Annotated in this window: 165 protein-coding genes and 4 tRNA genes; 44 read left to right on the forward strand and 125 right to left on the reverse strand. The window is 42.1% G+C overall.

Features of this window, described 5'->3' with window-relative positions; all coding sequences use genetic code 11:
• Positions 1 to 178 precede the first annotated feature (178 nt).
• From ACIFOT_RS08390 to ACIFOT_RS08455, 14 genes are all read right to left on the reverse strand, one after another.
• On the reverse strand, positions 179 to 1,222 hold the full coding sequence (locus ACIFOT_RS08390) for an L-threonylcarbamoyladenylate synthase (protein ID WP_430063868.1): 1,044 nt from the start codon (positions 1,220 to 1,222) through the stop codon (positions 179 to 181).
• Positions 1,223 to 1,406: 184 nt separating this feature from the next.
• Positions 1,407 to 1,853, reverse strand: coding sequence for a GNAT family N-acetyltransferase (locus ACIFOT_RS08395; protein WP_430063869.1), 447 nt, complete (start codon positions 1,851 to 1,853; stop codon positions 1,407 to 1,409).
• Between the two features lie 108 nt (positions 1,854 to 1,961).
• Positions 1,962 to 2,852: a stage II sporulation protein R gene (spoIIR, locus tag ACIFOT_RS08400; RefSeq protein WP_430063870.1), complete on the reverse strand. Its 891-nt coding sequence runs from the start codon at positions 2,850 to 2,852 to the stop codon at positions 1,962 to 1,964.
• 378 nt (positions 2,853 to 3,230) lie between these two features.
• A complete protein-coding gene (gene prmC / locus ACIFOT_RS08405; protein ID WP_430063871.1) occupies positions 3,231 to 4,082 on the reverse strand; it encodes a peptide chain release factor N(5)-glutamine methyltransferase in 852 nt (283 codons plus the stop codon).
• The gene (gene prfA / locus ACIFOT_RS08410; RefSeq protein ID WP_430063872.1) at positions 4,075 to 5,148 is read right to left on the reverse strand and encodes a peptide chain release factor 1; all 1,074 of its coding nucleotides are present in this window, start codon (positions 5,146 to 5,148) and stop codon (positions 4,075 to 4,077) included. The genes prmC and prfA overlap by 8 nt, the downstream gene beginning before the upstream one ends.
• Positions 5,149 to 5,257: 109 nt before the next feature.
• Positions 5,258 to 5,731, reverse strand: a complete 474-nt coding sequence (locus ACIFOT_RS08415) for a hypothetical protein (protein ID WP_430063873.1) — start codon at positions 5,729 to 5,731, stop codon at positions 5,258 to 5,260.
• A 117-nt stretch (positions 5,732 to 5,848) separates the two neighbouring features.
• Positions 5,849 to 6,460, reverse strand: a complete 612-nt coding sequence (locus ACIFOT_RS08420) for a thymidine kinase (RefSeq protein WP_430063874.1) — start codon at positions 6,458 to 6,460, stop codon at positions 5,849 to 5,851.
• 125 nt (positions 6,461 to 6,585) lie between these two features.
• Positions 6,586 to 6,792, reverse strand: coding sequence for a 50S ribosomal protein L31 (gene rpmE, locus ACIFOT_RS08425; RefSeq protein ID WP_430063875.1), 207 nt, complete (start codon positions 6,790 to 6,792; stop codon positions 6,586 to 6,588).
• Between the two features lie 211 nt (positions 6,793 to 7,003).
• A complete protein-coding gene (gene rho, locus ACIFOT_RS08430) occupies positions 7,004 to 8,269 on the reverse strand; it encodes a transcription termination factor Rho (RefSeq protein WP_223594920.1) in 1,266 nt (421 codons plus the stop codon).
• A gap of 364 nt (positions 8,270 to 8,633) precedes the next feature.
• Positions 8,634 to 9,596 (reverse strand): class II fructose-bisphosphatase, encoded by a 963-nt coding sequence (gene glpX / locus ACIFOT_RS08435; protein ID WP_430063876.1) that lies wholly within the window; start codon positions 9,594 to 9,596, stop codon positions 8,634 to 8,636.
• Positions 9,597 to 9,757: 161 nt separating this feature from the next.
• Entirely contained in the window at positions 9,758 to 11,047 is a 1,290-nt protein-coding gene (locus ACIFOT_RS08440) for a UDP-N-acetylglucosamine 1-carboxyvinyltransferase (protein ID WP_430063877.1), read from the reverse strand.
• A gap of 214 nt (positions 11,048 to 11,261) precedes the next feature.
• On the reverse strand, positions 11,262 to 11,912 hold the full coding sequence (fsa, locus tag ACIFOT_RS08445) for a fructose-6-phosphate aldolase (RefSeq protein ID WP_430063878.1): 651 nt from the start codon (positions 11,910 to 11,912) through the stop codon (positions 11,262 to 11,264).
• Between the two features lie 134 nt (positions 11,913 to 12,046).
• Positions 12,047 to 12,904, reverse strand: coding sequence for a class II fructose-bisphosphate aldolase (locus ACIFOT_RS08450; RefSeq protein ID WP_430063879.1), 858 nt, complete (start codon positions 12,902 to 12,904; stop codon positions 12,047 to 12,049).
• A gap of 274 nt (positions 12,905 to 13,178) precedes the next feature.
• On the reverse strand, positions 13,179 to 13,550 hold the full coding sequence (locus ACIFOT_RS08455) for a response regulator (RefSeq protein ID WP_223594925.1): 372 nt from the start codon (positions 13,548 to 13,550) through the stop codon (positions 13,179 to 13,181).
• 179 nt (positions 13,551 to 13,729) lie between these two features.
• Here ACIFOT_RS08455 and ACIFOT_RS08460 point away from each other — a divergent pair, with 179 nt between their 5' ends.
• A complete protein-coding gene (locus ACIFOT_RS08460) occupies positions 13,730 to 14,236 on the forward strand; it encodes a DUF2529 domain-containing protein (protein ID WP_430063880.1) in 507 nt (168 codons plus the stop codon).
• Between the two features lie 204 nt (positions 14,237 to 14,440).
• Here ACIFOT_RS08460 and ACIFOT_RS08465 read toward each other — a convergent pair whose 3' ends face one another.
• From ACIFOT_RS08465 to ACIFOT_RS08515, 11 genes are all read right to left on the reverse strand, one after another.
• Positions 14,441 to 16,036, reverse strand: a complete 1,596-nt coding sequence (locus tag ACIFOT_RS08465) for a CTP synthase (protein WP_430063881.1) — start codon at positions 16,034 to 16,036, stop codon at positions 14,441 to 14,443.
• Between the two features lie 240 nt (positions 16,037 to 16,276).
• Positions 16,277 to 16,852: a DNA-directed RNA polymerase subunit delta gene (rpoE, locus tag ACIFOT_RS08470; protein ID WP_430063882.1), complete on the reverse strand. Its 576-nt coding sequence runs from the start codon at positions 16,850 to 16,852 to the stop codon at positions 16,277 to 16,279.
• Between the two features lie 138 nt (positions 16,853 to 16,990).
• Positions 16,991 to 17,152 carry a hypothetical protein gene (locus ACIFOT_RS08475; RefSeq protein WP_430063883.1) on the reverse strand — a complete coding sequence of 54 codons (162 nt, stop codon included), beginning with the start codon at positions 17,150 to 17,152 and terminating at the stop codon, positions 16,991 to 16,993.
• Positions 17,153 to 17,279: 127 nt separating this feature from the next.
• Entirely contained in the window at positions 17,280 to 20,534 is a 3,255-nt protein-coding gene (gene icmF, locus ACIFOT_RS08480) for a fused isobutyryl-CoA mutase/GTPase IcmF (protein ID WP_430063884.1), read from the reverse strand.
• A gap of 81 nt (positions 20,535 to 20,615) precedes the next feature.
• Positions 20,616 to 21,257 carry a TetR/AcrR family transcriptional regulator gene (locus ACIFOT_RS08485; RefSeq protein ID WP_430063885.1) on the reverse strand — a complete coding sequence of 214 codons (642 nt, stop codon included), beginning with the start codon at positions 21,255 to 21,257 and terminating at the stop codon, positions 20,616 to 20,618.
• Between the two features lie 13 nt (positions 21,258 to 21,270).
• Entirely contained in the window at positions 21,271 to 22,410 is a 1,140-nt protein-coding gene (locus ACIFOT_RS08490; RefSeq protein WP_430063886.1) for an acyl-CoA dehydrogenase, read from the reverse strand.
• A 270-nt stretch (positions 22,411 to 22,680) separates the two neighbouring features.
• Entirely contained in the window at positions 22,681 to 23,811 is a 1,131-nt protein-coding gene (locus ACIFOT_RS08495; protein WP_430064020.1) for an acyl-CoA dehydrogenase, read from the reverse strand.
• Positions 23,812 to 23,955: 144 nt separating this feature from the next.
• Positions 23,956 to 24,807 carry a 3-hydroxybutyryl-CoA dehydrogenase gene (locus tag ACIFOT_RS08500; RefSeq protein WP_430063887.1) on the reverse strand — a complete coding sequence of 284 codons (852 nt, stop codon included), beginning with the start codon at positions 24,805 to 24,807 and terminating at the stop codon, positions 23,956 to 23,958.
• A 202-nt stretch (positions 24,808 to 25,009) separates the two neighbouring features.
• Positions 25,010 to 26,197 carry an acetyl-CoA C-acetyltransferase gene (locus ACIFOT_RS08505; protein ID WP_430063888.1) on the reverse strand — a complete coding sequence of 396 codons (1,188 nt, stop codon included), beginning with the start codon at positions 26,195 to 26,197 and terminating at the stop codon, positions 25,010 to 25,012.
• 187 nt (positions 26,198 to 26,384) lie between these two features.
• Positions 26,385 to 26,573, reverse strand: a complete 189-nt coding sequence (locus ACIFOT_RS08510) for a hypothetical protein (RefSeq protein WP_430063889.1) — start codon at positions 26,571 to 26,573, stop codon at positions 26,385 to 26,387.
• A gap of 11 nt (positions 26,574 to 26,584) precedes the next feature.
• Positions 26,585 to 28,690: a 4Fe-4S dicluster domain-containing protein gene (locus ACIFOT_RS08515; RefSeq protein ID WP_430063890.1), complete on the reverse strand. Its 2,106-nt coding sequence runs from the start codon at positions 28,688 to 28,690 to the stop codon at positions 26,585 to 26,587.
• A 185-nt stretch (positions 28,691 to 28,875) separates the two neighbouring features.
• On the opposite strand from ACIFOT_RS08515, the gene cls reads away from it, so the two are divergent.
• On the forward strand, positions 28,876 to 30,069 hold the full coding sequence (gene cls, locus ACIFOT_RS08520) for a cardiolipin synthase (RefSeq protein ID WP_430063891.1): 1,194 nt from the start codon (positions 28,876 to 28,878) through the stop codon (positions 30,067 to 30,069).
• 19 nt (positions 30,070 to 30,088) lie between these two features.
• Positions 30,089 to 31,045: a UV DNA damage repair endonuclease UvsE gene (gene uvsE / locus ACIFOT_RS08525; RefSeq protein ID WP_430064021.1), complete on the forward strand. Its 957-nt coding sequence runs from the start codon at positions 30,089 to 30,091 to the stop codon at positions 31,043 to 31,045.
• Positions 31,046 to 31,100: 55 nt separating this feature from the next.
• Here the strand turns inward: uvsE and ACIFOT_RS08530 are convergent, their stop codons facing one another.
• The 5 genes from ACIFOT_RS08530 to speE all read right to left on the reverse strand — a co-directional run bounded on the left by ACIFOT_RS08530 (position 31,101) and on the right by speE (position 35,572).
• On the reverse strand, positions 31,101 to 31,280 hold the full coding sequence (locus ACIFOT_RS08530) for an H-type small acid-soluble spore protein (protein ID WP_430063892.1): 180 nt from the start codon (positions 31,278 to 31,280) through the stop codon (positions 31,101 to 31,103).
• 153 nt (positions 31,281 to 31,433) lie between these two features.
• On the reverse strand, positions 31,434 to 33,104 hold the full coding sequence (gene argS, locus ACIFOT_RS08535; RefSeq protein ID WP_430063893.1) for an arginine--tRNA ligase: 1,671 nt from the start codon (positions 33,102 to 33,104) through the stop codon (positions 31,434 to 31,436).
• Entirely contained in the window at positions 33,101 to 33,508 is a 408-nt protein-coding gene (locus tag ACIFOT_RS08540; protein WP_430063894.1) for a DUF1934 domain-containing protein, read from the reverse strand. Before ACIFOT_RS08540 ends, argS begins: the two co-directional genes overlap by 4 nt.
• Positions 33,509 to 33,755: 247 nt before the next feature.
• Positions 33,756 to 34,628, reverse strand: coding sequence for an agmatinase (gene speB, locus ACIFOT_RS08545; RefSeq protein WP_430063895.1), 873 nt, complete (start codon positions 34,626 to 34,628; stop codon positions 33,756 to 33,758).
• Positions 34,629 to 34,744: 116 nt separating this feature from the next.
• Complete coding sequence (speE, locus tag ACIFOT_RS08550) at positions 34,745 to 35,572, reverse strand: spermidine synthase (protein ID WP_430063896.1); 828 nt, start codon at positions 35,570 to 35,572, stop codon at positions 34,745 to 34,747.
• A 201-nt stretch (positions 35,573 to 35,773) separates the two neighbouring features.
• On the opposite strand from speE, the gene ACIFOT_RS08555 reads away from it, so the two are divergent.
• Positions 35,774 to 37,843 carry a transglycosylase domain-containing protein gene (locus ACIFOT_RS08555; protein ID WP_430063897.1) on the forward strand — a complete coding sequence of 690 codons (2,070 nt, stop codon included), beginning with the start codon at positions 35,774 to 35,776 and terminating at the stop codon, positions 37,841 to 37,843.
• A 124-nt stretch (positions 37,844 to 37,967) separates the two neighbouring features.
• On the opposite strand, the gene ACIFOT_RS08560 is transcribed toward ACIFOT_RS08555, so the two are convergent.
• Both ACIFOT_RS08560 and ACIFOT_RS08565 read right to left on the reverse strand, forming a co-directional pair.
• Positions 37,968 to 38,477, reverse strand: a complete 510-nt coding sequence (locus tag ACIFOT_RS08560) for a YwhD family protein (RefSeq protein ID WP_430063898.1) — start codon at positions 38,475 to 38,477, stop codon at positions 37,968 to 37,970.
• A gap of 17 nt (positions 38,478 to 38,494) precedes the next feature.
• Entirely contained in the window at positions 38,495 to 39,154 is a 660-nt protein-coding gene (locus ACIFOT_RS08565; RefSeq protein WP_430063899.1) for a site-2 protease family protein, read from the reverse strand.
• Between the two features lie 159 nt (positions 39,155 to 39,313).
• Here ACIFOT_RS08565 and ACIFOT_RS08570 point away from each other — a divergent pair, with 159 nt between their 5' ends.
• The gene (locus tag ACIFOT_RS08570) at positions 39,314 to 39,499 is read left to right on the forward strand and encodes a 2-hydroxymuconate tautomerase (RefSeq protein WP_430063900.1); all 186 of its coding nucleotides are present in this window, start codon (positions 39,314 to 39,316) and stop codon (positions 39,497 to 39,499) included.
• A gap of 116 nt (positions 39,500 to 39,615) precedes the next feature.
• Here ACIFOT_RS08570 and ACIFOT_RS08575 read toward each other — a convergent pair whose 3' ends face one another.
• From ACIFOT_RS08575 to ACIFOT_RS08585, 3 genes are all read right to left on the reverse strand, one after another.
• Positions 39,616 to 40,119 carry a YwgA family protein gene (locus ACIFOT_RS08575; RefSeq protein WP_430063901.1) on the reverse strand — a complete coding sequence of 168 codons (504 nt, stop codon included), beginning with the start codon at positions 40,117 to 40,119 and terminating at the stop codon, positions 39,616 to 39,618.
• A 48-nt stretch (positions 40,120 to 40,167) separates the two neighbouring features.
• Complete coding sequence (locus tag ACIFOT_RS08580) at positions 40,168 to 41,466, reverse strand: HD domain-containing protein (RefSeq protein ID WP_430063902.1); 1,299 nt, start codon at positions 41,464 to 41,466, stop codon at positions 40,168 to 40,170.
• 128 nt (positions 41,467 to 41,594) lie between these two features.
• Positions 41,595 to 41,816 carry a DUF1450 domain-containing protein gene (locus tag ACIFOT_RS08585; protein WP_289986904.1) on the reverse strand — a complete coding sequence of 74 codons (222 nt, stop codon included), beginning with the start codon at positions 41,814 to 41,816 and terminating at the stop codon, positions 41,595 to 41,597.
• 254 nt (positions 41,817 to 42,070) lie between these two features.
• On the opposite strand from ACIFOT_RS08585, the gene ACIFOT_RS08590 reads away from it, so the two are divergent.
• Entirely contained in the window at positions 42,071 to 42,808 is a 738-nt protein-coding gene (locus ACIFOT_RS08590) for an RsfA family transcriptional regulator (RefSeq protein WP_430063903.1), read from the forward strand.
• A 104-nt stretch (positions 42,809 to 42,912) separates the two neighbouring features.
• Here ACIFOT_RS08590 and ACIFOT_RS08595 read toward each other — a convergent pair whose 3' ends face one another.
• Both ACIFOT_RS08595 and pta read right to left on the reverse strand, forming a co-directional pair.
• Positions 42,913 to 43,743, reverse strand: coding sequence for a lipoate--protein ligase family protein (locus tag ACIFOT_RS08595; protein ID WP_430063904.1), 831 nt, complete (start codon positions 43,741 to 43,743; stop codon positions 42,913 to 42,915).
• A 238-nt stretch (positions 43,744 to 43,981) separates the two neighbouring features.
• A complete protein-coding gene (gene pta / locus ACIFOT_RS08600; RefSeq protein ID WP_430063905.1) occupies positions 43,982 to 44,953 on the reverse strand; it encodes a phosphate acetyltransferase in 972 nt (323 codons plus the stop codon).
• A 234-nt stretch (positions 44,954 to 45,187) separates the two neighbouring features.
• On the opposite strand from pta, the gene hemQ reads away from it, so the two are divergent.
• Both hemQ and gerQ read left to right on the forward strand, forming a co-directional pair.
• Positions 45,188 to 45,931 carry a hydrogen peroxide-dependent heme synthase gene (hemQ, locus tag ACIFOT_RS08605; protein ID WP_430063906.1) on the forward strand — a complete coding sequence of 248 codons (744 nt, stop codon included), beginning with the start codon at positions 45,188 to 45,190 and terminating at the stop codon, positions 45,929 to 45,931.
• 182 nt (positions 45,932 to 46,113) lie between these two features.
• Positions 46,114 to 46,572, forward strand: coding sequence for a spore coat protein GerQ (gerQ, locus tag ACIFOT_RS08610; RefSeq protein ID WP_430063907.1), 459 nt, complete (start codon positions 46,114 to 46,116; stop codon positions 46,570 to 46,572).
• Between the two features lie 43 nt (positions 46,573 to 46,615).
• Here the strand turns inward: gerQ and ACIFOT_RS08615 are convergent, their stop codons facing one another.
• From ACIFOT_RS08615 to mobA, 6 genes are all read right to left on the reverse strand, one after another.
• Positions 46,616 to 46,987 (reverse strand): DUF423 domain-containing protein, encoded by a 372-nt coding sequence (locus tag ACIFOT_RS08615; protein ID WP_430063908.1) that lies wholly within the window; start codon positions 46,985 to 46,987, stop codon positions 46,616 to 46,618.
• A gap of 87 nt (positions 46,988 to 47,074) precedes the next feature.
• Positions 47,075 to 47,371, reverse strand: coding sequence for a YwdI family protein (locus ACIFOT_RS08620; RefSeq protein WP_430063909.1), 297 nt, complete (start codon positions 47,369 to 47,371; stop codon positions 47,075 to 47,077).
• A 162-nt stretch (positions 47,372 to 47,533) separates the two neighbouring features.
• Positions 47,534 to 48,553: a thiazole biosynthesis adenylyltransferase ThiF gene (locus tag ACIFOT_RS08625; protein WP_430063910.1), complete on the reverse strand. Its 1,020-nt coding sequence runs from the start codon at positions 48,551 to 48,553 to the stop codon at positions 47,534 to 47,536.
• A gap of 197 nt (positions 48,554 to 48,750) precedes the next feature.
• Positions 48,751 to 48,984 carry a molybdopterin converting factor subunit 1 gene (gene moaD, locus ACIFOT_RS08630; protein ID WP_430063911.1) on the reverse strand — a complete coding sequence of 78 codons (234 nt, stop codon included), beginning with the start codon at positions 48,982 to 48,984 and terminating at the stop codon, positions 48,751 to 48,753.
• Positions 48,977 to 49,444 carry a molybdenum cofactor biosynthesis protein MoaE gene (locus ACIFOT_RS08635; RefSeq protein ID WP_430063912.1) on the reverse strand — a complete coding sequence of 156 codons (468 nt, stop codon included), beginning with the start codon at positions 49,442 to 49,444 and terminating at the stop codon, positions 48,977 to 48,979. The genes moaD and ACIFOT_RS08635 overlap by 8 nt, the downstream gene beginning before the upstream one ends.
• A 34-nt stretch (positions 49,445 to 49,478) precedes the next feature.
• Positions 49,479 to 50,090 (reverse strand): molybdenum cofactor guanylyltransferase, encoded by a 612-nt coding sequence (mobA, locus tag ACIFOT_RS08640; protein ID WP_430063913.1) that lies wholly within the window; start codon positions 50,088 to 50,090, stop codon positions 49,479 to 49,481.
• A gap of 426 nt (positions 50,091 to 50,516) precedes the next feature.
• Between mobA and pdxK the strand changes: the two genes are divergently transcribed.
• The 3 genes from pdxK (at position 50,517) to bshB2 (ending at position 52,541) form a co-directional block, all read left to right on the forward strand.
• Positions 50,517 to 51,353 (forward strand): pyridoxine/pyridoxal/pyridoxamine kinase, encoded by an 837-nt coding sequence (pdxK, locus tag ACIFOT_RS08645; RefSeq protein ID WP_430063914.1) that lies wholly within the window; start codon positions 50,517 to 50,519, stop codon positions 51,351 to 51,353.
• Positions 51,354 to 51,498: 145 nt separating this feature from the next.
• Complete coding sequence (locus ACIFOT_RS08650) at positions 51,499 to 51,846, forward strand: YojF family protein (RefSeq protein ID WP_430063915.1); 348 nt, start codon at positions 51,499 to 51,501, stop codon at positions 51,844 to 51,846.
• Positions 51,847 to 51,869: 23 nt separating this feature from the next.
• Positions 51,870 to 52,541 carry a bacillithiol biosynthesis deacetylase BshB2 gene (bshB2, locus tag ACIFOT_RS08655; RefSeq protein ID WP_430063916.1) on the forward strand — a complete coding sequence of 224 codons (672 nt, stop codon included), beginning with the start codon at positions 51,870 to 51,872 and terminating at the stop codon, positions 52,539 to 52,541.
• A 186-nt stretch (positions 52,542 to 52,727) separates the two neighbouring features.
• Here the strand turns inward: bshB2 and ACIFOT_RS08660 are convergent, their stop codons facing one another.
• On the reverse strand, positions 52,728 to 54,125 hold the full coding sequence (locus ACIFOT_RS08660; protein ID WP_430063917.1) for an amino acid permease: 1,398 nt from the start codon (positions 54,123 to 54,125) through the stop codon (positions 52,728 to 52,730).
• Positions 54,126 to 54,741: 616 nt separating this feature from the next.
• On the opposite strand from ACIFOT_RS08660, the gene ACIFOT_RS08665 reads away from it, so the two are divergent.
• The 7 genes from ACIFOT_RS08665 (at position 54,742) to ACIFOT_RS08695 (ending at position 61,399) form a co-directional block, all read left to right on the forward strand.
• Positions 54,742 to 55,185 carry a cytochrome C gene (locus tag ACIFOT_RS08665; protein WP_430063918.1) on the forward strand — a complete coding sequence of 148 codons (444 nt, stop codon included), beginning with the start codon at positions 54,742 to 54,744 and terminating at the stop codon, positions 55,183 to 55,185.
• Positions 55,186 to 55,205: 20 nt separating this feature from the next.
• Positions 55,206 to 57,074 carry a Sec-dependent nitrous-oxide reductase gene (gene nosZ, locus ACIFOT_RS08670; RefSeq protein ID WP_430063919.1) on the forward strand — a complete coding sequence of 623 codons (1,869 nt, stop codon included), beginning with the start codon at positions 55,206 to 55,208 and terminating at the stop codon, positions 57,072 to 57,074.
• A gap of 79 nt (positions 57,075 to 57,153) precedes the next feature.
• Positions 57,154 to 57,723, forward strand: a complete 570-nt coding sequence (locus tag ACIFOT_RS08675; RefSeq protein WP_430063920.1) for a hypothetical protein — start codon at positions 57,154 to 57,156, stop codon at positions 57,721 to 57,723.
• Position 57,724: 1 nt separating this feature from the next.
• Positions 57,725 to 59,065 (forward strand): nitrous oxide reductase family maturation protein NosD, encoded by a 1,341-nt coding sequence (gene nosD, locus ACIFOT_RS08680; RefSeq protein ID WP_430063921.1) that lies wholly within the window; start codon positions 57,725 to 57,727, stop codon positions 59,063 to 59,065.
• On the forward strand, positions 59,029 to 59,826 hold the full coding sequence (locus ACIFOT_RS08685; protein ID WP_430063922.1) for an ABC transporter permease: 798 nt from the start codon (positions 59,029 to 59,031) through the stop codon (positions 59,824 to 59,826). Before nosD ends, ACIFOT_RS08685 begins: the two co-directional genes overlap by 37 nt.
• Entirely contained in the window at positions 59,823 to 60,500 is a 678-nt protein-coding gene (locus tag ACIFOT_RS08690) for an ABC transporter ATP-binding protein (RefSeq protein WP_430063923.1), read from the forward strand. Before ACIFOT_RS08685 ends, ACIFOT_RS08690 begins: the two co-directional genes overlap by 4 nt.
• The gene (locus ACIFOT_RS08695; protein ID WP_430063924.1) at positions 60,497 to 61,399 is read left to right on the forward strand and encodes a FixH family protein; all 903 of its coding nucleotides are present in this window, start codon (positions 60,497 to 60,499) and stop codon (positions 61,397 to 61,399) included. The genes ACIFOT_RS08690 and ACIFOT_RS08695 overlap by 4 nt, the downstream gene beginning before the upstream one ends.
• 126 nt (positions 61,400 to 61,525) lie before the next feature.
• On the opposite strand, the gene ACIFOT_RS08700 is transcribed toward ACIFOT_RS08695, so the two are convergent.
• From ACIFOT_RS08700 to ACIFOT_RS08715, 4 genes are all read right to left on the reverse strand, one after another.
• Complete coding sequence (locus ACIFOT_RS08700; RefSeq protein WP_430063925.1) at positions 61,526 to 61,672, reverse strand: hypothetical protein; 147 nt, start codon at positions 61,670 to 61,672, stop codon at positions 61,526 to 61,528.
• A 24-nt stretch (positions 61,673 to 61,696) separates the two neighbouring features.
• Positions 61,697 to 62,767, reverse strand: a complete 1,071-nt coding sequence (locus ACIFOT_RS08705; RefSeq protein WP_430063926.1) for a PQQ-dependent sugar dehydrogenase — start codon at positions 62,765 to 62,767, stop codon at positions 61,697 to 61,699.
• Between the two features lie 24 nt (positions 62,768 to 62,791).
• Positions 62,792 to 63,646: an HAD family hydrolase gene (locus tag ACIFOT_RS08710; RefSeq protein WP_430063927.1), complete on the reverse strand. Its 855-nt coding sequence runs from the start codon at positions 63,644 to 63,646 to the stop codon at positions 62,792 to 62,794.
• 69 nt (positions 63,647 to 63,715) lie between these two features.
• Complete coding sequence (locus ACIFOT_RS08715; RefSeq protein ID WP_430063928.1) at positions 63,716 to 64,378, reverse strand: DNA alkylation repair protein; 663 nt, start codon at positions 64,376 to 64,378, stop codon at positions 63,716 to 63,718.
• 131 nt (positions 64,379 to 64,509) lie between these two features.
• On the opposite strand from ACIFOT_RS08715, the gene ACIFOT_RS08720 reads away from it, so the two are divergent.
• Positions 64,510 to 64,665 carry a hypothetical protein gene (locus ACIFOT_RS08720; protein WP_430063929.1) on the forward strand — a complete coding sequence of 52 codons (156 nt, stop codon included), beginning with the start codon at positions 64,510 to 64,512 and terminating at the stop codon, positions 64,663 to 64,665.
• Positions 64,666 to 64,715: 50 nt separating this feature from the next.
• Here the strand turns inward: ACIFOT_RS08720 and ACIFOT_RS08725 are convergent, their stop codons facing one another.
• From ACIFOT_RS08725 to ACIFOT_RS08795, 15 genes are all read right to left on the reverse strand, one after another.
• A complete protein-coding gene (locus tag ACIFOT_RS08725) occupies positions 64,716 to 65,213 on the reverse strand; it encodes a transporter (RefSeq protein ID WP_430063930.1) in 498 nt (165 codons plus the stop codon).
• Positions 65,214 to 65,284: 71 nt separating this feature from the next.
• Positions 65,285 to 66,388: a PRK06851 family protein gene (locus tag ACIFOT_RS08730; protein WP_430063931.1), complete on the reverse strand. Its 1,104-nt coding sequence runs from the start codon at positions 66,386 to 66,388 to the stop codon at positions 65,285 to 65,287.
• Between the two features lie 89 nt (positions 66,389 to 66,477).
• Positions 66,478 to 66,954, reverse strand: coding sequence for a Cys-tRNA(Pro) deacylase (ybaK, locus tag ACIFOT_RS08735; RefSeq protein ID WP_430063932.1), 477 nt, complete (start codon positions 66,952 to 66,954; stop codon positions 66,478 to 66,480).
• A gap of 88 nt (positions 66,955 to 67,042) precedes the next feature.
• Positions 67,043 to 69,505: a S8 family serine peptidase gene (locus ACIFOT_RS08740; protein ID WP_430063933.1), complete on the reverse strand. Its 2,463-nt coding sequence runs from the start codon at positions 69,503 to 69,505 to the stop codon at positions 67,043 to 67,045.
• A gap of 213 nt (positions 69,506 to 69,718) precedes the next feature.
• Positions 69,719 to 70,369, reverse strand: coding sequence for a response regulator (locus ACIFOT_RS08745; protein WP_430063934.1), 651 nt, complete (start codon positions 70,367 to 70,369; stop codon positions 69,719 to 69,721).
• On the reverse strand, positions 70,344 to 72,209 hold the full coding sequence (locus ACIFOT_RS08750) for a GAF domain-containing sensor histidine kinase (protein ID WP_430063935.1): 1,866 nt from the start codon (positions 72,207 to 72,209) through the stop codon (positions 70,344 to 70,346). The genes ACIFOT_RS08745 and ACIFOT_RS08750 overlap by 26 nt, the downstream gene beginning before the upstream one ends.
• 728 nt (positions 72,210 to 72,937) lie before the next feature.
• Entirely contained in the window at positions 72,938 to 73,645 is a 708-nt protein-coding gene (locus tag ACIFOT_RS08755) for an ABC transporter ATP-binding protein (RefSeq protein ID WP_430063936.1), read from the reverse strand.
• A 1-nt stretch (position 73,646) separates the two neighbouring features.
• Positions 73,647 to 74,426, reverse strand: coding sequence for an ABC transporter ATP-binding protein (locus ACIFOT_RS08760; protein WP_430063937.1), 780 nt, complete (start codon positions 74,424 to 74,426; stop codon positions 73,647 to 73,649).
• Positions 74,401 to 75,375 (reverse strand): branched-chain amino acid ABC transporter permease, encoded by a 975-nt coding sequence (locus ACIFOT_RS08765; RefSeq protein WP_430063938.1) that lies wholly within the window; start codon positions 75,373 to 75,375, stop codon positions 74,401 to 74,403. The genes ACIFOT_RS08760 and ACIFOT_RS08765 overlap by 26 nt, the downstream gene beginning before the upstream one ends.
• A 15-nt stretch (positions 75,376 to 75,390) precedes the next feature.
• Positions 75,391 to 76,269, reverse strand: coding sequence for a branched-chain amino acid ABC transporter permease (locus tag ACIFOT_RS08770; protein WP_430063939.1), 879 nt, complete (start codon positions 76,267 to 76,269; stop codon positions 75,391 to 75,393).
• Between the two features lie 147 nt (positions 76,270 to 76,416).
• Positions 76,417 to 77,592 carry an ABC transporter substrate-binding protein gene (locus ACIFOT_RS08775; RefSeq protein WP_430063940.1) on the reverse strand — a complete coding sequence of 392 codons (1,176 nt, stop codon included), beginning with the start codon at positions 77,590 to 77,592 and terminating at the stop codon, positions 76,417 to 76,419.
• Between the two features lie 318 nt (positions 77,593 to 77,910).
• Positions 77,911 to 79,113: an MFS transporter gene (locus ACIFOT_RS08780; protein WP_430063941.1), complete on the reverse strand. Its 1,203-nt coding sequence runs from the start codon at positions 79,111 to 79,113 to the stop codon at positions 77,911 to 77,913.
• 10 nt (positions 79,114 to 79,123) lie between these two features.
• Complete coding sequence (locus ACIFOT_RS08785) at positions 79,124 to 79,276, reverse strand: hypothetical protein (RefSeq protein ID WP_430063942.1); 153 nt, start codon at positions 79,274 to 79,276, stop codon at positions 79,124 to 79,126.
• Between the two features lie 21 nt (positions 79,277 to 79,297).
• Positions 79,298 to 80,452, reverse strand: a complete 1,155-nt coding sequence (locus ACIFOT_RS08790) for a hypothetical protein (protein ID WP_430063943.1) — start codon at positions 80,450 to 80,452, stop codon at positions 79,298 to 79,300.
• A gap of 136 nt (positions 80,453 to 80,588) precedes the next feature.
• Positions 80,589 to 81,251, reverse strand: coding sequence for a hypothetical protein (locus ACIFOT_RS08795; RefSeq protein WP_430063944.1), 663 nt, complete (start codon positions 81,249 to 81,251; stop codon positions 80,589 to 80,591).
• Between the two features lie 152 nt (positions 81,252 to 81,403).
• On the opposite strand from ACIFOT_RS08795, the gene ACIFOT_RS08800 reads away from it, so the two are divergent.
• The gene (locus ACIFOT_RS08800; protein WP_430063945.1) at positions 81,404 to 83,155 is read left to right on the forward strand and encodes a metallophosphoesterase; all 1,752 of its coding nucleotides are present in this window, start codon (positions 81,404 to 81,406) and stop codon (positions 83,153 to 83,155) included.
• Between the two features lie 40 nt (positions 83,156 to 83,195).
• Here the strand turns inward: ACIFOT_RS08800 and ACIFOT_RS08805 are convergent, their stop codons facing one another.
• The 5 genes from ACIFOT_RS08805 to ACIFOT_RS08825 form a co-directional block, all read right to left on the reverse strand.
• Positions 83,196 to 85,043 (reverse strand): ABC transporter ATP-binding protein, encoded by a 1,848-nt coding sequence (locus ACIFOT_RS08805; RefSeq protein WP_430063946.1) that lies wholly within the window; start codon positions 85,041 to 85,043, stop codon positions 83,196 to 83,198.
• A gap of 1 nt (position 85,044) precedes the next feature.
• A complete protein-coding gene (locus ACIFOT_RS08810) occupies positions 85,045 to 86,772 on the reverse strand; it encodes an ABC transporter ATP-binding protein (RefSeq protein WP_430063947.1) in 1,728 nt (575 codons plus the stop codon).
• Between the two features lie 143 nt (positions 86,773 to 86,915).
• Entirely contained in the window at positions 86,916 to 87,263 is a 348-nt protein-coding gene (locus ACIFOT_RS08815) for an ASCH domain-containing protein (RefSeq protein ID WP_430063948.1), read from the reverse strand.
• Between the two features lie 68 nt (positions 87,264 to 87,331).
• On the reverse strand, positions 87,332 to 89,047 hold the full coding sequence (locus ACIFOT_RS08820; RefSeq protein WP_430063949.1) for a GMC family oxidoreductase: 1,716 nt from the start codon (positions 89,045 to 89,047) through the stop codon (positions 87,332 to 87,334).
• A 23-nt stretch (positions 89,048 to 89,070) separates the two neighbouring features.
• Positions 89,071 to 89,805 (reverse strand): gluconate 2-dehydrogenase subunit 3 family protein, encoded by a 735-nt coding sequence (locus tag ACIFOT_RS08825; protein ID WP_430063950.1) that lies wholly within the window; start codon positions 89,803 to 89,805, stop codon positions 89,071 to 89,073.
• A gap of 147 nt (positions 89,806 to 89,952) precedes the next feature.
• On the opposite strand from ACIFOT_RS08825, the gene ACIFOT_RS08830 reads away from it, so the two are divergent.
• Complete coding sequence (locus ACIFOT_RS08830) at positions 89,953 to 90,651, forward strand: hypothetical protein (RefSeq protein WP_430063951.1); 699 nt, start codon at positions 89,953 to 89,955, stop codon at positions 90,649 to 90,651.
• Between the two features lie 22 nt (positions 90,652 to 90,673).
• Here the strand turns inward: ACIFOT_RS08830 and ACIFOT_RS08835 are convergent, their stop codons facing one another.
• From ACIFOT_RS08835 to ACIFOT_RS08850, 4 genes are read right to left on the reverse strand one after another with little or no spacing between them, the layout of a single operon-like run.
• Complete coding sequence (locus tag ACIFOT_RS08835) at positions 90,674 to 91,471, reverse strand: ABC transporter permease subunit (protein ID WP_430063952.1); 798 nt, start codon at positions 91,469 to 91,471, stop codon at positions 90,674 to 90,676.
• Positions 91,472 to 91,489: 18 nt separating this feature from the next.
• Positions 91,490 to 92,287 carry an ABC transporter permease subunit gene (locus tag ACIFOT_RS08840; protein WP_430063953.1) on the reverse strand — a complete coding sequence of 266 codons (798 nt, stop codon included), beginning with the start codon at positions 92,285 to 92,287 and terminating at the stop codon, positions 91,490 to 91,492.
• Between the two features lie 6 nt (positions 92,288 to 92,293).
• The gene (locus tag ACIFOT_RS08845; RefSeq protein ID WP_335445223.1) at positions 92,294 to 93,178 is read right to left on the reverse strand and encodes an ABC transporter ATP-binding protein; all 885 of its coding nucleotides are present in this window, start codon (positions 93,176 to 93,178) and stop codon (positions 92,294 to 92,296) included.
• A 15-nt stretch (positions 93,179 to 93,193) separates the two neighbouring features.
• A complete protein-coding gene (locus ACIFOT_RS08850) occupies positions 93,194 to 93,817 on the reverse strand; it encodes a TetR/AcrR family transcriptional regulator (RefSeq protein ID WP_430063954.1) in 624 nt (207 codons plus the stop codon).
• 201 nt (positions 93,818 to 94,018) lie between these two features.
• On the opposite strand from ACIFOT_RS08850, the gene ACIFOT_RS08855 reads away from it, so the two are divergent.
• Positions 94,019 to 94,933: a nuclease-related domain-containing protein gene (locus ACIFOT_RS08855; protein ID WP_430063955.1), complete on the forward strand. Its 915-nt coding sequence runs from the start codon at positions 94,019 to 94,021 to the stop codon at positions 94,931 to 94,933.
• Between the two features lie 423 nt (positions 94,934 to 95,356).
• Complete coding sequence (pepT, locus tag ACIFOT_RS08860) at positions 95,357 to 96,589, forward strand: peptidase T (protein WP_430063956.1); 1,233 nt, start codon at positions 95,357 to 95,359, stop codon at positions 96,587 to 96,589.
• A gap of 23 nt (positions 96,590 to 96,612) precedes the next feature.
• On the opposite strand, the gene ACIFOT_RS08865 is transcribed toward pepT, so the two are convergent.
• Entirely contained in the window at positions 96,613 to 97,566 is a 954-nt protein-coding gene (locus ACIFOT_RS08865) for a phosphotransferase (protein ID WP_430063957.1), read from the reverse strand.
• Positions 97,567 to 97,654: 88 nt separating this feature from the next.
• Positions 97,655 to 99,232, reverse strand: a complete 1,578-nt coding sequence (locus ACIFOT_RS08870; protein ID WP_430063958.1) for a glutamate synthase-related protein — start codon at positions 99,230 to 99,232, stop codon at positions 97,655 to 97,657.
• Between the two features lie 144 nt (positions 99,233 to 99,376).
• On the opposite strand from ACIFOT_RS08870, the gene ACIFOT_RS08875 reads away from it, so the two are divergent.
• A complete protein-coding gene (locus ACIFOT_RS08875; protein WP_430063959.1) occupies positions 99,377 to 99,502 on the forward strand; it encodes a DUF4023 domain-containing protein in 126 nt (41 codons plus the stop codon).
• A 40-nt stretch (positions 99,503 to 99,542) separates the two neighbouring features.
• On the opposite strand, the gene ACIFOT_RS08880 is transcribed toward ACIFOT_RS08875, so the two are convergent.
• The 3 genes from ACIFOT_RS08880 to ACIFOT_RS08890 all read right to left on the reverse strand — a co-directional run bounded on the left by ACIFOT_RS08880 (position 99,543) and on the right by ACIFOT_RS08890 (position 105,061).
• Positions 99,543 to 100,145 carry a hypothetical protein gene (locus tag ACIFOT_RS08880; protein WP_430063960.1) on the reverse strand — a complete coding sequence of 201 codons (603 nt, stop codon included), beginning with the start codon at positions 100,143 to 100,145 and terminating at the stop codon, positions 99,543 to 99,545.
• A gap of 13 nt (positions 100,146 to 100,158) precedes the next feature.
• Positions 100,159 to 101,331, reverse strand: a complete 1,173-nt coding sequence (locus tag ACIFOT_RS08885; protein ID WP_430063961.1) for a ParM/StbA family protein — start codon at positions 101,329 to 101,331, stop codon at positions 100,159 to 100,161.
• 1,978 nt (positions 101,332 to 103,309) lie between these two features.
• Complete coding sequence (locus ACIFOT_RS08890; protein WP_430063962.1) at positions 103,310 to 105,061, reverse strand: L,D-transpeptidase family protein; 1,752 nt, start codon at positions 105,059 to 105,061, stop codon at positions 103,310 to 103,312.
• Positions 105,062 to 105,341: 280 nt separating this feature from the next.
• On the opposite strand from ACIFOT_RS08890, the gene ACIFOT_RS08895 reads away from it, so the two are divergent.
• Positions 105,342 to 106,679 carry a hypothetical protein gene (locus ACIFOT_RS08895; protein WP_430063963.1) on the forward strand — a complete coding sequence of 446 codons (1,338 nt, stop codon included), beginning with the start codon at positions 105,342 to 105,344 and terminating at the stop codon, positions 106,677 to 106,679.
• A 44-nt stretch (positions 106,680 to 106,723) separates the two neighbouring features.
• Here the strand turns inward: ACIFOT_RS08895 and ACIFOT_RS08900 are convergent, their stop codons facing one another.
• The 3 genes from ACIFOT_RS08900 to ACIFOT_RS08910 form a co-directional block, all read right to left on the reverse strand.
• Entirely contained in the window at positions 106,724 to 108,355 is a 1,632-nt protein-coding gene (locus ACIFOT_RS08900; protein WP_430063964.1) for an ATP-binding protein, read from the reverse strand.
• Between the two features lie 154 nt (positions 108,356 to 108,509).
• Positions 108,510 to 109,559 carry an LLM class flavin-dependent oxidoreductase gene (locus ACIFOT_RS08905; protein WP_430063965.1) on the reverse strand — a complete coding sequence of 350 codons (1,050 nt, stop codon included), beginning with the start codon at positions 109,557 to 109,559 and terminating at the stop codon, positions 108,510 to 108,512.
• A 129-nt stretch (positions 109,560 to 109,688) separates the two neighbouring features.
• Positions 109,689 to 111,254: an FAD-dependent oxidoreductase gene (locus ACIFOT_RS08910; RefSeq protein WP_430063966.1), complete on the reverse strand. Its 1,566-nt coding sequence runs from the start codon at positions 111,252 to 111,254 to the stop codon at positions 109,689 to 109,691.
• Positions 111,255 to 111,500: 246 nt separating this feature from the next.
• Here ACIFOT_RS08910 and ACIFOT_RS08915 point away from each other — a divergent pair, with 246 nt between their 5' ends.
• A complete protein-coding gene (locus ACIFOT_RS08915) occupies positions 111,501 to 112,460 on the forward strand; it encodes a COX15/CtaA family protein (RefSeq protein ID WP_430063967.1) in 960 nt (319 codons plus the stop codon).
• A 30-nt stretch (positions 112,461 to 112,490) separates the two neighbouring features.
• Here ACIFOT_RS08915 and ACIFOT_RS08920 read toward each other — a convergent pair whose 3' ends face one another.
• A complete protein-coding gene (locus tag ACIFOT_RS08920) occupies positions 112,491 to 113,105 on the reverse strand; it encodes a LysE/ArgO family amino acid transporter (protein WP_430063968.1) in 615 nt (204 codons plus the stop codon).
• A gap of 116 nt (positions 113,106 to 113,221) precedes the next feature.
• Here ACIFOT_RS08920 and ACIFOT_RS08925 point away from each other — a divergent pair, with 116 nt between their 5' ends.
• Entirely contained in the window at positions 113,222 to 114,676 is a 1,455-nt protein-coding gene (locus ACIFOT_RS08925) for a PLP-dependent aminotransferase family protein (RefSeq protein ID WP_430063969.1), read from the forward strand.
• 147 nt (positions 114,677 to 114,823) lie between these two features.
• Positions 114,824 to 115,471 (forward strand): hypothetical protein, encoded by a 648-nt coding sequence (locus ACIFOT_RS08930; protein WP_430063970.1) that lies wholly within the window; start codon positions 114,824 to 114,826, stop codon positions 115,469 to 115,471.
• A 98-nt stretch (positions 115,472 to 115,569) separates the two neighbouring features.
• On the opposite strand, the gene ACIFOT_RS08935 is transcribed toward ACIFOT_RS08930, so the two are convergent.
• Positions 115,570 to 116,370, reverse strand: a complete 801-nt coding sequence (locus ACIFOT_RS08935) for a UTP--glucose-1-phosphate uridylyltransferase (RefSeq protein ID WP_430063971.1) — start codon at positions 116,368 to 116,370, stop codon at positions 115,570 to 115,572.
• 335 nt (positions 116,371 to 116,705) lie between these two features.
• Between ACIFOT_RS08935 and ACIFOT_RS08940 the strand changes: the two genes are divergently transcribed.
• The 4 genes from ACIFOT_RS08940 (at position 116,706) to ACIFOT_RS08955 (ending at position 121,153) form a co-directional block, all read left to right on the forward strand.
• The gene (locus ACIFOT_RS08940; RefSeq protein ID WP_430063972.1) at positions 116,706 to 117,410 is read left to right on the forward strand and encodes a DUF707 domain-containing protein; all 705 of its coding nucleotides are present in this window, start codon (positions 116,706 to 116,708) and stop codon (positions 117,408 to 117,410) included.
• Positions 117,411 to 117,539: 129 nt separating this feature from the next.
• Positions 117,540 to 118,403, forward strand: coding sequence for a glycosyltransferase family 10 domain-containing protein (locus ACIFOT_RS08945; protein ID WP_430063973.1), 864 nt, complete (start codon positions 117,540 to 117,542; stop codon positions 118,401 to 118,403).
• Between the two features lie 181 nt (positions 118,404 to 118,584).
• A complete protein-coding gene (gmd, locus tag ACIFOT_RS08950) occupies positions 118,585 to 119,700 on the forward strand; it encodes a GDP-mannose 4,6-dehydratase (protein WP_430063974.1) in 1,116 nt (371 codons plus the stop codon).
• A 49-nt stretch (positions 119,701 to 119,749) separates the two neighbouring features.
• On the forward strand, positions 119,750 to 121,153 hold the full coding sequence (locus ACIFOT_RS08955) for a sugar phosphate nucleotidyltransferase (RefSeq protein WP_430063975.1): 1,404 nt from the start codon (positions 119,750 to 119,752) through the stop codon (positions 121,151 to 121,153).
• Here ACIFOT_RS08955 and ACIFOT_RS08960 read toward each other — a convergent pair.
• Positions 121,150 to 122,085 carry a GDP-L-fucose synthase family protein gene (locus ACIFOT_RS08960; protein WP_430063976.1) on the reverse strand — a complete coding sequence of 312 codons (936 nt, stop codon included), beginning with the start codon at positions 122,083 to 122,085 and terminating at the stop codon, positions 121,150 to 121,152. The two genes, ACIFOT_RS08955 and ACIFOT_RS08960, sit on opposite strands and share 4 nt — an antisense overlap.
• Before the next feature lie 239 nt (positions 122,086 to 122,324).
• Between ACIFOT_RS08960 and ACIFOT_RS08965 the strand changes: the two genes are divergently transcribed.
• Positions 122,325 to 122,990, forward strand: coding sequence for a galactosyltransferase-related protein (locus ACIFOT_RS08965; protein WP_430063977.1), 666 nt, complete (start codon positions 122,325 to 122,327; stop codon positions 122,988 to 122,990).
• A gap of 276 nt (positions 122,991 to 123,266) precedes the next feature.
• On the opposite strand, the gene rfbC is transcribed toward ACIFOT_RS08965, so the two are convergent.
• The 6 genes from rfbC to ACIFOT_RS08995 form a co-directional block, all read right to left on the reverse strand.
• Positions 123,267 to 123,827: a dTDP-4-dehydrorhamnose 3,5-epimerase gene (gene rfbC, locus ACIFOT_RS08970; protein ID WP_430063978.1), complete on the reverse strand. Its 561-nt coding sequence runs from the start codon at positions 123,825 to 123,827 to the stop codon at positions 123,267 to 123,269.
• 38 nt (positions 123,828 to 123,865) lie between these two features.
• On the reverse strand, positions 123,866 to 124,771 hold the full coding sequence (locus ACIFOT_RS08975; protein ID WP_430063979.1) for an NAD-dependent epimerase/dehydratase family protein: 906 nt from the start codon (positions 124,769 to 124,771) through the stop codon (positions 123,866 to 123,868).
• Between the two features lie 164 nt (positions 124,772 to 124,935).
• The gene (gene rfbG, locus ACIFOT_RS08980) at positions 124,936 to 126,027 is read right to left on the reverse strand and encodes a CDP-glucose 4,6-dehydratase (RefSeq protein ID WP_430063980.1); all 1,092 of its coding nucleotides are present in this window, start codon (positions 126,025 to 126,027) and stop codon (positions 124,936 to 124,938) included.
• Between the two features lie 17 nt (positions 126,028 to 126,044).
• The gene (gene rfbF, locus ACIFOT_RS08985; RefSeq protein WP_430063981.1) at positions 126,045 to 126,821 is read right to left on the reverse strand and encodes a glucose-1-phosphate cytidylyltransferase; all 777 of its coding nucleotides are present in this window, start codon (positions 126,819 to 126,821) and stop codon (positions 126,045 to 126,047) included.
• Between the two features lie 468 nt (positions 126,822 to 127,289).
• Positions 127,290 to 128,093: an ABC transporter permease gene (locus ACIFOT_RS08990; protein WP_430063982.1), complete on the reverse strand. Its 804-nt coding sequence runs from the start codon at positions 128,091 to 128,093 to the stop codon at positions 127,290 to 127,292.
• Positions 128,090 to 129,109: an ATP-binding cassette domain-containing protein gene (locus ACIFOT_RS08995; protein WP_430063983.1), complete on the reverse strand. Its 1,020-nt coding sequence runs from the start codon at positions 129,107 to 129,109 to the stop codon at positions 128,090 to 128,092. The genes ACIFOT_RS08990 and ACIFOT_RS08995 overlap by 4 nt, the downstream gene beginning before the upstream one ends.
• Before the next feature lie 165 nt (positions 129,110 to 129,274).
• Here ACIFOT_RS08995 and ACIFOT_RS09000 point away from each other — a divergent pair, with 165 nt between their 5' ends.
• The 3 genes from ACIFOT_RS09000 to rluF are packed head-to-tail and all read left to right on the forward strand — an operon-like array spanning position 129,275 to position 131,830.
• Complete coding sequence (locus ACIFOT_RS09000; protein WP_430064022.1) at positions 129,275 to 129,952, forward strand: response regulator transcription factor; 678 nt, start codon at positions 129,275 to 129,277, stop codon at positions 129,950 to 129,952.
• Positions 129,952 to 131,013 (forward strand): sensor histidine kinase, encoded by a 1,062-nt coding sequence (locus tag ACIFOT_RS09005; protein ID WP_430063984.1) that lies wholly within the window; start codon positions 129,952 to 129,954, stop codon positions 131,011 to 131,013. The genes ACIFOT_RS09000 and ACIFOT_RS09005 overlap by 1 nt, the downstream gene beginning before the upstream one ends.
• A gap of 40 nt (positions 131,014 to 131,053) precedes the next feature.
• On the forward strand, positions 131,054 to 131,830 hold the full coding sequence (gene rluF, locus ACIFOT_RS09010) for a 23S rRNA pseudouridine(2604) synthase RluF (RefSeq protein ID WP_430063985.1): 777 nt from the start codon (positions 131,054 to 131,056) through the stop codon (positions 131,828 to 131,830).
• A gap of 103 nt (positions 131,831 to 131,933) precedes the next feature.
• On the opposite strand, the gene rlmH is transcribed toward rluF, so the two are convergent.
• The 25 genes from rlmH to ACIFOT_RS09135 all read right to left on the reverse strand — a co-directional run bounded on the left by rlmH (position 131,934) and on the right by ACIFOT_RS09135 (position 155,259).
• Complete coding sequence (gene rlmH / locus ACIFOT_RS09015; RefSeq protein WP_430063986.1) at positions 131,934 to 132,413, reverse strand: 23S rRNA (pseudouridine(1915)-N(3))-methyltransferase RlmH; 480 nt, start codon at positions 132,411 to 132,413, stop codon at positions 131,934 to 131,936.
• Between the two features lie 101 nt (positions 132,414 to 132,514).
• Positions 132,515 to 132,673 (reverse strand): CxxH/CxxC protein, encoded by a 159-nt coding sequence (locus tag ACIFOT_RS09020; protein ID WP_430063987.1) that lies wholly within the window; start codon positions 132,671 to 132,673, stop codon positions 132,515 to 132,517.
• A gap of 123 nt (positions 132,674 to 132,796) precedes the next feature.
• Positions 132,797 to 134,053, reverse strand: a complete 1,257-nt coding sequence (locus ACIFOT_RS09025) for a S1C family serine protease (RefSeq protein WP_430063988.1) — start codon at positions 134,051 to 134,053, stop codon at positions 132,797 to 132,799.
• A 426-nt stretch (positions 134,054 to 134,479) separates the two neighbouring features.
• The gene (locus tag ACIFOT_RS09030; protein WP_430063989.1) at positions 134,480 to 135,274 is read right to left on the reverse strand and encodes an MBL fold metallo-hydrolase; all 795 of its coding nucleotides are present in this window, start codon (positions 135,272 to 135,274) and stop codon (positions 134,480 to 134,482) included.
• A 6-nt stretch (positions 135,275 to 135,280) separates the two neighbouring features.
• Positions 135,281 to 136,078: a two-component system regulatory protein YycI gene (locus ACIFOT_RS09035; RefSeq protein ID WP_430063990.1), complete on the reverse strand. Its 798-nt coding sequence runs from the start codon at positions 136,076 to 136,078 to the stop codon at positions 135,281 to 135,283.
• On the reverse strand, positions 136,065 to 137,387 hold the full coding sequence (locus tag ACIFOT_RS09040; RefSeq protein WP_430063991.1) for a YycH family regulatory protein: 1,323 nt from the start codon (positions 137,385 to 137,387) through the stop codon (positions 136,065 to 136,067). The genes ACIFOT_RS09035 and ACIFOT_RS09040 overlap by 14 nt, the downstream gene beginning before the upstream one ends.
• A complete protein-coding gene (gene walK / locus ACIFOT_RS09045; protein ID WP_430063992.1) occupies positions 137,384 to 139,210 on the reverse strand; it encodes a cell wall metabolism sensor histidine kinase WalK in 1,827 nt (608 codons plus the stop codon). Before walK ends, ACIFOT_RS09040 begins: the two co-directional genes overlap by 4 nt.
• A gap of 7 nt (positions 139,211 to 139,217) precedes the next feature.
• Positions 139,218 to 139,928, reverse strand: a complete 711-nt coding sequence (gene yycF / locus ACIFOT_RS09050; RefSeq protein WP_430063993.1) for a response regulator YycF — start codon at positions 139,926 to 139,928, stop codon at positions 139,218 to 139,220.
• A 190-nt stretch (positions 139,929 to 140,118) separates the two neighbouring features.
• Positions 140,119 to 141,564 (reverse strand): peptidoglycan DD-metalloendopeptidase family protein, encoded by a 1,446-nt coding sequence (locus ACIFOT_RS09055; protein ID WP_430063994.1) that lies wholly within the window; start codon positions 141,562 to 141,564, stop codon positions 140,119 to 140,121.
• Positions 141,565 to 141,962: 398 nt separating this feature from the next.
• Positions 141,963 to 142,035: transfer RNA gene (locus ACIFOT_RS09060), tRNA-Phe, on the reverse strand.
• A gap of 153 nt (positions 142,036 to 142,188) precedes the next feature.
• Positions 142,189 to 142,265, reverse strand: a tRNA-Asp gene (locus ACIFOT_RS09065).
• A gap of 68 nt (positions 142,266 to 142,333) precedes the next feature.
• Positions 142,334 to 142,405: transfer RNA gene (locus ACIFOT_RS09070), tRNA-Glu, on the reverse strand.
• A 38-nt stretch (positions 142,406 to 142,443) separates the two neighbouring features.
• Positions 142,444 to 142,519 (reverse strand) — tRNA-Lys (locus ACIFOT_RS09075).
• 282 nt (positions 142,520 to 142,801) lie between these two features.
• Positions 142,802 to 144,094: an adenylosuccinate synthase gene (locus ACIFOT_RS09080; protein WP_335714373.1), complete on the reverse strand. Its 1,293-nt coding sequence runs from the start codon at positions 144,092 to 144,094 to the stop codon at positions 142,802 to 142,804.
• A gap of 230 nt (positions 144,095 to 144,324) precedes the next feature.
• The gene (gene dnaB / locus ACIFOT_RS09085) at positions 144,325 to 145,683 is read right to left on the reverse strand and encodes a replicative DNA helicase (protein WP_430063995.1); all 1,359 of its coding nucleotides are present in this window, start codon (positions 145,681 to 145,683) and stop codon (positions 144,325 to 144,327) included.
• A 170-nt stretch (positions 145,684 to 145,853) separates the two neighbouring features.
• Positions 145,854 to 146,303 carry a 50S ribosomal protein L9 gene (gene rplI, locus ACIFOT_RS09090; RefSeq protein WP_430063996.1) on the reverse strand — a complete coding sequence of 150 codons (450 nt, stop codon included), beginning with the start codon at positions 146,301 to 146,303 and terminating at the stop codon, positions 145,854 to 145,856.
• On the reverse strand, positions 146,300 to 148,273 hold the full coding sequence (locus tag ACIFOT_RS09095) for a DHH family phosphoesterase (protein WP_430063997.1): 1,974 nt from the start codon (positions 148,271 to 148,273) through the stop codon (positions 146,300 to 146,302). Before ACIFOT_RS09095 ends, rplI begins: the two co-directional genes overlap by 4 nt.
• A gap of 24 nt (positions 148,274 to 148,297) precedes the next feature.
• On the reverse strand, positions 148,298 to 149,230 hold the full coding sequence (locus tag ACIFOT_RS09100; RefSeq protein ID WP_430063998.1) for a YybS family protein: 933 nt from the start codon (positions 149,228 to 149,230) through the stop codon (positions 148,298 to 148,300).
• 115 nt (positions 149,231 to 149,345) lie between these two features.
• Positions 149,346 to 149,585, reverse strand: coding sequence for a 30S ribosomal protein S18 (rpsR, locus tag ACIFOT_RS09105; RefSeq protein ID WP_024030263.1), 240 nt, complete (start codon positions 149,583 to 149,585; stop codon positions 149,346 to 149,348).
• A gap of 51 nt (positions 149,586 to 149,636) precedes the next feature.
• Positions 149,637 to 150,167 carry a single-stranded DNA-binding protein gene (gene ssb, locus ACIFOT_RS09110; RefSeq protein ID WP_430063999.1) on the reverse strand — a complete coding sequence of 177 codons (531 nt, stop codon included), beginning with the start codon at positions 150,165 to 150,167 and terminating at the stop codon, positions 149,637 to 149,639.
• Positions 150,168 to 150,238: 71 nt separating this feature from the next.
• The gene (gene rpsF / locus ACIFOT_RS09115; protein WP_430064000.1) at positions 150,239 to 150,526 is read right to left on the reverse strand and encodes a 30S ribosomal protein S6; all 288 of its coding nucleotides are present in this window, start codon (positions 150,524 to 150,526) and stop codon (positions 150,239 to 150,241) included.
• Positions 150,527 to 150,867: 341 nt separating this feature from the next.
• Positions 150,868 to 151,968 (reverse strand): redox-regulated ATPase YchF, encoded by a 1,101-nt coding sequence (gene ychF, locus ACIFOT_RS09120; RefSeq protein WP_430064001.1) that lies wholly within the window; start codon positions 151,966 to 151,968, stop codon positions 150,868 to 150,870.
• Between the two features lie 127 nt (positions 151,969 to 152,095).
• Positions 152,096 to 154,093, reverse strand: coding sequence for a molybdopterin-dependent oxidoreductase (locus tag ACIFOT_RS09125; RefSeq protein WP_430064002.1), 1,998 nt, complete (start codon positions 154,091 to 154,093; stop codon positions 152,096 to 152,098).
• Between the two features lie 68 nt (positions 154,094 to 154,161).
• Positions 154,162 to 154,359 carry a DUF951 domain-containing protein gene (locus ACIFOT_RS09130; protein WP_223595370.1) on the reverse strand — a complete coding sequence of 66 codons (198 nt, stop codon included), beginning with the start codon at positions 154,357 to 154,359 and terminating at the stop codon, positions 154,162 to 154,164.
• 15 nt (positions 154,360 to 154,374) lie between these two features.
• The gene (locus ACIFOT_RS09135; RefSeq protein WP_430064003.1) at positions 154,375 to 155,259 is read right to left on the reverse strand and encodes a mechanosensitive ion channel family protein; all 885 of its coding nucleotides are present in this window, start codon (positions 155,257 to 155,259) and stop codon (positions 154,375 to 154,377) included.
• Positions 155,260 to 155,537: 278 nt separating this feature from the next.
• Here ACIFOT_RS09135 and yyaC point away from each other — a divergent pair, with 278 nt between their 5' ends.
• Positions 155,538 to 156,152, forward strand: coding sequence for a spore protease YyaC (gene yyaC / locus ACIFOT_RS09140; RefSeq protein ID WP_430064004.1), 615 nt, complete (start codon positions 155,538 to 155,540; stop codon positions 156,150 to 156,152).
• A gap of 34 nt (positions 156,153 to 156,186) precedes the next feature.
• Here the strand turns inward: yyaC and ACIFOT_RS09145 are convergent, their stop codons facing one another.
• The 11 genes from ACIFOT_RS09145 to rpmH form a co-directional block, all read right to left on the reverse strand.
• On the reverse strand, positions 156,187 to 156,903 hold the full coding sequence (locus ACIFOT_RS09145) for a DUF554 domain-containing protein (protein ID WP_430064005.1): 717 nt from the start codon (positions 156,901 to 156,903) through the stop codon (positions 156,187 to 156,189).
• Positions 156,904 to 156,993: 90 nt separating this feature from the next.
• Positions 156,994 to 157,842, reverse strand: a complete 849-nt coding sequence (locus ACIFOT_RS09150; protein ID WP_430064006.1) for a ParB/RepB/Spo0J family partition protein — start codon at positions 157,840 to 157,842, stop codon at positions 156,994 to 156,996.
• Positions 157,835 to 158,596 (reverse strand): ParA family protein, encoded by a 762-nt coding sequence (locus ACIFOT_RS09155; protein ID WP_430064007.1) that lies wholly within the window; start codon positions 158,594 to 158,596, stop codon positions 157,835 to 157,837. Before ACIFOT_RS09155 ends, ACIFOT_RS09150 begins: the two co-directional genes overlap by 8 nt.
• Before the next feature lie 315 nt (positions 158,597 to 158,911).
• Positions 158,912 to 159,793 carry a nucleoid occlusion protein gene (noc, locus tag ACIFOT_RS09160; protein ID WP_430064008.1) on the reverse strand — a complete coding sequence of 294 codons (882 nt, stop codon included), beginning with the start codon at positions 159,791 to 159,793 and terminating at the stop codon, positions 158,912 to 158,914.
• Between the two features lie 101 nt (positions 159,794 to 159,894).
• Complete coding sequence (gene rsmG, locus ACIFOT_RS09165) at positions 159,895 to 160,611, reverse strand: 16S rRNA (guanine(527)-N(7))-methyltransferase RsmG (RefSeq protein ID WP_430064009.1); 717 nt, start codon at positions 160,609 to 160,611, stop codon at positions 159,895 to 159,897.
• A gap of 132 nt (positions 160,612 to 160,743) precedes the next feature.
• A complete protein-coding gene (gene mnmG, locus ACIFOT_RS09170; RefSeq protein WP_430064010.1) occupies positions 160,744 to 162,633 on the reverse strand; it encodes a tRNA uridine-5-carboxymethylaminomethyl(34) synthesis enzyme MnmG in 1,890 nt (629 codons plus the stop codon).
• Positions 162,634 to 162,798: 165 nt separating this feature from the next.
• The gene (gene mnmE, locus ACIFOT_RS09175) at positions 162,799 to 164,184 is read right to left on the reverse strand and encodes a tRNA uridine-5-carboxymethylaminomethyl(34) synthesis GTPase MnmE (protein WP_430064011.1); all 1,386 of its coding nucleotides are present in this window, start codon (positions 164,182 to 164,184) and stop codon (positions 162,799 to 162,801) included.
• Between the two features lie 657 nt (positions 164,185 to 164,841).
• Positions 164,842 to 165,465 carry an RNA-binding cell elongation regulator Jag/EloR gene (jag, locus tag ACIFOT_RS09180; RefSeq protein WP_430064012.1) on the reverse strand — a complete coding sequence of 208 codons (624 nt, stop codon included), beginning with the start codon at positions 165,463 to 165,465 and terminating at the stop codon, positions 164,842 to 164,844.
• Positions 165,462 to 166,235: a YidC family membrane integrase SpoIIIJ gene (gene spoIIIJ, locus ACIFOT_RS09185; RefSeq protein ID WP_430064013.1), complete on the reverse strand. Its 774-nt coding sequence runs from the start codon at positions 166,233 to 166,235 to the stop codon at positions 165,462 to 165,464. Before spoIIIJ ends, jag begins: the two co-directional genes overlap by 4 nt.
• Positions 166,236 to 166,372: 137 nt before the next feature.
• Complete coding sequence (gene rnpA, locus ACIFOT_RS09190; protein WP_430064014.1) at positions 166,373 to 166,720, reverse strand: ribonuclease P protein component; 348 nt, start codon at positions 166,718 to 166,720, stop codon at positions 166,373 to 166,375.
• Between the two features lie 143 nt (positions 166,721 to 166,863).
• Positions 166,864 to 166,998 carry a 50S ribosomal protein L34 gene (gene rpmH / locus ACIFOT_RS09195; RefSeq protein ID WP_223595391.1) on the reverse strand — a complete coding sequence of 45 codons (135 nt, stop codon included), beginning with the start codon at positions 166,996 to 166,998 and terminating at the stop codon, positions 166,864 to 166,866.
• A 692-nt stretch (positions 166,999 to 167,690) separates the two neighbouring features.
• Between rpmH and dnaA the strand changes: the two genes are divergently transcribed.
• The 7 genes from dnaA to gyrA all read left to right on the forward strand — a co-directional run bounded on the left by dnaA (position 167,691) and on the right by gyrA (position 176,743).
• Positions 167,691 to 169,031, forward strand: a complete 1,341-nt coding sequence (gene dnaA / locus ACIFOT_RS09200; RefSeq protein ID WP_430064015.1) for a chromosomal replication initiator protein DnaA — start codon at positions 167,691 to 167,693, stop codon at positions 169,029 to 169,031.
• Positions 169,032 to 169,215: 184 nt separating this feature from the next.
• Entirely contained in the window at positions 169,216 to 170,352 is a 1,137-nt protein-coding gene (dnaN, locus tag ACIFOT_RS09205) for a DNA polymerase III subunit beta (RefSeq protein WP_430064016.1), read from the forward strand.
• 148 nt (positions 170,353 to 170,500) lie between these two features.
• Positions 170,501 to 170,716, forward strand: coding sequence for a S4 domain-containing protein YaaA (gene yaaA, locus ACIFOT_RS09210; protein ID WP_430064017.1), 216 nt, complete (start codon positions 170,501 to 170,503; stop codon positions 170,714 to 170,716).
• A gap of 18 nt (positions 170,717 to 170,734) precedes the next feature.
• A complete protein-coding gene (gene recF / locus ACIFOT_RS09215) occupies positions 170,735 to 171,853 on the forward strand; it encodes a DNA replication/repair protein RecF (RefSeq protein ID WP_430064018.1) in 1,119 nt (372 codons plus the stop codon).
• A gap of 8 nt (positions 171,854 to 171,861) precedes the next feature.
• Positions 171,862 to 172,110 carry an extracellular matrix regulator RemB gene (remB, locus tag ACIFOT_RS09220; RefSeq protein ID WP_223595408.1) on the forward strand — a complete coding sequence of 83 codons (249 nt, stop codon included), beginning with the start codon at positions 171,862 to 171,864 and terminating at the stop codon, positions 172,108 to 172,110.
• A gap of 79 nt (positions 172,111 to 172,189) precedes the next feature.
• Positions 172,190 to 174,112, forward strand: a complete 1,923-nt coding sequence (gene gyrB, locus ACIFOT_RS09225) for a DNA topoisomerase (ATP-hydrolyzing) subunit B (protein WP_430064023.1) — start codon at positions 172,190 to 172,192, stop codon at positions 174,110 to 174,112.
• A gap of 78 nt (positions 174,113 to 174,190) precedes the next feature.
• Complete coding sequence (gene gyrA, locus ACIFOT_RS09230; RefSeq protein WP_430064019.1) at positions 174,191 to 176,743, forward strand: DNA gyrase subunit A; 2,553 nt, start codon at positions 174,191 to 174,193, stop codon at positions 176,741 to 176,743.
• Positions 176,744 to 176,942 lie beyond the last annotated feature (199 nt).

Raw genomic sequence — 176,942 nt, forward strand, 5'->3', positions numbered from 1 at the left:
CGTTACCCAATTCGCTCTTGTCCGAGATTTCGGGCACGTAGACGGATTCTACGTGACCCAATTCGCTCTTGCACTGAGATTTCGGGCACGTATAGCGGCTCCTTTTAAAAAAAGTATTTCGAAAAGCTTGCTTGCATACAAAAAAACACCAAGCCCCGCATTAAGCAGGACTTGGTGGTTACTCGCCAATAATTTTATTCCCGGCAGCTTTCAAAAGGCGGTTCATGATTGCATGACCCACACCTTCATTCGGAAACATCTCACTAAAAATAATATCAACCTTCAATTGATTAAAGCGGCGAAGCGTATCATATAGAGCTGCCGCAACCGTCTCCAGCTCGGCCCGATGCCCGCAGGCAAGCACCACATCCGCTTTAAATTGATCCACGTACTCCTCCGTCGTCAGCACTCCGACTGCAAGCCCTTCCTTCTCCTTTTCATCCACTAAACGCTGTAGAAAATCTCTGGTGCCTGACACCAAATAAAGCGGAGCATTCGGGGCATAATGCTTGTATTTCATTCCCGGCGATTTTGGCTTCGAGGCCTCATCCGTCAAGGCCGGGTCGACCCGAACCTCGCCAATTACAGCCTCAAGCTGCTCCTTGGTCACTCCGCCCGGACGCAAAATAACCGGTACGCCCTCCGTGCAGTCCACCACTGTTGACTCAACGCCAACACCTGTCGTTCCGCCATCAACTACTCCAGCAATCTTTCCATTTAAATCATCAAGCACATGCTCCGCACTCGTCGGACTCGGCTTGCCCGAACTGTTCGCACTCGGCGCCGCAATCGGCAGCCCACATGACCTCAATAGAGCCAACGCCACTGGATGATCCGGCATCCTTACTGCCACGGTCGAAAGTCCGGCTGTTGCTTTTTCCGACAGAACGCCTTCCATCTTATTAAAAATAATCGTCAGCGGCCCCGGCCAAAACGCATCTATTAACACTTCCGCTGTCCGCGGCACCTCACTCACAAATCTACTAAGCTGCTCTTTGTCGGCAATGTGAATAATTAACGGATTATCCCCAGGCCTGCCCTTGGCAGCAAAAATTTTCTCCACCGCCTCGTCACTTTCAGCATTGCCGCCCAGGCCATAAACAGTCTCTGTCGGCAGGCCCACCACTTCATTTTCCCGTAAAAAATTCGCTGCATCCACAATTTGTGGATTACTTTCTAAATTATCCACATTTTTATCCACTATCCAGACCTTTGTGTTCATAGTTATCCACCTTTATCAGAAACGAGTCTTTTATCGAAATTTGACGAAAAACGGCGATTAGACTCATATTTTTCACTTAGTACGTTTGAAAGTATAAAAGAAGGCGGGGATAAATACAAGTTTTATCCACAAATTGTGCATAAGTTTCTGGAAATAGTGGATAACTTTGTGGATATATCCACAGTTATAAAGAAAATTTTAAAAATAACGAGTTATCCACATTCAAAACGTGTCGAATATGTTTTGATCCATAAAACTGCTCCGGCAAATCGCCCCGCCCGATTTTCTGAAAGCCCATTAATTCAAAAAACGGAAGGGCCGTTCCTTTATTTGTTGCCAAAAATAAACTTCGCATTCCTTTTTCTTTCGCTAATTGCACCATTTGATCGAAAAGGACGAAAATTTCCTTTTCAGCTTGTCCAGGCGTAACAACAAGCGAGCGCAGCAGCCCGAAATCCGTGTAAGCCTCCATGCCAAGCGTTCCCCTAAGCGTACCTTCCTCATCTTCTAGCAGCAAAAAGCAGCCAATCGATTCCTCATTCACTCCATCCGTCCCAAGATTGGCCCGCTCCAAAAACTCTCTTAAATTGCCGAGATCCTCTTTACCCGCCTTGCGAATTAATGATTCCATCTCATCCACCTCTTCTTTTTTCATTTCTACTCTATGAATATTAAAAAGATAGATAAAATAGAACCGGCAAATCTATTAAAAAAACCAGCTCCGCTGAAAGGAACTGGTTTAATCAAATAACTTTTCCCACATCTCGACCACGAAAAACTTCACTTTAACCGGCTGTTCGTCCTCTGCAGTATAAACTGGTTTTTTCTCTTGCTTAACCGTTTCTTTTTCCTGTACAGGCTCTTCTACTAAATTTTCTTGTACAGGCTCATCTGCTAAAAGCTGCTCTTGTTTCGCTAACGTATAGTCTTCCACTACAGTTGGCGATTTTTCAACCGTCTCTTTTTTAACTGGTGCTTTCGGCTGCTTCACCACCGCTTTTGTTGATTCTTTCGTCTGCTTTACAACTGATTTTGCCTTAACTTGCGGTTCGGCTTCTACGTTAACCGGCTCTTCCTTGACTGTTTGTGCTTCCACTCGTTCCTTTTCATCAAAGCCTTTGCTTACGGCTATCCCATTTGAAAAATCCAGAAAGCATAACGGCGGGTACAGCACGCACCACCAATTGGCCCCTTCGCCTTTACCCAATGTAATCAAAATCGCTTGGTATTCTCCTGCTGGATATAAAAACTGGCCATAAAGCTTTGTCGGAAACTGAACCTTGCCAAATTCTACTTTCACCGACTGATCGGAATTTTGCTCACGCACCACTTGTTCCGCAATCGCTTGAATCTCCGGCAGCTTCGCATTAATCACCGCTCTTGCTTTTTCCATCGACGTTAAATCCTGCACCCATAAAGTAATCTGGGCATTGACCGCGTCGCGGACCTTCCGCTTAATCGCCTGGTCCTTTTCAAAATCACTATTCGCTAGAATTCGGAGGCGGATCGCTTCCCCTGGAATCACAATTGATTCCTTCTGTGCCGCTTCCGTTTTTGGCATATATAAACTCAACATTGTTCCCAATGATAATACCACTAAGTAAGCCCAAACCACTACTTTGCTTCTCACTCTCAGCACCGTCCCTTCGATATCCTCATTGTGGACAGAAACCAAGAATCTTAAACTAGTAAATTTTAATATTTTTACCCGAACATCTAATATTACACCTCCCTTAACTGCTTTTTTTCCGGGCCGATGGGCTTTATGAACCTCTCTTATCGACCGACGCTCCCTTTTTTCCAAGTCCGCGGGCTTTATGAACCTCTCTTATCTACCGACGCTCCCTTTTTTCCTGGCTCACAGGCTTTATGAATCTCCCTTATCGACCGACACACCCTTTTTTCCAGGCTCACGGGCTTTATGAAACCCTCTTATCTACCGACGCTCCCTTTTTTCCTGGCTCACGGGTTTTATGAAACCCACACCTATAAAAAAAGCCCCGGGAGATCACTTCCCGAAGCCAATTTCCGCAAACACCATCCGGTCCTTGCCGTTTATATCATTCACAATTTCAACCTTAACTTCCTCAAATGCTTTTTGAAAAAGCTCCGCTACCGCTTCGCCCTGACCGGCCCCAATTTCGAAACATACCAGCGCACGCGAAGTTAGCACCTGTGGAAGCTCCACCATAAAGCGGCGGTAAAAATCAAGTCCGTCCTCGCCCGCAAACAAAGCGCGATGCGGTTCATGCTCAGTGACCACTTCAGACATCGTTACGATATCCCCTGTCGGAATATACGGAGGATTCGAAATAACCACATCAAACCCGCCGCCCATAAACGGCTTTAACAAGTCACCCTGGATAAATTCAACGTCGGCATCAAGCCGGCTGGCGTTTTCCCGCGCCACTTTTAAGGATTCCTCTGCAATATCAGAAGCAAAGACCTTTAATGATGGCTGTTCCAGCTTCAGGCTGATGGCAATCGCGCCGCTTCCAGTCCCGATATCCACTACCTTGTTTAGACCCAGCATGTTTATTCTCTTGAGCGTTTCATAAACAAGCTCCTCTGTTTCCGGCCTTGGAATCAGCACCTCTTCATTCACTAGGAATGTCCGCCCGTAAAACTCCTCAGAGCCGATCATATACTGAATCGGCACACCGCGGACATGCTCGTGAACAGCATCCTCGAAACGTGACAACACAGACGGATCTAAATCATCGCGCATATTGGCAAACAGCTGCGACCGCGACATACCGGTAAAATGCCGAAGCAATAGCTCGCCCGCATTCTCGTCCCGATTTGCTTTTTTTAAAAAAGAAGAAGCCCAATTAAGAGCTTCGAAAACTTTTTTACTCATTTGCAGCCTCTTCCAGTCTTTTCGCTTGATCTTCCATAATCAAGGCATCGATGACTTCATCCAGCTTGCCTTCTAATATTTGGTCCAGCTTTTGGATTGTTAAACCAATACGATGATCCGTCACGCGATTCTGCGGGAAGTTGTAAGTACGAATCCGCTCGGAACGGTCGCCGGTACCAACCGCCGATTTACGCACTTGGTCGTATTCCGCCTGTGCTTCTTGCTGGAACTTATCATAGACGCGCGCACGCAATACTTTCATCGCTTTGTCTTTGTTTTTATGCTGTGATTTTTCGTCCTGACATGATACCACGATTCCTGTTGGAATGTGGGTTAAACGAACGGCTGACATCGTTGTATTAACGGACTGTCCGCCGGCACCACTGGAGGCAAACGTATCAAAACGGATATCCTTATCGTGGATTTCGATTTCTACTTCTTCCGCCTCTGGCAAACAAACAACCGTTGCCGTCGAAGTATGAATCCGTCCGCCTGATTCGGTTTCCGGTACACGCTGTACACGGTGGGCGCCATTTTCAAATTTCAATTTGGAGTAAGCGCCGGCACCATTGATCATAAAGCTGATTTCTTTATAGCCGCCAAGGCCTGTCGGATTGGCATCAATCAAATCTGTCTTCCAGCCCTGCGCTTCGGCATAGCGGCTGTACATCCGGTAAAGTGAACCAGCAAACAATGCCGCCTCTTCCCCGCCGGCCGCCCCGCGAATCTCAAAGATAACGTTTTTGTCATCGTTCGGGTCCTTTGGAATCAGAAGAATCTTCATGCGGGCTTCTAATTCTCCAATTTGCGTTTCCAGCTCGTTTACTTCTTCCTTCACCATTTCACGCATCTCGGCATCGAGCTTATCCTCAAGCATTGCCTTGGCGTCAGCCAGCTGTTCGCGAGCCTCTTTATATTGGCGGTACGTTTGCACAGTTTCTTGTATGTCAGATTGTTCTTTTGAATATTCACGTAGTTTTTTTGAATCATTAATGATTTCCGGATCGCTTAAAAGTTCATTTAATCTTTCATAGCGATCTTCAACGGATTGAAGACGATCAAACAAGTTATTCACCTCGAGTTTTAGTCCATAACATTCTAATTATAGTATAGGCATTAACCTCCGTCAAAACCAAATTTTGATATAAAAAAACATGCCCTGGTGACAGAGCATGTTATCTACGGTCTTCCTTTACTCGAACTTCGATATTATAACGCGGCAGGGCCTGTACTAGTTTGCGGTGGAGGCGTGCTTCGGCATCAATTCTTTCCTTGTCGGAGAGCATGCCCTTTTTATAAACAGACACCCACATCCGGTCGCCATTCATCCAAACGGAGTCGATTGCAAACTCGTCTGTTGCCGCAACGACCTTTTTCGCCTTGTCGACATCGCTGCCCTGATTTTCACCGTCATATTCTCCTCGATCTCCCGACCTATTCAGATTAAGGAAGTTAGGATTTTGATCTGCAATATCATTTTCCACAACGTCCCGCTCGACCCCATTATTACGGTTGGACATAAAATTAGGCGTTGAGCGGTCTTTCCGCAAATCATATGCTGTATCTTTTTCGTCAGCTGCGCGATTGCTTTGACAACCAGTTACCATTAACAACATGATAAACGAGAGAAACATCCACTTTTTCCGCATAAAACACCTCCCATTACTATCATGCCCGGCAGCTTGCAGAACTGAACGAGAGAATTCTTTCCAAGCCCACAAAAAAACTGCCCAGGAATCACTTCCTAGACAGTTATGTATTAAACATCAAACTTCCTGCTCAACCGCCCCGCGGTACGATGCTGTTTTTGGCACTTCATGGTGGTGACGGCAACGGGGCTCGTACGCTTCGGACGCGCCAACCATGATGACCGGGTCATGATACGAGGCAGGCCGTCCATCAATCAGACGCTGCGTCCGGCTCGATGGTGAACCGCATACCGTACAAACCGCCTGCAGCTTTGTCACCGTCTCGGCAATCGCCATCAACGCCGGCATCTGTCCAAACGGCTCGCCGCGGAAATCCATATCAAGACCGGCGCACACAACGCGATGACCGCTGTCAGCCAGCTGCTGCACAACCCGCAGGATGCCCTCATCAAAAAACTGCACTTCATCAATTGCGATAATATCCATATCAGCTTCGACATGATGCAGAATCTCAATCGAATGGGAAATTGGCTTCGCATTAAAAGAAGAACCATTATGGGAAACGACAGACTGTTCACTGTAGCGATTATCAATCTTCGGCTTAAAAACAGCTATTTTTTGTTTGGCGAATTGAGCCCGCCTTACACGACGAATCAATTCCTCCGACTTTCCAGAAAACATACTGCCACAGATAACCTCAACCCATCCGCTTTGCTTCATTAAATACATAAACGGCGTCTCCTTCCTCTAAACGAACCATGATACACGATCATATTTATAGTAAAAAAGTCATTAAAGTCAAATAAAAAAACAGGCAAGTAAGTTTTCCCACTCGCCTGTTGTCTTTGCAAAAATTATTGATTCTTAAGGCCGTATTTTTTGTTGAAACGGTCAACACGTCCGCCAGCTTCAGCGAATTTTTGGCGACCAGTATAGAATGGATGACATTCTGAACAAGTTTCAACGCGAATTTCTTTTTTAACAGAACCAGTTTCAAATGTATTACCACATGCACATGTCACCGTTACTGTTTTATAATTTGGATGAATTCCTGCTTTCATTCTTTTCATCTCCTTCCGCCCTGAATCTTTCGAAACAGAGTTATATAAATGCCTGTCTTAAAAACAAGCATCAAATACTTAAAACACACTGCACCCATTATAACAAGGGTAACCTACTTTTGCAAGTTGGGATTTTTTTGAAAAGGACTTCAATATTTTTGAAAAAGGAACTTTGGCCTGTGACTAAACTAGGCCGGCCCCTCTATTCCGTCTAGGAACGACGTGACTTTAGTTCCTCGTTCAGCTGTGCAAAGAACTCTTCGTTTGACTTCGTCTGTCTTAATTTTTTCAAGAAGCGTTCTGCAAAATCCGGAGAATCGGACATCGATTTGCGAATCGCCCATAATTTATCAAGATGATCCTTTGGAATAAGCAATTCTTCCTTACGCGTTCCTGAACGTCGGATATCAAGCGCAGGGAAGACACGGCGCTCAGCAAGACTGCGGTCAAGATGCAGCTCCATATTGCCTGTCCCTTTAAATTCTTCATAAATGACATCATCCATACGTGAACCGGTATCAACAAGTGCCGTAGCAAGAATTGTCAAGCTGCCGCCCTCTTCAATATTACGGGCTGCCCCGAAGAAACGCTTCGGACGGTGGAACGCTGCCGGGTCAATACCACCAGAAAGCGTACGTCCGCTCGGCGGAATAACAAGGTTGTAAGCACGCGCCAGACGCGTAATACTGTCCATCAAAATGACAACATCACGTTTATGCTCGACTAAACGCATCGCACGGTCCAGCACAAGCTCAGCGACTTTAATATGGTTTTCCGGTACTTCATCAAACGTTGAGCTGACAACATCACCCGCAACAGAACGCTCAATATCCGTTACCTCTTCTGGACGCTCGTCGATAAGAAGCACAATCAATTCAACATCTGGATGATTCGTCGTAATGCTATTGGCGATTTCTTTTAACAGCATCGTTTTACCTGCTTTAGGAGGAGCGACAATCAAACCACGCTGCCCAAAACCAACCGGCGCAACCAAATCCATAATTCTGGTTGAAAGATGCTTTGGTGTTGTTTCCAGCTTCATTTGACGATTTGGATATAACGGCGTTAACGCTGGAAAGTAGACGCGTTCTTTTGCGGATTCAGGATCTTCTCCATTAACCGCTTCTACATGCAGTAAACCATAGTAACGTTCATTTTCCTTAGGCGGACGAACTTTACCGGAAACCTTGTCCCCGTTGCGCAGATCGAAACGGCGGATTTGCGAGGCGGAAATATAAATATCCTCAGAGCTTGGCGAATAGTTAATCGGTCGTAAGAAACCAAAGCCTTCTGACTGAATGATTTCCAGGACGCCTTCCATGAAGAAATAACCCTGCTGCTCGGCACGGGATTTTAAAATCGCAAAAATTAATTCTTTTTTTGTTAATTTGCTGTAATAGGTCACTTTATATTCGCGCGCAAGCTCATAAAGCTCCTTCAGCTTCATGTTTTCTAAACTTGAAATTGTTAAGTCCATTTGTACACCACACTTTTAAATTTTCCCTTCGAATCCGCTCTTTCTTTTTGTAAAAGATGGTCAATAGGTAATTAAGAAATTAGAGGAAATGAAATAGAAGTAGAATTGAAATGAATAGATTTGCAGAAAAATATGCAAGATAAAAAACAATATCTATTTTACCCCCTGAGCAAAAAAATAATCAACTAGATTTACTTCGATCTAATGTTGGAAATTTTTTCTGAAAGGAATCCCTCTTGGAGATATTGGAGTTGGGAGACCAGCCGCTGGCTGGTCTCCCCTTTTTCTATTAATGATGTTCAGCTGCAGCGCCTAGGGGATCGGGGTCATAAGCCAATCCGTCAAGGCGCTTCCGCATTTCTAATTATTTAATTACTAAATTCGGTTTTTTATTCAAGCTGTGACGGCCTTCAATGAAGCGGACCGTGCCAGATTTAGCTCGCATGACAATCGAGTGTGTCGAGGCATGTGATCCTTTGAATTGAACGCCGCGCAATAATTCGCCGTCGGTTACACCTGTTGCGGTAAAAATAGCGTCGTCGCCCTTTACGAGATCCTCCATACGGAGAACACGGTTTACATCTAAGCCCATTTTAATGCAGCGCTCAAGCTCGGCATCATTTTGCGGAAGAAGTTTCCCCATGATTTCGCCGCCGAGACATTTCAGCGCTACCGCCGAAATAACTCCCTCTGGTGCACCGCCGGAACCAAATAGAATATCGACACCGGTATCGTCAAAAGCAGTATTGATGGCGCCTGCGACGTCGCCATCGTTAATCAGTTTAATCCGTGCGCCTGCTTCACGAAGCTGAGCGATGATATGCTCATGGCGCGGACGATTCAATACGGTTGCCACGACATCCTGGATATCTTTGTTTTTCGCTTTGGCCACGGCTTTCAGGTTGTCCAAAACAGAAGCATTGATATCTATTAAGCCAACGGCTTCAGGGCCAACGGCGATTTTTTCCATATACATATCTGGAGCATGAAGAAGGTTTCCGTGATCCGCTACCGCTAGAACAGCCAAAGCATTCCAGCCGCCGGACGCTAAAATATTGGTGCCTTCAAGCGGGTCAACGGCGACATCCACGCGCGGTCCATAGCCTGTTCCGAGCTTTTCGCCGATGTAAAGCATTGGTGCTTCATCCATTTCCCCTTCACCAATCACAACGGTACCTTTCATTGGAACGGTGTCGAATACATCGCGCATTGCGGATGTAGCAGCACCGTCGGCTTCATCCTTTTTCCCGCGGCCCATCCAGCGTGCAGAGGCCAGTGCCGCTCCTTCTGTGACGCGGACAAGCTCCATCGTTAAGCTTCTTTCCATGAATTCCATCCCCCGTATTCATTTATATAACTTCGATTACTGTCCAGCTGCAGCGCCTAGGGGATCTTTGGTCTAAGCCACTCCGTCGAGAAGGTTAAAAAGCTGCCTTCACGCCGGCTCGTCCTATGCTTGTCGCCCCTGAGCAAGGCGCTTCCGCTTTTCTAAGTATTTTTTAACTGTTCGACTTCTTCTTTCGTTAAAGCTTCACGCCATACCGTCGCACCGAGGCCATTCAATTTTTCAACAAGATTGCTGTAGCCGCGGTCGATGTGTTCAAGGCCTGTTACTTCGGTAATCCCTTCTGCCATGAGGCCGGCGATAAATAGAGCTGCTCCAGCACGGAGATCACTCGCCTTCACTTTTGCCCCTTGTAGCTGGACAGGCCCATTAATGATCGCCGAACGGCCTTCTACTTTAATATTGGCGTTCATTCTTCTTAGTTCATCGATATGTTTAAAGCGTGCGCCATAAATTGTATCGGTGACGACACTTGAACCGGTTGCCTTTGTCAACAGCGTTGTAAATGGCTGCTGCAGGTCGGTTGGAAAGCCAGGATACACAAGCGTTTTGATATCAACGGCCTTCAATTTCGCAACTCCGCCGTCGACAAACACCTGGTCGTCGCCTGATTCAATATAGACGCCCATTTCGCGCAGCTTGGCAATTAATGATTCTAAGTGCTGCGGGATGACATTGTCGATGAGGACCCCTTCCCCAACGGCAGCTCCTAAAATCATATAGGTACCTGCTTCAATCCGGTCAGGAATAATCGTATGACGGCAGCCGTGCAGCGTCTCCACGCCATCAATCCGGATCACATCCGTTCCTGCCCCTTTAATTTTCGCGCCCATATTCGTTAAAAGTGTAGCGACATCAATAATTTCCGGTTCTTTCGCCGCATTTTCAATGATTGTCCGTCCTTTTGCCCGAACGGCAGCAAGCATAATATTGATGGTCGCACCTACACTGACGACATCGAGATAAATCCGTGCGCCGCGAAGTTCGTCCGCACGCAAATAAATCGCCCCTTGTTCGTTAGTGATTTGCGCGCCAAGTGCTTCGAAGCCTTTAATATGCTGATCAATCGGTCTTGGCCCTAAATGGCAGCCACCTGGTAAACCAATGACGGCTTTTTTAAAGCGGCCGAGCATCGCCCCCATTAAATAATAGGACGCGCGCAGTTTTTTTACTTTTCCGTTTGGCAGCGGCATAGAAATCATCGTCGATGGGTCAACCGTCATTTCATCGTTCGTTATTTCAACCTTGCCGCCGATTTCTTCGAGCAAATCCTTTAAGATTTCCACGTCCGAAATCTCCGGCAGTCCTTCGATTGTCACTGGTGATTCTGCTAAAATGGTAGCGGGAATTAAGGCAACGGCACTATTTTTGGCTCCGCTGATGCGAACCGTTCCCTTCAGCGGATATCCGCCTGCAATTTTAAGTTTTTCCATTTTCGACTCCCTTCTAAGCCATGCCTTATTCCGAATGCGCTTACAGCCGTTTGTAAAAAAACGCCTTGATGATGACGCAAGGCTTTAGGTATATTTTTCCAACATAAAAAGTCAAATTCCGACAGTTTGTCTATCTTATAGTTTACACTAAAATTTTATTTTCATGTATCCATATTAAAAAAATTTGTACGAAAATGGAAAAACTGCAGATTAGTTAAGCGTTGTTGCGGGCATTCCAGTCTTTTAAGAAGCCTTCAATCCCTTTATCTGTTAATGGATGATGGAATAAGCCAATTAGAACTTTGTAAGGAATTGTCGCAATATCTGCGCCTCTTAATGCTGCTTCTGTTACATGGATTGGGTTGCGGATGGAGGCAGCAATGATTTGGGATTCGATGCCATGAACAGCAAAGATTTCGGAAATTTGTGAAATAAGCTCTAAACCATTTTGGCCGATATCATCCAGTCTGCCGAGGAACGGAGAAACATAGGTAGCACCAGCTCTTGCAGCAAGTAATGCTTGGTTTGCATTAAAAATCAATGTAACGTTAGTGGTGATTCCCTTTTTTGAAAAATGATTACATGCTTTTAAACCATCTGGAGTCATTGGAACTTTAATCGTAATATTTGGGGCAATCGCAGCCAGTTCCTCTCCTTCTCTAATCATGCCTTCAGCATCAAGAGCGATAACTTCCGCACTCACTGAACCAGGAACAAGCGCCGCAATTTCTTTAATACGGTCATGGAAAGAAACGCCTTTTTCTCTTGCAACTAGTGATGGATTCGTTGTTACACCTGCTAATAAGCCTAACTCATGTACTTCACGGATTTCCTCTAAATTCGCTGTATCGATAAAAAATCTCATGTCTTTCCCTCCAAATTTCGACTAAATTTTCAATTTACGATGAACACACTGAAACCGCCCTTTAGATAAGAGCGGTTTTCATTTTATCACATTTGAGGCAAACTACAAAAACGGCCAAAGATGGCGTTCTTGTATTACGCTCTGCCTGAAGAACCGAATTCGCGCATTTTGCCAGTAACGGTTTCTTTAATGGCATCGCGAGCTGGGCCTAAGTATTTACGTGGATCATATTCATTTGGTTTTGCAGCTAATACTTCACGAACCACTTTCGCAGATGCGATTTGGTTTTCAGTATTAACATTGATTTTCGCTGTTCCTAAAGAAATTGACTTTTGGATATCAGCTGTTGGGATTCCAGTTCCTCCGTGAAGAACAAGCGGAAGACCAGTAGCTTGACCGATTTCTTCCATTTCCTTGTAACCAAGCTTTGGTTCACCTTTGTATGGACCGTGTACGGAACCTAGTGCTGGTGCAAGGCAGTCGATGCCTGTACGCGTCACTAGCGCTTTACACTCTTCAGGATCTGCATAGATAACGCCGTCAGCAACCACATCGTCCTCTTGGCCGCCAACTGTTCCTAATTCTGCTTCAACGGAAACACCTTTTGAATGAGCGTATTCTACTACTTTTGTAGTCGTAGCGACATTCTCTTCAAATGGGTGGTGGGAAGCATCAATCATAACAGATGTGAAGCCTGCATCAATCGCTTCTTTACATTTTTCAAAGCTTGAACCGTGGTCAAGGTGAATCGCAACCGGAACCGTAACGTTCAAATCTTCTAGTAAGCCCTCTACCATTTTAACAACGGTTTTGAAGCCGGACATATAACGGGCAGCCCCTTCAGACACACCAAGAATAACCGGTGATTTTTCTGCTTCGGCAGCTTGAAGAATCGCTTGGGTAAACTCTAAGTTATTAAGGTTAAATTGCCCAACCGCGTAGCCTTCCGCCTTTGCTTTGTTAAGCATCTCTGTCATGGAAACTAAAGGCATTTCTATTCCTCCTTAAATTGGGTCGATATCTTTTCATATAAATGTTTTCCCTAAATGAATTGAATATGTATTTATCTGAAAAGATAGCAACCGGTCAAAGTTCATATGTATCATATCAGAATAAAAGTAGAAATGCCATTAATCTAACAGTGTTTTTAAAAGTGTCATAATGAAAGCGTAGACATTTCCCTATTTCCACCGTTTGTATGAAAAAAAGGCAATTTCGCTGCCTTTTTGTCTTTTTCAATCTAGTTATTTTTTTAAAAAAATGACTTTAGTTTGCCTTTTGCGGAATGTGCTTTCGTACTGCAGCACGGATATCGTCAATATCAAATGGTTTAGCAAAATGAGTGATGGCACCAAGGTCTTTTGCTTCTTGAATCATATCCAATTCTCCGTAGGCGGTCATAATGATCACTCGGATGTCTGGGTCGATGACTTTCATTCGCTTCAAGATTTCGATTCCGTCCATTCCCGGGATTTTCATATCCAACAGGACTAGATCAGGGTCGTGCTTTGTTACAATATCAAGCGCCTGAACTCCGTTGGCCGCCTGAAATGTTTGATACCCTTCTTTTTGGAACACCTCATTTAGCAAAATGCGAATACCAAATTGATCGTCAACGATTAAAATTTTCTCTTTCATACTTCCACCTCTTCCCGATTTGATAGATTCTCAATTTTTAGTAAATTCCACCTAAACACTCACTTGTTATAGTTCAACATTTTAAGGCAAAATTCCTGCAAAAATTTTGCCTAGAATAATGTTATTTTGTGGAATTTTTAAAAAAAGTCTATAATAGGGGTGCGATAAGGAGGATTATCATGTTAAAAATGTTTACTACTCAATTAACTGGGTTATTTAAGAGACTTGAGGAAAAAGAAGAATTTGCGTTTGAAGATGGCGCCCGCCTGCTCGCACAGGGGCAGTCCATTTTTATTTTTGGCACGAAAGAAATGAAAGCTGTTGAGTTCGAGGCATTAGAGGGTGAGGAGCCGCTTAAGGGGGCAAAAAACTTAACAAGTGTGGAGGAGGTTAGTGATGCCGATCGGGTGCTGATTTTCACGAGGCGGTCCGATGATGAGGCCGCTGTGGGGCTCGCTGGTCAGCTTCAGGAAAAAGGCATCCCTTTTGTTGCGGTATCGACAGTCTTTGATGGGGGCGGTTTGGCTGAATTAGCCGATGTTCATCTTGATTTGCGGCTGACAAAGGGACTTCTTCCGGATGATGTTGGCAATCGGTATGGATATCCTTCGGCGATGGCCGCTTTGTTCGTGTATCATGGCTTAAAATTCACGATTGATGAGATTTTGGCGGAGTATGAGGAGTAAAATCGGCCTTGATTTGGGGCCGTTTTTTTGTTTTGTCTATTTTTGGGGCGGGTTTGTCTATTTTTTTCAGTGGTTTGTCTAATTTCGAGGCAGGTTTGTCTATTTTTTTCGGTGGTTTGTCTTTTTTTCGTAGGGTTTGTCTTTCTAGACATTTTTTCCCAAAAATAAGACCAGCCCCCACTCGGAGAACTGGTCCATAAAATCCTATTTTTGAATTGTTGCTTTAATAAAGTCACGGAACAACGGCTGTGGACGGGTTGGTCTAGAGACGAATTCCGGATGGAACTGGGATGCCACGAACCAAGGATGGTCAGTCAGCTCGATGATTTCCACTAAACGGCCGTCTGGGCTTGTCCCTGAGAATACCAAGCCTGCTGCTTCCATTTCTTGACGATAATGATTGTTGAATTCATAACGGTGGCGGTGGCGCTCATAAACCACTTTTTCATCATAAGCAGCAATCGCCTTCGTACCTTCAACCAAGCGTGCAGGGTAAAGACCCAAGCGCAACGTACCGCCTAAATCCTCCACATCTTTCTGCTCTGGAAGCAGGTCGATGATTGGGTGTGCTGTCTCCGGTACAAACTCCGCAGAATGTGCATCACTAAGCCCAAGCACGTTGCGGGCAAATTCAATCGTCGCCAGCTGCATACCTAAGCAAATGCCCAAGAATGGCTTCTTCTGCTCACGCGCATAGCGAGTCGCTTCGATTTTCCCTTCAATACCTCGGTCACCGAAACCGCCAGGAACAAGGACACCATCGACATCGTCAAGGAGCTCGGCGACATTCTCACGCGTAACCTCTTCAGAGTTAATCCATTTAATTTCAACGTCGGTATCAAAGGCATATCCGGCGTGTTTCATGGCTTCCACTACGGAAATGTAAGCATCCTGAAGCTCAACATATTTTCCGACAAGCCCGATACGTGTTTTGCCTGAAAGATGCAGCACTCGGTCTACTAGTGCTTTCCACTCAGTCATTTCCGCTTCAGGAGTCGCCAATTTCAAGTGATCACAAACAATTTGGTCCATATTTTGCTCTTGAAGAGCCAGTGGAATCGAATAAAGCGTGTCAGCGTCACGGCATTCAATCACCGCTTTTGCATCGATATCACAGAACAAGGCTAGTTTATCCTTCATGTCCTGTGAAACCGGCAGTTCCGTACGAACGACGATAATATTTGGCTGAATCCCAAGGCTGCGAAGCTCTTTGACGCTGTGCTGAGTCGGCTTTGTTTTCATTTCACCGGCCGCCTTGATATACGGAATCAACGTACAGTGGATGTACATTACGTTATCGCTGCCAATATCACTCTTGATTTGGCGAATCGCTTCTAAAAACGGCAGTGATTCAATGTCGCCCACTGTTCCGCCGATTTCCGTTATGACCACATCGGCATTCGTTTCGTTGCCGGCACGGAAGCAGCGCTCCTTGATTTCATTGGTAATATGCGGAATAACCTGTACGGTAGCTCCCAAATACTCACCGCGGCGCTCTTTGCGTAAAACCGTTGAATAGATTTTACCAGTTGTTACGTTAGAATACTTGTTTAAGTTAATGTCGATAAAGCGCTCATAGTGGCCTAAGTCCAAATCGGTTTCGGCACCATCATCGGTTACGAATACTTCACCATGCTGATAAGGGCTCATGGTTCCTGGGTCAACGTTAATGTATGGGTCAAATTTTTGAATCGTTACATTTAACCCCCGATTTTTCAATAAACGCCCTAAGGATGCTGCTGTAATTCCCTTTCCAAGTGATGAAACGACACCACCTGTTACAAAAATATATTTTGTCATTAAATATTCCCCCTCGTATACAGTTTGTACATTATTCGGATTGTTAATGGGAGTTTTGCAAAAAATTTTCAAACGAAAAAACTCCATTCGAACGGAGTTTTTGCAAATAAAAAACGCTCCGCTTACGCATTGGTAAGGGAGCGCATTGTAAGTAAATAATGTATCGTCCTTTTTTAAGGAGCCCAAAAAAGATAATACAAGGGCATGGATAAAAAGTCAAGCCGAATACCCGGGTAAAAATTACAAGTCTTCGTCTTCTTCTTCGTCTAATTCGGCTTCATCATCATCATCGTCATCGAGCTCATCTTCGTCGTCAAGCTCGAATTCTTCGTCGTCTTCAATGACATCATCATCGTCATCTTCAAACTCGTCGTCGACCTCATCAAGTTCATCGAAGGAATCGTCATCATCAAGGAGATCATCTTCGTCGTCAAATTCATCGACGTCATCATAATCTTCATCATCAACTTCATCGAAATCGTCAAGATCCTCTTCATCGACGACTTTCTTCGCCTTTTTCTTCTTCGGCTTCACTGTGTTCACAACTTCTTCTTCGGCTGTATCAACCGGATACCAAACACGAAGTCCCCAGCGGTTTTCACCTAAAGAGAGGAAACGGCCATCTATATTCATGTCAGTATAAAATTGTGCCAGCCGCGTGCGAACTTCTGATTCAGAAAGCTCAGCAGCCTGTGTAATTTCATTAACCAATTCATTGAAGGAGATTGGTTGCTTGCTATTTTTTAAAAATTCGTAAGCCATTTCAATGAGGGATAACTCTTGTAATTCCTCTTTTGAGTATTGTGCTAAACTCAATATTGGCACTTCCTTTCTCTATTTAACACTCTAAAAAGAGTGATAAGGGCATTTCTCCCAGTTTGCATATTCTTCATTATAAACAAATTCTTATCGTTTATGCTAGTTCTAGCTGACCAATCCCTTGATTTTTTCCTGCTAGTTATCCTTTTTGTTGAATTTTTTTAATTCTTTAATCGAAATCACTAGAAAGAAGATCGCTAAGAGCAGGAATGAGACGGCGCCTAACTGACGCTCATACAGATAATATAATGGCCAGGCAAAAATGAGTAAAATAATGATTATCGTACGTAGCTTCATGTTCACACCTGCCAAGATCCTCAAAGTTTGTCCACTAGTTAGATTATATAAGAAAAATCTTTTTTTTAAAACAACGGTGTCAGGCACCATGTGAAATTCTCACATGGTGCCTGACACTCGACATTACTTACATATTTCTTCGATACTGCCCGCCGACTTCGTAAAGGGCGCGGGTAATTTGGCCAAGGCTGGCCACTTTGACGGTTTCCATCAGTTCGGCAAAAATGTTGCCATTATTGACAGCCGCTTCCTTCAGGCGTTTCAGCCCCGCCGCTGCTTCTTCTTTATGTCTTTCCTGGAACGCGCGCAAATTATGAATCTGCAGCTCCTTTTCCTCGGTTGTAGCACGGGCCAATTCCATATTGTTGACGTCTTCCTCGGACGGAGGATTCGGATTCAAATACGTATTGACGCCTATAATTGGCAGTTCACCGGTATGCTTTTTCATTTCATAATACATCGATTCATCTTGAATCTTACCGCGCTGGTACTGGGTCTCCATGGAACCAAGCACACCGCCTCGGTCATTCAAGCGTTCAAATTCTTGTAAAACGGATTCTTCGACAAGTTCCGTGAGCTCTTCCACAATGAACGAGCCCTGAAGCGGATTTTCATTTTTCGTTAAGCCGTGCTCATTTGTAATGATCATTTGAATCGCCATTGCCCGTCTTACTGATTCCTCTGTTGGCGTCGTAATCGCCTCATCATAGGCATTCGTATGAAGTGAATTACAGTTATCGTGCAGCGCCATTAATGCCTGCAGGGTGGTGCGGATATCATTAAAGTCGATCTCCTGAGCATGCAGCGAGCGGCCGGATGTCTGAACATGGTACTTCAACTTTTGGCTCCGTTCGTTTGCACCATATTTATCGCGCATCACCGTTGCCCAAATGCGGCGGGCCACACGGCCGATAACGGTATATTCGGGATCTAAACCGTTGCTGAAAAAGAATGATAAGTTCGGCGCAAAGTCATCAATTTTCATGCCGCGGCTTAGGTAGTACTCGACATAAGTGAAGCCGTTTGACAGCGTGAAGGCCAATTGCGAAATCGGATTCGCACCCGCTTCAGCAATGTGATAGCCGGAAATGGAAACGGAATAGTAGTTGCGCACCTGATGGTCAATGAAATATTGCTGGATATCCCCCATCATTCTTAGGGCAAACTCTGTTGAAAAAATACAGGTGTTCTGGCCTTGGTCTTCTTTTAAAATGTCGGCCTGCACCGTACCGCGGACAGTCCTTAATGTATAGGCGCGAACTTCGGCGAATTCTTCCACCGTCAACACCCGGCCTAACTCCGCTTCTTTCCGCTTCACCTGCTGATCAATGGCTGTATTCATGAACATCGCTAAAATGATCGGTGCCGGTCCATTGATTGTCATCGAAACTGAAGTCGATGGGTGGCAAAGATCAAAGCCGTCATAGAGCTTTTTCATGTCGTCCAACGTACAAACACTGACGCCGCTTTCGCCGACTTTTCCGTAAATATCAGGACGGTAGTCAGGGTCTTCGCCATATAAAGTAACGGAATCAAATGCTGTACTTAAGCGCTTCGCATCGTCGTCCTTCGATAAATAGTGGAAACGGCGGTTCGTTCTTTCCGGTGTGCCTTCTCCGGCAAACTGGCGTTTTGGATCTTCCCCTTCACGCTTGAAAGGGAAAACACCTGCCGTATATGGGAATGAACCCGGTACGTTTTCCTGATAGACCCAGCGGAGAATTTCGCCGTAATCCTTGAATTTTGGCAGTGCTACTTTTGGAATATCGATTCCTGATAAGCTCTTGGTTTTTAAAATTGTAATAATTTCTTTATCGCGGATTCTGGTGACAAATTTATCTCCGGAATACGCTTTTTTGGTATCTTCCCAACTGTCTAAGATTTTCTTCGATTCCGGGGTTAATTTCGCTTCTGTTTCCGCTTTGACGGCTTCGAGTGCCGCAATTACTCCAGGCTCTTGGACTGCTTCAATCGCACCCTCAAGCTGGAATAATTTCCGGGCAATATTGGCCTGCTCTTCGGCCTTCTTATGATAGCCGCGCACTGTTTCCGAGATTTCACGTAAATAGTAGCGGCGGTCCGTTGGAATAATCACGTTTTGCTTTTCCACAACGGCGTTCTTATTAAAAGATGTCACCCAATCGGTGTCCATTTTTTCATTAATTTTTTCAATTAACGCGGCAAACAAAGCGTTTGTGCCATGATCATTGAACTGGCTGGCAATCGTTCCGTACACTGGCATTTCTGAAGGGTCTTTTTCAAACAGCATATGGCTTCGCTGATATTGCTTTTGCACCTGGCGCTTTGCGTCCTCTGAACCCTTGCGCTCGAATTTATTGATGACGATCAGGTCGGCGAAGTCGATCATATCGATTTTTTCAAGCTGGGACGGTGCCCCGAATTCTGAAGTCATTACATAAAGTGATACATCACAGATTTCTGTGATTTCGGCATCGCCCTGTCCAATCCCGCTTGTTTCCACGATGACAAGGTCAAAGCCCGCTGCTTTTGTCACGGCAACAGCATCTTTAATGGCGAGGGACAGCTCGTTTTTCGAATGTCTTGTCGCAAGGCTGCGCATGTATACATTCGGTGAAAAAATCGCATTCATGCGGATACGGTCGCCAAGAAGCGCACCGCCTGTTTTTTGCTTTGTTGGGTCAACTGAAAGGATCGCCACTTTTTTATCAGGCAGCTCGTTGATAAAACGGCGAATCAATTCGTCGGTTAACGAACTTTTTCCAGCACCGCCCGTTCCGGTGATACCAATTACTGGAATCCCCTTCTCAAGTGACTTCACTTGTTCGAGCACTTCTTCGGCCGTAGCCGCCGCCTCGTTCCTTTTATCGACATGAAGCTCTGCCACTGTTATCAGCTTAGCAATAGCGTTAACATCCCCTGAAGGAAGTTTTTCGATTTGCTCGCTGATATCGTCTGTGACCGTTGAAAAATCACAATCCTCAATCATCCGGTCAATCATGCCCTGAAGGCCGAGGGTGCGGCCGTCTTCAGGTGAGAAAATCCAGGCAATTCCGTACTCATGGAGCTCATTTATTTCCCGAGGGATAATTACGCCGCCACCGCCCCCGTATATACGGATGTGCGGTGCGCCTTTTTCTTTTAATAAGTCATACATGTATTTAAAATATTCGACGTGTCCGCCTTGGTAGGATGAAATCGCGATTCCTTGGGCGTCCTCTTGAATCGCGGCGTTCACGACCTCCTCAACTGAGCGGTTATGGCCTAGGTGGATGACCTCGGCCCCGCTTGACTGGAGGATTCGACGCATTATATTGATGGAAGCATCGTGGCCGTCAAAAAGACTGGATGCTGTGACAAAACGGATATGATGCTTCGGCTGGTATTTACTCGTTGTTTTCACGCTTGGGTTCCCCCTTTTTTAAAATTAGCTGTTGATTTTCGCTCCAATCAACAGAGTTTCAAACCTTTACTAGCCTAAAAATCAGCCTTTTTTTTGCGGCTGGAATTTGCGCAATCCAGATAGTAATTGTTCGGTTTGCAGCTCGATATATTCGTCTAATGTAAATAATTTTCGTAATGCCCAGCGGCGGAAGCCCCACATTTGCCCCTGGACAAAAATATTATGGGCAATGATTTTGACCTGCTGTTCGGTTAACTCAAGCTCCCCGTTCTCGATGCAGCGGGAAAGCAAGTTTTCAAACATGGCCACCATGGCTTCTTCTTTTTTCAACACATATGGAAGAGCGTCTTTTGAAAGCGATTTGACTTCCTGGTACATGACGAGCACTTCGGACTGCATTTCATCCATTACATGAAAAAAGTTTGCGATGCCGAGCTTTAAGCTCTCCAATGTCCCTTTTTTCACAGACAAATCCTGCTCGAGGCGCTCGCTGACATGGTCATAGATGCTGTCGCAGACAAGATATAACACATCTTCCTTTGTGCGGATGTATTCATATAGCGTCCCAATGCTGAAGCCGGCCGCTTTGGCAATTTCCCTTGTCGTCGTCCGGTGAAACCCCTTTTGTTTAAAAAGTGCTACGGCCCCTTTGATCATTTGATCGCGCCTCTTTTGAACGAGGCGCTCATCCTTGACCGAGGCCTGAACCTCCCGCTTTTTCATCGCTTTTTCCACCTTATTTAGTGATCATTCTAGAAATAACGAGGCGCTGGATTTCCTGAGTGCCTTCGTAAATTTGCGTGATTTTTGCATCGCGCATGAATCTCTCAACTGGATAATCCTTTGTATAACCGTAGCCGCCAAACACTTGAACGGCTTCTGTTGTTACCTTCATCGCTGTGTCGCCTGCAAGAAGCTTCGACATCGCCGACTCTTTTCCGTATGGAAGTCCGTTTGACTCGAGCCATGCCGCTTGATAGGTTAATAGTCTTGAAGCTTCGATGCCTGTTGCCATGTCAGCAAGCTTGAAGCTGATGCCTTGGTTGGCCGCGATTGGCTTGCCGAACTGGTGGCGTTCTTTGGCATAGTCGACAGCAGCGTCTAGAGCGCCTTGGGCAATTCCCACCGCTTGCGCCGCGATGCCGTTGCGTCCGCCATCAAGCGTCATCATCGCAATTTTGAAGCCTTCGCCCTCTTCGCCAAGACGGTTGGCAACTGGAACACGGCAATCTTCGAAAATAATTTCAGTTGTTGGTGATGAACGAATGCCGAGCTTCTTTTCTTTTTTCCCTACAGAGAAGCCTAGGAAATCTTTTTCAACGATGAACGCAGTGGTGCCTTTTTGTCTGCTGGATGGATCGGTTAAGGCAAATACAACATAGATGTCCGCGATGCCGCCATTTGTAATAAAAATTTTGGAGCCGTTTAGAACGTAATGGTCGCCCTCAAGACGCGCTGTCGTTCTCATGCCGCCCGCATCGGAACCGCTGCCTGGCTCAGTTAAGCCGTATGCGCCGATTTTGCTTCCTTCTGCCATTGGTCGTAGGTAGGTTTGCTTTTGTTCTTCAGAGCCGAATTTGTAAATCGGCCAGCCTGCAAGTGAAGTGTGGGCAGAAAGAGTTACACCTACTGATGCGTCAACGCGGGAAAGCTCTTCTACTGCGATGCAGTATGCTAAGTAGTCGCTGCCGATGCCGCCGTACTCTTCCGGCCACGGAATTCCTGTTAAGCCAAGCTCCGCCATTTTGTCAAAAATTTCACGATCGAAGCGTTCGTCTTCATCACGTTCTGCAGCGGTAGGCGCCACCTCGTTACGCGCAAAATCACGAACCATTTTACGAATCATTTCATGTTCTTCGGATAATTTGAAGTTCATTTAAAGAGTCCTCCTTTAAACTTTCTACGAATTTTAGTGGGTATTCTACAAAACTAAGGTTGAATTCTACTATTTTTGGTGTGTATTCTTTAAAATTCAGGTTGGTTTCTACAATTTTGAGACCACATTCTACAAAATGCTAAATTCCAAGAAACTTACTACCAATTTTTCGGAACTTACGATAGATTTTCAGCTACTTACGGCATATTTTCAGCTGCTTACTACATCTTTTCGAAAGTTATCAACATTCGTTGGATCTTTTTGAAAAACCTACAAATTCTTACTAATCACAATCCGCTGGATCTCACTCGTACCCTCATAAATCTCCGTAATTTTCGCATCGCGGAAATACCGTTCAACCGGGTAATCCTCTGTATATCCATAGCCGCCGAATACTTGGATGGCTTCGGTCGCAACCTCTACCGCCGTCCGCGATGCATAAAGCTTCGCCATCGAAGCTTCCAAACCGCACCTCACACCGCGCGTACGCAAATCAGCTGCACGATAGACTAATAGTTTCGCAGCTTCCACACTAGTTGCCATATCGGCCAGCTTAAAACCAATCCCCTGCTGGGCAGCAATCGGTTTGCCGAACTGCTGGCGGTCCATCGCATAGGCGGTTGCGGCCGACAGTGCGGCCTCAGCGATTCCAAGTGCCTGGGCGGCAATCCCGATGCGGCCGACGTCGAGGTTGGCCATCGCGATTTTAAAGCCGTCGCCTTCCGCACCAAGAATGTTCTCGGCCGGCACCCTCATGTCCTCAAACGTCAGCTGGACCGTTCTTGAGCCATGCAAGCCCATTTTCTTTTCATCCTTGCCGATTACGAGGCCAGGTGTCCCCTTTTCCACAATAAACGCGGAAATACCTTTGCTGCCTAACTCCGGGTTAGTTTTCGCAAACACAATATAGACATCGGCTTCGCCGCCATTTGTGATAAACACCTTCGAGCCGTTGATTACATAATGATCGCCGCTTCGAACCGCACGCGATTTCAAGCTGGCAGCATCCGACCCAGAGCTCGCTTCCGTTAAGCAAAATGCCCCAAGATACTCACCAGATGCCATCTTTGGCAAATATTTTTGCTTCTGTTCCTCGGTTCCGAAGTAAAGAATCGGATTTGTACCGACGGAGGTATGCACGGATAGGATAACGCCGATGGTGGCGCTTACTTTGGATAGCTCATTAATAGCAATGATATAGGAAGTGAAATCCATCTCAGCGCCGCCGTATGTTTCTGGAACAGGAATTCCCATTAGGCCCAGTTCCCCCATTTTGCGAAGAATTTCGCGCGGAAACTCACCCTTTTCCATTTTTTCAATAAATGGAGCAATTTCGTTTTCGGCAAAATCGCGGACCATTTTTCGCATCATTTCTTGTTCTTCTGTGAATGTTAGATTCATGCTGATTTCTCCTTTTGGAGAATCTAAAGTGGCAGTATTCATCATCAAGCATCCCCTTTTTCGAAAAATAGAATGGAACTGGGCTTAAATTATTTTTTAATCTGTTATTCGTTCGTGTTAAAACTGCAGCACGATTCTCCTACTCTATTCGTATGTGTAAAACCCTCGGCCGGTTTTCTTGCCCAGCCAGCCTGCTTTTACATATTTTCGAAGGAGCGGACATGGACGGTATTTGTCGTCACCAAGGCCCTCCTGAAGCGTTTCCATAATGTATAGGCATGTATCTAAGCCGATAAAATCAGCCAAGGTTAGAGGACCCATCGGGTGATTCATGCCGAGTTTCATCACTTCGTCGATAGCTTCTTTTGTAGCAACACCCTCGTACAGGGCATAAATCGCTTCATTGATCATTGGCAAAAGGATACGGTTGGAGATAAATCCTGGGAAATCATTGACTTCAACCGGCACCTTGCCGAGCGTTTTCGTCATATCTTCAATCACTTGGTATACTTCATCTGCTGTCTCTAACCCGCGAATAATTTCAACCAACTTCATCACCGGCACTGGATTCATGAAGTGCATGCCGATGACCTTTTCCGGACGCTTTGTTGCCGCTGCAATTTCCGTAATCGGAAGCGAGGAAGTATTGCTTGCTAAAATCGTATGTGCCGGAGCAATTTCATCTAACTGTGCGAAAATTTTCGTCTTGATATCCATGTTTTCAACAGCTGCTTCAATGACAAGATCCACTTCGGCTGCATCCTGAAGGTCAGTTGAGACTGTGAGTTTAGCCAGCACTTCTTGCTTTTGTTCATCTGTCATTCGCCCTTTGTCCACGTTGCGGGATAGATTTTTGTTGATAATACCTAATCCGCGTTCAACGAATTCAGATTTAAGATCATTTAATACGACATTGTAGCCTGCTTGAGCGCATACTTGAGCGATTCCGGAGCCCATTTGTCCTGCTCCGATTACCATTACTTTAGAAAACTTCATGTTTTCCCCTCCAAATGGGGGGCCGCAGCCCCGTGCTTTTTATTCAAAAATGGTTTTGTCTATTTTTTTCGTTGTTATGTCTATTTTTTCTGGTGCTTTGTCTATTTTTTAATAGGTTTTGTCTATTTTTTTCGGGTGCTTTGTCTATTTATTAAGCCCCATTGTCCATTTAGACAATTTTGGGAAAATTCAACCCGTAAAATTACCTCTTAGGCACCTCAATCATCACCGCATCGCCCTGGCCGCCGCCGGAGCAAATTGCTGCAATCCCGATTCCGCCGCCGCGGCGCTTCAATTCATGCATCAACGTGATATTAATGCGTGCGCCGCTTGCCCCAATCGGATGTCCAAGGGCAACCGCACCGCCGTTAACATTGACCTTTTCTGGATCAAGACCGACAATTTGGCTGCTCGCTAATGCGACCGCCGCAAAAGCTTCATTAATTTCAAATAAGTCGATTTCTTCTAGGCTCCGGCCTGTTTTTCGTAAAATTTCATTGATGACAAGGCCTGGTGTCTGCGGGAAGTCCTTCGCTTCCACGGCAATCGCCGTATGCCCCAAAATGACCGCTTCCGCTGTACGGCCTTCGCGCGCAGCCCGCTCTTCACTCATTAGCACGAGGGCAGCCGCACCGTCATTGACTCCCGGCGCATTTCCCGCTGTAATCGTGCCTGTTGAATTAAACGCTGGAGCAAGCTTAGTTAGCCTTTCAAGCGAAGTATCCTTCCGGGGTGCTTCATCATGCTCAACCACAACCGGTACACCTTTTCGCTGCGGCACTTCCACCTTAACGATTTCTTCAGCAAATTTTCCGCTTTCGATTGCGGCAACTGCCCGCTCATGGCTTCTCAATGCCCACTCATCCTGAGACTGTCGTGAGATCTCCATCTCCGCCGCCGTCGAATTTCCGTATGTGCCCATGTGAACACCAGTAAAACTGCAGCTCAAGCCATCATGAATCATTAAATCATTTACGGCAGCGTCGCCCATGCGCAGTCCCCATCTTGCTTTTGGCAGAATATAAGGCGCATTGCTCATCGATTCCATGCCGCCTGCAATAATGACTTCCTCATCGCCGGCGCGGATGATTTGGTCTGCCAAAGTCACGCTCCGCATTCCAGAAGCGCAAACCTTATTAATCGTTTCTGTTTTCACTTCCCACGGCAATCCGGCATGTCTTGCCGCCTGACGAGAAGGTATTTGCCCCTGCCCTCCTTGTAAAACCGTTCCAAGGATGACTTCCTGAACTTCTTCAGATTTCACATCAGCACGCACTAAAGCTTCTTTTACTGCGATTCCTCCAAGCTCTGAAGCCGTGAAGCTGCTCAAGGATCCTGCGAATTTTCCAAATGGCGTTCTAACTCCGCTTAAAATAACCGTTTTCCCCATTCAAAACACTCTCCCTTTTATGTTTATTAAATACTCCTTCAACAAAGTGACTGAACGCTCGCTCGATGTTAAATTAAAAAATTAACGCATCAATGCGTTGATTAAAAAAAGGAAATGTAAGCGTTTTACTCTATATTCTATTTTACATAAAAAAGAGTAGAAGTTGAAATATTTTTACGCAAAATTCCTAAAATTTTATGAATTCACGAAAATACTCAACCTCTACTATATATTCAATAGCTATGTTGATTTCCGCTCCAGGCACTTCGCGCACCTTAGGGCGGTTCGGGGAGCCTCCTCGGCGCTTAAGCGCCTGTGGGGTCTCCCCTGTCCCGTACTCCTGCAGGAGTCTCGTGCCTTCCGCTCCAATCAACATGTTAAAACTTCTTAAGATGCTTTTAATTCACCACAGACTGCTTTTTCTAAAAGTTCGGCAACATCATAAGTGGACACTTTATCTTCCACTTCCTTCGCTTTCGTTCCGTCAGTAATCATCGTTAAGCAGTATGGACAGCCCGAACTGATAACCGATGGATTGACCGCAAGCGCCTGCTCCGTTCTTGCTACGTTGATACGGTTTCCTGTTTCTTCCTCCATCCACATCAAACCGCCGCCGGCGCCGCAGCACATGCCTTTTTCGCGGTTCCGCTCCATTTCCACCAACTTCACACCTGGAATGGCTTTCAGGATCTCACGCGGGGCGTCGTACACGTCATTGTAACGGCCTAAGTAACAAGAATCATGGAACGTAATAGTTTCGTTAACCGCATTCTTCGGTACGAGACGGCCATCCCTCACAAGCTCAAACAGAACTTCCGTATGGTGATAAACCTCTGCCTCTAATCCAAAGTCAGGGTATTCATTTTTGAAAATATTATAGGCATGCGGGTCAATCGTTACGATCTTCTTAACCTCTGCCTTTTCAAATTCCTCGATATTTTTTGCAGCCATGTCCTGGAATAAGAACTCGTTACCTAAACGGCGCGGTGTATCGCCGGAGTTTTTCTCTTTGTTGCCTAAGATTGCAAACTTCACGCCTGCTTCGTTCAACAGCTTCGCAAATGACAAGGCAATCTTTTGGCTGCGGTTGTCGTAAGAGCCCATTGAACCAACCCAGAAAAGGTATTCGAACTCTTCGCCGGCCTTGTTCATTTCTTTCACGGTTGGAATATGAACATCCTCGCGGACTTCGCGCCAGTTTTCGCGCTCTTTACGGTTTAAGCCCCAAGGGTTGCCCTGGCGTTCGATATTGGTCATCGCACGCTGTGCATCGGCATCCATTTTTCCTTCTGTTAAAACTAAATAACGGCGAAGGTCAATAATTTTATCAACATGCTCGTTCATAACCGGACATTGATCTTCACAGTTTCGGCATGTTGTACAAGCCCAAATTTCTTCTTCGGTAATGACATCGCCAATCAGGCTTGGATTGTAAGCAAGTGTTGCAGCTGACTCTTGTGCACCTTGTCCGCCCGCAGCCAAAGCAATTTGGTTTCCTTTTGTACCGCTAAAAGCAAAGGTTGGCACCCATGGCTGCTTTTGCGTTACTGCGGCGCCGTGGAAGGTTAAATGGTCACGCATTTTCACAATCAAATCCATTGGAGACAGCATTTTGCCTGTGCCGGTAGCCGGACACATGTTGGTACAGCGGCCGCACTCTACGCAGGCATAAAAATCGATCATTTGGTGCTGCGTGAAGTCTTCAATTTTTCCAACCCCGAAGGATTCTTGGGATTCATCTTCAAAATCAACTTTTTTCAGCTTGCCTGGTTTTTCTAAACGGTTAAAATACACGTTCGCCGGTCCTGCGATTAAGTGCGCGTGCTTGGACTGAGGTACGTAGACTAAGAAGGTTAACAAGAACAAAAGATGCGCCCACCAGGCAATGTAGAAGATCACAATGGAGGTGGTTTCACCAATGCCTGAAAAAATAACCGAAATCACCGAAGCGACCGGCTCTGTCCAAGACGTTTCTTCGCCGTGCCAGATGATGCCCATGCCATTTCCGATTAAAACAGAAACCATCAAGCCGCCGATAAATAATAAGACAAGGCCTGATTTAAAATTGCGTTTCAAGCGAACAAGTTTTTCAACATAGCGGCGGTGGAAAGCCCAGATAACTGCTACTAAAATCATTAAAGTGACAATCTCTTGGAAAAATGTAAACCCTGCATATAGTGGACCTAGCGGCAGGTGTGAGCCTGGAGCCAGTCCCTTCCAAATGAAGTCAATCGCACCGAATTGAACGAGAATGAAGCCGTAAAAGAACATGACGTGGATGGCACCACTCTTTTTGTCCTTTAAAAGCTTTTTCTGTCCAAAAACATTGACCCAAATTTTTTGCAGACGCTCTTTGACATTGTTGTCAAACTCGACTTTTTTGCCAAGCTTGATGAATTCAATCCGCGTTTTGACAACGTAAACGAACAGGCTGATCGCGTAAGCGGTTACAACCAAGAATGCAATCAGGTTAAGCCATAAAAAACCATTCACATAAAACGCCCCTTTCGTTGTATGTTTTGTAAGTTGTAGAAAATAAATAATTTTCTGAATCCTATTTAACTCTATTATATTATGAATGAGCATTCAGTCAACCAGTTTTTTGAAAGAATCGTTCGACTTATAGAAATCATGGCCTTCGGAAAAACTAACAAAACGGATTGGAGGAACGATTCCACATGCAATTTGCACTTATTTTGATTGGGCTGATCATTCTTTGGATGGTTTTAGATTTTAAATTAGGCCGACGGAAGCATCTTTCTATATCCCGCAGTACCGAAACGGCCATCCTTCATGGAAATTTTGAGATTTTCACTCACGGCAAGGAACTGTTCCTCGATTATTTCACCGAAATCCGCCAGGCAAAAAAGCATATTCATGTCTTGTTTTATATTGTGAAGGACGATTCGTTTGGCCAGCAATTCTTCTCGCTGTTAAAAGAAAAAGCGAACCAAGGGGTGGAAGTACGGCTGCTCGTTGACCGGCTAGGCAGCTGGAAAATCAAGAAGAAGATCGTAAAGGATTTGCGGGCAGCAGGCATACATTTTGCCTTTAGCAACCGGATTAAGCTTCCCTTTCTGTTTTATTCCTCACAGGTTCGGAATCACCGCAAAATTTCAATTATTGATGGGGAAATTGGTTATCTTGGCGGGTTTAATGTTGGCGAGGAGTATATTGATGGCGATCCCAAGCTGAGTCCATGGCGGGATTATCATTTAAAAATAACCGGTGAGAGCGTCGATTTTTTACAGAGTGAGTTTTTAATGGATTGGAAGGAGTATGCTGGGGAGGATTTGCAGCGCTCAGAGCAGTACTTTCCTGAGCTGCTGAAGGGTGAGGTCCGGCACCAGTTTGTGCCGACGGAAGCAGGTCAGCTGGAGGATTGGTTTATTCGTTTGATTCGTAAGTCCGACAGTTCCATTATTATTGGTACGCCCTATTTTATTCCAAGCCGGAAGGTTTTTGCCGAGCTGCTGGAGGCGGCACGCCGCGGCGTGAGCATTACGGTTGTGGTTCCTTATACTTCTGACCATATCCTTGTTCAGGAAGCTTCGTACCGCTATTTACGCAGGCTTCTTCATAAAGGGGCGGAGGTTTTTCAGTATAAAAATGGTTTTTATCATGCCAAAACGATCGTCATCGATGACAAAATCTGTGACATCGGCACCGCCAACTTCGACCAACGCAGTTTCTTTTTAAACAAAGAAATCAACTGCTATCTATATGATCCCGCCTTTATTGAACGTTTGCGGGCGGTTCTAAAAAAGGACATCGCTGATTCCGAGCCGTTGTCAATAACAGACCTCAATCATGGCTCTTTTTTCAGGAAAGTAAAAGAAAGCATTGCTTGTGCGATTGCTTATTTTTTATAAAAGAATGGAGTTATCGCAAATGAAAATTCGTTTCGGTTATGTGGCTCATGCGATCAGCCTGTGGGATGCCTCCCCTGCCAAGACGCTCACCTTTACAAGGTATCAGCAAATGGGTGTCGAGGAGCGCGAGGAAAAATTATTCGAGGTGACAAAGCAAAACCTAAACCACACCCTCCGGATGCTGTACTACAATATTGCCCATGAGCTGGAGCTGTACCGTTTTTCAAGCTCTATAGTTCCGCTTGCCACCCACCCGGAAATACGCTGGGACTTTATTACGCCGTTCAGAAGCGATTGGCAGGAGATTGGTTCGATTGTCCAGAAGAAGCGGCTCCGGGTCAGCTTTCATCCCAATCAATTTACTCTTTTTACCTCACCGAAAGCGAAGATTACCGAAAATGCTGTCGTAGACATGACGTACCATTATCAAATGTTTGAGGCTATGGGCCTTGAAGACGTCGGTCTGATTAATATCCATATTGGCGGGGCGTATGGGGATAAACAACAGGCACTGGCCCGGTTTCATGAGAATTTAACGACGCTGCCCGCTCCTATTAAACAAGTGATGACGTTAGAAAATGACGATAAAACGTATACGGCTGAGGAGACGCTTTCGGTTTGTGAAAAAGAAAGGATTCCCTTTGTGTTTGATTATCATCACCATATGGCGAATCTATGCGAGGTGCCGCTAGTGGACTTGCTGCCACGGATTTTTCAAACTTGGTCGCACAAACCGATTGTGCCAAAAATTCATATTTCCTTGCCTAAGTCCGAGAAGGAATTCCGCTCCCATGCCGATTTCGTGGACCCTGAGTTTGTGATGCCGTTTTTGAAGATTTTAAAAGAGTTTAATCAGGATGTTGATTTTATGATTGAGGCCAAAGCGAAGGACCAGGCCGCCCTGATGTTGGTGGAGAACTTAAGTAAACTACGGGGGTTTAAGCGTGTTAGCGGCGGGGCGATTGAAGTGAAATAAAGCGGGGCGATTCCTTGCCCACAATAAAAAAGTCTCCGGGTCGCAGCGGAGACTTTTACTCTTCAATCAGATTTAAAACAGGGACTTCTCGTTCATTCTCCGGATCCTGCCGTGAATAGATTCGTGCCATTTTTGTCGTTTCATCCACATGCTGGATGATGACCTGCGTTCCCTCATAGGTCACATTAATCATATCCGCCGAATCAGCAATTTCCTTCGCTCTTCCAACATTCATGCGTTCGGTTCACTCCTCACTTGCTAAAATACTCTATTAATATTTGTTTTTTTAAGGAGGATATTCACTTTTTTGGAAAAATAAAAGGAGTTATCTAATTATCGGTCACCTCAAAAAAAGACACCCTCAATCCAATGAGAGTGCCACCAACAGTTACATTTTTTCCGGCGCTGAAACCCCGATCAATGCCAATGAATTTTTTAACGTAATCTTTACGGCCTTTATAAGCGCGAGGCGTGCCTTACTGCGTTCTGGCTGCTCGAGGTCGAGTACCTTATCAGCATTGTAAAAGCTGTGGAAGGCGGACGCTAATTCAAAAATATAATTCGTGATGCGGTGCGGCACACGCTTTAATGCAGCTTCCCCGACAGCAGCAGGGAACTCGCCCAGCTTTTTCAACAAATCGATTTCCTTTTCAGACCCTACCAATGAAAAATCTGCCTCAGTATCTACCTTAATGCCCTGCTCTTCACCGGCACGCAAAATGCTGCAAATCCTCGCGTGGGCATACTGCGCATAATAAACCGGATTTTCATTCGACTGCGATACCGCCAAATCCAAATCAAAATCAAGATGCGTATCCGAGCTGCGCATCGCAAAGAAGTAACGGGTCGCATCGAGGCCGACCTCATCAACCAAATCACGCATTGTGACGGCTTTTCCTGTCCGTTTGCTCATTTTCATCTTCTCGCCATTTTTATACAAGTGAACGAGCTGAATAATCTCGACCTCTAACGCCTCGCGGTCATACCCGAGCGCCTGAATCGCCGCTTTCATCCGAGGGATATAACCATGGTGGTCCGCACCCCAAATGTTTATCAATTTTTCAAAGCCGCGCTCCATCTTGTCCTTGTGATAGGCAATATCCGGTGTCAAGTACGTATAGGAACCATCCTGCTTGATCAACACGCGGTCCTTATCATCGCCTAAGTCTGTCGAACGGAGCCACGTCGCGCCGTCCTGCTCATAAATATAGCCGCTCGACTTGAGCGCCTCAAGCGCCACGTCAATTTTGCCGTTTTTGTAAAGAGAGGTTTCCGAGTACCACACATCAAAACCAACCCGGAAGTCCTCTAAATCGCGCTTCAATTTCGCCATTTCATACTTCAGGCCATACTCGCGGAAAAACTCAAAACGTTCCTCATCAGAAACGCCAACATATTTGTCTCCAAACTCCTCGGCTAGACGCTTGCCGATGCCGATAATGTCGGCCCCATGATAGCCGTCCTCCGGCATTTCTTTATCCATTCCAAGTGCCTGGAAATAACGCGCCTCTACGGACAATGCCAGATTATTAATCTGGTTGCCGGCATCATTAATATAATATTCACGCGAAACATCATATCCGGCCATGTCCAAAATGTTGCAAAGCGAATCGCCGACCGCCGCACCGCGGGCATGTCCTAAGTGCAGGTCACCAGTCGGATTCGCGGAAACAAACTCGACCTGGATTTTTTGGCGGCCGCCAACCGTCGTTTCGCCGTACTTGTCGCCAGCCTCAAGCACCGTCGGAATCAAGTCCGTTAAATAGGCATTATTCATATAAAAATTAATAAAGCCCGGCCCCGCCAATTCAATTTTTTCAATCGAAGCTTTCGAACGGTCGAAATGCTCAATCAAGCTTTCCGCAATCATCCTTGGCGCTTTTTTCGCCACACGGGCAAGCTGCATCGCCATATTTGTCGAGTAATCCCCGTGCGCTTTCTCCTTCGGTGTCTCTAGAATGACATCGGGAATCTGGTCCTCAGCTGCAAGCCCTGCCTTCAGCACCGCCGCGCGTATCTCTTCCTTAAGTTTACTTTGTACTTGTTCAACTATATTCATTTCCGCTCCTCCTGAAACGTTATTTCTAAATGATATGTACCGGCATGCTCGGCAGCCATCGCAAAATCGTAAAGGATGTCAATCCGCCCCTCGGTGTGCTCAATCCGTTTCGCCAGTGTTAGGGTTTCAAACGTGCCAAACGGCATTTCGTAGCTGCCCCTCAGTGTTCGATTTAATTCAAACGGCAGCCTCATCTTCACCGCACCGCCGCGCAAAATCAGGGCCTCATTGCCAGCCACCTTCACAATCGTCCTTACCCTGCCCTCTTCCTGCACTTCCTCATACTTTAAAAAGGTTGCTTCTCCCTTTTGAAAGTATTGGCCAAAAGTAAGCAGCTCAAAGCTCTCCTGCCCGTCAATCGTCGTTTTTACTTTAATCTTCACGGGAATTTCTGCATTATCCAACCAATTACACTCCCTTTTGTAAAAGGAACTTTGTAAAGCTCTTTTTCTTTATACTAGTCTACATCATTGACCGTACTCTTTTACTGCATACTTTACCTATTATAAACATTGAAACGGTACAAATCAAAAGATGCCCGCCCCAATGGGACAGGCACTACGGAACTACATTAGAATGATTATAGATTGGTGTCAGGCACCACATTAGAATCATTTTAGTTTGGTGTCAGGCACCACATTATAATGATTATTATTTGACCCAGCCAAGAATCATTTCGCGGATTAGTTTGCTCGCGGTGTTAGCGGTTTGTTCGGATGGGTCGTAAATTGGAGCAACCTCTACAAGGTCACCGCCGACAACCTTCACTTCAGAACGAGCAATCTCATGAATGGAGGCAAGCAGTTCTTTTGAAGTGATTCCACCACAATCGACCGTACCTGTTCCAGGCGCATGAGCTGGATCCAAGACATCGATATCAATCGTAACATATACCGGACGACCTGCAAGCTGAGGCAGGATTTCTTTAAGCGGCTCCAGCACTTCAAATTTGGAAATATGCATGCCGTTTTGCTTCGCCCACTCAAACTCTTCCTTCATCCCGGAACGGATTCCGAATGAATAGACATTTTGCGGTCCGATATGTTCCGCAATCTTGCGGATCGGCGTCGAATGTGACAACGGCTCGCCTTCATAGTGCTCACGCAAATCTGTATGCGCATCAAAATGGATAATTGCTAAATCGGGGTATTTCTTATAGACAGCTTTCATAACTGGCCAAGATACTAAATGCTCTCCTCCCATGCCAAGCGGGAACTTGCCCGCAGCCAGAAGCTGGTCCACATATTCTTCAATCATATCAATGCTTCGCTGTGGATTTCCAAACGGAAGTGGAATATCACCGGCATCAAAATATTTTACCTCTTCAAGTTCGCGGTCAAGATAAGCACTGTACTCCTCTAGACCAATCGACACCTCGCGGATACGGGCCGGGCCAAAACGTGACCCCGGACGGTAGCTCACCGTCCAATCCATCGGCATCCCGTACAATACAACCTGGCTCTCCTCATAACTGGGATGACTCTTAATAAACACATTGCCCGAATAAGCCTCATCAAAACGCATCTAAGCATTCCTCACTTTATATATATTTCACATTGAATCCCTCTATGGGACATTTCTCTGGTTTTTTTAACCTGTTTTGTCCCTTAGAACCTAAACAGTCTGGTCCCCCGCCGTTTTTACTTCAACAAATCCCCAACAAACTTAGGCAGCACGAACGCTGCTTTGTGAAGTTCTTTTGTGTAGTATTTCGTTTCGATTTCGTGGAAGCGGTCCTCGCTGACTTCTAATGGATCGTATTTCTTCGAACCAATTGTAAATGCCCATAAACCGCTTGGGTATGTTGGGATATTCGCAACATACAAACGTGTGATTGGGAAGATTTCGCGAACGTCGCGCTGCACGTTGCGGATTAAATCGGCCTTGAACCATGGGTTGTCAGACTGCGCCACGAAAATACCGTCTTCTTTTAATGCCTTAGAAATTCCAGCGTAGAAGCCTTTTGTAAATAGATTTACCGCTGGTCCTACCGGCTCTGTTGAGTCAACCATAATGACATCATACTCATTTTCGCTCTTAGCAATATGCATAAAGCCATCGTCCACACGTACATCTACACGCGGATCCTCTAACATGCCAGCAATTTCCGGAAGAAACTTCTTAGAATACTCAATCACTTTTCCATCAATATCAACAAGCGTCGCTTTCTTCACACTTGGGTGCTTCAATACTTCACGGATAACGCCGCCGTCGCCACCGCCGACAACCAAAACGTTCTCAGGATTGGGATGAGTGAACAATGGAATATGCGCCACCATTTCATGGTAAACAAATTCATCCTTCACAGACGTCATAACCATGTCGTCAAGCAAAAGCATGTTGCCCCATTCTTCTGTTTCAATCATATCTAACTTTTGGAATTCTGTTTGCTCTGTATGTAAGGTTTTATTAACTTTCATGGTGATACCGAAGTTTTCGGTTTGCTTCTCCGTGAACCAAATGGCCATGTTCATCTTCCTTCCATATCATTTTCATACAATTGCCTCTAATTTTTATACTACCCAACCTATTGAAATACAACCAGAAAAAAAAGTCTAGCAATTTTAAAGAAAATATTTCATTTTTCGATGGGAAATGTTTAAAACGACTCTATTTTTTCAATACTATTACTATCTATTTTTTCAAAAAGTGGAAAGGGAGTGAACGAAATGGAAATCATGACTAATCACGGGTTTCGAAAAACAATTAAATATTTGCGTGCTCTTATCTTCATCAGTTTGATCGGCATGATTTGTATGCTCATTCTCTTCCTCGGCATCCTTGGCTATGCCAAAATATTGGGAGCGCCGCCGCTGGCTGTTCCGCAATCAACGTTATTTTTCGCCGAAGATGGCACGTTAATCGGCGAAAGTAACAATGGTCAAAAACGCTACTGGGTTGGCATGAAGGATATTTCACCAGACCTCGTGAATGCGACGGTATCGATTGAGGATAAAAATTTTTACGAGCATCATGGCTTTGATTTTAAACGGATTGCCGGTGCCGTGATTGCCGATGTTCAGGCATTTGCTAAGGTGCAGGGCGCAAGCACCATCACCCAGCAATATGCCCGTAACCTTTTTCTTGAGCACGATAAAACATGGAAGCGGAAAATGCTTGAGGCTTTCTATACGATCCGCCTTGAAATGAATTATTCAAAAAAGGATATTCTCGAAGGCTATTTAAATACGATTTATTATGGCAACGGGGCTTATGGTGTCGAAGCGGCCAGCCAATATTATTTTGGCAAAAAAGCATCCGAATTAACTCTTGCAGAAGCTAGCATGCTCGCTGGAATTCCAAAGGGGCCAGGCTATTACTCACCGCTCGCTTCTATGAAAAATGCGAAGAACCGCCAGGCGATCATCTTGCAAAGCATGGTTAACAACGGATACATTTCGAAAAATAAAGCACATATTGCGGCCCAGCAGCCGCTCGCCTTAGTCGGCGTTCACAAAACACAAAAAGTGAAGGTGGCGCCTTATTTTCAGGATGCTGTTAAAAATGCGTTAAAGAACCAGCTTCATTTAAATGAACGTACGATTGCCCTTGGAGGTTTAAAGGTCTTTACGACACTAAATCTAAAGGATCAAAAAGCGGCCGAAAGCCAGGTTAACAACTATGTGGCCAACACTTCGGAAATTCAGGTCGGCCTTGTGGCGATGGATCCGAAAAACGGATACGTCAAAGCGATGGTCGGCGGCAGGGATTATGAAAAAAGTCCCTTTAATCGCGCCGTTCAAGCGATCAGACAGCCTGGTTCGACGATCAAGCCGCTGCTCTATTACGCCGCCCTTGAAAATGGCTTTACGCCGTCCTCAACGATGAGAAGTGAGTTTACCACTTTCCATTTTGATGACGGGACACCTGATTATACGCCGCATAATTTTAACAACAAGTATGCGGACGGCGAAATCACGCTGGCACAGGCGCTGGCTGTTTCAGATAATATTTTTGCCGTTAAAACACACTTATTTTTAGGAGAAGGTACGTTAATCGAAATGGCCCGAAAATTTGGCCTTTCCACGAAAATGAATCAGGTTCCATCGCTGGCCTTAGGTACTTCTGGTGTACGTGTAATTGAAATGGCCAATGCCTATAGCATGTTTGCAAATGGCGGCAAAAAGGTTCAGCCGATCTTAATTACGAGAGTAGAAGATTATAATGGAAATGTGATTTTTGAAAGAGAAAGTCAGTCCGAAAAAGTACTAGACCCTGCAAAGGCGTTCGTCATGACGCAAATGCTGACAGGCATCTTCGATCCGAAGCTAAACGGCTATGCCAAGGTTACCGGCAGCACTGTTATTAAAGACCTTACTCGGCCATATGCCGGGAAATCAGGTTCCACGGAGACGGACAGCTGGATGATTGGGTATTCGCCGCAGCTTGTCACGGCCGTTTGGGCGGGGTATGATGTCGGTAAGCCGCTCGAGCTTACCGCTGAAAAAACATACGCGAAAAATATATGGGCAAATTTTATGGAGGAAGCCTTATCAGGCAAACCTGTAAAAGCCTTTAAGCCACCGAAGGACGGCGTTATCGGTGTATATGTCGACCCAGAGAATGGCAAGCTGGCAACGGATGATTGCCCTGTCCGCCGCTTCACCTACTTTGTCGAAGGAACAGAGCCGAAGGAATATTGCACCGAGCATTTAAAACATGCCGATGAAAGCCCGGCTGCCAAAAAGAAAACTAAGAAAACACCTTGGTACAAGAAGATTATGCCGTGGGGTAATTAAATTTTACTAGGATAATTAGAAAAGCTCCGGATCGCTCCGGAGCTTTTCTTGTCCTAGTTTTACAGTGCTTACACACTGTTTATAATACTACCTATTTTTTAACAAAACTACAAGTTAAAAATATTTATTCTGCTAATAAACCTTTTTTCAAATCCTCGGATGAATTATTCCAAAATACCTCATTGTGAGCGAGGAGAAAGTCCGCTAATACTTTTTTCGATTTCAGGTCCATATCCTCTACTATGATATGGCGCTTTAAGGACTTATCCATGCGGTTGACATGCTCTGGAAGGGACTTGTAGCCGCGGCGGATTTCTCTGTCCACTGTCATAAAACAGGCGGTCACGCCGGCATAATAAGGCCCTGCTTCACTGCGGTCAATTGTGACCCAGATGAGCCAATATGGCTTACCGTTTGGTACTTCCTCTTTATTCGGCAAAAATTTAATCCCTTTTTCAACAGCACTGCGGGCATGCATGGCACCGACATCGATCTCGGCTTCGCCTGCCTCAACATCAATAATGACCGGTGAAACATTATCAAGGGTTAACGCGCCCTTCCCAAAGCCTTTATGCCCGTCTAAAGGGTCTTTTTTTATAATATTAAAGCCAAGTTTTTTCTTATTCTCTTCCATTGATGCGATTTCCTCCTCTAAAAAAACAATGTATAAAAGAAATGGCTTAATCCCTCTGTTACCCAAGGGATCAGGTTATTCATAATAGGTTGAATCGTATATCGGCCAAGCGGTGTAATCACTAGTATTAAAAAAATCAGTGCGCCGTACTGTTCATATTGTGTCATTTTTGCCCGGACATCATTAGGCGCCAAGTCCTCAATGATTCGGTAGCCGTCAAGCGGCGGGAACGGAAGGAGGTTAAAAACGAACAAGACAATATTCAGGTTGATAAAAATATTGATGAAATTATCAATGACTTCCGATGTCGCGATGCCAAAGCGGCTTAACCCGTAGCCGACGATAAAGCCCATCACGGCCAAAATCAAATTGCTAAGCGGACCGGCAGCTGAGACGAGTATGCTTGCCAGGCGCGGCTTTTTAAAGAAAAAGCGATTCACCGGTACAGGGCGGGCCCAGCCAAAGCCGGCAATAAAAATGAGAAGGGTTCCGATTGGATCCAGATGCTTGAACGGATTCAACGTGAGGCGCCCTTGTTTTTTCGCCGTTTGATCCCCGAATTTATAGGCCACAAATGCATGAGCAAATTCATGGACCGTAAAGGCCACCGCCAGGGTAATCACTACATAGGGAATCAGACTTAGCGGATACCTAAGAAATCCTTCTAATGCTTCCATCCTGCCTCTCCTCCTTTTGATGCCGTTCTCTCTGTCTATTTCCTTTAAGTATACATGAAACCGCTTGGAAAAAGAAAACCAAAAGTGACCGCTGTTATTGCACTTTTTCAATATTTGTGGAACACTACTATAAGTTATGATGAAAAGGAGGTAATATCAATGCCATACGTTACAGTAAAAATGCTCGAAGGACGTACAGAAGACCAAAAGCGTGCGCTTGTCGAAAAGGTAACCGCCGCTGTCAGCGAAACAACCGGCGCACCAAAAGAAAACATCACCATCTTCATCGAAGAAATGAGCAAAAATCACTACGCAACCGGCGGCGTCCGCTTCAACGACAAATAAAAATGTTGGTGTCAACGTTGGTGTCAGGCACCATCCGTAGACATTTGTCCGCTCACAACGGACACTGGTACCCAAAAGAAAACGCTTGGACTTTGAATTGGTCCAAGCGTTTTCTTTTATTGTATTTTCACCTTTAACGCTTCAATATATTGATAAGCGTCATCGATTTCTGCTTCGGTGTAGCGCTGGCTGCTTTTTAAGGTGAACACCTTGTTTGTAACTTCTTCCTTTGGAAGATTATCAAAATATAAAACCGTTGAAACCAGCTCAAGGAATCTAGCATTCTGGTCATTCATATCGATAAGGCACTCCTGCAAAAACGGCATGTCCACGTCATTTAAGCTCAGAAACTCTTTCCCCGCATCGGTCAATGTATAGCGATATTGAAAATAGCCGCCTTTTTTCTCCCGTACTTCATTTAGAAAACCCATATTACAAAGCTCTTCCACACGCGTTGTCAATTCCTCCGAATAGGGCCCATAAAAATGAAACTGGAAGCGCTCCTGAAAAGGGAAATCAACTTTTTTCGCAATATATATCATCTTCTGCAGCTTCTTTCTTCCGACAATTTCACCGGAAACAAGGATCGCCTGCATCAGCTTAGCATGATCTTTTAACAACGTTCGTCAACTCCTACTCCATTTGGGTGTCAGGCACCCAAAACAGTCTTATATTTCTAAAAGGGCACGAATTTGCTTTTTTATATTCACATCACCAGAGTCATCCTTGAGGAAATCGGCCGGGTAATAGAGCTTATGGTCCGTTCTTCTCTTCCCGGAAATCGCATCTACGATTTCAGACTCCCTGGATAGCTCCTTTAACTCCCCATTCGGCATCAGCAAATGAATCGGAAGCCGTTCTTCCTCTTCACCTGGACGATAAAAATCGTAAGGTAAATCCGAAGACGAATCGACAACTAAGTAATACTCAGGGTCAATCCCTGCTTTTTCAAAAAGGCGCGTCAGTTCAGCGAGCTTTTTATATTCCTTCGCAGGGTCAAATTCCGCATACTTGAACAGATTGCGATTGACAAACCGGCGGCAAAGGTCGCTTAATATCGGATCTGCTTCCTCCTGCCAAATTTGAAAATAATATAAAATAACAGATTCATCTAATTTTAAATAGTCTTCTAATGTCACTTGCTCATGAAAGATGGAGGTAAAGTGAATCGGGTCATATTTAAACGTATAGTTTTCCTCAAACAATTGCTTAGCGCGGTGGAGGATTTTCGTTAAAAGTACCTCTGCGCTGCGAGACACTGGATGAAAATAAACCTGCCAATACATCTGATAGCGGCTCATAATATAATCCTCAACAGCGTGCATACCGCTCTTTTTAATGACGACTTGGTCTTCGCGCGGCCTCATCACACGCAAAATCCGCTCCATATCAAATTGGCCATAGCTGACCCCGGTAAAATAAGCATCGCGCTGCAAATAATCCATTCTGTCGGCATCAATCTGGCTCGAAATCAGGCTGACAACCAGCTTTTTATCGGAAGTCTTGGCGATGACTTCGGCTACTTTTTCTGGAAAATCCGGTCCTACCCTAACAAGCACTTTGTTTACTTCGGTATCTCCTAGAATAATCGCGCGGGTAAAATCCTCGTGGTCAAAATCGAACACTTTTTCAAAGGAATGGGAAAACGGACCATGTCCGAGGTCATGAAGAAGGGCAGCACAAAGCGTCAGCAGACGTTCGTCATCGTTCCATTCCGGTCTGCCGGCAAACACATCATCGATGATACGGCGGACAATTTCATAGACACCGAGAGAATGATTGAAACGGCTGTGCTCTGCACCATGAAACGTTAAAAAAGTCGTTCCCAGCTGTTTAATCCGTCGCAGCCGCTGAAACTCCTTTGTTCCAATCAGATCCCAAATCGCCTGGTCCCGGACGTGGACATAGCGGTGGACTGGATCCTTAAATACTTTTTCTTCGGTAAGTTTTTCAGTGGAATATGACATCGATTTCCCCCTTCCTTTTCGAAAAATCACTTTTTTCTATTATATCCCAAAAAACAACAATTTTCCCCAGTATTTTTCGACAGAAACCGAAAAGAAAAATCACCTTTAAGCGCACTGGTCAAAGGTGATTATTTGATCTTTTTATTTACTTTCTCCATTAATTCCTCTTCCGTTAATGCGGCAACCGGGCGGTTATTAACGAAGGCAAAGGTCTTTTTCCGGCCGGGTCCGCAATAGGACTGGCAGCCGATTTTGATTTCGGCATTCGGATCGATGTCTTTCAAACGAGGGATCAATGTCTTTAAATTCACGGCCTGGCAATCGTCGCAAACACGAAATTCATTGGACATTTGGTACAACCCTTTCTCGGTCAATCTGCTTCTATCTATTATTTTATCCATTATAGTCACGTAATTAAACTCCTTAGGTATTTTACATTTTCTTGGCAGGCATTGCAAGGTACAATTCTTTGCAATCAATTAATTAAACTTTTAAAAAAATCTATTATCCTTTTAACCATTTTGGTATAAAGGCTAGAAAACTTGTCCATCCTAAGACTAGAACTTTTTTAAAAATCGAGAAAACTTATAAGGAGTTGAAACATATGAAAGTTCGTCAAGATGCATGGACAGATGAGAATGATTTGCTTTTAGCCGAAACTGTCCTTAGACATGTAAGAGAGGGAAGCACCCAGCTGAATGCTTTTGAAGAGGTAGGCGACAAGCTGAACCGAACTTCAGCAGCCTGCGGCTTCAGATGGAATGCCGTCGTACGCCATACGTATGAAAAAGCCTTGCAATTAGCCAAGAAGCAGCGCAAGCAAAGGTCAAGAGTTTTAGGCAAAGACCAAGGCGGCAAGAAAAAACTGCTTTACAGCCCGCCGGTTACTACGACTGAAGAGTTTGAGGCAATGCCGGTGTCCGTTGAGATACCAGTGGAGACTTCGAGAGAATTACCTGATATGACCGCTGAATTGGCAGCTGAAACTTATGTAAAACCAGCCGCAGCACAAACCTACCGACCGCAATCAACAGGGCTCAACCTAGATTCTGTTATCGATTACTTGCAAAACTTCAATCATTCCAATCTGCAAAATGAAGCATTAAAAAGTGAGAATGAAAGATTGAAGCGAGAATTGTCTGAGCTGCGGAAGCAAAATGAGGAAATGCGTGCAAAAATCGATGATCTCGAGCAAAATACCGAAACGATTCAAGAAGATTACGAGACCTTAATGAAAATCATGAACCGCGCCAGAAAGCTTGTTTTATTTGAAGAAGAAGAAAGACCCGCTACTAAATTCAAGATGGACCGTAATGGCAATTTAGAGAAAGTAGCTGAGTAACTAGAAAAGCGGAAGCGCCTTGACCAGGGACGACAGGCATAAGACGATCCGGGGAGAAGAGGTTGGATGGCAGCATCCAATTAGAAAAAGCCGTAAATCAACGTTTACGGCTTTTTTACTTGCTCATTTCGCTCTACGACCCTTTGATAGTAACCAGGCAAGAGCTCGAGTTCGAATTCATTGAGCTGGCCGGCGTAGAGCAAATCGCTGTTTTGCTTTAATTGGCTCAATAGCCGAAGCATGATATCCGCGATTGAAAAATTAGTTTGATAAAGCTCAGATAATGAGGCCATTACGTCAGGGACAATCTCAGGGTAGGTGAATTTGGTCGGTTCCCCTTGTTTGGAAATTGCGTAAAACTCCCTGATCAGCTCGGCGCGATTGCTGCCGCTGCCATTGACACAAAGGTAAATCTGAACGGCTACTCCTTTTTTGAGGCGGCGCTGGGAAATACCTGCGAACTTTTTCCCGCCGATACTAAGGTCATAACTTCCCGGGCAATAAGATCCGACAATTTCCCTTGCCTCAATCTGCTGAGGGAAATCGGCAAACATTTGTTGAATCAGCTGCCACATTGCCTCATAGCCGCGATTGATATCAATCCCTTTCTCGGCCTCGGGAAAAATCAGCGAGATATTGAGGACGCCTTCATCAAGAACGACGGCAAGACCGCCGGAATTCCTTACAATAGACTGATAGCCCTGGTTCCGGAGAAATTCAATGCCTTCTTGTAAGAATGGCAGTTTTGTATCTTGAATGCCGAGGACGATGGTATTATGATGCACCCATGTCCTTGCAGTAGCCGGCGCTTTTCCAGCTCCGACCGAAGCACAGAGCGTATCATCGGTTCCAAATGACTGTAACGCGTGAAAATGACTGCCTATAGCAGACTGGTCAATAACCCGCCACTGTGGCTGCCGCATTAAACCTTCCATTTTTGTAGCTCCTTGAATGTTTGATAGGGTAATTGTATCAAATTAAACTAGGTGTTACATTCCACATATTGTAAGAACGTCCAATAACCCTTTAAAAATGTCCAATCAGGGCTAAAAAATATCCAAAACCCCCTAAAATTTGTCCAAACTAACCAAAAAAATGTCCAATACTGCCCCAAAAATGTCCAATCCACAAAAAAGAGCCAGCCCACCTCCGGACCAGCTCCCCAAAAATCATTTATAACCCCTGCGCCGCCGTAATTAACGCCAACTTATAGACATCTTCTTCATTACAGCCGCGGGACAGGTCATTAACCGGCTTATTCAAGCCTTGTAAAATCGGGCCCACTGCTTCAAATCCGCCTAAACGCTGGGCAATTTTGTAACCGATGTTTCCAGCTTCGAGGCTCGGGAAGATAAAAACGTTCGCGTCACCCTGCAGCACAGAACCAGGCGCCTTGCTTTTAGCTACAGATGGAACAAACGCGGCATCAAATTGGAATTCCCCATCTAGCACGAGTGACGCATCGCGGCGCTTCGCCTCAGCAACGGCTTCGACAACCTTTTCCGTTTCAGGGGACTTCGCCGATCCCTTCGTTGAAAACGAAAGCATCGCAATCCGCGGCTCAAGATCAAACATCTCCGCCGTCTTCGCACTTTCGATAGCTATCTCCGCTAAATCTGAGGCGTCCGGTGCAATGTTAATCGCGCAATCGGCAAACACATACTTCTCATCGCCGCGGACCATGATAAACACACCGGAAGTTTTCCGCACGCCTTCCTTTGTCTTAATGATTTGCAGCGCCGGGCGGACCGTATCGGCTGTGGAGTGGGCCGCACCGCTGACCAAGCCATGCGCTTTATTTAAATACACCAGCATCGTGCCGAAATAGTTTTCATCAAGCAAGATTTTTCGCGCATCCTCTTCAGTCGCTTTACCCTTGCGGCGGTCGACAAATGCCGCGACAAGCTCATCCATTCCTGCAAAGTTCGCAGGGTCATAGATTTCCGCCGCTTCCAAGGAAACACCGAACTCATCCGCTTTTGCTTGCACCTGTTCAATGTTGCCAACCAAAATCGGGGTCAGCAGCTTTTCCTCTGCCAATCGACCGGCCGCACGAATAACCCGCTCGTCCAAGCCCTCTGGAAAAACAATTTTTACATCACGTCCGGAAATTTTTTGCTTCAAACCTTCAAATAAATCACTCACAAAACAAACCTCCCTAAAAAAACTACCTACCAAGCATACTTTACCTTACTAAAATTTCAATGATTTTACTCACAGAGAACGTTTTCACTCAAAATGTTTTTGTTTTCAAAAAATTACACTCTAACCTTTACTATTTACTATTTTTTATAAAAATATCCTTTAAGGTTTTATTAAAGCGTCTGTTGGTCAAACTATGTTATAGTTATTTAGAATGATTATTTAGGAGTGATTGTAATGAGTGAAGCAGCACAAACGCTTGATGGCTGGTATTGCCTGCATGATTTTCGTACGGTAGACTGGACGACTTGGAAGATGCTTTCGAGCGATGAACGCCAGTCGGCCATCCACGAGTTTTTAAGTCTAGTTGAAAAATGGAATACCACCCAGGAACGCAAAGAAGGCAGCCATGCCCTTTATACAATCGTTGGCCAAAAGGCTGATTTTATGATGATGATCCTTCGTCCAACCATGGAAGAATTAAATGAAATTGAAACCGAATTCAACAAAACAAAATTAGCGGAATTCACGATTCCGGCTCATTCCTATGTATCGGTCGTGGAACTGAGCAACTATTTGCCTGCCGGCGAAGACCCATACCAAAATCCGCAAATCCTTGCGCGTCTGTATCCGACGCTTCCGAAAACAAAGCATGTTTGCTTCTATCCAATGGATAAGCGCCGCCAGGGCAGTGACAACTGGTACATGCTGCCGATGGAAGAGCGCCGCAATATGATGCGCAGCCATGGCATGATCGGACGTACATATGCTGGAAAGGTGAAGCAAATCATAACTGGCTCTGTTGGTTTTGACGATTACGAATGGGGCGTAACCCTATTTGCTGAAGATGTACTTCAGTTTAAAAAGCTAATCTATGAAATGCGTTTTGATGAAGTCAGCGCGCGCTACGGGGAATTCGGAGCTTTCTTTGTCGGCAATCTGTTAGAGGAAGAACGCGTACCAAAATTCCTTCATGTTTAATCCATAAAAGCCCCGGCTCCTGCTGGGAGCTTTTTTGTTTTTCCGCCTAAACCTTAAGTCATATCTTAGGACTTTCCCTCATACTAATAAAACAGCGAGTCTTAGTAAAAGTCTGCAGGAACCAATTTGGGCTTATGGGAGTATGAATAGAATGTTGAGCCACATTTTTAGGAGGGAAAAAGATGAGTCAATATTACAATCCACAAGGATTTCAGCCTTATACTCCGGGAGGGCAGCCAGGAGTGGCGGGGCAGCCTTATTACCCTGGCACACAACAAGGATTTCCGCCTGCCGGCGCGGGCGCCACGCCAACGCCGCAACAAGCGGCAGCTGCGGCATCTATGCAAGCCGGCATGCTGCCAATTGAACAATCCTACATCGAAAATATTTTACGTTTAAACAAAGGCAAACTTGTCAGTGTTTTTGCCACCTTTGAAGGCAGCACGTCATGGAATTCCAAGGAATTTAGAGGAATCATTGAAGCAGCTGGGAGAGACCATGTCATTTTAAGTGATCCACAGAAAGGTACACGTTTCCTCATTCCAATGGTAGCGGTGGACTATATTACTTTTTCCGAAGAAATCGAGTACGAATATCCATATGGCGGCGGGCAACAATTAGGTACGTTCCCTCCAAGGTAAATAAAAAAGGCATTCGGACCCCTAGTCCAATGCCTTTTTTCGTTTATAAATGTTTTACCGCCCCGACGATTATCAAAATCCACGCTGCTAAAAAACAAACGCCGCCAATTGGTGTAATCGCTCCTAAGACGCCTACCTTCGTCAAACTTAATATGTACAAGCTGCCGCTAAATAAAATGATGCCCGCGAGCATTAACCATCCGGACCAGCTAAACAAAGAGCTGACTGGAACCTTGCCTAAAAGAAGGCCAATGATTAACAGGCCTGTGGCATGGAACATTTGATAGGTTACGCCCGTTTTCCAAATATCTAAATAATGAGCATCCAGTCTATCCTTTAATCCATGTGCTCCAAAGGCACCCAGTGCAACGGCCAAAAAGGCATTGATGGCACCGATTATAATAAAGGTTTTCATCTTCTATTTTCCTTCCCTTCTTGTCTAGCTTCAGCGCCTATGGGCTCGGATTCATAAAACCATGTTCAAGACGCTTCCGCTTTTCTGTTAAAAATCAAATAACGAATCTCCGTTTGCTTCGTTACCTAATTCTAATTTTTTAGGCTGCTGCAGTGATACTGGCTGATTTTGAAATACCGGCTGCGTAATAACGGGCTGGACCTGAACTTTAGTGGCTGGATTCCATGAAGCATCCCTTATACCAGGCTTTTCTTCCAGTATCAATTCGCATAATATTTTAATAGAGTAAATCTTTTCCCGCAAGCTTTCTTCCTTCTGAGCTGTTTGCGCCTGCTTTAATTCTGCTTCCATTTTGTCTAATAGTTTTTGGATGGATATATTCACGTTTGACACCTCAAAATTAAGACTCGCTTCTATTCTACCTGAGTATTGACTTTTTTACGAAAAATTAGACCGTGGGCTGCGACAATATTTTCATGTTCCACGTGAAACATGTCATTTTATGTCATTTAAAAGACCCGTACCATTGAAGGCGCGGGCTTGAGATCATCCTAGTATTCTCTGGTAAATAGACTTCGCATGCGTTAAATCCTTTGTTCCGTGGATAAGGGCGCGGCCGTCTTGAAAAATTACCATCCGCTCCGGACCCATTTCTACTGACACTAAATAGGGATTTCCTTTAACAGTATATCCAAGTGAACTAAGTTGGCCGGCAAGCCGTTCCAGTGAAATCTCTCTCGCCGAGGAAGGGCGGATTTGCACCGTATCGCGGCCGCACAGCACTGTCGTTTTCGTCATATTTTCCTGGTCAAGATACGGGTAGGTCCGCTCCTCACTGCAGGATAAGCAGCCGGCAAACTTCGCCTTCGACATTTTCAAACTCGTATATTGGTTTCTCCATAAATCAAAGCTGACAAACGATGTACGCACTGCTTCCCAATCCTCAGCCAACATTTTTAATGCTTCAGCCGTCTGATGGGCGATGACCATTTGTACCGCAGGAGAAATAATTCCTCCCGTATCACAGGTCATCCCCTGGAGCGGAATGCTGCGCAACAGGCAGTTCAAGCACGGTGTTTTCCCCGGAATAATCGAAAAACTCATACCAAAGCTGCCGACACAAGCACCGTAAATCCATGGAACGTTATATTTTTGCGATACATCGTTCATCGCCATCCGCGTTTCAAAATTGTCCGTCGCATCAATCATTACATCCACACCGGTGACGAGCTCTTCCAGCAATTCAGGGGTAGCGTCACCGATGATCGCCCGGATTTCAACATCGGAATTAATGGCTCGCAGACATTTCTCCGCAGCAGCTGCCTTTGGAAGCTTCTCGGCCACATCTTCTTCTGTGTAGAGCTGCTGCCGCTGCAGGTTGCTTGCTTCGACGTAATCACGATCGATGATGGTAATCCGCCCAACGCCGGATCGGGTCAAAACTTCAGCATTTCCTGAACCAAGAGCCCCTGCTCCGATTATTAAAACATGTTTTTCACTAATTTTCGCTTGTCCGTCTTTGCCGATGCCCGGAAAGAGGACCTGCCGTGAATAGCGATCGTTCAAATTTTTCACCCCGCTAATAGAAAACTCGCCTTTTGGCGAGCTTAATGCACTAATTTATAGTTTTTTTGCCTACTTAAAGGCATTAATCCGCAATTTTATTTGCGAATTTTCCACGTTATTTGTAAAGCCGTCTAGTTTATTTGCGAATTCACATAGTTTATTTGCGAATTAGCCGCTTTTATTTGTGAATCTAACAATCAACCGCCGCTCACAGGCGGAATAAAAGCAATTTCATCTCCGTTACGGATGACCTCGTCATTGGAAGCAAACTCTTCGTTAATCGCAGTCATGACGGTTTCCATTCGCGGCAGGTCGTACCGAGCCGCCAAGTCTGCTTTCAATTCAGCGACCGTTTTCCCGCTGGCATCCACCGTCAGAAACTCTTCGCCGACGGCATCCCGTAAATGCGCAAAAAACAACACTTTATTCATTCAAGTCACTCTCCTCAGGCTTGCCGCTCGGGTAGGCAACCGTTTCGAGCTGATTACCCATCCAGGCCTCGCCGTCCTCCCGATGCTCTTTTTTCCAAATTGGGACAATTTCTTTGATGCGCTCAATTGCATAGCGGTTCGCTTCATAAGCATCAGCGCGGTGCGGCGTTGATACCGCGATCACGACCGCAACATCAGTAATATCTAAGCGCCCTACCCGGTGGGTAATCGCGACGCTGGAGCCCTCCCAACGCTCTTCTATTTCTGAACCGATCTGCTCGAGCTTCTTAACCGCCATCGCTTCATATGCTTCATAGATTAAAAATAAGGTTTTCTTGCCATGCGTTAATTCGCGGACGGTGCCGATGAAAGTGGTAATCGCGCCTGCTTCGCGCTGCACCACTTTATCAATCACCGCTTGTATATTAATCGGTTCCTTTGAAATCTCATACATTTTCATTTTGTCACCCTCCATTATATTTTAGCAGAGCCGGTCACAGCAAAGGAAAATGTTCTGCTTTAGCCCACTTTTTGGCGTCTTCGTATTCCTCAGGATGATTCATATTAAAAAAAACACGCTCAATATCGGTATTAATAATGTTCTTAAGCTCATTTTCCGTTACAAATAAGACATGCAATCGCTCTAGCAGGTCTTTCATGCGAAGATTTCCTGTTTCGATAGATTGTGCGGCTTTCTCGGCGGCACCTTTTTTAAACGCTGCAAATAACGGATGCTGTTTTCCGTTGATGACAGGAACAACTGCATCAAATTCGCCGCACAGACTGACGAGTTTCTCTGCAAGCCTGCCGGATACAAACGGCATATCACAAGCGACAATGAAGTTCACATCATATTCGCTTACCGTTAGACCTGCATGCAGTCCAGCGAGCGGCCCCTTGCCTGGAAAGTGATCCGCCGCCATTTTTATATTCAAAAACTCATATTGTTTTGAATCATTCGTTACTAGAATGATATCATCAAACGAGTCATGAAGAGTATCACGGATTCTCTCAATATTGGTTTTCTCGTTTATTTTTAATAGGGCTTTATTTGTGCCCATCCGGCTCGATTTCCCGCCAGATAAAATAATGGCCGCCGCTTTCATGAAGCACCCTCTTTTTTCAGTTCCCTAACTGCGTTATACCCATTTTCCCAGGCTGCAGAGGGCTTTTCGATATTTTGTCTTGTATCATTCATTTTAATATAGCTGTTGTACAGTTCGCAAACTTGGATTTGCGATACGTTGTCCCCTTCATTTGTATGAATTGGATCGCTTTATGGTCTTTATTGCCACCATGAGAGGCCTTCCAGGGATTTCACATTTTCACAGCAAACTGGCTATACGCTTGTTTCTTAAATCGTACTTTTCCATTGATTATTTGAAAGTAATTTTTATCACACTAAGAACTTGTAAATAGTAAAAATGGTTCTTTTATCATTTTTCTGTCAACTATTGCGGATTTCTGTTAAATTTAAAAAGATGAATTATAATATAGAAGAGGTTTTTTAGAATGAGGAGGTTGATTACATAATGACAATTAATAAGGTATTAACCATTGCCGGTTCAGATTCAAGCGGCGGAGCAGGGATTCAAGCTGACCTAAAGACATTTCAAGAGCTTGGCGTATATGGAATGACAGCCCTTACCTGCATCGTAACAATGGACCCGAAAAACCATTGGCATCATGAGGTTTTCCCAATTGATGTGAATATCCTCGAAAAGCAGCTGGAAACGATTCTCTCTGTCGGCATCGACGCAATGAAAACAGGGATGCTTGGAACGGTTGAAATCATCGAATTAGCCGCAAGAAAAATGGATGAACACAAACTCGGGCGCGTCGTGATTGACCCTGTTATGGTGTGTAAAGGCGAAGATGAGGTGTTAAATCCGGAGACAGCGGATGCCATGCGCGAGCTGTTATTGCCAAGGGCCTTTGTGGTAACACCAAATCTGTTTGAAGCAGGCCAGCTTGCCCGGACAGGTACACCGCGTACGCTTGATGACATGAAAAATGCTGCTGTGAAAATTCATGATTTAGGCGCGAAGCATGTCCTCATTAAAGGCGGCAGCAAGCTTCAGTCAGAAGAAAAATCCATCGATCTTTTATATGATGGGAAGGAATTCACAATTTACGAGTCTCCTAAAATTGAGACCACCTTCACTCATGGGGCAGGCTGTACGAATTCTTCTGCTGTCACGGCTGGATTGGCAAAAGGTCTGTCCGTTTATGAAGCAGTCGATGTGGCGAAGCAATTTGTTTCAGCGGGCATCCAACAGGGCTTCCGCTTAAATGAATACGTTGGTCCGACCTGGCACGGGGCGTACCGCAGTGCCGGAGCCGTTACTGAGTATTGCGAAGATTGTTAAGAATAAATAGTGTGGAGAACCGGAGCTTTATTGTCCGGTTCTTTTTTGTGCATGTTTTTCGCATTTTTTAACAGACTTTAGTATGATGATTACATTATTAATGAAAAATATTCATTAGGTATGAAAGGGAAAGGAGACATTAACTTTGGAGTTAGTTGATATTAAAAAGGTTCAAGAAGCCATTAATCATTTTGCGAATAAAGATGTCTACATTCACCTTGAAACAACGAACGGAGCCTATGCATCCCATAAAGATCAATCTTTCTTTAATGCAGGAGCCTATATCCGGAATGCCCTTGTCCGTTATGAATTAGGGAAAATCACTGGCAAAGGACCATACCGGGTTGGATTAAAAATTAACCTCGGCTGGGTTTATGCCGAAGGGATCACACATTTTGAAATAGATGAAGAAAATCACCTTTTGATGGCCGGCCACGACAATGAAGGAAGGCTCGCTGTTGCACTGGAAATCAGTACTACACCATTTGCTTAAGCAATGTGGAAAGGAGAATGAAAATGGAAAAAGAACGTCAAGTCCTGGTCGTTTTCCCTCACCCTGATGATGAGGCATTTGGAGTATCCGGAACGATTGCCACTCATGTGCAAAATGGAACCCCGGTGACGTATGCTTGTTTAACTCTAGGGGAAATGGGACGAAACATGGGCAATCCCCCGTTTACAAATCGGGAAAATCTTCCTAAAATCAGAAAAAAAGAACTGCAGGAGGCTGCCCGGGTTCTGGGCATTCAGGATCTCAGGATGCTCGGCTTCCGTGATAAAACAATTGAATTTGAGGATGAAGATAAGCTGACAAACACCATGTCAGAACTCATTAAAGAATTAAATCCTTCCTTAATCATTACTTTTTATCCCGGCTATTCCGTTCACCCTGACCATGACGCCACCGGTGCGGCTGTCGTAAGAGCTGTTGAAAAGCTGCCTGCCGCAGCGCGGCCAACGTTACACTGTGTCGCTTTTTCAAATAATTGCGTCGAGGATCTTGGCGAGGCCGACATCATCAACAACATCACCCCTGTGGCAGAGAAAAAGCTCGCAGCAATTCAGGCCCACCGCTCACAGACCGAGCAGATGTTTAAAGATGTGGAGGAGAAGTTGAAAAACCATGATCCGCAAATCATGGTGTGGATTAACAATGAACGGTTTTGGACTTATAAATTTGCTAACTAAATTGAAAAGTCTGTTCTGATTATTAAAAGCCGCTCTTCATGTTTAAAAAGAGCGGCTTTTATTATTTGATCATTCCTGAAAGAATCAAGTTCTATTAGGACAGATGTTACGCTGACTTATTAACATGCTGCTTTCAAAAAAAATAGGGACAATTTTATAAAAAATGTCCCTATTTATTCGTAATATTTACACTGCTTCCCTATCAGTCCTATCCTCTGACTGGAGCTCAGCAGGTACACGTTTGTTGATTCCGAAAGCATAATAGCTGATTACCACAATAGCCAGGAAGACAATACCTGCAATCAGTGAGACACGAGTGTCTTCATTAAACCACATACCGACAAGCACCGCAGTTAAATAGCCAATTGTCAGATAGTTCGTGACAGGCGCAAAAGGCATCTTGAAAGGATGGCTGGCCATTTTTGCAGCATGGACTTTCCTGAACTTGATTTGGCTAATTAAGATGACAAACCAAGGAACCATTCCAGGAAGGACACTTGCCGCATAGACGTACACAAACAGTTTTTCTGGTGCCAGATAACTTAAAACTACGCCAACGCCAAGGCCGATCAGTACGCCAATTGTACCGACTAGAGGCACTCCGTTGCTTGAAACCTTCGCAAACGATTTTGGAGCTTGTCCATTGACACCAAGAGTATAAAGCATGCGCCCTGCACTGTAGATACCGCTGTTACAACCTGACATAGCCGCAGTGATCACAACAAAGTTAATGATTCCAGCAGCAGCTGTAATACCGATTTTTGCAAAAGTTGCTACAAAAGGGCTTCCAAGTGAAGTTAACTTATCCCAAGGATAAACAGTAACAATAACAAAAATAGCACCGATATAGAATACAAGAATACGCCAAATTGTACTTTGAATCGCGTTTCTTAATGTTTTCTGAGGATCTTTTGCTTCACCAGCTGTAATACCGATAAGCTCTACACCTTGATAAGCACCGACAACAAGTGATAGTGCAAAAAGGAAACCTTTTAAGCCGCCAGTAAAGAAGCCGCCGTTTTTCCAGAGATTTGATAGGCCAATCGCTTCTCCGCCGTTGCCAAAGCCAAAGAAAATCAAGCCAAAACCTGCCACAATCATCAATACAATCGTAACTACTTTAATTAGCGCAAACCAAAATTCGAATTCACCAAATGATTTAACAGAAATAAAGTTTGCTGTTCCAAGAATAACCATTGCGATAAGTCCCGGAATCCATGCAGGAAGATCTGGATACCAGTACTGCATATAGGTGCCAATCGCGATAACCTCCGCCATACCGACAACTACCCACTGGAACCAGTTGCTCCAGGCAGTCATATATCCCGCGATTGGATGGATATACTTATAGCCAAATGTTGCGAATGATCCTGTACTTGGTTCCAAATAAAGCATTTCCCCCATGGCGCGCATAATTAAATATAGAAATATTCCTGTAATTCCATAAGCGAGCATGACAGATGGACCCGTCCAGCCTATTGTGCTGGAAGAACCCATAAATAGACCTACACCAATCGTTCCGCCCAAAGCAATCATTTGAATATGACGTGAACTTAAACCCCTGCTCAATTCCTTGTTTGCCATTCCTTTTCCTCCCCTTTATTCCTTATTGTTGCTTTCAAAAAAAGATGCATGTAAACCCATTGTTCATATTTTCATTAGTGTGAGGCAAAAGTTGGAAGCGGTTACAACCGAACCAGAAAAAGTTCAAATTAAACTTTATTAGAAGTATATCGTTTCATATATTACAGTGTCATTCTATAATCGTATTAGAATAATGTCAATACTATTTCAAAAACACAAAAAATTTAGACATTTTTAATCCACTGGCATAAAGAAGGGCTTTTAGTGATGAATTTCCACCCTAAAATGTCTTACTAGCAAAATATGAATTATCCTATTAATAATAATAAATGTGGAACAAAATAATTTTCTCAGACTTCAAAATATCTTTTTTCAGCCTCGAAAGATTCCCGACACACGCTTTGCCCTTATGTCCCAACCAACGTCACAAATCTCTGTATTCTTAAGATTCACAAATCGTTCAATAATTTAAAATAGCGATTTTTCCTAGGGTTTGCGAGCCCTTTCACAGAACGTTCAAAAACATCCGAAACGGTGTGAGGTACATCACAATTTAATCAACCCTCCGCGGGTAGGATAAAGTTGTTCATTAGACAAAAAGGAGGGTCAAAACAAAATGAATAAAGCCATTATAAGTTTTGTCATTTGCGCGTTGCTTGGCTTCGGTTTAGGCTACCTTGTTTTTGGAGTCATCATGGGAGACTCCGAAAAACAGCCGCAAACCGCTCAAGCTGATACAAAGCAAACAACGAATACAACCACTGAAGCTAAGGAGGAACCCGCAAAAGCATCATCGGCAAACGAGGATAACATCCTTAATAAAAAAGGATGCCTTGGCTGTCACAGCGTGGAAGCTCTTAATCTAAAAGGCGGCGCCGTCGGACCGGATCTTTCCCAAGCCTTTGTTAATGTGGAAGGCAAGCACGGCAAGCCAATAGAGGAATTCTTAAAGGCGCCTACTTCAGCAGTTATGTCAGGCGTAATCGGTAAAAATCCATTAACAGATGACGAGCGCAAGCAGGTCCTTGATCTTCTTAAGCAAGCATCTGAAGCAAAATAATCAAAAGGTGGTGTAATGCAATGAAAAAATGGATTCCAATCGCATCGGGATTACTTGCCGGCTTCGTAGCTGCGACAATCTCCTTTGCTGATTTTTCCGCAAAGACTAATACGGAAGCTGCATCCGCAGGCAATAAAAGCGATGCAGAAAAGGTGTATGTTCCTTTTGGTAAAAAAGATGACTACTACCTGTTCGCATCTGGCGGACACTCTGGACAAATGTTTATTTACGGTGTTCCATCGATGCGTCATATTCGTACCATTCCAGTATTCTCACCAGATTCGGCAACAGGATATGGCTTTGATGAGCACTCCAAGAAATTAATGGGTGACTATACATGGGGAGACCTTCACCACCCTGCCTTTTCTGAAACAAACGGAGACTATGACGGTAAATTCATGTTTGCAACGGACGTTGGTAACAGCCGTGCGGCGGCCATGGATTTAAAAACCTTTACCGTAAAAGACATCATCCAAGTTCCAAACACAAGCGGTCCGCACTGTGCGGCCTTCGTTACCGAAAATACCGAGTACATGTTCCTGCCAACTCGTTTCGCTGTACCGCTTGGATCGAAATACGAATCATTGGATGACTACAGCACAAAATACCGCGGCGTCATGAGTGCCGTAACGTTTGATCAAAACAAAGAAAAGCTTAATATTGCTTACCAAGTGGCGCTTCCGCCATGGTCCTACGACCTTTCCGATGCCGGTAAAAAAATCTCCAAGGATTGGGCTGTATTAACGACTTATAATACAGAGGAATCAACGACAAACCTTGAAATTAACGCGTCACAGGCGGACCGTGACTATATTGTTCTTTTTAACTGGAAAGAGCTTGAGAAAATGGTCAAGGACGGCAAGTATGAGGATGTTAACGGCCAAAAAATGATTTTCCCTGAAAAACAAAAAGGCGGCATCTATTTAATTCCGGTGGCGAAATCACCTCACGGCGTTGACGTAACGCCAGATGGCACACGCTTCATTGCTTCCGGTAAACTAGCACCTACGATGACTGTATTCTCTTTTGAAAAAGCATTTAAAGCAATTGAAAATAAAGACTTTGCCGGGGACCGCAACGGTATTCCGATTCTTAACTACAAGTCTGTAATGGAAAGAGAAGTTAACCCAGAAAATGCTCTTGGACCACTTCATACTCAATTTGATGATAAAGGCATGGCCTACACAACCATGTTCATCTCTTCTGAGGTTGTTAAATGGGATCCAAACACTGGTAAAACATTAGACCGCGTACCTGTACAATATTCACCTGGTCACTCTGTTGCCGCAGAAGGCGACACCGTTTCACCGGATGGTAAATACCTTGTGGCACTTAATAAAATTGCGAAAGACAGCTACTTGTCTGTTGGTCCTTCACACCCTGAGTCCATGCAGTTAATCGACATCAGCGGCAAAATGAAGGTCATCCAATCTGCTCCGGTTAACCCAGAGCCGCACTACGCACAAATGATTAAAGCCGATAAGATCAAGACGATAAACGTTTACCCTAAAGATGAAAAGAACAAAGACGCTGTTTATAAAAAGTCTGACGCACGAATTGTCCGCAATGGAAACAAGGTCGATGTATATGGAATCGCGATGCGCTCGAAGTTTATCTTTGATGCGAAAGCAAAACGTCCTGATGTGATTGAAGTCAATGAGGGTGATCAAGTTACCATCCATTTGACAAACATTGATTTCGATGAAGACATTACCCATGGCTTTGCCATCAACAGCTATAACTTAAACATGGAAGTACAGCCTGGCCAGACAAACACAATGGAATTTACCGCTAAAAAAGCAGGTACCTTCCCGCTTTACTGTTCAAATTTCTGTTCCGCCCTGCACCAGGAAATGACAGGTTACTTCCTAGTAAAACCAAAGAATTAAACATTGGTGATGGGTATCAATTAGATTAATTGATACCCTAGCCTTTTCCTTAATTAACACTATATTAGGAGTGGTTAACTTGATTGGCACCAGTAAAAAGTTTTCAGTGGTTTCTTCCTTAATTTTAACGTTATCAGCCATTTTGATTGCAGGCTCTCTCTTTTTCCCGTGGTGGAAAATGGTGTTCATTGCCCCGCAATATCCAGAAGGGCTTAATATCATTGTTTTTCCTAATAAGCTTGAGGGGCAAATTGATATCGTTAACGGACTGAATCACTATATCGGAATGGCCAACTTTAGTGAAGCAAACTTCCCTGAGCTTCAATATCTGCCTTATTTAATTGGTGGCTTAGCAGCTATCACTCTATTAACTGCGCTGCTTCGAAAAAAGTCGGTTCTTTATGGATTGATTGGCATTTTTGCCATTGGCGGCCTGATCGGAGTCCTTGACCTCCATTCCGCCTTGAAAAAATTTGGAACGAATTTAAGCCCAGAAGCACCGATTAAAATTGATCCCTTTATCCCGCCGATTTTGGGTCACAATACGATTGCCAACTTCCATACAACCAGCCTGTTTGGGACTGGGATGTATCTCGTGATTGCTGCGTTTCTATTATTACTAATTCCGTTATGGAAGGATCGAAAATAAAATGAAAAAACTCACGCTCATCTCTTTAGTTTTTTCTCTTCTTTTTTTCATCAAACCCGAGAAAAATATGGCAGCCGAAAACTTACAAGCGATAATCGACTCCATGAAAGAGGGGGCGGTATTGAGACTTGAAAATAAAACCTATCAGGGCAATATCGTCATTAACAAAAGCATGACGATTATTGGCTCAAGTAATACCGTGATAAAGGGAGACGGAACCGGAAATGTCATTTCCATTAAAGCTCCGAACGTGAAACTTAGCCACCTTACCGTGACCCACAGCAGTATGGACCGCAATTCGGCTGAAGAATATGCAGGCATCAAGATCTATACAAACAAGAATGTGGTGGAAGATGTCAAGATCCGCCATTCCTTTCACGGCATTTATTTAAGTCAGGCTCACGATAATATCATCCGTAATAATAACATCAAAGGCTTGGGCAAAGGGGAAATTGCCGCCCAAGGTAACGGACTTCACATTTATTATGCCAATGATAATCTGCTCGAGCACAATACGATCGACGGCACCCGCGACGGGATGTTTTTCGATTATGCCAATAACAATAAAAGCTATGAAAACAACATTACAAACACACGTTACGGTCTGCATTACATGTATTCAGATGAAAATATTTTCAAGAAAAATACCTTTACCATGAACACCGGCGGCGCAGCCATCATGAATTCGAACCATCTTAAATTAGAAGATAATCAATTTATCGTTAACTATGGAAATCAATCGTTTGGCTTAATGCTTCTGCAGGCCAACGATAATTATATAGCGGGAAACACGTTTTACATGAATCAGCGGGGCCTGTACATTGATCAGGCAACGCGAAACACCATTAAGGACAACCATATCGTCCAGAACCAAATCGGCATTGAACTGTGGGCGAGCTCCAATGACCAGACGTTCACGTTAAATCACATCTCTGAAAATACGATTCCTGCTGTAACCCTTGGCGGAACAGGCGAACACAATGCCTGGAGCAAACGTGGTAAGGGCAATGATTGGGGACGCGCGTTTCCGCTCACCGATTTAAACCAGGATGGCATCGGGGATTTTCCGGTCACCTATCGTTCCTCGTTATATCAATTAATCGAGGATCAAGAACTAACTTATTTATTTTTAAAAAGTCCAGCAATATCGATCTATGAAAAAATCAATGCCACGCTGAAGGATGAGGATACGATGTTTAAAGATCCGCACCCGTTAGCTGCCGAAAAAGGCAAGCCGCATACGATTCTATTTTTCGCTCTAGGAGTGCTGGTGGTATTGATTTTACTAAAGGGGAGACAAAGGCTATGCATTACATTTGGAAGGAATGGAAGGAAAATTTAAGGGGTAAAGGCCTGTGGCTCAGTTTAAGCATCATCGTGCTCTTAAGCGTTAGTATTTTGTTCCGCTCGACCAACCTTTCATATGATAAAGGCTTTTATATTCTATTAATCAATTTGTTCGATACGCAGATCTACTTTATCCCAATCCTGTGTTTGTTTATCGGCGCCTTTTCGATTTTTCAGGAAAAGGAACAAAAAACGCTGATTATGCTGCTGACGAAGAAGGACAATTACACCAGCTTTTTGGTTCGAAAAAGCCTTGGGCTTTATACCGTTGTTCTTGTTCCGATCCTTACTTGGTTTTTTATCTATCTACTATTATTAAAATTTAACTTTCAACTCGATATCAAAAGCTATTTGATTTTAATGACGGCTGTTATTTGCATGGCGCTGGTGTTTTTGCAAATGGGCACAGCGATTGGCAGCTTTAGCCGCTCTCGGATGCAAATTTTAGGGATTACGATTTTTGTCTGGTTTTACTTTTTCTTCTTGCATGATTTTATTCTGCTATCTTTTTTGCCGGATGTTCAGTATGAAAATGTCAAATTCTTCTCAGTGGTTTATTTCTTGAATCCGCTGCAGTCAGTCAGGATGTTTTTAGAAACCGGCATGGGCGTCTATTCCTTCGGCCATATGTCAAGACTTCTTCAAGCATTCATGTGGACGAAGCCGGTGTTCTTTTTACTCGGAAATTTGATTTTCTGGCTTGCAGTTTCTTTAAGTACAGCGATTGTTTTTAACCGCAAGGAGGGCTATGAATGATTAAAGTGACAAATTTAAACCAATCCTTCGGGAAAAAGACGGTATTGGATTCGATTTCAATCGAGATTGAAAAAAATGAAATCTGTGCCCTTGTCGGACGAAACGGTGCCGGTAAATCAACATTTATTAACAGCCTGCTTGGACTGCTCCCGGTTAAGCAGGGGACGATCTCGATAAACGGAATTGAAGTCACGAAAAAAAGTCAGATATGGAAAAAGACCATTGCTTACCTTCCGGAAAAATTTATGCTGTATCCGATGCTCACTGGGCTTGAAAATATGACGTTTTTTGCGGAAGCGGTTTTTAAAAAAGCCGACCTTGGCCGGATGGAACAGGTTTTGAAATCGGTAAGTCTTTGGGACGACCGGGATGTCCAAGTTAAGTCCTACTCAAAAGGAATGCTGCAGCGCCTTGGCTTAGCCATCACACTCTATCAGGATGCGAGCATTCTGATTCTTGATGAGCCGACAAGCGGCATCGACCCGATGGGGAGAAAGGAAATTTTGGAGGTCCTTCGGAATCTTCATGATAAAACCATCCTGCTCTCCTCGCACCATCTCGATGAAATCAAGCAGGTCTGCACACATGTTGCTTATTTAGATAATGGAAAAATGGAAAAATATACAGTTGAGGAATTTTTACAAACTCACCAATTAGGAGGGAATGAGTCATGATGAAACGCCTAATATTCCCCTTGCTGCTGCTGATTGCCATGTTGGCCGGCTGCAGCAAGGGGCCTGAATATAAAATCGAAGTGACAAAAAATCTTTATTTCCATAAGGACACGGCACTGCCATTTGAAATTAAAGTAACCGACAATAAAAAAGCGGTGAAAGGGCTGGATGTTTCTGCTCAGCTATCGATGACGAATATGGACCACGGCACCTATGATGTGAAGTTAGAGGAAGGGAAAAATGGCACTTACTCAGGTAGTGTGAAGCTGCCAATGGGCGGCAAATATGAAGCAGCGTTTACGCTCAAAAAAGATGGGGAAAAAACGGAGGATCTCATCAACCTTAACGTCACAAGGCCTAGAGGTGTGGCCAAAATTAATGGTGAATGGATAACGAATGACGACATTGCTTTTTATCAGTTTATCAATCAGCTTCAGCTGGAAATCAACCGCGAGGCGGCCAAGAAAAAATATACCGGCAAGCAGTTAGAGGAAGAACTGGTCTATCTTGATTCACAGGAAAAAATCAATGATGATAAAAACCAATTATTAACGCAGATTATCCGTCTGCGTGCGATGGCGATGCTGGCCAATGAAAAAGGACATAAGGCCACAGATGCCGAAGTCGGACAGGCCGTAAGCAAAGCTCGAGATCAGTATAACGCCTTCGAATCTGCCAAAAGCTTGATTAAGGAGTACGGCGAAGATAAGTTTTGGGCAACAGAAAAGCAGCAGTATCAATTAATCGTTCTTTCTCAAAAGGTGCAAAAGGACGTCATTGAAAAAGTCAAAAAGGAAAACCCGAAAGTTGGCGAACAAGAAGTCTACTATTTAGCCCAAAAAGAATACGAGGACCTGCTAGTGTCGCAGGTAAATTCACTAAAAATTGAAATTCTCTAAAATGGCACGAATCTCAGGTCACTTTTACAACCAAAAGTGACCCTTTTTGTCTATATTGGAGACCCTCAACAACAAATAGCAATTTTAATTAACGGATAGCGTCAACCAATTAGCGGATATGCTGCTTTAATTGGCCGATAACGGTCGCCAATCAGCAAATAGCAAATCAATTAGCGGATAACGCCACTCAATTAGCGGATATGCTGCTTTAATCGGCCGATAACGGTCGCCAATCAGCAAATAGCAAATCAATTGGCGGATAACGCTACTCAATCAGCAAAAGGCAAATCAACAAAACTATTTTATATCATTTAACCGGACTCGGTATAATTTATCATCCTTTTGATCCGGGTTGCCTCTGCCATCAGTATTGTTGCTGACAAAATAGAGATAGCCGCCGTCGACATAGAGGTCGCGAATCCGGCCTAATCCTGTAATGACAGGCCTCGTCTTTTTTTCTGACAGCTCAAATTCACGGACAGCATTGCCCCTTAATGTGGCCGCATATAGGTTGCCATTTGCTGCAACCATTCCCGAAGGGGCCCATGTTTCATCTTCGGATTGATAAAGAGGGGCTTCCATTCCTGCTTTCTGCTCCGTTCCTTGTATCAAGGGCCAGCCATAATTAGCCCTCGGTTTAATCACATTGATTTCATCATGCGCTGATTGGCCATGCTCGCTTGCATAAAGCGTTCCTTGAATCCACACCAACCCCTGCGGATTGCGGTGGCCGTAGCTGTAAACGAGGGAATTTGGAAAAGGATTATCCAAAGGAACAGTCCCGTCTAAATTCATTCGTAAAATTTTCCCGTTCAACGAATTCAACTTTTGAGCTGTTGACGGGACGGTTGCGTCACCAGTCGTAATATATAGCTTTCCGTCAGGACCGATTTTCAGCCTGCCGCCATGATGGAAAGCCGCGCTCGGAATCTTGTCCAAAAGAATTTTTTCCTCTGCCCACTCATGACCCTTTTGTTTTAACACAATGATGCGGTTAAACTGCCCATTCCCATCCTCATAGGTATAATACGCAAAGGCCCGATAGTTGGCAGAAAAGTGAGGATCTAGTACAAAGCCAAGCAACCCTGCTTCTGCTGCCTTCGCAAGCGGATGTGCCAGCCGCACTGGCTGCCGTTCCGTTTTACCATTTTCAACTTTTACGATACTTCCGGTTCGTTCACTGATGTAGAAAGCTTGATTTAGCTTATCAATCGACCATGGGACAGACAAATTCTCCGCCACCACTTCCACCTCAGACTGCCCGACAATAACTTCCTTGTCTTCAGGTTTCGCTTCATTTTTTTCAAAAAATGAACAGCCTGATAACAGCAGCAACATCAATAGTAATCCGGAACCAACTTTGTACATAAACCCCTTCCTTCCACTTTTCTTCTATAAAATTTCTACTATTGCCTTCGCCACACCGCTTTCTTCATTGGTGTCTGTCACATGGTCACAAAGTGACTTTATGTAATAGCTGGCATTGCCCATTGCTACCGCTCTTCCTACCCGTTCGAACATGGAAACATCATTCAAATTATCTCCCATCGCCATTGTCTCAGATAATTCAATCCCGTTTGCTTTCACAAATGACTCCAGCGCTATTCCCTTTTGGGCATTTTTATGAGTGATTTCAATGTTTTCATGACCTGATGAGGAAATCTCCAATTCTTCTATTGCAGCAAGGGCATTGTTAGCCGCCTCAAGTCTGTCAGCGTCAAAGGAGAACGCCAGCAATTTATAAATCTGGTGATTTTCATCTGCAAAAATCATCTCGTAATCCCCAACTTCATGAACTAAGCCATTTCGTACCCGTGCCCCTGCCTTATAAACAATCTCCTCCCGATTCAAATCCGGATTCGCGCTCATCACAATGTCAACAAGAATCGAAACTGCTTTTTCCGAATCAAGCGAGAACGTACCTTGGTTTGTGTAGACTTCAAAATAAATGTCATGCTCCGTTAGCGTGGCAGCTGCTTCCCTTGCTAATTCCTTGCTAATTGGGTTTGCAGAAATAATCTCGCCATCTTTCGAGCGTACCTCAGCCCCGTTCACGCAAATAATCGGGCATTTCAAGCCTGTCTCAGCCAACACGAAGGTTGCCTCCTGATACGACCTTCCTGTGGCAACGACAAACTCAATACCCTTCTCCTGTGCTTTTAAAATGGCCTCTTTATTTTCCGGTGTGATTTGTTGAATACTGTTTAATAAGGTCCCATCCATGTCTGATGCAATACACTTAATCATGTTGTCCAGCTCCTATTTTTTGATATTGCCATTCTAACACGATTGGCTGGCAATTTTCCTCCAGAAGGCTTAGCCTACATACTTGCTGCCTTCGCGGACACTTAGGGGTGCTAACCGGTGACCCTCGATAAACTCCTTTACCGACGCGGGATTTGTCTTGGAATATTCCCGCAACGCCCAGCCAATCGCCTTTTGGATAAAAAATTCCTTGCTGTCGGCATTTAGCTCAATATAATGATAAAGCAGTTCTTCATACGTTTTATCTTTATATTTTAATTGAAAGAGTATTGCCGCCCGGCGAAGCCACATATAATCGTGTTCTGCCCAGCCATTTAGCGTTTCCTCAACGACTTCAGGGTATTTCTGAGCGATTTTCCCGACCGCTTTTGGGGCAATCGCATCCACGGTATCCCACCATGATTTCGTCATAATCAGCCGCTTCATGAATTCCAAATCCTGTTTTTCCAGCTTATTAAGTGATTTTTCTATATAAGTAAGGGCTGTATATTGATATTCCCTTTCAGGCTTGTCCCATAACACGCTGACGATATCTCTATTAAATGGTTCTTTAAGAATCCCAGTCTCCTTGAAAAATTGCTTTTCAAGCTCTTTGCGCAAGGGAGACTTAATGCCCAAGTATGGGAAATGCCCCTTCATATAGCTTTCCATCGGCCCAGCATTTGTTTCATTGCGGTTTTTTTCGAAAAGATTGGTTAACAAATCTATTTGCAAAAAAATCACTCCTCTCTATTATGAATTATTCTCTTTTTTAACTTTTTTCCCTTTCTATTTATTTCGATACCCTCCGCATAAACGAATTTACCAATGACAAACTAAAAGTGGATAAGGAAGGAGGGGGTTTCGTGACTAAGAAATTTAACAAAGGCAGCCGCAATCAAAATTCGCCGCAGGCAGGACAGGCAGAGGCGGAGTTTGCAAATGAGTTTGTAAGCGGCGATAACAGTAAAGGGAACAAGCGCAATAAAGGCCAGCAAAGCAAAACTAATCCACATGCTTAAATCTAGTAAAAAATCGGCTTTCTCCATTGAAAGCCGATTTTTTGGAAAAATTAATGGCAGGTAAAGGATCGGATTCGGTCTAAATCCATTCCATAATATTGCCAGTGGTTGCCTCGCCAGCGATAACCGGCGATGGAAGTTCTGCCCACATAGGTTGGGTAGTACCAGAAGTTTTTTCCACTTCTTAACCAAATATAGGTGTAACGGTAGAGGCACGGTCTGATGCCGCCTGGGTCGACCGCATATAATCCCACTTGTTCATGTGGTATAAAGGCCGGCGGCGGTACAGTCGGAGGGCCTCCATGCTGCCCTCCGCCAAACGGCGGTTGATGTCCGCCCCCATGCTGCGGCGGCGGTGGTGGAAATCCCCCGTGTGGTGGTTGATGCTGGCTACCCCCGTGCGGCGGCATGTGTTGAACCCCGCTCTGCGGCGGCGGTCCTGGCGGCTGCTGCTGGCCTCCTCCAGGAAACTGTGTCTGGCGCAAAAAATCTTCATGAGAATTGCCATGTATTAGTCCATGGCCATAAGGGTAATTCAAATAATCCAAGGCACAAAACCCCCTTTTATTTGTTTTCCCTCTAATGTATGCAAACGGCCTAATTTGGTGAAATCTCAGTCCTATTCTACTTTTGTGGCTGCTAAGTCTCTTATTTCCCCAGCAATTTTATTTTGGATTCCTTCCACGACCGAAAAGTCCATGGCTGCAATATAAATTTCCTCTAATTCATCATGAAGCTCTTTTGCCTTCGCCAAATAAGAGGTTGCCTCCAGCATTTTGCTTTTATAGTTAGCCGCAATTTTACTAAGGATATCTTCAAAAATTTCATCTGTACCATGAGCAATTAATAATTCATACATATCAATGATTTCATCGCTGTCGCGGCTCGGGAAATACTCATGCGGTGCCGTGCTGTCAAAAATGGCAATTCCCAGTTCTCTAAAAATAACCATATCTAAACTATGTGGATCAAAGCCACAATGATAAATTTCTGCGTCCACACCTCTCGCTTCAGCGGCAGCTGCCAGCTTTTTCAGCAACGTGGATTTTCCAGAACCCGGGCGTCCTTTGATAAAATAACGCTTCGGAACCTCTTCTGTTAGATTTGGAACGAAATCCACTGCACCTTTTGGCGTAGCAGCTCCTAAAAAGCGGTGACGGATATCGGATTGTTTACTGAGCTTCATTTTTCCAAAGAATGTATCAATTAATTTGTTTGTTAATTGATCAGCTTTTTTGAAATCCATGCTGTTAATATAAATTTTTTCCCAATCATCATGAATATCCAGGGCTTCCTTGAATGTATCATAGGCCTTATGGAAGGACTGATTGATTTGCTTTGTTAATTTTAATATCGTGCTTTTATGAGCAGCCAGCGCCTTTGCATTCCAAGCCTCGCCAAGGTTAATATATTCTTCAACTGCACCAGGTGCCTTCGGTTCAATGACGTGCGGTGCTGTTCCATCGACGATCCCCACCTTTAACGCTGGAATAATCACACCATCAATGGAATTATTATCTGATGAGCAATGGAGAAATTCGATATCGAAGCCTTTTTCAATCCACTCATTGCCGATTTTTTTCATTAGTGAGGATTTACCTGTTCCAGGTCCGCCTTTTAAAATAAATAACCGGTCAAGTCCTTGGAGATTTGAATCGTACAGATTGTGGAACCCCCTAGCTGTATTACCGCCGGCAAAATAATTCTTAATTTTACCTGCCACTCTTCAACACTCCCTTTTTATGACGAAAGCTTAAGTTTATTTCACCCTATCTTATGCTTTTGTCATTTATAGGTGAATGCCTATTAAAATTATTTAAGAACATCAGTTATGTCGGCGTTTGTTAATTCCTTTAAAGTTGCAGGTGCGAGGACGATCTGCATGCCAATTTTCCCAGCACTTACGACGATTGTCTGGATTTCGCGGCATCTTTCATCGATAAAGGTCTTATATTCCTTTTTCATGCCGATGGGGGAGCAGCCGCCGCGGATGTAGCCCGTCCATTTTTGAATATCCTTTACCGGAAGCATTTCAATTTTTTTCTCTCCAGCCGCCTTCGCCGCTTTTTTTAAGTCCAGTTCTTCCGCAACAGGAATAACGTAAACATAAATATTCTTGCTTGCGCCCTGTGCCACAAGTGTTTTATAGACCTCCTTTGGCTCCTTTCCAATTTTTTCAGCCACGGAAACTCCGTCAATTTTTCCATCTTTGTTGTCGTATGTAAGCATTTCATACTGGACCTTTTTTGCATCCAATATCCGCATTGCATTTGTTTTCGTCTGTGCCATGTTAATCATCCTTTATTGATAAATTACTAGTAGTATAGCAATAATTTCATGAAAAAGGAGAGCCCCATTGCAAAGCTCTCCTCAAATATTATTGCAGCCACGCCTGGAAGTAGCGTGTTATGGCAACTGCATAGTCGCCTCTTGTCACTTTTTTCGCTGGATCAAAGCTGGCTTCGACGGTTGGCACCAACTCGTAAGGTCCTTGTTTAACAGCAAAAGTGGCATTTAAAATATTAAGGTCCAGAGCTGTTTGGACATAACCTTTAAGCGCAGCAGGAATGGACGCACCATCCTTCAAAGGAATCCGCTCATCCTTATAAAGGACCGTTACCGTATCACCGATGAAATCCTTTGCCTGTTTTTCTAAACCAAGCGCTTGCACAAGCGAGTAGGCGAGTTCTGCGCGGCTGACCTCACCGTTTGGATTAAAATTCCCGGCAGAATCAAGTAGCATAACGCCGCCCTGCGACTGTAAACCATCACGAATGGCAGCCCCTTTGGCCGAAACAGCCTTAACAAACGGAACGTCAGCTGACTGAACATCCTTCAATGCTGGAGCCTGGCTTTGACGAATTCCTGCTCCCATTACTAAAAAGCGTGCTAAATCCTTCCGTAACAGATTCTGCTGCGGCTTAAAAGTTCCATCCACGTAACCATCTACTAATCGTTCACTTACCGCCATTTCAATCGCGGAGGCAGCGGGGCTGCCAGCAATATCATTCAAACCTGAAAAACCACTGACTTTCGAAACGGATATCGTCCCCTGAATCGTTTCAGGCAAGCCGGCACCAACCGGATTGGCCGTATTATAGTGCAAACCGTCAATCTTTACCTGCCATGTACCAGCCTTTGGTGAATTGACGGTCGCCGTACGGTCAGGATAAAGCGTAAACAATAGGCTGATTCCAGAGCTGTACTCCGTCCCATCCGGCGCAGTTAATATAAGATTAACCGGGTTCCCGGTTTGACCAAGTAACCCATATGCATCAATTCGGGCAGATAATTGGGACACACCTGCAGGAACATCAAATGAGTAGGTGTTTGACGTTGACATCAATGGATTATAGTCTACTTGAAATGGCGACCTTTCAACAGAGGCAACCGCATTGCTATTAAATGTTTGATTTGCATTCACGGTCTTTCCATAGGTGTTGTCAAAAAGAACTGCGTCCAGCGCCGCATAAGCATTAACATACCCGCTACCGACTTCCCACGTTTCATATCCAGGCATATTCGTCGCCGTATCCTGTAATACCTTCTTGATTTCATCCGGCGTTAACGTTGGCTTCGCTTCAAGGAGAAGGGCGACAATCCCTGCAACATGCGGTGTTGCCATAGAAGTCCCGCTCATCACCGTATAGTATGGGAGATAGGCCGGTTCAATTACCGCAGCGTCATCCGTTGCTGCTAAAGAGGAGACCGGGGCCACTGCACGAGTCGAGATAATGTCCACCCCGGGGGCGGTAACACTTGGCTCATCCTTCCAAGCCCATGTGCGGTCATCCAGTTCAAACGTGCCGCCGACACCTTTAGTTCCCCGTGAAGAAAAATCTGCTAATGAACCATCTTTTTCACCGGCAGCCACGGAAATGACCCATGGTGCCTTTGCATATGGATTATGAGTATTTTCACCAGGGCCTTCATTTCCTGCCGCAAACAATACGGTAATGCCTCGGTCATAGGCAGCTTTACTTGCTAGATTAATAGGGTCATTCGGATCAAAATCGCCCGAAGAGCCCCAAGAGTTTGTAATCACGCGAATATTGTATTGAGACTGGTGGGTAATAGCATAATCGAAGCTGCCAATTCCATCGAGTACCAGTAAGGCAGCACCTGATCCATACCCGATTAGGTTCGCACCTGGGGCAACACCTTCATATTTTCCGTTAGAGGCTGCACCGGTACCGCCGACAATCCCGGCAACATGGGTTCCATGACCAGAATTCGAGTCGGTATTTGGTACATTTTCAACATAAGTAATTGGAAGCAGGCTCGGTTCCAAGCTGTTTAAATTTAAGCTTGCCATCACGTTTTGAACAACATGGCTGCCAAATTGCAAATCTTTATGTGTTCCATCCACACCGCTATCGTTGATAACAACGCCTACACCCTTACCGGTTAATGGTAGACCGCCGTTTGCTTTTTGCATCGCAGCGTCTGTGCGGGCCTTATCCACTCCTGTAATATTGGTAGCATCAGCATTGTAATATTCAAGATTACGATTTAAATAGATAGACTTAACTCCAGGTGAAGCAGCAAGCTTATTAATTTGATCCTTTGTGGCGACAATTCCAGCCATCGGTAACGCCTTCATCGTTATTCCATTGGCAATTCCAAGGTCCTTCAATAAATCCAAATTTCCCTTTGTCGGAGCACCCTGGCCGTCAAAGCTTACAATGACCTGTAAGGGCTCTGTTACGTTTTCAAGTGCTTTGACCAATTTACTATCTAGGACTGCAGATGTAACCGAGGCATGCGCCTTTGATAGATTCGGTAAAACGAGTGAAAATAGTAATAAGAAAGCCAGTAAGCCTGAAAACCACCTTTTCACATTCCATTCCCCTTTTCATTTTACATTTGATAGGGTTATTGTCTAAAAATTCAGACCGACTTACTATTCAGCAAAGGGAGTAATTAAAAAAAGAATAGGTACTATTTTCAACTCGTACAAAAGTAATATTAACTAGACCACTAGGTCAAAAAAAGTGTCAGGCATCATGTGAAGATTTCACATGGTGCCTGACACCTTTATCAATACTTGAGGCTATGTCAGTGGGACGAGCTGGTTTTGGACGGCGTAGATGACGACCTGGGAGCGGCTTTTGACGCCGAGTTTTTTGAAGATGTTTGAAACATGAATTTTAACGGTTTTGTCGCTTATGTAAAGGGAGCCAGCAATTTCCTTATTATTCATCCCCTTTACAAGGCACAGAAGAACCTCTTTTTCCCTTCCAGTCAGAGCACCTTCCACTTTCTCCTCAACAGGATCTGCCGCTTTTGGCTGTTGAAAGGCAAGAAACTTCTTGGTCATCGAAGGGTGAATCACCGATTGCCCGCCCGCGACCGCACGAATGGCATCAACCACATGCTGTGAGGGGGCATCCTTCAGAAGGTAGCCATCCGCCCCTTCACGTATCGCCGACATAAAGTATTCATCATGGTCATACATCGTCAGCATTAATATTTTGACTGCTGGATAAAGCTGCTTAATTATACTTGTGGCTTCAATACCGTTCTTCTCCGGGATATTAATATCCATCAAAATGACGTCAGGCTGCTTCTCCTTCACCTTGGCGATGGCATCATTTCCATTTACAGCTTCCGCGACCACCTCAATATCTGTTTCCATACCTAAAATATTCTTTAACCCATCCCGTAAGACGGCATGATCATCGACTAGCATAAGCTTGATCACGCAATTCACTCCCTTCAATCCCCATCCTTGGTACCGATAAGGTAATTTCTGTCCCTGCCCCTTCCTTGCTGTCAACCTGGAGGGTGGCCTGGATTTTTTCAGCCGCTTCATTCATATGCAAGATTCCGAAATGCGGGTGTTCACGCGCCTTAATCATTGCCTGGAAAAGCGAAAATCCTTTGCCATTATCCCTCACCTTTAATAAAACATGCTCTTTTTGATAGCTTAAGAGAATTTCTAATTTGGAAGCATCTGCATGCTTGATTGCATTTTGCACACTTTCCCGGCAAATTTCAAACATAATTTTTTCCACCATTGGACTTAGCTGAAACTCTGGTCCCCTTGTTTCTAAGGAAATTGGGATTTTTGACTCCCGCTCCACTGCTTTAATCTTCGTGGAAATAGCCGCAAGCAAACCGACACGTTCCGTTGGATAAGGCCGGAGCGCATAGATGGATTCCCTGACCTCCTTAAGGCTTCTCCTCAGCTTTTCCGTGCTGCCATTTATTAAGCGGAGGGAATCCTCAGGCATCTTCGCAAATTTCCGCTGAGCCGTCTCTAAATTCATAATCGCCCCTGCAAGCGACTGGGCAACACCGTCGTGGATTTCACGGGCAATTCGATTTCTCTCTTCTAAAATTAATCGTTTTTCCTGCTCGGCAAACAGCCATCTCGTTTTGATCAGGACGGCCAGCTGATTAGCAAGTGTCGCCGCCGACTGCATATCATCTTCGGCAAAGCTTTTCGTACGGATCCTGCCAACCACAAACATGCCAACCAGATCGCTTTCTAGTATCAATGGTGCATATAACAGCGAAGCTACTTCTTCCGTAAAAATTTCCCCAACAGGGCCCGCTGCCTTTTTCGTATTGTGAAAGACCGTTAATTGCTTAAGTTCATCTAGGGAATCCGCCATTTGCTCAGATAAAGTCCATTTTTCTTTAAGGAGTCCGGAGGCCGTCTTTAATTTCCAAACGTTTCCTTCCCTTTTCCATAAAACCCAGGCATCGACATCAATAAATTCCTGAAGATTTTCTGTTAAAAAGATAAGCCAATCGGTAGTAGCAATTTTTTTATTTAATTCCGAGGAAATACTGAAAAGTGCTTTTATTTTAGCTTTTTCCCTTCTCAAATTGGCAATGATAGAGCTTAGCAGGGCAAAGCAAACTAGCGGTGAGAAAAAGAAGAAAAAGGAAAAGACATCAATTTCACCTCTGTTTTGGTTACCTAAAAAATGAAACAGGATGAGATAGGCATACGAAATAAAAAAACTATTCAATTCTTGCAGTGACTTTCGTTTCCATGCCTTAAAACTATAGGTTTGCGGCCGGATTACAAGCAAAATATCAACTAGGATGTTATTAATCACATAAAAAGGAATCATCAGCAGGGTGAAAAAGACTGTTCCTTGCACAACCTTCGATTGGTCTGCAATCGGTAGAGAAGAAAACAATGACATGCATAGTATGTAAGCGAGAAAGAAGCTGATAACCAAAAGAGCCGGGTTAAAAAAAACAAGTCGTAATGGGCGTCTTTTAATAAGATTAATGGCTGCAACGATCAATCCGTAAAATACAAGGGTATATGCAAGGCCATCCATGATGAATATGGCGTAAACAAGCGAAAAAGAAATCGTAACGGTACCTTTCCAAATCGGCAGGGGGAAGAACTCGACGATAAAAAGGAAAATCACTAATAAGGCAAAAATCATCGGCTCTTTCGGCGCCGTTAATTTTATCAGTCCAAATTGGATGAAAATCAGCGTTCCAATGATAGATGTTAGCAGCAAAAAGAGCCTTGCCAGCCGTTCTTTTTTATGCAAAATCACAGAATTGGCCATGTAGCACCACCTCATTTTATTACAAATAACATAATTTTCTGTTAATTATTATTGTAATGGAATTATATAAGAAAAACAATTCTCTAAATCCATCTAAGCCCATGGGCAAGCTGATATTTCCCAACCTCTTAACCTCACAAAAAAGCCCAGACCGGTACAATGAATACACTAACCGATACTGGGTCCCACAAACCTGGTGGAGGTTCGTTATTAATATTATCACACAGGAAACCGTTTTTTTCCATTTACTAAAAGGATTATTCTACATTAGTACCTTTGTAGTAAAATCAACCGTTATCAAAATTACCTAAATTTTGTCACCCGTTTGTCACTCTATCAAAACAGTAATATAGTAAACTAAAATAAAATGATAGATATAGTTCATATATCCATGTGAAATAATTCACAAATCAAGAGAGGTGGTTTACGCCAATTTCTTTTCGCTTGCCCTGGTAGGCTTAGAGCAGCTCTATGTTGATTATGCCAATAAAATTAAAAATCAGCATCAGCCAAAACTTCTCCGGCAATTTAAACTCGAACCGGAACAAAGAAAAATTACACCTTAAGAAGAAAAGGTATCGGAGCTCTCTCCGATACCTTTTTGTCTAGCTGCAGCGCCTAGCCCCTCGAGGTCATAAGTCAATCCCAGTAAGAAGGCAAAAAAACGCCTTCTTACTGGGATTGACTTATGCTTGTCGGGGCTGCCCAAGGCGCTTCCGCTTTTCTATTTAATGCCCACCAAGATAGGCGTTTCGAATTTGATCACTTGCACTAAGTTCCTCAGCCGAGCCAGAGGCAACAATTTTTCCAGTTTCAATGACATAGGCGCGGTCAGCAATTGATAATGCCATATTGGCATTCTGTTCAACTAACAGGATTGTTGTTCCTGTTTTATTGATTTCTTCGATAATGTTAAATATCTGTTTTACTAATAACGGTGCAAGACCCATCGAAGGCTCGTCTAGCAGCAATAGACGAGGCTGTGCCATTAACGCACGGCCCATTGCAAGCATCTGCTGCTCACCACCGGATAATGTTCCTGATAGCTGCTTGCGGCGTTCATGCAAGCGTGGGAAAAGCTGATAGACTTTTTCAAAATCTTCACGGATGCCTTTTTTATCATTACGCAAGTAAGCGCCTAATTCAAGGTTCTCTTCAACCGACATGTTGGAAAAAACACGACGGCCTTCTGGTACCTGACATAGGCCTCTTTTCACGATCAATTGCGGAACCTTGCCGGCAATGTGCTCGTCTTCAAAAACAATTTCGCCATTCTTCGGCTTCAGTAAGCCGGAAATCGATTTCAAAAGTGTACTTTTTCCAGCTCCGTTAGCGCCAATCAGTGTAACAATCTCACCTTGCTTGATATCGAGGGATACTCCCTTCAATGCATGTATGTTTCCGTAGTAGACATTTATATCTTTGATTTTTAGCATTTTAAGAGACCTCCTCACCTAAGTACGCTTCGATGACTTTTGGATTATTTCTGATTTCCTCTGGGGTACCGTTGGCAATCAATTGGCCGTGGTCAAGTACATAAATTCTTTCACACACTCCCATGACTAGGGGCATATCATGCTCAATCAATAGAATCGTTAAGGAGAAGCGCTCACGAATCAAGGCAATCAGATTCATGAGTTCCTCTGTTTCCTGCGGATTCATTCCTGCTGCAGGTTCATCTAGCAGAAGCAGCTTTGGATTGGCTGCGAGTGCCCTGGAAATCTCCAGGCGGCGCTGCTGGCCGTATGGCAGGTTCTTTGCCTTCTCATGCATAACCTCATCAAGTTTAAAGATTTTCAAAAATTCAATCGCTTTTTCTTCCATTTCCTTTTCCCCAGAAAAGTGAGAAGGAAGGCGGAAGATTGAGCTAAAGATCGAATGTTTAGCAAGAGAATGATAGGCTACCTTTACATTGTCCAACACTGATAATTCACTGAACAAACGGATATTTTGGAATGTACGGCTGATGCCTTTCTTCGTAATTTTATAGGGCGCTTGTCCATTCAGTTTTTCGCCATCGAGCGAAATGCTTCCCTCAGTAGGGATATAAACACCTGTTAAAAGGTTGAAAAATGTCGTCTTCCCGGCACCGTTTGGGCCAATTAAACCGACAAGTTCACCCTGATTTAATTCCAAATTTACATCTGAAACAGCCTTTAATCCGCCAAATCGGATTCCTACATTATCTACTTTAAGCAACTGTTTGTTTGTTGACATCTTGAGAACCTCCCTTAGCAGACTTTCCTACTTTGAAGAATGAGGTAATTTCTCTTGTTCCTAACAATCCTTGTGGACGGAAAAGCATCATCGCAATTAACACAAGGCTGTAAACAACCATCCGAACCTCTGGATAATTGGCAAGGAATGTTGAAATAATCGTTAATAGAATCGCTGCGATAACGGCGCCAGACATACTGCCAAGACCGCCAAGCACTACGAAAATTAAAATATCAAAGGATTTCAAGAAGCCAAAGTTTGTCGGCTGGATAATATAAAAGTTATGAGCATGCAAGGCACCGGCTACACCAGCAAAGAAAGCACCGATGACAAAAGCCATAACCTTGTAATAAGTCGTATTGATTCCCATTGCATCTGCGGCAATTTCATTTTCTCTGACCGAGATACAAGCACGTCCATGTGTTGAATTTGTAAAGTTGACGATGACAACAATTGTAATCAGTACGCAGGCAAACAGCCATGGCCATGTGATCAGGTGGGGAACGGTCATACCGCTTGCTCCGCCTACATAATCAATATTTAAAAATACAATTCTCATAATCTCGCCAAAACCTAATGTTGCAATGGCAAGATAGTCCCCTCTTAATCTTAGCGTAGGGATACCGATAACTAATCCGGCAATTGCCGCGATGATACCGCCGGCAATTAAAGCGACCGGGAATGGCAGACTTAATTTAGTTGTGACGATTGCCGAAGCATAGGCACCTACGGCAAGGAAACCCGCATGTCCAATCGAAAACTGTCCTGTAATCCCGATAATTAAATGAAGACTTGCTGCAAGAATGATATTGATACCGATGAAGAAGAGTGTGTTGACATAGAAGGAGTTTAATGTACCTCCGTTAATTAAAAACTGTGTTACTACTGCAAAAACAACGGCAGCAGCGATCCAGATCCAAAAAGTCTTTGTTTGTTTTAATGTTTTCATCGCTTAAGCCACCCCCTAGACTTTTTCCCTGACATTTTTACCAAATAAACCTGCAGGTCGGAAAATTAAAATTAGAATTAAGACAACAAAGGCTACTCCGTCACGCCATAAGGAATATCCGGCTGCACTTACTAGGGCTTCGATAACACCTAATAATAAACCGCCTGTCATTGCACCAGGGATAATGCCGATTCCGCCTAAAACGGCTGCAACGAAAGCCTTAAGACCTGGGATAATTCCCATTAATGGCTCAATTTTTGTATAGTACATTCCGAAAATAACGCCTGCTGCTCCAGCAAGGGCAGAACCAATGGCAAAAGTCGCAGAAATCGTATTATTTACATTGATTCCCATCAATCTTGCAGCGTCCATATCGTGTGATACGGCACGCATTGCTTTACCGATTTTGGTTTTATGAACGATAAACTGCAGTAAAATCATTAAGAAAACAGATGTACCTAAAATTAATAGAGATTGTCCGCTGATTTTAACACCAAAAATCTCTAAGCTCTTTAATGGAACGATGTTGCTTGGATATGCTTCCGGCTGTGCACCGCGGGCATAGATTGTTCCGTATTCGATAAACAGGGATACCCCAATCGCTGTAATCAGCGCCGCAATTCTTGTTGCATTTCTTAGCGGCTTATAGGCAATCCGCTCAATTAAGACACCGAAAATGGCACAGGCCACCATTGCAATCAATAATGCTGGGAAAAATCCTAAATGAAAAATAGAAATACAATAAAACCCGATAAATGCACCAACCATGAAGACGTCCCCATGGGCAAAGTTAATTAATTTTACGATACCATATACCATTGTGTACCCTAAGGCAATTAAAGCGTAAATACTGCCTAAGGAAACTCCGTTTACTATCTGCTGTATGATTTCCATATGTGCTACACTCCTTTGGAGGGACTTCTACTTTTGTTTAATTAAATAGGCGTTAACATGGTTAACACGTTGAAAAAAGTGTTTACTTTTTTTAAATTGGAATAGGGAGCTTTGAGACTCCCTATTCCTTTTTTTACCGTATAGAATTTAAGGGTTAACTTTTGTCTTAAATTGTTGTTGGCCGTTTACGTACTCAAGAATTACTGCGGCTTTAATTGGATCATGGTTTTTATCAAGCTTTAAGTTTCCAGATACAAGTTGAAGGCCGTCAGTTGATTCAAGGGCTTTTTGAATTTTCTTAGGATCGCTGCTTCCTGCACGCTTAATGGCATCGGCAACGAAGTAAGCAGTATCATAACCTAAAGCAGCAAAGGCATCAGGTGATTTACCATCATACTTAGCTTTAAATGCAGATACGAATTCCTGAACCTTCTTATCGCTATCACCAGAAGAATAGTGGTTTGTGATAAATGTATTTTTAAGCGGATCGGCACCAGCGATTTCTACTAGTTTAGGAGAATCCCAGCCATCGCCGCCCATAATTGGAACATTAATACCAAGAGCACGAGCCTGTTTTACGATTAGACCAACTTCTTCATAGAATCCAGGAAGGAACACGTATTCTGGATTTTTTGCTTTAATATTTGTTAGGATTGCATTAAAATCTGTATCCTTCGCTACATATGCTTCTTCTGCAACGATAGAACCGCCATTTTTCTTAAAGTTCTCTTTGAAGGAAGCAGCCAGGCCTTTTGAATAGTCACTGGAGCTGTCGATAATAACGGCTGCAGACTTAACCTTTAGGGTGTCTAGTGCAAAAGTTGCAGCAACAGTACCTTGGAATGGGTCGATAAAGCAAGTACGGAATACAAAGTCATTAACCTTACCGTCTTTGTTTGTGATCGTAGCGTTTGTAGCAGTTGGTGTAATTAATGGAACTTTGTTATCTTGGGCAATTTGAACTTGAGCTAGGGTATTTGTACTTGTTGCGGAACCGATGATTGCTGATACCTTATCTTGGCTGACTAGCTTAATAGCACCGTTTGTTGCTTCTGCAGCATCTGATTTATTATCAACTGCCACTAATTGCAATTTCTTGCCATCGATGCCTTTTTTGTTGATTTCCTCAAATGCTAATTCAACACCTTCTTTAACAGACTGACCATAAGAAGCTACACCGCCGGATAGCTCTAGGTTTGCACCGATCTTGATTGTGCCGCCCTTTTCGGCATCTCCGCTCGTGCTGGCAGAGCCACAGCCTGCCATTACGCCTGCCGCCATCATCAGCGACATAAAAATTCCAGCTACCTTTTTCTTTCTCATACTTTACCCCCTGTTTTTCCTAAAAATTTTCCCAACTTTGTTGTGCTACTGTTTCAAAAACATATAATATTCTGAAAACATTGTATCTAATATTTTGTAGTTCGTCTAGTCTATTTCTCCGTTATTTTAAAATAATTTTGAAAATAATATTTTCTTCGGTTTTCGTACATTTCAAGGCTTTATTCAACTAAAGTGAATAAGAATTTACTTTTCCATAAAAAGGGTTATAGTCGAATTAATATTTTGTCTAAATATATTTCTTTCCTCTTAAACGAAAAAAAAAGAGACTCCCAAAAAGGGAATCTCTCTCAACAAATGTTATACCAATTCTTTGTTTTTCGTTTCTTTTCCAAAAATCAATACTGTTAACGCTCCAATAATGATGGAGATACAAAAGATCGTAAAGATAGACTGAATCGGCATTTTTTGGGCCACAAGATAACCCACTAATAATGGACCCAGCACTCCGCCAATCCGCCCAAAGGAAGCGGCCATACCTGCACCTGTCCCGCGAATAATCGTTGGATATTGTTCAGGAGTATAGGCATATAGGCCGCCCCAGGCCCCAAGATTAAAGAAGGACAGCAGGATTCCAGATGTCATCAAAAGGGCGGTCGATTCGGCCGTACCAAAGAAATAGGCGCTGGCAGCCGTACCGATTAAATAAACGACTAATACAAATTTTCGGCCAAATCTTTCAATAAACCAGGAAGCGGTAAAATAACCCGGCAATTGAGCTAGCGTCATGATCAGGACATATTCAAAGCTTTTAATTAAACTAAAGCCTTTCATTACCATCACGCTTGGCAGCCAGAGAAACATCCCATAATAAGAGAAGACGACGCAAAACCACAGGACCCATAGCATCGCTGTTTGGCGTCCATGCTCTTTTGACCATAGGTTCGCAAGACTTTGGAAAACAGAAATTTTCTCTTTTCCCTTTATGGCTGAGAACCGCGGTGAATCCGGGAGCCCCATTCGTAAGTATAGAGCATAAAGGGCAGGGATGGCACTAATGATTAAAGCCGTCTGCCAGCCGAACTTAGGAATGATAAAATAAGAAATCAAGGCTGCAATCAGCCATCCTCCCGCCCAAAAGCTTTCCAACAGGACAACAATCCTGCCGCGATTTTCCGGAGGAACACTTTCTGATACGAGAGTGGAAGCAACAGGGAGCTCTCCTCCTAAGCCCATTCCAATAAAAAATCTAAAAATTAAAAAGACAGTTAAAGTTGATGTAAACGCAGAGGCGCCACTGCCAATCGAAAATAATAATAACGTAATAATAAAGACATTTTTCCGCCCGATACGGTCAGCCATTAAACCGAAAATGAGGGCACCGACAGCCATCCCAATGGAATTGATGCTGCCAATCCAGCCCATCTGCCCCGGGGTTAGATTCCATTCTACTTTTAAAGCCGCAATGATGAAGGAGAGCATTCCGACATCCATGGCATCAAACATCCAGCCCATCCCGGCAATGCCAAGCAACTTACGGCCTGATATTTTCTTTTTGTCCATTAAAATCCCCCTATGCTGTAGCACTCATTAACATTATTCCCCAATTCTTTCTATTTATTTTAGAAAAGAAATACACGCTACTAAACATAGATATTCTAGCAAGTGTCTTTACAGTTGTCACTACTTTTTCAAAAATGCCATGAAAAAAGAGAGGATGCTTCATCGCATTCTCTCCTTCATTTTATTATTTACCTGGCACCCATGCGCCGTCTTTGCCAACCCAATCCTTGCCGATTCTTGTGTTAGCTGCCATATGGCCATCGTTGTATAGGAAGTACCATTTATTTGATACTTTCACCCAGCCAGTTTTCATTACACCGCTGCCATCTAGGTAGTACCATTGTGGTCCAACCTTAACCCAGCCTGTCGCCATTTTACCTGTTGCAGGATTTAGATAGTACCATTTATTTTTATCCTTAACCCAGCCTGTTTTTGCAATATCCTTTACAAGATAATACCAGCCACTTCCATCTTTAACCCAGCCAGTTCCTGTTAGCATTGCACCACTTTGACCAAGGATGTACGGTTTACCATTAGACTTTACAAGACCAGTTGCCATAACACCGCTTGGAGTAAAGAAATACCATTTGCCATTCACTTGAAACCAGCCAGTTACCATATAACCTGCATTCTTAGGATTTAAGTAGTACCATTTTCCATTTTCAACGTACCAGCCAGTTAAATAATCACCAAACTCATCATAAACCTTCCAACCTTTAGCATCCTGTTTCCAACCTTTTGTGATAACTTTTAAAGAAGCAGGAGATTCATTGCCATCTTTATCTGTCAAATGTCCTGGGAACAGATATTGGGTCTTTGACTCAACATTTATTCCTAATAAATTAGCGTATAGGTCAGAAAGCATTGGGAAGATATCAGTTTTCAACTCATCAACAGTGAACAATTGGTCTGGAGTTTCCTCAACAGGATCTACTGTACCGTCAATTAATTTATCAATTCTACTTGACCAGTTTGCTGCCTTTTGCGGATCTAAAACAGCTACACCATTTACGAACTGAATATCAAATTCGTCTTTTGTCAATGGTGAAACTTCACTGTAGTCAAAACCAGAAGGAAGTGTTGAAAGGGTAACTGCCGTATCAGAAGTTATATCAATTTCCTTTACGATTTTGTCTCCTAAATCATGTCCGCCAACTAAATTTAACGTGAAGTTGTTGTTTTTATCGCCAACCGCATTGATTTTTTCTCCGTTCGCTAAAACGAAGGTGATTCCAGTTAACTTAACAGCTGGATTACTTGCCGCATGTGAAACGCCTGCAGGTAGCACTGTCATTAGTAAAAGGAATAAAAAGCTAGATAATGCAATAATTCTTTTCACAATAATCCTCCTAGTTGTTATGTACTAAACCTCTGAATCTATAAACTAGAACGCTAGTTTACTATAAGAAGTAATAGTCTTATTTTACATAAAACTACCATTTTCTACAACAAAATAATACAATTTTCCTATTCAATTATTTTAATGCGCCAACAGCTTTATCCATTAGCGCGGACCGCTTCTGCTTTTTCAGACTTACATAATGATTCTTAATCAGCTTCGCTTCATCAGCACTGTACCCTGAATTCCCCAGTTCTTTTACTAGAGCATTATAAATATAGTTAAATGAAGCGTCTGTACTAGCTTCTAATCTTTTGGCGGCACCATTATATTTTGAATAAAAATAGAAATAAGAAATATCCTCACCATTGGCCTTTTTTTCTTGATATTCACTCATGGCATATGATAATAAGTTATTAAGCTTACTGTTCGCTTGTCCTTCGAGACCATTAAAGGCCGGTTGATATTTAGCGATAATGCTAGCGGCAGTCGGCTTTGTTTTGACAATATGAGCCATTGTTTTGCTTTCTATTTTTGCAGTTTCCTGAGTTTCGCCGGCTGAACTAGAGGAGACCTTTATAACCGCCTTGCTTAAATCTTGGCCCTTGGTCTCTGCAACAGCTTTAGTCTTTGAGGTGTTCTCATCAGGTAATTTGATATTAAAATCAGTTTTTACAATACTATCTACTTTTGGATCCGCCGTCTTATATTCTTTAATATTGAGGTAATAATAAAGCGATCCTGCCCCCACTGCTAATATGACAACGATGCTGCTTAAAAAAATTGTCCACTTCTTCACTTTCGATCACCTTTATTTCGACAAATTTACCTATAACATTATCATATTTTGGCATTTTTCAATAATATTTTATATAATCAGGATAAATTAACTAGGAAACTATAAAAATATTTTTATAGAAATAGAGTAAGAGTAAGAAATGAGGACACCCAATGAAAAAAATATCCATTCTTCTATCTGCAGTCGTAATAACAGGTCTTTTATTTACACCTAAGCCGGCTGCCGCTTTTTCACAGCCCAATCTCCAATTGTCAGTCATGAGTGATGTACATATTAACAAGGACAGGCCGAGTAATAAGTTTGAGAATGCCTTAAATGACCTGAATAGGATTGCCCCAACATATGACGCGATTGCCGTTGTCGGCGATTTTACGGATGCAGGGTATGAAAAGGAATATCAAACCTTTACAAACATTCTCAAAACCTATAAAAATCCACTGGCAGAATCGATTATATCCATTGGGAACCATGAATATCGCGAAACGGTTGTCGATCCCGCTTCTCCTGTGACCGATGACGAGCTAAAAGCCAGGTTCATGCAAAACAATGGCGATCCAATCACCAAGGTTTATTTTGATAAATGGATCAAAGGATACCATTTCATATCCTTGGGAGGCGAGCTTTCGCCTAAATCGTTAACCCCTTATGAAAGCAGTAATCCGGGAGCTCGTGATTGGGCCTATATTTCAGAGGCGCAGTATCAATGGCTGGAGCAAACACTGCCTATCAATGCAGCCAGCAATAAACCAATATTTGTCCTTTTACATCAGCCGATCGCTAATACCGTCTATGGAAGCGACCGCTGGAATGCCGGATTTGATAACCAAAGATTGTTAGCCATTTTAAAAAAATACCCGCAAGCCATCTTAATTTCCGGCCATACTCACTATCTATTAAATCATCCGAAAAGCATTTACCAGGATGGATTTACGATGGTCGATACGAGCTCGATTGAAAGTACTTGGTACGATGGCGGCTGGGTTCCAACACTCTCTCAAGGTTACGTTATTAATGTTTACGATGACCGTGTTGAATTTAAGGCACGGGAATTCAGTAATGGAACGTGGATTCGAACGGAAACCATCCCCATCCCTTTTAAAGAAACAACGAAAGATGTATCGAAGCCTTACTTTCCTGCATCTGCCAAAACAGGTATAAGCACGATTGGCACGACAGATGCTGCATTTACGTGGGACCGCGGGAAAGATGATACGGTGGTTGACCGGTATGTCATTAAAAAAGATGGCAAGTTAGTGAAGACAATTTATTCACGTTATTGGGAGCCGGAGGAAACACTGTCCCTATCCATCAATAACTTATTCCCGAACACCACCTATGCTTACGAAGTTTTTGCGGTAGATGCTTATGATCATGTCAGCGACAATCCGCTTAAAATCACCTTCACGACCCAAAGCGTCACCGGCTGGTACCAATCCAACAACAACTGGTATTTCTTTAATAAGGATGGGGTAAAACAGACGGGTTGGCTGCAATTAAATAGCAAATGGTACTACTTTAATCCATCAGGACCGATGCAGACGGGCTGGAATTACATAAATGGAAAGTGGTACTTCTTCACTGAAAAAGGGGTAATGGTGACAGGATGGATGAAGGAAGGGACATCGTGGTATTTTCTTGATTCTAACGGTTCGATGCATACCGGCTGGCTGTTTACCGGCAGCAAATGGTACTACCTCGATTCCCACGGAGTCATGAAAACAGGCTGGATTTCCACACAGAAAAATTGGTATTACCTGGACGAAATGGGCGTTATGCGCACCGGCTGGCTGCCGCTGGCGAATCAATGGTATTACCTTAAGCCAGATGGGGTAATGGTGACCAATTGGCAATTCATCAACGGAAAATGGTATTACTTTTTACTGAATGGACAACTAAAAGCATAACGAAAAGCCCCAGCCTTCAGCGGGGGCTTTTCATGTTCACTTAATCCAGTGCACCTTCCACATTTTTAAATTGGTTGAAAAACATCTGGTAATATCGCCCTTGTTTCTCCATTAGGGCATCATGGCTTCCTTTTTCGATAATCTGCCCTTGGTCAATGACCATGATCGTATCGGCATCGCGAATCGTATTTAATCGGTGGGCAATGATAAAGCTGGTCCGGTCCTTCATCAAAGTCAGCAGTGCGGCTTGAATATGGAGCTCCGTTCTCGTATCAATACTGCTCGTAGCCTCGTCCAAAATAAGCAGCGAGGGTTTCGCTAAGATGACCCTGGCGATTGCTAAAAGCTGGCGCTGACCCTGGCTTAGGTTTCCGCCATTTTCAGAAAGAACGGTGTCATATTGACGGGGCAGCCGTTTAATGAACGTATCGGCATTTGCCATCCTTGCTGCTTGTTCGACTTCTTCATCCGTTGCTTCCGGCTTCCCATACTTAATATTCTCCTTAATAGTTCCGGAAAACAAATACGTATCCTGCAAAACAAAACCGAAGCAGCTTCGCAAGCTGTCCCTTGTATACTCGCGAATATCACGTCCATCGAGCAGGATTCTTCCACTCGTCACATCGTAAAATCTTGTCAGCAGATTCACAATCGTCGTTTTTCCGGCACCGGTTGGCCCCACCAAGGCCGTACTGCTGCCTACCTCCGCTTCAAAGCTAATATTCTTTAGAATCGGGACATCCGCCCTGTAACCAAAGCTGACATTTTCAAACACCACATGGCCTTTTGGATTTACTAAGGCAGCGGCATCTCGCTGATCAGCAGGTTCTTCCTGCTCATCAATAATTTCAAAAACCCGCTCCGCCCCGGCGACGCCCGATTGAAGGATATTAAAAATGTTAGCCAAATCATTAAGCGGCCTGACAAATTGCCGCGAATAGGTGATAAAGCTGGCAATAGCCCCAACGGTGATCAGGCTTTTCACGGCAAGTATACCACCGACCACGGCAATGACCGCAAAGCCAAGATTATTGATAACATTCATAATCGGCATCAGGAACCCTGACCAAATTTGCGCCTTAAGGCCGACCTCACGCAGCCTTTCATTGACCGTACTAAACTCCTCAATTACCTTCTCTTCATGATTAAAGGCTTTGACCACCTCAATCCCAGAAATTGTTTCCTCAATATGCCCGTTTAATTGGCCCAGCTGGATTTGTTGATTTTTAAACATGATGCTCGTTCTTTTCGCAATCGTCCTTGTCAGCAAAAATACAAGCGGCACGGTAATTAGGCTTGCTAATGTTAACAATGGGCTTAATATCAGCATCATGATTAACGACCCGGCGATGACAATCACCCCGGACATTAATTGGGTTGTCGATTGAGAAATGGTATTGCTGACATTATCGACATCGTTGGACAGCCTGCTCATCAGCTCGCCATGGGTGCGCGAATCAAAAAACGAAACAGGCAGCTTTTGCAATTTTTGAAAAATAGACTCCCGTAAGCTTTTGACTATTCGCTGCGCTACGCCGGCCATCAGCCAACCTTGCAAAAAGGTGAGGAGGGCATCCGCTATATAAGCAACTATTAGAACGATAATCATCATTTCGAGAACATCGAAATCTACCTTGCCCTGTTTGAGAGTCATGGCATCGATGGATTTCCCAATCAGGAACGGAGCTGCCAGCATGAGGGCAGCGTCGACTAGAATAAAGATAAAGATGACGGTCAGCATTTTCCGTTCTTTGCCGAAGTAATCCCACAGCCGTTTTAGCGTTCCTTTAAAGTTCTTTGGCTTTACCACCGGGCCCCTTAATCGTTGGGCACCACCTGGCCGTAATGGGGGAGGGGCAGGGGTATTGCTTGTTTGCTGGTTTGACATTTTATGATACCTCCTTGCCCATTTGCGAGTGGTAAATTTCCTGGTAAACCTTACAATCTTTCATTAATTCATGATGACTGCCGACCCCAACGATTTCTCCGTGGTCAAGGACAACAATTTTATCGGCATCCATAATCGAGGTGATCCGCTGGGCAATCAGGAGGCACGTAAGGCCCTTGGCATACTTTTTCAAACCTTCCTTAATTTTAGCCTCGGTTGCCACATCTACTGCACTTGTACTGTCATCCAAGATTAAAATTTTCGGTTTTTTCACCAATGCCCGGGCAATTGAAATCCGCTGCTTCTGCCCGCCGGAAAAATTAACGCCTCCCTGGCCAATTTTTGTGTTGTAGCCTTCGGGAGAGGCTGAGATAAAGTCGTGTGCACCGGCGATATTTGCCGCGTCCTCCATTTCCTCATTAGAAGCATCTTCTTTTCCCCAGCGAAGATTTTCCGCAATACTTCCCGTGAACAAAATATTCTTTTGCGGGACAATCGCAATTTTCTCCCTTAGTTTTTTGGGATTTACCTGGCTAATATCTTCTCCATCCACTTTAATCGTACCGTTTGTGACATCGTAAAAGCGGGGAATGAGCCCAACAAGCGTACTTTTCCCCGAACCAGTTGAGCCGATAATACCGACTGTTTCGCCGGGTAAAATAGTCAGATTGATATTTTTTAAGATGGGCTGGCCCGATGCGGTCTCATAGGTAAAAGAGACATTCTCAAATTCAATGCTGCCTTTTTCTCCTTGTTTTGACGCGGCATCCGTTTCCATAATGGAGGAATCCTCAAGCATAAAGACCTCACCAATTCTGCTGGCAGAAGCCCTCGCTCTGACAAACATATTAAAAACCATTGAAATCACCATTAAAGAAAATAAAATCTGGGTCATATAGTTGGTAAAGGCAATAATATGACCGACTTGGATAGTCCCTTTATTCACCCCTAATCCGCCAATCCATAGCACGACAACAATCCCCAGATTCACAGTCAGCATGATCGCCGGGCTGAAGGTCGCCATCAAGCGGCTGGCAGTAATGGATTGATCGCGGAAATGCTCATTTGCCTTCGTAAATTTGCCGATTTCCACATCAAAGCGATTAAAAGCTTTGACAACACGTACCCCTGATAAGTACTCACGCATGACAGCGTTGACCCGGTCGAGCGCTTTTTGCACCTTGGCAAAAAGCGGAAATCCTATTTTCATATTGAAAATAATGAGGATGGCCACAATCGGCACGACGACGGCGAGGACAACCGCAAGGTGAAGGTTAAGGCGTGTCGCCATGATTAGGCCGCCAATGGCAAGCAGCGGGGCCTTAACGAAAATCCGCATCAAACCATTGACGAAGACCTGCACCTGGGTAACATCATTGGTGAGCCGTGTAATTAACGACGCGCGGTCAAACCTATCAATATGTTTAAACGAAAGTGCCTGGATTTTTTTAAACAAATCAGATCTGAGCTCCGTACCGAAATTTTGCGAAACAATACTGGCGACGATACTCCTTCCTGAAGCTGCAACTGCTCCACCGGCCGTAATTAGAAGCATGACGCCGCCCATTTTTAATACATAATGAAGGTCCTTTTCCGCTACACCTTTATCGATGATTTTAGCCATGATTGTAGGCTGCATTAAATCACTAATCGCCTCGAAGGTGAGAAATAAGACAGCCATGCTAAAAGACTTCCAATACTTGTTTATGTATTTATTAAAAAACTTCATTCTAGTCACCCCGGCTTGTCGGAAATCTTTTGATAAGGCTATTATAATTTTGTGTTCAAGGTTTAAACAAATTTTTACGACTGCCGAAATGATTAAAATTCCATTAAAAAATGGCCCATCATTTTGAATGGGCCATTTTTACACTATTCAACCGGACTGAATTCATGAACCCAGACGCGCATTTGCGGGAGCCAAGGCATACCTGGGTGAATGGAAAGAATCGATTGCTTGTATTCCTCTACTGTTTGGAAGCCCTCGCGGCGGGCATCATCATCTGTCAGCTCACCTAAGCTTTGTGAATAAACCTTATCCACAACGAAATTCCGGCCTTCGAGTGTCATGATTTCGCCTGGATCAGCGTAACGGCCATTCCTGCGTGTGGCTGTTTTTTCCCCGGATAGGACTTTCTTTACATCCCCTTCCAATGTTACGAGTCGTTCAACAGAACATGTTTTTGGCGGTAAGGCCTGGTTTTCATTTTGAGTTGTCATAGAGTTTCTCCTCCTTTAATTCGTTTATTTTATCATATTACCATTGTAAGTATCTTTTTAAACACTTTCTAACCCACTTGTCCACCTTTATCGTGGTATTTCAGGATCCCTTCGGCCGCACGGTAGGCCATGGCCCCGACTGTTCCCGTCGGATTATAGCCAGAGTTATGCGCAAAAGCGGATGCACCCACAACAAATAAATTATCGTAATCATGCATTTGCGAATAATTATTGACCGCAGAGGTTGACGGGTCTGCTCCCATAATCACCCCGCCTGTATTATGTGTCGATTGATAGGTGGTAATATCGTATGGTCCTAACTCCTTCAAGGAATCGATATGGTCCGCACCCATTTCCTTAACGATATCGGCACATTTATTGGCAAGAAAAACTGCTAGTTGACGGTCCTGTTCTTCAAAATCAAAAGTGATCCGAATTAACGGGTCGCCAAAAGCATCCTTGTAGGTAGGATCGAGGTCAAGAAAGTGGTGCTTAAATGGCATGGATGACCCTTGGGCCCCAACGGTTAATACACTGTTTGCGTATTTTAACGACTGCTTCTTAAATTCTTTCCCCCACATCGGCGTTCCCTTTGGAACAGGATTGTTTTGAATCGGCCTGTAGCCCGTTTGCGTTAATGAAATCCCGCCGCCATGGATAAATTTTAGATTGGAGTGATCAAAATTATCGCCATTGAAATCATCCAGCAGGATACCAAGAGCACCAGCCCCGGCATACGTATTAAATTCTTTATCATTAAAAAAGCCAACGGCATTTCCTTTCATGACCTGGTAAGCATAGTTTTTACCGATGACGCCTTTTCCGGACGCCGGATCATACGGTCTTCCGATATCCGACATCAATAACAAACGGACGTTATTGAAAACATAGCTTGTCACCACAACAATATCGGCAGGCTGTTCAATTTCCTCTCCGGTTGTAGTGTCTATATACATAACTCCCGTCGCCTTGTTTCCTGTTTTTAATATTCTTCTTACGTTGGAATGAGTTCTGATTTCAAAATCCCCTGATTTCAGTGCTACTGGAATCACCGTTACAACAGGATCTGCCTTTGCCCCATACTCACAGCCAAACCGTTCGCAATAGCCGCAGTATTGACAGGCTGCCCGCTGGATTCCATCCGGGTTTTTATACGACTCCGATAAATTGGCAGATGGCAGCATATAGGGATGCAGGTTCATTTTTTTCGCCGCTTTTTCAAACATTTTAATCGGTGGCGATTTTTTCATTGGCGGGGTAGGATATTTATCAGACCTTTTCCCCCCAAGTGGATTTTCTTCACCGGAAATCCCGCAAGTTTTTTCAAAGCGGTCAAAATATGGTTCAAGCTCGTCATATGTAATGCCCCAATCCTGAAGGGACATTTCCGCCGGGATTTTATTTTTTCCATACTTTTCAATCGTTTTGCTGTGGATTTCAAAATCATATGGAAGAAACCTAAATGTATGCCCATTCCAATGGACACCTGATCCGCCTAAACCGTCACCAAACAGAAATGAACCGTACTGTCGCATTGGCAGGGCACGGATTTTCTCATTGCCGCGGAAGGTAATCGTTTCTTTCGCTAAATCTTGCATCAGGTCATAGCGTAATGCATATCTCAGCTCATCATGAACCATATAATAATCTTCAGTTTTCCGTTCCTTTCCCCTTTCTAAGCCGACTACCTTTAAGCCTTTCTTCGTTAGTTCTGAGGCAATAATTCCTCCAGCCCAGCCAACCCCAACGATGACAACGTCTACTTTCGGTAATTTTCTCGCCATGTTTTCACCTTCTTAAAAAAATTCTACTTGCCCATATGGTTTTGCAGACTTTGTGGTTTAATTTTCTTAAAATCCTTCTCAATCACCGAGGCATAAGCCATTTGACTTCCTGGATAATTTCGCATTTTCCAGCCATCCATATTTTTATTGCCGCCATAAAGCGGGTCACTATAAACACCTTCTAAGGTTGAACTCCTAAGCATATTAAAAAAACCACTCGGTGAAATCGTGGTAATATTCACTTTGTCTTCCTCAAAGTCTTTCAAAATAGCGTCCTTCTCATCGCCCTTTAAGTCGATAAAGTCCTTCTTATAAACAGATTGGCTATGGTTATTCAGTTCGCGTAAGGCAATGTCAAAAATATCTCTCCGTTTTAACCGGCCTTGGAAGCCTTGAACCTTTTCCCCTTTAAAAAAGGGTGCCTGCATATACTCACGGGAGTTAAAGCCCCAATCGCCCGCTAATTGGTGATCAATAAAAAAGGCAACCCCCAATTCTTTGGCTCCAGGACCATGATCATCCTTCGGATAAATCCGCTCGGTTGCTGCTTCGACAATCCGATATTGTTCAGGGGTAAAATACATGAGTGCTCGATTAAAATTCTGGGCAGTTTCCTCTTTATGTTTCTTTGCCGTCCCGAGTGGGAGGATGCTCCCTAAAACACCTCCAACGGCAAGACCTCCAACTGTATAGCCCGTATTACGAATAAATTTTCTCCTTGATAATAAATCCGGCTGTTCCTTTTTTTCTTCTGTCATTCCAAACACCTCCAGAGGAAAATGAATTAAAAAACTGGATACTTCGGCAGTTTTCCGCCTTCTGTTTGATAATGTTCCCAAAATAAACCATTCATACGCAGAAAAGGAAAAGGGAACTTTATTTTTAAAAAGGAGGCGACGAAGGTAGTGAAGAAGAATTGGAAAATTTGCTGTACACCTTTAATTGGGACCCTTCTGTTCCTTGGCGGTTGTTCAGGTCAACAAGATCTAAAAGCACATGAGGCAGATGCGGCCATCAATCATGATCTGCATCAACAGTCCCTGAACAACAAAGGAAATGGAGTCGTACACGGCAATCATAATAGTATTAATGAGATTCCAAGCGTGGACCGCGCCAAGAAGAAAACAACGCAAGCAACAAGCGGGCTGGGCAGCAATGTCTATAGCTTAATTGGCAGCTCCAGTTTACATGACGGGGGAATTTCATCACACTTAGAGTCACGACTTGCAGGGGAAGGGGTTCCAGGCATTAAGGTGTTCGTCCTGGATGACACCATCATCCTCGCAAGAGCGAATCAAGAAACCACCTCCACCCGTTATGATGAAATGCAGTCAAAGGTGTTAACCAATACGAATGGCCTTTCCGGCAAAGGGAACTTAGACGGGGTCGACAAGACCAATCTGAATAACGATGACAATTTAGCACGGGCGAAGGAAATCATGACAAAAGCCTTCAACGGCCAAGTTCAGATCCTAACAATCACTAATCCAAAAGCCATGCCGCTCATCGACGGGATCAAAGCCAATATTAAAGCTCCAGCCCCGTCTTACAGCAAGCTTTCAAGTGATATTATTACCCTTGTAAAAATGGCGAACGAAAAATAAGACCGGGAGAGCTCCCGGTCTTTTACACATTTAAATCTCTTTTTTTATAAAAAACATAGGTAACAGCGGAGAGTGCGGCGATTAATGCAACTGAAAGCATAATAAAGACTGGATTGAGGCCACCGCCAAACATGACATTTTTAGCTTCAAAATATTTAAAGGGAGTCAAATATTTCAAACTCTCAATATTCTCATTTAAATCAATCGAAATCGACAACATATACGTTAATAACAGTATGCCAGTTGCCAATGATGCAGCCGTCTTAGGCCTCTTTTTGACCGCAGCGATGGCACTGCCGATGACCATAAACAGCAGCTGTAAAATGAACATACCAGCCATTAAAAGGGCGATATCCCCATTCACCGCTTCACCCTCATTGTATTTCGCGATAAGAGCAATGGACGAGATCCAGGTTGCCAGATTGAAAATGATGATATTCGTTAATGCTGCTAATAATTTTGCCGTAATGATGGTCATTCTAGATACCGGTTTGACGAACAAAAACTCAGAGGTTTTGTCTCGCTCTTCTTTGGCAATAATCGTTGCCCCCAGCATCGCCGCATGAATGGTTGCCATTAATAACAAATAGATAAACAGCATTCCATAATAACCGCTAACCGTTGATAAATCCAAATCACTCATGCCGAAAACAGCCCGCAGTGATTTTGGCATATCTTTAAGCAAATCATTGATCGATTTCCCTGATGAAGAATAAGCGTCATATTTTGTCATGCCTGATACCACCATCAGGAAGACACCAATGCTCCAAAAGATAATTGATTTTCGGTGTGACTTCAACTCTTTTACATATATATTCACCTTGGAAACACCTCCATTTTAAACGGCATGAATATCCTTTTTAGAATAAACAACATAGCTGGCCATAATGGCTACAAGGATAATGACAGCGCCGGCTATCAAAAAGGATGCCTCATAACCTGAGTGTTTGATAATATAGGCAGTGTCAAAATACTTGAATGGCGAAATATAACGTTTTACTTCTTCACCAGTTGTGTCACTGAATATCCCCAGAAAATAGAAGGCAAAGACAGTAGCAAGCGAGACGGTCAGTACCGATTTGATTTTCGGAACAATCACGGAAATGATGATCCCTAAAGCCAGGAAAATCAGTTGAATGAAAAAAACCGTCAGCGACAGCAAAAAGAAAGTTTTCATACTAAAATCATCTGTTTTCACTTGGAATGCCAGGAAACTTGCTGCAGCAAAATAAATAATATTGGTGATGACCAGGGACCCGAATGCCCCCATTAACTTGGCTGTGAGTATTTGGCTGCGGGTCACAGGCTTTGTTAACAAAAAATCGGCTGTTTTTTCACGGACTTCCTTGCTGACAATAGAAGTGCCGAGATTCATTGCCTGGATGCCGGCGCACAGAGTGATAAACGATAATGGAAAGCTGTAGAAACCTAATATCGTAAAGAAGTTTCCTTGATTAAATCCGATTGCATTTCTAATCGCCTCCGGGTAATTTTCCAATATCTTTAAAAACCCCTCTGCATCCTTGGCAATGGAAGAATACAACGACATAAACAGAGCGATAATTAACACTAACGAGATCGACCAGATGATGGTCGACTTCCGATAAGCCTTCAACTCATGTAAAAAGATATTCATAGTTTCTTAGGCCTCCTTTTCATAGTAGTGCATAAAGATCTCCTCAAGGTCTGGCTCTTCAATCCATAGATTTGCAATTTCTATTTCCGCTATTTTCTTCATGATGGCATTAATATCTCCTCGGAATAGGAAGCTTGTAATACTGCCATCAATGGCTAAATTATTCACGCCGCTCATTTGGAAATAATTCTGGTTGATGGGCGATTTCGTCTCAATCTTGAACTTTTTATAGTTGTTTTCTTTTAAGGTACTAATCTTTTCAACGGTAACAATCTTGCCCTCTTTAATAATGGCCACTCGGTTGCAAAGGCGCTGAACTTCGCTAAGGATGTGCGATGAAAAGAGAATCGTCGCTCCTTTTTTATTTTCTTCTTCGAGCAGTTCAAAGAACTTTTGCTGCATCAGCGGGTCAAGGCCGCTTGTTGGTTCATCAAGGATAATGAGCTTCGGTTCATGAAGCAGCCCCTGCACGATTCCAACCTTCTTTTTGTTTCCTAATGAAAGGTCATCGATCTTTTTATTAAGATCGAGGTCCATGATTTCCGCCAATTCTTTGATTCTCTTACTGCAATCCTTTTTATAAAAACTAGCTGAGTATTTTAATAGATCTTTCACTTTCATATTGTCATAGTAAAAAACTTCCGACGGCAGGTAGCCAATTTCCCTTTTTATTTCCGGGGCAAACTGGATGCAGTCCTTGCCAAAAATGCTCGCGCTGCCGCTTGTTGGGTAAATAAGCGACAATAGGGTGCGGATGGTGGTGGATTTACCGGCACCATTGGGCCCGATGAATCCAAAGATTTCACCTTCTTCGACATTGAAGCTGATGTTGGTAATTCCTCTTGCTTTACCATAGGTCTTTGTTAGATTATTAATTTCAATCACATTCATCGTTGATTGCCCCCTTTATTTATAAAAACATCTGGTTAACACTTGAAAATAGTCTTCCGTTTCATCCAAGATTTTTTGATAATCAATTTCATGGTTAGGTGACATTTTTGCTTGATTTAAGACCTCATCACTCAGTTTTTCAAAGGTCCAAGTAATGATTTTTAAGATTTTTTTGAGGTCGACATCCTCTCTAAATTTGGAATAATCAATGCCCTCATAAAACTTCTCCATATTGATATGGGTCATTTCCTGCTTTTTCTTATCAAACTCCACTTTTATTTCTGGAGAGTCATCCAAAAATACCTCTTGAATGAACTTAAATATATCCGGATGGGTACCCAGCATTTCCATTTTGACGATAACCGCCTGCCGAATTCTTGTAAAAAAGTCGGTTTCTTTAAAATTTACCTTTTGGTAATATTCGTCGGTTATGAGATTGGTGCAATAGTCGAATAAAAAGAAATACATCTGCTTTTTATTGCCGAAATAATGAAATAAGAGCCCTTTTGAAATCCCTGCCTCTTTCACGATTCCATTAGTCGAGGCATTATCATATCCTTTCTGGGCAAATTCCTTTATGGCAGCATTGATGATTCGATCTTGTTTTTCCTTTTCTAGGCTGAGAAACTTTGAAAACACTGTGCCAGCCCTCCTTTTGTTTTCATTGACCATGCGGGTCAATGAAAACATTATAATCCCATTGACTCCTGTGGTCAATAGTGGTCAATCTATATTTTTTACAAAATTATGAAATGTATAGTAGGATTTTTCTGGATGTGCTAACATCCATGTTAAAGGAGGTGGATCAACATTAATCTTAAAAATAGAGATCCATCATTAATGTTAGAAGGATTAATGGCTGCACAAAATCGGTTATCCAGCGGCCATCCTGGTATGCCTATTTTGGCTGCCAAACAATCTTCGGTTGAGGCCGGGATTGGAGGGGAGGAAAGAGTTGCTGAGATTTTCCGAAAACATTCATTTCCATTTGATCACCGCATTTTCCACGATTTATCTCCCAAATCTAATGAGCAATTTCAAATGGACAACTATTTTATGTCTCCCTGGTATGGTTTGGTTTTAGAAGTTAAAAATATTGCAGGCGTTTTGGAGTTTAAGGATAATCCTCCTCAGTTGATCCGGACCAGAGAAGATGGGCATAGGGATGGCTATGAAAGCCCTGTCGCCCAATTAGAGCGGAACCGTGATTTATTGGGTGCCTGGCTGAGAAGCCGCGGCATTAATCTCCCCATTTATGGTGCAGTTGTACTGGCATACCCGAAGCAAATTGTGGCCGTTCCCCCAGCGAAAACAAAGATATTATTCCCCAATTTGATACCATCCTATATTCGAAGCATCCCACAACAAGGCAAACAGTTGGATGTAGATACCTTCAATTGGCTCTCTAATGAACTTCTAAACAGTCATCAACGATTTATTCCCAAACCAATAAGTGAGAGTTTTTCGATACCTCTTGGGGATTTCAGGCGAGGGGTAAGATGTATGACATGCGGTAGATTTGGAATGATCAAGCTCCCTCGGACTTGGCATTGCCCTTATTGCGGGGCGAGAGACCACAATGCCCATCAAAGGGCTTTGCTGGAGTGGTTTTTGATTTTTAAGAGGAGTATTACGAATAGGGAGTGTCGGGAGTTTTTGGGGGTGGATATTCACACTGCTACTCGAATTTTACAAGGTATGAATTTAATGTTTGAAGGAACATTTCGAAACCGAACATATTTCTTTTTCAATTAAAAGTATGAAACTGTTAAGTGGGCATTTCTACTAAGCAAACTATGTAGACTGGTGAGTTATTTTTGGTTTCAGAGAGTAAATTCGGTTTATCCGAGAGTTATTTTGGTTATCCGAGAGTAAACGACGCTTATCCAAGAGTTATTTTTGATTTCGAGAGTAAATGCCGCTTATCAAAGAGTTATTTTGGCTATCCGAGAGTAAATTCCGCTTATCCGAGAGTTATTTTTGATTTCGAGAGTAAATGCCGCTTATCCATGAGTTATTTTGGTTATCCGAGAGTAAACGACTTCTATCCGAGAATAAACAACTCCTATCCGAGAGTAACGCAAAATCACTTCGCCACTCCCCCTTAAAATGTGAAACCGCTCCCACAAAATGATATGATATTCACGTACAAAAACCTATAAAGGGAGTGTAGCAATAGTGAGAAACGAATTGATTGAAAGATTTACTTCCTACGTAAAAGTTGACACTCAATCTGATGAAAGCAGTGAAACTTGTCCATCAACAGAAGGTCAATGGACATTGCTTCGCATGCTAGAGGACGAATTAAAAGCACTAGGGATGGAAGAAATCACACTTGATGAGAATGGCTATCTGATGGCGACCCTCCCATCCAACACAGAAAAGCAAGTACCAACCATCGGCTTCCTTGCCCACGTCGATACCGCAACCGATTTTACCGGTAAAAACGTTAACCCGCAAATCGTGGAAAACTATGATGGACAAGAAATCGTCCTCAATGAAGCACTAAAAGTAATCATGTCACCAAAGGACTTCCCGAGCCTGCCAGACTATAAGGGCCACACCTTAATCACGACCGACGGCACGACTCTCCTTGGAGCGGACAATAAAGCAGGCGTCACCGAAATTATGACGGCAATGGCATACCTAATTAAGCATCCGGAAATCAAGCACGGTAAGGTCCGCGTTGCATTCACACCGGATGAAGAGATCGGCAGAGGACCCCATAAGTTTGACGTTGCGGCCTTCAATGCCAGCTATGCTTATACCGTTGACGGCGGTCCGCTAGGGGAGCTGGAGTTCGAAAGCTTCAATGCAGCTGGCGCTAAAATTACGGTCAAAGGAACGAATATTCACCCTGGCTCGGCCAAGGACAAAATGGTCAACTCCATGAAAATTGCCATGGAATTACATAGTAAACTTCCAGCACAAGAAGCCCCAGAGCATACCGAGGGATACGAAGGCTTCTATCACTTAATCTCTTTTAATGGCGAGGTTGAGCAAACGAAGCTTAACTATATTATCAGAGATCATGACAAGACAAAATTCAACGAAAGAAAAGCCGTGATGGAAAAAATTGTCTCCGACCTACAAGCAAAATACGGCACAGACTCCATTCAGCTAGATTTAAAAGACCAGTATTACAACATGAGAGAGAAAATCGAACCAGTGAAGGAAATCGTCGACATCGCTCACCAGGCAATGCTGAATCTGGACATCACACCGATCACGAAGCCAATCCGCGGCGGCACTGACGGCTCCCAGTTGTCTTATATGGGACTGCCAACGCCGAATATCTTTACCGGCGGCGAGAACTTCCACGGCAAATACGAATTTATTTCCGTTGATAACATGATCAAAGCCACCAACACTGTGATTGAAATCATCAATCTTACCGAGCAAAAAGCTTAATCAAAAAAAGCTAACCCTCATGGTTAGCTTTTTTCTATCGAAAAGAGAGCAGCACCACACTGCCGCAGACTGCAAGCTGTCTCTTTCCGCTGCGTAATCAGCTGTTCAACCGACCACTTGCCGCCGTTATTCTGTAAGTCCTTATCGATCAGCAGGAGCATCCAAATGGAAAAAGCCGCCGCGAATAAATAATACTCTTTCTTAAAATCACCGTTATTAATCTCTAATTCTACTTGGCTAAGATACGATTTTAAAATCATTTCGCGAAATTCACTCGTAATCGACCTTGGGAAAAGGGGATGAGACATATCCAAAACATGATACAAATCCCAGTATGGCGTATTAAGGTGGGTATGCTCCCAATCCAAAATCATCATTTTATTATCCACAAAGGCATAGTTTCCGACATGTAAATCCCCATGTGACAAAACCAGCTGCTTAGAAAATTCCACGCTCTCCAAAAGCAAATAAATTTTCTCTATGAGCTTTTCTTCAATTTGCAAGACCGGCAGTATTTGAAAAAACTCAGCTTTCCTATTGCAAATATCAACAATTATTTCACTAATCTGCGGCTTCAACCCTTTAACCGGAAGATTTCCCAGTTTTCCCACCGGGAAGGAATGCCACCAGGCTACCCACTTGATCACGCCCAAGACCGTTTCCTCATTAAATTTATGCGAAAGCTGGCCGAGATCCTCTAGAATCATCCAGCTCAATTCCGGATTATCACTTTCAGAATAAGAGAGTATTCTAGGAAAAATAGCAGGGAAATGGGGGAGCACCTGCTCATGGATCCACGCTTCCTTCCCTAATTGATCGTTATTGGTCAGCGGCTTAAAAATATAGCTTTCTGCCCCCGACAAATAGAATCGTTCGACAAGCCTGCCATTCATGCCCTTATAAAGAATTTCCCTTTTCATAATTAACTTTTCATTTAACATACCGTTTTCGAGAACAATATCATTAGGCAGCCCCAAAGGTCCCACCACCTAGCTTAGATTAATAGGATAATAGATATACTTTTATAGAAAACGTTTCCACTATGAATATAATGCTAACTCTAAATCATCGCAAGTTTTCCGATTCAGGCAAGGGAAAAAGCTCAGACAACCTCTTCACCTGACCATCACTAGTTTTAAAAACAATATGGTTACGGGTAAATTTCCTTGGAGTATCAATACCGCACGCGGCTGCTAAGGCAAACAGTCCCTGTCGGACATTAATAATATAGTTCATCACACGCCACTTCTTTTCTTCAGGCACCAATGCTTCCTGATGTTTCGGATCCGTTGTCGTCACGCCTGCCGGACATTTGCCGGTATGACACTGCAGGGCCATGATGCAGCCGTTCGCAATCATAAAGCCGCGGGCTGAGTTCACCGCATCAGCACCTATTCCCAAAGCAATCGCTATTTTATCTGCCGAAATTAATTTCCCTGACGCAAAAATCCTGACTTTATTGCGGACCCCATATTTACAAGCTTTATCGACGACTGCAATCAAAGCAGGATAAAGGGGGAGTCCCATCGAGTCTGCCATCGATTTAAAGGTCGCACCCGTACCGCCTTCACCGCCATCAACCGTAATAAAATCAGGGTAAATCTGCAGTCGATTCATCGTTTCGAACAATTCATCCAGTCTCGAGTGATGTCCAACAACGATTTTCATTCCAACTGGTTTCCCGCCTTCATCCTGCAGTGTTTTGATAAATTGCAACGCTTCCGCTGCATTTTGCAAAAAGGAAAAGCGGTTCGGTGAATTGATCGTTTGACCTTCCCGGACCTTTCTAATTCGTGCAACCTTTGCTGTGACCTTTGCACCTTCCAGATGGCCGCCGCGTATTTTTGCCCCTTGGCCGAACTTAAGCTCAAAAGCTTTAATCATTGGTTCTGCAGCCTTCAATTTGAATTCTTCTAGTGAAAAGCGGCCTTCATCATCACGATATCCAAATAAACCAGGACCAATTTGAGAAACAACATCGGCACCACTTTCAAGATGCTCCGGTGCCACTCCTCCCTCACCAGTATTGATCCATGAACCCCCTGCCATCTTGCTGCCATGCCCCGTTGAAAGAATATAATTTTCTCCTACAGAACCGTAGGAGGTTGCGGAGGCACCAAAAGGCCCGCGAAGCCTCCAGGGTTCCCTTCGCTTCGGACCCACGACAATCGTATCTTCGTCATGAAAAAGCCATCGAGTAACCTCTTCCTCTTCAAGGTGTTCACGTCGGGTGAACAATCCCTCATGGTCTATTTTATATTTCATGGCATGGACTTTTTCCTGATTATCAACCTTTAATTCATCATTTAAGAGCGGAAATAACTCGTTTGCGATAAAGTAACCGGGTTGCTCAAAATCCCGCTTCGAACCAAAGCTCAACAGGTCGCTGCGATATTTAGCAGACAAAACAATCCCTAAATAATCGGCGCGGGAAAACGGTCCCGTCCCATTATCATTGTCAAACCAGTATTGCCGCAGCTTTGGTCCCATCATTTCAAGAATATAACGGATCCAGCCAAAATAGGGATAGGCCCTGATTATGGAATGCTGCGGCTTTTTTGCCAAGTTGCGGAGCCAGAGGAAAAAGCAAAGCGGACCGCCGATAAATACAATCAAAAGAATGATCAGAATCGTTAATAACATTCAAACTCCTCCTCCATTGTTTAATACTTATGTACGGTGAGTAAATTTTAAATCCAATATCTGTTAAAGGAGGGGAGAATTTGTATGTTTTTATGATGGAATGGATACATTAACCATTGTTCTAATCGTAAGGAGGGTTGTGGAATGGAAAACAAAAGTACTCATGAATTTGTAGAGGATTTACGCGAAAAGCAGGAAAAGGACAAGAAAAATAAAGAACATCAAGGGGATAATCGCCCTGCCAAAAAATTGCCGAACCATAGTCATTAATGGAAACAAGCCATGACTTTTATATCATGGCTTGTTTTTCTTACTTATTCATATTCGCCAAAAACCCGCCAAGCAGGTCCTCTACTTCATCTTTTCCTTCACCCTCAACCACTTCTGTAATGGTCGGCTGCACTTTTTCCGCCCTATCCCAATCAAACCCATCTAAATCGTCCTCTAAATCATTTAGATCAACAGGGACAGTATCCTCCCCAATCCCGGCAGACACCTCTTGATAGCTAGCAGAAAGTTCCTCAGGAAATACTTTCTCCTGAAGGTATAAAGCCTCGTCTATATCCAAAGATTTACTATTTAAAGATGCTAAAAGGGAGGTTGCACGAACTGGGTCAGAAATCAGTTGAAAAAGGATACTCCCAAGCAATGCCTCAGAGTGCTCATGCTTTAGCCAATCCCGCTGTGCTTTCGTCAGCCTTTGGGGGAGGGGAATCGTAATGGTTTCTTTTTCACGTGAAACCGAACTGCTGACTCCCTGCATGACGAATTCCGCAATTTTACTTGAAAAATTTCTGCGCTCAGTTTCCTTCAATTTTTGAAGATGCTTGACAATATGGTCAGGTGTATCGGAAGGGACCCGGAAGGATATTGCCTGGCCCCGTGTTATTTCATTGGTTGCAGCCTTTTTCATCTCATCACCTTATTTAGCTTTTTACAGGTTGTGGTTGTTTAACAATGTTTTGTTTCTCCGTTTTTCTGGCAAAATCCATGATGAGTTTATAATAGGCATTTGCCATCATCCAAATACTTTCTTTATCGTCTTCAAAGAATTCCAGATTATATCCGTCGAGATTATTATTTAATGTTTTAATATAATCCTTCAATACGTGGGCCCCGCCGCCAACAAAGTAGCAGATTTCCGTTTGTGAGTTCTTTGACCATACATTTCGTAATAAACGATACTGTTTTTTGGCTAGATCAAGCAGAATTCGATCAGTAATATCATGGACACTTGTTCTGCTTCCTTTTACCATAATGTGGTTCCGGTCATTCTTTCGTGTGATGATATCAACTACATCACGGCGGCTATCCAGTTCAACGCCGTGCTTCGTTCTGATTTCCTCACGAATGGCTTCCAATGATTCTGAAACACCTAGGTTAAAGCCCTGGGCTTTATCATCATCAACATTTCGATTTTTGATGACAGCAATATCTGTTGATAATCCGCCGATATCTTGAATGAGAATGCGTCTATCAATTAAATCCTTATTGATAATTTTTAAGTTATTATCCATCACAAGGTTAATGTAAGCTGCAAATCCTTCTGGATAGACCTTTACTTCACTGAACTTAATGTTCACCTTTAAGCCTTGGTATTTTGGAGTTACTAGAAATTCAACTTGATGGACAGAGCCCATTAATTTCGAACGATATCCGGCATCTTTTCCTTCCTTTACTTCGCGAAGGGGGAGGCCAGTGCCTAATGTATAATTGGCATCTATGACATTCTTTGTTTTTAGGAAAGTGGCATCATCTTTTACTGCATCTAACGCTAATGTTGTAAATAGCATAATTAAGGTTTGGTCTTCTTCTGACTTGCTGCTGCCCGGATCTAATTCGGTAGCATTATTACTCTTAGTGGCTAAATTACCGACACGATAGATTACGTTATTTTCTTTCAAGGCAGGGGAGTGGATTTTAACGTGGATCCCGTCTAATGGATTTTTATTATCAAGTTCTTCTATCCCAATTACGGGACGATCCTCAGTATCCCTTGCAATAATATTAGGAACATTTAATTCATACTCTAATTCCCCGAAAATAGCTTTTATAGAATCATTACCTACATCAATAGCAGCAATTCTGGACTTTGTCATATACATCATTCCTTTTTCTTTAATAGATTTAGTTTCAAATTAAGATATGTAAAACTAGTACGTACTATTAGGTTATAGGAGATTAATAGATTCTTCAATAGTCCAACAGAAACGAAATACAAGTGTAAAGAAGTAAACATTCTGTAAACATCGCAGGGATGTATACACTTTTTGTAAACCTTGATTACAATAGTGTATACAATGCTAAACCACGGGAAGCATACAATTTTGTAAACATGTTTATATTTCCGTTTACAAGTTTACAAATTTCGCAAACAAATATGTAAACTTGTAAACGTTTTTGTATTCATGTGCAATCCCCTCGAAAAAACTAGACTACTAGTACTTTGGATATAAGTGGTTCAACGCTTTTTTAAACTACAGTTAAAGTTTACACCAAGAAATACTATTCGTATAGCTTCATGATTCCTCATCAAGACCCATAAATTCTTTCTAAAAAACGAGTTAGGAAATTGATTCATATTAATCGCTGTGTCATCTGCTTTTCTGATTACCATCGATTACTTCCCATATCTTCTCCATTGCGAGTGACCCTGCTAAAAAGGGATCTCCTAAAATCTACGTATATGGATACTCCAGGCTGTGCTTGCACCAAATTAAAAAAATCCATTGTAGTATTAATTAACCCAAAAAATATACCTTAACGTTCGTAATGAATTAGTATATAAATTCGTAAATGTATATGACAAACCTTTATACATAGCTTCATTACTAGATGTCTACGGTTTTGTGTACTTGTTTACAATTTTGTTTACCGAAATGTTTACTTGTTTACATATTTGCAAACGTCATGTATACAACAAAGTAAACAAGTAAACGTGTTTGTCTACGAAAAAATTAAAAACCTAAATCACAATCTACAATATGAAAACAGGGAACGTTATTCTGTCTACTCTCATCCTTTTACCGTTGCCCCAAAACTCCCAATAACTAGACCAATTATCTTTTGCAGGTTCTAAAATTATCACTTCTTTATTGGCTACTGGTGCGTTGATGGTCAATACAGCCTGTCGTAATCTTTAAACTTCAGTATTTTTATAGTCGATACCATTATCTATTAATAACGCCATTTCGCCAGTTAGTATCGATATGCACAATAAAATAAAGACACTTGTTGTGATGGGTGTCTTGATAATTGAGATTATTATTTTTCTTTTAGTCTATCCCTTTCCAAAACTCCCCAGCCACTACATGATAGCCAGCAAGGCTTAGGTGGATATTCGATGGATTTGGCCATTAAAGGATGTTAATAATGGAGCTAATTGATCTTGCTGTGCTTGTGAGGCATATGAGAATGGGTTATAGTAGCCCATTACATAAACCTTTACATTTGGATTCAGCTGATCAACTGTGCCAAGAATGCGTTTATCTTTTCAGCAATAGTCCCAATTGCTGTCGGTGCTTTTGTTGGGTCAGCCTGAATGGCTGGAAGCGCTGCAAGCAGGTCATTCGCACCAATATCAATTGTTACGTGAGTAGCTTCTTTTATTTCTTTTTGAACATCTGGATTACTTAATTTTTTACACCAAATTAAAAAAATCCATTGTAGAATTAATCGACCCCAAAAATATACCTTTACGATTGTAATGATTTAGTATACAAATTCGTAAACATATATGACAAACCTGTATACATAGCGTCATTACTAGATGTCTACAAGTTCGTGTACTTGTTTACAATTTTGTTTACTGAAACGTTTACTTGTTTACGTATTTGTAAACATAATGCATACGACAAAGTAAACAAGTAAACGTGTTTGTATACGAAAAAAATAATTAAAAAACTAAAGCAATCTACATTATGATAACAACAAACGTTATTGTGTCTACTCTCATCCTTTTACCGTTGCGTAAAGCTCACAAAAGCTGAACATAATCCCAACAACTAGCGATAGGCACAATAAAATAAAGGCACCCGTTGGGAGGGTGCCTTGTTAATTGATATAATTATTTTTCTATTAGTCTATTGCCTTCCAAAACTCCCCAGCTACCACTTGATAGCCAGCAAGGCTTAAATGAATATTGGTTTCTCTCGGAAGGTATACTTTAAAATTATCTGTATTAATCGCTTGTGCAGTTGGGACGAATGTATCGCCATGAGTTGCAGCCTTTGCTTGTATTTGGTCATTAAACGCTGTTAATAATTGATTTAATTGCGTAATCTTAACTGGATCCTTTTCATATGGGAATGGGTTATAGTAGCCCATTACATAAACTTTTACATTCGGATTTAGTTGATCAATTGTGCCTAGAATTGCGTTTATCTTAGCAGCAACAGTTCCAATTGCCGCAGGCGCTTTAGTTGGGTCTGCCTGAATGTCTGGAAGATCTTTAAGCAGGTCATTCGCACCAATATCAAGAGTAACGTGTGTAGCTTCTTTTATTTCTTTTTGAACATCAGGATTACTTAATTGAGCGATTACATTATCAGTTGTATATCCTGAAACACCAAAGTTATCAAAATCAAGTAATTGAAATGACTTTGCAAAGTCCATTGCAATATAATCTGGATATCCTAAATCTAAATCTTTTCCATTTGCATCATGACGATCATCGCCATTTGGAGTCATACCTGCTGCCAAGGAATCTCCTAATGCAACATATTCAACCTGGATCCAAGCACCGTCTGCACCTAGTTTATAACCATTAACCACTGTATTGGCCGCCATCAGGCCGTCTTTGAAGTAGTACCACTTTCCTTCGATTTCCTTCCAGTCTTTTACCATCGCTCCATCACTGTTAAGGAAGTATTTTTTTCCTGCAAGATCTAACCAGCCTGTTTTCATGATCCCGCTGCCTTCGAAGTAATACCAAGTTTCTTTAACTAATCCCCAGCCTGTTCTCATTGAACCATCAGGCATAAAGTAATACCAATCATTTCCTGATTTTAGCCAGCCGGTTTTCATCGCACCGGATTGTTCAAGGTAATATTTCTTGCCTCCGTATGTCAGCCAGCCCGTTTGCATGGCTCCCGATTTATCTAGATAATACCATTTCGCTTTATCAAATACCCAGCCTGTTTTCATGGCTCCGGAATTATCCAAATAGTACCACTGGCTATTATAGGATAACCAGCCTGTTTTCATTACACCAGAACCATCAAAATAGTACCATTTGGTGTTAATGTTTTGCCAGCCTTTTTGAGCAACCCCTTTAACATAGTAGGACCATTTACCGCCTGATAGCACCCAGCCATCCGTATTCACTGGAAAACCATTTGCTTTTGCAATTGCGTCGAAGCTGCTGCTAGAGTAAGTAATGATTACCGTAGTATACAATTGGACTTGGTCAAACAGCCAGCGGATTTCTGTATTATGCATCCGCACGCAGCCCGAGCTTACGTATTTACCAATAGAGCTTTCATTGGCATTTCCATGAATCCCATATGTTGTACCATATGTACCCCTTGCGTCTAGACCCATCCAGCGGTCACCTAACGGATTGCGCGGGTCGCCCCCAGGAATATTTTTTGTATAGTAGGGGCGGTTTTTAATCTTATTAACAATCCTAAATGTGCCTTCAGGAGTTAAATCTCTTGATCTCCCTGTTGCAACACTAAAGGTTTTGACTAACTTGCCAGCATTATAAAATGCTAGAGTGTTAGTCTTTTTGTTAATAATGATCAACTGAGAACTTGCTGCGTCTGCTTGGCCATTAAATAACAAGATACTTAATAGGAACACAAAAACAATCGATAATTTTTTTATCATATCTCTCTCCCCATTTATGTAGTTATTATTACAATAACATGTCAAAGGGGAGGTTTTTGTCATAATTTGGTGAGAGACTTGTAATATTTTTATAATTATTCATAAAAATTAGAATAATAGTCTTTTTTTCTCTCAACAATACCTTTTTAAAAAAATAGTCACCATCTATTTTTTCAAACTATGTCTATTTACGTTAAAAAATATGTTGAATGGTATTTATTTACACCTATCTTTTACCATGATAAAGTTACATATATTTAGTGCTTAAGGAGGATGTCCTTTGAAAAAGAGAAAATTCCGTGTGGTTTTAAGTAGTTTATTATCTATGACATTAGTATTCCCTCTATTTGCTCCCGCTGCGTCTGCGGCATCTAAACTTGATGGACTGAAAGAAAGCCGCCCGCTGTCTTCCATCCTTAAAGAACGATCTGCCAAAAATCATCTAGCAAAAGTGACCACATCCCTGCTTCCGCCTATCATTGGGGGACCGCTGCCAATCGCTCAAGTTCCAACAGATCCAATCCAAGAAAATGATGTATTTAAGATGTTCTCTGTCAGTAATAGTGCCATTTCCCCAGATGGTGACGGCAGAGGGGACACAGCAGTCATTACGTATGAAAATAAAATGGACCGTAACTTTACCACTATCTATGTTTTTAATTTATCCAATCCTGCTTCTGGCCTTGATGAATTCGGCCTGCTCGGGGATGTTTATTACTCAGATGAAGATGGAGATGGAAATGGATTTGATCCAGCCGGCATTCATACAGGTGTATTTAATGGGCAATATTTTGATTACCATCCGGATATTAACGCTTTTCGGACATTGCCTGATGGACTTTATGCATTCAGAATCGAGTCCCTTAAGGATGATGGGGAGGATGACTCCGACAATGGAGTGAATCTCTATCCGCTTTTTGTGAAAAGGACAAAACCTGTCATTAACATCAAGAGCCAGCATACTGCGATAGGTGCATCCTATAATTTAACGGGTACTGTTGCTGATAAATTCGTAGATTACAAGGCTTTAGTTAATCAATATGGAGTACCTTATGATGTAAATAAATATTTAAAATTGTCTTATGTCATAAAGAAGAAAAACGGAAATATCTACGATTCTAATTCTATTAATTTAAAAGATGATGGCAGCTTCTCAATACCATTATCGAATTTAGAAAAAGACGATTATACGGTTTCTCTCATTGCCCAAGACATTGCACAAAATGCAACAACCAAAGATCAAATCATGCTGACTGTAAAACTAGGCTGGGATTTAGTTGATGGAAAATGGTCATATTATCTGCCTACCGGTAAAAAAGTAACGGGCTGGAGTAAAATTAATGGACCATGGTACTATTTCAATTCAAATGGAGAAATGCAAACAGGATGGATCAAATTAGGGGGTACCTGGTATTACCTGACTGGAAGCGGGGCAATGAAGACAGGCTGGCTGAAATGGGGCAGCAGTTGGTATTTCTTAGCTTCTAGCGGCGCAATGCAAACGGGCTGGATCTATACAGGCGGCAAATGGTATTACCTCTATCCAAACGGGGCAATGGCTTATAATACATGGATTGGAAAATACAGATTAGGACCGGATGGTGCCTGGAGAAAATAATAAAATGAAAATAACAAAGGCTGTCAGTTTCGACAGCCTTTGTTTTATAGATTTCCTTCTACCCATAATGGAATGTATACCCTAAAGGTCGTTCCTTCCTCTTTTTCACTTTCCACTTCAATTCTGCCTTTCATTCTTTCCACGATTTGATAACAAACCATTAGCCCGATACCCGTTCCTTTTTCCTTTAATGAATAAAAAGCCGTCCCAAGTCGTTCCATTTCCTCAGCCGACATGCCAATACCGGTATCTTTAATTTCAATCAATCCATAGGTTTTAAAACTCTTAACGTTAATGGATAAGATACCGCCTGATCGCATGGCTTCAATACCATTCTTGACAATATTAATAATCACTTGTTTTAATTCACTTTTATTACCTCTTACAAACACTGCTTCATCCAAATTGGTTTTCAAAGAAATGTTTTTCGACATAAAGGCAAAGGTGTTCATTAAATCCGCTACTTTTATGACCACATCCGTTACATTTACCATCTCAATATGATCTAGATCAGGTTTTGCAAGCGACAAATATTCATTAATAATTTTCTCAGCCCGGTTTATCTCATCAAGCATTAATTGAATATAAGACAATTCCGATTCACTCAATCGTTCATGCGATAAAAAAATTTGCAAAAAACCTCTCACAACCGTCATTGGATTACGGATTTCATGAGCAACAGAGGCCGCAAGCTGCCCAATTGCATTCATTTTTTCAGCCCGCTGCAATTCCTTTTGGATTTTCGTTTTAGCAATTATTTTTTCCATTTCACAAATGGCTTCTTCCACACGATGGACATTGCCGATATTTTTTGGTATTGTGCCAAATTCTCTATAAGTATCTGATAGCCTTTCAAACAGTTCCGTCAACTGTGCGGTCATATGGTTAAAGTTTTTTCCTAATTTCCCCATGTCAGACTGATTTGATATCCCAACCTTAACATCAAAATTACCTGAACTCACTGCATCGATTCCGGAAATGATTTCATGTACGGGCTTCAAAACTTTGCTTAGCCCCCATCTCAATATAAAATAAATCAACATTGTAATAATTAACAATGAAGATAATAAATACACCCCTATTTTCCTTTTAAAGTGATCAATTGTCGATGCATCAACATCTACTGCTAATACTGCTATCACTTTTCCATCGTTATCTAAAATAGGCTGGAAGGCTGTAATCCATCCACCATAACGATCATGATAATGACCGCTGCTTGTTACCTTTTTTTCGGAAATGGCACGTTTAAAGGCCATAAGAAATTCTTTGCCTGCTTTATACGTGCTAAAGCTGTTAATCTCAGAGGTTTGATCTGCTTTTGGAACTGCTAAAAATTCCAATTCATTCCCTTTTTCTATCTTTGCTTCCAAGATATATCCTTCTAGATATTTAGCGTTTCTTGTTTGAATCAAGCCGACTAAGTAATTCAATCTTTGTATGGATGGAGTTTTAGGATCATGGGAGTCGATTGCTTTTTCCACTTCCTCAGCTCGGATCGTGACACCCCAAAGACTGGCAACGCCTCTGGCCCGATCTGTTAACTGATTCGTTAGCTGCTTCGATTCATAATAGAATGTAAACCCCGCTGTCGAAACAACTGCCACAAAGGTGATAAGAAAAGAAAGTAATAGGATTTTTCGATAAAATGGTAAGTCATTCACATGCTTTTTACACATAGGTAATAGTCCTTTCAGAAGCTTCATAAGGTGAAAATTCGACAGCCCTGAAAGAGAATCCTTTTGTTAACAATTGACATTAGAAAAGTTTTTGTTAAATTAGCTCCTGTTTGTTGAACATTGATAAAAGACTATGATCTGACTGAACTAGGGCTTACTGTTCCGCTTCCCACCGTGAGATTTCCTCCCGAACCCGCGGCGCAACCTCTGTCCCCAGCAGCTCAATTGCTTTCATAACATCTTCATGCGGCATAGACCCAACCGGTACGTGAAGCATAAAGCGAGTAACTCCTACGTTCTTGCGAAGGTGAATAATTTTCTCTGCCACCGTCTCTGAATCGCCAACGTACAGCGCTCCTTCAAAGCTTCGTGCCGCATCGAAGCTCGCACGGCTGTAATGACCCCAGCCGCGCTCCCGTCCAAGTACGTTCATGACTTGCTGGGTAGGAGGGAAAAATTTGTCCGCTGCCGTCTCGGTATCCTCAGCAATGAAACCATGTGAATGCGATGCAACCGGCAGCTTAGATACATCGTGTCCTGCTTGTGCTGCCGCTCGCTTATAAAGCTTAACAAGGGGAGCAAATTGAATTGGGCTGCCTCCAATAATGGCTAAAACAAGCGGTAAACCAAGCATTCCTGCCCGAATGACAGATTGGGTATTACCGCCGCTGCCAATCCAAACAGGCAGGGGATTTTGCACTGGTCTTGGATACACACCCAGATTGTTAATAGCCGGACGGTGTCCGCCTTTCCAGGTTACTTTTTCAGATTCGCGTATTTTCAACAATAACTCCAGCTTCTCTTCAAACAGTTCATCGTAATCTTGTAAATCATAACCAAACAATGGAAAGGATTCAATAAACGAACCGCGTCCCGCCATAATTTCTGCCCGTCCGTTTGAAATGGCATCCAGCGTAGCAAAATCCTGGAATACACGGACTGGGTCTGCCGAAGATAGCACCGTTACCGCACTTGTCAGCCTAATCCTTTTTGTCTGTGATGCCGCTCCTGCAAGCACCACTGCCGGGGAAGAAGCCGCAAAATCTTCGCGATGGTGTTCACCAACACCAAAAACATCCAGCCCTACCTGATCAGCAAGGATAATTTCCTCGACAACTTCCCGGATTCGCTGGGCATGACTAATCACTTCGCCAGTTTGAACATCCGGCGTTGTTTCTACAAACGTACTGATTCCTATCTCCATTGACTATTCCCCCTATTTCCATCAAAAAATAATATCTTCATTTTGAGACTTTATCTTGTTAAATTCAAGTAATCCCTCTCCGCCTATGTAAAAAGCATCAATCAAGGCAATTGATGCTCTTTTTCTTCATTATTCCTCATTAAAGATATCTCCAATGACTTCTCGTGCTGCCCTTTCTCCTGACTCGACTGCTCCGTTTAAATAACCAGCACACTGAATGGATGTGTGCTCACCCGCAAAGAATATATTGCCTTCCCGTTCCCCAATAATCCCGGCAAATTTTGTATATTGGCCAACTTTCCAATATGAATAGGATCCCTTAGTCCATTGATTGCTAAGCCAGTGATCAACAGTCGCTAAGCCGTTCCAATTGCTGACACTGCCCGGCAATACTAGGTTTAACTTGTCCAAAAATTGCTTCGCAGTCTCATTTAATTCCGCTTCAGTTAAAGCAAGCTGCTTGGCCGCTGTTTCGCCGCCTGTATAATTAACCAGTATGCCGGATTTACCTTGCTGCGCCCTGGTTGACTCAAACGTCTGCTGATAGCCGGTATCGGTAAAAGTCTCACCATTATTGCCGATATCATTCCAGAACCGTTCGACAAATTGCGCATGAAGCTTCGTGTTGACTCCCATTCCAAGCTCTTCAATTGCTAGTTTTTTTAACTCTCGAAAACTGGCATTCTCAAAATCTATTGTTTTTAAAATTTTAAAAGGAATAGCTAGAATCACTTTGTCCGCAACAACTTCCCAATCCCTTTCGCGATTTCGAAAAACAAGCTTGATTTCATTTTCAGCAAATTGGTCAATTTTTACCAGCTGGGAATGAAATTGAATTTGACCATCATCTAAACTTTTTGCGAGCATTGCGGGTAGCTGATCATTACCACCCCTAATATGAAAGCATTCATCAGAGTCGCCATACATTTGAAATTGATCTTTTTGAGTAAATCCTAGCAAATAAAGGAGATTTAATGCGCTCTGAGAATTAGCATCTGCTCCAAATTCAAGGGTATAAGCAACCTCTAGTAATTTCCCAAATTTCGATTCAATTCCGCCAGGCACAATTTCATTGATATACTCGACAATTGACATATGGTCCAGTTCATATCCACGTTTCGAAAAACGATTATAAAGAGTCGTTTCACCTACTTCATCTAGATCCCTTTGCAATTTGGGCAAGATGCTCATAAAGTCATTTGTTACTTCTTGAAAAGAATAAGAGGATCCGTCAAAGAAGTAAAAGGGTTCCGTGCCCATGGATTCTGACTTGATTAAATGATCTAATTCCAAGCCAAATTCCTTTGCCAGCTCTTGAATCTCCTTATGCCCCGTATCGATTAATTCTCCGCCCCGTTCGACAATTTGACCGTCCTTGAAGAAGCCCCTTTTCGTCCAACATCGTCCCCCAACCCTGTCTGTAGCTTCATAAACAGTTGATAGAATTCCCTCCTGCTTTAGTCGATAGGCAGCCGTGAGGCCCGCCAATCCAGCCCCCACAATAACGATTTTCGGATTAATTTTTCCATCGCGGTTATATTTAATAGCCTGCTTCTTTTCCGTTTCTGGAGCAGCTTTTTGTGATGTAATACCCTCTTTGCGGATAGCCTGTCCAGTGCTTGCTTGTTTTTCTAGTTCAGCACTAGCCATCGCAAAGGATTTCTGCAGGATACTTGCTAATGGTGTTCGTGCCAAAAACCTAACCTCCCTATGCAATATCGATTGATAAACTATCGTACGATAGTAAATATCTATCCATAAAATATGCATGACCTTCTTTATTTGCTTTAGGCAGGAAATTGGTTTCTCATTTATTTTTCATAAATAAGTTCACAAAACGTTCACAAGCAACCTCCTTAACATCAGGGAGTTCAGGCAATAATGCTAATGCGAAGCATGGGGATGTTTTCGTAATAAGCTACTGAATAAGGAGGGGTGGGCGTGACAATAAAGCGATTAGCTTTGTTAACAATTTTGCTCACATATTTATTAATTGTTTTTGGAGGCTATGTGGCTTCCTCAAAATCCGGGATGGGATGCGGACCTGAATGGCCATTATGTAATGGGGATGTTGTACCAACCTTACATAGAGACACGTTGATTGAATTCACGCACAGGGTGATTGGCGCCATTCTTGGCATTGTCTCTTTTCTTCTATTTGCCAAAATACTACGGACGAAAGTAAGTCCTTCAGTTCGTTCTGTTGGATTCTGGATGCTTGTTTTGCTCATCATTCAAGTCTTGCTGGGTGCAATCGTAGTGTTAAAAGATCTGCCGACAAGTGTCATAGCAGGTCACTTAATCATTGCTTTACTCTTTCTGACCAGTCTCATCTGGATTTGGCGGCGAACAGAAGAAGAGGGCGATATTCACCACCGCCCTGCGGGTCATTCTGAAAAACAAAAAGGAATCAAACGACACTTCAATATTGCCCTATTTCTTTTGCTAGCGGTTTTTGGTTTAGGGGCCTATGTGAAGCACGATTCTTTGGGGATGATATGTGGTGCATTTGCATGTAGAGATTCACTTTTACCGGTGACAGTTCCAGAAATAATTCAAACCATTCATAGAGGATTAGCCTTCGTTTCAGCGTTGTACATCTTCTTTCTTGTCTATTTGTCGTTCAAAAACGGATGGGGAGATAAACTGCAGAATCGGCTTGTTTTTTCAGCAATAACGGTTTTCATTCAAATTGTATTAGGAGTTCTGACGATTTTGAAGTTTATTGATATCTCGTGGGCGATGCTTCACCTTGCAACAGGCACCCTCCTGTTCGCACTCATAGTGGAGGCACGGGTATATTTAGGCACGGCAGCCTTCTTGAAAACAAAGCCGAACATTGCAACGAATCAGCCAATAGCAAATAAAAACAGATGTGTAAAAATAGCAAGGGTGCCCTAACGCTATTAGGGCACCCTTTTTAAAACGGAGTTATATTGAGCACAATTGGAATAACAAATAAATAGCCATAACCCATATAATAAGGGCGGAAACTTGATTCATTTGTTTTAAGAGCTTCCCATTTCTATCAATTTGCCCCATCTTTCTACCTAAGATTGCTAGGGAGAAAAACCAAAGCCAAGAAACCAATATACAGGCTAAAGCAAATATCCATTTTTCATATCCTGTATAAGCCAATGAACTAGTTCCAATGACTCCAATAGTATCCATTATGGCATGGGGATTAAGTAATGATACGGACGCAGCAAAGGTAACCTGACGGCGTGCAGAAAAACGGCTTTGCTCTTGGTCAGTGCTAACTTCAGGTGTATTTTTCCACATAACCCATCCCATATAGGCTAAAAAGAAGAAGCCAATTAAAAATAGTAAAATCTTTAACCATTCAAAACTAAAAACAATAATGGATACCCCGGCCACGGCCAAATAAATCAGTATTGTATCACAAACCCCTGCTGTTACGATGGCAGGTAAAGCATTCTTGAATTTCTTATGTGTCGCTCCTTGATTAAATACAAAGACATTTTGGACACCTAAAGGCAAAATCAAGCCAAATGCCAAAATGATTCCATGAAAGAATGGTTCCACGCTGACTCCCCCTATTCCTATTAAGAATAACGGAGGATGGGCTGGATGTCTCCAACCAATTGGATGGGATTTAATCCAACCATTTGGTTATAATAAAAGAAAAACGGAGATTGTCTATGTCTGATATAGAATGGAAACCACAAAAAAACTCAGCAATTCCTTTGCATCAGCAAATCTATAACTATATGAAAATGAAAATAATGAACGGTGAGTGGACAATAGGGACTAAAATACCTCCACAAAGGCATTTAGCAAAACTATTTCAAGTAAATCGCAGTACCATTGTAATCGCACTAGAAGAACTAACGGCTGATGGACTCATTGAGTCTAAGATTGGAAGCGGTACAAGGGTCATCAATAATACCTGGGGCCTGCTTTCGTCAACACCTCCCCCAGATTGGGTTAGTTATGTAAAATCCGGTATCCATAGACCCAATATATCCATCATTCAAGAAATCAATAAGGCAGAAGCAGACCCTGCCTTTATTCGGCTTGGAACGGGCGAACTTTCACCGGATTTGTTACCAACTGAAAAAATGGCAAAAATACTTCAAATAGATAATGGACATTCTTTATCACTTGGATACATCGAGCCTAAAGGAAGTCTATCTTTGCGAAAAACGGTAAGTGAATATTTACAATCAAAAGGAATTGCAGCCTCGCCTGAATCCATTTTAATTGTTTCAGGAGGGCTTCAAGCACTGCAATTGATATCAATTGGGCTATTAGAAAGAGGTTCGACCATCTTCCATGAAACACCTTCCTATTTGAACTCCATACACGTATTTCAATCTGCTGGTATGAACTTATTTGGGATTCAATTAGATGATGAGGGGATTAGATGTGATTCAATTGGACGAATAAAGCGGCAGCATAATGCGACGTTGCTTTATACTATCCCCAATTTTCATAATCCAACAGGCACTTTAATGTCTGAGAGAAGAAGAATTGAATTACTAAAGGTTTGTCAAAGAGAATCCCTTCCTATCATTGAGGACGATGTTTACGGTGATCTATGGTTTGAAAGCCCGCCGCCAAAGCCTTTGAAAGCCCATGATACACAAGGGAATGTATTATATATCGGAAGTATGTCCAAAACATTGAGCCCTGGTTTACGAATCGGGTGGATTGTGGGGCCTGAACCTGTCATTGAACGTTTGGCAGATATAAAAATGCAAACAGATTACGGATCAAGTTCCATTTCCCAATATGCTGTAGAGAAATGGCTTTCTAGTGGTTTATACGAGAATTTCTTAAAGCAAATAAAGGTAGAATTGAGTTACAGGAGGGATTTCACACTTCAGATTTTAAAGAAACATTTTTCTGAAATAGCTGCATGGAGCGAGCCAAAAGGCGGATTTTATATTTGGCTGAAGCTGCAGTCAGGAGTTTCCACTCGAAAACTATTTGATTTAGCCCTTCGAGGAGGGATTTTATTAAATCCAGGAAGCGTGTATGATAAAAGTGATTTCCAGCATCTTCGGATTTCCTATTCTTACGCTTCAATAGAACACCTTGAAAAAGGGCTGATACTTTTAGCAAAGCTTATAACCCGTTGTTCTAAAAATTGAACCTTACAAAGGATACTGTGAATGAAAAGTTCGGGTTAAAAAAGGAGGAATCCACCTAGAACATATAATAATTCTTCACATACATTTATATAGAATTATTATTCTTGTCCTATATTCACACATTCCTATTGGAGGAGGAACAACAAAATGAAAGTTCTGTTATTTACACCCTCATATAAACGTCCATACATGCTTCGTCATTGTATACTTAATATGAAAAACCAGTCGCATACAGATTTTACCCACTCAATCAGCATTATGTATGATAAAGAGTCTGATACTTCAAATTATAATATCGTATTTGATGATATACTTGATGATAGGTTTATTATCCAGTACAGGAAAGATTCCTTCACACATACGAATTCCATTTCTACAATATTACAAAGTCAGCAACCTTATGATATATATATTAAAATTGATGACGATGATATATACAAAAGGGATTATGTCAAAACAATAGTTGAATATTTTGAGACACATCAATGTGATATTTTAAGTTCAGAAATCGGTTATCAGTTAAATAATTATCATTTATCAGCAGGTAATTATAGAAGCCTAGGCGGTCATTTTCCAGATAATAAATTTTTGATGCCTCAAACATTTGCATTTAGTCATAAAGCATTTCAAGTTTTGCCTAACATTCAAGATAACGGTCTTTTTGATGATCTGCTGTGGAGGGATGCTTGGAGCAAGCATGGATTTAAAGACGAGAATGTAGATAATTCCAGTAATATCATTTGGCATATTCATGGCAAAAATGCATCAGTAGGGAATTGGTTTGTCCCTAATTAAAAATCTATGGTACGATTCACCTTACTAATTCAAGGGGCAAAAAGTTAAGCATTGGGTTCTAAATCCCAATGCTTTTTTATATGGAAACTATGGATTCACTATTCATTACTCATTATTTTCATTAGTTCTATATATTCCTTTAAAATTCCAATATCGTAACGGTCGCCAGAGATAATCTTTCCATAGACCGGTTGTTTTTCCAGCAAACCTTTAATGGCATCTGTCAGCTGAATTTCCCCGTTGACACCTTCCTTTAAACCCTCTAAATATTGAAAAATCTCAGGAGTAAAAATATATCTTCCTATAACAGCCATATCTGAAGGTGGGTCTGATTTAGGTTTTTCCACGATATTTTCAATTTCAATGAGATTTGTTTTATTAGATCCCTGGATAACCCCATAGTTTTTTAATTGTTCTTGTTTTACTTGCTTTAATCCAATCACGGTGCTATTTGTTTTTTTGTATTCATCAATTAATTGTTTAAGAGCAGGATTCTCATTGGAAATAATAAAATCATCGGGTAACAGTACTCCGAACGGTTCATTTCCGACAAATCCCTTCCCAATTCTTATCGCATCTCCAAGTCCTTTTGCAGATGGTTGTAACATGAAAAAAATATCTATCTTTGGAAGTTCCAAACGTTCAAGCAAATATTCTTTATTTTTGCTTTTTAAAAAAGCCTCCAGCTCTAGTGGATGATCAAAATAGTCCAAAATTGAGTGTTTTAAACTTGAAATCACAATTAGTAATTGTTCTATACCTGAATGAACTGCTTCCTCAACTATATAATGAATTGCAGGTTTTAAACCTAAAGGAAACATCTCTTTAGGTAATGCCTTTGTTATTGGAAGACTTCTGGTACCATATCCTCCAGCAGGGATAATTGCTTTTCTCACCAATACCTTTCCACCTTCTTTGTTATTGTTTAATTAATCAAGGAAAAGTTTTTTTGAACAGCATAAAGCTTCAAAAAAATAGGGTTGTCTTATTTTTATGTGAATGGATATGAAAGGGGAAGGGCTTGTATCATACCAAAAATCAAAAAACTATTTTTGTAGTTTATTCAGGGCCGGTTAACTAAGGAGAAGTAGAACATAGGGTTTATTCAATAATCAGGAGAATCAATTGCTTTATGTTCATAGATTCCCCATCCACATAAACCTGAGGCATACACCATCTTGTCCTATTTTGCATATATTATTTAAGGTTGTTCATAACTATTAAATTAGATGAGGTGATTGACATAAAGAATCTGGTATTTGTTCGAGCAAGCGACAAATCCCTGCATAAGGAGTGGATTGAACCAAAGAACGCTAAATTTTTCGAGTTATATATCGAATATTATGGGGAAAGTCCTGACCGTTTCCGGGAAGATGCCGATTATTATAGTTATAATCAATCAGGAACAAAATTTCCCCGTTTTTTTGAAATCATCAGTCAAAACAAAAGTCTTCTAACCGATTTCGATGCAGTGTGGATAGCAGATGATGATTTAAGAATAAGTGCTGACGCCATTTCGTCCATGTTTGAGCTATTTCATAGACACCATTTATGGCTGGCCCAACCCGCTTTAACGAAACATTCCCACCATTCATGGCCTACTTTATTACAGGACCCTCGATATACACTCCGATATACAAATTTTGTTGAAGCAATGGCTCCTATCTTTTCTAAATCAGCCCTCCAAAGCTGCTGGACAACGTTTGAAAAAAGCACGTCTGGTTGGGGCCTTGACAGTGTTTGGCCTAAGCTTTTAGGATATCCTTCAGATAAAATCGCCATTCTTGATGCAACCCCTATATCCCATATCAGAAAGGTTGGAAGTGGGGACATGTACAGTTCTATAACTATTAATCCATGGGAAGAGATGAACCGCGTAAAAGAAATCTATGCCGTTAGCACGACGGGGATTGAAATTTATGGTGGAATCCCTAATTAGAAACTAGTGCTCATGAAAAAACGATATATTGCTAGAGAAGATAAAAAATCAAGAATATTTTTGTAACGTACTAAGGATACGAAAGTTTAATTTTTAAGAGGTTTTTTAAAATACAAAAGGGTGATAACTTTGAAACCAAAAATTAAAATAAATTTTACTGATTTTTGGGGAGGATTTGATAAAAATAACAATTTCTTTACAAATTTATTGGAAACAAAATACGATATTACGATTAGTGATGATCCAGATTATCTCTTCTATTCTTGCTTTGGGAAGGATTTCTTAAATTATGATTGTGTAAGGATATACTATACTGGTGAGAATTATAGGGGACCTGATTTTGGTCTATGCGATTATGCTCTAGGTTTTGATTACCTTTCCCTTGATGATAGATACCTTAGATTCCCACTATACTTTTTGTACACTGATGACTATAAATTAGCAAAAAAGAAACATTTAATATCTGAAAATGAAATTAAGGATAAAGTTTTATTTTGTAACTTTATCTATTCAAATGGTTTTCCATGGTATCGCAATCTCTTTTTTGACATGTTATCAAAGTATAAAACAGTAGACTCAGGGGGAGGGTTTAGAAATAATTTAGGCTATAGAGTCGAAAATAAACTTCAATTTCAAAAAAAATATAAGTTTAGTATTGCTTTTGAAAATGATACAAATGATGGATATACAACCGAAAAGATCATTCAGGCATTTGCAGCACAAACCATACCAATATATTGGGGAAGTCCATCTATTTCTAAAGAATTCAATCCCAATTCTTTTATCAATTGCCATGATTTCGATTCCCTTGAAGATGTTGTAAAGAGGGTAGAAGAAATCGATAATGATATGGAACTTTTTAGTAAAATTTTAAAAGAACCCATATATTCAGCAGATGTAAATCAGGAAGAAATTGGAGAAAAACAATTATTAAATTTCCTATCTCCAATATTTGATTCTCAGTATGATTTAGCTTTTAGAAGACCAAGGTAGCAAGGCTTGGTAAAAAATCAGCGTCTGTTCTTACTTCCAGAATTCCCCCAGTGGTTAGGTATCACTACCAAAAAACAGGTTTTTCATTTGGTCACCGGCTCCACCTATTTTAGTACAAGCTTTGGAACCCTTTAATGATAGTTCCATATACTAGAGTAGTAGAATACAAAAGGAGGTAATTATGGAAAAAGTAGCTTTAATAACGGGAATTACCGGGCAAGACGGAGCTTATCTTGCCGAATTGCTACTAGAAAAAGGATATACGGTTCACGGCTTAAAACGAAGAAGTTCCCTGCTAAATACCAATCGAATTGATCACTTATACCGAGACCCCCACGAGACAGGCGCCAAGTTTTTCCTCCACTATGGAGATCTGACCGACTCTACTAATCTAATCCGGCTCATTCAGACCATCCAACCTGACGAGATTTACAATCTTGGCGCCATGAGCCAAGTTCATGTCAGTTTTGATACGCCGGAATATACTGCGAATACAGACGGTCTCGGAATCCTTCGAATTTTGGAGGCAGTCCGAATTCTTGGGCTCATCAAGAAAACTAAAATCTATCAAGCTTCCACGTCTGAATTATACGGTTTGGTTCAGGAAACACCGCAAACGGAAAAAACGCCCTTTTATCCCAGAAGCCCTTATGCCGTTGCCAAGCTGTATGCATATTGGATTACCGTAAATTACCGGGAAGCCTATGGGATGTATGCGTGCAATGGTATTCTGTTTAACCATGAAAGCCCTATCCGAGGCGAAACGTTTGTTACCCGTAAGATTACTCGGGCAGTTGCCAGAATCGCTCTGGGAATTCAGGATCAGCTGTACTTAGGGAATTTAAATGCCCAAAGGGATTGGGGACATGCTAAAGATTATGTGGAAGCCATGTGGCTCATGCTTCAGCAGAACGAGCCACAAGACTTTGTAATAGCGACGGGAGTGACTACGAAGGTGAGAGATTTCGTTAAGCTGGCTTTCGCGGAAGTAGGAATTGACGTGGAATTTAAGGGGGAGAACGAAGAGGAAAAGGGATTCGTTAAAGCATGCCATCACCCCGATTTTCAAATCCCGACTGGAAAGCCTATTGTGTCTGTGGACCATCGTTATTTCCGACCCAGCGAAGTCGACTTGCTGTTAGGAGAGCCGAATAAGGCAAAACAAAATTTAGGCTGGGCACCTAAATACAATCTGCACTCTCTCATTAAAGAGATGGTTGAAAGTGATATAAAAGAAGCAAAAATGGAAGTGTATTTACGAAATGGCGGATACGGCAGTCATGAACAATTTGATTAACGTGTGCAAAGGATGAATGCTGGCTGAAGAAAGGAGATATTTCAACACATTGAAAATTGTTTTATTATCCGGTGGATCAGGAAAACGGCTTTGGCCGCTTTCTAATGATTCCAGGTCAAAGCAGTTTTTGAAGGTTTTAAAAACTGATAATGAACAATTAGAATCGATGATACAAAGAATTTGGAAACAGCTCAAATCGGTGAATCTTCATCAATCCTCGTATATTGCGACCAGTAAAGCTCAGGTTGACATGGTGTTGAGCCAGATTGGCAATGATGCCCCCCTTATCATTGAGCAAGAGAGACGCGACACCTTCCCTGCCATAGCATTAGCCTCAGTCTATCTATATTCCTGTATTAAGACAGACCCCGATGAAGTTGTTTGTGTACTTCCTGTCGACCCCTTTGTTGAAAAGAGCTTCTTTGAACAAGTTAAGGTTTTGGACAAGCTTGTTCAGGAATCGGGTGCCAATATTGCTTTGATGGGTGGAACCCCTGTTTATCCATCCGAGAAATATGGATACATCATTCCGGAAAAAGGAAAAACAAAACAAAATCCACTATCCTATATGAAAGTCTGCAACTTTGTTGAGAAGCCTAAGGAAGACCATGCTATCCGACTTATTGAGCAGGGTGCCTTATGGAATCTAGGTGTTTTTGCCTTCAAACTGAAATATATGCTCACCTTTTTACAGACTATGGGTTTTCCCATAGAATATTTTGAACTCGAAAAAGTATACAATCAGCTGCCTAAAATTAGTTTTGATTATGAGGTGGTTGAAAAGGCAGACCATGTCATCGTTGTTCCCTACGATGGGACGTGGAAAGATCTCGGAACTTGGAACACTTTAACCGAAGAAATGAATACTAACCAAATAGGAAATGGGATAATCAGTAAGAACACTAAGAATACTCATGTCATTAATGAACTTGACATTCCTGTTGTGGTCATCGGTGTACCAAACATCGTCGTGGCAAGCAGTCCACAGGGCATATTAATTTCAGAAAAGGCGGAAAGTCACCAAATCAAGGATATCATGAAACATGAGAAAGAAAGACCAATGTTTGAGGAACGAAGATGGGGCTGGTATCAAGTCTTAAACTATACCAAGATTTCAGACAACGATTTAGCATTGACGAAAAAAATCGTTATTGATGCAGGAAAAAATATCAGCTACCAGAGCCATTCGAAAAGAAGCGAGGTCTGGACAATCCTATCGGGGGTAGGAGAGTTTGCCCTGGAAGATCAGCTTTACGATGTAAAGCAGGGAGATGTTCTCAAGATTCCTAAAGGAGCAAAACACGGCATTAAAGCCACTAGCACCTTAGAAATAATTGAAGTACAAATGGGCGAGGAATTGGTGGAAGAAGATATCGCCCGAGTTTTTATGACCTGGGACGAAGTTATCAAGCACTGCGAGGAAAAACATAAAGAAAAGGAACAGGGTGCTTAACTTAGCCCCCTGTTTTTTACATACCAATCAATCGTTTTCTGTAAACCTTCTTCCAAAGTCGTCCTTGCTTCAAATCCAAATAGCGACTTTGACTTGGTTACATCGAGGCACCTTCTCGGTTGACCATCCGGTTTGGTGCTATCCCAAATGATTTCACCTGTGAAACCAGTTTTTTCTGCAATCAAGCCTGCTAAATCTTTTATTGTTATTTCATGCCCTGTGCCAATATTAACTGGTTCTCCTTCATCATATTTTTCAGCTGCCATCACAATGGCTTCGGCCGCATCCTCAACATATAAGAATTCCCTGGTTGCTTTTCCCGATCCCCAAGCATGTATTTGCTGCTGCCCTTTTTCCTTTGCTTCAACACATTTATGAATTAAGGCTGGAATGACGTGGGAACTTTCTAAATCAAAATTATCCCTTGGTCCATAAAGATTAACAGGAAGCAGGTAAATGGAGTTGAAACCATATTGCTGACGATATGCCTGCGATTGGACGAGAAGCATTTTTTTAGCAAGTCCATAAGGAGCATTAGTTTCCTCCGGATATCCATCCCATAAGGCTTCTTCGTTAAATGGGACAGGAGTTAATTTTGGATAGGAACAAATTGTTCCGCAAATGATGACCTTTTCCACTTGGGCCAACCGTGCGGCCTCTATCAAGTGAATACCCATGGCAGCATTGTCGTAGAATAATGTCCCCGGATTCTTTCTGTTAGCTCCAATTCCCCCCACAGATGCTGCTAGGTGGACAACGATATCAGGTTTCGTATCTTTCAGGAGTGAATGGGCAATGGTTGAATTCCGAAGATCGTATTCACGACTGCGAGGAATTATAAGATCAGCGCAGCCTTGGTCTTTAAACCGCTCCACAACATGAGAACCAAGGAATCCAGCCCCCCCTGTAACCAAAATTCTTTTACCCTTCATGAACAATCGCCAACCCTCTCTTTTAATGACCATTTAGTCATAGATTTATGCGGAAATGTTTGGAAAGTGCAAATAAAAATCGTTAAAAATAATGTTAATAGCAGAATCTCTCGTACTATACCGACTAATATGAGCGCAGCTTCATTATTTGCTTTACATCCCCATTTGTTCATTGGACAAGCACCAAATTTGACTCCCTTCCATCTACTAATAATGGATTATTAAGAGGTGGTGAAAACATGTTAAATAAGGTATCTGTACTTTTTCCTTTTGGTACCGACCATGGTCCAAGAGAGCAGAATTTTAATTGGACTAAAAGGTTCTATGAAAAGATGATGCCTGAAGTAGAAATTTGTATTGGAGAGTCTAGAGATCAACCTTTTTCAAGGTCACAAGCGATTAATCATGCAGCTGCACAGGCAACAAGAGACATTTTCGCGATTGCTGATACAGACATAATTTATGATCCAGTGGTTCTCATAGAAGCTATTAAACTACTTGATGTTTACACATGGGTACTTCCGTTCGATAAAAGTTTTAATATGGATAAACAAAGTTCAGAAGAACTTCTTAAATTAGAGCCAGGCTGGCCACTCCCTATTAATGTTAATGGGCACATACCGGGACAAATCGGATATGGATTATTGAATGTTATCCCTCGAAAACATTTTGAAGCAGTAGGAGGCTTCGATGAGAGATTTCTAGGCTGGGGAGGAGAGGATGATGCTTTTGCTGCTAGCGTTAATGGTTTGTGTGGCTGGCTAACAAGAATGAATCACACAGCATATCATCTATGGCATCCACCTGGTGACTATACTTATTACGGAGAAAACTTAAAATACTTGAAACCCTATTATGACGGAATCGAATCTGTAAAGAAAGAAATTGAAAAAAGAAAAAAGTAATCCAAGAGAATCATATCATCCCCTTTTGTTAATTCACATTCATGATTTTGGATTTAACGATGCTCATCGTAGAATGCTCCAATAACCCTGCAAGGTAAAATCGTCGCCGCCGTTTAAGCTATTAAATTTTACAAACTTGAACCTAAATGTGCGGCGATACACGTACATTATCAATATTTTCCTGTTCTTTTTAAGGTTTTCCCCTTTTTAATTCTTCCTAAAAATAGAAATAGCTCTGATCCCACTTAAGGAATAAGAGCTCCTAAAATCACGGTATTAAATTCCACCCCTAAACTCCTTAAAACATTGAAGATTCTTATCTTTTTCTGATAAGATTATTTTTTTATCAACTAGATCTAATGGCCAATCAATACCAATATCCGGATCATTCCAAATGATTCCATCATCGTATTCTCCATAAAATTTCTCTGCACATTTATATGAAACTATGGATGGTTCAATTACTAGGTAACCATGTCCAAAATTTTTAGGAACATAAAGCTCATTTTTATTATCTTGAGAAAGATAATTGCCTCTCCATTCTCCAAATGTCGGGGAATCTTTTCTTAAGTCAACAATAACATCGTAAATCTTTCCGGAGACACAACGGACAAGCTTAGGCTGCTCATTTACTCTTTGAAAATGAATGGCTCTAATAACACCTTTATGGGAGTTTGTATAAAAAACTTCTTTTAAATCATGGTAAATACCATTCTCCTCAAATACTTCTTTGGAATAATCTTTAATAAAATAGCCTCGCTCATCATATGCAACAAAAGGCTTGATTAAAAATGAACCCTCTAAGTCTAATTTATCAAATGAAAACTTTTGAATCATTTTTTGTCCTCCACAATCAAATTGACTGGTATATTAACTCATCTTAATGACTCTTCTATTGTTTCCATTATCCCTTCTTCAAAAGAAAATGCGGTTTCAAATCCTGTATCTTCTTGTAAATCATCGATTTTGAACCATTCATCATAATACTTTAAACCATCTTCTGGCTTCTCTCCAAGTCCAATTTCCGCGTTGTCACCAAAGATATTTTTTAAAGATAGCAAGTATTCCTTTAATATGCGAGGTGTTCCACTTCCTACAAAATAGCAATTACGTTGTGTTTCTTTTTCTCCTAGTGAATACAATGCTTTCGCAGTATCTTTTACATACATCAAATCATATGGCTGCTCAGCCTTAGAGAATGACGGTCTATTACCTCTTGCCAATTCACTAATTGTATAACTAATGATATTTCCTGTTGTGTTATTACCTCCATATATATTGGACAATCTGGCCCATACATAAGGCAAATCCAGTTTTTTGCATAAAATATCTAATAAACAATGTGTAGTTTGCTTCGCAATTCCATAAATATTGTTCTCAGCTTTTACATCGAGATTGAATATATTTTCTGCTATTTTTTCTGTGATAGTTCCAGTACAAATAAACTTTTTACAGTCCAACGCTTTAGCTAATGTTGCACAGTCGCATGCATATCGGCAATTGAGTAATTGCAAATCATAATTTGACCTGTCCTTGCCACCAGCTCCAGCCCATGCAAAATGGTAGAACACATCAATATCTCTATCCAGTATCTTGTTTCTCAAGTTATTAATTTCAGCCAATTCACAATAAATAATCCTTACATTACCGGGGGCAATATTTTCAATATTTGACTTTTCACTCCTTACTACAGCAATTACTTCCACATCATTTTTAACCAATTCTTTTATAACCCAACTGCCAATAAATCCATTTGCCCCAGTTACAATTACTTTTTTCAAACCTCTCATCCTTTGTCAATCTAAATTAAGATTTCCTGATGAAACTTTCCATTTCCTATCTTTAAAACAATATGAACATACCAACCTTCTAAAACAAGCCTCTTGAAAGATGTGATCTAATAAAATTTGTAGCTCCTATAATTAAAGCGATACCCGGCACCGATTTATTGACTTCCCCAATCCTCGTACTCATGAATTTGTGTTAGACATACGCCTCTAACGTCTTTCCCTATTTTATAAGCTAACGACCATTCGATAACTTTATCCAATGCGTATTCCAAATTCCATTTTGGCTTCCAGCCTAATTCCGATTTTGCTTTTGAACAATCTAATTTTAAATAATGTGCTTCATGCGGCCCATTGTTAGGCACAATTTCAAAAGATGCTCCTGAACCCCACTTATTACATAATCTGCTTACAGCCCATTCCACTGTTTTTTCACTTTCTGCATCAGGTCCAAAATTCCAGCCTTCTGAGTACTGAACACCTTCTTTATACAATTTCTGTGCCAATAATAAATATCCACTTATTGGCTCCAAGACATGCTGCCACGGACGGATAGATTTGGGATTCCTTATTTTTATAGTTTCCCCTTTTAATAGGCACTGAATTCCATCAGGTATTAAACGGTCCTTTGCCCAATCGCCTCCTCCAATAACATTGCCGGCTCTTCCAGATGCGATTGCAACACCATGAGTTTCATAGGTTTTAGGATTAAAAAAAGAGTTTCGATAACAAGCAGTAATTAATTCCGAACAGGCTTTACTATTTGAATAGGGGTCGTAACCACCCAGCGGTTCATATTCCCTGTATCCCCATTGCCATTCCTTGTTTTCGTAACATTTATCCGATGTTACATTTACAACCGCTTTTATTTTTTTATTTTGCATGTTTGCTAGCCTGATGGCTTCAAATAGATTTGCTGTACCCATTACATTCGTTTCGTAGGTTTCTATCGGGTTTTCATACGACATCCTCACAAGCGGCTGGGCAGCCATATGAAAAACAATATCTGGATTTGATTGTTGCAGGGATAAACGTAACTTTTCCAGATCTCTAATATCACCATTAATGGTATTTGTGATCTTGTCTATTTCACACAATTCGAACAAACTCGGATTAGTGGGCGCTGGTAAGGAATATCCCGTAATTTCTGCACCGAGATGATACAGCCATAAACAAAGCCAAGACCCTTTGAAGCCCGTATGTCCAGTAATAAACACTTTTTTTCCTTTCCAAAATTCTTTATTAATCATTGTCCCACCCCTTTTTTCTACCTCCAAACTTTCCAAGGAGGGCTTTCGGTCATCCAGAGCTCCTCCAAATATTTTTTATCGCGTAACGTGTCCATTGGGTGCCAAAATCCATCATGCTTATAAGCCATTAGCTGCCCTTCATTTGCTAAATTTTCAAGGGGTTCTTTTTCGAGTACAGTACTTTCATCACTAATATAATTGAACACCTCTGGTTGAAAGACAAAAAAACCGCCGTTAATCCAGCTGCCATCACCTTTCATTTTTTCTTTAAAACTCTCCACCAATTGATCCTTGTTCAAAGATAAAGCACCAAATCTTCCAGAGGGCTGTCCAGCCGTCAGCGTTGCAAACTTTCCATGCTCCTTATGAAACTCAACTAGTTGTTTCAGATCTACATTTGCTAGACCATCACCATAAGTAAGCATAAAAGGTTCGTTTCCGATATATTTTTGTATCTTCTTTACTCTCCCTCCCGTCATAGTTTCCATACCGGTATTTGCCAATGTAATTTTCCATGGTTCTGCTGAATTTTGATGGATGATATATTGATTCCCCTGGCTAAAGTCAACTGTTACATCAGATTTGTATAGAAAATAGTTCAAGAAATAGTCTTTTAACATATGGCCTTTGTACCCCAAGCAAATAATAAACTCATTAAAACCATGAGCAGAGTAAATCTTCATAATATGCCATATAATGGGGTATTCGCCTATCTCTATTAAAGGCTTAGGTTTCAAATGTGATTCTTCGCTAATTCGGGTTCCGTACCCACCAGCCAAAATAACGACTTTCATCCTACATCCTCTTTTCTTAATTCTTTAATAAAGGATAAATACCTTAAACTCCTGTAAGCTTCCACTCAGGATATATCATATGATTAATAACAGAGCTTGTATGGTTGAATGTAATTGTTTGGAATTTTTTTAGGGGGTTAATCTTTAAAAGAGAAATTTAGAAGATGAATAGTAGAAGAAAATTCATTTTCGGTTCATTAATTATCTAGGTAAAATAGAAAAGGCTGAACTATATACAGTTTATATATGTATATTTCAGCCTTTAATCAAATTCTTATTTTTATTGCTTTTTTTCTTTGAAAAACGGTTGAAAAAAACAAAGAGCATTAATAAAGTGATGGAATTCTCACCTTCGTTTCTAAAACCTCATTTACTTATGACATGGTTCACCGTTCTCATTAAAGTGAAGTTCCAAACTAATAGGGCAAAATTATTTATGGGCCTTATTAATCGAGCAATAATTCAATTTTACGTACGACGCATATAGGCACGGACCGTTATCGGTGCAAAAATGGCCACGATGACTGCTGCGCCAATGAGGGAAATAACAAAATCGGAGCCAATGTTACCGTTGTTAACAAGATTACGGACAGCAGTAATCAGATGTGAAAGCGGGTTTATCTTTACAAACCACTGCAGCCAGTCGGGCATGGTGTTTACCGGCACGAAAGCATTAGAAAGAAACGTTAAGGGGAACAGCGCAAGCATCGAAATCCCCTGTACACTAGAAGCAGTTCGTGCAATCACGCCAAAGAAAGCAAAAATCCAACTAATGGACCAAGAGCACACGATGACAAGAATTGCGGCAATGACTACGAAACCAAGTCCTCCATCAGGTCGATAGCCCATAATATACCCCATGGTAAAAGTAAGCACAGTCGCAATGGTATATCGGATTGTATCTGCTAAAAGTGCTCCCGCTAACGGAGCAATTCGTGCAATCGGAAGGGACTTAAACCGGTCGAATACACCCTTATCCATATCCTCACGCAATTGAACTCCCGTGACAATGGAAGTCGTAATAACGGTCTGCACAAGGATGCCAGGAATTATGACCGGCAAATAGCTCTTTACATCTCCTGAAATGGCACCGCCAAAGATATAGGTGAACATGAGTGTAAAAATAATTGGCTGGAGTGTGACATCAAACAGTTGCTCGGGTGTACGCCGTATTTTCAGTAAACCTCGATAGGCCATTGTGAATGAATTTCGTACCGTCTGACCAAAGCTCGTATTGTTTTTCAGATGACGATTAAATGAAGTACTATTCATCCTCTTACCTCCTCTACTTCGGGCATTTCATTTGGCGCACTAGATGCGTCCGCGTTCACTCCATGACCAGTGATAGTCAGAAAGACCTCATCAAGAGTCGGTTTCTGCACACTTAGTTCTGCTAGTTGGATTCCCGCCTCACGAAGGGCGATTAGCAGATCCGCTACTCGGTCGGCATCTGCCATCGGTGCAGTAATCTTCCCGCCTTCCGACGATACATTCGACTTTACGTCTAGCACCCTTTCAACGGTATGACGAGCCACCCCTATATCTAGAGAATTTTCGATTCTTAAATGCAAGGAAGATCGCCCAACGGATGACTTTAATTCATCCACGGTACCCTCTGCAACGACTATGCCTCGATCGATTACCGCAATCCTGTCAGCCAGTTCATCTGCTTCTTGTAAATACTGCGTTGTTAACAGTACGGTTGACCCCGTACTCACTAATCGGCGGATTGTATCCCACATTTGATTTCGTGTACGAGGATCAAGCCCCGTAGTCGGTTCGTCTAAAAAAATGAGCGGCGGCTGCGAAATGAGACTTGCCGCCAAATCCAACCTGCGGCGCATGCCGCCGGAAAAATTTTTCAACGGACGCTTTGCTGCTTCCGTTAACCCAAATTCCTCGAGCAACTCCGCTGCCTTACGTTTTGACTCTGCCCGGGAAAGACCAAGCAGCCGGGAGAAAATGACCAAATTCTCGGTTGCACTTAGCGACTCGTCGACAGAGGCATACTGACCAGTAACCCCAATTAATTGTCGAACGATCTGGGATTCCTTCATCACATCATGTCCAAAGATGTGTGCCGACCCTGCATCCGGCCTGAGTAAGGTTGCCAGCATTCTGATGGTGGTGGTCTTGCCTGCTCCATTCGGGCCAAGCAGTCCGTAAATGGTGCCAGCGCGCACATTCAGATTTACGCCGTTAACGGCACGATTTTCACCAAAATTCTTTATGAGGCCGTGGGCTTCAACGGCCCAATCACCATTGTTCGGTATTGTTCGGTGTATCATTTCCATTCCTCCCTTAACACTGGGTACATGGTAACAAACATTTGTGAACTGAATATGAACTTTCTCCTCCCTCTCTTGTTCATATTAAGTTCATAAAGAAGGAGTATGCTAAGAACAGCTGGAATATTTTTAAAGAATGTAATTTATGAAAAAGGATTGAATGTCATGGCAAAAATTTTAATGGTTGACGATGACCCTCATATTCGTAAATTGATTCGGGTCCTCTTGTCTGAGGAAGGCTTCACGACCCTAGAGGCGCTGGATGGAAAAGAAGCATTATCCTTGCTTGATTCCGAAAAGGCCGATCTCATCATTCTTGATATCATGATGCCAAATATGGATGGCTGGGATTTCTGCCGGCACATTAGAGAATATTATTCTGATTCCCTCCCAATCTTAATGCTGACGGCAAAGGGAGAAACTACCCAAAAAGTAAAAGGCTTTGAACTCGGAGCTGATGACTACTTGGTCAAACCCTTTCATCCCGCTGAATTGATTGCCAGAATCAAGGCATTACTCAAACGTTACCAAATCAATCTTTCAAATAAGGTGAATATCGGAAATGTGGTGCTGAATCGCACTACTTACCAAGTCTTTGATGGTCGGAACGAAATCACCCTGCCTCTGAAGGAATTTGAGCTTTTGTATAAGTTCACGGCCTATCCGGGCCAAACGTTTTCAAGAGAACAGCTGATCGAAGATATTTGGGGCTATGATTACGAAGGGGATGAGCGCACCGTGGATGTTCACATTAAGCGCCTGCGGCAGCGCTTTTCAGATGAAAACTGCCCTTTTAAAATTACGACGATTCGCGGGCTCGGTTATCGGTTAGAGGTGAAATAATGATAAAGTTTTTGAAAAAAAGCGGAGAGGTTATAGCTTTTTTACTTCTATTATTTTTATGCTGGTCAGCCGTTTTTTACATCGCCCCCTGGTTATTCCATGTTCTTTCAATCAAAAGTTTCTATATGAGGCAGATCATCAATTCCTTTTTGGGTATTTTCCTCTTTGGTCTAATCATGTATGGCCTTTCCAAATTTAGATTTTTTCAAGAAAAGCAAAGTCTCTTTTTGCGACCAATGATTGAAGCGATGGAAAAGATGGCTCAAGGGAATTTTAATATTGATCTTTCTTTCTACAAAAATGAGTTTGGGAATCGAAATCATCCTTTTAATGAAATAGCAGAAAGTATTACCCATATGGCAGCACAACTTGGTGAAATGGAACAAATGCGCCAAGAGTTTATTTCCAACGTTTCTCATGAAATCCAGTCTCCGCTGACATCCATTTCAGGTTTTGCCCATGCATTAAAAACTTATCAATTATCTGTTGATGAGCGCAAACAATACCTTGAAATCATCGAAGTGGAGAGCATGCGGCTTTCAAAGCTTAGTGAAAACCTGTTAAAGTTGACGTCTTTAGAGTCCGACCATCCTCCATTTGAGACGAAAACCTATCGTTTAGACCAGCAATTGCGAAGAGTAATCCTTTCGAATGAACCACAATGGCAAAATAAAAACCTTGAAATGGATGTTTCCTTAGATAAAATGACCATCCATGCAGATGAAGACCTGATGGATCAAGTTTGGATCAATTTAATCCATAACAGCATTAAATTTACACCAAATAATGGAATAATAATGGTTGAATTAAAAAAGAAAGATTCAGATAAGGTTGAAGTGATCATTAAAGATACAGGAATTGGAATGACGAAAGAGGTTCAAATGCATATATTTGAGCGTTTCTATAAAGCCGACCCTTCGAGGAGCCGCACAAATGGCGGGAGCGGATTAGGGCTATCCATTGTAAAGAAAATCATTGAAATGCACAAAGGAGAAATACAGGTTGAAAGTTCGCCAAATGAAGGAACGGAAATAATAGTGCTATTGCCAATTGGGCAATAATAGCGGGCTGGAAGTTGGCACTTAATAAGGATACCGTTTTATGTGCTTGAAAATACAGGATTGGTTGGGTATTCTTAAATCACAATCTCCTTTTAAGGATGTGTTTAACCTGCGATTAAATAAATACATTTCCGAGTCTGGAAAAACATCTAGACGCGGTGCAGATAAATTGATTAGTGAAGGAAAAGTGTCCATTAACGGAAAAGTTGCCACATTAGGAAGCCAAGTCGAACCAGGGGATGATGTCCGTATTGGTGGAAATCCGGTCAGAGTGACTAAAAATTACGTTTATATTGCCCTAAATAAACCGGTTGGCATTACTAGTACGACAGAAAGACATATTAAAGGAAATATTATTGATTTAGTCAACCATCCATTAAGAATATTTCATATTGGAAGACTGGATAAAGATTCAGATGGTCTTATCCTCCTGACTAATGACGGAGATATTGTCAATGAAATTCTGCGGGCCGAAAATAAGCATGAAAAGGAATATATCGTGACAGTAGACAAGCCAATCACTCCAGAGTTTTTAAAAAGAATGGCAGGAGGCGTAGAAATACTAGATACAAAAACGCTGCCTTGTAAAGTAGAACAGCTTTCTAAATATGTTTTTAAAATTATTTTAACACAGGGTTTAAACCGACAGATTCGCCGTATGTGTTCTGCCTTGGGATATGAGGTTTGTCGACTGCAGCGAACACGAATCATGAATATCCATTTAGGGAACCTTCCTATTGGCCAATGGAGAGATTTATCAAAGAAAGAACGCACTCAATTATTTAACGAACTTAATTATGAGCCAAGAGAATGGTAAAAAAGAGTGTGAACCGAATCAAAAAACAATTTCGGTCCACACTCTTTTTATATTAATTTTTGATTTTAGTATTAAGGAGATTACGGATTTTAAAAAACCTCATTTACTTGTGATACGGTTCCCCTCGATTAATCCGAAACGCCCGATAAATCTGTTCGACCAATATCAACCTCATCAGTTGATGGGGGAAGGTCATCTTTGAAAAGGACAACTTTTCATTCGATCTCTTCAAAACCTCATCGCTAAGCCCCAAGGATCCCCCAATAATAAAGGCAATTTTGCTTTTTCCATATGTAGCAAGCTTATCTAATGTATCCGCAAGTTCCTCTGATGATTGTAAATTCCCTTGAATCGCCAAGGCGATCACATGTGTATCCTGGCTGATCTTTGCTAAAATTCTTTCGCCTTCTTTTTGCTTTACTTGCTGCATTTCCGTATCGCTTAGTTCTTCCGGCGCCTTTTCATCGGCAACCTCGATGACTTCGACCTTGGCATAGCCCGATAATCTCTTCAAATATTCCTCAATGCCCTGCTTTAAATATTTCTCTTTTAATTTACCAACCGTCACAATTGAGATATTCACAATCCACAACCCTTTTCAACTTGATTACAAACAGGTTACAAACAAGATATCCACAGAAGTTATCCACATTGTCCACATCTTTATCCACATTTAGTATGGAATCACTTGTTCGCCACAATATATACAGCCGTGTTTTGACAATATTCACAGGTTGTTGATAAATTATCCACATCCATTTTTGATAAAACCGGAAAAGTTTCCGTTTCATCCACAACTGTATCCAAAGCAATATCCACATGCTCTTCACAGCAATAAATCATCTTTCCATCTTCACCTTTCTACACTCTTTTAATCCTAGTGTTTACGTTCTAGATACCGCTCATACGACAACTATCATATCATAATAAAAACAGGACAGCTTCCGCCATCCTGTTTCCTCATCCTTATTGTAATCTTTCTCCCGAGAGTGTCAGTGTTGTTTCTTTAAGCTTGCCATCACGATAAAATTTGACCTTCAATTTCTCGCCGATTTTCTTTTTCTGATATAGGTGCTTGCGCAGGTCGATGACGTCATTTATTTTTTGACCATCCATCTCAACAATGACATCCAGTTCTTGTAAGCCTGCTTGTGCTGCTGGAGAATTTGGGACTACCTGTCTTAATGCTACACCGTAATTGACATCACGCGGCAATTTCAATGCTTCTTCTTGGTAGTAAGCTGGTATTTCAGATACAGATTTTAAATCGACACCCATATATGGACGTTTGACAGAGCCAAAATGCTCGAGATCATCAATGATGGGCTTAGCTGAATTGATTGGAATTGACAATCCAATTCCTTCTACCGCCTCCTGAGAAATTTTCATAGAGTTAATCCCAATCACCTGTCCGGCCATATTAATTAAGGCACCGCCGCTGTTTCCTGGATTAATCGCTGCGTCTGTCTGCAGAACCTCTGACTGCCAATCGACAACCCCATTTTGGTCGATATCCACGGGAATGGTCCGTTTAAGACCTGAAATTATTCCTTGTGTAACTGAGCCTGAAAAAGTCGCTCCAAGTGGATTTCCGATGGCAATGACTGGTTCGCCCATTTTTAAACTATCAGAATCTCCAAATACCGCTACTTTTTTTACCTTACTGGCATCAATCTCAAGCACCGCTAAATCTGTCCAAATATCGCTGCCAAGGAGCTTAGCAGGAATCTTCGTTCCATCTGTCAGACTTACTTCTAGTTTTGTCGCTCCCTCGACAACGTGATGGTTGGTGACAACAAATGCCCGGTTGTTGTCTTTTTTATATATAACCCCTGAGCCTGTTCCAGCTGCCTCTTCAGAGTTATCGCCACTCCCATTGCCATTCCCATTGTCAGACCAAAATCCCGTTGACTGGATATTATTGATGCCAACAACTGCTGCAGCTGTTTTATTAACGGCATCAGTGGTATCTGTTTTGACATCATAGGATACCTGCTGGTGAATGACGTTCTGCTGATTCGTATTATCTGTTGTATTGGTTGCCGTATTTTGATTGGTTTCAATTTTATAAGGGAGCAGCCCTCGATTGGACAGGGCTGGAAGAGCAACGATTACTAATATCGCTCCAAGGATAGCCCCGACTAAGCTGGCAATAAAAAATCCGCCCCGATTACCTCTCTGTTCCCGATAACGCCCCTGTGAATGATCATCATAATAACCCACTGGACACCATTCCTCTCTCTCGAAATGATTGCTATCATTTATTTTGGCTTATAATAACAATTATACTCTCTTCACGTTATTTTTTAAAAATTTTGTCAATTGTTACAAAAAACTTACCACTTTGTTCATAGATTTTTCACATATAAAAAATCTTTAAGTTTTGGTCATTCAACAGGAAACACTATTTTCCTTAAGAAGAGAATCGAAGACATTTGTGCTAATATCACGTAGTCTTTTGTCCTTAATAAGTCCAATTGAGGACATTTCCTTCATTTTTGTACTTCGTTTTGTCCTCAATAAGCCCTATTAGGGACATTTCCTTCATTTTTTCACCTCGTTTTGGTCTTCATTATGCTGTTCAATAAATTTTTCTAAATTACAAAAGAAAAAAGAGCGAAAGAATCTCCTTCGCTCTTAGAAAAAACACTATACTGCTGTTAAAATCGTAGGTATTTTTGGGTCTGTATCGTAAAGGTCGAATTGTTCGCCGACAATCAGGCCTCGGCTCTCTAATGTCTGCGATACAGACATTTTCGCCAAATCTTTCATATTATTATCAAGGCTTAGATGGGCGAGGTAAACTCTTTTCGTACGATTGCCAATCACATCACTCATTGCCAAGGCCGCATCTTCATTGGAAACATGGCCGACATCGCTAAGAATTCTTCGTTTAATGTTCCACGGATAACGTCCCATACGAAGCATTTGCACATCATGATTGGATTCAAAAATGTACACGTCAGCATTGGAGATTGTCCCCTTCATGCGGTCGCTGACATACCCTGTATCCGTAATGAGAACAAGCTTTTTCCCCTCATTATGAAACACGTAAAACATCGGTTCCGCCGCATCATGGGACACGCCGAAGGATTCAATATCCACGCCACCGAAGGTCTTCACCGTTTCCATGTTAAAAACAAACTTTTGCTCTGTAGGAATCACTCCTACATTTGTTTCCATCGCCTGCCACGTTTTTTCATTCGCGTAAACAGGCAATTTATATTTTCGTGCGAGAATGCCAATCCCTTTAATATGGTCACTGTGCTCATGAGTGACAAAGATTCCAGATAGCTTGCTAATATCGCGGTCTATTTGCTGAAAAAGCGTCTCCATCTGTTTGCCGCTAAAGCCGGCATCCACTAGAAAGGAATGTTCGTCTGACTCTACATAAAGGGCGTTCCCCGTACTCCCGCTTGCTAGAATGCTATATCGTAAAGACATACAATTTCACTCCACACTTATTTTTTCGTCGCTGTTAAAATCAATGATCTCACCTTCAAAGGCATTTACGAACAAACTCTCCTTATTATCGACCACAAAGCGCCAGGTTGGCGCTAATAATTGGGAGGCCGAAAGCGGAACGAGAGTTGAATAGCCGAGCTCGATCTTCGTAATTTTACTCTTCGGTTTCAAGTCTCCCTTTTGATGAAGCGTTTCAATCGCCCTTAACGGACGGAGTATCTCTTCTTTATCCGCCAGCTTTTCAATTCCTTCGAGATAGGTTTGCTGATAGGAAACAATTTGATTATCGGAATTATAATTGAAGGTGATCATCCCGTTGATATTGTTATACAAAGGCATATTGTCACTTCGCTGAAAATAGGTGATTGTATTTTTTTTATCATCTTTCTCCCAAAATTGATAATGATCACCGTACAGGACATTTTCGTTTAAAAAAGAAGAAAGCTCTGCTGGTTCAAACTTAGAACTTAGCTGCAAGGGCTTCACCAGCGTCGACTGCAGTGTCATCCCCGGCCCTTTAAGAGAAGCCGATTGACCCTTTAGTTTGTCAATATCCCCTTTGGTAAAGGTTTTCGGCTTAGCGCTAAGATATTGAGCCTTTATCGGGGTCTTCGGCAGTTCCACATATTTGATCTCATCTACTTTCAATTTCTCTTCAACCGAGGCCTCCGTTAAAACCTCATATTTATTGGCATCCCGGATCTTCATGAATTGAAATAGGAGATACACATCCAGTATCAGGAACGTTAAAATAAATATCGTTTTTATTTTACTCCAATCCATGCTTCAGTCCTCCCAGGTCATCCATCGTGATTTCTTCCCACGTATTATCATAGCGATAAAACCAGGCTGGTTCTAAAAGGATTAGCATATTTTCTTCCGAATCCCTTTCCATCCGATAGCCTAAAACCATTTCTTCCAGGAGCTCTGGCTTAAAGTTCTTCTTGTTTTGTAAAAACTTCAGGGCATCATGGCCGGAGGGACGGATAACCTTTTGGATTTCAGTTGTTAATGGAAGTTCTAAAGCAATGTTTGGACGAATATATTTGTTGATTTCATCCCGGCCCCAAACCTCTGTAATTTCCGACAGTCCTCTTTCATTAAAAACAGGATAGCCATCACTGCTGTACATTCTGAAGGTAACCGAGCGGTTATATTCACTTTTGGAAACGAAACGGTAAGGGTCTGTCCATCCGCCGTGTTCATTAACAAAATCAATACTCCGTTTTACTAAATCATATGAACTGGCAATATATCGTTCCTCTGCCGTTGGATTGACATAGAGGAGGATATTGCTATCAAAATTCACAGTCATTTTGCTAGAATCATCGGTGTATTCTTCCCCTGCAGGCAGCGGGCTTTTTTGGACGAAACTTGGATTGCTGAAAAGCGCTTCTTTAAACTCATCGGAATTAAGGTCTTTTGGTAAATATTTATACCTCATCATTTCCCGATCCCCTTCGGGCAGGAAAAGCGTCCGTTTTTCAGATGCCTTATACCCAAAGTAACGTGGCAGGCTCGCCGCATTTTTATAAAAGCTTTGATTAAACTCGTTTAAATTGTTAGAGGAAATGTGGCTGATATAAACCTGCTGATTTTCAGTTGAAACAAAATAAACAATACCATTATCCTTATCAGAACCCTCAACATTAATAATAATTCGATTAAAATTGAAAGCAGGTATCTTTTTCCCCTCAATGTTCAAGACAGTGCGATATAACTCAATCGGCACTTCCCCTGGAAACTGGATCTCAGTGTTGCCGCTATTATGGCTTAGTTCCTCAATATTTTCGATTTTCTCCGTTACATTTTTCACATCAAAAAAGGTCCACTGACCTAATTCCTTTACCACTTTGTCAATTTCAGCTGTGTTACTCATTCCATAATGCTGCCCTTTTATATGGAAAAGAATCTGATCAGGCCTGACAATTTTTTGGACCTCTTTTTTTTCACGAACGGTTACTTCGGCAACAGGTTTACTATTTTCCATTTTTTCGTAATAAGGCTGATAGGTCCAAAGATTCCATGTTAACAAAATACTAACCAAAACCAATATCGTTAAAATCACTGATTTAATATTCTCGTATCTCATGACCATTCATCCTCTTCAGAACGCTCATACGGCAGTGAAAAAGAAATAACCGTTCCTTTTCCTTCCTGACTTCTTGCCCAAATAGACCCGCCATGGGCATTCACCATTTCTTGTGCAATGGCCAGCCCAAGACCCGTACCGCCCAATTTCCGGGTTCTCGCTTTATCAACACGATAGAAACGGTCAAATATCTTTCCAATATTCTCTTTTGGTATTCCCACTCCTTGGTCCGATACACTAACAATGATTCGATTTTCCTCTTCTTCAATCGAGAAGGTTACCAGGCCGCCTTCAGGCGAATACTTCAAAGCATTGGAAATGATATTGTACAACACTTGCGTCATCTTATCTTCATCGACCTCAACAAAGATAGCCTCGTCTGGCAGCTTTCGTTTAAAGGTGACGTTTTGCTCCTTCGACATTTCAAACCGATCAATTATGCGGTCATAGAAATCGACAAAATTAACCCATTCCATAGTCAGCTTGTAATCGGTACTATCCATTTTAGATAGTTGAAGGAGGTCATTGACAAGACGGATCATTCTTTCCGTCTCCGTCCGTGTTACCTCTAAGAAATTAGGAGCAATTTCTTCATCCTGCCATGCACCATCTGCCAGTGCCTCCAAATAACTCCTCATCGTTGTCAATGGAGTCCTGAGCTCATGTGAAACATTGGCAACAAATTCTCGACGTTCAGCATCAATTTTTTCCTGCTCCGTGATATCATGAAGAACGGCAATAAGTCCATTTACAAAACCGGTTTCTTTTTGAATCACTGAAAAATTAGCGCGTAGAATATAGCGTTTTTTCTTTGTGCTGTAGTCCAGTATTAAGGAATCCTTTTCTTCTAATAGGTCCTCAAAGGTATTCGCATCATCTAAATCTAACAACTCCACAATTGGTTGGGACAAAACTGTTTCACGTGAAACATTCAACATCTCCGCGGCGGGGTCATTGATTAAAATAACCCGGCCTTTACGGTCTGTGGCAATAACTCCATCTGTCATATACGACAAGACGGAGGATAATTTTCTTCGTTCTCCTTCTGTCATGGCCTGGGCCTCTTGGAGCTTTTTCGTTAAATTGTTAAAGGTGATCGCGAGTGTACCAATTTCATCATAGCCATACACTTTTACCTTCCGCGAAAAATTCCCCTTCGCCATCGCCAACGCCTGCTTCTTCATATCAGCAATCGGCCTGGTGATGGTTTGGGCGAGTAATATGCCCAAAACAGCCGTAATCGATAAAGCAATGGCTGTCCCGGTTGCAAAAATGCCATTGATGGTTTTCATTTGTTCAAACACATTTTCAATTTTAGCAACAAGATAAATGGCGCCGATCACTTTTTTGCCCGACTTAATTGGGGTGGAGAGGACCCAAATCCGATAGCCGTTTTTCTGGTCAATTTTGATGGCACTTTGTTCCTCTTCCAAGGTCATCGATTGTTTTACCCGGAGCTCTGTTGTCCTTTGGCCGACCACACCCTGACTGCTGGAGGGAGAGGCACCAATGATTTTATATGAGCCGTTTTCAATCACCTGAACCTCCAAAATATCACCGGTCACAAAATCCTTTAACGTCTTTTTAATATCATCCTCGAGGCTCGGATCTTCAGGAGTTCTTTCCTTTTCCATTTCCTGAACAATATTATAGCCAAGCAAATTAACACGTTCTTTTAAGGAAGTTTGGAAGTTTGTTCTTAAAGTTTCTTCCAGCTGCCTAACAAAATAGACACCGATAATTTGCATCGCAACTAATATAAGGAGGACATAGATGATGACAAATTTTACGTGTATGGAGCGAAAGAATCCAACCTTTCTCATCAATGTCTTACTCCTGCTCAGGATTACGCAAATAGTAGCCAACACCGCGGCGCGTAACAATCCATGTTGGGTGGCTTGGGCTATCCTCAATTTTTTCGCGCAGACGTCTTACGGTTACATCGACAGTCCGGACATCCCCGTAATAATCGTAACCCCACACGGTTTGCAATAAATGTTCCCTCGTCATAACCTGGCCAATATGCTTCGCCAGATAGTAAAGAAGCTCAAACTCCCGATGGGTTAGTTCAATGGTTTCTCCGCGCTTTGATACCACATAGGCATCAGGATGAATCACAAGAGAGCCAATTTCAATTTCGTTCGTTTCCGCTTCAGCATCCGGCTGAGCCAGGATTTGCTGATGACGGCGTAAATTCGCTTTCACACGGGCAATTAATTCCCTTGTGCTAAATGGCTTTGTTACATAATCGTCCGCACCAAGCTCAAGTCCAAGAACTTTATCAATTTCGGAATCCTTAGCTGTCAGCATAATGATTGGCATTTCATATTTTTTGCGGACCTCACGGCAGACTTCCATGCCATCCCGAAGCGGCAGCATAATATCTAAGAGAATTAAGTCTGGCTGAATTTCTTCTACTAATTGGAGTGCTTCATTTCCATCATAGGCGCAATAGACAACATAACCTTCTTTTTTGAGATTAAACTGCAAAATATCTGCAATTGGCTTTTCGTCATCAACAACGAGAATTTTCTTTTCCATACCATTTCTCCTTTTCAAAATGTAATCTATTCAATATAAAAAAATCACTAGTAGTCATACCTATTCTATTTTACTTTACCATTGTTTCAGCTTAAATTCACCTATTAGTAGCATTTGTCAAGATTGGCAAGGTAAATCTCTGTAAAAAAATAAAGAAAAGTCTCTAGCAGGCACTAGAGACTTCATCATGTTATCTTCTTAAATAGCTAAGCGGGTTTACCAGGCTGCCGTTTTTAAATACTTCAAAATGGAGATGGACACCTGTTGCATCACCTGTAGCCCCCATAATTCCGACAGCAGTGCCTTTTGAAACCGTTTGGCCTACTTTTACATTGATCGATGACATGTGGCCGTATAAGGTCCGGAAGCCATTTTTATGGTCGATTATTACTTTATTTCCATAGCCCCCATTATCGTATCCGGCAGATACAACAACGCCATTGTCAGCGGCCTTAATCGTTCTGTTGCTTGGTCTGGCAATATCAATTCCTTTATGCATTTTTCCCCAGCGATAGCCCATTTGGCTGGAAACATAGCCGCCTACAGTCGGCCAGCCAAAGCTGCCTTCACCACGGGAAGGAATGGCTTTGGTTCCTTTAATCACAATATGATTAACAGGCTGCTGAAGTATTTGTTCGCTCGTTTGCATTTTTTTAACAGCAACACCGTTTTGTTCTGAAATGTTATAAGTTACAGTACGGGACCCATTTTGCCCTTGTTGCTTTTCCTTAGTCTCGCCCTTCGGCATAGAGGAGTCTTCCACTACCTGATCAGCATAGGCAATCACTTCTTTTTGATTGACTTCTTTTTCTACGACTACTTCTACATATGGCTTTAACACAGTGACGTTAATTTCCTGGCCGATTTTTAAGAGGGAAGCCCCTGTTAGACCAGGATTCAAAGCCAAAAGGTCAGGAATCTTTAAGCCGTTATTATGAGCAATGGATTCAAGGGCATCGCCTTCTTGAACCGCGTATTTCTTTTCCTGTAATGTTCCTTTTTGTAAAAAAGTAACGGCATCACTAGCTGACAAAATTTGATCTGGCTCAATATTTTCAGCTTCAATAGTGACGTTCTTAGATAAGCGAACATCCAATAAACGGGTTTCGTTCTCTTTCAATGGTGGAAGCGTTTTTGTCGCCTGTTCTTTTCTAGCCTCAAGTTCCTCTAGTTGATTTTCAGAAACATATTTCAGTTTTAAGTCTTTAATGACTTCTTCGGCAGTATTTTTATCCGCAACGTAAACCGCTGGCTTTCCGTCGATGACAATCGCTGCTGCTTCTGCTTGAAGCTGGAATGTGTTTTTGAGATTTTGGATGGTCTCAAGATCATTGGCAGATGAATTGAAAACCTGTTCTGGTATATATTCAACCTGGGAACCAAAATTAAGATCTTTATTAGATTTTTTAAATTCGTCGACTTTGTCATTGATTACTCTGTCTACTACAGCTTTATCGGTGACGTTTCCAATGTATGTACCATTGAGATATACATGATAATCGGTTGTCAGTGGAGATGATGTCGCTAATGCAATAGGCCCATTGCTTAAAGCCACGACAGAGGCTGCTAATGTAGTAATAATTGTTGTCTTTATGATTAACTTTTTTGTTTTGGAAATTGTATTCAACAAAAACATTTTTTTCCTCCTAAATCACGGTAAAACCCTATTAATCTAGTAATGAATTTTCCAGAATTTTAGACCTTCTTAACTTTACCATAATTTTTTGTTAATAGATTAATAGTCTCAATAATGTAACAAAAATGTATAACAGTTGACATTTTCCGACATTTACGTGAAATATCATAGTCAATTTTCACGAATTTCTTTTGTGAATTTTTAATATAGTAGGGAGGAATTCCTAGTAAATCAAAGGTTTTAATAGTACCATAGTAGGATGGCGTTTGTTTTACAACGGGACGAACTTAGTAACGGCGATTTGTAAAAAACGGGGGGGAATATTGCACTATTATTACAATGGAAGTGTTTTAAGGGTAAAAAAAGAAGCTTGCGCGTTTGCAAGCTTCTCTTTGGGATGGCTCAGGACGGAATCGAACCGCCGACACAAGGATTTTCAGTCCTTTGCTCTACCGACTGAGCTACTGAGCCATAATTAATATTGTGTCCTAAACTTTGAAAGTGGTCAGACCTTCGTCCCCATCTCAGAAAGCTTATTCAAGCAGCAGCTCGATGGGTACGCTGATGCATATTCAAAGTAGCTTATTCGATCGTGCTCTACCAACTGAGCTACTGAGCAAATAGTGGCGGTCTGGACGGGACTCGAACCCGCGACCTCCTGCGTGACAGGCAGGCATTCTAACCAACTGAACTACCAGACCAAATTATATTAATGGCAGTCAGCAAGGAGACCGTCCTTGCCAGCCTTTTGCCGACCGCCAAATGCCGATGACCCCTACGGGATTCGAACCCGTGTTACCGCCGTGAAAGGGCGGTGTCTTAACCGCTTGACCAAGGGGCCATACATATTGAAAGTTATTTTGCTAATGCAAAAAACTTTGGTGAGCCATGAAGGACTCGAACCTTCGACCCTCTGATTAAAAGTCAGATGCTCTACCGACTGAGCTAATGGCTCGTACTTAAATGATTCACTAATCTTTTATTTCGTCGTCAGATGCCCCCGCCTCAGTATGCTTATGCAAGCAGCAGCTCGGCGTGTGCCCTGATGCTGTTTCCAAGAAGCTTATTCGATCGTGCTCTACCGACTGAGCTAATGGCTCGTACTATTTGTCTCGTTTGTGACGACGCTTTTTATAATACCAAGATATCATAAATTATGCAATACTTTTTCAAAAAAATATTTGTTTCTCAAAAATAAAAACAAAAGCCCGCCAAACAGCGGGCTTTCCACACAAAGTTAGATCTGTCTCCAAGGACTGCGAACAACATTTGTTTGAGTACGATCTGGACCGACTGAGAACGTCGATAACGGAATACCAGTCAGCTGTGTTACACGCTCCACATAGTGGCGGGCATTTACAGGAAGTTCATCTAATGATTTAACACCAGTAATATCTTCCGTCCAGCCTGGCAGCTCTTCGTAAATCGGTTCACATTGCGATAAAACCTTTAAATTTGCTGGATACTCGGTAATTACCTCATCCTTATAACGATACGAAGTACAAATTTTTAATGTCTCAATGCCAGTTAACACATCTATAGAATTCAAAGACAAATCGGTTAAACCGCTGACACGGCGCGCATGACGGACAACAACGCTATCAAACCAGCCGACACGGCGAGGGCGTCCTGTTGTCGTACCATATTCACGGCCAACTTCACGAATGCGATTTCCAATTTCATTATTTAACTCAGTCGGGAATGGCCCATCTCCAACACGGGAAGTGTAGGCTTTACAAACGCCGACAACATGAGTAATTTTAGAAGGACCCACACCAGATCCAATCGTTACGCCTCCAGCCACTGGGTTTGAGGAGGTTACGAATGGATAGGTACCTTGGTCGATATCCAGCATAACACCCTGAGCACCTTCAAATAACACACGCTTACCTTCATCCAGCGCATCATTTAAGACAACAGAGGTATCGCAAACATATTTCTCAATCTGCTGGCCATATTCGAAATATTCATCAAGAATATCTTCCTTTTTGAATCCTTCCGTTTCGTAAATGCGTTCAAATAAGCGATTCTTTTCTTCAAGATTTTGTACTAATTTTTCTTCAAAAATTTCACGGTCAAGTAAATCAGCAATGCGGATACCAACGCGGGCTGCCTTATCCATGTATGCAGGTCCGATACCCTTTTTCGTTGTTCCAATTTTATTAGCACCTTTACGCGTTTCTTCCACTTCATCTAATTTTAAATGGTAAGGAAGGATAACATGGGCACGATTGCTGATGCGCAGATTTTCAGTTGAAATTCCTTTTTCATGTAAATATGCAAGTTCGGTAACCAAAGCTTTCGGATCGACAACCATTCCATTTCCGATTACACTAATTTTTTCTTTATTAAAAATTCCTGATGGAATCAAGTGCAATTTGTAGGTTTCTCCGTTGAACTTAATCGTGTGGCCAGCATTATTACCGCCTTGATAACGTGCAATGACCTCAGCATTTTCTGAAAGGAAATCCGTAATTTTCCCTTTTCCTTCGTCTCCCCATTGCGTACCAACAACCACTACTGATGACATGTAAGGCACCTCCAAAATTTTTAACGTCCATTAATTTATTATCACACCATCATAGTTTATCAATTACGCGACCAAAAATCAAACGAAACACGAACATTTTATATCAGTCTATTAAAATATGTTCGTAAAATATTAAAATGTGATTCTAGCTGCAACACGGCACCTTTAAGATACCCTCTCCTATCAATCTATTAAAAAAAAGAGCCAGCCATAAAAATATGGCTAGCTCATTACGCTCCTGGCGGGGCATCATACCTCGTCTCGATGTTGACGAACTTATTATATTCTTTGACAAACGCCAGCTGCACGGTTCCAACTGGACCATTACGCTGTTTCGCAATAATAATTTCAATGATATTCTTTGCCTCGGATTCCTTATCATAATAGTCATCACGATATAGGAAGGCAACAATATCGGCGTCCTGCTCAATCGACCCGGATTCACGGATATCAGACATCATCGGACGCTTATCCTGACGCTGCTCGACACCACGGGAAAGCTGAGATAAGGCAATTACAGGTATTTGAAGCTCACGGGCTAACTGCTTAAGGGACCGGGAAATTTCTGATACTTCCTGCTGACGGTTTTCGCCGGAACGGCCGCTTCCTAAAATGAGCTGCAAATAGTCAATCAAAATCATACCTATACCGTGCTCCTGCTTTAAGCGGCGGCATTTTGAACGAATATCACTGATACGCACACCTGGGGTATCATCAATAAAAATCCCCGTGTTTGACAAGCTTCCCATTGCCATCGTCAGCTTACCCCAGTCTTCCTCTGTCAGGGAACCTGTACGAAGCCTTTGCGCATCAATATTCCCTTCGGCACACAGGAGACGCATGACTAGCTGCTCAGCGCCCATCTCAAGACTGAAAATGGCAATATTCTCGCCCGTTTTTTTGGCAACATTTTGGGCAATATTTAAGGCAAAGGCTGTTTTACCCACGGAAGGACGGGCGCCAACAATGATCAAATCATTGCGCTGGAAACCTGCTGTCATTCGGTCAAGGTCAACAAACCCTGTTTCAAGGCCGGTAATATCACCGACACGGTTATGCATAACTTCGATATTATCATAGGTCCGCACGAGTACATCTTTAATATTATGAAAGGCACCGGCATTTTTCCGATTTGCTACTTCCATAATATTTTTTTCCGCTTCACTTAAAAGGGCATCAACCTCATCCTCGCGGGTATAGCCATCTTGAGCAATATTGGTAGCCGTACGAATTAATCTTCTTAATAGTGATTTCTCACCTACGATTCTAGCATAATACTCAATATTAGCAGCTGTAGGAACAGCCCCGGAGAGGTCGCTCAAATAGCTGACGCCGCCTATATCCTCAATCAATTTAGACGCGGCTAATTCCTCGGTAACGGTAATCAAGTCAACAGCTTTCCCTTGATCATTTAAATTCAGCATCACATTAAAGATTTTTTGGTGGGCGGCACGGTAAAAATCTTCTGGAATCAGGATTTCAGATGCCATAGTTAAAGAAGACGGCTCAAGAAAAATAGCCCCTAATACAGCTTGTTCAGCTTCAATATTTTGCGGGGGCATGCGGTCTGCTAATAATTCATTACTCATATATATTCAAAACCTCCTAATGAAGAGGAATAATTCAAATCAATCATATCATATTCGATATCCAATCAAGAAAAAAAGTGATCAGTTATAACCGATCACGTCCCATTGCTTACTTTTTATATTCTATCATGATTATTTTAAAATGAAACTGGCAAATTTTTTACAGTCTATTATTTTACTTCTTTCACCGATACTGTTAACGTCGCTGTTACTTCATGATGAAGTTTTACAGGCACTTTCGTGTGACCAAGTGTACGGATGGCATCATTTAATTCCATTTTACGTTTATCAATTTTGATTCCTTGCTTCTTTTGCAGCTCTTCAGCAATTTGCTTTGTCGTAATCGAACCAAACAAACGGCCGCCTTCGCCAGCTTTAGCGGTTAATTCAACCGTAATTTGGTCGATTTTTTCTTTAAGGTTTTTGGCTTCAGCAAGCTCTTCTGCCGCTTCTTTATCCTGCTTTTTCTTCTGGGCATCTAATGAACTGATATTTGCATTATTGGCCTCAACTGCCAGGCCTTGCTTAATTAAAAAGTTATGGGCATAGCCGTCGGCTACATTTTTCACTTCGCCTTTTTTTCCTTTACCTTTTACATCCTTTAGAAAAATTACCTTCATTCCTTTTTTCCTCCTTCAAAGTAGTCATCTATCGCCAGCTTCAATTTGCCTTCTGTTTCCGCAATGGTTAAGCCGGACAACTGGGTCGCCGCATTTGTAAGGTGTCCACCGCCTTTTAAGCTTTCCATGATAACTTGGACATTGATGTTACCTAATGACCTGGCACTGATGCCAATCACACCTTCGTTTCGTTTCGAAATGACAAACGACGCCATCACTCCGTCCATCGTCAATAACGTATCGGCAGCCTGGGCTATAATGACCTGATCATATAAATCATGTTCATTTCCTTTGGCAATCGCAATCCCTTCATGATAGAAGGAGACCGATTCAATCAGCTTGGACCTTTTGATATATGTATCAACATTTTCTTTCAAAAACTTCTGGACGAGGATAGTATCGGCACCATGTGCCCGCAGGTAGGAGGCTGCATCAAATGTCCGTGAACCTGTTCTGAGCGTAAAGCTCTTTGTATCGACAATAATACCTGCTAAAAGGGCAGTCGCTTCAATCATCTCTATTTTCCCGCGCTTGGGCTGGTATTCTAGGAATTCTGTCACCAGCTCAGAAGTCGAAGAGGCATAGGGCTCCATATAAACAAGAAGCGGATTCGAAATAAAATCCTCACCGCGGCGATGATGGTCAATGACAACAACATTATCAATTTTGTTTAATAGCCTTTCTTCCAAAACCATCGATGGTTTATGAGTATCAACTACAACTAACAAAGTTTTATCAGTGGCAATTTCAAGCGCTTCTTCTGACCCGATAAAATGAGAATATAAGTGCTCCTGGTTGCGGATTTCATTCATAAGTCGTCCGACACCGTTTTCTATATCCATTGAATTTAAAACGATATAGGCATCCTTTTGATTCATTTGCGCCACTTTATAAATTCCGATGCTGGCCCCGATGGAGTCCATATCTGGATTTTTATGACCCATTACAATGACTTTGTCGCTTGCTGTAATTAAATCCTTTAAGGCGTGAGAAATAACCCTTGCTCTGACTCTGGTCCGTTTTTCAATCGGATTTGTTTTACCTCCGAAAAATTTCACCTTGCCACTTGGAAGTTTAATCGCCACCTGATCTCCGCCCCTGCCGAGAGCCAAATCGAGGCTTGATTGCGCAAGCGTCCCTAATTCAGGCAAGGACGTGACACCGGTCCCGACGCCAATGCTTAAGGTAAAGGAAACATTTTGTTTTGAAGTCATTTCCCTAACCTCATCCAAAATGGAAAATTTCCCTTTTTCCAAAATATGAAGGATTCTTTCACTGAAAACAGCGATAAAGCGTTCAGAGGAAACCCGCTTCAGGAATATCCCATTGTCTTGGGCCCACTTATTTAAAATAGAAGTGACCAAGTTATTGATGCTCCCGCGCATTTGGTCGTCCATGCCTTGAGTCAGATCATCATAATTATCTAGAAAGATGGTGGCAATAGCGGTCCGGTCATCCTGATACTTTTTCTCAATTTCCGTTTGCTCGGTTACATCAAAAAAGTAGAGAAGCCGTTCCTCACGTTTATGTATGACCCGGAATTTCCGTTCATGGAGCGTAATGATTTCTGTTTCTACTTCCTGTTTTATTAGTGGAATCAACGTGTCAGCCACATCATAAAGTGATCTTCCCACCAGTGTGTCTTGATCAAAGCAGGAAGTAAGAAATGGATTTGTCCATTCGATATAATATTCATCATTAATGAGCATAATCCCAATCGGCATTTCCATTAATGCTTCTTCGCCGACCTTTTTTACTCGGTAGGAAAGGGTCGAGATATACTCGGACATTTCCTTTCTTTGCTGCCGTTCAATGACGAACATATAGTAGAGCGGGATGAACATTAAGAAAAGACCTGCCAGGCTTAATATCCAATTATATAAGGACAGGATTATAAGCAATACCACTGTAACGCCTATTAACCCGTAAAATGGGTAACGGATCGATCGCTTTTCTAAAAATGCAGGCATTATTTCAGCTCCTAAACGCAAGTCTTACTCTTTTTTTTCAAAACGTTTTCTTAAATCAAATCCTATATCGGTTATTCCTAATATCATTATTATATAATGAATAATTGGTATCATGAAAGCAAGAATTACTACAAAGACACGAATCCCTTTAGGAATGGACTTTTGATGGAAAATATTAAATAAAAATCCGAGCCCTTGGACAACCATAAATGTCCCCAATATGTAAATCGCATTCGTTAGAACTGAAAATAAATAGGTGCCCTCTTCCGGTCTTACAAGTAAATTTGCTCCTAAAGCTATTAAAAGATACCACAGAATACTTCTTGGTAAAGACAGATTCCTCAAGCTTCCCCATGGCTCAACATTTACACCAAATCTCTTAGCGATAGGAAAACAAACCCACTGAATGATAAAGGAAGCAACAATGGACCCCAAAATTAGAACGCTTGGTAAAAGTGTTAGGACCATATCAACTTGTTTTTTCAGCTGTTCTATTTGACTTTCCTTTCCCATTGATTTAAGCATTTCTTCTGACTGTTTTAAGGAATGATTTAAAGCCGCCTGCAGTTCATGGGTGATATCCATTTTCATAAAAGCGGAAGTTACTACAAAAAAAATAATGATGCCCGCCATCATGGCCAGGGAACTGGCAATTAAAATTGCAGACCTGCTTTTATTTTTTTGCAGCATATATCCAATGATCACACCAGTTGTTCCATAAATAAGCATCATGGCTAATCCCATAAAAGACGCCGCAATAAACGAAATGATTATACTGGCTACAAAAAAGGCTGCGATGTTTTTAATATTATTTTTAGCTGTAAATATGATAAACGGTGCTGGAAGTACAATATTTATAATGGAACCAATGAGTGGGATATAAATGGTTATTAATAAGAGCACAGTAAATGCAGCTAAAAGGATAGCACCTTCTGTTAGTTTACGTACATTTTTCACTACTTCACCCCTAAATTTTCTGGAAACCCATCTCTTTATTTTAGCTAGATATTTGGTTGTATTCAACCTTATAAAAAAGGCAGCAAGGGAAGAGCCCCTGCTGCCTTACGATTTATTATTCACCTGCTACGAATGGTAATAATGCCATTTGACGTGCACGTTTGATTGCAACTGTTAGTTTACGTTGGTATTTAGCGCTTGTACCAGTTACACGACGTGGTAAAATCTTTCCACGCTCAGAGATGAATTTTTTTAGTAAATCCACATCTTTGTAATCGATGCGAGAGATGCCATTTGCTGTGAAATAGCACACTTTACGACGCTTTGCGCGACCGCCTTTACGTCCTCCTGCCATGAAAATTCCCTCCTTTATCGTTTTTATATCGTTACGTTTTAAAAGGTTTTTTTAAAATGGTAGATCGTCATCAGAGATGTCAATTTGACCATTTCCTGCAAACGGATCTTCATCCATGCGGGTAAAACCTCGGTTTTGGTTTTGATTCTGATTCTGATTAGGACGTTGATTCTGATTGCTGCTGCCATATGGATTACCTTGTGGTTCCATTGGAGGAGCACCGTAATAATCGTTGCCTCTTCCTGCGCCGCCGCCAGAAGAAGATTTAGGCTCTAGAAATTGAACACTTTCTGCTTGAACCTCTGTAACGTATACACGTTTACCATCTTGTCCTTCATAGTTGCGGGTTTGAATGCGGCCATCGACACCTGCAAGGCTGCCCTTTTTCAAGAAGTTCGCCACATTTTCAGCAGGTTTGCGCCAAACAACACAGTTAATAAAGTCTGCTTCACGCTCACCTGCCTGACTAGAAAATGGTCGATTAACTGCTAAAGTAAAGGTAGCAACAGGAACCCCATTTGGTGTATAACGCAAATCAGGATCTTTTGTTAAACGGCCAACAAGCACGACACGATTCATCATCAGAATCAACTCCTTTTCTTTTGGAAAGATGTTCCACGTGGAACATGTTTACCAAGAAATATATATAAATCTTATTCTTCTTCTTTAATTACGATATGGCGAATGATATCTTCGCTGATCTTTGCAAGACGAGAAAATTCTTGTACTGCAGCAGCTGAAGATGTAGTTTTAGCGATTTGGTAGTATCCGTCACGGAAATCGTTGACTTCGTAAGCTAGACGGCGCTTACCCCAATCCTTTGTTTCAGCAGTTTCCGCACCGTTATCAAGAAGAATTGTGTTGAAACGCTCAACAAGAGCCTTCTTCGCTTCATCTTCAATATTTGGGCGGATGATGTACATGATTTCGTACTTATTCATCACAGTCACCTCCTTTTGGTCTAAACGGCCCGAATGGGCAAGGAGCAATTATTCATTACTCACAAGTTGAAATTATAGCACAAGAAAAAAAGAAAAGCAACGACCTTCACATTTTTGCCAATATAAAAGCTCTGCATAAGCTGCAGAGCTACTATTTTGTGCGGTGTTAACCTTGTCTGTTGATTTCCGCTCCAGGTGCTTCGCTTTCCGCGAGCGGTTCGGAGAGCCTCCTCGGCGCAAAGCGCCTGCGGGGTCTCTCCTGTCCCGTACTGCCGCAGGAGTCTCGCACCTTCCGCTCCAATCAACAGAAGTGCAAGATTAACATTGTGCTTTTACTTATCCTAAACATTAAAGCGGAAGTGGATAACGTCTCCATCCTTCACAATATAATCCTTTCCTTCTAGACGTACTTTCCCAGCTTCCTTCGCCGCATTATGACTGCCAGCAGCTAATAGATCATCAAAGGAAACTGTCTCAGCACGGATAAAGCCGCGCTCGAAATCAGAGTGAATAACCCCGGCACATTGTGGTGCCTTCATGCCGTTTCTAAAGGTCCAAGCACGAACCTCCTGAACACCTGCCGTGAAATAAGTAGCTAAACCAAGCAGGCTATAGGCGGCACGGATTAATTGGTCGAGACCGGATTCTTCAATGCCCAGCTCAGAAAGGAACATCTCTTTTTCTTCACCTTCTAGTTCAGCAATTTCCTCTTCGATTTTGGCACAAATTACGATAACCTCAGCGTTATCAGCTTTGGCAAATTCCCGAACCTTTTGAACATATTCATTTTCTGATGGGTCGGCAATATCATCTTCGCTCACGTTGGCTACATAAAGGACAGGCTTGATTGTTAATAAATGCAGTCCTTTTACTAATTTCATTTGTTCTTCTGTAAAGTCAACGGTACGAGCAGGTTTTTCTGCTTCAAACGCATCACGAAGCATCGCAAGGACTTCAAATTCAGCCGCTGCTTCTTTATCCTTTTGCTTGGCCAATTTTTCCACACGGCCGATGCGCTTTTCAACAGATTCCATATCAGCCAAGATTAATTCTAAATTAATTGTTTCAATATCGTCGATTGGATCCACTTTCCCCGATACGTGGGTAATATTTTCATCTGCAAAGCAGCGGACTACTTGGCAAATGGCATCCACTTGACGGATGTGAGAAAGGAACTTGTTCCCGAGACCTTCACCCTTACTTGCGCCTTTGACAATCCCAGCGATGTCAGTAAATTCAAAAGCAGTTGGTACCGTCTTTTTCGGCTGGACGAGCTCGGTTAATTTTTGTAATCGGTAATCTGGAACCTCTACAATTCCAACATTCGGATCAATGGTACAGAAAGGGTAGTTTGCCGATTCCGCTCCTGCTTGAGTTATTGCATTAAACAATGTAGATTTACCAACGTTCGGCAAACCTACAATACCAGCTGTTAAAGCCATTCACGTTCACTCCTCTAGAAAAATAGATCTATTTGAATAAAAATTAGTTGCTAAATATAAAAGACAAGCCTTTCACAATTATAGGCATATGTCTAAAAAAAGACAACTGCCGCTTCAATTACGGCAGTTAGTTAATTTTTTCAAGATTTACTAAACAATCGTATAAAGTACTGCCAAGTCCATTATCAGATTCTTTGTTGGATGTCAGCAGATTAACAGACCCGCCAAATTCCTGCCAAATCCCTTCGTCGATATTAATCGTGTCCGGGTGAGCGTTCGCAAAAATGGAAATAAAACCTTTTACTTCACCGCGGTCATTCCATACCCGCACATAATCACCATTGTTTAATGACAAATCAGCGGCAATATTTTCAGCAATCTCTACCTTTAATTGCGGCTTTAATGCAAAAAGATGATAGTTTTGCGAATGATTGGAGCGCATCGGGTGAATCGTCAGCAGGCTATAGGGGTATTTTTCCGCCAGAGCAGGATTTGCCCATCTCGATTCATCCGGAACGGCTAATTTCAAGAGACCCTCATCCCCTTTAAGCGAAGAGGTGAATTCGAATTTGCCGCTTGGTGTTTCGAATTTCCAGTCCTGCCAGGGAATGTAGGCCACTGGCAGTTCCACCGTATGCTCTTCTTTTAATTTGGCAAGCGTAATCCCGTGTTGTGCCAATGGTTTTAGCGTCATCTCAAGGAATTGGTCTCTGGAAAAAGTAAATTCATCACTAAATCCAAGTTTTTCCGCTAATTGCGTCCAAATCCATAAATCGGATTTTGCTTCGCCCGGCGGGTCGACAAGCTTAGGACCATAATTGACATAATGATGGTACATCGAGGAGTAGTAAAAATCCTCCTCTTCAAACACGGTGGTCGTTGGCAATACATAATCAGCCATTCGTGCCGTATCGGTCATATATTGTTCAATGACAACCAGCGTCTTGACTGAAGAAAAAGCCTCTTTAACCACATAGGTGTCAGGCACCTGAGTCAACGGGTTCCCGCATGTCACGATAATCATTTGGATTTCCGGGTCTGCCGCCTTGAGCACTTCTTCCGCCTGCTTCATAATTGAAAATTGCCGATGATTTTGTTTGCGGCCGGCAAGAGTTAATTCCTCAAAGGCAAAGCTTTGCCCCACTTGTAGGTTGGCATAATTGGCACCGCCTCCGGCAATCCCGATATTCCCGCTGACGGCAACAAGGGCATCAATCAAGCGGATAGTGTTCCCGCCGTTTCGATATCGCTGCAAGCCTAAGCCCATATAAGTGGAAGTTGGTTTATCAGCATAAATCTTAGCCAGATGCGTAATGGTTTCTTCCGTAACCTCTGTCATTTCACTTATTTTTTCAAGGGAAATACTGCCTAGCAGACCTTCTAAATCTTTATAGCCTTGTGTATGTTGTTCAATAAAGCATTGATCCTCTAAACCTAAGCGGAGTATTTCTTTCATAATTCCAGCGGCCAGCAATCCGTCCATTCCAGGTTTAACCGTGATATGTTGATCGGCAATTTTGGCTGTCGCATTAAAAAGGGGGTCAATCACATAAAGGTTTGCACCACGCTTTTTCGCCTCTAATAGCTTTTCGTAGAAATGCATATTCGTCCGCGCGACATTTCTTCCCCAAACAATGATGTTTTTGCTATTAAAAATATCAGCTGGTTCATGGCTGTAGGCACTGCCAAAATCCCATTTCTGCGCTTCAATCCCTGCTCCCCAGCATAGCGAGCCATATAGTTCCGTTACTCCGCCATAGGCATTAAAGAAGCGCTGATCCAAATTTTTCAACATCCCGTTATTAGCATAATCGTGGCTGTGAAGAACCGCTGTTGTACCGTACTGTTCTTTGATTTCTATTAATTTCACAGCGATTTCATCGAGGGCTTGCTCCCAGGTTATTGGTTCGAATTGGCCGTTTATCTTTTTTAAAGGGTGCAATAACCGTTTTGACGAGTTCGTTCTTGTTTCCAACTGACGGCCGCGGCCGCAAATTTTTCCCTTTGTAATCGGATGGGATGGATCGCCGTCGACTTTTATTACTTTATTATTTTCTACTGTTACATTTAAACCGCAGCTATCCCAGCAATTTAACGGACAAGCCGACTGTATAATCTTTGCCACACGCTCTCCCCCCAAATCACTTTATCTAATAAGAATAATACAGCATCGCAAAAAAAGAAGCATGAAAATTATTCTTCATGCTTAACCAAAATTTTCTTCATTTTTCTTGAAAACTCTCTCCTTGGAATAAGAACACTGTGGCCGCAGCCTTCACATTTAATGCGAACATCCATCCCCATCCGGATAATCTTCCAGCGATTCGTCCCGCATGGGTGCTGTTTCTTCATTTCAACCACATCGTTTAAAGCAAATTCTTTTTCCTCCACCCGACTCACCATCCTTTAAACACTCGGTTCTTTTACATTACTTGAATCCTTCGAGAACATCACCATACGTGGATATGGAATTTCAATTCCATGGGCATCTAGTTCAAGTTTGATATCTTTTCTTATTTTCCTCGTAACTGCAGCATGCTTCATTGGCAGTGTTTCCGCTATAATCCTAATTATTACTTCTGACGGTCCAAAATTTTGTATGCCCAAATATTCTGGAGCTTTTACTAATTCCTCATATTGTTCCGGCATTTTTGTAAGTGAATCTTTAATGACTGTCTCTGCCTTATCAATATCCTCTTCATAAGCAATTCCGACATCAATTATTGCAATGCTATTATTAATGGAAAAATTGGTAACTTCCATTATGCTTCCATTTGGCAAAATATGGACCTCTCCAGTCCAGCTTTTTAATTTGGTCGTCCTCAAGCCAATTGTCTGAACTGTTCCCTCAAACTGTCCGATGCGGACATGGTCGCCGACAGAAAATTGGTCTTCAAAAATAATAAAGAATCCTGTAATCACATCTTTAACCAAACTTTGGGCGCCAAACCCTACAGCCAAGCCGACAATCCCTGCACCGGCAAGAAGGGCCTTCACATCGATTCCTAAAACGGAAAGAACCATCATAAAGGCAATAAAATAAACCACGTAGGAAAGGATATTATCTAAAAGCTTTGAGAGGGTCTCTTCGCGTCGTTCGGATGTACTGAGCGGAGAGAGGTTTCTTATTTTAAATATGTTGTGAATGGCCAATTTCCCAACGCGGATTAATATATTGGCAATGACAATAATGGCGATAATTTTTAATAGTCCTTCACCAAGGTTTAACCACGTATCTTCATTTTGGAATTTATAGATCAATTTTTGCATGCCTTTTTCAGTTAGACTCATAAATCCACCTTCCTTAATCTAAACACCTCTATTTTAACAATTTTCTTCCTTACATTGTAGCATTATGATTTTTTCATTTTCTATCCACTTCATGTATAGATTTACTGAATTTTCCGTATACTAATTAGAAAAGCGGAAGCGCCTTGATCAGGGGCGACAAGTATAAGACGAGCCGGCGGGAAGGTTGCATTTTAACCTTCTCGACGGATTGGCTTAGACCAAAGAGCCCCTAGGCGCTGGAGCTAGACAGGGCCGACTTAGAGTAGGGAGTGGGATTAATGAATCTTAAAACGAATTTTTTTGACAGGAGGGGCAAGACCCGCATCATTCATGATGATAATCAGGCATCCGAAAATTTAGCGGAGGAATTGCTGGCCACCATTCCAAAAGTGACTAGCCGCCCGATCGTGTTTGTTTGTATTGGGACTGACCGCTCCACCGGAGATTCATTAGGACCACTTGTCGGAACATTGCTTGAAGAAAAAAACCTGAAATCCTTTTATGTATATGGGACATTAGATGAGCCAATCCATGCGGTGAATTTAGCAGAAAAGCTAAAGGAAATTCATATTAAGCATGTTGATCCGTTTATTATTGGGATCGATGCCTGTTTAGGGCGGATGAAAAATGTCGGCGTGATTCAACTTGGGCATGGCCCAGTCAAGCCAGGTGCCGGGGTAAACAAGGAACTTCCTGCTGTTGGCGATATCCATATCACTGGTATTGTCAATGTCAGCGGGTTTATGGAGTTCTTTGTATTACAAAATACACGGTTAAATCTGGTGATGAAAATGGCGAAAACGATTGCCAGCGGAATTTACGAAGCCAGTCTCCTGTATCCAAAGCAGCGCTGGAACGATTTAAAATGGTTAGATGAAGAGAAAACAAACTAAAAGAGCACGTTGGTGCTCTTTTAGTTTGTACCATTTATTGTAAAAAAGTGTGATAAAAATAAATAATCGTGACAATGATTCCCGTGATTACAATTCCAGGGAGGAGGTTCGCGACCTTAATTTTCACCATTCCAGTAAGATTAAGACCGATGGCCAAAATCATAATACCGCCTGTTGCTGTCATTTCCACGATAAATTGATCCATTAAGGCTTGAGGGACAAAACGGTCAATTTGTGTGGCAAATAAGGCGATCAAACCTTCATAAAGCACAACAGGAACCGCTGAAAAAATGACACCAATCCCAAGTGTCGTCGTTAAAATTAATGCAGTGAATCCGTCAATCAAAGATTTCGTATACAATACATCATGATCGCCGCGAATACCGCTGTCGAGAGCTCCGATAATTGCCATGGCGCCAATCACGAAGATTAAGGTAGCAGTGACAAACCCTTCTGATATACTGCCTTTACCATTTGAACCGACCTTTTTTTCGAGCCAAATGCCCAAATCATTTAATTTATCCTCAAGTTTTAACAGTTCACCGACTACCGCACCAACTACTAGACTAATAATGACAATCAGGAAATTTTCGCTTTTTAAGCCCATTTGCAATCCTAAAACCATAACAGACAAGCCAATGGCATACATGACCGTCACTTTCATTCCCTCTGGAATTCGGTTTAATAGCTTACCGAGAAGAGTGCCAATCACTATTAATAGTCCGTTAACTATTGTTCCTAGTAAAAACATGATGTTTCACCTTGTTTAGCCTTTCGAAATAATTAATATTACTAAACTATCATATTAAGATAAAAAATTAAACCATCCCTTTGGATGGTTTTAAAATGATTCTTCCTGGCCAAGCATTTCAAGAATCCGTTCTAGGTCTTCTTGAGAGAAAAATTCAATTTCAATTTTCCCTTTATTTTTATTTTGTTTAATATTCACTGATGTGCCAAAGCGCTCACGCAATGAATGCTCGCGTTCCTGAATGAAAACATCCTTTTTCTTTTCAGGCTTTTTTGTTTCACGTGAAACATTTTCATTTAATTGTTGAATTAATTTTTCTAACTGGCGGACGTTTAATGCTTCATTGATAATTTTTTCGATTAAAACAGGAAGCTTAGCTTTTTGTCTTAGTCCTAATAAGGCACGGCCGTGACCCATTGATATTTTTCCTATTGAAATCAACTCTTGAATATGGGGTGGAAGGGAGAGCAGTCTGATATGGTTGGCGATATGCGGCCGGCTTTTGCCTAAGCGTTTCGCCACTTCCTCCTGTGTCAGCTTCAGCTTTTCCATTAACGTTTGGTAAGCAATTCCCTCTTCAATTGGATTTAAATCTTCCCGTTGGAGATTTTCTAGGACGGCCAATTCCATCATTTGCTGTTCAGAAAGCTCACGGACTACCGCCGGGACCGTTTCAAGCTTCGCTTCTTTAGCAGCCCGGAAACGGCGTTCACCTACAACAATTTCATAGCCTTTAATCGTTTTCCTGACAACGAGCGGCTGTAAAATTCCATGTTCTAAAATCGACGCTTTTAATTCATCGATTGTTTCTTGGTGGAAGGTTTTACGTGGCTGGTAGGGATTCGGCCGCAGTTCCTTAAGTTTAATTTCTTGGACTGTTTCTTCTTTGCCGACATCCGCAAAAAATGCATTAAGGCCTTTTCCTAATCCTTTAGCCATTTGAGACCACTTCCTTCGCTAAATCTAAATAAACTTCTGCTCCACGGGATTTTGCATCATAGGTAATGATCGGTTCCCCATGACTTGGAGCTTCACTTAGACGCACATTTCTAGGAATAATTGTTTTATAAACCTTGTCCTGGAAGTATTTTTTTACTTCTTCAATGACTTGAATGCCAAGATTGGTCCTTGCATCAAGCATTGTTAGTAATACTCCTTCAATTTTTAAATCTTGATTTAAATGCTTTTGCACCAGTCTTACGGTATTCAAGAGCTGACTTAAGCCTTCGAGCGCATAATATTCACATTGGACTGGGATTAAAACAGCATCGGAAGCCGTTAAAGCATTGATGGTTAATAACCCTAAAGATGGCGGACAATCGATAATAATATAGTCAAATTGATTCTTCACTTCTCCGAGGGCGCGTTTTAAACGGACCTCTCTGGAAATCGTCGGTACGAGTTCAATTTCTGCTCCAGCCAGCTGGATTGTTGCTGGAAGTGCGTATAAATTTTCAACAGATGATGGTTTAATAACGTCTTTTACTTCGACATCGTCTACTAAAACATCATAGATACACTGTTCAACTTCTGCCTTTTCAATTCCAATCCCGCTTGTTGCATTTCCCTGCGGGTCAATGTCTACCAATAAGACACGTTTCCCTATGTATGCTAAGCAGGCGCCTAGGTTGACAGAGGTAGTCGTTTTGCCGACTCCACCTTTTTGATTCGCGATTGCAAGAACTTTGCCCACGATGTCACCTACCCTTTATATCTTGAAAAATTTTATTCTCATATTCTATTAAAAATTATCCTCTATTAAAGAAAGAAAGTAAAATTTGATTCCTATATTTTAACATGAAATTGATAAGTTGTTGTTTGTTTTCTAAAAATATTCCAATGAGTTAATTTTTCCAATAGGTACTCTTAAATTGGCATGTTGATTTGCGCTACAGGCGCGAGCGGTTCGCGGGCGGTTCGGGGAGCCTCCTCGGCGCTGAAGCGCCTGTGGGGTCTACAAAAAAATAAGAACCAAACAATATGATTGTCTGGTTCTTCCAATTGTATTTTATTTTTTCTTTGGAATCCGAATTGTAAATTGGTAAAATTCGTCAAATTCTTCTTCCTCAGCGTCAAGATTAATCCCGCTGTCGGTTACCATTGTCAGTGATTGACGAATGGTATTGACGGCGATTCTCATATCCTTGCTAAATGCTTTGCGTTTTGGCTTTGGTTTCTCATTGTTTTGTTCAAGCATCCTGACAACGCGATCTTCGGTCTGCTTAACATTTAGATTCCTTTCAATAACCTCAGCCATGAGGGCCACTTGTTTCTCTGGGTCCTTAAGTGGAATCAGAGCACGTGCATGGCGCTCAGTAATAATCTTATTTAACAAGGCTTCCTGTACCGGCTGCGGTAATTTTAATAGTCGCAATTTGTTGGCAACGGTCGACTGGCCTTTGCCAAGCCGCTGTGCTAGTGCCTCTTGCGTCAGATTGTGCAGTTCGAGCAGTTTTCCGTACGCAATCGCTTCTTCAATCGGCGATAGCTCTTCACGCTGCAAATTTTCAATCAGTGCTACAGAAGCCGTCTCGGTATCTGATAAATTTTTTACGATGGCTGGCACTTCTGTCCAGCCTAATTTTTTCATGGCCCGCCAGCGGCGCTCACCGGCGATTATCTCATATTTGCCAATTGCAAATTCTCTAACTACAATCGGTTGAATGATACCATGTATGTGAATCGTTCGTGATAGTTCCTCAATCTTATCTTCATCAAATACTGTTCGCGGCTGAAAACGGTTAGGCACTATTTGGTCAATTGGTATTTTTTTAATTTCTTCATTTCTTTCTACTTCTACTTCTACTTCTATTTCTTCCTCAAGACCAACCGCAACCTCTTGTTCTCCTTTTTCGCCAAAGCCAAAAAAGCGTGTAAATGAATTTTTCATCCCCAACACCACCTTTACGAAACTCCCTATTACTAATTCTATAAACGAATAATATCTTCCTGCCTAACGAGGTAATTTTCACAAAATTTGCGAGCCTTCCATTACTCGATTGGTGCTTTACCTGGTGTCCCCGGTTTTCGCGGATATTTCTTCGGCGTCTGTTTTTCTTTTTTTATAATTAAGATACTTCTTTCACTTTCTTCAAATGGCAATGTAAAAGTAAACATTTTATCAAGCTTTCCGCCGAGTGTGGTTATCGCCTTTTGTCCCACTGCTAATTCTTCTTTGGCTGATGCGGCCTTCATCGCTATAAAATCCCCACCGACTTTGACCAGCGGAAGACAGAACTCACTCAGAACTGACATTCTTGCTACGGCCCTTGCTGTCACAACATCAAAGTTTTCGCGATATTCCGGATTCACCCCAAAGGTTTCCGCGCGGTCATGGACAAAATGGACATTTTCCAATTCCAGAACGTTAGCAAGATGGGTTAAAAAGGAAATTCGCTTATTCAATGAATCGACAATCGTTACTTCTATTTCCGGGAAAACTATTTTAAGCGGGATGCTTGGGAATCCGGCACCCGCTCCGACATCACAGAGATGAAAGGGTTTGGAAAAATCAAAATAAAATGATGCCGTAATGGAATCATAAAAATGCTTTAAATAGACATCTTCCTTATCGGTGATGGCCGTTAAGTTCATTTTTTCGTTCCATTCAACCAAAGTTTCATAGTATTTTTCAAATTGGTCAAGCTGCCGGTCAGTAAGGGTGATACCCTTTTCCTGAAGGCTGGCTCGAAATTGATCAATATTCATACATTTTCCTCACTGTCTAGCTCCAGCGCCTAGCCCCTCTTTGGTATAAGTCAATCCGGCAAGGTTAAAGAGCAACCTTCTCACCGGCTCGTCTTATCTTTGTCGGGGCTGTACAAGGCGCTTCCGCTTTTCTTACTCATTAGAAATTCTTGCAACCCGGCCCTGCTCTAAGTATACAAGCAGAATCGAAATATCCGCAGGGTTTACCCCGGAAATTCTTGAAGCCTGGGCAAGAGATAACGGCTTGATCTGCTTTAGTTTCTGTCTTGCTTCTGTTGCCAGTCCTGTAATTGCATCATAATCGATGTTATCCGGGATTTTCTTATTCTCCATTTTCTTTAAGCGATCGACTTGTTGCAGAGATTTTTCAATATATCCCTCATACTTAATTTGAATTTCCACTTGTTCCTTTGTTTCGTCATCAAGCGGAGCATCAGATTTTGTCAGAGTCTCCAGCAATGCATACGTCATCTCAGGTCTTTTTAACAGATCAGAGGCACGGATTCCATCCTTTAATTCACTGCCGCCGATACTTCTTATTAGTTCTTGCACCTCAGCAGCAGGCTTTAAAATAATGGAGCGTAAACGTTCCTTTTCTGTCTCAATCGCGTCTTTTTTTGCTAAAAATTTCTGATAGCGTTCATCGGATATTAAGCCAATTTCATGGCCGGTTTCAGTTAAACGTAAATCGGCATTATCATGACGCAGCAGCAAGCGGTATTCCGCTCTTGACGTTAATAATCGGTATGGCTCATTTGTTCCTTTTGTAATCAAATCATCGATTAATACACCGATATAGGCATCGGAACGGCTTAACACTAACTGTTCCCGCCCAAGCGCATTGAGCCCGGCATTGATTCCCGCCATTAAGCCCTGTCCTGCCGCTTCCTCATATCCGGACGTGCCGTTAATCTGCCCTGCCGTATATAAGTTTTGCACGACTTTTGTTTCAAGCGTAGGCCATAATTGTGTAGGGACAATCGCATCATACTCAATCGCATAACCGGATCGCATCATTTGCACGTTTTCAAGACCTGGAATGGTTTTAAGAATTTGCTGCTGCACGTCTTCAGGAAGACTTGTCGATAAACCTTGAACATACACTTCCTGCGTATTTCGGCCTTCGGGTTCAAGGAAAATTTGGTGACGCGGCTTATCATTAAAACGTACGACTTTATCTTCAATCGATGGGCAGTAGCGCGGGCCTGTTCCTTTAATCATCCCTGAATACATCGGTGAGCGATGCAAATTATTGTCAATTAACTGATGTGTATGTTCATTTGTATAGGTTAACCAGCATGGCAGCTGATCGGTAATATATTTCGTTGTTTCATAGGAAAAGGCCCTTGGCGTTTCATCGCCAGGCTGAATTTCCGTTTTGCTGTAATCAATCGTATGACTGTTTACCCTTGGCGGCGTTCCTGTTTTAAAACGGACCAAATCAAAGCCAAGTTCTTCTAAATGCTCAGACAGCTTAATGGAGGGCTGCTGATTATTCGGACCGCTGGAATATTTTAATTCACCAAGGATGATTTCCCCGCGCAGGAAGGTCCCCGTCGTAATAACAACTGTTTTTGAACGATAGACAGCGCCTGTTTTGGTAATAACACCTTGGCAAATTCCGTCTTCGACAATTAACCGCTCAACCATGCCTTGGGTTAACGTCATATTCCGCTCATCTTCAATTGTTTTTTTCATTTCATGCTGATAGGCAAACTTGTCTGCCTGTGCTCTTAATGCCCGTACGGCCGGCCCTTTGCCAGTGTTCAGCATTCTCATTTGGATATGGGTTTTATCAATGTTTTTGCCCATTTCTCCGCCTAACGCATCGATTTCCCGTACCACAATGCCCTTGGCAGGACCACCTACCGATGGGTTACATGGCATAAAGGCAACCATATCAAGATTTATTGTAATCATTAATGTTTTAGCACCAAGTCTTGCCGCCGCGAGGCCTGCCTCACAGCCAGCATGACCGGCACCGATGACAATCACGTCATAACTGCCTGCTTCGTATTGCATGTTGAACCTCCTTTTCCACTCGTAAAAGCGGAAACATTCCTACTGTCTAGCTCCAGCGCCTAGGGGCTCGCAGGTCTACAGCCAATCCGTCGAGAAGGTTAAAAAGCAACTTTCCCGCCGGCTCGCCTTATGCTTGTCGCCCCTGGTCAAGGCGCTTCCGCTTTTCTATTTTCCTAAACAAAACTGTGAGAATAACTGATCAATAAGGCTTTCATGGACGCTGTCGCCGATGATTTCCCCAAGCAATTCCCAGGTTCTTGTTAAATCAATTTGTACAATATCAATCGGAGTACCCATTTCTACACCTTCGATAGCTTCTTCGATTGAGTTTAAACTTTGGTTTAATAACGCAATATGACGGCTGTTCGAAACATAGGTCATATCCCCTGCTTCAAGTGAACCAGCAAAGAATAAAGAGGAGATTGCCTCTTCCAGTTCATCCACACCGCGGTCTTCTAAAAGTGAAGTCGTTACTAGCTTATACTCCTTCGCTAATTCCTTCACACGTTCTAAATCAATTTGCTGCGGCAAGTCTGTTTTATTGACTATAACGATGACATCCATTCCCTTAACTGCTTCGAATAGATTTTCATCCTCTTTTGTCAGCTTGTCCGAGTAATTCAACACAAGCAAAATTAAATCTGCCTCTTTTAAAACCTGTCGGGACCGTTCGACACCAATCCGTTCAACGATATCCTCTGTTTCCCTGATTCCCGCCGTATCCAATAGTCGAAGCGGTACACCGCGCACATTGACATACTCTTCAATCACATCGCGGGTAGTCCCTGGTATATCAGTGACAATCGCCTTGTTTTCTTGAACCAGACTATTTAATAAAGAGGATTTCCCAACGTTCGGCCGACCGACAATAACAGTGGAGAGGCCTTCTCTTAAAATTTTTCCTTGCTGGGATGTTTGCAAAAGCTTGGTTATTTCCTCTCTGACAATGTGAGCTTTTGGCAGCAGCATATTATGAGTCATCTCTTCAACATCGTCATATTCTGGATAATCAATATTTACTTCAATATGGGCCAGGATTTCTAGAATTTCCTGACGCAGCCGTTTAATCAGCTTCGATAAGCGCCCTTCCATTTGCCCAAGGGCGACATTCATGGCCCGGTCTGTTTTCGCTCTGATTAAATCCATGACTGCCTCTGCCTGCGATAAATCGATCCGTCCATTTAAAAATGCCCGTTTTGTAAATTCACCCGGCTCTGCTAATCTTGCTCCGTTTTTTAAAACATGCTGGAGGACTCGATTGACTGACACTATTCCGCCATGGCAGTTAATTTCCACTACATCCTCTTTTGTAAAGGTTTTTGGCCCCTTCATCACAGAAACCATTACCTCTTCCACCACTTCGCCGCTCTTTGCATCGATTAGATGGCCATAGTGAATCGTATGGGTCGGTTGTTCAGACAGCTTCTTCCCGCCAATCCCTTTAAAAAGCTTATCGGCTATTTTTATGGCATCATCCCCGCTCAACCGGACAATGGCGATGGCTCCCTCACCCATTGGCGTCGAGATCGCCGCAATTGTATCAAACTCCATCTACTTCACCTCACTTAAAAACCATATTTATATATGAAAATTATTTTTTTATCCAAAACACTAGAATACCACATCGATTTCTGTTAAAAAAGCAATCCTATTCGTCAAAAATTATCCACAGTACATTATTGTCCATTTATTATTTTAACTTATCCACATGTGAATAACAATAAAACAAAAACAAGGAAACATTGTTGTGTATAGTTAAAAATTTTGTATAAGGATCCATTAAATTACGTTTTTGAGAAGACCAAACATAAGTTTCGGGAAAATTGATTGGTTTAAAGTACAGAGAGCCCAACAGGAAATGTCCCGGATTACGGACTCGGACGGTTGTTTTTCCGAAGTTCGTGTCCTCTATAAGCTTGATTAAGGACTCCGGAACACTGATTATTCGACTCCCGTGTCCTCTATAGCCCTTATTGCGGACTCGGACCCTTAATTTTTCGACTCCCGTATCCTTTATAGCCCTTATTGTGAACTCGGATCCTCGATTTCTCGACTCCCGTGTCCTCTATAGCCCTTATTGCGGACTCAGTCAGTCGTTTTTCCGTGGTTTGTGTCCTTAACAAGCCCAATACAAGTGAGTTTCCCCTTTGAATTCAGTGTCTAACAAAAAAACACCCTATCAAAATTGATAGGGTGTTTTAGCATTTTTTATCTTCTTACTGGTGATATGACAATAAATCGATGAGGCTCCGATCCATCGGAAAAAGTTTTCACGCGTTTATTTTCAGATAAAGCGGAATGAATAACTTTACGCTCATAGGAAGGCATCGGCTCTAATGCAACATCTTTCCCAGTCTTGACTGCTTTCTCAGCAAGACGATGTGCTAGTTGAATAAGGGTTTCATTTCGTCTGTTTCGGTAATCTTCCGCGTCCAATATAACGGTTAAATACTGATTAGAAAAGCGGTTTATCACTAATTGTGTCAAATATTGCAGTGAATTTAACGTTTGTCCTCTTTTTCCAATCAATAGCGCAATCTTTTCCCCAGTCATGATGAAATGAACTTGCTTGCCGTCGCGTTTGATTTCAATTTCCGCAGGGGCACCCATTTGTTCACTTACTTGAGTAAGAAATTTCTTTGCTTCCTCAAGCGGATCGATAATGACGGTTACCTTTACAACAGCTGGACGTGAACCAAAAATACCGAAAAACCCTTTTTTACCTTCGTCAATAATGTCTACATCTGTGCGGTCTTTTGTTGTTTTTAATTGAGCTAAAGCTGATTCTACTGCTTCGTCGACTGTTTGTCCTGTAGCAGTTACCTGTTTCACTTTTTTGCTCCTCCCGCTTTGCCGGTGGCTTGCGCCTTCAAATCCGGCCCTTTAATAAAATAGGTTTGAACAATCATAAAAATATTTCCGACAACCCAGTACAAGGACAGAGCTGCTGGAAAATTAAAAGCAAAAACGACAATCATAATCGGCATCATCCAAAGCATCATCGCCATTTGCGGATTCTGCTCCTGACCGGCCATCATCAATTTTTGCTGAATAAATGTCGTGATACCAGCAACGATTGGTAAAATGTAGTATGGATCCTTTTCTCCAAGGTCAAACCACAGAAAACTGTCTTGAGCAATTTCCCTTGTTCTTGAAATGGCATGGTAAAAACCAATCAAGATTGGCATTTGCACGATTAACGGAAAACATCCAGCCATTGGATTTACGCCATGCTTTTGAAAAAGCGCCATCGTTTCCTGCTGCAGCTTTTGCTGTGTCTTTTGATCCTTCGAGCTATATTTTTCACGAAGAGCTTTCATCTCTGGCTGCAAAGCCTGCATTGCTTTTGAGCTTCTTGTCTGCTTGATCATTAACGGCAAGATAGCCAGTCTGATTAAGATCGTCACGACAATAAGCGATAAACCAAAGCTTCCGCCTAGTAAATGAGCCCCTTCTTTAATCACCCAGGACAAGGGATAGACAATGTATTCATTCCAAAAGCCCGTACTTTCGGCAGTAATCGGCTTCTTTATTTCACTGCACCCTGTTAGGAACAGAAAAACAGAAAGAAGGCCGAATGAAAGTAATATTCTTTTTTTCAACCAATTTTTCCTCCTTGCAACATATATAGTGAAAAAGTGTGTAGGTAAACTTTTATGTATATATTTCTTTAGGATATAACAAAGGTATTTTATCATTTATTTAAATGAATTGTCTTCATTACTTTACAATTATCGCCTTAAAAGTTTTTCTTCAAAACCTTGCCGACCTTTAGAACATGGGTCAGGCTCTTTTTAACCTCAAAAAAATCCATTTCAGCAGCAGGCTTCCTCGCAATAATTACGAAATCATTTCCCGCTGCGAGCTGATCTTTAAGCTCGAAAACAGATTGTCTGAGGTATCTTTTAATCCGATTCCTTGTAACAGCATTTCCAATCTTTTTGCTGACAGATAGCCCAATTCGAAAATGAGCCTGTTCTTCTTTTGATAAGGCATAGACAACAAATTGTCGATTCGCAAAAGAACGGCCCTTCTGAAAGGCTGTTTGAAATTCTTTATTCTTTTTAATTCGGAATTCTTTTTTCATAAAAAAACTCCTTCATTTGATAACGTTCTTTGAATTTTGATAGCTATCCAGGCTCCAGCGCCTAGGGGCTCAAGGTCATAAGCCCCTGATCAAGGCGCTTCCGCTTTTAATTAGAAAAAAGACCACTGAGACGTTTCAGTGGTCTAAGCTGATAATACTTTTCTTCCTTTACGACGGCGACGAGCAAGAACCTTACGTCCATTTGCTGAGCTCATACGACTGCGGAATCCGTGAACTTTACTGTGTTTACGTGTATTTGGTTGGTACGTTCTTTTCATATATGACACCTCCCCGAGGAATAACTCTCAATTACAAATGACAGTCTTAATTATTATAAAGATGTCCACCCCAAATTGTCAACCACTCTCCATCTATTGTTTCCTATTTCCAATTTTCTTTACATACTTTCGCTATGACGAACGCGATGAAAAAAATTTTCATCTCAGATCCATTTTTTCGCACCTGTGGATAAAAAATCGACATATTTCGCATTATCCACACAAGATATTGACAGCTTTTTCACAAAATCAATTCTTGTGGACAATTATTATACACACAATGTTACAGTTGTGGATAAACTTCTAAAAACCGTTGCATACCTTGCTATTATTTGATATTATATTTGTGTTTTCACTCTGAATAACTTCTTCTCCAAAAATGCTTATCCACAGATTGTGGATAACATGTGGACATGTTATTCTAGGTCTCTGTAAAAACTTGTCCACAAGGGGTGGATATTGTCGAAACTCCACTTTATTTCCTTATTATATGTTTTCCACAACCAATGTTTCGTATATTGCTAAATTTATAGATTTTACTCCTAGACTGACAAACCATTTTCACTAAAACTTTGTCGAATAGGATACCTGGTTGAGAAAAGAATACTCCATATACAAATAATTTTTTTCGGAGTTAGACAGCAGCGAAATGTATTTAAATATAAAAAAACAGAAAAAAGGAGGGAAACTAGTTGGAAAATATTGCGGATCTTTGGAATGCAGCTCTAGCCAATATAGAAAAGAAAATAAGCAAACCAAGCTTTGACACTTGGCTAAAGTCGACAAAGGCTCATTCCCTTCAAGGCAATCTGCTTGTCGTGACAGCTCCAAATGAATTTGCCCGCGATTGGCTGGAGGAACGCTACTCTCAGTTAATTGCAGGAATTCTTTATGAAATAACGGGAGAAGAATTATCGGCCAAGTTTATTATTCCGCAAAATCAGAAAGAAGAAGAACTCGAACTGCCAACGCCTCCAAAAAAGGCGAAAAAAGACGACGCGGAATTTTCACCAAACATATTAAATCCAAAGTACTTATTTGATACGTTTGTTATCGGTTCCGGCAATCGATTTGCCCATGCAGCCTCACTTGCTGTAGCTGAAGCGCCGGCAAAGGCCTACAATCCCCTCTTTATTTATGGAGGCGTTGGATTAGGGAAAACCCACTTAATGCATGCGATTGGCCATTATGTAATAGATCATAAACCTTCGGCAAAAGTGGTTTATTTATCGTCCGAAAAATTTACCAACGAATTTATTAACTCGATTCGTGACAATAAAGCGGAAAGCTTCCGTAATAAATATCGAAATGTGGATGTCCTTCTGATTGATGATATTCAGTTTTTGGCTGGAAAAGAATCAACGCAGGAAGAATTTTTCCATACCTTTAATGCTCTCCATGAGGAAAGCAAGCAAATCGTAATCTCAAGTGACCGGCCGCCCAGGGAAATTCCAACACTGGAGGATCGCCTGCGTTCCCGCTTTGAGTGGGGTTTAATTACCGATATTACTCCGCCTGATTTAGAAACGAGAATTGCCATCCTTCGTAAAAAGGCAAAAGCCGAAGGACTTGATATACCAAACGAAGTCATGCTCTATATCGCCAATCAAATCGATACAAACATCAGGGAACTAGAAGGTGCCTTAATTCGAGTCGTTGCCTATTCATCTTTAATTAATAAAGACATCAATGCGGATTTAGCTTCGGAGGCATTAAAGGATATCATTCCCAGCTCGAAACCAAAGGTCATCACCATCCATGATATTCAAAGGATCGTCGGGGAGCACTATAGTGTCAAACTTGAAGACTTTAAAGCTAAAAAGCGGACAAAGTCTGTTGCTTTTCCACGACAGATTGCAATGTATTTATCACGTGAATTAACCGATTATTCTTTGCCTAAAATAGGAGAAGAGTTCGGCGGCAGGGATCATACGACAGTGATCCATGCTCATGAAAAAATATCTAAGCTCCTCCAATCCGATTCAACGCTGCAAAAGCAAATGAAGGAATTGAATGAGCTGTTGAAAATATAACTAAATTGTGAATAACTCCCTAAGACTTGCACACAGTCTGTCCACATGTGGATAGGCTGTGTTTCTATTGAAAATCTTAGTTATCCACATACTAACAGGGCCTACTAGTACTTCTTCTATATTTTTTAAAAAATAATATTATATGCTTGCGCAATAAAAATATGCTTACAGGGAGGATTTAATTATGAAATTTATCATCCAGCGCGATCGTCTTGTTCAAAGTGTTCAAGATGTTATGAAGGCAGTTACAACGAGAACAACCATCCCTATTCTTACGGGAATCAAAATTGCTGCTACAACAGAAGGGGTAACTTTAACAGGAAGTGATTCTGACGTTTCCATTGAATCCTTTATTCCTAAAGAAGAATCTGGGGATGAAATTGTCGAGATCAAACAAACAGGAGCGATCGTTTTACAAGCGAAGTTCTTTAGCGAAATCGTAAAAAAGTTACCGACTGATTCCGTTGAAATTGAAGTACTTGGATCGCTGCAAACGGTTATCCGCTCCGGGAAATCAGAATTCAACCTTAACGGCCTTGATGCAGAAGAGTACCCTCACCTGCCCCAAGTAGAGGAAAATAATAAATTTCATATTGCGACCGATTTGTTAAAAGCAATGATTCGCCAAACGCATTTCGCAGTGTCCACCTCAGAAACACGCCCAATCTTGACAGGTGTAAACTGGAAGATTGAAAATAGCGAGTTAACCTGTATTGCAACAGATAGCCACAGACTTGCATTAAGGAAAGCGAAAATTGAGACTGAAAATAACGAAACCTATAATGTCGTTATTCCAGGAAAAAGCTTAAATGAATTAAGTAAAATAATTGATGACACAAATGAATTAATCGATATCGTGATTACAGAAAATCAAATTTTATTTAAAGCCAAGCACTTATTATTTTTCTCAAGATTGTTAGAAGGCAACTATCCCGATACATCAAGATTAATTCCGAGTGAGAGTAAAACAGACGTGACCGTTAATACAAAGGAATTCCTCCAGGCGATTGATCGTGCTTCTTTACTTGCACGTGAAGGAAGGAATAATGTCGTTAAGTTCTCAACTATTGAAGATGGGATTATCGAAATTTCTTCGAATACCCCAGAGATTGGTAAGGTTGTAGAAGAAATTCAAAGCGGTGCGATAGAGGGAGAAGATTTAAAAATCTCCTTTAGTGCGAAATATATGATGGATGCCCTAAAGGCACTTGAAGGAACCGATATCAGAGTGAGCTTTACTGGAGCCATGCGCCCATTCCTGATTCGTCCTCTTCATGACGAAACCATTTTGCAACTGATTTTACCTGTAAGAACGTACTAAATATTTATACAACCTCGTGTATATAGCTGCCGTACCATCGGTGGCTATATTTGCTATTGTAAGATAACTTTCGAGAATTCTTTGTATCTAAGGAAAAAATTTAGTAAAATAAAGTATTGAGACCATTTTAGGAATGAGGGTGACTTGTGTGCCTGGAAAAATAAAGCTGAGCACAGAATTTATTACATTAGGACAATTTTTAAAAGCAGCTGATGTGATCCAATCTGGCGGCATGGCAAAATGGTTTTTAAGTGAACACGAGGTATTTATCAATGGTGAACAAGACCAAAGAAGAGGGAGAAAGCTTCGGGCAGGTGACAAGGTTCAAATTGCCGGTGTTGGGGAATTTGTCATTACCGAGTAACTAAAGGATGTCCTGCGCATGTATATCGAAAAATTAGCGTTAAAAGACTATCGCAATTATGATGAGTTATTTATAGAATTTGAAAATAAAGTAAATGTAATCTTGGGAGAAAATGCCCAAGGTAAAACCAATGTAATGGAATCCATTTATGTGTTAGCAATGGCTAAGTCGCACCGAACGTCAAACGATAAAGATCTTATTCGCTGGGATCAAGATTATGCTAAAATAGAAGGCAGGGTTCAAAAACAACACAGCTCGCTGCCGCTGCAATTGGTGATTTCCAAAAAAGGCAAAAAGGCGAGGCTTAACCATATTGAACAGCAAAAATTAAGCCAGTATGTGGGGAATTTGAATGTGGTCATGTTTGCGCCAGAGGACCTTAATTTAGTAAAGGGCAGTCCGCAGGTGCGAAGACGGTTTATTGACATGGAAATTGGTCAGGTTTCGCCAATTTATTTACATGATATGAGTCAATATCAAAAAATACTCCAGCAGCGTAATCATTATTTAAAAATGATGCAAATAAAAAAGCAAACCGATCAGACAATGCTTGAAATTTTAACCGAACAGTTTATTCAAATGGCCGTAAAAATTGTCAGCAAAAGATTTGAATTCCTCCGGCTGCTTGAAAATTGGGCAAAACCAATTCACCAAGGGATATCACGGGGGCTAGAATCGCTTGAAATAAACTATAAACCTTCCGTAGAGGTATTAGAAGGACAAGATTTGTCGAAAATGGTAGCATGCTTTGAAGAAAAGTTCGGGAAGGTACGCACGAGAGAAATTGAACGCGGGACAACCATGTTTGGCCCTCATCGCGACGATTTGATGTTTTTTGTAAATGGAAGAGATGTTCAAACCTTTGGATCACAAGGTCAGCAGCGGACAACAGCACTGTCTGTCAAGCTTGCAGAAATTGAACTAATTTATGCCGAAATTGGGGAATATCCGATTCTTCTTCTGGACGATGTGCTATCAGAGTTAGATGATTACAGACAATCCCATCTGCTCAATACCATCCAAGGCAAGGTTCAAACCTTTGTGACGACCACGAGTGTGGAAGGAATTGACCATCAAACCTTAAAAGAAGCCTCCACCTATGCCGTGGATTCCGGCTCTATAAAGAAAATCAACTGAGGTGGAGCATGTATATTCATATCGGGGAAGATCACAATATCCGGGCTAAGGATATTATTACCATCTTGGATAAAGAAAGTGCCAACCAGTCGGAGCTCGTGGAAGAGTTCTTGAACCACCATAAAGAGAAAGTTATGAATTTATCAAAAAACCCCTTTAAGTCGATTATTATTACCTATGACAAAGTTTATTTATCCCCAATTGCTTCTGGAACGTTAAAGAAACGTTCCAGCCAATTGAATATCCAGGAATTTTAATACATCATATTTTTATTGTTTTTTAAAACGAAAATATAGTTATATTTTTGTATGAAGGTGCAGGTGAACAGGCATGACTATGGAACAAAAAGCGTTAGAAGAGCAATCCTATGGTGCGGAACAAATCCAGGTTCTAGAAGGACTTGAAGCAGTTAGAAAAAGGCCTGGTATGTATATCGGTTCAACAAGCGGTAAAGGTCTCCATCATCTCGTTTGGGAAATCGTCGATAACAGTATTGACGAGGCACTCGCCGGCTTCTGTAATGAAATCAATGTGTTCATTGAGGAAGACAATAGCATCACAGTAAAGGATAACGGCCGGGGTATTCCGGTTGATATTCAAGAGAAAATGGGCAGACCTGCCGTTGAGGTCATTATGACGGTTCTTCATGCCGGAGGTAAATTTGGCGGCGGAGGATACAAGGTTTCCGGAGGACTTCATGGGGTTGGTGCATCAGTTGTAAATGCCCTCTCCACTGAACTTGAGGTTTATGTTCACCGTGAAGGTAAAATTCACTTAATAAAGTTTGAACGCGGAGCGGTCGTCAAGGAATTAGAGGTAATTGGGACTACCGATAAAACGGGTACGATTACACACTTTAAACCAGATGGTGAAATATTCACTGAAACTCTGGTATATGAATATGACATTCTAGCCACTCGTCTTCGTGAGCTTGCCTTCCTTAACCGAGGAATCAAAATCACGATCGAAGATAAACGAGTTGAAAATAAACTTAATGAATATTACTACGAAGGCGGTATTAAATCCTATGTGGAACATTTAAACCGCACAAAGGAAGTCATTCATGAAGAGCCGATCTATATTGATGGCGAGCGCGATGGCATCAGTGTGGAAGTCGCTCTTCAATATAACGAAGGCTATACTGATAACATTTACTCCTTCGCTAATAATATCCACACCTATGAAGGCGGAACACATGAATCAGGCTTTAAGACAGCTTTAACTAGGGTCATTAATGACTACGCCCGAAAAAATGGTTTGATTAAAGAAAATGATACGAACCTTTCCGGAGAGGATGTTCGTGAAGGATTAACAGCCATTGTTTCGGTCAAACACCCTGATCCACAATTTGAAGGACAAACAAAGACAAAGCTCGGAAACTCTGAAGTAAGAGCAATTACCGATACTGTCTTTGCTAGCCATTTTGAAAAATTCATGCTAGAAAATCCGACTGTTGCCAGGAAAATTATCGATAAAGGCTTAATGGCTGCGAGAGCAAGGCTTGCAGCAAAGAAAGCCAGAGAATTAACCCGCCGGAAAAGCGCGTTAGAGGTTTCCAGTTTACCGGGTAAATTAGCGGATTGTTCTTCTAAGGATCCCTATGAAAGCGAATTGTATATCGTTGAGGGTGATTCTGCGGGCGGCTCTGCAAAACAAGGCCGTGATCGCCATTTCCAAGCGATTCTACCGTTAAAAGGGAAAATCCTTAATGTTGAGAAAGCACGCCTAGATAAAATTCTTTCTAACAACGAAGTTCGAGCTATGATTACCGCCATTGGAACAGGAATTGGCGAGGATTTTGAAATTTCGAAGGCACGTTATCATAAAATTGTCATTATGACGGATGCCGATGTGGATGGTGCTCACATTCGAACACTGATTTTAACTTTCTTCTATCGCTATATGAGAAAAATATTAGAAGCAGGATATATTTATATCGCCCAGCCTCCGCTCTATAAAGTGCAGCAAGGAAAACGGATTGAGTATGCGTATAATGATAAAGAGCTTGAGCGGATTTTCGCTGAGCTGCCAAGCCAGCCAAAGCCGAATATCCAGCGGTATAAAGGTTTAGGAGAAATGAATCCTGAACAATTATGGGAAACAACAATGGATCCTGAAAAACGAAGCATGCTTCAGGTTAGTCTTGAGGATGCGATCGAAGCAGATGAAACGTTTGAAATGCTGATGGGTGAAAAAGTAGAACCACGCCGGAACTTCATTGAAGCCAACGCACAATACGTTAAGAACTTAGATATATAAAAAAGGGTAGAGGTTTAACCGCTATCCTCCTTTTCTTTTACCTGGGTGGCCAGGTGATCATTATAGGAGGTACCAAATATGGCTGAAACACCAAATTCTCAAATAAAAGAGATTAATATCAGTCAGGAAATGAAATCTTCATTTCTTGACTATGCAATGAGTGTTATCGTTTCACGTGCCCTTCCAGATGTTCGGGATGGTTTAAAGCCCGTACATCGCCGTATTTTATATGCTATGCATGATCTTGGAATCCATGCGGACAAACCATATAAAAAATCTGCCCGTATCGTCGGTGACGTTATCGGTAAATATCACCCGCATGGCGATTCCGCCGTTTATGAAACGATGGTTCGGATGGCGCAGGATTTCAACTATCGTTATATGCTTGTTGATGGGCACGGGAACTTTGGATCTGTAGACGGGGATGCGGCCGCAGCGATGCGGTATACCGAATCAAGAATGTCCAAAATCTCGATGGAATTATTAAGAGATATCAACAAGGATACAATTGATTACCAAGATAACTATGATGGTGAGGAAAAAGAACCTGTTGTTCTGCCGGCAAGATTTCCAAACCTATTGGTCAACGGAACTACAGGTATTGCTGTAGGTATGGCTACCAATATTCCTCCACACCAGCTTGGTGAGGTCATTGACGGCGTATTGGCGGTCAGTCATGACCCTGAAATTACTACTCAAGAGTTGATGGAGATAATTCCTGGTCCGGATTTCCCGACTGGAGGGATCATTCTTGGACGGAGCGGTATTCGTAAGGCCTACGAAACAGGCCGAGGATCGATAACTATCCGAGCTAAAGTAGAGATTGAACAAAAATCGAATGGCAAGGAAGTCATTATCGTAAATGAATTGCCATATCAAGTAAATAAAGCAAAATTGATTGAAAAAATTGCCGAATTAGCACGTGATAAAAAAATTGATGGCATAACTGACCTTAGAGATGAATCCGACCGCAAAGGAATGAGAATTGTCATTGAGGTCCGTAAAGATGCCAATGCTAATGTCCTCTTAAATAACCTATATAAGCAAACTGCCCTGCAAACCAGCTTCGGTATTAATACACTGGCCCTTGTGGATGGACAGCCGAAGGTGTTAAGTCTAAAGCAATGCTTGGCCTATTACTTAGATCATCAAAGAGTAGTCATCCGCCGAAGAACAGAATTTGAACTACGCAAAGCGGAAGCACGTGCCCATATTTTAGAGGGTTTAAGAATAGCGCTGGACAATTTGGATGCAGTCATTACCCTTATTCGAAACTCGCAAACAACTGATATTGCCCGAGAAGGCTTAATGAGGGAATTTAACCTATCTGAAAAACAGGCACAAGCGATCCTGGACATGCGCTTGCAGCGTTTAACAGGATTAGAAAGAGAAAAAATCGAGGATGAATATCAGACGCTCATGAAGCTGATTGCCGAATTAAAAGCAATCTTAGCAGATGAAGAAAAGATCCTTGAAATCATCCGCGGGGAATTATTAGAAATCAAAGAACGTTTCAATGATAAGCGCCGTACAGAAATCCAGGCGGGCGGCATTGAAAATATTGAAGATGAAGATTTAATTCCACGCGAAAATATTGTCATCACCCTAACGCATAATGGCTATGTTAAACGCCTGCCAGTGTCCACCTACCGTGCGCAAAAACGCGGCGGCCGAGGCATTCAGGGAATGGGAACGAATGAAGATGATTTTGTGGAACATTTAATCACTACTTCAACCCATGATACGATTTTATTCTTCACTAATAAGGGAAAGGTATATCGTTCAAAGGGCTATGAAATACCAGAATATAGCCGTACCGCGAAAGGAATTCCAATCATTAACCTACTTGGTATTGAAAAAGGAGAATGGGTGAATGCCATTATCCCGGTTGAAGAGTTCGTGGATGATTGGTCACTATTCTTTACAACAAAAGAAGGTATCTCAAAACGATCACCGCTGACATCTTTTGCCCATATTCGTAATAATGGCTTGATTGCATTAAGTCTACGTGAGGGCGATGAACTTATATCAGTCCGCTTAACAGATGGCACTAAGCATATTATCATTGGAACGAAAAACGGAATGCTAATCCGCTTCCCTGAAACCGATGTGAGATCAATGGGCCGAACTGCTACTGGAGTAAAGGGTATTACCCTAGATAGTGACGATGAAGTAGTTGGAATGGAAGTATTAGAAGATGATAATGATGTGCTTATCGTAACGAAGAATGGTTACGGCAAACGAACACCTGCAGCTGAATACCGTATTCAAGGCAGAGGCGGTAAAGGAATCAAAACTTGCCACGTAACAGAGAAAAATGGAAATCTTGTTTCCATGAGAGCCGTAACAGGTGAAGAAGATCTTATGTTGATAACAACTGGCGGTGTCCTTATTCGTATCGATGTAGCTGGTATTGCAAGAATTGGCCGAAATACTCAAGGCGTCAAACTCATTAGCATAAAAGAAAATGAAAATGAATTTGTGGCCACAGTGGCTAAAGTAGAAAAAGAGGAAGCTGCCGAGAATGAAAGTAGCAGTGAGGGGGAAGAAATCCCTTCCGTGAATGAAGACAACAGCCAGGAAGAGACAATCTCTTCTGATGAAATTACCCCTGAGGGTGATGAAGAATAAGATGAGAAAGGGAGCATACAGGGTATGTTCCCTTTCTTTATAAAAAAAATAAAAAAACCCGTTGACTTTAATTATTACAGGTGATATATTTATTAAGTCGCTTACGAGCGGTTGGAAAAATTGATCTTTGAAAACTAAACAAACAAAAACGTCAACAAACAATAATATTCGTTTCTTTCGAAACGAGCCAACGTTTTAT

The organism is Neobacillus sp. NRS-1170, assembly GCF_050468025.1.

Bases quoted from the DNA above. Each gene is read 5' to 3' on its own strand.
- ACIFOT_RS08580 (WP_430063902.1), bottom strand. From the start codon at position 41,466: ATGTCATATTCCACTGAAAAACTTACCGAAGAAAAAGTATTTAAGGAT.
- ACIFOT_RS08760 (WP_430063937.1), bottom strand. From the start codon at position 74,426: ATGTCAACAAACAAACAGTTGCTTAAAGTAGATAATGTAGGAATCCGA.
- ACIFOT_RS08500 (WP_430063887.1), bottom strand. From the start codon at position 24,807: ATGAAGTTTTCTAAAGTAATGGTAATCGGAGCAGGACAAATGGGCTCC.
- ACIFOT_RS08530 (WP_430063892.1), bottom strand. From the start codon at position 31,280: ATGAATGTTGGAAGAGCGAAGGAAATTGCTGATTCGGCGGATATGATT.
- rfbF (WP_430063981.1), bottom strand. From the start codon at position 126,821: ATGAAAGTCGTTATTTTGGCTGGTGGGTACGGAACCCGAATTAGCGAA.
- ACIFOT_RS08510 (WP_430063889.1), bottom strand. From the start codon at position 26,573: ATGTTGATTGGAGCGGAAGGCACGAGACTCCTGCAGGAGTACGGGACA.
- ACIFOT_RS08995 (WP_430063983.1), bottom strand. From the start codon at position 129,109: ATGATACACCGAACAATACCGAACAATGGTGATTGGGCCGTTGAAGCC.
- gyrA (WP_430064019.1), top strand. From the start codon at position 174,191: ATGGCTGAAACACCAAATTCTCAAATAAAAGAGATTAATATCAGTCAG.
- ACIFOT_RS08780 (WP_430063941.1), bottom strand. From the start codon at position 79,113: ATGGACAAAAAGAAAATATCAGGCCGTAAGTTGCTTGGCATTGCCGGG.
- speB (WP_430063895.1), bottom strand. From the start codon at position 34,628: ATGCGTTTTGATGAGGCTTATTCGGGCAATGTGTTTATTAAGAGTCAT.
- rpsF (WP_430064000.1), bottom strand. From the start codon at position 150,526: ATGAATAAGTACGAAATCATGTACATCATCCGCCCAAATATTGAAGAT.
- gyrB (WP_430064023.1), top strand. From the start codon at position 172,190: ATGGAACAAAAAGCGTTAGAAGAGCAATCCTATGGTGCGGAACAAATC.
- ACIFOT_RS08505 (WP_430063888.1), bottom strand. From the start codon at position 26,197: ATGGGGAAAACGGTTATTTTAAGCGGAGTTAGAACGCCATTTGGAAAA.
- ACIFOT_RS08990 (WP_430063982.1), bottom strand. From the start codon at position 128,093: ATGAATAGTACTTCATTTAATCGTCATCTGAAAAACAATACGAGCTTT.
- mobA (WP_430063913.1), bottom strand. From the start codon at position 50,090: ATGAAAGCGGCGGCCATTATTTTATCTGGCGGGAAATCGAGCCGGATG.
- rfbG (WP_430063980.1), bottom strand. From the start codon at position 126,027: ATGATTAATAAAGAATTTTGGAAAGGAAAAAAAGTGTTTATTACTGGA.
- rplI (WP_430063996.1), bottom strand. From the start codon at position 146,303: ATGAAGGTAATTTTTCTAAAGGATGTAAAAGGTAAAGGAAAAAAAGGC.
- ACIFOT_RS08875 (WP_430063959.1), top strand. From the start codon at position 99,377: ATGGAAAACAAAAGTACTCATGAATTTGTAGAGGATTTACGCGAAAAG.
- ACIFOT_RS08440 (WP_430063877.1), bottom strand. From the start codon at position 11,047: ATGGAAAAACTTAAAATTGCAGGCGGATATCCGCTGAAGGGAACGGTT.
- rho (WP_223594920.1), bottom strand. From the start codon at position 8,269: ATGGACTTAACAATTTCAAGTTTAGAAAACATGAAGCTGAAGGAGCTT.
- bshB2 (WP_430063916.1), top strand. From the start codon at position 51,870: ATGGAAAAAGAACGTCAAGTCCTGGTCGTTTTCCCTCACCCTGATGAT.
- ACIFOT_RS08765 (WP_430063938.1), bottom strand. From the start codon at position 75,375: ATGAAAACATTAAAACAAACAAAGACTTTTTGGATCTGGATCGCTGCT.
- ACIFOT_RS08665 (WP_430063918.1), top strand. From the start codon at position 54,742: ATGAATAAAGCCATTATAAGTTTTGTCATTTGCGCGTTGCTTGGCTTC.
- ACIFOT_RS08485 (WP_430063885.1), bottom strand. From the start codon at position 21,257: ATGAAAAAGCGGGAGGTTCAGGCCTCGGTCAAGGATGAGCGCCTCGTT.
- ACIFOT_RS08820 (WP_430063949.1), bottom strand. From the start codon at position 89,047: ATGGCGAGAAAATTACCGAAAGTAGACGTTGTCATCGTTGGGGTTGGC.
- dnaB (WP_430063995.1), bottom strand. From the start codon at position 145,683: ATGAGTAATGAATTATTAGCAGACCGCATGCCCCCGCAAAATATTGAA.
- ACIFOT_RS09040 (WP_430063991.1), bottom strand. From the start codon at position 137,387: ATGAGATACGAGAATATTAAATCAGTGATTTTAACGATATTGGTTTTG.
- ACIFOT_RS09055 (WP_430063994.1), bottom strand. From the start codon at position 141,564: ATGTTTTTGTTGAATACAATTTCCAAAACAAAAAAGTTAATCATAAAG.
- ACIFOT_RS08870 (WP_430063958.1), bottom strand. From the start codon at position 99,232: ATGTTATTAACGATTCTGATCATTCTTTTGATTGTATTTATCGGCGGT.
- ACIFOT_RS08395 (WP_430063869.1), bottom strand. From the start codon at position 1,853: ATGGAATCATTAATTCGCAAGGCGGGTAAAGAGGATCTCGGCAATTTA.
- ACIFOT_RS08785 (WP_430063942.1), bottom strand. From the start codon at position 79,276: ATGAAGCATCCTCTCTTTTTTCATGGCATTTTTGAAAAAGTAGTGACA.
- glpX (WP_430063876.1), bottom strand. From the start codon at position 9,596: ATGGAAAGAAGCTTAACGATGGAGCTTGTCCGCGTCACAGAAGGAGCG.
- ACIFOT_RS08490 (WP_430063886.1), bottom strand. From the start codon at position 22,410: ATGAACTTCAAATTATCCGAAGAACATGAAATGATTCGTAAAATGGTT.
- ACIFOT_RS09035 (WP_430063990.1), bottom strand. From the start codon at position 136,078: ATGGATTGGAGTAAAATAAAAACGATATTTATTTTAACGTTCCTGATA.
- ACIFOT_RS08390 (WP_430063868.1), bottom strand. From the start codon at position 1,222: ATGAACACAAAGGTCTGGATAGTGGATAAAAATGTGGATAATTTAGAA.
- moaD (WP_430063911.1), bottom strand. From the start codon at position 48,984: ATGAATAAAGTGTTGTTTTTTGCGCATTTACGGGATGCCGTCGGCGAA.
- fsa (WP_430063878.1), bottom strand. From the start codon at position 11,912: ATGAGATTTTTTATCGATACAGCGAATTTAGAGGAAATCCGTGAAGTA.
- remB (WP_223595408.1), top strand. From the start codon at position 171,862: ATGTATATTCATATCGGGGAAGATCACAATATCCGGGCTAAGGATATT.
- hemQ (WP_430063906.1), top strand. From the start codon at position 45,188: ATGAGTGAAGCAGCACAAACGCTTGATGGCTGGTATTGCCTGCATGAT.
- ACIFOT_RS08415 (WP_430063873.1), bottom strand. From the start codon at position 5,731: ATGCGGAAAAAGTGGATGTTTCTCTCGTTTATCATGTTGTTAATGGTA.
- uvsE (WP_430064021.1), top strand. From the start codon at position 30,089: ATGAAAATTCGTTTCGGTTATGTGGCTCATGCGATCAGCCTGTGGGAT.
- ACIFOT_RS08595 (WP_430063904.1), bottom strand. From the start codon at position 43,743: ATGGAAGGTTTAATGCGGCAGCCACAGTGGCGGGTTATTGACCAGTCT.
- rpsR (WP_024030263.1), bottom strand. From the start codon at position 149,585: ATGGCAGGAGGACGTAAAGGCGGTCGCGCAAAGCGTCGTAAAGTGTGC.
- ACIFOT_RS08635 (WP_430063912.1), bottom strand. From the start codon at position 49,444: ATGAAAATGTATGAGATTTCAAAGGAACCGATTAATATACAAGCGGTG.
- ACIFOT_RS09005 (WP_430063984.1), top strand. From the start codon at position 129,952: ATGATAAAGTTTTTGAAAAAAAGCGGAGAGGTTATAGCTTTTTTACTT.
- ACIFOT_RS08705 (WP_430063926.1), bottom strand. From the start codon at position 62,767: ATGTACAAAGTTGGTTCCGGATTACTATTGATGTTGCTGCTGTTATCA.
- ybaK (WP_430063932.1), bottom strand. From the start codon at position 66,954: ATGGCACAGACGAAAACAAATGCAATGCGGATATTGGATGCAAAAAAG.
- gmd (WP_430063974.1), top strand. From the start codon at position 118,585: ATGGAAAAAGTAGCTTTAATAACGGGAATTACCGGGCAAGACGGAGCT.
- cls (WP_430063891.1), top strand. From the start codon at position 28,876: ATGCAATTTGCACTTATTTTGATTGGGCTGATCATTCTTTGGATGGTT.
- rpmH (WP_223595391.1), bottom strand. From the start codon at position 166,998: ATGAAAAGAACGTACCAACCAAATACACGTAAACACAGTAAAGTTCAC.
- rluF (WP_430063985.1), top strand. From the start codon at position 131,054: ATGTGCTTGAAAATACAGGATTGGTTGGGTATTCTTAAATCACAATCT.
- dnaN (WP_430064016.1), top strand. From the start codon at position 169,216: ATGAAATTTATCATCCAGCGCGATCGTCTTGTTCAAAGTGTTCAAGAT.
- ACIFOT_RS08750 (WP_430063935.1), bottom strand. From the start codon at position 72,209: ATGGCCAATTCTGTGATTTTGCATAAAAAAGAACGGCTGGCAAGGCTC.
- mnmG (WP_430064010.1), bottom strand. From the start codon at position 162,633: ATGCAATACGAAGCAGGCAGTTATGACGTGATTGTCATCGGTGCCGGT.
- ACIFOT_RS08885 (WP_430063961.1), bottom strand. From the start codon at position 101,331: ATGACAAAGTCCAGAATTGCTGCTATTGATGTAGGTAATGATTCTATA.
- ACIFOT_RS08710 (WP_430063927.1), bottom strand. From the start codon at position 63,646: ATGATTAAGTGTATTGCATCAGACATGGATGGGACCTTATTAAACAGT.
- ACIFOT_RS08695 (WP_430063924.1), top strand. From the start codon at position 60,497: ATGATGAAACGCCTAATATTCCCCTTGCTGCTGCTGATTGCCATGTTG.
- ACIFOT_RS08450 (WP_430063879.1), bottom strand. From the start codon at position 12,904: ATGCCTTTAGTTTCCATGACAGAGATGCTTAACAAAGCAAAGGCGGAA.
- yycF (WP_430063993.1), bottom strand. From the start codon at position 139,928: ATGGAAAAGAAAATTCTCGTTGTTGATGACGAAAAGCCAATTGCAGAT.
- mnmE (WP_430064011.1), bottom strand. From the start codon at position 164,184: ATGGAGTTTGATACAATTGCGGCGATCTCGACGCCAATGGGTGAGGGA.
- ACIFOT_RS08420 (WP_430063874.1), bottom strand. From the start codon at position 6,460: ATGTATTTAATGAAGCAAAGCGGATGGGTTGAGGTTATCTGTGGCAGT.
- ACIFOT_RS08815 (WP_430063948.1), bottom strand. From the start codon at position 87,263: ATGACAACTCAAAATGAAAACCAGGCCTTACCGCCAAAAACATGTTCT.
- pdxK (WP_430063914.1), top strand. From the start codon at position 50,517: ATGACAATTAATAAGGTATTAACCATTGCCGGTTCAGATTCAAGCGGC.
- ssb (WP_430063999.1), bottom strand. From the start codon at position 150,167: ATGATGAATCGTGTCGTGCTTGTTGGCCGTTTAACAAAAGATCCTGAT.
- ACIFOT_RS08960 (WP_430063976.1), bottom strand. From the start codon at position 122,085: ATGAAGGGTAAAAGAATTTTGGTTACAGGGGGGGCTGGATTCCTTGGT.
- ACIFOT_RS08775 (WP_430063940.1), bottom strand. From the start codon at position 77,592: ATGAGAAAGAAAAAGGTAGCTGGAATTTTTATGTCGCTGATGATGGCG.
- noc (WP_430064008.1), bottom strand. From the start codon at position 159,793: ATGAAAAATTCATTTACACGCTTTTTTGGCTTTGGCGAAAAAGGAGAA.
- ACIFOT_RS08615 (WP_430063908.1), bottom strand. From the start codon at position 46,987: ATGAAAACCTTTATTATAATCGGTGCCATCAATGCCTTTTTGGCCGTT.
- ACIFOT_RS09145 (WP_430064005.1), bottom strand. From the start codon at position 156,903: ATGTTTTTACTAGGAACAATAGTTAACGGACTATTAATAGTGATTGGC.
- ACIFOT_RS08800 (WP_430063945.1), top strand. From the start codon at position 81,404: ATGAAAAAAATATCCATTCTTCTATCTGCAGTCGTAATAACAGGTCTT.
- ACIFOT_RS08555 (WP_430063897.1), top strand. From the start codon at position 35,774: ATGGAAATCATGACTAATCACGGGTTTCGAAAAACAATTAAATATTTG.
- ACIFOT_RS08565 (WP_430063899.1), bottom strand. From the start codon at position 39,154: ATGGAAGCATTAGAAGGATTTCTTAGGTATCCGCTAAGTCTGATTCCC.
- ACIFOT_RS08855 (WP_430063955.1), top strand. From the start codon at position 94,019: ATGTTAGAAGGATTAATGGCTGCACAAAATCGGTTATCCAGCGGCCAT.
- ACIFOT_RS08845 (WP_335445223.1), bottom strand. From the start codon at position 93,178: ATGAATGTGATTGAAATTAATAATCTAACAAAGACCTATGGTAAAGCA.
- yyaC (WP_430064004.1), top strand. From the start codon at position 155,538: ATGAATCTTAAAACGAATTTTTTTGACAGGAGGGGCAAGACCCGCATC.
- ACIFOT_RS08805 (WP_430063946.1), bottom strand. From the start codon at position 85,043: ATGTCAAACCAGCAAACAAGCAATACCCCTGCCCCTCCCCCATTACGG.
- ACIFOT_RS08495 (WP_430064020.1), bottom strand. From the start codon at position 23,811: ATGAATCTAACATTCACAGAAGAACAAGAAATGATGCGAAAAATGGTC.
- rnpA (WP_430064014.1), bottom strand. From the start codon at position 166,720: ATGAAAAAAGAATTCCGAATTAAAAAGAATAAAGAATTTCAAACAGCC.
- ACIFOT_RS08965 (WP_430063977.1), top strand. From the start codon at position 122,325: ATGTTAAATAAGGTATCTGTACTTTTTCCTTTTGGTACCGACCATGGT.
- gerQ (WP_430063907.1), top strand. From the start codon at position 46,114: ATGAGTCAATATTACAATCCACAAGGATTTCAGCCTTATACTCCGGGA.
- ACIFOT_RS08840 (WP_430063953.1), bottom strand. From the start codon at position 92,287: ATGAATATCTTTTTACATGAGTTGAAGGCTTATCGGAAGTCGACCATC.
- ACIFOT_RS08660 (WP_430063917.1), bottom strand. From the start codon at position 54,125: ATGGCAAACAAGGAATTGAGCAGGGGTTTAAGTTCACGTCATATTCAA.
- ACIFOT_RS08685 (WP_430063922.1), top strand. From the start codon at position 59,029: ATGCATTACATTTGGAAGGAATGGAAGGAAAATTTAAGGGGTAAAGGC.
- ACIFOT_RS08825 (WP_430063950.1), bottom strand. From the start codon at position 89,805: ATGACAGAAGAAAAAAAGGAACAGCCGGATTTATTATCAAGGAGAAAA.
- rfbC (WP_430063978.1), bottom strand. From the start codon at position 123,827: ATGATTCAAAAGTTTTCATTTGATAAATTAGACTTAGAGGGTTCATTT.
- ACIFOT_RS08810 (WP_430063947.1), bottom strand. From the start codon at position 86,772: ATGAAGTTTTTTAATAAATACATAAACAAGTATTGGAAGTCTTTTAGC.
- ACIFOT_RS09135 (WP_430064003.1), bottom strand. From the start codon at position 155,259: ATGAGTCTAACTGAAAAAGGCATGCAAAAATTGATCTATAAATTCCAA.
- ACIFOT_RS09030 (WP_430063989.1), bottom strand. From the start codon at position 135,274: ATGTCTTTACGATATAGCATTCTAGCAAGCGGGAGTACGGGGAACGCC.
- ACIFOT_RS09000 (WP_430064022.1), top strand. From the start codon at position 129,275: ATGGCAAAAATTTTAATGGTTGACGATGACCCTCATATTCGTAAATTG.
- ACIFOT_RS08755 (WP_430063936.1), bottom strand. From the start codon at position 73,645: ATGCTAAAAATCAAAGATATAAATGTCTACTACGGAAACATACATGCA.
- ACIFOT_RS08460 (WP_430063880.1), top strand. From the start codon at position 13,730: ATGTTAAAAATGTTTACTACTCAATTAACTGGGTTATTTAAGAGACTT.
- walK (WP_430063992.1), bottom strand. From the start codon at position 139,210: ATGAGAAAGGTTGGATTCTTTCGCTCCATACACGTAAAATTTGTCATC.
- ACIFOT_RS08475 (WP_430063883.1), bottom strand. From the start codon at position 17,152: ATGAAGCTACGTACGATAATCATTATTTTACTCATTTTTGCCTGGCCA.
- ACIFOT_RS08930 (WP_430063970.1), top strand. From the start codon at position 114,824: ATGAAAGTTCTGTTATTTACACCCTCATATAAACGTCCATACATGCTT.
- ACIFOT_RS09020 (WP_430063987.1), bottom strand. From the start codon at position 132,673: ATGATTTATTGCTGTGAAGAGCATGTGGATATTGCTTTGGATACAGTT.
- ychF (WP_430064001.1), bottom strand. From the start codon at position 151,968: ATGGCTTTAACAGCTGGTATTGTAGGTTTGCCGAACGTTGGTAAATCT.
- ACIFOT_RS08590 (WP_430063903.1), top strand. From the start codon at position 42,071: ATGAAAGTTCGTCAAGATGCATGGACAGATGAGAATGATTTGCTTTTA.
- argS (WP_430063893.1), bottom strand. From the start codon at position 33,104: ATGAATATAGTTGAACAAGTACAAAGTAAACTTAAGGAAGAGATACGC.
- ACIFOT_RS08570 (WP_430063900.1), top strand. From the start codon at position 39,314: ATGCCATACGTTACAGTAAAAATGCTCGAAGGACGTACAGAAGACCAA.
- ACIFOT_RS08690 (WP_430063923.1), top strand. From the start codon at position 59,823: ATGATTAAAGTGACAAATTTAAACCAATCCTTCGGGAAAAAGACGGTA.
- recF (WP_430064018.1), top strand. From the start codon at position 170,735: ATGTATATCGAAAAATTAGCGTTAAAAGACTATCGCAATTATGATGAG.
- ACIFOT_RS08880 (WP_430063960.1), bottom strand. From the start codon at position 100,145: ATGAAAAAGGCTGCAACCAATGAAATAACACGGGGCCAGGCAATATCC.
- ACIFOT_RS08905 (WP_430063965.1), bottom strand. From the start codon at position 109,559: ATGGAGATAGGAATCAGTACGTTTGTAGAAACAACGCCGGATGTTCAA.
- ACIFOT_RS08770 (WP_430063939.1), bottom strand. From the start codon at position 76,269: ATGGAAATCATACAGCAGATAGTAAACGGAGTTTCCTTAGGCAGTATT.
- rpmE (WP_430063875.1), bottom strand. From the start codon at position 6,792: ATGAAAGCAGGAATTCATCCAAATTATAAAACAGTAACGGTGACATGT.
- ACIFOT_RS09150 (WP_430064006.1), bottom strand. From the start codon at position 157,842: ATGGCTAAAGGATTAGGAAAAGGCCTTAATGCATTTTTTGCGGATGTC.
- rsmG (WP_430064009.1), bottom strand. From the start codon at position 160,611: ATGAATATTGATCAATTTCGAGCCAGCCTTCAGGAAAAGGGTATCACC.
- ACIFOT_RS08890 (WP_430063962.1), bottom strand. From the start codon at position 105,061: ATGATAAAAAAATTATCGATTGTTTTTGTGTTCCTATTAAGTATCTTG.
- ACIFOT_RS09080 (WP_335714373.1), bottom strand. From the start codon at position 144,094: ATGTCATCAGTAGTGGTTGTTGGTACGCAATGGGGAGACGAAGGAAAA.
- ACIFOT_RS08925 (WP_430063969.1), top strand. From the start codon at position 113,222: ATGTCTGATATAGAATGGAAACCACAAAAAAACTCAGCAATTCCTTTG.
- ACIFOT_RS08455 (WP_223594925.1), bottom strand. From the start codon at position 13,550: ATGAAAGAGAAAATTTTAATCGTTGACGATCAATTTGGTATTCGCATT.
- speE (WP_430063896.1), bottom strand. From the start codon at position 35,572: ATGGCCATTTGGTTCACGGAGAAGCAAACCGAAAACTTCGGTATCACC.
- ACIFOT_RS08900 (WP_430063964.1), bottom strand. From the start codon at position 108,355: ATGTGTAAAAAGCATGTGAATGACTTACCATTTTATCGAAAAATCCTA.
- ACIFOT_RS08560 (WP_430063898.1), bottom strand. From the start codon at position 38,477: ATGGAAGAGAATAAGAAAAAACTTGGCTTTAATATTATAAAAAAAGAC.
- nosD (WP_430063921.1), top strand. From the start codon at position 57,725: ATGAAAAAACTCACGCTCATCTCTTTAGTTTTTTCTCTTCTTTTTTTC.
- ACIFOT_RS08585 (WP_289986904.1), bottom strand. From the start codon at position 41,816: ATGTCCAATGAATTTCGTGTTTGCGACGATTGCCAGGCCGTGAATTTA.
- ACIFOT_RS09095 (WP_430063997.1), bottom strand. From the start codon at position 148,273: ATGCCTGCATTTTTAGAAAAGCGATCGATCCGTTACCCATTTTACGGG.
- ACIFOT_RS08465 (WP_430063881.1), bottom strand. From the start codon at position 16,036: ATGACAAAATATATTTTTGTAACAGGTGGTGTCGTTTCATCACTTGGA.
- prmC (WP_430063871.1), bottom strand. From the start codon at position 4,082: ATGAGTAAAAAAGTTTTCGAAGCTCTTAATTGGGCTTCTTCTTTTTTA.
- nosZ (WP_430063919.1), top strand. From the start codon at position 55,206: ATGAAAAAATGGATTCCAATCGCATCGGGATTACTTGCCGGCTTCGTA.